General features: G+C 28.8%; 202 protein-coding genes, 15 tRNA genes, 1 riboswitch and 3 other annotated features (1 of these 221 running past the window's edge). Of the genes, 29 read left to right on the plus strand and 188 right to left on the minus strand.

Features of this window, described 5'->3' with window-relative positions:
* Position 1 precedes the first annotated feature (1 nt).
* From EJL03_RS04075 to hflX, 10 genes are all read right to left on the minus strand, one after another.
* Positions 2-286 (minus strand): DUF4491 family protein, encoded by a 285-nt coding sequence (locus tag EJL03_RS04075; protein WP_125152694.1) that lies wholly within the window; start codon positions 284-286, stop codon positions 2-4.
* Positions 287-585: 299 nt separating this feature from the next.
* Positions 586-1,323, minus strand: coding sequence for a YebC/PmpR family DNA-binding transcriptional regulator (locus tag EJL03_RS04080; protein ID WP_125152695.1), 738 nt, complete (start codon positions 1,321-1,323; stop codon positions 586-588).
* A gap of 135 nt (positions 1,324-1,458) precedes the next feature.
* A complete protein-coding gene (locus EJL03_RS04085) occupies positions 1,459-2,106 on the minus strand; it encodes a YigZ family protein (RefSeq protein WP_125152696.1) in 648 nt (215 codons plus the stop codon).
* 4 nt (positions 2,107-2,110) lie between these two features.
* Positions 2,111-2,791 carry a helix-turn-helix domain-containing protein gene (locus tag EJL03_RS04090; protein ID WP_125152697.1) on the minus strand — a complete coding sequence of 227 codons (681 nt, stop codon included), beginning with the start codon at positions 2,789-2,791 and terminating at the stop codon, positions 2,111-2,113.
* Positions 2,792-2,806: 15 nt separating this feature from the next.
* Positions 2,807-4,201 carry a MocR-like pyridoxine biosynthesis transcription factor PdxR gene (pdxR, locus tag EJL03_RS04095; RefSeq protein WP_125152698.1) on the minus strand — a complete coding sequence of 465 codons (1,395 nt, stop codon included), beginning with the start codon at positions 4,199-4,201 and terminating at the stop codon, positions 2,807-2,809.
* An 87-nt stretch (positions 4,202-4,288) separates the two neighbouring features.
* Entirely contained in the window at positions 4,289-5,185 is an 897-nt protein-coding gene (locus tag EJL03_RS04100) for a nucleotidyltransferase domain-containing protein (RefSeq protein WP_125152699.1), read from the minus strand.
* A 131-nt stretch (positions 5,186-5,316) separates the two neighbouring features.
* Positions 5,317-5,538, minus strand: coding sequence for a hypothetical protein (locus EJL03_RS04105; RefSeq protein ID WP_125152700.1), 222 nt, complete (start codon positions 5,536-5,538; stop codon positions 5,317-5,319).
* 98 nt (positions 5,539-5,636) lie between these two features.
* Positions 5,637-9,074 (minus strand): pyruvate carboxylase, encoded by a 3,438-nt coding sequence (locus EJL03_RS04110; RefSeq protein WP_125152920.1) that lies wholly within the window; start codon positions 9,072-9,074, stop codon positions 5,637-5,639.
* A gap of 440 nt (positions 9,075-9,514) precedes the next feature.
* Positions 9,515-10,792 (minus strand): amidohydrolase, encoded by a 1,278-nt coding sequence (locus EJL03_RS04115; protein ID WP_125152701.1) that lies wholly within the window; start codon positions 10,790-10,792, stop codon positions 9,515-9,517.
* Between the two features lie 76 nt (positions 10,793-10,868).
* Positions 10,869-12,647, minus strand: a complete 1,779-nt coding sequence (gene hflX / locus EJL03_RS04120) for a GTPase HflX (RefSeq protein ID WP_125152702.1) — start codon at positions 12,645-12,647, stop codon at positions 10,869-10,871.
* A gap of 122 nt (positions 12,648-12,769) precedes the next feature.
* Between hflX and hpt the strand changes: the two genes are divergently transcribed.
* Positions 12,770-13,297 carry a hypoxanthine phosphoribosyltransferase gene (gene hpt / locus EJL03_RS04125; protein WP_125152703.1) on the plus strand — a complete coding sequence of 176 codons (528 nt, stop codon included), beginning with the start codon at positions 12,770-12,772 and terminating at the stop codon, positions 13,295-13,297.
* A gap of 101 nt (positions 13,298-13,398) precedes the next feature.
* Here hpt and yunB read toward each other — a convergent pair whose 3' ends face one another.
* Positions 13,399-14,052, minus strand: a complete 654-nt coding sequence (gene yunB / locus EJL03_RS04130) for a sporulation protein YunB (RefSeq protein ID WP_279222060.1) — start codon at positions 14,050-14,052, stop codon at positions 13,399-13,401.
* A gap of 235 nt (positions 14,053-14,287) precedes the next feature.
* On the opposite strand from yunB, the gene EJL03_RS04135 reads away from it, so the two are divergent.
* Positions 14,288-16,600 carry a transglycosylase domain-containing protein gene (locus EJL03_RS04135; protein ID WP_243108641.1) on the plus strand — a complete coding sequence of 771 codons (2,313 nt, stop codon included), beginning with the start codon at positions 14,288-14,290 and terminating at the stop codon, positions 16,598-16,600.
* Between the two features lie 24 nt (positions 16,601-16,624).
* Here EJL03_RS04135 and spoVAE read toward each other — a convergent pair whose 3' ends face one another.
* From spoVAE to EJL03_RS04170, 7 genes are all read right to left on the minus strand, one after another.
* Complete coding sequence (gene spoVAE, locus EJL03_RS04140) at positions 16,625-16,981, minus strand: stage V sporulation protein AE (protein WP_125152705.1); 357 nt, start codon at positions 16,979-16,981, stop codon at positions 16,625-16,627.
* 3 nt (positions 16,982-16,984) lie between these two features.
* Positions 16,985-18,007: a stage V sporulation protein AD gene (gene spoVAD, locus EJL03_RS04145; RefSeq protein WP_125152706.1), complete on the minus strand. Its 1,023-nt coding sequence runs from the start codon at positions 18,005-18,007 to the stop codon at positions 16,985-16,987.
* 37 nt (positions 18,008-18,044) lie between these two features.
* Positions 18,045-18,500: a stage V sporulation protein AC gene (gene spoVAC, locus EJL03_RS04150; RefSeq protein WP_125152707.1), complete on the minus strand. Its 456-nt coding sequence runs from the start codon at positions 18,498-18,500 to the stop codon at positions 18,045-18,047.
* Between the two features lie 96 nt (positions 18,501-18,596).
* Positions 18,597-19,349, minus strand: coding sequence for an RNA polymerase sporulation sigma factor SigF (gene sigF, locus EJL03_RS04155; protein ID WP_125152708.1), 753 nt, complete (start codon positions 19,347-19,349; stop codon positions 18,597-18,599).
* Positions 19,350-19,358: 9 nt separating this feature from the next.
* Entirely contained in the window at positions 19,359-19,787 is a 429-nt protein-coding gene (gene spoIIAB, locus EJL03_RS04160) for an anti-sigma F factor (RefSeq protein WP_125152709.1), read from the minus strand.
* Between the two features lie 15 nt (positions 19,788-19,802).
* Complete coding sequence (gene spoIIAA / locus EJL03_RS04165) at positions 19,803-20,138, minus strand: anti-sigma F factor antagonist (protein ID WP_125152710.1); 336 nt, start codon at positions 20,136-20,138, stop codon at positions 19,803-19,805.
* A 422-nt stretch (positions 20,139-20,560) separates the two neighbouring features.
* On the minus strand, positions 20,561-22,318 hold the full coding sequence (locus tag EJL03_RS04170) for an Eco57I restriction-modification methylase domain-containing protein (protein ID WP_125152711.1): 1,758 nt from the start codon (positions 22,316-22,318) through the stop codon (positions 20,561-20,563).
* A 76-nt stretch (positions 22,319-22,394) separates the two neighbouring features.
* Here EJL03_RS04170 and pdaA point away from each other — a divergent pair, with 76 nt between their 5' ends.
* Entirely contained in the window at positions 22,395-23,288 is an 894-nt protein-coding gene (gene pdaA, locus EJL03_RS04175) for a delta-lactam-biosynthetic de-N-acetylase (protein WP_125152712.1), read from the plus strand.
* A 42-nt stretch (positions 23,289-23,330) separates the two neighbouring features.
* Here the strand turns inward: pdaA and EJL03_RS04180 are convergent, their stop codons facing one another.
* The 21 genes from EJL03_RS04180 to EJL03_RS04280 form a co-directional block, all read right to left on the minus strand.
* A complete protein-coding gene (locus tag EJL03_RS04180) occupies positions 23,331-23,897 on the minus strand; it encodes a nitroreductase family protein (protein WP_125152713.1) in 567 nt (188 codons plus the stop codon).
* 55 nt (positions 23,898-23,952) lie between these two features.
* Positions 23,953-24,660, minus strand: coding sequence for a WecB/TagA/CpsF family glycosyltransferase (locus EJL03_RS04185; protein ID WP_125152714.1), 708 nt, complete (start codon positions 24,658-24,660; stop codon positions 23,953-23,955).
* Between the two features lie 26 nt (positions 24,661-24,686).
* Positions 24,687-25,340: a sugar transferase gene (locus tag EJL03_RS04190; RefSeq protein ID WP_125152715.1), complete on the minus strand. Its 654-nt coding sequence runs from the start codon at positions 25,338-25,340 to the stop codon at positions 24,687-24,689.
* A 10-nt stretch (positions 25,341-25,350) separates the two neighbouring features.
* Positions 25,351-26,775, minus strand: coding sequence for an oligosaccharide flippase family protein (locus tag EJL03_RS04195; protein ID WP_125152716.1), 1,425 nt, complete (start codon positions 26,773-26,775; stop codon positions 25,351-25,353).
* Positions 26,776-26,926: 151 nt separating this feature from the next.
* A complete protein-coding gene (gene murJ / locus EJL03_RS04200) occupies positions 26,927-28,483 on the minus strand; it encodes a murein biosynthesis integral membrane protein MurJ (protein ID WP_125152717.1) in 1,557 nt (518 codons plus the stop codon).
* Positions 28,484-28,501: 18 nt separating this feature from the next.
* A complete protein-coding gene (locus EJL03_RS04205; RefSeq protein ID WP_243108642.1) occupies positions 28,502-29,596 on the minus strand; it encodes a glycosyltransferase family 4 protein in 1,095 nt (364 codons plus the stop codon).
* A gap of 73 nt (positions 29,597-29,669) precedes the next feature.
* Complete coding sequence (locus EJL03_RS04210; protein WP_125152718.1) at positions 29,670-30,917, minus strand: O-antigen ligase family protein; 1,248 nt, start codon at positions 30,915-30,917, stop codon at positions 29,670-29,672.
* A 60-nt stretch (positions 30,918-30,977) separates the two neighbouring features.
* Positions 30,978-32,171, minus strand: coding sequence for a glycosyltransferase (locus EJL03_RS04215; protein ID WP_125152922.1), 1,194 nt, complete (start codon positions 32,169-32,171; stop codon positions 30,978-30,980).
* Positions 32,172-32,304: 133 nt separating this feature from the next.
* Positions 32,305-33,339, minus strand: coding sequence for a glycosyltransferase family 2 protein (locus EJL03_RS04220; protein ID WP_125152719.1), 1,035 nt, complete (start codon positions 33,337-33,339; stop codon positions 32,305-32,307).
* Positions 33,340-33,356: 17 nt separating this feature from the next.
* The gene (locus EJL03_RS04225; RefSeq protein WP_125152720.1) at positions 33,357-34,781 is read right to left on the minus strand and encodes an O-antigen ligase family protein; all 1,425 of its coding nucleotides are present in this window, start codon (positions 34,779-34,781) and stop codon (positions 33,357-33,359) included.
* A gap of 22 nt (positions 34,782-34,803) precedes the next feature.
* A complete protein-coding gene (locus EJL03_RS04230; protein ID WP_125152721.1) occupies positions 34,804-36,138 on the minus strand; it encodes an ABC transporter substrate-binding protein in 1,335 nt (444 codons plus the stop codon).
* Positions 36,139-36,158: 20 nt separating this feature from the next.
* Positions 36,159-37,220 carry a non-hydrolyzing UDP-N-acetylglucosamine 2-epimerase gene (gene wecB / locus EJL03_RS04235; RefSeq protein WP_125152722.1) on the minus strand — a complete coding sequence of 354 codons (1,062 nt, stop codon included), beginning with the start codon at positions 37,218-37,220 and terminating at the stop codon, positions 36,159-36,161.
* A gap of 31 nt (positions 37,221-37,251) precedes the next feature.
* Positions 37,252-38,358: a glycosyltransferase family 4 protein gene (locus EJL03_RS04240; protein ID WP_125152723.1), complete on the minus strand. Its 1,107-nt coding sequence runs from the start codon at positions 38,356-38,358 to the stop codon at positions 37,252-37,254.
* A gap of 19 nt (positions 38,359-38,377) precedes the next feature.
* Positions 38,378-39,124 (minus strand): N-acetyltransferase, encoded by a 747-nt coding sequence (locus EJL03_RS04245; RefSeq protein WP_125152724.1) that lies wholly within the window; start codon positions 39,122-39,124, stop codon positions 38,378-38,380.
* 98 nt (positions 39,125-39,222) lie between these two features.
* Positions 39,223-40,329: a Gfo/Idh/MocA family protein gene (locus EJL03_RS04250; RefSeq protein ID WP_125152725.1), complete on the minus strand. Its 1,107-nt coding sequence runs from the start codon at positions 40,327-40,329 to the stop codon at positions 39,223-39,225.
* A 54-nt stretch (positions 40,330-40,383) separates the two neighbouring features.
* Positions 40,384-41,700 (minus strand): nucleotide sugar dehydrogenase, encoded by a 1,317-nt coding sequence (locus tag EJL03_RS04255; RefSeq protein WP_125152726.1) that lies wholly within the window; start codon positions 41,698-41,700, stop codon positions 40,384-40,386.
* A 108-nt stretch (positions 41,701-41,808) separates the two neighbouring features.
* A complete protein-coding gene (locus EJL03_RS04260) occupies positions 41,809-42,912 on the minus strand; it encodes a DegT/DnrJ/EryC1/StrS family aminotransferase (RefSeq protein ID WP_125152727.1) in 1,104 nt (367 codons plus the stop codon).
* A 13-nt stretch (positions 42,913-42,925) separates the two neighbouring features.
* Positions 42,926-44,767: a polysaccharide biosynthesis protein gene (locus tag EJL03_RS04265; protein WP_125152728.1), complete on the minus strand. Its 1,842-nt coding sequence runs from the start codon at positions 44,765-44,767 to the stop codon at positions 42,926-42,928.
* A gap of 224 nt (positions 44,768-44,991) precedes the next feature.
* Positions 44,992-45,897, minus strand: coding sequence for a UTP--glucose-1-phosphate uridylyltransferase GalU (gene galU / locus EJL03_RS04270; protein WP_125152729.1), 906 nt, complete (start codon positions 45,895-45,897; stop codon positions 44,992-44,994).
* Between the two features lie 222 nt (positions 45,898-46,119).
* Positions 46,120-47,208, minus strand: coding sequence for a tetratricopeptide repeat protein (locus EJL03_RS04275; protein WP_125152730.1), 1,089 nt, complete (start codon positions 47,206-47,208; stop codon positions 46,120-46,122).
* Positions 47,209-47,232: 24 nt separating this feature from the next.
* On the minus strand, positions 47,233-48,966 hold the full coding sequence (locus tag EJL03_RS04280; RefSeq protein WP_125152731.1) for a phospho-sugar mutase: 1,734 nt from the start codon (positions 48,964-48,966) through the stop codon (positions 47,233-47,235).
* Between the two features lie 256 nt (positions 48,967-49,222).
* Between EJL03_RS04280 and EJL03_RS04285 the strand changes: the two genes are divergently transcribed.
* Positions 49,223-50,683: an aminotransferase class I/II-fold pyridoxal phosphate-dependent enzyme gene (locus EJL03_RS04285; RefSeq protein WP_125152732.1), complete on the plus strand. Its 1,461-nt coding sequence runs from the start codon at positions 49,223-49,225 to the stop codon at positions 50,681-50,683.
* Positions 50,684-50,715: 32 nt separating this feature from the next.
* Here EJL03_RS04285 and EJL03_RS04290 read toward each other — a convergent pair whose 3' ends face one another.
* The 19 genes from EJL03_RS04290 to ytxC all read right to left on the minus strand — a co-directional run bounded on the left by EJL03_RS04290 (position 50,716) and on the right by ytxC (position 72,739).
* Positions 50,716-51,546 carry a hypothetical protein gene (locus EJL03_RS04290; RefSeq protein ID WP_125152733.1) on the minus strand — a complete coding sequence of 277 codons (831 nt, stop codon included), beginning with the start codon at positions 51,544-51,546 and terminating at the stop codon, positions 50,716-50,718.
* A 22-nt stretch (positions 51,547-51,568) separates the two neighbouring features.
* A complete protein-coding gene (locus tag EJL03_RS04295; RefSeq protein ID WP_125152734.1) occupies positions 51,569-52,033 on the minus strand; it encodes a 2-thiouracil desulfurase family protein in 465 nt (154 codons plus the stop codon).
* A gap of 21 nt (positions 52,034-52,054) precedes the next feature.
* A complete protein-coding gene (locus EJL03_RS04300) occupies positions 52,055-54,415 on the minus strand; it encodes an endonuclease MutS2 (RefSeq protein ID WP_125152735.1) in 2,361 nt (786 codons plus the stop codon).
* A 23-nt stretch (positions 54,416-54,438) separates the two neighbouring features.
* Entirely contained in the window at positions 54,439-56,802 is a 2,364-nt protein-coding gene (locus tag EJL03_RS04305; protein ID WP_125152736.1) for a U32 family peptidase, read from the minus strand.
* 205 nt (positions 56,803-57,007) lie between these two features.
* Positions 57,008-58,003 carry a glycosyltransferase family 4 protein gene (locus tag EJL03_RS04310; RefSeq protein WP_125152737.1) on the minus strand — a complete coding sequence of 332 codons (996 nt, stop codon included), beginning with the start codon at positions 58,001-58,003 and terminating at the stop codon, positions 57,008-57,010.
* A gap of 243 nt (positions 58,004-58,246) precedes the next feature.
* Complete coding sequence (locus EJL03_RS04315) at positions 58,247-58,516, minus strand: putative Se/S carrier protein (RefSeq protein ID WP_125152738.1); 270 nt, start codon at positions 58,514-58,516, stop codon at positions 58,247-58,249.
* A 27-nt stretch (positions 58,517-58,543) separates the two neighbouring features.
* On the minus strand, positions 58,544-59,494 hold the full coding sequence (locus EJL03_RS04320; RefSeq protein ID WP_125152739.1) for a hypothetical protein: 951 nt from the start codon (positions 59,492-59,494) through the stop codon (positions 58,544-58,546).
* A gap of 59 nt (positions 59,495-59,553) precedes the next feature.
* Positions 59,554-60,693 (minus strand): aminotransferase class V-fold PLP-dependent enzyme, encoded by a 1,140-nt coding sequence (locus tag EJL03_RS04325; RefSeq protein WP_125152740.1) that lies wholly within the window; start codon positions 60,691-60,693, stop codon positions 59,554-59,556.
* A gap of 120 nt (positions 60,694-60,813) precedes the next feature.
* On the minus strand, positions 60,814-61,455 hold the full coding sequence (locus EJL03_RS04330) for a cell division protein ZapA (protein ID WP_125152741.1): 642 nt from the start codon (positions 61,453-61,455) through the stop codon (positions 60,814-60,816).
* Positions 61,456-61,527: 72 nt separating this feature from the next.
* Positions 61,528-63,903 (minus strand): phenylalanine--tRNA ligase subunit beta, encoded by a 2,376-nt coding sequence (gene pheT / locus EJL03_RS04335; RefSeq protein ID WP_125152742.1) that lies wholly within the window; start codon positions 63,901-63,903, stop codon positions 61,528-61,530.
* Between the two features lie 21 nt (positions 63,904-63,924).
* On the minus strand, positions 63,925-64,944 hold the full coding sequence (gene pheS / locus EJL03_RS04340) for a phenylalanine--tRNA ligase subunit alpha (RefSeq protein WP_125152743.1): 1,020 nt from the start codon (positions 64,942-64,944) through the stop codon (positions 63,925-63,927).
* Positions 64,945-64,995: 51 nt separating this feature from the next.
* Positions 64,996-65,211 (minus strand) — a binding site (T-box leader).
* Positions 65,212-65,267: 56 nt separating this feature from the next.
* A complete protein-coding gene (locus EJL03_RS04345; protein WP_125152744.1) occupies positions 65,268-66,050 on the minus strand; it encodes a TrmH family RNA methyltransferase in 783 nt (260 codons plus the stop codon).
* 14 nt (positions 66,051-66,064) lie between these two features.
* A complete protein-coding gene (locus EJL03_RS04350; protein WP_125152745.1) occupies positions 66,065-66,727 on the minus strand; it encodes a potassium channel family protein in 663 nt (220 codons plus the stop codon).
* A gap of 12 nt (positions 66,728-66,739) precedes the next feature.
* A complete protein-coding gene (locus EJL03_RS04355; RefSeq protein WP_125152746.1) occupies positions 66,740-68,086 on the minus strand; it encodes a TrkH family potassium uptake protein in 1,347 nt (448 codons plus the stop codon).
* 144 nt (positions 68,087-68,230) lie between these two features.
* A complete protein-coding gene (gene rplT, locus EJL03_RS04360; RefSeq protein WP_125152747.1) occupies positions 68,231-68,590 on the minus strand; it encodes a 50S ribosomal protein L20 in 360 nt (119 codons plus the stop codon).
* Positions 68,591-68,622: 32 nt separating this feature from the next.
* The gene (rpmI, locus tag EJL03_RS04365; protein ID WP_125152748.1) at positions 68,623-68,820 is read right to left on the minus strand and encodes a 50S ribosomal protein L35; all 198 of its coding nucleotides are present in this window, start codon (positions 68,818-68,820) and stop codon (positions 68,623-68,625) included.
* Between the two features lie 21 nt (positions 68,821-68,841).
* Complete coding sequence (gene infC / locus EJL03_RS04370; protein WP_125152749.1) at positions 68,842-69,363, minus strand: translation initiation factor IF-3; 522 nt, start codon at positions 69,361-69,363, stop codon at positions 68,842-68,844.
* 171 nt (positions 69,364-69,534) lie between these two features.
* Positions 69,535-71,469: a threonine--tRNA ligase gene (thrS, locus tag EJL03_RS04375; protein ID WP_125152750.1), complete on the minus strand. Its 1,935-nt coding sequence runs from the start codon at positions 71,467-71,469 to the stop codon at positions 69,535-69,537.
* A gap of 66 nt (positions 71,470-71,535) precedes the next feature.
* Positions 71,536-71,759: a binding site (T-box leader), on the minus strand.
* 74 nt (positions 71,760-71,833) lie between these two features.
* Positions 71,834-72,739 (minus strand): putative sporulation protein YtxC, encoded by a 906-nt coding sequence (gene ytxC, locus EJL03_RS04380; RefSeq protein WP_125152751.1) that lies wholly within the window; start codon positions 72,737-72,739, stop codon positions 71,834-71,836.
* Between the two features lie 157 nt (positions 72,740-72,896).
* On the opposite strand from ytxC, the gene EJL03_RS04385 reads away from it, so the two are divergent.
* Complete coding sequence (locus EJL03_RS04385; RefSeq protein WP_125152752.1) at positions 72,897-73,601, plus strand: DUF6873 family GME fold protein; 705 nt, start codon at positions 72,897-72,899, stop codon at positions 73,599-73,601.
* A gap of 89 nt (positions 73,602-73,690) precedes the next feature.
* On the opposite strand, the gene EJL03_RS04390 is transcribed toward EJL03_RS04385, so the two are convergent.
* The 14 genes from EJL03_RS04390 to EJL03_RS04455 all read right to left on the minus strand — a co-directional run bounded on the left by EJL03_RS04390 (position 73,691) and on the right by EJL03_RS04455 (position 83,444).
* Positions 73,691-73,764: transfer RNA gene (locus tag EJL03_RS04390), tRNA-Cys, on the minus strand.
* A gap of 16 nt (positions 73,765-73,780) precedes the next feature.
* Positions 73,781-73,855 (minus strand) — tRNA-Gly (locus EJL03_RS04395).
* Between the two features lies 1 nt (position 73,856).
* Positions 73,857-73,932, minus strand: a tRNA-Phe gene (locus EJL03_RS04400).
* 10 nt (positions 73,933-73,942) lie between these two features.
* Positions 73,943-74,019, minus strand: a tRNA-Asp gene (locus tag EJL03_RS04405).
* Positions 74,020-74,027: 8 nt separating this feature from the next.
* Positions 74,028-74,103: transfer RNA gene (locus EJL03_RS04410), tRNA-Val, on the minus strand.
* 171 nt (positions 74,104-74,274) lie between these two features.
* Positions 74,275-75,354, minus strand: coding sequence for a nicotinate-nucleotide--dimethylbenzimidazole phosphoribosyltransferase (gene cobT / locus EJL03_RS04415; protein WP_125152753.1), 1,080 nt, complete (start codon positions 75,352-75,354; stop codon positions 74,275-74,277).
* Between the two features lie 174 nt (positions 75,355-75,528).
* Positions 75,529-76,428: an Hsp33 family molecular chaperone HslO gene (gene hslO / locus EJL03_RS04420; protein WP_125152754.1), complete on the minus strand. Its 900-nt coding sequence runs from the start codon at positions 76,426-76,428 to the stop codon at positions 75,529-75,531.
* 21 nt (positions 76,429-76,449) lie between these two features.
* The gene (locus tag EJL03_RS04425) at positions 76,450-77,187 is read right to left on the minus strand and encodes a class I SAM-dependent DNA methyltransferase (RefSeq protein ID WP_125152755.1); all 738 of its coding nucleotides are present in this window, start codon (positions 77,185-77,187) and stop codon (positions 76,450-76,452) included.
* 40 nt (positions 77,188-77,227) lie between these two features.
* On the minus strand, positions 77,228-77,482 hold the full coding sequence (locus EJL03_RS04430; protein ID WP_125152756.1) for an alpha/beta-type small acid-soluble spore protein: 255 nt from the start codon (positions 77,480-77,482) through the stop codon (positions 77,228-77,230).
* Positions 77,483-77,634: 152 nt separating this feature from the next.
* A complete protein-coding gene (locus EJL03_RS04435) occupies positions 77,635-78,603 on the minus strand; it encodes an ABC transporter ATP-binding protein (RefSeq protein WP_125152757.1) in 969 nt (322 codons plus the stop codon).
* Positions 78,603-79,622, minus strand: coding sequence for an ABC transporter ATP-binding protein (locus EJL03_RS04440; protein WP_125152758.1), 1,020 nt, complete (start codon positions 79,620-79,622; stop codon positions 78,603-78,605). Before EJL03_RS04440 ends, EJL03_RS04435 begins: the two co-directional genes overlap by 1 nt.
* A gap of 11 nt (positions 79,623-79,633) precedes the next feature.
* Positions 79,634-80,554, minus strand: coding sequence for an ABC transporter permease (locus EJL03_RS04445; protein WP_125152759.1), 921 nt, complete (start codon positions 80,552-80,554; stop codon positions 79,634-79,636).
* 11 nt (positions 80,555-80,565) lie between these two features.
* Positions 80,566-81,519 carry an ABC transporter permease gene (locus EJL03_RS04450; RefSeq protein ID WP_125152760.1) on the minus strand — a complete coding sequence of 318 codons (954 nt, stop codon included), beginning with the start codon at positions 81,517-81,519 and terminating at the stop codon, positions 80,566-80,568.
* A 254-nt stretch (positions 81,520-81,773) separates the two neighbouring features.
* Positions 81,774-83,444: a peptide ABC transporter substrate-binding protein gene (locus EJL03_RS04455; RefSeq protein WP_243108643.1), complete on the minus strand. Its 1,671-nt coding sequence runs from the start codon at positions 83,442-83,444 to the stop codon at positions 81,774-81,776.
* Between the two features lie 681 nt (positions 83,445-84,125).
* Between EJL03_RS04455 and dapA the strand changes: the two genes are divergently transcribed.
* Positions 84,126-85,010 (plus strand): 4-hydroxy-tetrahydrodipicolinate synthase, encoded by an 885-nt coding sequence (gene dapA / locus EJL03_RS04460; RefSeq protein WP_125152761.1) that lies wholly within the window; start codon positions 84,126-84,128, stop codon positions 85,008-85,010.
* A gap of 21 nt (positions 85,011-85,031) precedes the next feature.
* Positions 85,032-85,781 (plus strand): 4-hydroxy-tetrahydrodipicolinate reductase, encoded by a 750-nt coding sequence (gene dapB / locus EJL03_RS04465; protein ID WP_125152762.1) that lies wholly within the window; start codon positions 85,032-85,034, stop codon positions 85,779-85,781.
* A 30-nt stretch (positions 85,782-85,811) separates the two neighbouring features.
* On the opposite strand, the gene EJL03_RS04470 is transcribed toward dapB, so the two are convergent.
* Positions 85,812-86,963 (minus strand): pyridoxal phosphate-dependent aminotransferase, encoded by a 1,152-nt coding sequence (locus tag EJL03_RS04470; RefSeq protein WP_125152763.1) that lies wholly within the window; start codon positions 86,961-86,963, stop codon positions 85,812-85,814.
* Between the two features lie 160 nt (positions 86,964-87,123).
* Between EJL03_RS04470 and dapD the strand changes: the two genes are divergently transcribed.
* A complete protein-coding gene (dapD, locus tag EJL03_RS04475; protein ID WP_125152764.1) occupies positions 87,124-87,834 on the plus strand; it encodes a 2,3,4,5-tetrahydropyridine-2,6-dicarboxylate N-acetyltransferase in 711 nt (236 codons plus the stop codon).
* A 46-nt stretch (positions 87,835-87,880) separates the two neighbouring features.
* Here the strand turns inward: dapD and EJL03_RS04480 are convergent, their stop codons facing one another.
* The 3 genes from EJL03_RS04480 to pdaB form a co-directional block, all read right to left on the minus strand.
* Positions 87,881-88,588 carry a single-stranded DNA-binding protein gene (locus EJL03_RS04480; RefSeq protein ID WP_125152765.1) on the minus strand — a complete coding sequence of 236 codons (708 nt, stop codon included), beginning with the start codon at positions 88,586-88,588 and terminating at the stop codon, positions 87,881-87,883.
* Between the two features lie 80 nt (positions 88,589-88,668).
* Positions 88,669-89,196: a hypothetical protein gene (locus EJL03_RS04485; protein WP_125152766.1), complete on the minus strand. Its 528-nt coding sequence runs from the start codon at positions 89,194-89,196 to the stop codon at positions 88,669-88,671.
* A gap of 136 nt (positions 89,197-89,332) precedes the next feature.
* Positions 89,333-90,076: a polysaccharide deacetylase family sporulation protein PdaB gene (gene pdaB, locus EJL03_RS04490; protein ID WP_125152767.1), complete on the minus strand. Its 744-nt coding sequence runs from the start codon at positions 90,074-90,076 to the stop codon at positions 89,333-89,335.
* A 341-nt stretch (positions 90,077-90,417) separates the two neighbouring features.
* On the opposite strand from pdaB, the gene EJL03_RS04495 reads away from it, so the two are divergent.
* On the plus strand, positions 90,418-90,945 hold the full coding sequence (locus EJL03_RS04495) for a DUF4364 family protein (RefSeq protein WP_125152768.1): 528 nt from the start codon (positions 90,418-90,420) through the stop codon (positions 90,943-90,945).
* On the opposite strand, the gene EJL03_RS04500 is transcribed toward EJL03_RS04495, so the two are convergent.
* Positions 90,946-91,830 (minus strand): YncE family protein, encoded by an 885-nt coding sequence (locus EJL03_RS04500; RefSeq protein WP_125152769.1) that lies wholly within the window; start codon positions 91,828-91,830, stop codon positions 90,946-90,948. It lies immediately after the preceding gene.
* A gap of 132 nt (positions 91,831-91,962) precedes the next feature.
* On the opposite strand from EJL03_RS04500, the gene EJL03_RS04505 reads away from it, so the two are divergent.
* Positions 91,963-92,205: a TIGR03905 family TSCPD domain-containing protein gene (locus EJL03_RS04505; protein WP_125152770.1), complete on the plus strand. Its 243-nt coding sequence runs from the start codon at positions 91,963-91,965 to the stop codon at positions 92,203-92,205.
* Between the two features lie 80 nt (positions 92,206-92,285).
* On the opposite strand, the gene EJL03_RS04510 is transcribed toward EJL03_RS04505, so the two are convergent.
* The 7 genes from EJL03_RS04510 to gltS (EJL03_RS04540) form a co-directional block, all read right to left on the minus strand.
* Positions 92,286-93,587: a bifunctional folylpolyglutamate synthase/dihydrofolate synthase gene (locus EJL03_RS04510; RefSeq protein ID WP_125152771.1), complete on the minus strand. Its 1,302-nt coding sequence runs from the start codon at positions 93,585-93,587 to the stop codon at positions 92,286-92,288.
* 130 nt (positions 93,588-93,717) lie between these two features.
* The gene (locus EJL03_RS04515; protein ID WP_125152772.1) at positions 93,718-96,360 is read right to left on the minus strand and encodes a valine--tRNA ligase; all 2,643 of its coding nucleotides are present in this window, start codon (positions 96,358-96,360) and stop codon (positions 93,718-93,720) included.
* Between the two features lie 45 nt (positions 96,361-96,405).
* Positions 96,406-96,626, minus strand: a binding site (T-box leader).
* Positions 96,627-96,706: 80 nt separating this feature from the next.
* Positions 96,707-97,324, minus strand: coding sequence for a cyclodeaminase/cyclohydrolase family protein (locus tag EJL03_RS04520; protein WP_125152773.1), 618 nt, complete (start codon positions 97,322-97,324; stop codon positions 96,707-96,709).
* A 95-nt stretch (positions 97,325-97,419) separates the two neighbouring features.
* Positions 97,420-99,090 carry a formate--tetrahydrofolate ligase gene (locus EJL03_RS04525; RefSeq protein WP_206427344.1) on the minus strand — a complete coding sequence of 557 codons (1,671 nt, stop codon included), beginning with the start codon at positions 99,088-99,090 and terminating at the stop codon, positions 97,420-97,422.
* Between the two features lie 68 nt (positions 99,091-99,158).
* Positions 99,159-99,674, minus strand: a complete 516-nt coding sequence (locus EJL03_RS04530) for a folate family ECF transporter S component (protein ID WP_125152775.1) — start codon at positions 99,672-99,674, stop codon at positions 99,159-99,161.
* A gap of 160 nt (positions 99,675-99,834) precedes the next feature.
* Positions 99,835-100,728 (minus strand): glutamate formimidoyltransferase, encoded by an 894-nt coding sequence (gene ftcD / locus EJL03_RS04535; RefSeq protein ID WP_125152776.1) that lies wholly within the window; start codon positions 100,726-100,728, stop codon positions 99,835-99,837.
* Positions 100,729-100,914: 186 nt separating this feature from the next.
* Positions 100,915-102,144, minus strand: coding sequence for a sodium/glutamate symporter (gene gltS, locus EJL03_RS04540; protein WP_125152777.1), 1,230 nt, complete (start codon positions 102,142-102,144; stop codon positions 100,915-100,917).
* Between the two features lie 262 nt (positions 102,145-102,406).
* On the opposite strand from gltS (EJL03_RS04540), the gene EJL03_RS04545 reads away from it, so the two are divergent.
* Entirely contained in the window at positions 102,407-103,690 is a 1,284-nt protein-coding gene (locus tag EJL03_RS04545) for an amidohydrolase family protein (protein WP_125152778.1), read from the plus strand.
* 69 nt (positions 103,691-103,759) lie between these two features.
* On the opposite strand, the gene EJL03_RS04550 is transcribed toward EJL03_RS04545, so the two are convergent.
* The 13 genes from EJL03_RS04550 to EJL03_RS04610 form a co-directional block, all read right to left on the minus strand.
* Positions 103,760-104,932 carry a dicarboxylate/amino acid:cation symporter gene (locus EJL03_RS04550; protein WP_125152779.1) on the minus strand — a complete coding sequence of 391 codons (1,173 nt, stop codon included), beginning with the start codon at positions 104,930-104,932 and terminating at the stop codon, positions 103,760-103,762.
* A 39-nt stretch (positions 104,933-104,971) separates the two neighbouring features.
* Positions 104,972-106,240: an L-cysteine desulfidase family protein gene (locus tag EJL03_RS04555; RefSeq protein ID WP_125152780.1), complete on the minus strand. Its 1,269-nt coding sequence runs from the start codon at positions 106,238-106,240 to the stop codon at positions 104,972-104,974.
* 279 nt (positions 106,241-106,519) lie between these two features.
* On the minus strand, positions 106,520-108,064 hold the full coding sequence (hutH, locus tag EJL03_RS04560; protein ID WP_125152781.1) for a histidine ammonia-lyase: 1,545 nt from the start codon (positions 108,062-108,064) through the stop codon (positions 106,520-106,522).
* 92 nt (positions 108,065-108,156) lie between these two features.
* Positions 108,157-109,458, minus strand: a complete 1,302-nt coding sequence (locus tag EJL03_RS04565; protein ID WP_125152782.1) for a Na+/H+ antiporter family protein — start codon at positions 109,456-109,458, stop codon at positions 108,157-108,159.
* Between the two features lie 15 nt (positions 109,459-109,473).
* Positions 109,474-110,328: a histidine racemase CntK family protein gene (locus tag EJL03_RS04570; protein WP_479723556.1), complete on the minus strand. Its 855-nt coding sequence runs from the start codon at positions 110,326-110,328 to the stop codon at positions 109,474-109,476.
* Between the two features lie 444 nt (positions 110,329-110,772).
* Entirely contained in the window at positions 110,773-112,092 is a 1,320-nt protein-coding gene (locus EJL03_RS04575) for a YjiH family protein (RefSeq protein ID WP_125152783.1), read from the minus strand.
* Positions 112,093-112,209: 117 nt separating this feature from the next.
* The gene (locus EJL03_RS04580; RefSeq protein WP_125152784.1) at positions 112,210-115,275 is read right to left on the minus strand and encodes an AAA family ATPase; all 3,066 of its coding nucleotides are present in this window, start codon (positions 115,273-115,275) and stop codon (positions 112,210-112,212) included.
* 84 nt (positions 115,276-115,359) lie between these two features.
* Positions 115,360-115,971: a trimeric intracellular cation channel family protein gene (locus EJL03_RS04585; RefSeq protein ID WP_243108644.1), complete on the minus strand. Its 612-nt coding sequence runs from the start codon at positions 115,969-115,971 to the stop codon at positions 115,360-115,362.
* Positions 115,972-116,206: 235 nt separating this feature from the next.
* The gene (gene hutI / locus EJL03_RS04590) at positions 116,207-117,460 is read right to left on the minus strand and encodes an imidazolonepropionase (RefSeq protein ID WP_125152786.1); all 1,254 of its coding nucleotides are present in this window, start codon (positions 117,458-117,460) and stop codon (positions 116,207-116,209) included.
* A 9-nt stretch (positions 117,461-117,469) separates the two neighbouring features.
* Positions 117,470-118,375: a glutamate formimidoyltransferase gene (gene ftcD, locus EJL03_RS04595; RefSeq protein ID WP_125152787.1), complete on the minus strand. Its 906-nt coding sequence runs from the start codon at positions 118,373-118,375 to the stop codon at positions 117,470-117,472.
* Positions 118,376-118,531: 156 nt separating this feature from the next.
* Positions 118,532-120,568 carry a urocanate hydratase gene (locus EJL03_RS04600; protein ID WP_125152788.1) on the minus strand — a complete coding sequence of 679 codons (2,037 nt, stop codon included), beginning with the start codon at positions 120,566-120,568 and terminating at the stop codon, positions 118,532-118,534.
* A 222-nt stretch (positions 120,569-120,790) separates the two neighbouring features.
* Positions 120,791-122,149, minus strand: coding sequence for a sigma-54-dependent transcriptional regulator (locus EJL03_RS04605; protein ID WP_125152789.1), 1,359 nt, complete (start codon positions 122,147-122,149; stop codon positions 120,791-120,793).
* Positions 122,142-124,121: a transporter substrate-binding domain-containing protein gene (locus tag EJL03_RS04610; RefSeq protein ID WP_125152790.1), complete on the minus strand. Its 1,980-nt coding sequence runs from the start codon at positions 124,119-124,121 to the stop codon at positions 122,142-122,144. The genes EJL03_RS04605 and EJL03_RS04610 overlap by 8 nt, the downstream gene beginning before the upstream one ends.
* Positions 124,122-124,620: 499 nt before the next feature.
* Here EJL03_RS04610 and EJL03_RS04615 point away from each other — a divergent pair, with 499 nt between their 5' ends.
* The 4 genes from EJL03_RS04615 to gltS (EJL03_RS04630) all read left to right on the plus strand — a co-directional run bounded on the left by EJL03_RS04615 (position 124,621) and on the right by gltS (EJL03_RS04630) (position 130,660).
* Positions 124,621-125,640, plus strand: coding sequence for an ABC transporter substrate-binding protein (locus EJL03_RS04615; RefSeq protein WP_125152791.1), 1,020 nt, complete (start codon positions 124,621-124,623; stop codon positions 125,638-125,640).
* Between the two features lie 600 nt (positions 125,641-126,240).
* Positions 126,241-127,431 carry a sodium/glutamate symporter gene (gene gltS, locus EJL03_RS04620; protein WP_125152792.1) on the plus strand — a complete coding sequence of 397 codons (1,191 nt, stop codon included), beginning with the start codon at positions 126,241-126,243 and terminating at the stop codon, positions 127,429-127,431.
* Positions 127,432-127,936: 505 nt separating this feature from the next.
* Positions 127,937-129,130, plus strand: coding sequence for a sodium/glutamate symporter (gene gltS, locus EJL03_RS04625; RefSeq protein ID WP_125152793.1), 1,194 nt, complete (start codon positions 127,937-127,939; stop codon positions 129,128-129,130).
* A gap of 339 nt (positions 129,131-129,469) precedes the next feature.
* Positions 129,470-130,660, plus strand: coding sequence for a sodium/glutamate symporter (gltS, locus tag EJL03_RS04630; protein ID WP_125152794.1), 1,191 nt, complete (start codon positions 129,470-129,472; stop codon positions 130,658-130,660).
* 54 nt (positions 130,661-130,714) lie between these two features.
* Here the strand turns inward: gltS (EJL03_RS04630) and EJL03_RS04635 are convergent, their stop codons facing one another.
* The 10 genes from EJL03_RS04635 to EJL03_RS04680 form a co-directional block, all read right to left on the minus strand.
* Positions 130,715-135,016: a 2-hydroxyacyl-CoA dehydratase gene (locus tag EJL03_RS04635; protein ID WP_125152795.1), complete on the minus strand. Its 4,302-nt coding sequence runs from the start codon at positions 135,014-135,016 to the stop codon at positions 130,715-130,717.
* A 165-nt stretch (positions 135,017-135,181) separates the two neighbouring features.
* On the minus strand, positions 135,182-135,796 hold the full coding sequence (locus tag EJL03_RS04640) for a V-type ATP synthase subunit D (RefSeq protein WP_125152796.1): 615 nt from the start codon (positions 135,794-135,796) through the stop codon (positions 135,182-135,184).
* The gene (locus tag EJL03_RS04645; RefSeq protein ID WP_125152797.1) at positions 135,796-137,175 is read right to left on the minus strand and encodes a V-type ATP synthase subunit B; all 1,380 of its coding nucleotides are present in this window, start codon (positions 137,173-137,175) and stop codon (positions 135,796-135,798) included. Before EJL03_RS04645 ends, EJL03_RS04640 begins: the two co-directional genes overlap by 1 nt.
* Before the next feature lie 13 nt (positions 137,176-137,188).
* On the minus strand, positions 137,189-138,958 hold the full coding sequence (locus EJL03_RS04650) for a V-type ATP synthase subunit A (protein WP_125152798.1): 1,770 nt from the start codon (positions 138,956-138,958) through the stop codon (positions 137,189-137,191).
* Positions 138,959-138,970: 12 nt separating this feature from the next.
* A complete protein-coding gene (locus EJL03_RS04655; RefSeq protein ID WP_125152799.1) occupies positions 138,971-139,570 on the minus strand; it encodes a V-type ATP synthase subunit E in 600 nt (199 codons plus the stop codon).
* Between the two features lie 10 nt (positions 139,571-139,580).
* A complete protein-coding gene (locus EJL03_RS04660) occupies positions 139,581-139,889 on the minus strand; it encodes a V-type ATP synthase subunit F (protein WP_125152800.1) in 309 nt (102 codons plus the stop codon).
* A 17-nt stretch (positions 139,890-139,906) separates the two neighbouring features.
* On the minus strand, positions 139,907-140,332 hold the full coding sequence (locus tag EJL03_RS04665; RefSeq protein ID WP_125152801.1) for an ATP synthase subunit C: 426 nt from the start codon (positions 140,330-140,332) through the stop codon (positions 139,907-139,909).
* Between the two features lie 21 nt (positions 140,333-140,353).
* The gene (locus EJL03_RS04670) at positions 140,354-142,318 is read right to left on the minus strand and encodes a V-type ATP synthase subunit I (protein ID WP_164508997.1); all 1,965 of its coding nucleotides are present in this window, start codon (positions 142,316-142,318) and stop codon (positions 140,354-140,356) included.
* Between the two features lie 15 nt (positions 142,319-142,333).
* Positions 142,334-143,380, minus strand: a complete 1,047-nt coding sequence (locus EJL03_RS04675; protein WP_125152803.1) for a V-type ATPase subunit — start codon at positions 143,378-143,380, stop codon at positions 142,334-142,336.
* 2 nt (positions 143,381-143,382) lie between these two features.
* Positions 143,383-143,706 carry a hypothetical protein gene (locus EJL03_RS04680; protein WP_125152804.1) on the minus strand — a complete coding sequence of 108 codons (324 nt, stop codon included), beginning with the start codon at positions 143,704-143,706 and terminating at the stop codon, positions 143,383-143,385.
* A gap of 341 nt (positions 143,707-144,047) precedes the next feature.
* On the opposite strand from EJL03_RS04680, the gene EJL03_RS04685 reads away from it, so the two are divergent.
* The 3 genes from EJL03_RS04685 to EJL03_RS04695 all read left to right on the plus strand — a co-directional run bounded on the left by EJL03_RS04685 (position 144,048) and on the right by EJL03_RS04695 (position 146,080).
* Entirely contained in the window at positions 144,048-144,812 is a 765-nt protein-coding gene (locus EJL03_RS04685) for an ABC transporter ATP-binding protein (RefSeq protein ID WP_125152925.1), read from the plus strand.
* Complete coding sequence (locus EJL03_RS04690; RefSeq protein ID WP_125152805.1) at positions 144,806-145,594, plus strand: ABC transporter permease; 789 nt, start codon at positions 144,806-144,808, stop codon at positions 145,592-145,594. The genes EJL03_RS04685 and EJL03_RS04690 overlap by 7 nt, the downstream gene beginning before the upstream one ends.
* 129 nt (positions 145,595-145,723) lie before the next feature.
* Entirely contained in the window at positions 145,724-146,080 is a 357-nt protein-coding gene (locus EJL03_RS04695) for a tetratricopeptide repeat protein (RefSeq protein WP_125152806.1), read from the plus strand.
* A gap of 40 nt (positions 146,081-146,120) precedes the next feature.
* Here the strand turns inward: EJL03_RS04695 and EJL03_RS04700 are convergent, their stop codons facing one another.
* Genes EJL03_RS04700 through EJL03_RS04715 form a run of 4 tightly spaced genes read right to left on the minus strand, consistent with a single transcriptional unit; the run spans position 146,121 to position 150,085 of the window.
* Entirely contained in the window at positions 146,121-146,936 is an 816-nt protein-coding gene (locus EJL03_RS04700) for a polysaccharide deacetylase family protein (RefSeq protein ID WP_125152807.1), read from the minus strand.
* A gap of 33 nt (positions 146,937-146,969) precedes the next feature.
* Positions 146,970-148,145: a transglutaminase-like domain-containing protein gene (locus tag EJL03_RS04705; RefSeq protein WP_125152808.1), complete on the minus strand. Its 1,176-nt coding sequence runs from the start codon at positions 148,143-148,145 to the stop codon at positions 146,970-146,972.
* Between the two features lie 29 nt (positions 148,146-148,174).
* Positions 148,175-148,834 (minus strand): recombination regulator RecX, encoded by a 660-nt coding sequence (recX, locus tag EJL03_RS04710; protein WP_243108645.1) that lies wholly within the window; start codon positions 148,832-148,834, stop codon positions 148,175-148,177.
* Between the two features lie 18 nt (positions 148,835-148,852).
* On the minus strand, positions 148,853-150,085 hold the full coding sequence (locus tag EJL03_RS04715) for a M16 family metallopeptidase (protein ID WP_125152809.1): 1,233 nt from the start codon (positions 150,083-150,085) through the stop codon (positions 148,853-148,855).
* A gap of 265 nt (positions 150,086-150,350) precedes the next feature.
* Between EJL03_RS04715 and EJL03_RS04720 the strand changes: the two genes are divergently transcribed.
* From EJL03_RS04720 to EJL03_RS04735, 4 genes are all read left to right on the plus strand, one after another.
* Positions 150,351-150,845 (plus strand): QueT transporter family protein, encoded by a 495-nt coding sequence (locus EJL03_RS04720; protein ID WP_125152810.1) that lies wholly within the window; start codon positions 150,351-150,353, stop codon positions 150,843-150,845.
* Between the two features lie 145 nt (positions 150,846-150,990).
* Positions 150,991-152,559 (plus strand): DEAD/DEAH box helicase, encoded by a 1,569-nt coding sequence (locus EJL03_RS04725; protein ID WP_125152811.1) that lies wholly within the window; start codon positions 150,991-150,993, stop codon positions 152,557-152,559.
* A 27-nt stretch (positions 152,560-152,586) separates the two neighbouring features.
* The gene (locus EJL03_RS04730; RefSeq protein WP_125152812.1) at positions 152,587-153,174 is read left to right on the plus strand and encodes a flavin reductase family protein; all 588 of its coding nucleotides are present in this window, start codon (positions 152,587-152,589) and stop codon (positions 153,172-153,174) included.
* A gap of 47 nt (positions 153,175-153,221) precedes the next feature.
* The gene (locus EJL03_RS04735; protein ID WP_125152813.1) at positions 153,222-153,926 is read left to right on the plus strand and encodes a L,D-transpeptidase family protein; all 705 of its coding nucleotides are present in this window, start codon (positions 153,222-153,224) and stop codon (positions 153,924-153,926) included.
* Positions 153,927-153,952: 26 nt separating this feature from the next.
* On the opposite strand, the gene EJL03_RS04740 is transcribed toward EJL03_RS04735, so the two are convergent.
* The 19 genes from EJL03_RS04740 to EJL03_RS04830 all read right to left on the minus strand — a co-directional run bounded on the left by EJL03_RS04740 (position 153,953) and on the right by EJL03_RS04830 (position 172,809).
* The gene (locus EJL03_RS04740; protein ID WP_125152814.1) at positions 153,953-154,822 is read right to left on the minus strand and encodes a glycine betaine ABC transporter substrate-binding protein; all 870 of its coding nucleotides are present in this window, start codon (positions 154,820-154,822) and stop codon (positions 153,953-153,955) included.
* Between the two features lie 23 nt (positions 154,823-154,845).
* Positions 154,846-155,667 (minus strand): ABC transporter permease, encoded by an 822-nt coding sequence (locus tag EJL03_RS04745; protein WP_125152815.1) that lies wholly within the window; start codon positions 155,665-155,667, stop codon positions 154,846-154,848.
* 4 nt (positions 155,668-155,671) lie between these two features.
* Positions 155,672-156,856, minus strand: coding sequence for a quaternary amine ABC transporter ATP-binding protein (locus EJL03_RS04750; protein WP_125152816.1), 1,185 nt, complete (start codon positions 156,854-156,856; stop codon positions 155,672-155,674).
* Between the two features lie 281 nt (positions 156,857-157,137).
* Positions 157,138-158,196, minus strand: coding sequence for an NAD(P)-dependent alcohol dehydrogenase (locus EJL03_RS04755; RefSeq protein WP_125152817.1), 1,059 nt, complete (start codon positions 158,194-158,196; stop codon positions 157,138-157,140).
* A 137-nt stretch (positions 158,197-158,333) separates the two neighbouring features.
* Positions 158,334-159,332 carry a LacI family DNA-binding transcriptional regulator gene (locus tag EJL03_RS04760; RefSeq protein ID WP_125152818.1) on the minus strand — a complete coding sequence of 333 codons (999 nt, stop codon included), beginning with the start codon at positions 159,330-159,332 and terminating at the stop codon, positions 158,334-158,336.
* A 109-nt stretch (positions 159,333-159,441) separates the two neighbouring features.
* A complete protein-coding gene (rbsB, locus tag EJL03_RS04765; protein ID WP_125152819.1) occupies positions 159,442-160,362 on the minus strand; it encodes a ribose ABC transporter substrate-binding protein RbsB in 921 nt (306 codons plus the stop codon).
* A 58-nt stretch (positions 160,363-160,420) separates the two neighbouring features.
* Positions 160,421-161,350, minus strand: coding sequence for a ribose ABC transporter permease (gene rbsC / locus EJL03_RS04770; protein ID WP_125152820.1), 930 nt, complete (start codon positions 161,348-161,350; stop codon positions 160,421-160,423).
* Positions 161,351-161,371: 21 nt separating this feature from the next.
* On the minus strand, positions 161,372-162,877 hold the full coding sequence (locus EJL03_RS04775; RefSeq protein ID WP_125152821.1) for a sugar ABC transporter ATP-binding protein: 1,506 nt from the start codon (positions 162,875-162,877) through the stop codon (positions 161,372-161,374).
* Positions 162,878-162,889: 12 nt separating this feature from the next.
* Positions 162,890-163,285, minus strand: a complete 396-nt coding sequence (gene rbsD / locus EJL03_RS04780; RefSeq protein WP_125152822.1) for a D-ribose pyranase — start codon at positions 163,283-163,285, stop codon at positions 162,890-162,892.
* A 2-nt stretch (positions 163,286-163,287) separates the two neighbouring features.
* On the minus strand, positions 163,288-164,220 hold the full coding sequence (gene rbsK / locus EJL03_RS04785) for a ribokinase (RefSeq protein ID WP_125152823.1): 933 nt from the start codon (positions 164,218-164,220) through the stop codon (positions 163,288-163,290).
* A 342-nt stretch (positions 164,221-164,562) separates the two neighbouring features.
* Entirely contained in the window at positions 164,563-165,063 is a 501-nt protein-coding gene (locus EJL03_RS04790; RefSeq protein WP_243108646.1) for a metallophosphoesterase, read from the minus strand.
* A 163-nt stretch (positions 165,064-165,226) separates the two neighbouring features.
* Positions 165,227-166,507, minus strand: a complete 1,281-nt coding sequence (locus EJL03_RS04795) for a homoserine dehydrogenase (RefSeq protein WP_125152825.1) — start codon at positions 166,505-166,507, stop codon at positions 165,227-165,229.
* Positions 166,508-166,524: 17 nt separating this feature from the next.
* A complete protein-coding gene (locus EJL03_RS04800) occupies positions 166,525-167,844 on the minus strand; it encodes an aspartate kinase (protein WP_125152826.1) in 1,320 nt (439 codons plus the stop codon).
* Between the two features lie 25 nt (positions 167,845-167,869).
* Complete coding sequence (gene thrB / locus EJL03_RS04805; protein ID WP_125152827.1) at positions 167,870-168,760, minus strand: homoserine kinase; 891 nt, start codon at positions 168,758-168,760, stop codon at positions 167,870-167,872.
* 9 nt (positions 168,761-168,769) lie between these two features.
* The gene (gene thrC / locus EJL03_RS04810; protein ID WP_125152828.1) at positions 168,770-170,254 is read right to left on the minus strand and encodes a threonine synthase; all 1,485 of its coding nucleotides are present in this window, start codon (positions 170,252-170,254) and stop codon (positions 168,770-168,772) included.
* Between the two features lie 186 nt (positions 170,255-170,440).
* Entirely contained in the window at positions 170,441-170,587 is a 147-nt protein-coding gene (locus tag EJL03_RS04815) for a small, acid-soluble spore protein, alpha/beta type (RefSeq protein WP_125152829.1), read from the minus strand.
* A gap of 155 nt (positions 170,588-170,742) precedes the next feature.
* Positions 170,743-171,285, minus strand: a complete 543-nt coding sequence (locus tag EJL03_RS04820; RefSeq protein ID WP_125152830.1) for an NADH peroxidase — start codon at positions 171,283-171,285, stop codon at positions 170,743-170,745.
* A 172-nt stretch (positions 171,286-171,457) separates the two neighbouring features.
* Entirely contained in the window at positions 171,458-171,859 is a 402-nt protein-coding gene (locus EJL03_RS04825) for an HNH endonuclease signature motif containing protein (protein ID WP_125152831.1), read from the minus strand.
* Between the two features lie 71 nt (positions 171,860-171,930).
* On the minus strand, positions 171,931-172,809 hold the full coding sequence (locus tag EJL03_RS04830) for a metal ABC transporter solute-binding protein, Zn/Mn family (RefSeq protein ID WP_341472410.1): 879 nt from the start codon (positions 172,807-172,809) through the stop codon (positions 171,931-171,933).
* 151 nt (positions 172,810-172,960) lie between these two features.
* On the opposite strand from EJL03_RS04830, the gene EJL03_RS04835 reads away from it, so the two are divergent.
* From EJL03_RS04835 to perR, 3 genes are all read left to right on the plus strand, one after another.
* Positions 172,961-173,623, plus strand: a complete 663-nt coding sequence (locus EJL03_RS04835; protein ID WP_125152832.1) for a metal ABC transporter ATP-binding protein — start codon at positions 172,961-172,963, stop codon at positions 173,621-173,623.
* A gap of 12 nt (positions 173,624-173,635) precedes the next feature.
* Positions 173,636-174,433, plus strand: coding sequence for a metal ABC transporter permease (locus tag EJL03_RS04840; protein WP_125152833.1), 798 nt, complete (start codon positions 173,636-173,638; stop codon positions 174,431-174,433).
* A 111-nt stretch (positions 174,434-174,544) separates the two neighbouring features.
* Positions 174,545-174,967, plus strand: a complete 423-nt coding sequence (gene perR, locus EJL03_RS04845; RefSeq protein WP_125152834.1) for a transcriptional regulator PerR — start codon at positions 174,545-174,547, stop codon at positions 174,965-174,967.
* A 66-nt stretch (positions 174,968-175,033) separates the two neighbouring features.
* Here the strand turns inward: perR and EJL03_RS04850 are convergent, their stop codons facing one another.
* Together EJL03_RS04850 and EJL03_RS04855 are read right to left on the minus strand one after the other, a co-directional pair.
* Positions 175,034-176,275 (minus strand): ABC transporter substrate-binding protein, encoded by a 1,242-nt coding sequence (locus EJL03_RS04850; RefSeq protein ID WP_164508998.1) that lies wholly within the window; start codon positions 176,273-176,275, stop codon positions 175,034-175,036.
* Between the two features lie 236 nt (positions 176,276-176,511).
* Positions 176,512-177,465: a helix-turn-helix transcriptional regulator gene (locus EJL03_RS04855; RefSeq protein ID WP_125152836.1), complete on the minus strand. Its 954-nt coding sequence runs from the start codon at positions 177,463-177,465 to the stop codon at positions 176,512-176,514.
* 199 nt (positions 177,466-177,664) lie between these two features.
* On the opposite strand from EJL03_RS04855, the gene EJL03_RS04860 reads away from it, so the two are divergent.
* Entirely contained in the window at positions 177,665-178,051 is a 387-nt protein-coding gene (locus EJL03_RS04860; RefSeq protein ID WP_125152837.1) for a bactofilin family protein, read from the plus strand.
* Between the two features lie 39 nt (positions 178,052-178,090).
* Here EJL03_RS04860 and EJL03_RS04865 read toward each other — a convergent pair whose 3' ends face one another.
* The 41 genes from EJL03_RS04865 to EJL03_RS05060 form a co-directional block, all read right to left on the minus strand.
* Positions 178,091-178,516 carry a hypothetical protein gene (locus tag EJL03_RS04865; protein ID WP_125152838.1) on the minus strand — a complete coding sequence of 142 codons (426 nt, stop codon included), beginning with the start codon at positions 178,514-178,516 and terminating at the stop codon, positions 178,091-178,093.
* 61 nt (positions 178,517-178,577) lie between these two features.
* Positions 178,578-178,856, minus strand: a complete 279-nt coding sequence (locus EJL03_RS04870) for a hypothetical protein (protein ID WP_164508999.1) — start codon at positions 178,854-178,856, stop codon at positions 178,578-178,580.
* 186 nt (positions 178,857-179,042) lie between these two features.
* Entirely contained in the window at positions 179,043-179,270 is a 228-nt protein-coding gene (locus EJL03_RS04875; protein WP_164509000.1) for a hypothetical protein, read from the minus strand.
* A gap of 305 nt (positions 179,271-179,575) precedes the next feature.
* Positions 179,576-180,289, minus strand: coding sequence for a CPBP family intramembrane glutamic endopeptidase (locus tag EJL03_RS04880; RefSeq protein ID WP_243108647.1), 714 nt, complete (start codon positions 180,287-180,289; stop codon positions 179,576-179,578).
* A 108-nt stretch (positions 180,290-180,397) separates the two neighbouring features.
* Positions 180,398-180,982, minus strand: a complete 585-nt coding sequence (gene yihA, locus EJL03_RS04885; protein WP_125152841.1) for a ribosome biogenesis GTP-binding protein YihA/YsxC — start codon at positions 180,980-180,982, stop codon at positions 180,398-180,400.
* Between the two features lie 20 nt (positions 180,983-181,002).
* The gene (gene lon / locus EJL03_RS04890) at positions 181,003-183,321 is read right to left on the minus strand and encodes an endopeptidase La (protein ID WP_125152842.1); all 2,319 of its coding nucleotides are present in this window, start codon (positions 183,319-183,321) and stop codon (positions 181,003-181,005) included.
* A 189-nt stretch (positions 183,322-183,510) separates the two neighbouring features.
* Entirely contained in the window at positions 183,511-185,211 is a 1,701-nt protein-coding gene (gene lonB / locus EJL03_RS04895; RefSeq protein WP_125152843.1) for an ATP-dependent protease LonB, read from the minus strand.
* A gap of 121 nt (positions 185,212-185,332) precedes the next feature.
* Entirely contained in the window at positions 185,333-186,622 is a 1,290-nt protein-coding gene (gene clpX / locus EJL03_RS04900; protein ID WP_125152844.1) for an ATP-dependent Clp protease ATP-binding subunit ClpX, read from the minus strand.
* 21 nt (positions 186,623-186,643) lie between these two features.
* Positions 186,644-187,228: an ATP-dependent Clp endopeptidase proteolytic subunit ClpP gene (gene clpP, locus EJL03_RS04905; RefSeq protein WP_125152845.1), complete on the minus strand. Its 585-nt coding sequence runs from the start codon at positions 187,226-187,228 to the stop codon at positions 186,644-186,646.
* Positions 187,229-187,367: 139 nt separating this feature from the next.
* Positions 187,368-188,663, minus strand: coding sequence for a trigger factor (gene tig, locus EJL03_RS04910; RefSeq protein WP_125152846.1), 1,296 nt, complete (start codon positions 188,661-188,663; stop codon positions 187,368-187,370).
* A 168-nt stretch (positions 188,664-188,831) separates the two neighbouring features.
* Positions 188,832-189,644, minus strand: coding sequence for a sugar phosphate isomerase/epimerase family protein (locus tag EJL03_RS04915; RefSeq protein WP_125152847.1), 813 nt, complete (start codon positions 189,642-189,644; stop codon positions 188,832-188,834).
* Positions 189,645-190,433, minus strand: coding sequence for a hypothetical protein (locus EJL03_RS04920; RefSeq protein WP_125152848.1), 789 nt, complete (start codon positions 190,431-190,433; stop codon positions 189,645-189,647).
* Between the two features lie 213 nt (positions 190,434-190,646).
* On the minus strand, positions 190,647-193,838 hold the full coding sequence (gene carB / locus EJL03_RS04925) for a carbamoyl-phosphate synthase (glutamine-hydrolyzing) large subunit (protein ID WP_125152849.1): 3,192 nt from the start codon (positions 193,836-193,838) through the stop codon (positions 190,647-190,649).
* An 18-nt stretch (positions 193,839-193,856) separates the two neighbouring features.
* Positions 193,857-194,942 (minus strand): glutamine-hydrolyzing carbamoyl-phosphate synthase small subunit, encoded by a 1,086-nt coding sequence (gene carA / locus EJL03_RS04930; protein WP_125152850.1) that lies wholly within the window; start codon positions 194,940-194,942, stop codon positions 193,857-193,859.
* A gap of 236 nt (positions 194,943-195,178) precedes the next feature.
* The gene (gene pyrE, locus EJL03_RS04935) at positions 195,179-195,760 is read right to left on the minus strand and encodes an orotate phosphoribosyltransferase (RefSeq protein WP_125152851.1); all 582 of its coding nucleotides are present in this window, start codon (positions 195,758-195,760) and stop codon (positions 195,179-195,181) included.
* 36 nt (positions 195,761-195,796) lie between these two features.
* On the minus strand, positions 195,797-196,699 hold the full coding sequence (locus EJL03_RS04940; RefSeq protein WP_243108653.1) for a dihydroorotate dehydrogenase: 903 nt from the start codon (positions 196,697-196,699) through the stop codon (positions 195,797-195,799).
* Positions 196,696-197,424 carry a dihydroorotate dehydrogenase electron transfer subunit gene (locus EJL03_RS04945; protein ID WP_125152853.1) on the minus strand — a complete coding sequence of 243 codons (729 nt, stop codon included), beginning with the start codon at positions 197,422-197,424 and terminating at the stop codon, positions 196,696-196,698. The genes EJL03_RS04940 and EJL03_RS04945 overlap by 4 nt, the downstream gene beginning before the upstream one ends.
* Before the next feature lie 19 nt (positions 197,425-197,443).
* A complete protein-coding gene (pyrF, locus tag EJL03_RS04950) occupies positions 197,444-198,319 on the minus strand; it encodes an orotidine-5'-phosphate decarboxylase (protein WP_125152854.1) in 876 nt (291 codons plus the stop codon).
* The gene (locus tag EJL03_RS04955; protein WP_125152855.1) at positions 198,320-199,522 is read right to left on the minus strand and encodes a dihydroorotase; all 1,203 of its coding nucleotides are present in this window, start codon (positions 199,520-199,522) and stop codon (positions 198,320-198,322) included.
* 2 nt (positions 199,523-199,524) lie between these two features.
* Entirely contained in the window at positions 199,525-199,956 is a 432-nt protein-coding gene (locus tag EJL03_RS04960) for an aspartate carbamoyltransferase regulatory subunit (protein ID WP_125152856.1), read from the minus strand.
* Between the two features lies 1 nt (position 199,957).
* A complete protein-coding gene (pyrB, locus tag EJL03_RS04965) occupies positions 199,958-200,881 on the minus strand; it encodes an aspartate carbamoyltransferase (RefSeq protein WP_125152857.1) in 924 nt (307 codons plus the stop codon).
* A 209-nt stretch (positions 200,882-201,090) separates the two neighbouring features.
* Positions 201,091-202,026 (minus strand): ABC transporter permease, encoded by a 936-nt coding sequence (locus EJL03_RS04970; RefSeq protein WP_125152858.1) that lies wholly within the window; start codon positions 202,024-202,026, stop codon positions 201,091-201,093.
* Position 202,027: 1 nt separating this feature from the next.
* On the minus strand, positions 202,028-203,098 hold the full coding sequence (locus tag EJL03_RS04975) for an ABC transporter permease (protein ID WP_125152859.1): 1,071 nt from the start codon (positions 203,096-203,098) through the stop codon (positions 202,028-202,030).
* Positions 203,091-204,617: an ABC transporter ATP-binding protein gene (locus tag EJL03_RS04980; RefSeq protein ID WP_125152860.1), complete on the minus strand. Its 1,527-nt coding sequence runs from the start codon at positions 204,615-204,617 to the stop codon at positions 203,091-203,093. Before EJL03_RS04980 ends, EJL03_RS04975 begins: the two co-directional genes overlap by 8 nt.
* A 17-nt stretch (positions 204,618-204,634) precedes the next feature.
* Positions 204,635-205,744: a BMP family ABC transporter substrate-binding protein gene (locus tag EJL03_RS04985; RefSeq protein WP_125152861.1), complete on the minus strand. Its 1,110-nt coding sequence runs from the start codon at positions 205,742-205,744 to the stop codon at positions 204,635-204,637.
* A 40-nt stretch (positions 205,745-205,784) separates the two neighbouring features.
* Entirely contained in the window at positions 205,785-206,360 is a 576-nt protein-coding gene (locus EJL03_RS04990; protein ID WP_125152862.1) for a xanthine phosphoribosyltransferase, read from the minus strand.
* A gap of 86 nt (positions 206,361-206,446) precedes the next feature.
* Positions 206,447-206,548: riboswitch (purine riboswitch) on the minus strand.
* A gap of 151 nt (positions 206,549-206,699) precedes the next feature.
* A complete protein-coding gene (locus EJL03_RS04995; RefSeq protein ID WP_125152863.1) occupies positions 206,700-207,965 on the minus strand; it encodes a dicarboxylate/amino acid:cation symporter in 1,266 nt (421 codons plus the stop codon).
* 565 nt (positions 207,966-208,530) lie between these two features.
* On the minus strand, positions 208,531-208,719 hold the full coding sequence (locus EJL03_RS05000; RefSeq protein ID WP_125152864.1) for a hypothetical protein: 189 nt from the start codon (positions 208,717-208,719) through the stop codon (positions 208,531-208,533).
* Between the two features lie 108 nt (positions 208,720-208,827).
* The gene (locus EJL03_RS15975; protein WP_164509001.1) at positions 208,828-208,965 is read right to left on the minus strand and encodes a hypothetical protein; all 138 of its coding nucleotides are present in this window, start codon (positions 208,963-208,965) and stop codon (positions 208,828-208,830) included.
* Between the two features lie 219 nt (positions 208,966-209,184).
* Positions 209,185-209,261: transfer RNA gene (locus EJL03_RS05005), tRNA-Arg, on the minus strand.
* A 19-nt stretch (positions 209,262-209,280) separates the two neighbouring features.
* Positions 209,281-209,354 (minus strand) — tRNA-Gly (locus tag EJL03_RS05010).
* Positions 209,355-209,360: 6 nt separating this feature from the next.
* Positions 209,361-209,435, minus strand: a tRNA-Gly gene (locus EJL03_RS05015).
* A gap of 11 nt (positions 209,436-209,446) precedes the next feature.
* Positions 209,447-209,530, minus strand: a tRNA-Leu gene (locus EJL03_RS05020).
* A gap of 30 nt (positions 209,531-209,560) precedes the next feature.
* Positions 209,561-209,636 (minus strand) — tRNA-Lys (locus EJL03_RS05025).
* A 3-nt stretch (positions 209,637-209,639) separates the two neighbouring features.
* Positions 209,640-209,714, minus strand: a tRNA-Gln gene (locus EJL03_RS05030).
* Between the two features lie 5 nt (positions 209,715-209,719).
* Positions 209,720-209,795 (minus strand) — tRNA-His (locus tag EJL03_RS05035).
* A gap of 4 nt (positions 209,796-209,799) precedes the next feature.
* Positions 209,800-209,898: transfer RNA gene (locus EJL03_RS05040), tRNA-Arg, on the minus strand.
* Between the two features lie 6 nt (positions 209,899-209,904).
* Positions 209,905-209,978: transfer RNA gene (locus tag EJL03_RS05045), tRNA-Gly, on the minus strand.
* Positions 209,979-209,995: 17 nt separating this feature from the next.
* Positions 209,996-210,071: transfer RNA gene (locus tag EJL03_RS05050), tRNA-Pro, on the minus strand.
* 124 nt (positions 210,072-210,195) lie between these two features.
* Positions 210,196-210,669: a metallophosphoesterase family protein gene (locus tag EJL03_RS05055; RefSeq protein WP_125152865.1), complete on the minus strand. Its 474-nt coding sequence runs from the start codon at positions 210,667-210,669 to the stop codon at positions 210,196-210,198.
* A gap of 2 nt (positions 210,670-210,671) precedes the next feature.
* Entirely contained in the window at positions 210,672-211,283 is a 612-nt protein-coding gene (locus EJL03_RS05060) for an XTP/dITP diphosphatase (protein WP_243108654.1), read from the minus strand.
* A gap of 242 nt (positions 211,284-211,525) precedes the next feature.
* Here EJL03_RS05060 and EJL03_RS05065 point away from each other — a divergent pair, with 242 nt between their 5' ends.
* Positions 211,526-212,914, plus strand: a complete 1,389-nt coding sequence (locus EJL03_RS05065) for a hypothetical protein (RefSeq protein WP_125152867.1) — start codon at positions 211,526-211,528, stop codon at positions 212,912-212,914.
* A gap of 102 nt (positions 212,915-213,016) precedes the next feature.
* Positions 213,017-213,172 carry a hydroxymyristoyl-ACP dehydratase gene (locus EJL03_RS05070; protein ID WP_125152868.1) on the plus strand — a complete coding sequence of 52 codons (156 nt, stop codon included), beginning with the start codon at positions 213,017-213,019 and terminating at the stop codon, positions 213,170-213,172.
* A 12-nt stretch (positions 213,173-213,184) separates the two neighbouring features.
* Here EJL03_RS05070 and EJL03_RS05075 read toward each other — a convergent pair whose 3' ends face one another.
* Both EJL03_RS05075 and EJL03_RS05080 read right to left on the minus strand, forming a co-directional pair.
* Positions 213,185-214,696, minus strand: a complete 1,512-nt coding sequence (locus EJL03_RS05075) for an ABC transporter substrate-binding protein (protein ID WP_125152869.1) — start codon at positions 214,694-214,696, stop codon at positions 213,185-213,187.
* 88 nt (positions 214,697-214,784) lie between these two features.
* Positions 214,785-215,264: a hypothetical protein gene (locus EJL03_RS05080; RefSeq protein ID WP_125152870.1), complete on the minus strand. Its 480-nt coding sequence runs from the start codon at positions 215,262-215,264 to the stop codon at positions 214,785-214,787.
* A 143-nt stretch (positions 215,265-215,407) separates the two neighbouring features.
* Between EJL03_RS05080 and EJL03_RS05085 the strand changes: the two genes are divergently transcribed.
* A complete protein-coding gene (locus EJL03_RS05085; RefSeq protein ID WP_125152871.1) occupies positions 215,408-215,617 on the plus strand; it encodes a hypothetical protein in 210 nt (69 codons plus the stop codon).
* A 57-nt stretch (positions 215,618-215,674) separates the two neighbouring features.
* Here EJL03_RS05085 and gatB read toward each other — a convergent pair whose 3' ends face one another.
* From gatB to EJL03_RS05155, 13 genes are all read right to left on the minus strand, one after another.
* Positions 215,675-217,105, minus strand: a complete 1,431-nt coding sequence (gene gatB / locus EJL03_RS05090) for an Asp-tRNA(Asn)/Glu-tRNA(Gln) amidotransferase subunit GatB (protein WP_125152872.1) — start codon at positions 217,103-217,105, stop codon at positions 215,675-215,677.
* Between the two features lie 27 nt (positions 217,106-217,132).
* A complete protein-coding gene (gene gatA / locus EJL03_RS05095; RefSeq protein ID WP_125152873.1) occupies positions 217,133-218,590 on the minus strand; it encodes an Asp-tRNA(Asn)/Glu-tRNA(Gln) amidotransferase subunit GatA in 1,458 nt (485 codons plus the stop codon).
* Between the two features lie 35 nt (positions 218,591-218,625).
* The gene (gatC, locus tag EJL03_RS05100; RefSeq protein ID WP_125152874.1) at positions 218,626-218,916 is read right to left on the minus strand and encodes an Asp-tRNA(Asn)/Glu-tRNA(Gln) amidotransferase subunit GatC; all 291 of its coding nucleotides are present in this window, start codon (positions 218,914-218,916) and stop codon (positions 218,626-218,628) included.
* A gap of 205 nt (positions 218,917-219,121) precedes the next feature.
* Positions 219,122-219,391, minus strand: a complete 270-nt coding sequence (locus EJL03_RS05105) for a hypothetical protein (protein ID WP_125152875.1) — start codon at positions 219,389-219,391, stop codon at positions 219,122-219,124.
* 30 nt (positions 219,392-219,421) lie between these two features.
* Positions 219,422-221,425 carry an NAD-dependent DNA ligase LigA gene (gene ligA, locus EJL03_RS05110; protein WP_125152876.1) on the minus strand — a complete coding sequence of 668 codons (2,004 nt, stop codon included), beginning with the start codon at positions 221,423-221,425 and terminating at the stop codon, positions 219,422-219,424.
* Between the two features lie 12 nt (positions 221,426-221,437).
* Positions 221,438-223,669, minus strand: coding sequence for a DNA helicase PcrA (gene pcrA / locus EJL03_RS05115; RefSeq protein ID WP_125152877.1), 2,232 nt, complete (start codon positions 223,667-223,669; stop codon positions 221,438-221,440).
* A 153-nt stretch (positions 223,670-223,822) separates the two neighbouring features.
* A complete protein-coding gene (locus tag EJL03_RS05120) occupies positions 223,823-225,007 on the minus strand; it encodes a M20 metallopeptidase family protein (protein ID WP_125152878.1) in 1,185 nt (394 codons plus the stop codon).
* 40 nt (positions 225,008-225,047) lie between these two features.
* Positions 225,048-225,389, minus strand: coding sequence for an AbgT family transporter (locus EJL03_RS05125; protein ID WP_243108648.1), 342 nt, complete (start codon positions 225,387-225,389; stop codon positions 225,048-225,050).
* Positions 225,390-225,572: 183 nt separating this feature from the next.
* Positions 225,573-226,883: an amidohydrolase gene (locus EJL03_RS05135; RefSeq protein ID WP_125152880.1), complete on the minus strand. Its 1,311-nt coding sequence runs from the start codon at positions 226,881-226,883 to the stop codon at positions 225,573-225,575.
* Positions 226,884-227,079: 196 nt separating this feature from the next.
* The gene (locus tag EJL03_RS05140) at positions 227,080-227,385 is read right to left on the minus strand and encodes a YerC/YecD family TrpR-related protein (RefSeq protein WP_125152881.1); all 306 of its coding nucleotides are present in this window, start codon (positions 227,383-227,385) and stop codon (positions 227,080-227,082) included.
* 314 nt (positions 227,386-227,699) lie between these two features.
* A complete protein-coding gene (locus EJL03_RS05145; RefSeq protein WP_125152882.1) occupies positions 227,700-228,416 on the minus strand; it encodes a pseudouridine synthase in 717 nt (238 codons plus the stop codon).
* Positions 228,417-228,519: 103 nt separating this feature from the next.
* Positions 228,520-229,176, minus strand: a complete 657-nt coding sequence (locus EJL03_RS05150; protein WP_125152883.1) for a lytic transglycosylase domain-containing protein — start codon at positions 229,174-229,176, stop codon at positions 228,520-228,522.
* 68 nt (positions 229,177-229,244) lie between these two features.
* On the minus strand, positions 229,245-230,686 hold the 3' portion of the coding sequence (locus EJL03_RS05155) for a triple tyrosine motif-containing protein (protein ID WP_125152884.1). The gene runs 562 nt beyond the window's last position; only the last 1,442 of its 2,004 coding nucleotides appear in the window; the start codon falls outside the window, past its right edge; the stop codon is at positions 229,245-229,247.

Below are 230,686 nucleotides of genomic sequence, written 5' to 3' on the forward strand. Positions count from 1 at the left end.
ATTATTTTCTTTTATTATTCTTAGGGAACCATCCCTTTTTCACTCTATTTTTTTGTTGAAATAATTCTAATATGGCCCATAAAAATACAAATGCGTTTATACCTAGTATACCAGATAATATAGTGCTTTTAGTCCTCAATGAAATAATTATACATAATATACCTATAAATAAAAATAGTGGCCAAATCTTAGTGCCAAAATAATATTCCCCTTTAATTACTATGACATGTCCTATCCCCGTTAAAAATAGAAAAAATAATCCCATAATAATCCCATAAAAATTCATATTTTACCTCCATAATAATCATCTCTATAAAATTCTATTCAAATAACTATAATAATATCATATTTAAAGAATTAATTTATAGGTGATTATTTTATAATTGAATTATAGTTAATAAAATTGTACTTTCTATATAAATGCATTATCAAATGATGCATTAACACACATGCCATAATTGCTACAAATAAGTAATTTTAAAAATTCCATAGTAAAAATTAATAACATAAAGGCACCTTATAAATTAGAATAGTATTAAAAGGACAGCAATAGTTTAAACCTATTGCTGTCCTCAATATTTTATATTATTCTTCAAATTCATCCGGGAATTCGGCATTATGATATACTTCTTGTACATCATCATCATCTTCAAGCTTATCTATAAGTTTTTGAACTTTTTCTGCATCTTCCATATTAACTTCTGTTGTGTTTTCAGGTATGTACTTTATATCAGCTGATATAAATTCATATCCCTTTTCTTCTAAAGAACCTCTGACAGTTGAGAAATCTTCAATAGTTGTTATAATCTCAAAAACCTCTTCTTCCACACTAAAGTCTTCCGCTCCCATTTCCAAAGCTTGCATCATTATTTCATCTTCATCCATATCTTCTTTTCTCTCAATAATAATTTCACCTTTTACTTGAAACATCCAACCAACACAACCAGTAGCGCCAAGGTTACCCCCACTTTTTGTAAAAGCTGCTCTTACATTTCCCGCTGATCTATTTTTATTATCAGTAAGAACTTTAACTATTAATGCAACACCAGCTGGGCCATATCCCTCATACACTATCTCCTCATAATTAACCCCTTGTAATTCTCCTGCTCCCTTTTTAATTGCTCTTGTTATTGTATCAAGTGGCATATTAGCTGCTTTTGCTTTAGCTACTATGTTAGCAAGCTTAGAATTTATTTCAATATTTGATCCATCTTTTGCTGCAACGGCAATTTCTTTGCCAAGTTTTGTGAATACCTTTCCTTTTTTAGCATCCATCTTACTTTTTTTAGCTTGTATATTATGCCATTTAGAGTGTCCTGACATATTATCTCCTCCTTAATATGTGTAAAAAAATATATGTATTAAACTTACAGCACTCACTGTACAGTATTATTAATTAAAAAAATGCCCAAATTATTATACCATAAATTTTAACTTAAACTCAAATTCAGTTACAAATCATTCCCCCTGAAATAATCTATTTTCAATTTTAAAGTAATATCCATATCTATCTTTAGTAAAATCGCACTTACCAGAAGTTACTTGAATTACTTCATTTTTTATCATTTCCATTATATTATTTGTACACAGTATTATAATTTCAACTCTATCTGTATAAATTGTATCTTCTATATACCAAGAATTTTGTGAGCAAACATATTGTATTTTTCCTAAAAGATCATATTCTATATTTATATGAAGAGCCTGTCCCTCAACTCTTTCAACAATACCCCCATCTTTTATTGCTAGTGCAGCCCCCTTACTATAGGCTCTAACTAACCCTCCTTTTCCTAATAAAACCCCCCCAAAATACCTAGTAACTACAACTACTGTATTTGTAATATTATTTTTTTTTATTACATCTAGTATAGGAACTCCTGCAGTACCTTGAGGTTCACCATCATCAGTATATCTTTGAATACCCATATTTTCACCTATGACATAGGCATAAACATTATGAGTGGCCTGACTATGTTCACTTTTAATTTTATCTATAAATGCTTTAGCCTCTTTTTCAGCATAAATTCTCTTTATATGACCTATGAAAATCGATTTCTTCTCCTCAAACTTAGAACTAACTTCATCCTTAATTGTGAAATATGACATATAATCACCTCACCTCTTCCTTATCCAATTGTAAGTTTATATTATCTAAATAAATACCTGCCGCTTTCTTTATATATTCTTTTTGTGAATCCAAATATATTTTCTGTATTTTTTTATATGCTTTTTGGCTATTAATTTTAGTTAAAGCTTTAATTGAATATGTAACCACTTGAGAATTTTCATCTTCCAAAGCCCTAATTAGAGACATTTCAAATTTAATATCCTGAATTTTCCCCATAGCAGATACAGCCATTCTTCTTACATTTACAAATTTATGTACAGAAGCCTTTACTAATATATTATTACAGGAAGTATCTTTCAACTCGCCAATAATCCAAATTGCTGTTTCCTTTTCTTTACCATACATATCTACATAATTTTGCTTTATATATTGTATAAGTTTTTCTTTCATATTTAAGTCTAAAGATTTTATTATATCTAACTTGTCTAACTTACCTGCCTTAGATATATTAATAAGTAGTTCTTTTTCATTTTTACTTTTAGCTAAAAAACCATACTTTATTTTCCCATCTATAATATGTTTTTGAACAGTTTCTTTGCTAATATTTCTTATTTTACTTATTGCATTATAGTCTTTTCCTTCCAAGAATAAAAAGTAGGTTATTTCTTCATCGGTATAATGTTTTATGTCCTCCCATTGAATTTTCAATAAACCTTTCTTCACCTTTCATTCTCCAATCTATATATATTTTTTTATTATATCTATTCCCATTTCTATTTCATTTTTTTCTATTTGAGAAAATCCCAATCTAAAAAAAGATTTCCCATGTTTAGGATTTTTATAATATATTATCCCCGGCGTAATAAGTACCTTTTCTTTTTTGCAATTGTAAAAAAGACTTATACTATCCAAATTATCATCATTGATTTGTAAATAGAAGTGTAGTCCACCTTCTGGAGCATAAAATTTAACTTTCCCATTTAATTTTTTTAAACACTCTTTCATAAATTCGTATCTATCTTTATATACTTTACTTAATATATCTATATGTTTTTTCCACATGCCGTTTTTTATATATAAATCTAAGGCTCTTTGCATTAAACTAGATGTGGCTATGTCTGTATTTACTTTAGAATTTTGAATACTATCTTTAAGTGTTTTAGGACTTATTAAATATCCTAGTCTTATTCCAGGTAAAAATATTTTTGAAAAACTTTTTATATATATAACTCTATCAAATATATCAAGTTTTTTAAAACTTTTATACTCCCTATTATTATATATAAGTTCTGACAAATAATCATCCTCTATGATATAAAAATCATATATTTCTGCTAAATTTAAAAGTCTTTTTTTCTTTTCTATGCTATAGCTTATGCCTGTAGGATTTTGGAAATAACTCATTACATATACACATTTTATCTTATTCTTTTTAGCAATTTTCTCTAAACTTTCTAGATCCATACCATCTTCTTCCATAGATACTTCAAATATATTTGCCCTTCTCCATTTAAACACTGTAAGAGCACCACCATAAGTTGGTTTCTCAACAATTATATTATCATTTATATTTATTAAAGCCTTAGAAACAATATCTATACCCTGTTGTGCTCCTGAAACTATAAGAATATTTTCTTTTTTTATTTTTTCATTCCAAAAAAATTCATCTATTGTTTGTCTAAGTCCTTCATAACCTAAAGCCTCCTGATATACTAACGCATCTGTTCCATCTCTATCTAAAACTTTATTTATAACTTCTTTAAATGGTTCTATAGGAAACAATGTACTACAAGCTGATTCTGCTGAAAAATCAATATACTCTTTAAGATCATCACCTGAAATTTTTCTTATAATACTTCCATACTTTCTTTTAAAATTAATAGATACATCTTTTCTTTTTGCATAAGTTCCACTTCCCATCTTTTGAATTGCATAGCCTTCACTTTCTAACTTTTTATATGCACTTACTATAGTTACATTATTAACCTTCAGCACAGAAGCCAATTTTCTTATTGACGGCAATTTTTCTCCATCTTTTATTAAATTTTTATCTATCATTTTTTTTATATGCTGAGAAATTATTATATATTTAGGAATTTCTTTATTATTTAAACTTATAATATATTTTTCCATACACTCTACCCTCAACCAAATTTAAAAATATTTTAAAAAACGAACTTAATATAAATTAAGTTCGTAATAAATTAGCAATTTAAAATTCTATACAAAATATACATTTTCTTTAATTAAAATTTTCCCGCTACTAGTTTTATAATCTCTTACATCCTTTTTAACTATGTTTTTTTCGCAAAGTTTTTCTAATATCTCTTCCATATGAATATCAAAATTTCGGAAAAGCTTCTCAACCTTAATATCTTCTCCACTTAAAAAGTTATCCTTTTCTCTCATATAATCTAATAATAGAACTGTAATATTTTTTATATTTTCATCAATATTTTGTTCCACAAATTTTATTAGCTCCTCTATACCATTAGCTAAATCATTTTTAACAAAAAATACTTTGTCTACTTTTTCCTTAAATCTATCATCTAAATTCATAGCCATTACCATTGCATCTTTACTAATCATATATCCTGCGGAATTTACATACAATTTAGCATATTCCTCCGCCACTTTAACTGCTGATATATAAGCAGTATACATTCCATTATTATATAAATATTTCTTGCATACCCCTATACTCTTTAAAAGATTCCCTAGATATACCATGCTCCATCGTTCTCTGTCTAAATCCGGATAATATCTAGCATTATCATACCCATTAGTAATATCCATATCTTTAGAAAATACCAACCTAGAAGAGGCAAATATTCTATGCATAAAGCCACCTCTTTGATCTTTATCATAAAGCTGCATAAACTTACCTTTACTCATAAGTTTTATATGAACTGGAACCCCATTTTCTTCCGTATAAATATTTTTCATAGCAAAAATTTTCTCATCTATTATTACAAAAAGATCAATATCTGATTTGTCCCATAAGTCTCCAGTAACTACACTTCCAAAAACCATTGCTGCAAGTACGGTTTCATTCCCCTTAAGATTATCAATCAGGCTATTAAAAGCTTTTTGATATTGTACAATTGTTCTTTCCAAAAGTTTCTCCCCCTTTAATCAATAAGTTTACAACAACTTAAATTAACTTATATTATATAATATAAGTTGATAAAATTACAATACTTATAAAATTGAAAATGAATGTTTTCCTTCATTTTCAATTAATCCACCTAGATCTTTAACTTTTTTATAGCCTTTCTACAAAAATTACCACACTCTCTACATTCATACACATGAAAGCAATAATTTTCTGAGTCATCTAAAGGTTCTTCGGAACCATAGGAATCCATATACTCCTGTACTCTCCCCTTATTTATCATAAGACTGCCACATTTACTACAACTATAATCAAACTTTTTTAAGTCATTACAAACAGGACAAACTTTACTCATGTCTTTCATCTCCTAATTTTAAAATTTATATTAATTTATGGAATTATATTTTAAAATATACAAAATAGCCTACAAATTGTAGGCTATTTGTGAATTTATTATTTTATTAATTTCATTATAAGCTGTCCTGTTTTCATCTGTTGACCTTCTTTTACAAATATTTTCTCAACTTCACCATTAGCAGAGGATAATATATTGGTCTCCATCTTCATGGCTTCTATTATAGCTATACTGTCTCCTTCCTTTATAACCTCTCCTTCTTTTACTAACAGCTTAACTAAATTTCCTGGAATACTTGCACCTATTTCATATTCATCTTTTTTATTAGCCATTAAAACTGAGTCCTCTTCTATAATTTTTTTGCTAATATTAGCTTTATCTATAATATCTATTTCTCTCCTATTTCCATTAACTTCAAATACCAATGTTCTTTTACCCTTATTTAATTTTCCTATTTGAAGTAATTTAATTATCAAAGTTTTTCCTGGTGCAATTTCTATTTCACTTGTTTCACCCTCTTTTAACCCATGAAAGAAAATGTCACTACCCATATGGCTTAAATCTCCATACGAAAATATATATTCTAAATAAGAATTAAATACCTCTGGATACAGCGCATAACTTAAAGCATCTTTATCATTAATTTCTACATTGTGTTTTTTCTTCAATTCTTCTTTTATTCTTGAAAAATCTTCTGGTGGTAACAATTCACCTGCACGTATATTTATAGGTCTTTCACCCTTTAAAACTAAATTTTGTAGTTCCTTTGGGAAACCACCTTTTGGCTGACCCATCATACCTTTAAAATATGAAACCACTGAATCCGGGAATGCCATGTTTTTAGCTTTATCATATATATTTTTAGGGTTTAAATCATTTTTTACCATGAAAATTGCTAAATCCCCTACCATCTTTGAAGATGGAGTAACTTTAACTACATCTCCTAACATTTCATTAACTTTTTTATACATCTCTTTTATTTCATTAAATCTATGGCCTAATCCAAAACTTTCTATTTGAGGTTTTAAATTAGAATACTGCCCTCCTGGAATTTCATACTTATAAATTTCTGCTGATCCGGACTTTAGCCCAGATTCAAATTTATAATAAACGGGTCTTACCGCACTCCAATAATCTGATATTCTTTGTAATTCATCTAAATTAAGCCCAGTATCTCTTTCTGTATTTTTTAATGCAGCTACTATTGAATTCATTGCTGGTTGACTTGTAAGTCCCGACATACTACTAAAAGCTGCATCCACTATATCTACCCCTGCCTCAGCTGCCATAAGCACTGTAGCAACACCATTACCAGTAGTGTCATGTGTATGTAAATGAATTGGAATAGAAATTTCATTTTTCAGTGCTTTTATAAGTTTAGATGCAGCATAAGGTTTTAATAAAGCTGACATATCCTTAATCCCTAAAATATGTGCTCCTGATTTTTCAATTTCTTTTGCCATATTCACATAATATTTAAGTGAATATTTGTCTCTTGAAGTATCTAAAATATCCCCAGTGTAACAAATGCATGCTTCAGCTATTTTACCACTTTTAAGAACTTCATCTATAGCTACCTCCATACCTTTTAACCAATTCAAAGAATCAAATATTCTAAAAACATCTATACCACTTTTAGCAGACTCCTTTATAAATTTCCTTATTACATTGTCAGGGTAGTTTTTATAACCTACTGCATTTGAACCTCTTATAAGCATTTGTAATAAAACATTTGGTACTCTTTTTCTAATTTCTTCTAACCTTACCCATGGATCTTCCTTTAAAAATCTATAGGCTACATCAAAAGTAGCTCCTCCCCACATTTCCATAGAAAATAAATCCTTAGCAAGTTTTGCTTCTGACTTAGAAATTTTTACCATATCTTTACTTCTAAGTCTAGTAGCCATAAGAGATTGATGTGCATCTCTCATTGTAGTATCCGTAATAAGAAGTTTTTTCTGATTTTTAATCCAATTAATCACTCCATCTGAGCCCTGCTTTTCTAATATTTGTTTTGTTCCTAACAGTTCTTCTGACAAATGAACTTTAGGAACAACAGGTACATCAAAACTTGGTTTGTTTCCATGAGTTTCATTTACAACTTTTTCTCCAATATATTTTAACACTCTAAGCTCTTTATCCGCTTTAGGTGATATATCAAATAATTCTCCATTATCTGATATAAAATTAGTTGTACATTTTCCCCTTAAAAATGTTTCATGATTTAAAACATTTATTAAAAAATCAACATTAGTTTTTACACCAGAAACTTTTAGTTCTCTAATTGACCTTATAGCCTTCCTTGATGCATCTTTAAATGTTCTAGACCATGCAGTAGTCTTTACTAGAAGACTATCATAATAAGGACTTATTATGGATCCTGTAAATCCATTTCCACCATCTAATCTTATACCAAAGCCTGAACCACTTCTGTAAACATCAATTCTTCCAGTATCTGGAGCAAAATTGTTCATTGGATCCTCTGTAGTTATTCTACATTGGATAGCGTACCCTCTAGCCTCTATATCATTTTGACAATTTAGATTAATTTCTGAGGAATTTAACTCATGCCCCTGTGCTATTAATATCTGACTTTGAACTATATCTATACCTGTTAACATTTCTGTTACAGTATGTTCAACCTGTATTCTAGGGTTCATTTCAATAAAATAATGATTTCCATACTTATCCACTAAAAACTCCACTGTTCCGGCACTTAAATATCCTACATGCTTAGCAATTTTTAAAGCATCATTACATATTTGATCTCTCTTCTCTTGAGTAAGTGAAAATGCGGGAGCAAATTCTATAACTTTTTGATGCCTTCTTTGTATTGAACAATCTCTTTCATGTAAATGTACTATATTACCGAATTTATCACCTAATATTTGTACTTCTATATGCTTTGGTCCCTCTAAATACTTTTCTATAAATAAATTATCTATACCGAAGGCCTTTTTAGCTTCCTCTTTAGCACTTCTATAAGTAGAAACTAATTCTTTTTCCTCTTTTACTATTCTCATTCCTCTTCCGCCACCACCTGCAGCAGCCTTTACCATTACTGGATATCCACACATTCTTGCTATTTTTATAGCTTCCTCTTCAGAAGTAATAGACTTTTCTACTCCTGGTATAGTTGGAACTTTAACTTCTTTTGCAACAATTTTAGATTGAATTTTATCACCTAATCTTTCCATCATTTCCGGAGATGGTCCTATAAATTCAATTCCCGCTTCTCTACATTTTCTTGCAAATTCAGGATTTTCTGATAGAAAACCATATCCAGGATGTATTGCATCAACACCTTTTTTTACAGCTAAATTTACTATTTCATCAATATTTAAATAAGCTTCTACAGGTCCTTTAGTTTTTCCTATCAGATAAGATTCATCTGCCTTTGTTCTAAATAATGCACATTTATCTTCATTTGAATAAATAGCCACAGTTCTTATACCTAACTCATGACATGCCCTAAATACCCTTATAGCTATTTCTCCTCTATTAGCTACCAAAACTCTTTTAAATCTTTTTATCAACACATTCAGCCCCTTTATATATTATATTTCCACTAATAAATTAAATTTATCTAGTTTATTAATTAACCTATCTAAATTAAAAACACTTTCTTAATATGAATTATATATTTTTTTGTATTGCATCATTTCTATATATATTATTTTTATATTAAAATCCCAACTTGATGAAATAGCTATATATACATTGTTAGCATACTATTTTTATATATTTCCAAATAAATTTCATGCAATTTCCAAACTAGTTCCCTTGCATAATAGAATATATTATTATAGTGTAATAATCAATATATAAATATATTTATTTTTAGTTTTTATTTTATACTACTTCTATAAAACTTCATAATCCTTACACTTTCTTATACTTAAAAATAAGCTCTCTTATATATTATTTTATTATTCTTAATAAAAAAAGTGGAGATTACCCCACTTTTTTCATAACACTATAACTTCCTACACATATTTTTAAAATTATAAACAATTTTTTCCTTATCTATATTGAAAAATTCTCCTTTTTTCATTAATATTTCACCATTGATAATAACATATTCAACTTCACTACCATTGGCAGAAAACACTATATTAGAATATATATCATGATTAGGTATTAAACTAGGTTTATTTAAATTAATCAATATTAAATCTCCTAAATATCCTTCTTTTATTTTACCTAATTTATTTATTCCTAATGCTCTTCCACCATTTAGTGTTGCCATTTTAAGAACAGTTTTCCCATCTAACTTTGTGGGGTTTTTATACCATAATTTTTGAAGTAATGCTGCTGTCTCCATTTCCTCAAACATATTTAAATTATTATTACTTGACGTACCATCAGTGCCTATACAAACATTTATATTTTTATCCATCATTTCTGATATCCTGGCTACACCACTTGCAAGTTTCATATTACTTTGAGGATTATATACTGGGCTTACATTTCTTTTATGAATAATTTCAATATCACCATCATTTAGATGAACACAATGAGCTGCTACTACTCTATTATTAAATATACCTGTTTCCTCTAAAAATTCACAAGGTGTCATATTATACTTATCCTTTATAATATTTATCTCTTCCTCTGTTTCTGCTACATGAATATGTATACCACATTCTAATTTTTCAGCTTCTTTTGCAATCTCTTTTAATGCACTTTTATCTAAAGTATATGGACTATGAGGTGCTAACATACTATTTAATAAACCACTTTTACTATTTTTAACCCTTTTATCTATATTAATTGCCACTTCCATTTGTTTTTCCCATTCTTCTCCTATTATTGCTGACCCAAGCACTGACCTGATTTTTAAACTTTCTACTATATCTATAATTTGATCTTCATAAAAATACATATTATTAAAACATGTACTTCCTGTACTTAACATCTCCAAACATGCAAACTCTGTAGCAAATTTTATATGCTCTTCTTTAAACTTACTTTCCATAGGCCATATTTTTTCATTAAGCCACTTCATTAAAGGGAGTCCCTCTCCATAACCTCTTAAGATAGTCATAGCTGCATGAGTATGACAATTCACGAGCCCTGGTAATGCACAATATCCTTCACCATCAATTACTTGTAAATCACTAAATTCTCCTTTATATTCTCCAAAAGAAATCTTTTTAAATTTATTATTTTTGATTAAAATATAACCATTATCTATAATTCCCCTATCCTCATCCATAGTTAATATCATTACATTTTTTATAAGTATACCCATAAAAAAACCTCCTTATCTTTAAACTATATGAATAATGAACAGCTAAAAATTTTTAACTGTTCATTTATGCATGTTCCTATAATAAATATTTACTACAAATATTATATACCTTTTCATCTACCTGAGCATATATATATGTTCCTTCTACTTTATATTTTTCTTTACTTACATTAGCATTTCTATAAAGATAAGCAACCATTGATTGATCAGAATAAGGTATTAAAAATTCTGCTTCTTTCAATGTATATGGTAGTTTATCTATAACTAATTGCAAAAGTATATCTACATTTTTATTTTCCTTTGCTGAAATTTCTATATAATCTAATTTTTTAAATTTATCTCTTATATAGTCTAACTCCTCATATTTAATCTTATCTATTTTATTTAAAACCATTATTATAGGTTTATCCACTACTCCTAATTCCTCTAATACTTTATTTACAGCATTAATTTGTTCCATAAAATTTTCTGAAGATACATCTACTATATGAAGTAATAAATCTGAATAAATAACCTCTTCTAATGTAGACTTAAAGGCTTCTACTAAATCATGGGGTAGTTTTCTTATAAAACCTACTGTATCTGTTAATGTTATAGTATTATTATTAGGTAATACTATAGCTCTTGTGGTTGTATCCAAAGTTGCAAATAACATATCTGCCTCTAAAACATTTTCCTTTTGGGTCCCTTCTCTCGCAGGAATAGTATTATATAATAAGTTTCTCAAAGTTGATTTTCCAGCATTAGTATATCCCACTAAAGAAACTTTAAGTATATCATTTCTACTATATCTTTGTGTTTGTCGAATTTTTTTTATTTTTTCAAGTTCTTTAGAAAGATCGTATATTCTTGCTCTTATATGTCTTCTATCTGTTTCTAATTTTTTTTCACCAGGTCCCCTAGTTCCTATTCCTCCACCTGTTCTTGAAAGTATAGTTCCAAGTCCTGTTAGTCTAGGTAATCTATATTTTAATTGAGCCAATTCAACTTGAATTTTGCCTTCTTTGCTTTTAGCCCTTTTAGCAAAAATTTCTAAAATCAATGTAGTTCTATCAATTACTTTTACACCAATAAATTCTTCTAAATTTCTAACCTGAGATGCAGTTAATTCATCATCAAAAATTACCACATTAGCCCTTCTAGCTTGCCTTAATAAAGCTATTTCTTCAACTTTACCACTTCCAACATAAAATGCTGAATCTACCCTAGTTCTATTTTGAAGAACTTTATCTACAGTTACTACATTGCATGCTTTAGCCAATTCTTCTAATTCATCTAAACTTTCTTCACTTTCTACCCCAACTAATATTGCCCTCTCACTAGTGTCCTCCTCAATATTGTTATCTTTTATTATAGAATCTATATATTTAATCTTATGATTTAAATTAAAACTCATAGCCTCTTGTAAAGATATCTTTCTACTTACTTCTGATGTTAAAATATTATTTTCTATAGTGCAAAATCCTAATGTTACATCTGTAATACCATGTTCATCTACTCCAATTGCAGTAATACAATCAAGTTTTAATTTAATTAAAGCAGATATATCTAAAGCTGATAATCTTGAATTACCATTTGGATGTGTATGAATAATTCTTACTGCTGATAATCTCTTTTCTTTTATATCAATTAAAGGCATTTCAACGGTAGTACTATCCCCTAAAGCTACATTTATTATATTACCTTTTCTATCTATAGATACACTTACCTCTCTACCTGTTTCCATAGTTACATTACTTATTAATTGAGCTAACTCAAAATTGAAAACTTCATCTTTAGCTACTTTACAGTCATATATATTTTCAAGTCTATTTAAGATGTTATCTTTTACACCATCTATATTACCGCTTATCACACTATCATCTCCTTAATAGTTAACAAAATAAACCTTTCCACCTTGACAACTTTCATATAATTTTATACTATAAAAACAATATTGTAAATATTATATGAATATTTGTATGGTGGAGGTTTGTAATGGAACAAAAGAAAGAAAATATATTAATATCAGAAGAACAAATAAAAAAAAGAATTTCTGAATTAGGTAAAGAAATATCAAGAAACTATAAAAACAAAAATCTATATGTACTTTCTTTGTTAAGAGGAAGCTTTATATATACAGCGGATTTAGTAAGACAAATTACCACTCCTACTAGAATTGGATTTATGACCACTTCAAGCTATGGTAATGCTGAAATATCTACTGGAATGGTAAAGGTTGTTAACGATATCCCAGATAATATAGAAGGGTTAGATGTATTAATAGTGGATGATATAGTAGATACAGGTATAACTATGGATTTTGTAGTAAATCATGTGAAATCTTTAGGTGCTAGCTCTGTTAAAAGTTGTGTGCTATTAGATAAACCTGAGAGAAGAAAAGTAAATATAAAACCGGATTACTGTTGTTTTGAAATTCCAGATGTGTTTGTGGTTGGTTATGGATTAAACTATGGAGATTTTTACAGAAATATTCCATATATATTTAATTGGGAAGAAAAATAAAAATGATTTTAAATTGACAATTAACAGTTAAGCTTATATAGCTTTCTGTCAATTGTTTTTTTTAACCTCAGATGGAGTTATACTCCATCTGAAATATTTATTTAATTACCAGCTCTTATTTTAAACCCTGCACTATCTAAATTTAGATCAATAGCGGTATTAGGTATTTTACCAACTATTATAGTTTCAGATATAGGCATTTCACTTTTTAATTTAATATCAGTATTTTTTAATGGAATTATTATTTTCATATTACTTATAACTTGAACATATATTTTATGTCTTGTTTGATTTATTCCAGCCCCTTCAAAATTTGATTCATACTTTGTTTCAATATATCCAATAGGTTGCATTTTCACTGTAATATTAGGGCCAAAATAAGCTAATATATTATTTTTAAAAATATATCCCATGGGAATTTTTATACCAATAGTTCCTAATTTCTTTAATTCTTCCTGTGCCTCTAATGCAACATCACATGCTATTTTATTCATCTTTAAAGTATCAGCTTTTATCATGGCTACATTCCCTTCTTCATCTTTCTCTATATTAATTACATCTTCATAATTAAATTCTTTAACATAATTTTTAACTATAGTTTTATTCATAACTTCAGAAGCTTTAGCTTTCATTTCTGATTCAGCTACAGTTATAATAGTAGGAGAAATTATATTATCAAAGGCATAAAGGAATATATAAAAACTACTAATGATTAAAATAAACCATACCATAAGTTTAAATTTAAAACTTTTTATAGCTCTTCACATCCTATTTTTATCATTCACTAACTTATATTTATAACTTAAAGAAAATATTCTTAAAACTTTTAAGTTGAATTTCTGGTCTCATTTTACCCATTTAAATATTTTATTATAAAGCTTATAAAATCAGTATTAATTGCTAATAAATTCATTTCATAAAAACCCTATTGTATGATATAATATTTTAAAATTGGTTACAATTAATAATAGAATGTTCAGGAGGAAAATTATGGTTAAAAGGAAAATGGGGAAAAAAAAGAAAAAAACCCGTTTTAGAGTCTTAAAAATAGCATTCACTACTATACTTTTAATTTCCATATTTACATTAGTTGCTGGAATGGGTATAGGTCTTGCTATGATAAAAACAGCTCCCCCTTTAGACATAAATAAAATACGTAGTCTTAACGAACCATCAGTAATATACAATGATAGTGAAAAATTTATGGATACAGTAGTATCTAATGAACATAGAACTATAGTTTATTCTAATGTTATACCTAATAATTTAAAAAATGCTATTGTAAGTATAGAAGACGAACGATTTATGAGTCACAAAGGAATAGATATAAAAAGATTATTCGGAGTTGTAATAAAAAATTTAAGCAATAAACTCACCGGAAAATCTGGTATACAAGGTGCATCAACAATAACTCAGCAGCTTATAAAAAAGACATTACTATCAGACGAAGTTAAAATTAAAAGAAAAGTTCAAGAAATGTATTTAGCTCTCCAACTAGAAAAACAATTAACTAAGGATCAAATTCTTGAAGCATATATGAATACAATACCACTTGGTGGAAGTGCCTATGGAGTAGAAGCTGGTGCTAAACAATACTTTAATAAAAGCGCTAAAGATTTAACTCTTATAGAAAGCGCTTTTTTAGCTGGTGTTATACAAAGTCCTTCAACCTTTTATTATGCCGCAATGTCCCAAAAAAATACAACTTCTTACATAAATAGGACAAAAACCGTACTTTCTAAAATGCAAGAAAATGAGTTTATATCTTCTTCTGATTATAGTAAAGCTATATCAGATATAAATAATAATAAATTAATTTTTAAAAAATCATCTAATAATACAGATAAATTAAATTATGAATGGTTTTCCAGAGAAGTACTAAAACAGGTAAAAAATGATTTAGTATCTCAATATCATATAAGTCAAACAGAAGCTGAACGTATGATAATGTATGGCGGATTGAAAATATATTCTACTATGGATAAAAATCTTCAAGATTCAACGCAGAACACTTTAAATAATATGGATAAAATATTAGGTATTAACTCCAATTCAGATAGTAACAAAATACTTCAGCCTCAAGCTTCTGCAACTATAATGGACTATCATACAGGAGATGTAAAGGCCTTAATAGGTGGAAGGGGAACACAGCCTCCTATGTCCTTTAATAGAGCCACTGAATTTTATAGAGCAGCAGGTTCTAGTATAAAACCTTTAACTGTGTATGGCCCAGCAATAGATACTAAAATAGCTACAGCAGCCTCACCTTTTGATGATGCTCCTGTACCTGCTGAAATAGGTAATCTTTATCCAACAAATAATGGTCCTTATAATCCTAGAAATAGTCCTAACGTATTTGAAGGAACAATGCCTTTACGAGAAGGATTAATGAAATCTAAAAATGTAATTTCCGTTAGAATAGAACATGAATTAGGATTACAAACCGGTGCGGAATATGCTAAAAAATTTGGATTAAAATTAGATAAATCTACAGATGAAACAAGTATGTCTGCTCTAGCCTTAGGTCAGCTAAGTGGGAAACAAGGTGTTAGTGGTACTAACACTTTAGACATGGCTGCTGCTTACGGGGTTTTTGGTAATAATGGAATGAGGTCTGAGCCCAATTTTTATAAAAAAGTTGTTGACAGGTCTGGCAAAACTATTTTAGAGAAAAATTATTCATCAACAAAAGTTCTTTCCCCTCAAGCTGCTTATATAATGTATGATTTACTAAAAGGTCCTGTTAGTGGAAAATCCGGTTCCACTGGTTACGCCGCTAATTTTAGTCCTATGGTAAGAGGAAAAACTGGTACAACTAATATGTCCATAGATTTATGGTTTTGTGGTCTTACACCTTATTACTCAGCCGCTGTATGGATAGGTAAAGATGATCACTCAAGTTTTAATGAAAATTATACCTTTGGTAAATATATAGGAAGTAGCGACGCCGCATTAATATGGGGAACTATAATGAAAGAAGCTCATAAAAACTTAGAATATAAAGATATTAATAAACCCTCTGGAATAGTTGAATATCCTATATGTCTTGACTCTGGTGGAATGGCTACAGATTCATGTCCTAAGGATAGAATAATTACAGAATTATTTATTGAAGGCACAGCCCCTTCTTCAATTTGTAATTATCATACTTACTATTCAGCGCCAAGGAAAGAAAAAAAGCCAGAGAAATCTAAGCCTGATAATAAAAAAAATGATAAAAATAATAAAGATAAACTTAACCCTTTACTACCACCAAAGGATAGTAACAATATAGATAATAACGATGATAAAATTGACCAATAAAAAATACCCTAAATAGGGTATTTTTTATTCTTTTGTTTTTGGATTGAAAAGTATTGCCATAATATATCCAAATATTATAGCTCCTGCTATTCCTCCCGCTGCTCCCTTAATTCCACCAGTAAAAGCTCCAATCAGCCCTTTTTCATTTACCTCTTTTATAGTTGCTTTAGCAAGGGAATTACCAAAACCAGGCAAAGGAACTGTAGCCCCTGCCTTTCCATACTCTATTATGACATCATAAATATTAAGTGCTCCTAATATAACCCCTATAGTAACAAAACTTACTAATATTCTAGCAGGAGTTACTTTTGTTTTATCCATTATTATTTGAGCTATCACACAAATCAATCCACCTACTACAAATGCTCTTAAATAATCCATTTTCTAATTGCCTCCAGTTCCATATTCTATTGATACTGCATGTGCTATTCCTGGAATAGTCTCTCCTTGCAAAGATGATGTAGTACTTAGTAATGCTCCTGTAGAAACCAACAGAACTCTTTTCAATGTACCCTTTAACATATTTTTATAAATATAACCACATCCAACCACTGCTGAACAACCACAACCACTTCCTCCTGCATTAGTCCCTTGTTTATCATTAAAAAATATTTCTTCTCCACAGTCTATATAATTAGCTCTAATATCATATCCATATTCCAATAGTAGTTTTTCCGTAATCTCTTTGCCTACCTTTCCTAAATCTCCTGTAGCTATAAGATCATAATCCTCTGGTTTCCTTCCTGTATCTTTAAAATGGCTATATAATGTAGATACGGCTGCTGGAGCCATAGCAGCGCCCATATTATTGGCATCAGTTATTCCATAATCCTTTACTTTCCCTATAGTAACATATGTGGTGTAAGGATAATTCCCTTCTTTTCCTAAAACCATGGCACCTGATCCAGTTACTGTCCACTGAGAACTTAATGTTCTTTGACTACCAAACTCTAATGGAAACCTAAATTGTCTTTCTGCCGCTGAAAAGTGAGATGAAGTTGCTGCCACTACATAATCAGCAAAATTTCCATCCATTGTTATGGAAGCCATACATAAAGATTCAGCCATAGTAGAACATGCCCCATATAAACCTATAAATGGTATATTCATATCTCTAGCAGCAAAACTAGATGAAGTTAATTGATTTAGTAAATCTCCTGCAAACAAAAAATCTATATCTTCTTCCTTTAAATTTGCTTTTTTTATACTTTCAGTTACAGCAGTATATAAAATATTACTCTCAGCTTTTTCAAAACTATCTTTTCCATTTAAATCATCATTTAAAATTAAATCAAAATATCCTTTTAAAGGTCCCTCCCCTTCCTTAGGGCCTACTACACTAAATGTAGATATTATTTTAGGTTTATTTTCTATCCTTAAAGTTTGTTTCCCTATTTTTTTACTCACATGTTCACCTTCTTAGAAATAATAATTTCAATAAAATTTAAAATAAACTAATTAGATAATGTATTATGCCCACAATTACTGAAGTACTAATACCATATACTAGTACAGGACCTGCTATAGTGAACATTTTAGCTCCTACTCCAAATACATATCCTTCTTTTTTAAATTCCATGGCTGGAGATACTATTGAATTTGCAAAACCTGTTATGGGGACTACAGTACCTGCTCCCGCAAAATTAGCAATCCTATCATATATTCCAACACCTGTAAGTAATGCACCTATAAATACCATAACTACTGCTACATATGTTCCTACTTCTTCTTTAGGCACTCCTTTACTTAAAAAATAATTATTAAAAAATTGACCTATATCACATATAATTCCTCCAACTATAAAAGCATAAAAACAATCCTTTAAAATATTACTTTTAGGCTCTGTTTCTGTAGTTAACTTTTGGAATTCTTTCTTTATATCTTTTTCAGTTTTCTTCATAAAATCACCTCTTTTTAAAAACTTAGTATTATTTTATGCTTAAAATAGAATTTTAAACAAAAAAATAGGATAATATATTTATTATCCTATTTTTATCTATTTTAATTTTTCTTTCATAATTTTTAACACTCTTTTTTCTATTCTAGATACCTGAACTTGACTTATACCTAACATTTTAGCCACTTCAACCTGAGTTTTATCCTTAAAATACCTTAACATTATTATTTGCCTTGATTTTACATCCAATTTATTTAAAGCTTCTTTTAAAGCTAATTTATTAATTATATCACTATCTTGTTCCTTCTCATTACTTATTTTATCTATTAACATTATTGGTGCTCCATCATCTTGATGTATTGTGTCATATAAATATTGCATATTATTAGATGATTCTGTAGCAAAAACTATATCCTCTATTTCCACCCCGGAATACTTAGATAATTCTTCTATAGTAGGTGCCCTATTTAATATTTTGGCTAAAGCCTCTTTATCATAGTGCAATTTTCTTGCGGTATTTTTAATACTCCTACTAACTTTTATTATACCATCATCCCTAATAAACCTTTTAATTTCTCCCATTATCATAGGTACTGCATATGTAGAAAACTTTACTTCATAGTCTGTATTAAAATTATTTACCGCCTTAATCAGACCCATACATCCAATCTGATATATATCCTCAAATTCATACCCTCTATTTAAAAATTTTTTACTTATTGCAGACACTAAAGGTAAATTTAATTCAACTACTTTGTCAAGAGCATCTTTATCTCCACCTCTTGCTTTTTCAATAAGTTTTATATTATCCTCATAATCATATATACCCTTTTTTACCGCTTCTCCACTCATATTATTCACCTAACTTAAAGATTTAAAAACTTTTTTCATTATAATTTTTGTACCCTTCCCATTTTGTGATTCTACTTTTAAATTATCCATAAAAGACTCCATAACAGTAAATCCCATTCCAGATCTCTCAAGATCTGGTCTTGATGTATATAATGGCTGCATTGCAAGTGATATATTATCTATGCCTCGTCCATCATCAGAAATTATAACTGTAAGTTCTCTACCCTGTATAAAAGCTTCTATTTTTACCATTCCTCCACCATTCTCATATCCGTGTATTATAGCATTGGTGACTGCTTCAGATACTGCTGTTTTTACATCTGTTAACTCGTCTATAGTAGGATCAAGTTGAGATGCAAAAGATGCTACAGCTACTCTAGCAAAACTTTCATTCTGAGATCTGCTTAGAAATTCTATTTTTATCATGTTATCGTACATTATAATTTCCCCCCATTAAATATTCTCTAAAGCTTCCTCATTATTGTCATATAAATTTATTATCTTAAACATACCAGATAATTCAAAAACCCTTCTTACATTATCACTTACATTAGTTATGCATACAGTACCATTATTATAAGATAATTTTTTATATCTCCCTATGACTACACCTATACCTGAACTATCCATAAATGATACAGAAGAAAAATCCATTATAAGTTTCTTTATATCATCTCTATTGATTCTATCATCTATCTTATTTCTTACTTCTTCTGCACTATGATGGTCTAATTCTCCTGCCATGTAAACCAATAGTTTGTCTCCATTATTTTCAAAATTAAGATACATATATTTCCCCCCGTTTTAAATAATTATTTTGTCCATTTTTAGAATATAGTACATTAATTATATTCTACATATGACAATTTTTTCCTTCTTTTTTTATTACAAACTTATCCCTTATTTTGTCCACTATTTTTATTTTTATACATTATTTTCATATAATTTATATTTATTAATATTGGTTCCTTATATTCCTTAAGGAATTATTAAATTTTAAGTGGTGGCTAATAAAACTATTAACCACCACTTAAATTCACATATTTTTATCCTGAACTATCATATCATCTTTTATTTCTATTATTCTATTACATTGTTTAGCAAATTAAAAACTTCAGTATCTTTTTAAAATTTTTGTGCATCTTCAATTTCAATAAAAACTTTTTTTATTGAAATATAAATTAAAATATATAGAGTTTTAAATTATAATTTTATAAGCAATTTTCTTTTACTATATCTATTTCTTTTTCCTCCAGCTGATAATATGTGTATATACTATCATCTTCAAAACTTTTGATTTTAGATACATCAGGTAATTTTATCTTCATAAGATTATTAGGATAGTACTCATATATATTTTCTCCTAGCTTTTTTCCAAAAGATTGAAAGTAAAATTGATATAAATCGCTATTTAAAATATCTAATAAATCACTATAAGTAAACTCATTATTTTTTTTTAAAATTATACAATACACATCTGCACTAAAATAGCTACCTTTATTTAGTGCAAATCTATTTTTACTACTCTTATATGGGAAAACTATTTTTTCTTCTTCAAATATTCTATAATCTCTTCCCCATTGTAGTTCATACCATTTTCTCATGTTTTTTACACATTCTCTTCTTTTAAGTAACTTATTTTTAAAAGGCTTAATATGATTTTTTATATTAGGATACGACTCTATATCAGATATAAGATCAGAGTATATTATATATGATAAATTATCTTTTATGTGATTTTTTTCTATACAACTATTTTTAATCCAAGGTCTTATTACATCCTTTTCTAAATTCTCATTTATTATATCCTCTTTTGTTACAATAAAAGCTTTATCACAGCCTGTTATTACTCCTTGATAACTATTGCATATATCTTTTAAACTAAATACAGATTTACTATTTATCTTTTCAATTATTTTAAATTCTTCTTTAGTTTTTAAAACCCATCCATCATTATTCAAATAACTTTTACTTATATAAAACTTTTTTAAACAATTTCCATTATTTAAAAATAATGAATTGTAAAATTCTTTTTTATTATGATTAAAAGGTTTTATAATTTCTATTTGCCTGTTTTCTTTGATTTTATCTTTTCCCAAAAATATTATTACTGGATCGATACCTATATTTTTGAAAGGACGTAATCCATAAAAATCTACTAATTTATACATGAAAAAATTCTCTTTTATAAACTTTCTAAGTTTTTCTCCACTTTGTGATTCAATAAAATACCTTGATGTAATAAAAGCCACTTTCCCATTACTTTTTAAGAATTTTAATGCCGCTTTAAAAAAGCAATAACTCATATCCCCTTTATTATTGTACACTTCTTCATATTTGCATTTTAATTTTCTGAAATATTCTTTACCAATTAATTTATGTCCCACATAAGGAGGATTGCCAATAATAAAATGAAATTTCTCATTAATATTATCAATTAAAAAATCTGCTATTTTAAAATTATTTATTTCAATAAATTTTGACTTTACGAATAAATCTATAATTAGTATCTTTATTGCTAATTCATCTATATCTATACCATATAAATTATTTTTAATAATATGTTCTGATATATTACTTTTATTCAATTTAACATCATTATATTTATTTATTTCATCTAAGTTTTCCATATATAATTCATATAAATACATGAAACATGGAATTAAAATATTACCACAACCACAGGAGGGATCAATTACTTTAATAAAAGCATTATTAATTAAATCCTCCTTTTTAATTATTTCTCTTATCATATAAACTGATATTTCATTGGGAGTATATACCACTCCTAAATTTTTATTACCTTTTAATATATTAATATATATTTCTCCAAAAGTAGAATTAAGCCCTACACCAAGGAATTTTTTATATTTGTTAATAGCTGTTATCTTGTACATACTTTCTATGGGTTGTAAAATAATGCTGTATAATTCCTTAATTTTTTCTATAAAAAAATTATTATCTATCATATAAAATCTCCACAAGTATATTAATTTATTATTACACACAAAATAAAGTATATCATATAAAGGTAGGTGATAAAATATGAAGAAAAAAACTTTAGCACTTTCTCTCTGTTTAACACTGTGTTTAACTACAATAGGATGTAAATCAACTAACAGTAAAACAACTAATTATTTAAATAAAAATATATCCTCCAATAATATAAAAAACAAAATAACAGATTCTTCAAAAGAACGTTCTATTGAAAATAGTACTGATGTTAAAGAAACTGTATCTAAATCTAATAATAAAAATTATGAAACAAAGGAAAGAGATTGGTTTTTCGCACCTGAAGTTCCAACAGACATACAAGGTTTAATTAAAAACCATAGTGCCTATTATTTGGGAGATACTTCAAAAAAAGTTATATATTTAACCTTTGATGAAGGATATGAAAATGGTTATACTCCAAAAATATTAGATATATTAAAAGATAATAAAGTTAAAGCAGCGTTCTTTGTTGTAGTTCCGTATATTAATAGTAACAAAGACCTAATTAAAAGAATGTCAGAAGAAGGGCATTTAGTTTGTAATCACTCTAACCATCATCCTTCCATGGCAAAAACTGCTTTAAAAGGGAAAGATGCCTTCAATAAAGAGTTACTAGATACAGAAAAAGCCTATGAAGATGCAACCGGTAAGAAAATGCCTAAATTTTTTAGACCCCCAATGGGTAAATATAGTGAATTATCCTTAGAATATACTAAACAATTAGGATATAAAACAATATTTTGGAGTTTTGCCTATCATGATTGGGACATAAATAAACAACCAAGTCATGATTTCGCTAAGAAAAAAATTATTAATAAAGCCCATAATGGAGGTATATTTTTACTACATGCTGTTTCAAAAACTAATACAGAAATATTAGATTCTGTTATTAAAGAATTAAAGGCTGAAGGGTATAGGTTTGGAACACTAGATGAATTAAAATAAAAAATAAGATTATCCAGATTAATTTCCGGATAATCTTATTTTTTAATTTTTATATTGAGAATTAGATTTTTTTGTATAAGATTTATTCCATGAGTTTATAAATACATAATCCCTTATATCTTTTTTATCATAGTGCTCTTTATTTTCTTGTGCCTCTCCTACTGGAGTCATAGCTATAACTTTGTAATCCTTAGGTATATCTAAAGCATTTTTTACACTATTTTCATCAAACGCTCCTATCCAACAAGTCCCATATCCTTCTTCAGTTGCTGCCAAAATAAAATGTTCCATAGCAATAGCTGAATCTACTAAATAGTATTCTTTTTCATTAACCATTCCAGATTCATTAGGATTTGCTACTACTATGGCAACTATTGGTGCATCTTTTATTGACTGCGAAGCCTCATCAGTTTTGTTTGCTATTGCATTAGCTAATTCATTTTTCTTATTTTCATCATCAATTATTATAAATTTATAAGAGGTTTGGTTTTTCCAAGAAGGAGCCATCATCGCAGCAGTAATCATTCTATCCACTTTATCTTTAGATATATTGGTATTTTTAAATTTTTTTATACTTGTTCTTTTTTCAATAACGTCATAAAATTGCATAGAAACCACACTCCTTTAAAACTATTATGTGTAGCAATTAAACAAAGTATGCAACTTATTTTTCCCTATTAACTTTAAGTAAAAACTTCGGTATAGAAGTTAATCTTTTGATTCTATATGGTTCTTTGTAAACTCTATATAACCATTCCAATCCTAATTTTATCATCCAATTTGGTGCTCTTTTCAATTCGCCTGCAAATATATCGAAACTACCTCCAACACCCATAAATATTTTACTAGGTATGTCTTCCATATATTTACATATGAACTTTTCTTGTCTTGGACAACCCATTGCAGCAAATAAAATATAAGGTTTCACTGTTTTTATTTCATTTACTATATTTTTACAATTATCTAAATTAAAAAAACCATTATGGTACCCTTTAATTAAAATTTTAGGATAACGTTCTCTTATATTTTCAATGCACTTAAGTAAAGTCTCTTCTCTTGTACCTAAAAAATATACTCCTAAACTATTTTCATTGCAATACTTTAATAGCTCTTCCATTACCTCAATTCCTGCTATTTTTTCTTTAACAGGTTCTTTTACTAACTTTGAAGCTATTACTGTACCTACTCCATCCGGTATTATTACAGATTTATCTGAGATAAAATTTTTATATAATTGTTTATTATTAAGTCCACTAGTTAACACTTCAGGGTTACCTGATATAACATGTACCTTTTCCATGTTATTAATATATTTTATTAATTCTTCTTTACTTCCATTAAATATATTATAATTAAGAATTTTGGAAAACATATATTCCTCCTAAGTTAAAATAAGCTTTAAAAAGCCCCTTCTTTTCTTAAAACTGAAAAAACTGTTTTACATAAAATTTTGATATCTAACCATAGAGAAAAATTTTGTATATATTTTAAATCATATTGTATAGTTTTCTGAAGTTCTATTTCTCCTCTTCCACTTATCTGAGCAAGACCAGTTATTCCTGGAGGCACTAATAATCTTTGTTTATACTCTTTTGTATAGTATTTTACTACATCTGGAATTTCAGGTCTTGGGCCAACAAGGCTCATATTTCCAATTAATACATTAAACAGTTGAGGAATCTCATCCAAGCTACTTTTTCTCAAAAATACTCCTACTTTGGTTATTCTATTATCCTCTTTACTTTGAAAAACAAAGTTTCCTATATCTTCAGGATTTATCTCCAGCTTTCTATTTTTGTCTGCATTTACTATCATGGTTCTAAATTTAAATATAACAAACTCATTACCATTTAAGCCAACTCTAACTTGCCTAAAAAGTGCAGGACCCTTTGAGTCTAGTTTTATCCATATAAATAAAATCAAAAAAATAGGTGATAGTAAAATTATTCCTAGTAATGATAATATTATATCTAAAAATCTTTTTATTACAAACTGAAATCTTTTCCCTTTTATATCCTTTTCTACATCTATAGTAGGCATTTTACACTCCATTTTTACCCTCCTATGCCACAACTTTATTCTTTCTATCTTTTAAAAATAAATTAACATACGCTAAAATATATTTAACTTCTTTTCTATTTATATATGCAATTAACAAAGCTATAACTAAATCTACATAAATATTATTATAAACTAAATCTAATGTTGCTAAAAGCAACATAGAAGATGTATTTAATATATAAAAACCTAATTTAAATTTAAACCATAATTTTCTTGATATAAGAGTTCTGGTCCAAAAGAAAACTGTATATGATATTCCTGTAGCTATTGACGCCCCTAACGCACCATATCTAGGAACTAATAAATAGTTTAAAAAGTAATTAACTATAGCAGCTATTAGTGATACTATTATATTATAAGATGTTTTTCTAGAAAAAGATATTCCTAAACATGTAGATTCAGATACTGTATACATTACAGGCAGCAGTAATAAAAATGGAACAATAACAGATGAACTAGAATAACTTGTACCTAATAATTTTATTATTAAATCCTTAAATAAAACTATACCTACAAACATAAAATTCATAAAACACATTAACATATTACTTACTTTAATAAATCTTTCCCCTTCTACATTTTCCTCATACCATCTAAATGCAGTTGGTGTCCAAAAAGTACAAAAGGCACTTTGAACTATACTTACCACTGTAACTACTTTTAAAGCTGCTGAATACAATCCTATTTCTTCAAAGGATGACCATTGCCTCATAGCTATTTTATCCATTGAATTTAAAAACCATACAATGACAGACGCCGGTACTAAAGGTAATCCAAATTTAAACATTTTATTTATTAACACTTTATTTATTTTAAATTTAGTAAACCAATAATCTCTTGTAAAAAAACATTCTAATACACACATAAAAACTAATGCTACAAAACCTGCATTTATAATACCTTTAAAGCTCTTGTCTATAAATAAAAGATAAGGAACTAGGATTATAACATTTATAATTTTATTCATCACATTAAAAAGGGAGTATAGTCTAGCTTTTTCTTGCATTCTTATAAGTAATAAATTAAATCTATCTATAACTGAAAAAGGTAGTGATAAAGCTAGTATAATTACAATATACCTATCCACATTATCAATCATTAGTATTGATAATGGTTTATAAAAAAACATATACAAAATTCCTAATATTATTGAAAATACTAAAGGAACAATTAATGAATTCCAAAATAAAGCCTTTTTATCTTCTTCCGCATTATACTCCCTTGTAAAAGATTGATCCATACCTAAATATATAAACATTGAACTAATACTTAAAGCCATTGTATACATAGATGCTTTTCCAAATTCCTTAGGGACTACAAAATATGTAGTTATAGGTACAATAAAAAAACTAACAATAGCAGATAGTATTGGTCCCATTGAAAAACCGATAAATCTTTTTATAAACTGCTTGGGACTATCACTCATATTAATTTCCTCCTAATACAAATACATAAAGTTCATAAATTTTATAAAATCTTGGTTTTTAATCTATAAATATATATATAATACCTTTTAATCTAAGAATTCTGTCTATACTATATCAAAATTATTTTTTCTTTACAACATAATTCACTATTTATTTTCTAAGTCTTAATATTTTAAATACTGGATTTATTATCTCCTGTATCTCTTTTACTTTTAATAAATATATAACTAAGGTATAAAATACTATACCAATAACCATACAAAATAAAATTGATATGCTACTTCCTTTAATTCCATCTCCTAAAGTAAATAAGATATACTTGTTTACAATATTAACTATTATACCCATAAAAGCAGCAGCTAATATTATTTTTATAAAAGATTTAATTATATTTTTAAAACCTATACCATCTAATTTTTTATTTAAATCTAATAGCATTATTATAGTTATAATAATTGCTGATATACTAGTTGCTAATGTAAGTCCACTAACGCCTAAATATCTTATTAATAAAATATTTATAACCACATTTATTATTATTCCTATAAAACTATTAGTCATAGGAGTTTTAGTGTCCTTTATAGCATAAAAAGCCTTATTTAAAATATCTCTTATTCCATAAGCAACCATAGCAGGAGTATATAATAGTAGCGCTTGTGAAGTTAGAGCTGCCGCACTTTCAGTAAAAGCTCCCCTTTTAAAAATCACATTTATAAGTGGTGCTCTAAGTATTGCAATTCCCACTGCAGCTGGTACCATTATTATGAGTATTATATTTATAGCCCTACTTAATTCTCTCTTATACTCTCTTTTATCCTTTTTAGTTGCTAATTGAGAAAGTGTTGGATAAACTATCATAGCTATACCTATAGCAAATACTTCATATGCCAATGTATTAATTTTATTGGCATTATCTAATATAGTAGTTGCTCCAAAAAATATATTTGTAGCAAAGGCTCTATTTATAAGAGCATTTAACTGAATAACTGATGTGCTTATAATAACCGGTACTGTTAATTTAAACATTTGCCTAATCTTAGTATCCTGAATATTAACATATGTACTATATTTATAACCTAACTTCTTATACTTAGGTATATTTATTATAAATTGAGTAAAAAATCCTAACACTATAGCAACTGCAAATCCAGGCAATCCATACTTATTAGTTAGAAAAACTAAATATACTACATAAACTATATTAGAGACCATTGCCATAGCCGCAGGTTCAAAAAAATTTTTATGTGTTTGGAGAACCCCTGTAACAACACTTTGTAAACTTACAAAAATCAAAGATAAAAGCATTATTCTAGTTATCTTTACTGATGTATTAAATACCAGTACATCTTTTTGAAATCCAGGAGCGATAATATAGATTATATATTTTGAAAATACTATCATTAATATAGTTAATATAATAGTTCCTATAGAAAAAGTATTAATAACATTATTTACAAATCTATTACTTTCTTCTTTATCTCCATTATTTAAATTTTCTGTATGTATTGGTATAAATGTAGTAGTTACACCATAACTTATAGTAGTTAATAGATTAACTATTCCCAATGAAGAAATATATATATCTGTTATATAAGAAGCTCCAAATTTTGCGGCTATTAAAGAATCTCTTATTAGTGCAAAAACTTTTCCTAATATTATTAATAGCATAACAAAAATAGAACTTTTTAAAGCTTTATTCTCCTTCATATACTTCACTCCAAAACACTAAATTAAGTTTTTATAACATTCATAATAAGATTTACAAAAATTTTTCATAGAGTATTTACTAATTACAGTATTGTACAAGTTTTCACCTAAAATATTTAATTCATTCTTATTATTATAAGCTTCTTTCATTTTATCATAAATATCATCCATGGACGTAGGATTTATTAAAAAACCATTGCTTCTGTTTATAGTAAATGGTATGTCACCCACATTTGAAGCTATTACAGGCACTTTCTTTATACCACTTTCTAGTATAACTAAAGGAGGTGATCCTCCTTCATTTAAAGATGTTAATACACTTATATCCGATACTTCTAAATAATCTTCTATATTATCTTTAAAACCCAAAAATAGAACTTTATCATCTAAATTTAGATTTTTTACTTTTTCTTTTAATTTTTCCTCTTCTACACCTTCCCCAGCTAAAAGTAATTTTATATTTTTATATTCCTTCGTCAATTTATGAAAAGCTTCAATTAATAATTTATGATTTTTAATAGGATGCATTCTAGCTACCATTATATAAATAAATTCTTCTTTTTTAATATTTAATTTTACTCTTAAATCATTATTACATTTACCTCCCTCATAATAATTTAAGTCTATTCCATTATTTATAATAAACTTTCTACTTTTCACATTATCATTATTTAAAATATCTTTTATATAGTTTGATACACATATATGATTTTTGAAGCTTTTTATCCCTCTGATGCTTAAAGGCGTAAATAAATAGTACTTGTATTTATTATTTAAAAAATCTTCCTTATAATTACTATGCACTGTTGCCACCGATGGTATGCTCAATCTTTTATTAACGAAATAGTGGGTAAAAAAAGCCTTTGCTCCATGAAAATTAACTATATCAATATTATTATTTTTTATATATTTTTGTATTTCATTATTTATGAAACTCTTACTACTAAATAATGTGGTTTTTACTCCTAGTTTTTTTGCCTTATTATATAAAGGACCTTCCCCAATACATCCTAATACAGTATGAAATAAGTCTTTAGAATAGTAACATAAATCTAGAACATGTTTGCCGCCTCCACCTATATCATTTCCCGTTATAATTTCAAGTACCTTCACTTAAATCATCTCCTAGCACATTATATTTTACAAATATAATGATATTTAAAAAAGGAGTTTTAAACAACTCCTTTTACAAACTTTTATTTTGAATATTATGTGAATAAGAATCACTTAAAGCTAAAAATATAAAAAAGAAAGTTACCACCTTAGGTGCAGAGAAAAAATTATCAATAAAATTCATAAACATAAAGGCCACTATAGAAGCTGTAAAACCTTTATAAAAATATTTATAAAAATTATTATCCACCTCATTAGAAAACCTATTATTTTTTATAAGTGAGGCAACTAAAAAGCCTACTAAGGATACAGAACCTATAATACCCAATTCACATTGTGCCTTTAAAAAAGCATTATGTGGATGAAAATTTTCATGCGCTTTATAATATCCAATCTTTTTTACTTTTTTATAATATTCCTCATATAAAGTTCTGTAGTTACCATTTCCAACACCTAATATTTTATGATCTTCTATCATTTTTAAAGCTATTTCCCATAAACTTAGTCTTGATAAGTTTTGGCTTAAATTTCCAATATCTTTAATTCTACTTGATATTTGCGGTATGATCATGGCTATTGGTGTAGCAATAATTATTCCATACACCAATCTAAAATTATATATAAAAATTAAGGCAATATAGCCTATAATTATAGCTAGCCAAGCATTTCTGGAAAATGATAAAACTATATTCAATAAAACTATTAATAACATAAAAGCAAATATAAGTTTCTTTTTAATATTTTTTTCTTTCATAAACAATATAATGAATGGAAATAGAAATAAAATAAAAAACGCACCTAGATTATTGGAATTCTCCATAGTGGATATTATTCTCGAAACTGCTTCACTGCCTCCGTAATATTTTATTCCTTTTCCTAAGCAATATTGCATTATACCAATAATCCCTATTATTACAGCTGATGCTATTGATGAGTACATAATTCTATTTATCATTTTTCTTTCAATAATATAATACTTAATTATAAAAAATAAAAATAAATATGTACTAATTCTTAAAGATTCTTTTAAAGCTAGATTTTTATCTGTAGCATATGAAACACTTATAAACATCATAGCAATCCATAAAAACATAAACAATGAGTTTAAATTTTTGAAAAAATCCTTTCTTATTTCATGTATAAATTTATTTCTTATATCCTTCTTTAAAGCTATAGCTACTATACATATAAATATCATAGCCGCTAGCAAGATATCTGCATTAAAAGGTATATTTTTATATTTAAATTTACTAGGTAGTATAGGTAACATAAAAACATATACACTTATAATGTAAGATAAAAAATCACCGAATTTTTTCATAACTACATTCTCCCTAAATTATCATAAAATAAAATGCACTACACTATTTTAATTATTATATCATATTTTTTTATTAATAATGTGTTTATATAACTTTAGTGTGTTCTGTGCATTATGATTCCATGTAAACCCTTCTATTACAGTTTTTTTAGCATTTTTACCAATATCATCTGCAATGTGCTTATTTTTTAGTAAATTATCTATTACACATACTAAATCTTCCACATTCTTTGGTTCTACTAAAAAACCATTTTCTCCATGTTTTATTACATCTTCTATACCCTCACCTTTTACTCCTATAACCGGTTTACCTTGAACCATTGCCTCTACATAAACCACTCCAAATCCTTCCTTCCAACTTGGTAAAGAAAAGATTTTACATTTGCTCATATACTCCATTGCCAGTTTATGTTCTAATTTACCTAAGAAAAATACATTCTTTTTTAGCCCATAGTCTTCTACAAGTTTACTTAAATTTATTCTTTCAACTCCATCTCCAATTATATGGTATTTCAAATTAGGATACTTTTTTACTAGCTTATATACAGCTTTTATATTTATATCTATTCCTTTTGTATTTATAAGATTAGAAACACTTAATATATCTATATCTGGGAAATCTTTTTCACTTACTGTTTTCTCTGCTATAAGTTCATTTACATCCACTCCATTATTTATAACACTTATTTTTTCATAAAAAGGATACTCTTTAACAATATTTTTTAATTTAGTACTTACTGTTATTATTTCATCTGTGCTCTTTAGTGCTTTAAAAACAGCATCCTTTGATGCTTCATTTTTATTTATGGTATTTTGAAAATCCTGTCCATGCACTGTAATGAAATGAGGTATATTTAATCTTTTATTTAATAACATACTACAATATCCATCCGGTAAAGCTACATGGGAATGTATAATATTGAAATCAAATTTTTCATGTAATTGAAACACTAAATTTTTCACACCTTTATACATTCTTTCCCCAGACTTTGAAAAAGAATAACCCTTAGGGAATTCCAAATATCTAGGATAATATACTTCTATTCCATCTATTATATCTTTAGATGGAATTTTAGAATACTTATACCATTTATTATTTATCTTATTTAAGGGGAACCCAGCCCAAGGTACTGGAGAAACAACCTTAACATTACACCCTAAAGAAACTAATTCCTTCACTTGTTTATGTACAAAGACCCCGGATATACTATTATAGGTTGATGGATACATATGCGATAATATTAATACATTCATCATAAAGCCCCCTTATACAGTGAATATTTGTTATAGTTATGAATTTACTATAGTTTCCAATTTATATATAGATAAAATAACTAATAAACATATTAGTTATTTTATCCATATATATTACTATAAAAGTTTATATTTATCTTGATATTTTTTTATTATTTTCTATGGACTTTTTAGATTTAAAAATATAAAATACCAACAAACCTTGTAAAAAACCTATTCCATAACTAATATGTAATATAGGAAAAATTATTGGTATATACTTTAAAACACCCTTTTCTTTTTTACTAACTTTTAAAGAAAATATTAAATCTCCTAATACATAAGTTAAAACTTCTATACCCCATAAGATAAGAATAGGCTTAAAAAATAATCCTAATAATAATCCTAATATATTAGTTAATACAAAGGCCATAGGTACCAAATGCCTTATTGAAGCAGTTTTTCCATGCTTTTGCATAACTTTTACTTTCCAAAACCCATATTGATAATATTGTCTCCATAATTTTTTTAAAGAATCTCTACTATAATAATAAGATTTAATATTTGGAGAAAGTAATATCTTATATCCACTTTTAACTACTCTATAATTTATTTCATCATCTTGATTCCTAACAAGTTCTTCATCAAAATACCCTATCTTATCTAAAACACTTCTTCTGTATGCGCCAAATGCTACAGTATCTACAAAGGTTTCTTTTTTAGCATACCTAAACAAAGCATTGCCAACACCAAAAGGAGAGCTCATAGCTAAAGCTATAGATTTTCCTTTACTAGAACTATTTAAAGTTTCTATAGGGCCACCTACACAGCCTATGCTAGAATCTCTCATTAATAATTCTACATTATTTTTGATAAAATTTTTGTCAGCATATGCGTGAGCTCCAAATATAATAATTACATCTGCCTTACTTTTTCTTATACCTAGATTCATTCCTTTTGGAGCAGTTATACCTTCATTTAATACTAACTTTATATTTTTATAATTGTTCTCATATTTTTTTACTATCTCCTGTGTTCCATCTGTTGAAAAACCGTCACAAACCAAAATTTCATATAGCTCTTTAGGATAACTTTGATTAATAAAAGAATCTAGACATTCTTTTATGTATCCTACTTCATTTTTACATGGAATTACAACAGAAACTGTTGTAATATTTTTCTTATCCATAAATTCACCACCCATTATTAAGCCTCTACTGAACCTTCATTGTTAATTTCCATTAATCCTAATACTAAAAATATTATAATTGTGCCAGTTATTACACCTTTATGATTAAATTCATTACCAGTTAAAGTAGAAAAAATAAGATAGGTTATTAAAGATACAAATAAACTCCTATTTTTACTATAATCTTTAAAAGAAACCTTTATTCTATTAACCATAAGTAATATATAAATTAATAAAGAAATTAATCCAAATTCCACTCCTATTTGTAGTATTATATTATGAGCATGTTCCAACATATAGTGAGCCGCTTTTACTTTCCATCTTAAATCTTCTGGCATCATTAAATACCCTCTAGTTGCAAACTCCTTATAATACTCTGGAAAACTACTCATACCAACTCCAAATGGATAATCTTTAATTATTCTAACATCCGTATAAATGGATTGAATTCTGGCTATAGATGATTCATTTTCTAAAAAACTAGATACATTGTTCCCTCTAGTTAATATAAAAGACATAGCTGGCTTTATTAATATAGCTCCTATTACTACCATAACTATTACTAATTTCTTATATTTCTTACTTATTAGAATTAAAAATACTGCTATAAGCGCACTTAGCCAAGCTCCTCTAGTAAATGTTATTAATAATGCTGCAGTTTGTATACATAGAGAACTATAAAGAAATTTTTTTTCTGATTTACTATTCTTATTATATAAAATATATTCCAGTACAAAAGGCAGAACAGTGACTAAAATTCCTGCAAATATGTTCACGTTATGATAACCAAATGTTAATAGCGCTCTATTCTTATTTATATTATGTAAGGATATACCATCCTTAAATATTTGTACAAAACCATATAAACAACTTAAATTAACACTTAAAATTATAGAATAGATTATATTTCTCATATCATTTTTATTAAACATAGTTATTATAATTAGCATAAACATAATAGGTGTAACTACACCTAGATATGTATCACTAATACTTTTCCAAAAATAAACAGAATATGAATTAGAATTATAAACAAATATTATAAACAAAGACACTAATATATAAAATTTAAAGGTATTTTTATCACCAGTTTTTAATTTATATTTTATATTAGTAAATATGTTTTTAATGTTATATATAAAAACCGTAGTAATAAATATAGTTTCAAATGATATTTTAAATATAAAAAAATCAATTTGAACAAATTTTCGTGCTGTAACAAAGAATGGTAGTGAAATCAAAAATAATAACACCGATTTTTTACCATCTTTAAATGATAAATATATTTCATTTAACAGTAAAAAAGTAGCACTAAATAACATAAAGACATCTTTTTTACTATTTCCATTAACGTTCAAAATAGCTACTATAAAAGATATCAAAAAACTACAGCCAAGTACCTTTTTATCGTAGTGTAAAATTTTTTGTAAGTAATATTTCATTTTTATTACTCCTTATTAAACTTTATTTTTTAAATGTATTTAGTTGTATTTTTCTATATTTATTGGTTAAATCACAATATTCTTTATAGGAATAATTTAGTTCCTTTACAACTTCATCTATTGATTTATCCCCTTTAATGGCCTCTACAGAAAGTTTAACTGTTTTAGCCGAATCTCTAGAAATAAATATTGATGGATCTAATACCTCAGTTTTGAAATTTGAAACTTCATTGTATTCTTTATAAATATCATTTTTAACCTGGGTTTCATTTATAGTAGGAGATATTGCCATTCTAGTACTCAAAATCTCTCTATTAGCATCTTCTGATGTTAACCACTGTAGCACTTGCTTTACTGCTTTTTGCTCTCCTTTACTTTTTTCTAAAGTATTTTTATTTACACATAAAAAGTTGGAATTAGATAAATAGTATTGTCTATCTTTATCCCTGTCATTGAATTTAGGTAAATTACTTATACCAGTTTCAAAATTTAAAGGGATTATGTTTGAAAAATACCCTTTATCTTCAAATGTAGATATATGCATGGCTACATTCCCCTGATAAAAGTTTGTTCTTAAATCCTTCTTGCTTTTCTTGTCGAATTCATCATCTAATAATTTTTCATTGTAAAGTTTGTTATACACTTTAAGAATTTCCTTAGAGGAATCAAAATTATATACTCCATTTTCATAATCCCAAAAAGATGTGTATATTTTATCCAAATTAACACTTGGCTCTCCTATAGATTGTTTAAAATCTTCATACTCTATAAGTGGAAATTGAAACGGTACTATATCTGGAAACTGTTTTTTTATCTTTCTACTATATTCTAATACTTCATTCCAATTTTTAGGTGGTTTATTTGGATCAAGTCCCGCTTTTTTAAATATATCTTTATTCCAAATAAACTTTACATTTTCTTCGTTTACCCTTACCCCAATAGGATTACCATTAAAATAAACAAAATCATCTGTTTTTAAACTGTCTATATCATCTAAAGTTTTTATGTAGTTATCTTTGATTAACTCAAAAAAACCATAAATCATTATATCTGGACCTTTTTCAGCCGCTAATGCAGTTTTTAATATATTATCATAATCCCTATTATCATATAAACTTAACATAATATAAATATTTTTATTATCTTCATTAAACTTTTGAATTTGATATTCTCTTGTATTTGATACCCTATCTTTAGGCAACCATACTCTAACTATAGTTTTATCCTTTAAAAACTCATAGTCATCATTACTAATTTCTTTTTTCCTTAAATCAAATCTATATAAAGCAGATAGTATAATTAAAACTAAGCAAATTACACTTATAAACTTTAAATACAAGTTTTTACGTTTATCCATAATATACAACTCCTGTGTATCTATTTAAAAATATTATTTATTGTATCTAAAACTTTATAGGAAGCCTTTCCACTACCAAAAATACTTTTTTGACTAATATTAGGTTGAAAATTTAATACAGAATTCAATATTTTACTTTTATCCGTTCCTACTACAACATTCCAACCATTTTGCACAGTTTCAACCCACTCTGTTTCATCTCTCATTGTTATACAAGGTTTTTTCATGAAAAAAGCTTCTTTTTGAACACCACCACTATCTGTAACAATTTTTTCTGAATTCATCTCTAAACTTATCATATCTAAATATCCTACGGGATTAATTAACTTTACATTTTTATTGAATTTTAACCCATAATTCTCTATGTACTTTTTAGTTCTAGGATGCAACGGTAAAACAACATCTTTATTACTTTCATTTAAAGCTTCTATAATATTTTTTAATCTATTTATATCATTAGTATTTTCTGCTCTATGTATAGTAGTCAATATATAGTTTTTGTTTTCCAAGGATAATTCTTTGACGATATGTGATTTTTCTTCCGCTAATTTCTTAAAATTAATTACAGCATCAAACATTACATCCCCTACATTGTAAACTCCTTTAGTTATACCCTCATTATGAAGATTGTTTTGTGCTGTAGCTGTAGGAACAAATAATAATTTAGATATGTGATCTGTAAGAATCCTATTTTGTTCTTCTGGCATATTCATATTAAAACTTCTAAGTCCAGCCTCCACATGAGAAACAGGTATTAGTAATTTACTTGCGCACAAAGCCCCTGCTAACGTAGAATTTGTATCACCGTAAACCAATACCAAGTCTGGTTTTTCTTTTAAATATATCTTTTCTAGATCTATAAGCATTCTTCCTGTTTGTTCACCATGATTTCCAGATCCTATTTCTAAATTATAATCAGGCTTTGGTATTTGTAACTCTTCAAAAAAAACTTTAGACATATTTTCATCATAGTGTTGTCCTGTATGAACTAGTATTTCTTTATGTTCTTTTCTTATTACATTAGAAACCGCCGCTGCCTTTATAAACTGAGGTCGTGCACCAACTACAGTTAATATCTTCATTAATTATCTCCTCCACAATTTTTAGAATTTATTAATCATTTTCTAGCTCTTTGTATGCATTTATAAGTACTTTTCCTTCACTTTCCCATGAATACTTTTCTAAAACAAATTTTCTACCATTTTGACCCAATTCTTTCATTAATTCTTTATCCTTCAATAATTTTTCTATTGTTTTAGCTATATCTTCAGGATTTTTAGGGTCTGTGCCTAAAAAACATCCCTTAAATACACTATTCCAATATTCAAAGTTAGACATTATCATAGGCAATTCACAGGCCATATACTCAAAAGGTTTATTAGGTAACGCTGTCACATGATTCTCAACAGGCCAAAAATTAACTATTCCAATATCCGATTGCTTCATATAAGAGTAAGCCTGTTTTTGTGGTATTAATCCAAAATATTTTACATATTCCCATCCCTTTGATTTCATGCACTCTTCTTCATAATATTTATTTTCCCACTTTCCTAAAAGCCATAACTGGACTTCGCCCTTTAAAAATTCCAAAGCATCTATAATCTCTTTAATACCTCGTATTTTAGTTAATCCTCCTGCGTAAATTACAATAGGTTTTTCTTTCTCAACATCTACAGCTTTTATAGAATCTATATCTGAGATAATAGGAAAATTTCTAACTATTACAGTTTTATTTGTATTGAAATTTTTTGCAATTTCCTCTGAAACACATACTATTTTGTCAAATTTTTTTGATGATTTTTTTTCATATCTATTAAACATATTAGATACTAGTTTCCTTACAAAATCATTTTTCAACCATTCTTTAGTTAATATTTGTTTAGGAACATCCTCATGTACATCATATATAACCTTTTTACCTAATTTCTTCAACTTTAATCCTACAGGTATTAACTCAGGATCATGAAAATGATATATATCCGCATTTATTTCTACTGCCCTTTTAAAAGCTATTTTTCTCTTTTTAAAAAACCTATAAAACCTACCATTTTCTTTCGGTAGATGAGCTATTTTTACCCCATCAGAAATTTCATCTTTATCATTAGCTATTAATAAATATATATCATAGCCGTTTTTTGCAATAGTCCTACATTCCTTATGATATATTCTAGTATCATAGGTAGGATGTGCTGTTGATATATGACAAATTTTATTTTTCATTATTTATTACCTCACCAAACTACTGATTTTCTAACAACTGATCTTTTGGTACATCTCTAAATTCTTTCGCTGGACTTCCTACAACTATTTTACCCTTTTCTACATTTTTAGTTACCAAACTTCCTGCTGCTGCAAATCCATCTTCTTTTATTATTTTCCCAGGCAATATAACTGCACCTGCTCCTATTCTTCCACCTTTTTTAACTGTTACACCTTTAAATTTCCCAAATCTCTCTTTAGAACGAGCTGCATAGTTATCATTTGATGTTACTACACAAGGAGCTATAAACACATAGTCTTCTACTTCTGAGTATGCTGTTAAATAAACATTTGTTTGAATTTTACAATTAGAACCCACTTTACAAAAGTTTTCAATAGTGGCACCTTTTCCAATTATAGTTTTTTCCCCTATAACTACATTTTCTCTTACTACTGCCAAGTCAGCTATTAAAGTTTTATCCCCAATTTTACTTCCTGCATATATGATTGTACCTGCTCCTACTAAGCACTCATTTGATATATAAGCAGCATCTAATTTATTTTCATCTTTAAAAATACTATTTACGGATCTCATAGGTTGCTTACCTATAACAGCATTATCATCAATTCTAACATTATCTCCTATTACTGTCCCATTATGTATTACTACGTTATTGGCAATTATGCAATTATCCCCTATAACAACATCATCCTCTATGACAACAAATTTTCCAATTTGTACATTATTACCTAAATTTGATTTTGGTGATACAAAATTAATTTCCATGCTTTCACTCCTATATCAAATAAAATTTTAAAATTACCACCATAATATAATATCATATTTTGATGGTAATTTTTAAAAACTAGTTTTTAATTAATAAATTATTTATTTATCTTATCTACATTTACCATTTCCATTGTTGAAAAATCTTCTAGCGGAAATTTAACTGGCTGACCAGTAAGCCTTGATTTATAAGCTGCAAGAATTATAGCCATTCCTTTTTTTCCTTCTTCTCCATTAATTAAAGGTTCTTCATTATTGTTTATAGCATTTATCATATCTTTAAATAAGTTTATATGTCCAAATCCATAAACTGTATCTGGATCGGCTCCCTGATCTTTTAATATATCATCTTCGCTATCCTTGCCATCTTTAAATCTCCAAGTTTCAATCTTATTTACAGCAAGACCGCCTATTGATACAGCTCCAGTTTCGCCAAAAATACTTAAAGTTTCTTCAAGATTTTTGGGATATACACAAGCACTACCTTCTACTATTCCAATTGCACCATTTTTAAATCTTATAACTACAGCACCAAAATCCTCTGCTTCTATATCTCTTAAGAAAGTATCACACTGAGCATAAACTGTATCTATTTCTCCTCCAAGCATCCATTGTAATAAGTCTATATTGTGTATACATTGATTCATTAATGTTCCACCATCAAGAGCCCATGTTCCCCTCCAAGGTGCCTGTTCATAATAACCCATATTTCTATTCCAAAGTATTCTTGCAGTTCCACTAACTAATCTTCCAAATCTATCTCCTTCTACTGCTCCTCTTAACTTTTGAATAGGTGCATTAAACCTATTTTGATGACTAATACATAATTTTACATTATTATCTTCAGCACATTTAATCATGTTATCAGCATCTTTTATAGATAATGCCATAGGTTTTTCAACTATAGCATGTTTACCCTTATTCATACAATAAATAGTTATTTCTGGATGATATCCACTTTCTGTAGCTATAGTTACAACGTCTATGTCCTCTTTATCTAACATTTCTTTATAATCGGTATATACTCCAACATTTAATGGCTGACCCATTCTCTCAATGTATTCATTTTTTTTAGCTTCTGCCTTTTCCTTTTCTATGTCACAAGTAGCTGCTAATAAAACTTCTTCTTTATTACCTACTAAGGCTTCCACATGTTTATATGAAATCCTTCCACAACCAATAATTGCAAATTTTAATTTTTTCATCAAAATCACCTCATAATTTTATTATAGGATAAGTCAAATGACTTATCCTTAAAATTAAAGCTTATAAATTTTTTCTCTATTATTTTTAACTTCTTTTGTAGCATTTCTAGTATCATAAACTACTTTAGCCTTTGCAGTTAAAGCTTCATAATCCACATTACTATGATTTGTAGTTATTATAACAATATCAGAATCATCTATAACCTCTGTCCAATCTACTGTATGATATTTTTTCCCCTTATGCTGAAACTCTTTAATATAAGGATCACAACAAGATATAAGCGCACCATTTTTTTCTAAATGTTCTATTACTTTAAGGGCTGGTGACTCTCTCATATCATCAATATCATTTTTATATGCTACACCCATTAATAATACTTTTGCACCATTCATTGCTTTCTTTTCTTTATTTAATAGTTTCATTACATTATCCACAACATATTCTGGCATTTGATCATTAATTCTACCAGATGTCTGTATTAAACTTGTGTGGAAATCATATTCCTTAGCTTTCCATTCTAAATAAAATGGATCAAGTGGTATACAGTGTCCGCCAAGACCTGGACCTGGATAAAAAGCCATAAATCCATAAGGCTTTGTTTTTGCTGCATCTACTACTTCCCAAACATCTATATTCATTTTATTACATAGCACTGCTATTTCATTAGCTAATGCTATATTTATATTTCTAAATGTATTTTCAAGTATCTTTTCCATTTCCGCTATTGCTGGTGATGAAACTGTGTGAATCTCTCCTTGAAGTACGCTCTTATAAAGTGCTGCTGCTACTTCTGTACATTCTTTAGTACATCCACCAACAACCTTTGGTGTATTCTTTGTTTTAAATTCTTTATTACCTGGATCAACCCTTTCAGGTGAAAATGCTAAAAAGAAATCCTCTCCACATTTAAGTCCAGTTTCCTCAAGTATTGGTTTTAATATTTCTTCTGTAGTCCCAGGGTATGTTGTACTTTCTAAAACTACTAACATTCCCCTATGTAAGTATTTAGCTACACTTTTTGTAGAGTTAACCACATATGATAAATCCGGTTGTTTATATATATCAAGTGGTGTTGGCACTGCTATACAAACTGCATCCACTTCACCTACAAAACTGAAATCTGTAGTTGCTCTTAAAGCTCCTTTTTCAACTATCTCCTTTAAATCCGTATCTACTACATCTCCTATATAATTATGTCCTTTATTTACTAATTCTACTTTTTTTTCTTGTACGTCAAATCCTATAACATCATATCCAGCTTTTGCTTTTTCTACTGCTAGTGGTAAGCCTACATATCCAAGCCCTACAACTCCAAGTTTTGCTGTTTTATTTTCAAGTTTTTTTATTAATTCGTCTCTTATCTGTGACATTATTTTAACCTCCTAGGTTTATAAGATTTACAAACATATAAAATTATACACTTTGTTAATATTCCGGTCAAACTTTTTTATTTAACATTTATATTATAGAAATTTTTCCTATATTGAATTAAACTTTTTTATACATGTGGTTACATATTCTTGCTGATGTCTAGTAATCTCAGGATACATTGGCAAAGCAAATGTATGTCTACAAGCCTCTTCTGATATAGGCAAATCCCCTTCTTTATATCCTAGATTTTTATACACATCTAACATATGTACTGGCAAAGGATAATAAATCGCAGTAGATACGCCATTTTCCTTTAAAAATTCTACTAATTTATCTCTATCTTTTGCTCTTACTACGTACTGATGATATATATGTTTACAATCACTATCTTCATATGGTAATACTAAATCTGTATCCTTTAATAACTCATTGTAGACATGTGCTTTTTCATATCTTAATTCATTCCATTCTTTTAAATATTTTAATTTAACTCTAAGTACAGCCGCCTGTATTTCATCTAATCTGCTATTGTAACCTATAACTTCATGATGATATTTTTTTCTACTCCCATGAACTCTCAAAACTCTTATTTTTTCTGCTAAATCATCATTATTAGTTACTACCATTCCCCCATCACCATAGCAACCTAAATTCTTAGTTGGGAAAAATGAATAAGTAGCTGTGTGTCCTATAGTACCAGCTCTTTTACCTTTATACTCTGATCCAATAGCCTGACATGCATCCTCAATAACTGGTATATTATATTTATTAGCAATCTCCATTATTTTATCCATATCACACATTTGTCCAAATATGTGAACTGGAATAATAGCTTTAGTATTTTTAGTTATTTTCTTTTCTATACTTTCAGCATCTATACATAGTGTATTTTTATCTATATCAGCAAATACTGGTTTTGCACCTAATACTGACGTTGTTTCCGCTGATGCAAAGAAAGTAAATGGTGTTGTTATTACTTCATCTCCCGGTCCAACTCCTAATGCTCTTAAGGAAAGCATTAATGCATCTGTTCCATTTGCTACGGCTATAGCATGCTTTACCCCTGTAAACTCTGCTACTTCTTTTTCTAATTCTTTTACATTAGGTCCCATTATAAAATGTGTTGATTCCAAAACTTCTTTTATAGCTTTTTCTATCTCTTGTTGAATGTTATTATATTGAACCTTTAAATCTAATAAATTTACTTTCATTTTAACATCTCCTTTATTGCTTTTTTCTTCTGTAAGTAGGTACTTTTTTTTCTACTAAGTTAAAGATACTTTCATTATCTTCATTAATAATTTTTCTAAATTCATTTATGGATTTTTCTACAAATTCAATACTATTATCTTCTGGTTTCTCTACATATATTTTATCATGTTCTGTAGAAGTTAATGCAACTTCATTCATTAAAAGCTCTTCATAAAGCTTTTCTCCTGGTCTAAGTCCTGTGTATTTTATTTTAATATCCACCCCCGGCTGATAACCAGAAAGCCTTATTAAATCTTTAGCTAAGTCTACAATTTTAACAGGTTTCCCCATATCTAATACAAAGATTTCTCCACCCTTTGCCATGGCACCTGCCTGTATAACTAATTGAGCTGCTTCAGGTATTGTCATAAAATATCTATTTATTTCTGGATGAGTTACAGTTACTGGACCACCTCGAGATATCTGTTTTTTAAATAGTGGAATAACTGAACCATTACTTCCAAGTACATTTCCAAATCTAACAGCTACATACTCTGTTTTACTTATTGAATCAAATGCTTGTATAATTATTTCACAAAATCTCTTACTTGCTCCCATTATGTTTGTTGGGTTTACTGCTTTATCTGTGCTTATTTGAACAAATTTCTTTACATCATACTCATGACTAAATTTAACCACATTATATGTTCCTATTATATTATTTTTTATAACCTCAACTGGATTGTTTTCCATAAGAGGCACATGTTTATGAGCTGCTGCATGAAATACTACTTCTGGTTTATATTTTTCAAATACTTCCCTTAATCTTTTCTCATCTCTTATGGAAGCAATTATAACTTCTTTATTAAGTTCTGGATGATTAAAATTTAGCTCCATTTGCAGATCATAGGCATTATTTTCGTATATATCTAAAATTAAAAGTTTTTTTGGCTTAAATTTTGATATTTGCCTACATAATTCCGATCCTATAGATCCTCCACCACCAGTAACTAGTATGACCTTATCCTTTATATATTTATTAATATTTTCACTGTTTAATTTAACTTCTTCTCTTCCAAGTAAATCTTCTATGTTTACATCTCTTATTTTACTTATGCTTACCTTACCATCTATGATTTCATAAATACCTGGTAAGGTTTTTAATTTAGCATTTGTATCCTTACAAATATTTATTATTTCTCTTTTTCTTTCTACATTTGCTGAGGGAATTGCTAAAATAATCTCCTCAACATTTTTCAACTCACATATATTCTTAATTTTCTCTCTACCGCCTATTACTTTTGCTCCACTAATCATTTTACCCTTTTTAAAAGAATCATCATCTATTAACCCAACTATATCATAATTTAAGTTATTACTCCTTTTAATTTCCTTTATAAGTAATGCAGCTGCATCTCCAGCCCCTATTATCAACAGTCTTTTCTTTTTCTTAGTGCAATTTTTTTCTGAGTTTATTTCATCTACCACTCTATATCTAAATCTCATACCACCTAAAGTCACTACACATAATAACCAAAATATTATATGTACACCATAGGGAAATCTAATGTATCTTGTTTCTAATAACTTATAATTTATAAAGTAACTATATATTAAAATAACAACATTAGATAAAGTAATTGAATACACTATAGACATCAATTCCTCTATTGAAGCATATTTCCATATGCTATCGTATAAACGAAAGATTTTATTAAAAAATATAGTTATGATAATTGCAGGAATAATGGATAACTTAAAAAATTCCATATATTCAGTTGGAATTCTAAAATCAAGTCGCAAAAGTAAAGCCAAATATAATGATAAAACAACTAATAACACATCATATAATATAAGTTTTTTATCTTTTCGCATATTCTCACATCCTAAGATTAAAATAGTTTACTTTATTATCTCACCTTAATCATTTTACAACATTTAAAAAATTATTCAACAAAAAAAGATTATTTTAAACCTAATATAAAGTTTAGCATATTAATGGTTAAAAATACATAGTAAAAAAATTCAATCCCATATATTAATACGAGATTGAATTATAAAAGTAATTTAAGTAAAATGTATAAATTTAAATTCTATTTTTATATATTGGAAATCTTTTCATATATATCCTTAAATTTTGGATTTTCCTTAATTGTTATTAGATATTTCATGAAGGATTCCTGTAAATCCTTCCTTTTCAATGCATATTCAACTGTTGCTTCTAAAAAACCTAACTTATCCCCAACATCATATCTTTTACCCTGGAAACAATAAGAATATATAGCCTCTTGAGTAGCCAAAGTTTTTAAAGCATCTGTAAGCTGTATTTCTCCACCTTTACCCGGTTTAGTATTTTCAAGTATGTCAAAAATCCTAGGTGTTATAATGTATCTTCCTAATATAGCTATATTTGATGGCGCCTCTTCTATTTTAGGTTTTTCAATTAAATCTTTAACTTTATATACTCTATCCTCTATATGCATACCTTTTACTATACCGTATTTATGCACATCCTCTTTTTGAACTTCTTGTACTCCAAGTACAGTAGTTTTATATTCATCATAACAATTAATAAGTTGTTTTAAACAAGGAATCTCACTATCTACCACATCATCTCCTAGCATAACAGCGAAGGGTTCATTGCCTACAAAAGTTTTGGCACAATTTATTGCATGACCTAATCCTTTAGGTTCTTTTTGTCTTATATAATATATATCGGCCATATTAGATATATCATTTACCATAGTTAATAACTCATCTTTTCCAGTAGCATTTAACTGCTGCTCTAATTCTACAGACTTATCGAAATGATCCTCTATGGCTCTTTTATTCCTTCCTGTAATAATTAAAATTTCTTCTATTCCAGAGGCTACAGCCTCCTCTATTATATATTGTATAGTTGGTTTATCAACTATAGGTAACATTTCCTTTGGTTGTGCTTTTGTAGCAGGTAAAAATCTTGTTCCAAGTCCCGCTGCAGGTATTATTGCCTTCTTTACTCTCATTAGATTTTCCCCTTTCTTAAGTTCATATTTTAATTATAATATAATCAAATTCATATTTCTACCATTTATACCAACTGCAAGTCAATTCTCTTTATATAATCTACCTGAAACAAAATATTATACATTGCAACGATATATAAACTAATTTCAATTAAAAAAAGTCTTTACAAATTTACTTTGTAAAGACTTTTTTTAATATAAATCTTTATATACCATATTCTTTTATTTTGAATTGTTAAGTATACTCTCTAATTCTAATACTATTTCATCTTCTGGATCCAACTTTTTAGCTATAGTTAAATGCATTTTAGCATCTTCTAATTTCCCAGCATTTAAATAGCACATTACTAAATTTGTACAAATTTCAATAGATTTAGTAGCTTCAAATGCCTTTCTTAAGAATGCTATAGCCTTATTGAAATCTCCTAAAGATGCATAATTTATTCCTAATTCATTAATAACTTCTACTATACTACTATCTATTGAAATAGACTCATTTAAATAATAAATTGCCTTTTCATAATTTTGAAGCATTCTATAACCTACGGCTATATAGTAATAAAGGACAGCATCTTCCTCAAATTCTTTTATAAGTGGTATTAAAAGTTTTAACGCCCCCTCTGGATCCTCATTTAAAAGTTCCTTTCCTCGATCATAATTTACTATTCCTTTTAACCATATTTTCATATCTGTAATTTGGGAAGTCTCCTCTCCCCCTCTAGCAATATAATTATTCAAAGAAAATAAAGCTCCTTGAAAATCCTGTAAATCTTTTTTTATAATACTCTCGTAAGCATATGGTGTTGCTGCCTCTTCAAATTTTTTCTTATAAGTTTCTATTAGTTGTAATTCCTCATCTTTATATCTTTTATCTAAATTCCTTAATTTATCAGCCAACATAAGTAGTTTTTCAAAATTTTCCTCTTCAGTTTCAATATTACAAAGTCCCTTTAACAATAAATATGCTTCCTCATAATTTTTCTTTTCTATTAGTTTATATATTTTACCCTTAATAAATTTGCTACTTTCATCAATATTTTTTAATAATTGGCCATATGCATCATTAAACTTAAATTTTTCATCTGCCCCCATAACATAGTACATGGCTTCAATAAAATAAGATATTGGTATTGCATCTATATTTTCTTTTTCCTTAACATTTTCAACTATATCACTTGACTTAATAGGCATATATATTTCTTTATTTAAGTCTGTTTTAAAGATTTCTTTTATCTTTTTTTTACTAACTTCAACAAAAAGTAATTCTGACAGTTTCTCGGTAAAATGAGGTTTAATCTCCAATATATTCATCTCCTATTATCTATTTCTCATATTTTAACAATTACAAGCTACATCTATTATATCCTTTACTGATTTTTTAAGCATTTTTATTTTATCCTCTGCATGCTTTTTATTATTTCCTATTACAGAGAGGTATATTTTAATCTTAGGTTCTGTACCAGATGGTCTTACAACAAACCATGAACCGTCATTGAAAATAAATTTAAGAACATTTGACTTAGGTAATTCTATGTGATGCTCACTTATAACAAATAAATTTTTTTCTATACTTAATTTATAATCTAATTTCTTGTAAATTTTTACATCATTTAAAGTTGTACTCATAGAGTGTCTTAAATAATGCATAGCTTTTTCAATCTTTTCTTGTCCTTCTTTTCCTTTTAGTTCTACTGACAATAATTCTTCTTTATAATATCCATATTCGTCGTATAACTTTATCAAAGCCTCATATAAACTTAATCCTATACTTTTATAATATAAAGTCATCTCACATATTAGTGCTGAAGCTATAACTGCATCTTTATCTCTAACAAAATTACCAGCTAAATACCCGTAACTCTCTTCAAAGCCAAATATATATTTTGATGTATCATCCTTTTGAAACTCTTTTATTTTTTCGCCAATATACTTAAATCCTGTTAATACCTCTATTATTGGGATTTTAAATTTTTCCCCAATTTTTTTCACTATATCTGTAGTTACTATAGTTTTAATTACTACTCCATTTTCAGGCAATTTATTTTTTTCTTTTAAAGACATTAATATATAATTAGTAAGCAGTGCTCCTGTCTGATTTCCACTAAGAACCCTATAATTATTATAATTATCCTTTACAACTACACCTATTCTATCACAATCTGGATCTGTCCCTAAAATAATATCCGGTTTTATATCCTTTGCCATATCTAATGCTATATTAAATACATCTTTTATTTCCGGATTGGGGTAGGGAGCTGTAGGAAATGTTCCATCTGGTATTTCCTGTTCTTTAACAACATACAAATCTTCAAAACCAAGCTCCTTTAATACTGTTCTTATAGGTATATTTCCTGTTCCATGAAGTGGAGTATATATTATCTTTAAATCTTTAGCATTATTTTTCACTAAATCTTTTCTTATAACAAGTTCCTTAACCTTATTAAAATATTCTTCTTCCACTGAATCTTTTATATAATTTATTATTCCCTTTTCTAATCCACTATTGAATTCTAAAGCTTTTATTCCCTTTAAAATATCTACTTTTTCTATACAACATAGTATGTCTTTTGCCAACTCATCTGTAATTTGTCCCCCATCTTCTCCATATACCTTATATCCATTATATTCCTTAGGATTATGTGATGCCGTTATACTAATACCTATTTTGCATTTAAGCTTACCTACTGCAAATGAAAGCATTGGTGTTGGTTTTATATCTTTGTAAATATTAACTTGTATTTCATTAGCTGCAAATACTTCTGATGCTACCTTAGCAAACTCTTTTGACATTATTCTAGAGTCGAATGCTATCGCTACAGATAAATTTTTTTTGTAATTTCTTTTAATGAAATTTGCAATTCCCTGAGTAGCTTTTCTCACAGTATAAATATTCATTCTATTAGTACCTGCACCTATTATTCCCCTCAATCCTCCAGTACCAAATTTCAAACTTTTATAAAATCTATCCTCTATTTCTTTCTCATTTTTAATTTTTTTTAGTTCATTTTTAGTCCCTTCATCTATATAATCTGAGTTTAACCAGATATTATATTGTTCTTTATAATTCATACTGATATCCTCACTTTCATAGACTTAATAAAAATATTATATATGTTTATATTACAAAAAGCTATAAAAAGAGGGTTTAACAATCTACTTTATGCATAATATAATTATGTCTCCATATATAAAATATTTAATATTTTATATTGCAATTGCATACCATTTACTTTATAATGATATTGTTTTAATATAAGATCCACGGAAACCATTGATTTTTCATAGTTTCACGGGTGTAAATTTGTGAAAGAAGGTGTTTATCAAGGTGTATAAATTAAATCAAAATGAAACCCCATTATTTGATGCTTTAAAAGAATATGTAAACAGAGAAACTATACCATTTCACGTACCTGGTCATAAAAAAGGTGTAGGTATAGAAGAGGAATTTAAAAATTTTATAGGCCATAATGCTTTTAAAATTGATGTTACTGTATTCAAGTTAGTAGACAGTTTACATCATCCTACTGGACCAATAAAAAAAGCACAAGAACTAGCCGCTGATGCTTATGGTTCTGATGCTGCTTTCTTTTCAATCCATGGTACTTCTGGAGCTATTCAGGCTATGATTATGTCTGTGGTTTCCTCTGGTGACAAAATAATTATACCTAGAAATGTTCATAAATCTGTAACTGCAGGTATAATTTTAAGTGGTGCTACACCAGTTTATATGCAACCGGAACTTGATAGAAAAGTTGGTATAGCACACGGTGTTACTAAAGAAACAGTAGAGGAGACTTTAAAAGCGAACCCAGATGCGAAAGCTGTTCTAATAATTAATCCAACTTATTATGGAGTTGCAACAGATATACAAAATATAGCTAATATTGTTCATAGCTACAATATTCCTTTGATAGTAGATGAAGCTCATGGTCCACACCTTGGTTTCAATGAAAAATTACCAATATCCGCAATGAATGCTGGTGCAGATATATGTGCACAAAGTACCCATAAAATTATAGGTGCTTTAACTCAGTGCTCATTACTTCAAGTTCGTTCAGGAAGAGTTGATATTCACAGAGTACAGCAGATACTAAATGTTTTGCAAACCACATCACCTTCTTATATTTTAATGGTCTCTTTAGATTGTGCTAGAAAACAAATTGCACTGCAAGGATATGATTTATTAGAAAAAACTATAGAGCTTTCAAATTATGCTCGTGAGAATATAAATAAAATTCCAGGTTTTTATTGTTTTGGACAAGAAATCTTGGGTCAACCTGGTGTATTCGCCTTAGATCCAACAAAAATAACCATAACATGTAGGGATTTAGGAATTACTGGTTATGATTTAGATATGATTCTTTCAAATAAATATCACATTCAAGTGGAATTATCAGATTTGTATAATGTATTAGCTGTGGGTTCTTTTGGTGATACAAAGGAAAATATCGATTCCTTGATTTCTGCTTTAAAAGAAATTAGTAAAGAATACTATGGAAATAAAGATAAAAAATCTGATTTTATAGATATACCAAATATACCTAAACAGGTTGAAATTCCTAGAGAAGCTTTTAATAGCCATAAAATTTGCATTCCATTAAGTGAAAGCACTGGGAAAATAAGTGGCGAATTTTTAATGGCTTATCCACCAGGTATTCCTATACTATGTCCTGGTGAAATTATAACAAAAGAAATAATTGAATATGTGCAAAAGTTGAAGGAAACTGGTCTATATGTTCAAGGTACCGAGGATTCAGAAGTTAATTATATCAAAGTAGTAGACTAGATTAAAGGGTGTCTTGTATTGTACAAGATACCCTATCTTCTTAACCCTTTAATATTCTCTTTAATTATTTTATTATTATTTGTTCTCACAAGATTTATATACTTGTTAATATCGTAATTAGCTATACTTTCATAAGCAGATATTATCTTTTTAAAATATGTAATCTGATATTCTAACTTTAATAATGATTCCCTTATCTCCTTATTAAATCTAAGGGTCAAAACTCTCCTATATTTTCTAATTAATTTTATAAAATCATCACAGATTTCCTTTACTGAAATTATTAACTTTATACTTTTAAAGTTTGTTATTAAAATTTCTTCATATATTAAGTATGCTTCATTAAAAACATATTCATCAAATACAAGATTATTAATTTTTAATTGTTTTTCTATGTTAATTAGTTCTTCTATTTTTTTATTTTTTTCTTTCCTAAATCTTATGGTTTGTTCTATTACGTTTTTAATCTTTTCCGTATTTTTTTCTGATTTTTCTTTTAAAAATTCTATTGCTAATAATGCTTTGTTAAAATCATATTCATATCTTTTTATTGTACCTTCATCATTATAAGTGGAGATTATAGAAAATTTACTTTCCCTATTGAAAATGCTTTTATAATAAAAGGCTAACTTTGATAATTCTAATATCATCTCTTCATTATGTACAACCTTACCCTCACAGGATAAATACAGTATTCCTTTTATTATATACTTTCCTCTTCCAAAAGCTTTTTTCCTAAATTCAATCTCCTTATATATTTTATCCTTTAACCTTATATCTAAACATTTAACTTTTTCGCCTTTTCTTACATAAGTCTTTAAACTCCTTTCTAAGTTTTCAGGAATTTCCTTATAAATACACAAATAATTCACCCCAATTAAAAGATCATATTTCTTCCTTAAGTTTTTCAAAATCATATTCTGTGAATATTTTTATTCCATTTTTTCTTAACAACTCTGCTGTTACCCCATTACCTTTTATTTTTTTGCCTGAAAATGTTCCATCATATATCATTCCATAACCACAAGAGGGACTGTTAGATTTTAATATAGCATACTGTGCTTTACACTCCTTAGCTATATTTAAAGTTTCATAAGCACCCTTTATAAATTTATCTGTTGATTCATTGCCAGCTAAATCTTTAACTTTTGATAGTCTTTTTAACACTTCCATGCCAGTACCATTTATTATCTCCTGTGGAGGTCTAGGTGTTTGTAAACCTCCCAATTGTTCCGGACATACTAATATTGCCTTTTTTTGCTTAAATAGTTTTAAAACATCCTCACTAAGATTATTTTTACCATTATATTTACAGTTAATACCACACAGGCAAGCACTTATAATTATCATATAAAATTTCTCTCCTATATATTATTTTATTATAACTATAGTAACTCCACTTCCTCCTTCACCATATCCACCTAAATTATAGGACTTAACATGGGGATGATTTTTAAGCATATCATTTATAGCTTTTCTAAGTATACCTGTTCCCTTGCCATGAATTACTGTAACCTCTGATAATCCCGCCATATATGCCTCATCTAAATATTTATCTGTTCTATAAGTTGCCTCTTCGGAATCCATCCCCCTTAAATCCACAGATGAACTTACACTTTTAAAATTTAATTTAGCTTCTCTTTTTACAGACTTTTTATTTATATTACTTTTACTGTCACATTGCCTTAGCTCTTCTGCTTTAACGCTTATTTTCATAATTCCTGCCTGTACTTGCACTTCCCCTTTGTTATCGGGTTTAGATAAAATTATTACTTTTTGATTCAAAGTAGGTAAAAAGACTTCTTCCCCTAACTTTATCTCATGTAATACTTTTCCCTTATCCTTTTTACTATTCTCTAATTTACCCTCCATATTTTCTAATCTATCTTTTAATTTTCTTCTTTCTTCCTCTAATTTTCTTCTTGCATCAGAGGAATAACCCATTCTTTCCAAATCTCTAATGTTTTTTAATATTTCATCTGCTTCTTCTTTAGCTTCTTTTATTACTCTTTTACTTTCCTTTTGAGCCTCTATTAATAATTTTTCCCTGCTACTATCTAGCCTTTTTAATTTATTTTCATAATCGCTTTTTATTTTACTAACCTGTAATTTCAACATTTCAGACTTTCTAGCATCTTCTCCTGCCTTTATACTTTTCTCTTGAAGATTTTGTATTAAATCCTCAAATCTTAAATTATCACTAGAAATACTATTTTTAGCATCTTCTATTATATAAGACTGAAGACCTAGTCTTTTTGAAATCTCAAAAGCATTTGATTTCCCCGGGATACCTATAAGCAATCTATAAGTAGGCTTTAATGTTTCAACATCAAATTCTACAGAAGCATTTTCTACACCCTGACTTTTTAAGGCATAAGCCTTAAGCTCACTGTAGTGAGTTGTAGCAACTATTTTCACTTTTCTTTTTCTTAAGTTTTCTAAAATAGCTACAGCTAAAGCAGCACCTTCTGTAGGATCTGTACCTGCCCCTAATTCATCAAATAAAACTAGTGAACTTTCGTCAGCTTTATCCATAATATCTACTATATTAGTCATGTGTGATGAAAATGTTGATAAACTTTGTTCTATACTTTGTTCATCTCCTATATCTGCAAAAATTTCCTTAAAAAAACTTACTGTAGAGTTTTCTCTAGCAGGAATCATTAGCCCACTCATAGCCATTATATGTAAAAGTCCTACTGTTTTTAGTGTTACAGTCTTTCCTCCGGTATTAGGGCCTGTGATAATTAAAGAAGTAAAATCCTTTCCTAAGTATATATTCATTGGCACTGCCAGATTAGGATCTATTAAAGGGTGCTTCCCTTCTACTATATCTACTATTCCATTTTCATTCACACTTGGACATATACAATTTAATTCACTTGCGAATTTTGCTTTAGTAAATATAAAATCCAGTTCCCAAACAATTTTTGAGTTATTTTCTACCAAATCAATATTATCATATATTTCTTTTGAAAGTTCTTCAAGTATCCTTTGTACTTCCGCTTTCTCCTTAAGCATTAATTCTCTAATTTCATTATTTAAATTAACAAGTCCCATAGGTTCTATAAACAATGTTGCCCCAGATGAACTTTGATCATGGACAAGTCCAGGTACTGAACCCTTATGTTCAGATTTCACAGGTAAAACATATCTTTCTCCTCTAATTGTATATATGTTTTCTTGTAAATATTGTGAATAAGTTCTTACAAATGAATTAACTTTATCTCTCACAGAGGCATTTTTATCTTTCAAGGCTCTTCTTATATTATATAACGCCGTACTTGCTTTATCAGAAATTTCTTCATCACTTACTATAGCCATAAATATAGAATCTTCTATTGTTTTAAGTGGAACTATACCCTCACAAATATCTTCAATAACTTTATAACTTTCCTCTTCTTCTTTATGTTTTATATATTCTTTAAATTTTCTTGCACATCTAATAACAGCAGCAATTTTTAATAATTGGCCTGGCATAAGCAAAAACCCTTTTCCTGCCCTTTTTATAGTACCTCTTACATCAAATATTCCATCAAAAGGAGGGGACCCTTTTTTGCTCAAAAGTTGTAGTGCCTCTTTTGTTTCTTCAAGATGCTCCTCCATTTCATAAATATTATTATAAGGCCTTAAATCATCTATAATATCTTTTGAAGCCTGAGTACAAGTATATTTTTTTAACATTTCTTTAATTTTATTAAACTCTAAAACCCTTAATGCTCTTTCATTCAACCTTCTCAACCACCTTTTCTATGTTACTCTACTCCTCTTTTGTAGTGTCCTCTTGTAAATCCTTTTAAATCATTGCCCACCCAATTTTTATTTATAAATGCTTCTAATACTTTACTAGTTTCAATGAAATCTTCATCTATGAAATCTAATCGAAAATTTTTAACTTTAATTTTCTCTAATTCACTAATATTAGAGATTAAATTTAATGGTACATTATTATAAATATAACTTCTACAAAACTTATCTGTATAAATTGAGAATTCCTCATTTTTTCTATCAATTAATCCAAAACTTTTGTCCTTACAATAACCGGTACATACATTATTTGAATCTTTGCCACCAAAAATACTCCCTATAGGACAATACTCGCTTATCATAAGTTCTATTTTACCATATACAATTATTTGTAAATTACTATGTTTTAATTTACTTATTTCACTTTTATTTAATTCCACACTAGCACAATAGCCATGTATAAAGTTTTTATAAAAATCCAGTGAATAGTTATTAAAAATATTCAATTTATAATCAGATATAATAATTGTTTTATTTCTAAATTTATTAATAATACCTAAGTTTGCAGTTATAATTCCCTTAATAGAATTCAAATTATTTTCTATATAATTATAAATACTATGAAATTCATCCTTTATAATATTAGGGATTTTTATATACACATTAATCCCTTCATTTATAAAATCAAATAAATTTAATTCATTTCTTCTTAAAAACGGATTAAAGGCTATATCTTTAATATTAAAACTTTTAGCTGCCCTCAATTGTTCTTTCGTTGTAATACAAACTAATGTTTTTGGTAGTTCGTATTTTTCTATACTTAATTTATTTATTTTTTTACAATTTAAATTTTTATTTGTATTCTCTCTCTTACTATTTCCATTAATTATTTCTTCTTGCAGCATGGAAATTAGTTCTCTTCTAACTTCATTTATTGATGAAACAGGTAAAAATCCTTCTTCAAAAGAAATAAAATTTATATTATTAACTTGAAATGCTGTATTCCTTGTCTTCTTTAAATTCTCTTCTATCTTTTTTTTATCTAAGGGTCTTTTTTTCGCCTGTTGAATAATGTGTCCCTGATGGATAATAGTTTTATTATTTACTTTTGTAGATATAGTTATAGGCTCATTCACCCTAAAATTCACATCTATTTCTATATCTAATTTTTTATTATAAGGATCATTATAAAACTTTTCATAACTAGATAATAATAATATATCTGAAGTCTTATAAAGTTCATCACCAAATATATAGTTTGCTGGAAATAATTTTACTTTATCTCCTTTAAAAGCTTTATCTACTTCCCTATCTTGTTTAGTTATTTTTGAAATAGTAAACCCTTTATCTTTATTTCTTATTCCATCTTTCAAAATTAAATCTTCTTTTAATGTTACCGTCAAATCTTTATTTATTTTTCCAAGATATAGGCCTGTATTTTTAGGGTAGGAATATGACATCATATCTTTTCCCACATTACCAAATAAATAAGCCTTAGAAAATCCTTCTCTATTAAATAATTGAAGTAATTTTTTATTATCTTTTTCAAAATGTAATTGTTTTTTTTCAGTGTTGTTTTGTACAAAATCTATAGCTCTTCTGTATGTGTCTACTACACCAGCCACATACTCTGGTCTTTTCATTCTTCCCTCTATTTTTAAAGATGTAACACCACTTAATAAAATTTCTTTTATGTTATCTAAAGTACATATATCTTTAGGACTTAATATATATGCTTTTTCTTTTCTTCCTGTGTTTTTATCTATAAGTGTATAGGGAAGTCTACAGGGCTGAGCACATCTTCCTCTATTACCACTTCTACCACCTATAATACTACTCATTAAACACTGACCTGAATAGCATACACATAATGCTCCATGTATAAAAATTTCTATTTCAACACCTAAATTTTCCGATATATATTTTATTTCATTTAAAGACAACTCTCTAGATAGAACTATACGTTTAAAATTTAGCTCTTTAAGGAGTTTAGCTCCCTCTAAATTATGTACAGTCATCTGGGTAGATGCATGTAGTTCTAAATTAGGTATTTCCTTATTTAAAAAATATATAAGCCCCGTATCTTGTACTATTAACCCATCTACCCCTATATTGTATAAAAACCTAGCATAATCTATAGCTTCTTCCATTTCTTCATCTTTAAGCAAAGTATTTAATGTTACATACACTTTCACACCATACAAATGACAATAATTTATTGCATCTTTCATATTTTCATCATTAAAATTTGATGCATATGCTCTAGCAGAAAATTTACTTCCTCCAAGATATACTGCATTTGCACCTGCCAAAACTGCAGCATGTAAACTTTCTATACTACCTGCTGGAGCAAGTAACTCTATATTATTCATTATTCATCTCTCCTATTTAAATCCTAAAGTTTATTATACAATATATTATTATTATTTAAAACCGATTTTCATTTCTACAAACTTAATGAATTAATTTATGTGATTATATTTTTAAATACTTACTTAATTTATATCCACTTTTTTATGTAATTTATATTTTTTTAATTTCTAACAAAAAAAATAAAAAGCGATCCAATGCCGCTTTTTATTTATTTAATATAATATTTTTATAGCAATCATATAAAACCTTTACACATTTTTCCCAATTATAATTTTCTTCAACATATAATCTTAACTTATCCTTTTTCTTATTTTTAATACCATTTTCTATACATTTAAAGATTTCATCATCTTCATAGGGATTACAGTAGCTAGCCATATCCTTAAAATACTCTTTGCCACTTCCTTCAGCCGTAGTAACAATATTACAACCACTTGCAGCTGCCTCTAGTGAAGACAATCCCGGTGTTTCTATAAATGATGGTAATGCATGTAATTTGGCAAATCTGTAGGCATTATATATATTATAACTATCCATAAATCCTAAATAAGTAACATTATTAAAACTCACACATCTATCAAAATAATACTTATCAATAATATTTCCTATAAGAACCAACTGAATCTTTAATTCATTACAGATTCTAGCCAATATTAGTTGATTTTTAATTTTACATATTCTTCCCACACACAATACATAATTATCTAATTCAAATCTTTCTTTAAAATTATATAAAGGAACGTCACTGTGCTCCACTTCTACTCCACTATAAACTACTGTATATGGTGCGTATTTTCCAAAGTCTTTTTTTAATTCTTCTTTTTCCATTAAACTATTTGGGAAAATCATTTTACAAGCCCTTAATATTTCACTTCTATATGGTTTACATTGATCCCATAATTTTATACTATCTAAATCATTGATATAGTTATAATATTTTTTAATATTCCAATAAACTGGTGACAATACTATATTTTTTTTGTAAAACTTTGCAGTCTTATAGTATTTATATGTTTCCCCCATCCTAGTTAAATTAAATAAATGTACTAAATCATAGGATGAATAGTCATTTATTTGACCATTATTTATATCTACCATAACCCCCATTTTTCTTAAATATTCAGCTGTTTTTATAGCCTGCATAGAATCACCAGCAAAATCCCTAAGATAGTCATTTCTTATGCAGAATAAAACCTTCATAAAAATTCCTCCTAATTATGTGCTTCACTTAAATTATTATTATGCATAGACTTTAAATAATATCACGAATTTTATTAAATTAAGGCACTGAATAATATAGTTACTCAAAATTTATTATAATTTATATATAAACTATACAATTAAAGGTATCTTAAAAATATTATTTTAATAAAACTGTAACTTGACAATTATTTTTAATATTCTATGATTATAAAAAAAATGGACCTTACTCAGGTCCCTTTATCAAATTATCTTTATATATTTTAAATTTTTCTTATCCCTTACAATCTCATATATGCCTCTAATAACTATTTTATATTCTTTTAAATAATCTTTTACAAGCTGCAAATACTCTTCTTTACACTTTAATGATTTTGTACAACTTGGTGATATAGTACAGGGTGTAGGTATAATCTCTACTTTGTACCCCTTTTTTAATAATTTATTGTATATAGTAATTGCACCATTATGTGAAGCAAACACTACAACATATTCTCTCTCATTGGAAGACATATCTTTTCACTCCCATAACCCTTAGACTTATATATTTTTTCTTATCCAAAACATTTTTTTTATGGCTTTATTATTTTTATTTAATAATATTATATGCTGTATAGGTACGGAAGTGTATATATTTTTTACCCCTCTATTAAACATAAAATTATCAATAATCTTATAAATTTTTTCTAAATATCTATAATAATCTTTAAAATTAAAAATATATATATGAACAATACTCCAGTCATCTATAATATTAAATGATATATAAAATTTTCCTTCATGAAAAGAAATTTCATAGCAATTTTCTAACTTTTCTTCAAATCTTAATGGGACTATACTTGATATGGCATAATAACTATTATCTTTCCTCTCACATTTCTTAGATTTATACTCTATATTATCTGTTACATAGTCTGAGATAGATATTTTAACAGACATACTTTGTGCTAAAATACAATACCCCATTTTTCTAATGTTATTTTCATCGCTATTTACAATCACTCTATCAAGATACATACAAGACTTATTTTTAACATACCTAGCTATCTCTGATTCTATAATATTATACTGTTTCAGATCAAAATCTTTAATAAAATTAATCTTATGCAAAAAAGCATATTTACCATAAATATCATTTTCATAACTTAATATACAATAAGCGATTATTACCCCATTATTTTTTATTTTTAAAATTTCACAATCTCCTTTTAAAACTTTCTCTTCTAATTTTTCATTATATTTATTGCAATAACTGATTTTATCATTAATATTCTTAACATTACTAATGGACCATGTGTTAGAACTTTTATTTAATATATTATATAGTTCCTTTATAACCATTCTAAATTTATCTTCTCTTACGTATTCATATAATTCCTTATCATTTTCTACATAATTTCTATAACCTTCTAAGACTTTAATTACTAACTCATCATACTCCATATCATTATTTAATGCGTGATCATTTGCCCACTTTTTTATATCACCCACCTAATCCCCCCATTTACACGTTGATCATTTCTATTTTTTCATCACACTATAAATATAAATTATACCCCAGTATAAATTTCTTTTAATGCTTTAATAACACTTTCTATATCATCAAAAGTATTAAAATACCCAGGACTTATTCTTACAGTTCCCCATTTTATTGTTCCAATTATACCATGTATTAAAGATGCACAATGGTATCCTGTTCTAACTGCTATACCTTTTTTATTTAACAAATATCCTACATTGGAGCTCTCCATAGTATCTATATTAATAGATACTACACTACATCTATTTTTATATGAAGTGTGCCCATAAATTTTTATAAAATCTAATTTTTTTAATTCCTTTAATAAATATTCTATCAACTGTTTTTCATGATTTTGTATATTTCTTCTACCCACTTTTTCAATAAATTTTATTCCCTCACTTAACCCAACAATTCCTGGAACATTTAATGTCCCGCTTTCAAATCTATCAGGATTAAAATCTGGCTGGTTCATAGAATTAGAATTACTTCCAGTTCCACCTTCTTTAAAAGGTTCTAACATAATATCACTTCTTATAAATAATCCCCCTGTTCCTTGTGGTCCTAAAAGACCTTTATGACCAGGAAATGCCAATAAATCTATATTATCTCTACAAACATCTATATCTATTGTTCCAGCGCTTTGTGATGCATCAACCATAAATAATATACCTTCACTTTTCGCTAATTTCCCAATTGAGTTAATATACTGTATAGTACCTAATACATTAGATGCATGATTTATTATTATCATTTTAGTATTTTTTTTTATTTCTTTCTTCAAATTAGCTATATTTACCTGTCCATATTTATCCACCCCTACTAATGTAACTTTAACTCCTTTTTTACTTAAACTATTTAATGGTCTTAATACCGAATTATGTTCTATAACTGTACTTATAACATGATCTCCAGGTTTTAATACACCTTTAATGCCTATATTTAACCCCTCCGTAGCATTGCAAGTAAATATTATATTAAAAGGATTAGTTACTTTGAAAAAATTGCTTACTATTTCTCTTGCCTCAGATACTTTAGTTTCCGCTTTTAAAGCCAAATTATGTGAACTTCTTCCTGGATTGGCTCCATAATTTTTCATACAATCCAATACCTGTGTATAGACCTCTTTAGGCTTAGGAAAAGTAGTGGCTGCATTATCTACATAAATCATATATTCCTCCTAAAATAGCTTTATTATTTAAAGACTACTAAATATATATTACTTTTCATAATTTGATATGTATAAATAAAAAAGATATGCATTCTTTTTATGCATATCTTTTTTAAATTTCTACAAAACATCAATTTTTAACATTGGATTATTCTGTTTTTTTTCTTTTGCTAATTCTATCTGAGTTTCTATTAGTCTGTGCTGTAAATCAATTACCTTATATTTAGATGATTGAAGCTGGAATTTATATTCCTTACGTTCTGCCTTTAACAACTTATTTTCATTAAGATATTTTTTGCAGGTTTCTTGAAGAATATCCCTTTCCTTAATTATTTTTTCTACTTCTTCATCTCTTTTTTTAATAATTTCTTGGTAATCATTATCTTCATTCGTAGATTTAACTTTTTCATTCTCAGCACTCAGACGTTCATTTTTACTCTTAAGTTCTTCATTATTCTTTTGTAATTCACTAATACTCTTTCTAAAATCCTGTATATCCCCAAGCAATTGAATCTCGTTTTGCTCTAACTCTTTCATTCTAGATAAAAGCTGTTGAATTTCATCGTCCCTCTTTAACATCTCGTCAACAGCATTTATAGCCGTTAGAATAGCAGCAGAAGAAGTACTTAATTTGCCATTGTTATCTACAATATTTTTTAACTTCTTATCTACATAACTAGCAACTCTATGTAAATATTCTTCTTTTTCATTGCCTTTGAGATTGTATTCTACTCCATTTATCCTAACAGTTACTATGTTCATGTAAACACCCTCTCAGATAAATTCATCTTTTAATCTATTTTAACATAAATTGTTGTTAGTTAAAATATGAATTTATCTTAATTGAGCTCCTAATTTGTTTTCCAAGGTTCTAACTATTTTATCATGTACCTTATTAACCTCTTCGTCTGTCAATGTTTTATTTTCTAGTCTATATAATATTGAATATGCTACGCTCTTTTTGCCATCTTCAATTTGTTTACCTTTATATACATCAAACAATTTAACTCTTTCTACCATCTTTCCCCCTTGCCTTACTATTATATCTTCAATTTCTTGTACAAGTACATTATCATCTACTAATAAAGCAATATCTCTTGAAACTGCTGGAAACTTAGGTAATGACTTATATTTTTTATTTAAATTTGAGTAATTATATAACATATCTAAGTTTAATTCTGCCATATAACATCTTTCATCAATACCATAATTGTCTGATACATCAGGATGGATTTCACCTAAAGTCCCAATTAAATTTTTCTTTATATATATATTAGCTGTTTTTCCTGGGTGAAATGTAGGGTTTTCACTTTCTCTTACAAATTTTACTGAAGATATTCCTAGATATTCTATAATATTTTCTATCACACCTTTCATGTCTAAATAATCAACATTTCCATACATTCCAATATTTATTATATTTCTCTCTTCTGGCAGATTATTTTCATCTTTATCTGGTATATATATTTTTCCCATTTCAAATAATCTAGCTTCATCATTATTCCTTGAATAATTTCTAGATAATGCTTCCATCATTGAAGGTACAGTAGTTGTTCTCATTATACTGTAATCTTCTCCAAGGGGATTTTTAATTTTTACAACATTTCTTAAAAAACTATCTTTCGGTAATAATATTTCATCGAAAACTTTAGGACTTACAAAAGAGTAACTTATAGATTGATTTAATCCACTTCCAATTAAAGCTTCTATTACCCTATCATCTAAGTGCTGTTTTACAGTTTTTCCACCTTTTCTACTACTGCAATTTATTATAGTCGTTGGAATATTATTATATCCATATATTCGAGCAACTTCCTCTGCCACATCTTCTTTTATATTTATATCAGTTCTATTTGTAGGTATTGTTATAATCAAAATATCTTCTTTAATTTTTGTATATAACTCTAATCTGTCTAAATACTCTTTAATTTCTTCTTTAGGTAAATCTGTTCCTAAAAATCTATTTATCCACTTTGAATCAACTTCTAAAACATGTTCCTCTGTTTTTTTAGTATAGACATCCACTGTGCCTTCCATTATCTGACCAACATTTAGTTCATTTATCAAATTACAAGCTCTATCCATAGCTATTTGAACTAAATTTGGATCCAAATCTTTTTCAAATTTTGCAGAAGCTTCTGTTCTTAACCCTAATATTTTAGATGATACCCTTACATTTGTTCCATCAAAATTAGCACATTCCAAAATTATGTTACTTGTATCATCTTTAACCTCAGAATTTAGTCCACCCATGATACCTGCTAAAGCAACAGTCCTGTCCCCATCCTTTATGCAAAGCATATTATTTTTTAATTCTCTTTCTACTTCATCTAAAGTGATGAATTTTTCTAAATCTTTAGCTCTATCTATCACTATACTATTGGTAGATATTTGTCTAGCATCAAATGCATGCATCGGCTGCCCTAACTCAATCATTACAAAGTTAGTTATATCAACAATATTATTAATAGGTCTTACCCCTGCTTCAGTCAACCTTTCCTGCATCCACTTTGGCGAAGGCTCAATCTTAACATTTTTAACACCCCTTGCCATATATCTTCTACAAAGATCATCCTTTACTTCCACTTTTAAATTTTCACATATATTCTCTTTGCATAAAACCTTATAGTTTAAATTAGGCATTTTATAGTTTGTGCCTAATGTAGCTGCTGTTTCCCTTGCAATACCAACTACACTTAAACAATCAGGTCTATTAGAAGTTATCTCAAAGTCAATTACCGAACTATTTAATCCCAGTACTTCTTTAATATCCTTCCCTAAATGAGTTTCTTGTGAAAGAATCATTAATCCATGCACTTCTTCTTCTGCAATTCCTAATTCTTCTTCTGAACACATCATACCATTAGATACTATACCTCTTAATTTTCCCTTTTTAATTTTTAGCCCTCCTGGCAAAATAGCTCCATGAAGTGCAACAGGTACTATATCCCCTTCTTTCATATTGTTTGCACCTGTAACTATTTGAACCGGTTCCTCTTTACCAACATTTAATTGACAAACAACCAGTTTATCTGCATCAGGATGAGGTTTTATTTCTATTATTTTACCTGTAACCACATTTTGTATTTCATCTCCAGAACAAATAATTTCCTCAACTTTCGACCCAGATAGTGTTAACCTATCTCCTAAGTCTTCTGATGAAATATTTATATCAACATAATCTTTTAACCATCTAACTGGAACTTTCATTAATTACTCCTCCATTCACTCTTAAAATTGATTTAAAAATCTCATATCACTTTCATAAAGTAATCTTATATCATCTATAGCATATTTAAGCATAACCATTCTATCTACACCAAATCCAAAAGCAAAACCACTATAAATCTCTGGATCTATTCCACAATTTCTTAAAACCTGTGGATGAACCATTCCCCCTCCTAAAAGTTCTATCCATCCACTTCCTTTACATACCTTACACCCTTCTCCATTGCATACAAAGCATGTTGCATCCATTTCTGCTGATGGTTCAGTAAATGGAAAATGATGTGGTCTAAATTTAGTCTTTACTTTATCTCCAAACATCTTTTTGGCAAAGGTATCTAAGGTACCTTTTAAATCCGCAAATGTTATACCTTTGTCTACAACTAATCCTTCCATTTGATAAAATATAGGAGAATGTGTAGCATCTACAGCATCTGATCTATATACTTTACCAGGTGCTATCATCTTTATTGGTGGTTTTTGATTTTCCATAGTTCTTATTTGTATTGGCGAAGTTTGAGTTCTTAAAACAACATTATCATTTATATAGAATGTATCCTGTTCTCCTCTAGCAGGATGATTTTTAGGAATATTTAATGCTTCAAAATTATAATAATCTTTTTCTACTTCTGGACCTTCTTCAATAGTGAATCCCATTGATATAAATATTTCCTTCATACTTTCTAATGTTAAATCTAGTGGGTGTCTTCTGCCTAATACTTGTTTCCTTCCTGGCATAGATATATCTATTGTTTCCTTTTTAAGTCTCTGAAATTTTTCTTTTTCTTTAATATTATTTGTAGAATCCTCTATTAATTTTTCTATATTTCCCCTAATTTCATTAGCTAACTTTCCTACTATAGGCCTTTCATCATCAGTCAATGACCCCATCTTTCTAAGTATCTGTGTAAGTTCTCCCTTTTTTCCCAAATACTTGACTCTAATACCTTCTAAATCTCTTTTATCCATAACTGACTTTAACTCATTTATAGCATTTTCTTTAATGAGTTGTAATTTTTCTTTCATGTTTGATTGCTCCTTTCATTTATTGTGTAAATAAAAAAAAGCCCCTTAAAATAAAGGGACGAAATTTATCCGCGGTGCCACCCTAATTGGTATATTATACCCAACTTCATTAAATATATCGGTTTAATCCGCTAATTGCTACTAAGTATTTCACAATTAGAACTCAGAAGTGAACTTCAAAATAATAACTCATAAAAAGGCTTACAGTCTGTGACCTTTTCTCCCTAAAAAAATTATTAAATCTACTCTCTTCATCATAGTACTAATATTAAATTATATACCTTAATTTAAGATTTTACATATTAATGTATATAATGTCAATGTTATTTTATATTTTGTCTTACTAATTCAAACATTATTATAGATGCTGCTATAGCCGCATTAAGTGACTCTGCATTTCCAGGCATAGGTATTTTGAATTTTTTATCAGAAATTTCGTAAACCTGCTGGCTTATTCCATTTCCCTCATTACCAATTGCTATTATTATTTTGCCCTTTAAATCTATATCATATAAATTATCTTTACCTTCTAGGGAACTTGATATTAATTTAAAACCATTTTCCCTAAGTTCTTTTATTATGGTAAAGTTATTATCAAAGAGTATCGGTACATGAAATATAGAACCCATAGTTGACCTTAAAGTTTTTTCATTATATATATCCACAGTACCCTTACTAACAATTACACCTAAAGCTCCTGCTGCGTGCGCTGTTCTAATAATAGTTCCTACATTCCCTGGATCTTGTAATTTATCAAGCAATATATAAAACCCATCTTTATTTACTATATCCAATTCTCTATTATTTAATATAGCTATTATTCCTTGGGGAGTATCTGTGCTACTTATATTATTAAATATTTTTTCACTAATAACAAAAACTTCTGTATTAGAATTTAACATATGTTCTATTTGTAACTCTTTATATTTTCCCAAAGAATTATCATGTAAAAAGATTTTGTCTACTATAAAATCTGACATTATAGCTTCTAATACAAATCTAAACCCTTCTACTATAAACTGTGACTTTGCTACTCTATGTTTTTTTTCTTTTAATTTTCTAGTTTCTTTGATAATAGAGTTATCCTTACTTAAAATAGTTTTCAAAATGCATCCACCTTTTATTTAGAAATTAAATTTTCTAGCTTGCTTAATTCTTCTGATCCTCCAATGGCCACTACTATATCCCCAATTTCAATAACATCTTCAGCAGATGGAGACACATTTATATCATTGTTCTTCTTAATAGCAACTACATTGATACCATAATTTGCTCTAACATTTATATTTTGAAGAGTCTTCCCGTGCCATTCTCTTGGACTTACAACCTCAGCTATACTATAATCTGGAGATAATTCTATATAATCTAATATACTTGACGATACTAAATTATGAGCTACTCTTACTCCCATATCCCTTTCTGGTAAAACAACCCTATCCGCACCAATTTTATATAAAACTTTAGCATGTAATTCACTGTTGGCTTTCGCAATTATATACTTAACACCTAACTCCTTTACAAGCAAAGTCACCATAACACTTGCTTGTATGTCAGATCCTATTGTAACAACAGCAACATCAAAATTTCTTATTCCAAGTGATCTTAAACTATTTTCATCTGTTGCCTCTGCCTGAACGGAATGAGTTACTCCATCAGAAATACTCTGTACTCTATCTTCATCAGTATCTATAGCTAGAACATCATTTCCTAATGCATATAATGTTTTTGCTACAGAAGTTCCGAATCTTCCTAACCCTATAACAACAAACTGTTTTTTAGACATATTAAACACTCCTTATCCTACTAACACTTTATCCTCAGGATACTTTATTGTATTTGAAGTTTTCTTTCTTGACAAAGCTAATGCTAATGTTAATGGCCCAACTCTTCCAGCATACATAGTAAACGCAATTATAATTTTACCTATTGTAGTTAATTTGGTTGTTAATCCCAAAGTTAAACCAACAGTTGCAAAAGCTGATGTTGCTTCATACAAAAGATATTCTAAAGATGCTCCTACCTCAGTTATAGAAAGTATCATAGTTACTATTACCACTAATCCTAAGCCTATTATAGTAATTGCTAAAGACTTATAAATTGTATCCTTGCATATCCTTCTTTTGTATATCTCTGTATCTTCTCTTCCTCTTATAATAGACAATATTGTCATAAACAATAAACCTATTGTAGTGGTTTTTATACCTCCTGCTGTAGACCCAGGTGATCCTCCTATAAACATCAATATAGTTGTTAAAAACCTACCTGCTGTAGTCATATCAGAAGTAGATATAGAATTAAAGCCGGCAGTTCTTGGGCTTACTGATGCAAATACAGAAGATAATACCTTTCCTTTAAATGACATATTTTTAATAGTTGCTACATTATTATATTCAAAAATAAACATCAATATGGAACCACCTATAATCAAAAATGCTGTAACTGATAATACCAACTTTGAATGTAATGATAACTTTTTTATTCCTTTAAAATTATATACTTCTTGCCAAACATAAAATCCTAAACCACCTATTATTATAAGTGCAGATATTGTTAATATTATAACGGAATTATCTGCATATTGTGTAACACTTTGAAAATTTCCCATTAAATCAAACCCTGCATTACAAAAGGCAGATATTGAATGAAAAATACTATAATAAATTCCCTTTGCTAATCCAAACTGAGGAATAAATTGAGTAGATAAAAGAACTGCTCCTGCCGCCTGTATAGACACAGTAAATAATAGTACATATTTAGCTAACTTTACAAGTCCCTGAAGCGCAAAAGAATTTAGTGCCTCTTGCATTACCAATCTTTCTTTTAAAGTAATTCTTTTCCCTAACAGTAAAGCTATTAAAGTAGCAAAAGACATAAACCCTAAGCCACCTATTTCTATTAAAAACATTATTACAGTTTTACCGAAATAATTCCAATGTGTTCCCGTATCAACAGTTATAAGACCTGTTACACATGTTGCCGAAGTAGCAACAAAAAAGCAATCTACAAAGGGAGTTCTTTCTCCACTTTGAGTTGCCATTGGTAAATTTAATAATATAGATCCCGTAAGTATAACTATAAAAAATCCTATAGCTAATATCTGGAAAGGTGAAAGCTTTATGCCTTTTACTATTTTTATCTTCATTATATGCACCTCATATAACTTTATACTTTATAATATTATCAATAATTATAGCATTTTAATACCCATTGTCAAATTATGAAAATTACTTACTTTGCCTAATATTCTTTAATAATTTAAAAAATGCAGCTATAATGCTGCATTTTCTTAAGCGTTAATCTGCTTTTTTGCTATTTCAACTAATTCTGTAAATGCTTTTGGATCATGTATAGCTATTTCTGAAAGCATTTTTCTATTTATATCTATTCCAGCTAACTTTATTCCATTCATAAATCTTGAATATGAAAGTCCATTCATTCTTGTTGCTGCATTTATTCTAGCAATCCATAATTTTCTAAAGTCTCTTTTCTTTAACTTTCTTCCAACATATGCATTTCTTAATGCTCTTACAACAGATTCATTAGCTGTTTTAAATAACTTGCTTTTCCCACCATAGTATCCCTTTGCAAGCTTTAGTACTTTTTTATGATATTTACGAGCGTTCATTGCTCTCTTAACTCTTGCCATTTAAATTCAACCTCCTTTTTAAGCACTTCTTATTATAAGTATGGTAATAGTTTCTTTATAGCTTTTTCCTGACATTCAGCTACATATCCTGTTTTTCTAAGATTTCTCTTAGTCTTTGTACTCTTCTTTGTTAATATATGGCTTTTATAAGCCTTAGCTCTCTTTAATTTACCAGTTCCAGTAACCTTAAATCTTTTAGCTGCCCCTCTATGTGTTTTCATTTTTGGCATAGTATATTCCTCCTCCCAGTATTATGCTCTTTTTGGAGCCAGAATCATTGTCATATTTTTACCTTCTAACTTCGCAGGTTTTTCTACAACACAAACATCTTCAAGTTTTGAAACAAACAATGCAAGTATTTTCTTACCTACAAAAGAATAATCAGCTTCTCTTCCTCTGAATCTTACAGTTACTTTTACTTTATCTTCTGCTAATAAAAACTTTTTTGCATTATTAGCTTTTATCCCTATATCGTGTTCTTCAATTGTAGGACTTAGCCTTATTTCTTTCAGATTTATAACCTTTTGTTTTTTTCTAGCTTCCTTCTCTTTTTTGGATTGTTCATATACAAACTTTCCAAAATTCATTATTTTACAAACAGGTGGATTAGCTGTTGGTGCTATAAGTACCAAATCTAATTCCTTTTCTTCTGCTATTTTTAGAGCCTCTGATGATGATAATATCCCTAATGCTTCACCATCGTCTGTTATAACCCTAATTTCTTTTTCCCTAATTTCTTCATTAACAAGGAAATTTTTACTAATAACTTTCACCTCCCAGGTGGTTTAAAATAATATAAAAAAGGACAGCGTAAAGCCGTCCTCAATATACAAACAATAAAATTACCAAACCCTACTAAGCGTTGCCGTAAGGTGAGAAACGGCTAGTTTCTTCTTAACAGATTATATTTTACTATATTTTTTTAACCTTGTCAATACATTTTTTTATTTATTTTCTTTTGAAAGTGAGCTATCCAAATCTCTATTCTCAACTTCTTCTTTTATCATAGCTATGAAGTTACCTAAGTCCATAGCACCTAAGTCTCCACCTTTCCTACTTCTAAGTGCAATTTTATTTTCTTGCATTTCTTTATCTCCAACTATAATCATATATGGAATTTTTTCAAGTTGAGCCTCTCTTATTTTATAACCAATTTTTTCATTTCTATCATCAGTTTCCACTCTTATTCCACTGTTTTTCAATGTTTCTGTAATATTATATATATAATCCTTTTGTGAATCAGTTATATTCATAACTTTTACTTGAACAGGTGCAAGCCACATTGGGAATGATCCTGCAAAATGTTCTATAAGTATTCCTATAAATCTTTCTATACTTCCAAATACAACTCTATGGACCATAACTGGTCTATGTTTTTCTCCATCAGGCCCCACATATGTTAAGTCAAATCTTTCAGGCATTTGAAAATCAAGCTGAATAGTTCCGCACTGCCAAGTTCTTCCTATGCAATCTTTTAAATGAAAATCTATTTTTGGACCATAAAAAGCTCCATCCCCTTCATTAACTATATAAGGAAGACCTATAGCATTTAATGCCTCAACCAATCCATTAGTAGCCGCTTCCCAATCTTCATCACTACCCATTGAATCCTCTGGTCTTGTTGAAAGTTCTACAAAATACTCAAACCCAAATACTTTATAAAATCCATCTATAAGCTTTATTACATTTAAAATTTCTTCTTTAATTTGTTCTTTCGTCATAAAAATATGCGCATCATCTTGTGTAAAACATCTAACCCTCATCAATCCGTGTAATGCACCTGAAAGTTCATGTCTATGAACAAGTCCTAACTCTCCTAATCTTAAAGGAAACTCCTTATAAGAATGCATTGAACTTTTATAAACTAATATAGATCCTGGACAATTCATAGGTTTAACTGCATAATCTTCTTCATCTATTTTTGTGAAATACATATTCTCTTTATAATGATCCCAATGACCAGATTGATGCCATAATGCTTCGTTTAATATAATAGGTGTTCTTATTTCATCATATCCAGCCTCTGTATGTCTTTCTCTCCAAAATCCTTCAAGTATATTCCTAAGAACCATTCCCTTTGGATGGAAAAACGGGAATCCTGGTCCTTCTTCATGTATGGTAAACAAGTCAAGTTCTTTTCCCAATTTCCTATGATCCCTTTTTTTTGCCTCTTCTAACATATTTAAATAAGCTTCCAACTCACTTTTTTTATTAAAAGCTGTTCCATATATCCTCTGAAGCATCTTATTTTTTTCGTCACCTCTCCAATATGCACCTGCTAATGAAAGTAATTTAATTGCTTTTACTTTACCAGTTGCTGGTACATGAGGTCCTGCACATAAATCTGTGAAATCTCCCTGTCTGTAAAATGAAATTATTGCATCCTTTGGAAGATCCTCTATTAACTCAACCTTATATGGCTCATCCTTTTCTTTCATAAATTTTATGGCCTCATCTCTTGAAAGTTCAAATCTTTCAAGTTGGAGATTTTCTTTTACTATTTTATTCATTTCTTTTTCAATATTTTCTAACATTTCTGGTGTAAATGTAAAATCAGCATCAAAATCATAGTAAAATCCATTTTCAATAGCAGGTCCTATAGCAAGTTTTACTTTTGGATACAATCTTTTAACTGCTTGAGCTAATATATGTGAAGCAGTATGTCTTAATGTCCACTTTCCACCCTCATCATCAAATGTCAATATTTCTAAAGTACATTCATCATTAATTTCTGTCATTAGTTCAGCATTCTCACCATTTATCTTAGCTCCTAATGATTTTTTGTAAAGTGCAGGACTAATTTTCATAGCTATATCACTTACTTTTGTTCCCTTTTCTACCTCTATTATTTTTCCATCTTTCAATGTTACTTTCAACATAATTTTCCTCCTTATCTTTTATTTTAATTCATTTATATAAACAAAAAATAAAAAAACCCTCCCAAGCAATGGGACGATTGTAACCGCGGTTCCACCCAAATTAATAATAAATAGTATATCTATTAAAATCTTTGTACCTTTAACGCAGGTAATACGGCTATGCTTACTAAAAGTTCAGCATACAACTCAAAGGTGGTTTTCCATAACTAATATTAAGAAAATTTTTCAGCCAGTGAATTTTCCTCTCTACTAATAATACACTATGTACTCTTCCTTCTCATCGTTTTTGAAAAAAAAATTCTTTATCTTTTTTATAATTATATTCTTTACCAACAGTAATGTCAATGTCTAAATCTACATATAATCATTTTTTTACCTTTTGTTTTATTGATTTGCAAATTTTACAATTATCACAAAGAATAACACGTTGAAGAAAAACGTTTTTAATAGTATTTATCATTTCTTTATTAGAGCAATTATCCCAACAATGAATAACTATTTTTTCAGGGCAATAGGTAATTAATGCACTTATAAGTATATCATCCTTATTTATGTCTCCAGTAACTTTATTTTTGCTTTCATCAAATTCTGAAAATAATTTATCTATTATGTCTTCCCCGTATTCATTTAAGACCTTATATTCGCCACTTCTATCAATAACAATATTTATTTCTTCCATTTTACTCTCTTGAATATCAACAAAATACTTTAATAGTTTTATAAATTCATTGTATTCTTTTTCTATCATATAATTTTCTACTACTTTATCAATAATGCTTTCTAATTCTTTTTTAAATTCTTTCATTCTAAACGTCATAAAACCTTGTATATTAATCTCATCATTCTCATCGATACATTCTGTTATCTTTTTTAACATCTCATTTTTTCTATTAGTATAATAAATATTGTCCTCATCAATAATAGGAATGTGATTTATAAGTATATTTATACTTTTATACTTAATATCATTTATTTCATCATCACTAAGAAAGAAATAAGTATCATTTATAAAATCATTTATATATTTATCAAAAAATTCATTTATTAATATTTTATATAAAATATTACTAATATACATATTAAACATATTAACATTTTTTTTATTTAAATTCTTATTATCACAATATATGTTAATGAAGTGAGTGTTATTTTTTATACTTTCTGAAATGCCAATCTCTACTTTTTTTTCTTTAAAATAGTTCTTTAATTCTTTTATTCCTTCTATAACTTCTTCTCTATCTTTATCATAAATCAGTTTAAAACTTGCCATAAATTTCTCACTCCTTTCTTGAATAGTATGTGTTTAATTTTATTGTATATTCATAAATAAATTCATTAAAAATCGACAGTTTATCCCCTGTGATTTTTACAAAGTTTTTATTATAATTTAAAATAAGAAGTATAAATAACTTTTTAGGAGGGTTTACATGCCAATTAGTTTTGTTGATTATAGAATAAATAAAAATGAAGAAGCTAACTTGAAGAAATTAGGAGTAGAGATAATTAAATGCCCCCCATGCAAACAGTTATATCAAGCGATTTGTGGACATCCCGATATGATTTTACATATAATTAACAATAAAAAAATTATTGTTAATAAAGATATAGATAAGAATTTTATAAGCAAATTGAATTCTTTCAATATTGATGTTATTCTTTCTAAAAACTCTCTTAAGATTAAGTACCCTTATGATATAATATTAAATGCAGTAAGCATGGACTATTTATTTTTTCATTACATAAATTATACTGATCCTAATTTATTATTACAGCTTAATAATAAAAAACAAATATCTGTAAAACAAGGATATACAAAATGTTCTACTGCCATTATTAATAGCAAAGCTATAATAACCAGTGACAAAAGTATAGATGCCGCTATGAAAAAAGAAAATATAGATAGTTTATTATTACCCCCAGGAGATATACTTTTACCAGGTTTTGATTATGGTTTCATTGGTGGATGTTGTGGAATGGTAACTGAAAAGGAAATGGCCTTTTATGGAAATCTAAATTACTATAAATATGGAAAAGAAGTATTAAACTTTTTATATAAATATAATGTAAAACCTATATTTTTAAGCGATGGTAAGTTAATAGACAGAGGAAGTATACTCACTATTAATATATAATTATTTATGGCCATTACTTAATTAATCTTATTAAAACATATATATAATTTATTTCAATAAAAAAAACTAGTATAAATACTAGTTTTTTTTGGAGGCGCCACCCAGATTTGAACTGGGGATAAAGGTGTTGCAGACCTGTGCCTTACCACTTGGCCATAGCGCCATACTGTATTAAATTGTGGAGCGGAAGACGGGATTCGAACCCGCGACGTTCACCTTGGCAAGGTGACGCTCTACCACTGAGCCACTCCCGCGTGGTGGCTGGACCAGGAATCGAACCAGGGACACGAGGATTTTCAGTCCTCTGCTCTACCGACTGAGCTATCCAGCCTAAAAAATTATGGCGACCCAGAAGGGGTTCGAACCCTCGACCTCCGGCGTGACAGGCCGGCACTCTAACCAACTGAGCCACTGGGCCATATTTTGTGGTGGGCACAACAGGGCTCGAACCTGTGACCCCCTGCTTGTAAGGCAGATGCTCTCCCAGCTGAGCTATGCGCCCACAAAATTTATACTTTTGAATTTCCACGACAATTTATATTATACTAATGCAAATAATTTTTGTCAATATTTTTTTATTTTTTTCATTTAATAGCGTATATATCCATTGTAATATTATTACTTTTATAAATATTATGTATAATATATACGCCATTATTTAACGTAAAATTCTTTATTTATCTTTTCTAATATCTACAAAAAATTCGTTATTGTGTATACTTGCTTCTTCCATTGTATACATATTATTCATAATATTTAATGCAGATTCTATTATTAAAAACTCTAGTGGACACCCTGTACCTTCACCTAATCTCATTTCTAAATTCAAATTTGGTATTAATTCCAACTCCTTAATTACATATTCAGCTCCTGGCTCCACAGGTAGATGAGATGGAAACATAAAGTCCTTACTATAAGAGTTCATCCTATAAGCACATAATGCAGCAGCACAAGCTATAACTCCATCAATAACTATAGGCACCCTATTTTTAGCTGCTCCTAAAAAGCATCCACAAAGTCCAGCAATATCAAATCCTCCAACCTTTGATAATACATCTATTACATCATTTCTATTAGGATTATTTAATTTAATAGCATTTTTTATTACTGTTTTTTTATTTCGGAATTGTTTTTCCGTAAGTCCAGATCCCTTTCCAACAACTAAATCCGAATCCATATCAGCAAGAACACTAATCACAGCTGCACTAGTAGCAGTATTACACATTCCAGCCTCGCCTGTACCAAATAGATTATAACCATCATTTACTAGCTTGTCTATTGTTTCTATTCCTGTCTCAATTGCTTTAATAGTTTCATCTCTAGTCATTGCTGGTCCCTTAGCCATATTTTTAGTTCCATAAGCGATTTTTTTATTAATTATTTTAGGATTATTAAAATCTGCTTTTACCCCAAGGTCTACTACACATATCTCTGAATTAGTATATTTTGATAAAACCCCTATACCTGTAAAACCCTTTGTGTAGTTGTCAGTTATTAATGCTGTTAACTCTAAAGGACATGCACTTACTCCCTCTTCCCATACTCCATTATCGCCGCACATTACCACAGTTGTTTTTTTATTAATATTATTTTTTACTTTCCCTGTTATCCCTGCCATTTTTACAGCTATTTCTTCTAACTGACCAAGACTACCTATAGGCTTACTTAATTTATCCATTCTTTGCCATGCACTTCTTATAGCTTCCTTATCAGATGGATATATATTTTTTAATGTTTTATCTAATAATTTCATTATTCCACTCCTCTTAAAATACCCTAAAATATTACGTTTATTAAAACAAATCTAAAATAACAAATATAATACTATTATTTCTATGATCCCACTATTTATAAATCATTATCTATAATTATATAAACATTATATTACTTAGGTGTATACCTTTCAAGAGAATTTACAAATATTTTATTAATTTTGATCTTTATTGTTCGTGATTTCTTTTAATAGATTTCCTATTTGTTCATGTGTAAATATATAAGATTTATTGCAAAACTGACATTTTAATTCTTCCTCTTTATTGTCATTGTATATTTCTTCTAAGTCCTTTTTTCCAATACTTAAAAAAGCTCTTTCTACTCTTTCCCTAGAACAATCACATTTATAAGTTGGCACATCATCATCCAAAATTTTCAAATCCATATCCTCAAAAATATTCTTTAAAATCTCCTCAATAGTCAGTCCCTTAACTATTAAATCAGTAATAGAACTAACTTCTTCTAATCTATAAGTTATTAAATCTGCGGTGAGTTCATTTGCCCCTGGCATCATCTGAATAATAAATCCTCCAGACGCTTTTACACTCAAATCTGTATCAACTAATACTCCTAGTCCAACTGCTGAAGGCGTTTGTTCTGATACAGTAAAATAATAAGCTAAATCATCCCCTATTTCTCCAGAATATATAGGAGTTTGCCCTACATATGGTTCTTTTAATCCCATATCCTTTATAACAATTAATCCTCCATCTTTACCAATAGCTCCACCTACATTTAATTTTCCTAAATTATTTGCTGGTATATCTACTTTAGGATTACCTATATACCCTTTTACACTTGCATCTGGATGTGCAGTAACAATTAATCCTCTTGCTTCTCCACCACCATCCATTTTTAATGTTAAAGTGTCTTTATCTGATTTTAACATAGATCCCATAAGACTACCTGCTGTTAACATTCTTCCTAAAGCAGCTGATGCCGTAGGAGAACAATTATGTATCTTCACTGCCTCGTTAACTAAATCTGTTGTTATGGCTGCAATTATTCTTACATCTCCTCCACTTGCTGTAGCTCTTACTAATTTATCACTCATACTTTTTACCTCCATATGTTTTTACCTTTTTAATACATATACTATTCTTTCACATTTGTTATCAATAGGTATATTTTCATAGTTATTTAATATCTGCTTTATTTGAAAACCTGTTTCATCTATTAAAGTTTCTATATAGTTTTGTGTATAAGCTCTCTCCCTATGAAACTCATCAAATCTTTTGTATAAATCTCCCTCTCTAACAAAAAAGGTTAGATACATGTCCACTATATCATGTTCTAAAATATTTTCCCATATATAATACACATCATCTTCATCATAATTATAAATATTATTTCCCAATATATTGGTTAATTTATAATAAGAATTTATATCAAATATAAATATGCCATTTTTCTTTAAATGTTTAAATACGCTTTGAAAATAAGATTTAATATCACTATCCTTAATTAGATAGTTTGTGGAATCTAAACAACAAGTTATAAGATCAAACTCTTTATTTAAGGTAAGTTTACTTATATCTTGACATATAAACTTACCCTTTATCCCCTTTTCTCTCAACTTTTCCTCTGCCTCAGTAAGCATATTATAAGATAGATCCACTGCCCAGGTATTAATAAAATCCTTACTTATTTCCTGAGTAATATTCCCTGTTCCACAAGCTAAATCCAAATAGTCTCTTTTTTCAATCTCAAATTCTTCACATATATCTAATATTTTTTCAGCCCATGTACTATAATCTATGTCTCCTTTTATAAGCCTATCATAAATGCTAGCAAATCTTCTATAGCAGTCCACTTAACCATACTCCTTTAATAAAATTTTACTCTAATTTATCTTATAGATTTTTATTCTGTAAGTCAACGTTTTTAGGAATATTTAATTCCTTTTTTCTCTTAGTCATAATTCCCCCAATTCTTCCTGTCTCTTCTGCTGTTAAAGCACTCCACCCATATTTATCTACTTTATCACTTAAACCTAGTTCATCTGCTATTTCATATTTTAATTTTTCTCTGATTTTTTCTCCCTGTGTTAATTCCTTATTAGCTTTTATCTTAGCTTTTATAACCTTTTTCAAAGGTGTTTTTCCCATTTAATTCCCCTCCAATTATGTAAAATATCTTTTATTATTGTTTACAATAATAGGAGAATTTATACATAAAAGAGAGGATAAATGATTATCAAACTTTATCTTACTAATCATTTATCCTCTTTTTATTATATATCATTTAAATAGAAATGAAATCATTTTTTCTCATCATATAGATGACAAGCTACAAAATGATTTTTTTCAACTTCTTTAAATTCAGGTAAAGATTCTTCACACTTAGGTTTTGCATATCTACATCTACCTACAAATCTACAACCTGGTTTAGGATTAATAGGGCTTGGTACTTCACCTTCAAGCATTATCCTCTTTCGATCCCTCTCAATATTAGGGTCTGGAATAGGAATTGCTGATAAAAGCGCCTGTGTATAAGGATGCAATGGTTTTTCATACAAATTCTGACTAGTTGCCAATTCAACCATAGTACCTAAATACATAACTCCCACTCTATCGGATATATGTTTTACCATTGAAAGATCATGGGCAATAAACAAATAAGTTAAATCCAATTCTTTTTGCAGCTTTATAAGTAAATTGACTATCTGAGCCTGTATTGATACATCAAGGGCAGATATAGGCTCATCACAGACTATAAACTTAGGTTCTACAGCTAAGGCCCTAGCTATACCTATTCTTTGTCTTTGCCCACCTGAGAACTCATGGGGAAATCTAGATGCATGTTCTTTGTTAAGTCCCACTAGCTCTAATAACTCATATATTCTATTAGTTCTCTTTTCACCAGAATATATTCCATGTATATCAATTCCTTCTGCTATTATATCTCCAACAGTCATTCTTGGATTTAATGAAGCATATGGATCTTGAAATATTATTTGAGCATTTTTACTAAATTCTCTCTTATCTTTGCCTTTTAAAGTTTGAATATTTATCCCCTTAAAAATAACCTTTCCACCAGTTGCCTCATACAATCCTAACACAGTTCTTCCACAAGTTGTTTTTCCACAACCTGATTCTCCAACTAGTCCTAAAGTCTCTCCCTTATTTATTTTAAAACTCACATCATCTACGGCTTTTAATATAGATTTTTTTCCTACTTTAAAATATTTTTTCAAATGCTCCACTTCTATTAATACATTGTCTTTCATTAAAATGCACCTCCTAAAGACTCCGGCATATTAACTTTAGGTGCCAAAGGATGTTGAAGCCAACAATGTACACTATGGTTATCCGTAATTTTAGATACCTCCGGCATTTGTTCTTTACAAATTTCCATACAGTATTCACATCTTGATGCAAAAGGACATCCTGCAGGTGGTTTTAAAAGATCAGGAGGAGTTCCTTTTATAGAATATAATTCATTTTTGTGTTCTGTTTCTAATCTTGGCACAGATTGAAGCAACGCCCATGTATAAGGATGCTTAGGATTACTAAAAATTTCTTCTGTAAAACCTCTTTCAATAATTTTTCCTGCATACATTACTTGAATTTTAGTAGCCACACTAGCAACTACTCCCAAATCATGTGTTATAAGTATAACACCCATCCCTATTTTATCTTGTAATGACTTTATTAAATCCATTATTTGTGCCTGTATAGTAACATCTAACGCTGTAGTAGGTTCATCTGCAATCAATATTTTAGGATTACAAGCTAAAGCTATAGCTATCATAGCTCTTTGTCTCATTCCACCCGAAAATTCATGTGGATATTGATTAATCCTTTTTTCTGCATTAGGTATATTAACTAGCTTCAGTATTTTTACCGACTCTTCTAAAGCTTCTTTCTTATCCATTCCTCTATGAATTATTAAACTTTCAGCTATCTGTTTTCCGATCTTCATAGTAGGATTTAAGGAGGTCATAGGATCTTGGAAAATCATACTTATGGATTCCCCTCTAAGTTTTCTTAATTCTTTATTATCCATTTTCAAAATGTCTTTTCCTTCAAATATTATTTGTGATCCTTCCTTTATCTCACCTGGCGGCGTTGGAATTAACCTCATTATTGACTTTGATGTAATAGTTTTACCACAACCAGATTCCCCAACAATTGCTAAAGTTTCTCCTTTATCTAAATTGAAGGATACTCCTCTAACCGATTGAACTTCTCCAGCGTATGTGTGAAAAGAAACCTTTAAATCTTTTACTTCAAGTAGTTTTGACATAAGTACCCTCCTTACTGACGAAGCTTTGGATCTAGTGCATCTCTTAATCCATCACCAAGTAAATTAAATGCAAGCATAGTTAAACTTATAGCTAGTGCTGGGAACAATAATTGATATGGATAAAAATCCATAACTGATTGCCCGAATGAGCACATAGCTCCCCAACTAGTTTTAGGAGGTTGAATTCCCAAACCTATAAAGCTTAAAAAGGCTTCTGAAAATATAAACCCTGGTATATCAAAGGTCATATAAACTATAATAATACCTATAGTATTTGGTATTAAATGTCTCATTACAATTTTACCCCAATTAGCTCCAAGGGCTTGTGCCGCTAAAACATATTCTGATTCCTTAAGCTGCATAACCTGACCTCTAACCATACGAGCCATACCAGTCCATCCTGTTATACATAATGCAATGAGTAAAGATAACATACCACTTTGTCCTAAAACAACTGATATAATAATAACTATTATCATATATGGAATACTATTTAACACTTCAACAATTCTCATCATAATATCATCTACAAGTCCCCCAAAATAGCCACTAATTCCTCCATAAATACATCCAATCACAACTTCTATTAAAGTTCCTATAATTCCAATTGCTATAGAAACTCTTCCGCCTATCCATAATCTTGAAAATAAATCCCTTCCTAAATTATCTGTACCAAACCAATATTCACTATTAGGGCTTTGATTTAAAAGATTCATATTTTGTTCTGAATATTTATGTGGTGAAATATATGGCCCAACTATACACATAATTATTATTAAAACTAACAATACCAATGAAATCATTGCTATCTTATTTTGTTTTAATCTTCTCCATGCGTCCTGCCAATATGTTATATTAGGTCTTACTATAAGATCTGCATCTGCATTCTCACAACCAATTATTTTGAAATTTTCTTTATTTAAATCAGCCATTTACTACCCTCCTATTTTTTACCGCCTGATAACCTTATTCTTGGATCAATTACACTATATAATAAATCTACTATTAATAAAGCTACTATATATAAAAATGAATAAAATATAGTAAGTCCCATTATTACATTATAATCTTTAGTTACTATAGAGTTTATCATAGCATTTCCAAGTCCTGGTATTGAAAATATTCTTTCAATTACCAATGAACCTGTTATTATATAAGCAACCTGAGGTCCAAGTATAGTTATTATAGGAAGAATAGCATTTCTAATTATATGCTTCCATGCAATAGCTATTTTAGAAACACCTTTTGCCTGTGCTGTTAAAATGTAATCTTGACTAATAACTTCCAAAACAGATGTTCTCATATATCTAGCATAAGTAGCGATACTACTAAACGCTAGCGCCAAAGTTGGAAGTATTGAATATTTAAGACTCTGAATAAATCCAGCATCAGAACTATACCATCCTGCTATAGGAAGTCCGCCTTTTCCCCCTAATCCTTTTTGAAGTAAAGCTGCCAAAACAAAACTCGGTACAGAAACTCCTACAATTGCTATAAATATAACAAAATAATCAACCCAAGTATTTCTTCTAAAGGCTGCTATTATTCCTAAAAATACTCCTATTAATAGTCCAAAAAATACAGCTTGTAAACCTAATCTCGCAGAAATAGGTAGACCTTCCTCTACAATTTTATCTACAGAATATCCCGGAGTTACAAAAGAATCCCCCATATCCCCCTTTATTAAATTCCCTACGTAGGATACATATCTTTCAGAAATTGGCCTGTCCAATCCGTACTTAGCCTTAATTGTTTGTTGTATTTCTGTAGGCAATTGCTTTACCTGTGATGATATAGGATCACCTGGCATAGTACTCATCAAGAAAAATGTAGCCGTTACAATTATCCATAAAGTTAATATCATATATGCAAATCTTTTTAATATATACCTTGCCATGCTTTTCCCCCTCTCTTTTTTTACATAAACTTTAAAACAAAATTATAATTTCACGTTTCTTTTTATATTACATTATAACTTTTATAGCCATAATGGTATTTTCTTATTTAACTTATGTATTGAAAAGAAATAAAAAAATATGTATTTTTATTAAAATTATTATTTTATCTTAATTCACCTTAATGATATAAATGCTACAACAGGTTTTTTCCTGTTGTAGCTTTATAATTTAAAATAAAATATTTAATTAAAACCTATTTTCTATCAGCAGCTGATGCCCATCTAAATTCAAAAGTACCCCCAAAGTCTGGATATTGAACTCCTTTAACATACTTTTGAACAAACATTCTTCTATCTTTATTAAATACAGGTGCAAGAGCAGCCTCTTTCACTACTAACAAGTTTTCTGCTTGTTTTATTAACTCAACTCTCTTGTTAAAGTCTGCCTCAACTCTAATTTTATCTAATAACTGGTCATATTCTTTGTTAGAAAACTTACCATGATTATTTCCATCACCGCTTCTAAATATTGTTAAGAACGAATCTGGATCTGCATAATCTGCTCCCCAGCCTGACATAGCAATTTCAAAATTACCCTTTATAAGCTTATCTAAATAATCTGAGAAATCCGCTGCCGCATCAATTCTTACATTAACTCCAATTTTACTCTTCCATTGATTTTGGAAATACTCGGCATATAATCTTTCCTGTGTATCTGCTCCCTGTGGCAAATATCCTACTGTGTATTTAGATGGATCCGGATTTAATCCCAACTCTTTTAATCCTTCTATAAATAAAGCTTTTGGATCTTTCTTTTCATCAACAAGCTTCTTAAGAGGTTCTTCAGCCAAATCTCTAAATACTTTATCTCCAACATGTAATCCATTTGGTATTAAACTATAAGATACGAATCCTCTTTTATAAACATTTTTAACATAATTGTCTCTATCCATAGCAAGGGAAAGTGCACGTCTTACTTTAGCATTAGTTAATATTTTATTTTTTCCTGCTACATTCATTTCCATATAAAATGAAGTAGGCATTATACCTTCCACATAATCTGCTTTTCCAGATTCTGAATATTTTTTAAACTTTTCTACATACTCTCCAGTAGCTGCCGTTACATCTACTTCTTTTTTTTCAAACATTTGATATCTAGTTGGCATTTCTTTTATATCAACTAAATTAACATTACTTAATTGAATGTTTTTAGCATCCCAGTATTTATCGTTTTTCTTTAATTCCATTTTTGCTCCTCTTTGCCATTTACCAACCACAAAAGGACCATTGAAAACCATCTGAGATGGATCTGAACCATATTTATCTCCTAATTTTTCAACTATATCCTGTCTAAGTGGTGATAAGGCTGGAAATGAAACTAAACCTAAAAAATATGGAGTTGGAGCTTCTAGTTCAACTTTTAAAGTTTTATCATCTACAGCTTTAATTCCTACGTCCTCTATCTTAGCCTTTCCCCCGTAATAATTTTCAGCATTTTTTACTGGAAATAAAAAACTTGCATAAGATGCTTTTGTATCTGGATTTATAAGTCTTTTCCATGCATATTCATAATCCTTTGCAGTAACCTTTTTCCCATCTGACCAAGTATTATCTCTTAGGGTAAATGTATATGTTTTTTTATCCTCACTAACATCCACCTTTTCAGCCCCTGCATTTTCTTGTTTCTCTTCATTGTATCTTAATAATCCCTCAAAGGATTGTCCGACAGCACAAAATGAAGCTTCATCAGTAGCTTTTCCTGAATCCAATGTTCTTATAGTCGCTGTTACAGCATTTATAAATTGTCCCTTATCTGATCCCCCACTGCCTGCACCAGACTTATCTTTACCTCCACAACCAAGTAAAGCAGTGGATATTAACATAGTAGCTGTAAGCAAAACAGCTAATATTTTTTTGCTTTTCACAAATATTCCCCCTTTTATATTCTTGAAATTTATTTAAAATATTTCAATAAGCATTAAAAATTTAAAAATATTTTGAATATGTCATGTAAAAAATTACATGACATCCCCCAAAGATAACATAATTAAATTATAATATTCATTCCATGTTCTTATATCTATTTTAATATTATACGCTTTTCTTGTAAGTTTATTACTTTTAATATTCTTCAAATAAGACATTTAAGAGTAATATTCTTGCATTTGTTTTAATTATATTAGCATAGTTTATTTTTTATGTCAATGATTAACTTTCTACGTATCAAGCTTTATAGAACAAGCTGTTATTTTCCGAATTTTCACTGTTATGAATTTTATCTTTCTGTTTCACTAAATTATATAAGTATTAATTCATTGTGCTAAATGAATAACTATCCACTAAATTCTTTAACACTATTTTTTCTTAATAAAATATATTGATATTAATAAACACTATTAGTTTTATTAGAAAATCTATATAATTTTTTCTATATCAGTTATATAATTATATTAAATAGTTTCTTAGGAGGGATTTTACTATGCAGTATTAATTTTTTTTATATAATATATATAATAAATCATACAAATTAGCCTTGTTTGCAATAAAAATTGCAATATATATATATTATGAAAGAATTATTTAAATATGTTAGGAGAGATGCTTACATGAGTATTTTTAAAGGGTCTGGTGTAGCTTTAGTAACCCCATTTAATGAACATGGAGTAGATTTTAATAAACTGGAAGAACTTATAAATTGGCATATAAAAAATCATACCGATGCCATAATAATATGTGGAACCACTGGTGAAGCTTCAACTATGACTGAAGAAGAAAGAAAAAGTACTATTAAATTTACAGTTGAAAAAGTTAATAAAAGAATCCCTGTTATAGCCGGTACAGGAAATAACAATACTATCTCCTCTATAACCTTTAGTAAATGGGCAGAAGGTATTGGCGTGGATGGTCTTCTTATTATTACACCTTATTATAACAAAACCACTCAAAAAGGATTACTTCATCATTTTAAATGTATAAATGATAATGTAAATATTCCTATTGTTTTATATAATGTACCAGGTAGAACTGGTATGAATATTTCCCCTAGTACTTTAGTTAAGATTTGTAATACATGTAATAATGTAGTTGGGATAAAAGAAGCTAGTGGTGATTTAAGTCAAATAGCAAAAATTAAGTCCCTTTTAAGAGATAGGCTAGATATTTATTCTGGAAATGACGATCAAATTATCCCTATCCTTTCTTTAGGAGGTATAGGAGTGATATCTGTTCTTTCGAATATTCTTCCTAAAGAGGTCCATGATATGTGCCATTTGTATATGCATAAGAAAATAGATGAAGCATTGAAAATACAATTAGACACTTTATCACTTACTAACTCATTATTTATAGAAACAAATCCTATTCCTATAAAAACAGCTATGAACCTATTAGGAATGAATGTAGGGAAATTAAGACTCCCTCTTTGTGACATGGAAGAAAATACTTTAGAAATATTAAAAAAAGATATGTTAGATTTCGGTCTTTTAAAATAAGTTATAATTTAGGAGGATAAAATGATTAATATAATTTTATGTGGTTGTAATGGAAAAATGGGAAAAGTTATAACTGAAGTTTCAAAAGGCTTTTCCAATCTAAAAATTGTAGCTGGAATAGATAAAACTATAGATTCATCTACTGAATATCCTAATTTTGAATCTATAGATAAATGTTTAGTAAAAGCAGATGTTGTATTAGATTTTTCTAGACCTGATAGTTTAGAAAATTTATTAACTTACTGTGATAAAAATAAATTACCATTAATACTATGCACTACTGGATATTCAGAAGAACAATTAAAAAGTATTGAGAATTATTCTAAAATTATTCCAATTTTTAAATCTGCTAATATGTCCATAGGAGTAAATATAATAAATTCTATATTAAAGAATATAAGTGAAAAATTATTTAAAGATTTTGATATAGAGATAATTGAAAAACACCATAACCAAAAGGTAGATTCTCCTAGTGGTACAGCTCTACTATTAGCAAATACAATTAAAAATTCCATAACTGAAGATACTAAATTTATTTTTGGTAGAGATGGTATAGGCAAACGTGATAAAAAAGAAATTGGTATTCATGCTATTAGAGGGGGATCAATTGTTGGAGAACATGATATTATCTTTGCTGGTATAGGAGAAACCATAGAAATAAAACATACTGCTATTTCTCGTGAAGTATTTGCAATAGGTTCTCTTAAAGCATGTGAATTTATGTTTAAAAAAACAGCAGGAATATATAATATGGAAGATGTTATAGGTTAAAAAAAGGCCCAAATTTATTGGGTCTTTTTTTTAAATTGTTTTTAACCACTTCTCAATCCTATTAAAAGCTTCCTTTAACTCTTCATAACTATATGCATAAGATATTCTTATATATCCTTCCCCAGCTCTTCCAAAAGCTGAACCAGGTACCACAGCTACTTTTCCCTCTTCTAATAACCTATTACAAAACCTTTCACTACTCATGTTATATTTATTTATTGAAGGAAATATATAAAAAGCTCCTTTAGGAAAATTAACCTGAAAACCTAAGTTAGTTAACCTTTCATATGCATAATTCCTTCTCTTTATAAACTGTTTTTTCATATACTCTACATCTTCCATACAATATTTAAGTCCATATAATGCACCCCATTGTACTATAGATGGAGCACAACTAGTATTATATTGATGAACTTTAATAATATGTTTCATATATTTATCCTCTGCACATAAATATCCTATTCTTAAACCAGTCATAGAAAACATTTTAGAAAACCCACCTATTAAAATGACCTTTTCCTTTATGTCCTTAAATTGACTTATAGAATAATAATCTTTATCAAAACACAATGAACTATATATCTCATCTGTTATTACCAATATATTATTTCTTTTTATAATTTCATATAACTTATCTCTATCTTCCTTAATCATTACCGCCCCTGTAGGATTAGTAGGAAAGGATATCACCAGTACCTTTGGTTTTTCCTTTTTTATTAGCATTTCAATTTTATCTATATCTAATAAAAATTCTGCATTTAAAGTATAGTTAATTGGGATAGCTCCTAATAATTTTGTACAACTCTCATAGGCCGGATAAGCTGGAGTTGGTATTAAAACTTTATCAAAAGGATTTAATACTGTTGTAAATACATCAAATAAAGCTTCACTTCCACCTACAGTTAAACATATTTCATCTTTGTTATAATCTATATTAATAGTTTTTAAATATACTGATATCTCTTCTCTTAACTCATTTATTCCAATATTAGATGTATACCCAGTTTTATCATTATTGATAGCATGAATTAATCCTTCTTTAATTTCTTTAGGAAGTTTAAAATCCGGTTGCCCTAAAGTTAGTGAAATTGCATCTTGGTACTTGTTAACTTTATTAAAAAATTTTCTTATACCAGATACTTCTATATTTTTTACATAATCAGATATCAACCTATCATCCATTTTACCCCCCCTTTGTATTAATTATTAATATTATATACTTACTAAATATATCTTATCAAACTATAGTTTAAATTATTCTTTGTTTTATATATAATATTTATTATAATTTTTCATATTAAGTGATATATTATATATAAAAACTAGCCAAGGAGGATGTACTATGAGTTACAATTTAACCGATCCATATGAATTAGCACGTTATATAAAAGACACAAAAAAATCCACTCCTATAAAGGCCTATATAGACGGTAACTTAAAAGATTTAGATTTCGGACTTATAGATGTCTATGGTGAAAATAACTTTTTTGTTTTGTTTGGGGAATATAATGAAATAACTACCTTTATCACCAAAAATAGAAAACAAATAAAAAAATTCACCTTAGAAAACGATAGAAGAAATTCTGCTATACCTCTTATAGATATGACTAACATTGATGCACGTATAGAACCCGGTGCAATAATAAGAGATAAAGTAACTATAGGGAAAAATGCCGTTGTTATGATGGGGGCTATTATAAATATAGGGGCAGAAATAGGTGAAGGTACTATGATTGATATGAATGCAGTAGTAGGTGCTAGAGGAAAACTTGGCAAACGGGTTCATCTTGGTGCTGGTGCTGTGGTAGCAGGTGTTTTAGAACCACCTAGTAAACAGCCTTGTATAATTGAGGATAATGTACTAATTGGTGCAAATTCAGTTATATTAGAAGGTGTACATATAGGTGTAGGTTCTGTCATTGCAGCTGGTTCTGTTGTAGTAGAAGACGTTCCTGCTGGGGTAGTGGTAGCAGGTACTCCTGCTAAAGTAATTAAAAGGATAGATGAAAAAACTAAAGATAAAACTCAAATATTAGATGATTTAAGAAAATAAATTTAAGCTTAACATGTTGAAATTCAACATGTTAAGCTTTTCCAATTTATAAATTTTGTGCTAATTCAATTTCTTCCTCTTCACTTATAGTTACTTCATCATTTATTTCTTCTTCATTAATATCATTATTTTCTTCATCCTCTACTTTTTCCATTTTCGATATAGAAACCTCATAAGCTATTTTTTTAATAACCTCTTCTTCAGAAATTTTTTTCTGATATTCTCTACTTTGAAGCCTTCCCCATATTCTTATATTATCCCCAACTCCCAAATCCTTACAGAATCTTGAGTTTCTTCCCCAAGCTATAGTTGGTATATAATCTGATTTATTATAAGCCCTATTCACAGCCAGTAACAAATCTGCTATTTCTCTTCCAAAAGGAGTTGTCCTATATACAGGCTGCTTACATATAAATCCATTTAAGAATATTTGATTAGGATTCTTGCTTCTTTCTTTACATATATCAATATTTCTTGCAAAAACAGTTAAAATCAACCTATTAGCTCCATCTATAAATTTGTTGTATGATCTTAACTGTCCCTCAACTACAAGTTCTGTGCCCATTTTAATATCCATATTTCCTATAAGTCTTTCTGATACCGTAATAAATAATTGATCCTTTGCATCACTTAATCTAGGCACCTCAATATAGAAAGTATAAAAACCCTCACCATACATTTCATGGCTAAATTGTAATTCTGAAACCACTATACCTTCTAAATAGATTTTATTATTTTGTAGTAAATTCTCCATTATAACCCCTCTTTCCCTTAGTATCTTAAATATTTCATACAACATATAACTATTCAAATAATATATGAAATATACTAGTTTTATTTAAATAAATTTTTATATTCTTTTTGTAAATTCAAATATCCTTTTATATTGCACATGTCTTTTCCCTCAACCATAGCTATAGTTATAGCAACAATATATGCATACAACTCATTATTATTTGTAAAAGGTATTGTTATTGGGACTTCCTGAGGTTCTAAATTACATTTATTATTTTGTATATATCTTTGAAGGCAATATACAAAATTACCACTGTCTTTTTCAACACTGGATATGGTTATAGTATTTTTATTACCAAACCCATAAGTTATTATATTTCCATACATATTCAAGCTATTATGTGTATCATTGTCCATATTCATTAATATATAGTCAAAATGCATCTGTGATATATTTTTTAATATATCATCGTTTTCTAACCCATTTAAAACTAAGTAATTATATAACTCTGACTTATTTACATCACCATTTTGCACCAATACATGAGTTACTCCCAATATATTTAAGACTTTTTGTAAAATAATTTTAAACTCCTTATTTTTATCAACAACAATTATACTTTTCATACAATATCAACTCCCAAATATATAACTCTAAGTCTATTTTTAACAGGAGTTAATATTTTATACTTCTCCTTAGTCTTTATTATATATTTCCATTATAATACATATATACCATTCATTCAACAACTTATGATTATTTTTACTTTTTAACCTGTTTACCACTATTATCTATATAAAAATTATCTTTATATATAAGATCTCCCACTTTAACAAATTCGAAGCCCTGATGCTTTAAATACTCTATAATTTTGGGTAGATTATTAGCAGTATATTTACCATCATTATGAAATAATATTATAGATCCTGGTTTTACTTTTTTTATTACTCTGTCATATTCTTTATCTGCTCCCTCTGCTTTCCAATCTATACTATCCACATCCCATTGTATACAGTAGTGCCCTGAAGAATTTACAGTATCTATAACATGATCATTATATGAGCCTGAAGGACATCTAAAAAGTTTTGAAGTTTTTCCTGTTATTTTCATTATTTTTGCATCTGTTATGCTAATTTCGTTTATTATTCTTTCCTTAGACACTCCAATCATATCTGGATGTGCATTGGAATGATTCCCTAGTTCATGCCCTCTTTTATATATTTCTTTAGTCTCATCTGGATAATCATCAATCCAATTTCCTATTAAAAAAAAAGTTGCTTTAACCTTATGTTTATCCATTACATCTAAAATTTCTTTCAAATTGCTTTTTCCCCAATTAGTGTCAAATGTAATAGCAACCTTTTTCTCTTTTGTTTCTACACAATATATAGGCAGCTTTCTGTTTATATTAAACACAGGTTTATTTTTAAAAAATATAGCCGACGCTGCACTAACTGCTAATAAAAATATAGAAAATATGACTTTTTTTAAAACCCCTCTTTTCAAAATAATACCTCCAAATATAAACTTCTCTCTAACCTTTATATGCACACAGGAAGTAAAATTATTACAAATATTTTAACTATAAATTAACTTTTGTGTATTAGTAAAACTTATTTGCCTTTAATTTAATAGTATACCTACAAGCATAATTTGAGATACTACTATTAATTTATAAATATTCTTTCAATCCGACCCCTTCATAAATATTTATATACCTCTTAATATTCTATTCATTAAAATAAAGCACCGTTAAACGGTGCTTTATTCATTTTTTAATTTTATGCTATAATTAATATAGTAATTTGATTTAAATAATATTTAAATAAATTTAGGGGAGGATAAAAATGTTTGAAGATACTTCAGATTTAGCGGAAAACAAGCTTCTTCTGCTTTATATATTTAACAAAATTAAAGTTCCTGTATCTAATAATCAAATAACTCAAATGATTTTAGAAAATAATTTTATAAACTATTTTACCTTACAACAATATTTATCCGAACTTATTGCTTCTAATTTTTTAACATATACTGAGGAGTCTAAACATAGACTAGAATTAACTCCTAAAGGTGAAAAAGTTCTTTCTCTATTTATGAATAGAGTTTCAAAAAATAAACTAGATGCAATAAATGAGTATTTAAATAAGCAAATGGATACTATAAAGAAAGAATTAACGATAACTTCTGATTACACCATAGAACATAAAGATAAATTTATTGTCAATTTAAGGGCTGTTGATGATAAAACTGTATTAATTGATTTAAAGCTTACCGTAAGTTCTAACAAAGAAGCAAGAGATTTGTGTAGCAAATGGAAAAATAAATATTCCCAGATATATGCTAGTATAATTGATTTATTAACAACTGAAAATTAATTAAACCAATATAATACCTGTAGGTTCCCCGCCTATTGGTATATTTTTTTTCTCTCCATTTTCAATATCTATTTTAATTAATAAATTATTATAATTATCACCAACATAAATATCTTTAGAATTTTTTATTATCCCTCTAGGCATACCTCCTATATTTAATTTTTTTAACTGTTTATAGCAGTTTATATCTAGAATACTCACTGTTCCTTCTCCAAAATTTGATACATAACAATACTTTTCATCAGTATACATATCTACAGGAGAATTTCCTACAGTAATTCTATATAAAACTTTAAAGTTTTTTAAAGAAATAATGCTTATACTACCTCTAGAATCTGATCCCAAATTACTTTCACAAACAAATATATATTGACCATCTACACTAAATACTGCTTTTGTTGGATAAGCTCCCACTTTTATATTCTTTGTATTTTCTCTATTAATACAGTCTATTAAAGTTACTGTATCATTTTCCATATTGCATATAAGCAATAACTTCTTTTCCTTATTTAAAACTATACTATGAGGTAAATTTCCGCAGGGAATCTCCTCCACCAACTTACTTTTTATCAGATCAAATACAACTACATTATTGAGTTCTCCACAAATTATATAAGCATTATTATCGTATACTATTACATCGTTACAATGCATACCTATGAAATGATTTGATTCCTCGTTATTCTCTTTTATATCTATTATAGAAATACTATTTCCATAACTATTTGCTGTTATCAATTTATCTTTATATCTGCATATTCCATGAGGTCCTATTTTACTAAAACCATTTGAATTTAAAGTTATCTTGTTTTCTTCCTTAAACATATTTAAATCTACCTTTGATACACAATCTGAAGATGTATTGCAAACAAATAAATAACTCATTTATATTTCCCTCCTCACAGATATAATATGTAGCATTATAAAAAAGTGAGATTATTAATTATAAATCATTATTGTAGATTATAATTTCATATTATATAATTTGGTTATAACATTATTAAGGAGGAATTTATAATGTACACTTATATTCCAAATGGAGTATGTTCAAGAAAAATAAACTTTGATATAAGGGATAACAAAATAGTTAAAGTGGAATTTACAGGAGGTTGTGACGGAAATCTTAAAGGAATATCTAATCTAATAGAAGGAATGGACGCACAAGAAGCAATAAAAAGATTAAAAGGATTAACCTGTGGCAATAAAAACACTTCCTGTCCTGATCAATTATCTAAAGCTATTGAAGAAGCTATAAAATAAAATTAATATGAACAAGAGGAGAATTTTTAAAAATTCTCCTCTTATTATTTGTATTTATTTTTAACTACATAATAATATAATTATCTATTTTTATTTTCTTTTACTATTCTTCTCATATCTCCTATCATATATAAAGAGCCACATATAACTATTAAATCATTATCATCACATGTGTCTATTGCCCTTTCATAGGCTTTTTCATAACTACATAGTGCTTCACAATTTTTATTATATTTTTTTATTATAGTAGCTAACGTCTCGCAATTTTTCCCTCTATAGCTTTTAGGTGTAACTGCAATTACTTTATGTGCCATAGGCGTTATAGTCTTTATCATATCCTCTACTTGTTTATCCTTTAATATTCCCAATATCAATGTTATTTTATTATATTTAAAATATTTTTCTATACTTTTTCTTAAATTATATATACCATCTATATTATGAGCTCCATCTAAAACTACCATAGGATTATAACCCATTATTTCAAGTCTGCCAGGCCATGTAACATCTTTAAGTCCTTTTAATATATGTTCCTTACTAATATTTACTCCTAAATTTATTAACTGTTCAATTGTATTTACCGCCAATGCACAATTTAACAATTGATGTGTTCCAAGTAATCTTAGTTCTATATTGTAGTTATCTATTGGTGTTGCAATTATTAACTTTTGACAAGGTGAATTATACACATTATCCACACTTTTTACTGAATTTTTGTTCAATTTACATAATGGAGAATTCTTTTGTTTACATACCTTCTCTATAACTTCTTCTACTTCTATACTCTGAGGATATAAAACTACTGGCACACCCTCTTTAATTATGCCTGCCTTTTCTTTTGCTATTTCAGATAAAGTTTCTCCTAATATATTCATATGATCATAACTTATAGAAGCAATTACACTTACTAAAGGCATAATTACATTGGTTGAATCTAATCTTCCCCCTAATCCTACTTCTACAACTGCAAAATCAACCTTTGTTTCATAATAATACAAAAACATTGCACAGGTTATTATTTCAAATTCTGTAGGATGTTCATAACCTAACTTAATAACTTCATTAACAGCCTCAGATACTTTTGTTACTATTTTAGCTAATTCATCTTTAGGTATATTCTTATTATTTATTTGAATTCTTTCCTCAAATTCTTCTATATATGGTGAAGTATACATACCTACCTTAAAACCAGCTTCTACTAATATTCTACAAATCATTGCTGTGGTAGAACCTTTTCCATTAGTTCCTGCTATATGTATGCATTTTATTTTTTTATGAGGATTACCTAGTAATTCTAATATTTTATCAGTTCTTTTCGTTCCCAAATTACTACCAAACTTTGCAGTATTTTCAATATAAGCTATTGCTTCCCTGTAATTCATTATAAATCCCCCAATTCTTATTTAGCTAAAAATTAAGAAAGAAGAGTGAAAAATATAATTTTTATTTGTTTTTTAATACATTTTCCACTTTTCAATTACCTAAAATTCCACCCTCCTAATATTTCAACCCTTATTTTAGACTGTTTATTCTTTCTAAAATCGCTTCTAACATTTCTTTATACTTTTCACCTTTGACTCTTTCTTCATTAACAACTGCTTCTGGAGCTTTACTTACAAATTTTTCATTTGAAAGTTTCTTTTCTACTCTTTCTATTTCTTTTTCTAATTTCTCCTTTTCCTTACTTAATCTTTCTAACTCTTTTTCTATGTCTACTAAATCAAGTAATGGCATATATATTTCTGCTCCCTTAGAGACCAATGACACAGCATTTTCTGGAGCCTGTTTTTTAGAATCTAAAAATATAACTTCACTAGCTGATGCTAATTTTTCAAAATAAATCTTTCCCTCTTGGAAAGCTTCCTTTCCCTCTAGAGCATAAATCATAACCTTAGCTTTTCTTGAATTAGGTACATTCATTTCAGCCCTTACATTCCTTATACTCTTTATTGCTTCAATTATATAGTTCATATTAACTTCTGCTTTTTCATTTCTTAATCCTTCTTTAAATTCTGGCCATGCTGCAATAGTTATAGTCTCTTCTTCCTCTTGAATATGTGTAAATATTTCCTCTGTTATATATGGCATTACTGGATGCAATAATTTAAGACCACATATTAATACATCAAACAATACATTAAATACAACACCCTTTGCCTTTTCATCTTCCCCGTATAATATTGGCTTTACAATCTCTATATACCAATCACAAAACTCATTCCACATAAATTCATATACCTTTTGTGATGCCATTCCTAATTCATATTTATCTATATTATCTGTTACTTCTTTCACTAAAGTATTAACTCTTGATAATATCCATCTATCAGCTATAGTGTAGTCCTTACAATTTTTATACTTTTCCATAAGTTCTTTATCAATATTCATCATAACAAATCTTGAAGCATTCCAAACCTTATTAGCAAAATTTCTAGCTGCCTCAACCTTTTCTTCATAAAATCTTATATCATTTCCAGCAGCATTACCTGTAATTAGCATAAATCTTAAAGCATCTGCACCATATTTTTCTATTATATCTAAAGGATCAACACCATTTCCTAATGACTTTGACATCTTCTTACCGTCAGAATCTCTAACTATACCATGTATTAATACAGTACTAAATGGTATATCTTTCATACTATTTAAACCTGAGAATATCATTCTAGCAACCCAAAAGAAAATTATATCGTATCCTGTAACAAGTACATCAGTAGGATAAAAATAGTCTAAATCCTCTGTTTCATCTGGCCAACCTAATGTTGAAAATGGCCATAAAGCTGAACTAAACCAAGTATCTAAAACATCATCATCTTGTTTTAAACTACTACTTGAGCATTTAGTACATTTAATTGGAGAATCCATAGTTACTATCATTTCTCCACATTCCTCACAATACCATACTGGTATTCTATGTCCCCACCATAATTGTCTTGATATACACCAATCTTGAATATTTTCCATCCAGTTAAAATATATTTTATCAAATCTCTCAGGAACAAACTTAATCTGTTTATTTTTTACAATCTGTATGGCCGGTTTAGCAAGTTCCTCCATTTTTACATACCATTGTTTTGATATCATAGGCTCAATTACCGAACCACATCTATCGTGACAGTTTACATTATGAACATGATCCTTTATGCTAACTAAGAACCCTTGTTCCTTTAAATCCTTAACAATAGCCTTTCTTGCTTCATATCTATCCATGCCAGCATAATTTCCACCTAATTTATTAATGGTTCCATTTTCATTCATAATTATAACCTCTGGTAAATCATGTCTTTTACCAACCTGATAATCATTAGGATCGTGAGCCGGTGTAATCTTAACTGCCCCTGTACCAAATTCCATGTCAACATAATTATCCGCAATTATAGGGATTTCTTTATTTACAAGGGGAAGTTTTAATTTTTTCCCAACTAAATGAGCATACCTTTCGTCTTTTGGATTAACGGCTACCGCTGTGTCTCCTAACATTGTTTCTGGTCTTGTGGTAGCTATTTCTAAATACTCATCGGTATCTATAACTGGATATTTTATATGCCAGAAATGTCCTGATTGTTCTTCATATTCGATTTCTGCATCTGATATTGCAGTCATACATTTTGGACACCAATTAACTATTCTATTTCCTTTATATATAAGTCCTTCTTCATATAATTTTACAAATACAGCCCTTACCGCTTTATTTAGATTTTCATCCATAGTAAAACTTTCTCTTGAGAAATCAGCTGATACTCCCATCTTTTTAAGCTGAGTTCTTATTCTATCTCTATATTCATCTGACCATTCCCATACCTTTTCAAGAAAAGCTTCTCTTCCCATTTCCTTTTTCTTAATTCCATTTTTAAGAAGTTCATTTTCTACTTTAACCTCTGTTGCTATACTTGCATGATCTTCTCCAGGAAGCCATAAAGTACTATATCCTTGCATTCTTTTAACTCTTATTAAAAAATCTTGTAAACTATTATCTAAAGCATGCCCTAAATGCAATTTTCCAGTTATATTTGGAGGTGGCATAATTATAGTAAATGGTTTTTTACTCTTATCTACTTTCGGAGTAAAATATTTACCTTTTTCCCACTTTTCATATATTCTACCTTCAAACTCTTTAGGATCATAAGTTTTAGCGATATTTAAATTTTCATTCATATGTATACCTCCCGATTTTTTTGTATAAAAAAAAACGCTGCCATCTAAAAGGACGACAGCGCGCGTTACCACCTTTTTTCCTGCAAATATAAATTTACAGGCTCTTATAATTTTAACGGTTAAGAAAACCGTCTTTGCCTACTACTAATTCAGCAAAGAAGCTCAAAAGCTACCTTCAAGGTAATTCATACAGAAAGTTTCTCAGCCATTGAACTTTCCTCTCTTAGTATTTCTTATCCCTTACTCCTCTTTTTCTAAGCTTTTATATTATTATGCTATAATATAACCTTTATTATAACCTAATTTGAAAAACTGTCAATAGTACTATTTTATATATACTTATATTTTATAAATTAACCTTTGCAAGAATTGCTTTTTCCATATCATTAACTTTACTCTCTATTGACTCCATCTCTTTTTCAGCACACTTAACAAATTCTGTGTCTTTTATCGATCCTAAATTTATTTTAACATTGTAAAATGCTGAATGTACTGCAGTTCTAGCTGACATTGCAGCAACCGCCCCATCTGTAACAGCATTTTGATTGCCTTTTAATACCACTTTTTCAGCTAATTCTAATAATTTAAAAGCATCTTTACCTACATTTAGTGGAACAGTTGCTGCTCCCTTAAATGCTGATTGAACGCTTTTTGTCCTTTCTGCTTTTTCTTCCTCATTATTTTTTGGCATTTTAAATGCTGCCATTATTTTATTAAATGAGTCGGAATCTTCATCTATGTAATTTATAAATTTTTCTTTGTATTCTCCAGATACCTTCTTTATTTCATTCATTTCATTTTGTACATCTTCATAACCTTTTTTTTCCATAGTTAGATTTGCAACCATTTCAATAAGTGCTGCCGCTGAAGCCGCACTTAATGCTGCAATACTTCCACCCCCCGGTGCTGGTGATTCTGAAGCTGTTTCATATATAAATTCCTTTACTGTCATATCCTTTAACATAAAAAATTCCTCCTAAATTCAATATAGTTTTATTGTTTATAAGCCTCTTTACTATTTAAAGAGGCTTATAAAATATATTATAAAAGGCGTCTTAATTAGAATAAACCTGTAATTACTCCATTTTCATCAATATCCATTTTTACCGCTGCTGGTACCTTTGGAAGTCCAGGCATAACCATTATATTACTTGTTTGGCACACTATAAAACCAGCACCTGCTGATACCCTTACATCCTTAACATTAATCTTAAATCCTTTTGGTGCTCCCATTAAATTTGGATCATCAGAGAATGAGAATTGAGTTTTAGCCATACAAATTGGTAATTTATCTAAGCCTAATTCTTCAAGTTTCTTTATCTGCTTCATTGCAGCTGAATCTATTTCAACTCCATCTCCGCCATAAATTTCTTTAACTATAGTATTAAGCTTATCTATTATTGAGGCTTCAATATCATAAAGTGGTTTATATTCAGCCTTTTCAGTTTCAAGAATTTTAACAAGCTTCTCAGCCATTTCAATTCCACCTTCTCCACCTTTTGCCCAACATTCATTTAATGAAACCTCAACTCCAAATTCTTTACATTTATTTATCAATAATTGTATTTCTGCATCTGTATCATTTACAAATCTATTAACTGCTACCAATACTGGTAAACCAAATTTTCTCATATTCTCTACTTGCTTAGCTAAGTTAGCAAAACCCTTATCTAATGCTTCTACATTCTCATTTCCTAGCTCTGTCTTTTTAACTCCACCATGCATTTTCAATGCTCTAATTGTAGCAACTACAACTACAGCATCAGGTTTTAATCCACCATATCTACATTTTATATTTAAGAATTTTTCTGCTCCTAAATCAGCACCAAAACCTGCTTCTGTTATAAGAATATCTCCTAGCTTTAATCCTAATTTAGTTGCTATTAATGAATTACATCCATGAGCTATATTGGCAAATGGTCCACCATGAATAAGGGCAGGTGTATTTTCAAGAGTTTGAACAATATTAGGTTTTATTGCCTCTTTTAATAACATGGCCATTGCACCATTAACATCTAAATCCTTAGCTGTTACTGGTTTTCCATCCAAATCATATGCAACTATAATTTTTCCTAATCTATCTTTTAAATCCATTAAATCACTTGCTAAACAAAGTATAGCCATAACCTCTGAAGCAACAGTTATCATAAACCCATCTTCTCTTACAAATCCACAAGCTTTTCCTCCAAGACCTACTGTAACATGTCTTAAAGCTCTATCATTCATATCGATAACTCTTTTCCAAATTATCTGTCTAGAATCTATTTTTAAGACATTTCCTTGATGAATATGATTGTCTATAGCAGCTGATAAAAGGTTGTTAGCTGCAGTTATAGCATGCATATCTCCTGTGAAATGCAAATTTATATCTTCCATTGGAACAACCTGTGCATATCCACCACCAGCTGCTCCTCCTTTAACTCCAAACACAGGTCCTAAAGACGGCTCCCTTAAAGCTATATAAGCCTTCTTTCCTATTTTATTTAATGCTTGTCCTAAACCTATTGAAGTTGTTGATTTACCTTCTCCTGCTGGGGTTGGACTTATAGCTGTAACTAATACTAACTTACCATCTTTTTCTTTCTCTACTCTTTTCATGCAATCAAAGGATACCTTAGCTTTATATTTACCATAAAGCTCTAATTCTTCCTCTGGTATTCCATACTTTTCAGCCACTTCTACTATCTGCTTCATTTTTGACTTCTGTGCTATTTCAATATCACTTAGTATTTTACTCATTTTAATATCCCCCTTACTATTTACTATAATTTATTTTTGATACAATTTTATCATAAAAATTATCCAATTACATTGTTTATCTTTCTTACTAGTGAAGTATTCTTAAGCGAGTATACAAGGGTCATAAATATAATTGATTCGATTGGAATAAATATTATATTTTTAACAAGTCTTATCGGCAATAAAGCAATGAATCCTTTTCCCATCATTATAGATAACCATAAAGTATTTAAACATATGTCTACTAAAACTACCTTTAATACTACCGCTATTATAACATTTTTATAATTAACATGTTTTTTATAAAAAAACAAACCATATATTATACCTGCTGCAAAAGCACTTATTGTAAATCCTATAAAAAAGGTCCCTGTAGGAAATATATTAGCTCCTATTAAATCTACTAATGCATTTACAACTCCTCCAAATATAGGTCCAAAGAACATTCCTGACAACATAGTGGGTATAAAACCAAAACCTACTCTTACAATAGGAGTATGAATAGAAAAAAATCTAGTTATAATAACTCCCATTGCTATAAATAATGCTACATAAACTGTCCTTTTTGTTTTCAACTTTTTTTACCCCCTTTTATAGGAAATATAATATATTCCATTTTTTTATTTATTTTAATTGTTAATGATTTATAAATTACTTTTTGATTTTGCAAAGATCTATACTAATTTTATAGACCTTTGCTTTATTTCAAGGAATTTTCAATGAATTCTTTAATTACTAGTCGAGTAATCTTTTTTCTAATATCTGATTTATATCGAAGTTTTCAACCTGTAAATAGTATTCTGCACAATCTAATAATGCTTTCATTGGTACTGTTCCTATTACTTCACTTCCTATAACTGGAACACCGTATCTTTTAGCTTCTATTTTAACCATTTCAAATGCTCTATACACTGCTGTTTTTTCATAGTTTACAAGGTTCATTGAAACCTGAACAATATTTCTTTCCTCAAGTTTTAATCCTATAGCTTTTACAAACCTTAAACCTCCACCTATAAATCTTATTTTTTTAGCGATAGCACTAGCTATCTCTACATCATCTGTTCCAAGATTTACATTAAATGCTACAAGTGATACTCTAGCACCTACAGCTGTACAACCACTTTTTGCATTCATTGCTTGTGGTCCAAAATCAGGTTTCCATTGTTCTTCTTTAATTTTTTCAAAAAACCCTTCATATTGTCCCTTTCTTACAGCTGCTAAGTTTTGTCTATCTGGTCTTGTTGCAGCATCCTCATATAAGTATACAGGAATTCCTAATTTGCCTATTTCTTCTCCAACTTCTTTTGCAAGTTTTATACATTCCTCCATAGTAATATCTGATACAGGCGTAAATGGCACAACATCAGTAGCCCCCATTCTTGGATGTCCACCTTCATGTTTAGTCATATCTATAAGTTCTGTTGCTACTTTAGCTGCATTAATAGCTGCTTCCTTAACTAGTTCAGGTGCACCTATCATTGTTACAACTGTTCTATTATGGTCTTCATCTGATGAATAGTCTAATAATTTTACGTCTTTTATTTTTCTTACTTCATCAACTATTTTTTCAATTACCTCTTTATTTCTTCCTTCACTAAAATTTGGTACACATTCAACTAATTTTGCCATTATTAATTCCTCCTTAAAATTTATGTAAACATTTATTTTTTTAATTTTGTTATTATTGCTTCTTTTCAATTTCATTATACCTATAATCCATCAATAAATCGTCTAATTTTTATAATTTTTAGCAAATTCATATAATTATAAATAATTTTTATAGACGCTTCACAATCATTTAATTAAATTTTCATTCTATTTGAAGGTATTTATAAACCATATTATAGTTGGTATTCCAACCAAATCTATTAAAAATGCCCCCACTAAAGGTACAATCAAAAATGCTTTTGTTGAGTGCCCATACTTTTCTGTAACACTGCTCATATTAGCCATAGCATTTGGAGTAGCTCCAAGACCATGCCCTGCCATCCCCGCAACCATAATTGCAGCATCGAAATCCTTCCCCAAAAATCTAAATACAACAAATATAGTATATAAAGCTATAAATACCACCTGACAAATCACTACTATTAACATTGGACCTGCAAGATTAGCTAGTTCCCAAAGTTTTAATGTCATTAATGCCATGGATAAAAATATCCCAAGTGCCACATCTCCAATCAACTCTATTGTATAAAAATCTAGTTTAACTATACTTAACTTATCGTTTATATTTCTAAATATAACAGCCACAAACATTGCTCCTACATATCCTGGTAGTACCGTACCAGTTTTTGCAATCCAATCACAAATTAAAGAACCTATACTCATACATACTGAAATAACTGCTAATTGAATTAGAAACATTTGTGAAGTAACCTTCCCTATATCTTTTATCCCAGCAACTTCTTTATATGACTTACTTTTTTCTTTACTTTCTTCATTAGGAGTTAAATCATACTTATCTATGAGCATCTTAGCTATAGGTCCCCCTATTAATCCCCCAGATATAAGACCAAAGGTGGCTGCTGCTATGGCTACAGTAGTTGCCCCTTCTATACCAAGGCCTTCTGCTACAGGGCCAAAAGCTGCCGCCGCCCCATGTCCCCCTTCCATTGATACGGATCCCATCATAACTCCTAGCAGTGGATGTAAATTCACTGCTTTAGCCGCAACTACTCCAATGATATTTTGCATAATAGCTAATATACAACATAACAACCAATATATAATAAGAGGTACTCCTCCCTTTTTTACGAGAGCAAAACTTCCACCAAGACCTATTGTCGTGAAAAATACAAGCATAAATGGAGACTGCAAGGTAATATCCATACTAATGTTCACCACATTGCTTTGTTTCAATATTAACGCTACTATAGAAAACAATAATCCCCCTATTACAGGAGCTGGAATACAAAATTTTTCAAAAAATTTCACCTTCTTTTTTAAGAAATTTCCTAAAAACAACAGTAAAATAGCTAATGTAAGCGTAGATACCATATCTACTTTTAAAGTTAATATTCCTTCTATAATTTCTGTTTTCATACAAAATCCCCCTTTTCTTCTTTCCGTATAATAGAAGCATTTTTTATGCCAATGAGAAACTATTAAAAATCTTCATTATATTGCATGTTTCCACATAAGTTGCCCTGCAAATATTGCCACACTGCATTTTTTGCAGGGTATTTTCTAAATAATTCAAAAATTTTATACTTTTTATGCGTATCTAAGAGGATTACTGATTTTTTTGTTGAATATATTTAAATGTAGAAGACAAAAATAATTCTTATCAAAGGACGTGGTTAATATGAATAGCAAAGTAGCATTTTGCGGTAATATACGCAAAGGTTTAAGTATTGAAAAAGGTTATATTTTAGCAAATGTAAATTCAGGATTAATTGAAGAAATTACTTTTACAGAACACACTCCTAAAAATTTTTCAGGTAAGATTTTTAATTATGATGATAATTTTACTATATGTGCTGGAGATTTAAACTGCCATTCTCATCCAGAACAATCAATTTACACAGATATTGTAGATAGGACATGGGACTTAGGAACTTGGTGTAAAAACACTATATATAAATATAGTATTAATTTACAACCTGAACACATATATTTAGGATGCCTAAGAGCTTTTTCAAGAATGCTTTCACTAGGGGTAACCTCTGTTATGGTTTCTTATTATTGTCATGGAAATAAAGGAAATATTTTAGACAAAGAAGTTATAAAAGCAGCTGACAATGTAGGGATACGATTGTATTTTGGAAGAATGAATTATGATATAATAAATGAAGACGCTTACATAGAAAAAAAGAATTCTCAAATAACTTACAATGAAACACCTGGAGAAGCAGAATTTAATTTTTTGATTTTAGCAGGTGAAAACTACTCTCATAATATAGTTGTGGCTCCTGCACTCCATAGTATACATGCCTCCTCAAAAAAAGCTATTATAAAGGGTATAAATTTGGCTTTCGATTTCGGAAAATATATGCAAATCCATTTGTCTGAAGATAAGGGGGATGTGGATTTATCCTTAAAATTATATGGTTTGCGCCCACTAGAATTTTTAGAGTCTCTTTTAATAAACGGTGAAATCAAAAGTTTAGAACATATTATTTTATCTGATTGCATATGGATAAATGATAATGAAATAAATATAATAAAAAAATATAATATGAAGGTTGTTTTAAACCCAAGAATGAATAATAGAATAAAAGCTGGAGAAGCAAATTTAAAAAAACTTCTAGAAAAACACATCCCTATATATTTAGGAACAGATGGAGAAGCTAGTAATGATGACTTGTCTATCTCTGGTGAAAAAGAATTTTTAAAGAATAAATATACTGATGTAAGTCCGTGTATAATAGATAACTTAGGTACTACTCCTTTAATGTTCAATAATGGTTTTATAGGAAATCTAGAAATAAATAGTTTTTGTGACTTAAAAATATTAGATAGAAACCATAATATAAAGGACATATTTGTTGGTGGAAAACAGATTATAAATGATAAAAAACTTTTGACTATGGACATAATTAATGATATAGAAATTCCTTTAAAAAATGCTCTAGATAAAATATTATAATAAATAAAAAGGCTATATCTCAAAATAACTTTTATTGATTTTGAGACAGCCTTTTTTTATTTGTTACTTTTAACTTCTAGTTACTTTACGCTTCTCTACTATTCCTGTTAACATTAACGCTATAGCTCCATCCCCCGTTATATTACAAGCAGTTCCAAAACTATCTTGTAGAGCAAATATAGTAAGCACTAATGCAACAGCGGAATCATTAAACCCTAAAACTCCTGTTATAAGGCCAAGAGATGCCATAACTGTGCCTCCTGGAACCCCTGGCGCACCTATAGCAAAGATACCTAATAGTATTATAAATTGAATCATTTTTCCCACTGGTGGTAAAGATCCATACATTATTTTCGATACAGTCATAACAAAAAATACCTCTGTAAGCACTGAGCCACACAAATGAATTGTAGAACATAGTGGAATAGAAAAATCTACTATATCTTCTTTTAAAACCTTTGATTTATGTGCACATTTTAATGCTATGGGCAATGTAGCTGCACTTGACATTGTTCCAACTGCAGTTAAATAAGCCGGTCCATAATGTTTTACTACTTCAAGTGGGTTTTTATTTGATATAGCACCACCTATTGAATATAAAAGAGTTAACCAAATAAAATGTCCTATTAAAACTAATATTATTACTATAATAAAAACAGGTAATTGTTTTGTTATGCTACCTTCATATGCAAGTCCTGAAAAAGTAGCAGCAATAAAATATGGTAAAATAGGTATTATAACCCTACTTACTATAGCAAGCATTATGTTTTGAAATTGATCTAACAACTTTTCTACTAAATCTGAATTAGTCCATGCAGTTGCAAGCCCTATTAAAATAGCCGTAATCAATGCTGTCATAACAGACATAATAGGTGGAATATCCAGTTTAAAAACTATTTCCGGTAATTTTCTCAATCCTTCTGCACTTGTTGCAATAGACAGCTTTGGTATTATTCCATATCCTGTTACTGCAGATAATGTAGCAGCTCCTACTGATGATAAATAAGCTATAACCACTGTAATTCCAAGCATTTTACTTGCATTTGATCTCATTTTCACTATAGAAGGTGCTATAAACCCAATTATTACAAGTGGTATGCAGTAAAATATTACTTGCCCTAAAATATATTTTATTGTTACTATTACTCTCATAATTGGTTCTGTAACTATTAACCCAATTACTATACCTATTATTACTGCTAATAATAATTTTACAACCAAATTATCTTTTAATTTCCCCAAAGTATAACCCCCCTTAATTATTTATAATATATTTAAATTTTAACTACATCTGTCAATCATTACATTTAGAATAACTTCATCAGTACAACTCATACCATCTGTAGATACTTTCCCTAAGTTTTGTATAGATTTTTCTGCTGAATTATCTAAAATACCATCATTAGATGGAACATATATATTATCTAATGCCATTTTTGCTGCGTCAATAGCTGAAGAAACAGATACACATAATTTATATGCACAACCTAGTTTAGCACCATCACAAATCATTCCTGATATACCAGCTATCATGTTTTTTATAGCTCCATAAATCTGTTGAATATCCCCTCCTAAAAGATAAGTAATCCCTGCACTAGCTCCAACACCGGCGGCAACTCCACACCCGCATACTGGAGACAATGCACCGGTATAGCTTTTTATATAAATGGTTACTAAATGGCTTAATGCCACACTTCTTATAATTTTATCATTGTCAATATTTAGTCTTTCTCCTATAGATGCTACCGGTAATATAGCTACTAACCCATGATTACCACTGCCAGCACTACTCATAACAGGCAAAGGATGTCCTGACATTCTTGCCTCACAGGCGGAAGAAGTAATAGCTTTTGCATATTGGTCTATACTTTCTTTATCTTTATATAGTAAATTTCCAAGACCCATTCCTAAACTATTCGATAAAGAATCCTCAGCTATCTTTTTATTCATTACAATTCCTTCATTAATAAATTTTATTTTATCATACTCAGCTTTGTCAACAAAATCCTTAAAATCTTTTATATTAAATTCTCTTATTCTATCTCTTAATCCTAACTTAGAAATTTTACCTGTAGGTTTTTCAGATATGCATTTTCCATTCTTCTCTAAAAGTACTATATTCAAATGACTATTTTTTATTACAACTTTAGAAGTGTTATGTTGGCCTTTTACTATAACCTCTATATATAATTCATTTACTTTCTCTTTTAAATATAATTTTATTATATTCTTGTTTAAAAGTTTTAATGCCTTTTCTATATCATCATTTGTCAAATCTTTTAATACCTGAAGTTTATATTCAGAATTTCCTACAATTATAGACAAAGCAGCAGCCACAATTATTCCCTTCTTATCTGTACCTGGTATTCCTACTTCCTTCCCATTTTTGAATATATTTTTATCCACACTTATATTAACTTCCTTTACTTCTTCTTCTATTATTTCTTTACCTTTTGCAACTGCATATGCTACCGCCATAGGCTCTGTACATCCAAGAGCAGGTACTACTTGGTCTTTTAATATACTTACTAATAAATCATCATTTTTCATAATCATTTTCCTCCTATACTTTCATCCATATAACTAATATAAGCAATTTATATGCCACTAGACTTTTATTGATATGTAAGCATTATAAACATATTAATTTAAAGGTTATTATCACATTTGATAATAACCTTTAAATCTAGTACTCTATTTGCTATTATAAAGGGTTATAATTGATTATCAATTGTGATAATTAATTATTATATTTGATAATTAATTATAAAATAAAAAGCTTGCAATTAAATGCAAGCTTTTATAAATAATATAACTTTATTTTTTTAATTAACCTTCTAAACTTACTTCTTTTTCCACTGCCTCTAAAATCTTTCCACTATTAATTAGTTCTGTAGCCTTATCTAATTCCTTATACATTTCTATATTAGTATCATATTCTATAAAGTCTATTGCCTCTCTAATAACCTTATAAGCTTCTTTTGTTCCTTTTCCTAATTCAAATCCTTTATCTACTCTAAAATCTATAGCCTGACATGCTGCCATCATTTCTGTAGCCACTACTCTTGTAGCATTTTTTATTATATCTCTAGATGTTCTAGCTGCTATAGTTCCCATACTAACAAGATCCTCTTGGTTAGCTGATGATGGGATTGAATCTACTGATGCTGGATGAGCTAGTATTTTATTTTCTGATACTAAAGCTGCCGCAGCATATTGCGTAATCATAAACCCTGAGTTTAATCCACCATGTTTAGCAAGAAATGCTGGTAAATCATTTAATTGATGATTTATAAGTCTTTCAAGTCTTCTTTCTGAAACATTAGCAATTTCTGCTGCTCCAATTCCTAAGAAATCAAATGGCTGTGCCATTGGTTCTCCATGGAAATTACCTCCTGAAATTACATCTCCTTCTTTCGTTATGATTGGGTTATCTGTAACTGAATTTATTTCTATTTCAACTTTCTGTTTTACATAATTAATAGTATCTTTACTAGCACCATGAATCTGAGGTACACATCTTAATGAATAAGCATCCTGAACCCTTAACTGGCCTTGTCTAGTTACATAAGTACTACCCTCAACTAATTTTAGTATATTTCTTGCTGTAGCTAACTGTCCTGAATGCGCTCTTATTATATGAGTTCTTTCATCAAAAGCATCTGTTATTCCTCTTAAAGCTTCCATGGTTAATGCAGCTGCAACATCACTTACTTTCAATAACTCAATAGCATCATATGTTGCCAATGCTCCAGTAGCTGTTAAAACCTGAGTTCCATTTATTAGGGCTAATCCTTCCTTTGCATCTAATTCTACTACAGGAACCCCTGCTTTTTCCATAGCTTCTTTACCTGACATTATTTTTCCATTATATTCAGCCTCTCCAAGCCCTAACATTGGTAAAACCATGTGAGCAAGTGGAGCCAAATCTCCTGAAGCTCCTAATGAACCTTTTTCAGGTATTATAGGATGTACTCCTTTGTTTAACATATCTATTAAAGTAGTTAAAGTTTCAATTCTTATGCCTGAATATCCTTTTGATAACGCATTAGCCCTTGTAAGCATTATTGCTCTAACTGTATCTATTGGAAACTTTGGACCATACCCACATGCATGAGAACGTATAAGATTTTCCTGTAATTTTTTACAATCTTCCTTTGATATTGACACATTACAAAACTCTCCAAAGCCAGTAGTTACACCATAAACAACTTTTTCATTTGTTACTATATCATCTATAATCTTTCTTGATTTTAAAACCTTTTCTTTAGCCTCTTCGCTTAATGATACAACACAACCTTTTCTAGCTACTGCTACCATTTCTTCTAAAGTCAAATCATTTCCTGTTAAAACAATTTCTTTAAATTCTTTCATAACTGTCTCCTCCTTAAGTAATTCTATATTTTTAATAATTATTTTTATGGATTTATACTAAAATTTAATTTACTAACTTATTTATTTTCATTCTATAATAACATAGCTCCTATCAAACCTGCTATAAATAACGGAATATCATAGAATATAAATGTTGGTACACAGGTATCCCAAACGTGATTGTGTTGTCCATCTACATTTAAACCCGAAGTTGGTCCAAGTGTACTATCTGAAGCCGGTGAACCTGCATCACCAAGTGCTGCAGCAACTCCTATTAGCAAAATTAGCGCTGGAACACTTATTCCCAATTTTATTGCAAGTGGGCAATATATTGCAGCTATTATTGGAATCGTACCAAAAGATGTACCAATACCCATTGTTACTAAAAGTCCAACTGCAAGCATTAAGAATGCTCCACCCATTTTTCCTCCTACCATTGCAGCGGTAGCATTGACTAAATTTTCAACAGCACCAGTTTCTCTTAAAACATTTCCATATCCTGCGGCAACTAACATTACGAAAGCTATAAAAGCCATCATTTTCATTCCGCCCTCCATCATTTCGTCAATTTCATTCCATTTAATTGACCCAGTTAATATCATAACTAAAAGTCCCGCCATAGCTCCTATTGGAAGTGACTTTGTGTAAAGCTGGGCAACAAAAGCTGCTACTGCTCCTAAAAGAGCTATCCAATGTTTTTTAGTCATAGTTATTTCTTCATTATCATCTAGAGCTCCATCCATTTTTATGTTCTCATATTCTCTTGGTTTTCTATACACTACTAGTACTGCTGTTAATAAACCTACAACCATAGCTAATCCAGCAATCCACATTACACTTGATATATCAGATATCTCAATTGGTACTCCATTTTGAACCATTTGATCCTTTATTATAGTATGAAATAAGAGTCCAAACCCTACTGAAAAAGATACATATGGTGCCTTTAACCCGAAAGTTAATGCACATGCCACTGCTCTTCTATCTATTTTCATTTTATTCATAAGTGGAATTAGTGGTGGTATTAGAATTGGAATAAATGCTATATGAACTGGAATTAAGTTTTGTGAAAAACAAGCTACAAAAGCTATAAGTAAAGTAAATACTACTGCCTTTCCCTTAACAACTTTAGATATTTTTTTTGCAAGTATAGTAGCAAGTCCTGTTTTACTAATTGCTACTGCTAAAGCTCCAAGTAAAATATAACTTAAAGCTGTTTCTGAGTTTCCTCCCATACCGGCAATAAGTGTAGTTACAGTATCAGGAATTGACATTCCTGCTGATAATCCTCCAACTAATGCTGCTATCAATATAGACAGCAATACATTTAATTTAATAAGACACAAAACTGACATTACTATTACAGATATGATAACTGGATTAAATAATAACACATTAACTCCCCCTTTTTAAGTTATATATACACTTCCTTCTGCTACAATTTCTATTAATCCTTTTATTTCAATGGAAGTAATTATATCGTTTTCAATATTTACCATAATTTCTAGTTCTCCTCCTGGCTGCATAATTTCGGTACTTATATTACTTTTTCTTAAAAAAGCTAATGCTGCTCCTAAAGCACAAGTTCCAGATGCACAACTTCTTTCCCAAAATAAACTATCTATAGCCTTTACATAAACCAATGGCTCCAAATAATTTTTATCTTTATCATAAAACATTATTCCTAGAGCTTCATATTCCTCATCTTTAAAATAGTCTCTTATAACATTATAAAACTCATCCTTATTTAGTATCTTATTACTATCTACTACTATATGAATAATCCCTGGAAATTCTACTTTTAAAACTTCTATGTTCCCATTATTATATTTAATTAATATATTTTCTATTCTTTTTGGTAGCGGCATTTTAACTTGAGATATAAATTTATTATTACTTTCAGTATTCCACACTCTACATTCCACTAAGTCATCTGCCCCTGAAACTTCTAGACTTATAGAATAATAATTATGAAACTTGTCCAAATAAGGATACTCCCTATATACTAAAACTGCTGCCAGTGCTCTTGTGGCATTACCACAAAATTCTCCCCCCATCATCTGGAGCCTCAAACAATTTTTTTCCTTTCCTTTTTTAGATATTGCTTTTTCAATAAAACCAACTTGTTCTGCAAATATATTATTATAGTTCATTATCTTTTTCGCTATATTCATATGCATATCTTTTGAAATTTGATCTGTTATCAAAACTGTCATATTTTCAACGGGATTCACTTTTGTAAAATGCAGTTTTATTTGTACCACATCCTTCCATGTAATTAATTGCTTGGTTATTGCTTACAGGTTGATTATATCATGTTTTCGTCAAATAATAGTCTATTTAGAATTTTTTAAAAAATTCAAAAGTTTAATACACTTTGAATTTTTATTTCTTTTGTACTTCACACCACAAAAGCAAATTCTATTTAAACGATGTTTTTTCGCTGTTAAATCACTAATTACCAAGCTTTTTTCAATATTAAAGCAATTATATTTTTGCCTATCGTCGATAAAACGTCTAATTTTATTAAAACATAGATTATACTTTTGAAATTTCAATATCTTATACGAAAAGAAATATTTATTATTAATATTTCTTTTGTTTGAATTATTAGAATACTCTTCTAATTCATTGTAGTAATACATTGGTACCATTTTAATTAATTAATACTATATCTCATTAAACTACTAAAGTAAATATGTAATTTATTATAAAATCATATAGGCTATAGGGGCAGTTAAAATTATAGTTAAAATTGTTCTTTCTATCCAAATTAATACTATTTCTGTCAAACTTATAGGAATTTCAGTAGATAATATACAAGGAATTGATGCCGAAAAAAACAATATAGATGATACAGATACTACCGCCACGACAAATTTAGTTATTATTGGAGAATTTACTACTAAAAGAGAAGGCAAAAACATTTCCGCTATTTCCACTGAACAAGCTTTTGCTGCCAATAATGGTTCAGGTATCTTAAATAAGAAAGTAAATGGATAAAATATATATCCTATAATATCAAAAATTGGCGTATATTTTGCTAAAGTTATTCCTATTAAACCAACCGACATAATAGATGGTAATATTCCCATTGCCATTACAAAACCATCTTTAAGATTATCTAATATATTTTTTCCTAAGGATGGTGCTTTATCTGCTGACTTCATACCTTCATTCCATGCATTTTTAAGTCTATTTCCTTTTAATTTTGGTTCTGGATCTGAAGTCACGTTTAATCTATATTCTTCAGACTTAATTCTTAATGGTCTTATTCTAGCTGTTATAGCTGTTACTAAAAAAGTAACTAATAAAGTAGTCCAAAAATATTTATTCCATAAGTACATTATATCTAAAGTATTACATATAATTATCATAAAGGTAGCAGATACTGTAGAAAATCCTGTAGCTATAATACAGGCTTCTTTGGTAGTGTACTTTCCCTCTTTATATACTCTATTAGTTATAAGTAAAGCTAATGAATAACTGCCAACAAATGATGCTACTGCATCTATGGCAGATCTACCTGGTGTTTTCCAAATAGGCTCCATAACAGGTTGCATTATAACTCCAACAAATTCCATAAGTCCATATCCAACTAAAAAAGCCAAAAATGCAGATCCTATAGGTACTATTATTCCAACTGATATAACCAATTTATCATATAAAAAAGGTATCATATCTTTTTCAAACATCCATGCTGGTCCCTTATTTAAAAAAGCCATAAACCCAATAATAATTCCTAATAATTTTAATATTGAGAAAACTATGGTTACACTATCTTTATTCCATGTTTTTTTAAAAAATGGATATACTCCTCCTAAAATTATTACTAAAAATCCATATATATTAGCTAATCCTGGAGATGTGTTTCTTATAAAGTTCACTATATGATCAATTGGTATAGTAGATTCCCCCTTAATATTTATAGGAATAAAAAACATAAAAATTCCTACAGCACTGAAAAATAAAAATTTAATTACATTTTCACTATTAGTATAACTACCTCTCTCTTTGTTAAATTCCATAATAATTCCCCCTTTTAAAATAGTGTTATAACATAATTATATTATTATTTTACAAATAAATACACAATAATCTAGTTATTTTCATATAAAAATTAACTGACTTTAATAAAAAGTCAGTTAATTTTTATATGCCTTTCTTATTATATTTATAACTTCTATTTCGTAACTGTCCCTAGCCTCATTTAAAAGTTTTATACCCTCATCACAGTAAAAATTTATATCCTCAGTTAAATATTTATTAAAGGTTTTATTTAATATTTCATTATTTCCCATATTTGCTCTTATTTCTGCTTTTACTCTAAATACAACTCCTAATTCATGAGGATTTTTAATCTTTTGGGAATGATAATCTGCATTTTTTAAATATTTAAGTGCCTCATTGTAATTACCATCCTTCACATGTAGTAAAGACATAAATGCTTCTACTATTGACCTTCTCCATACAGAATCAAACTGCATATATAAATTATATGCTCTTTCAAAATAATCTTTAGCTCTAAAATAATCTCCCATGTCGAAAGCTGCTTGACCAGCATTTATATTGAATACAGATAAACTAGTAAGAGCCTTTTTATCTTCACAAATAACTATAGCTTTATCATAATAATTTAGAGCTTCAGAAAACTTCATATTAAATCTTCTTATTTCCCCGATATAATTGTATGCAGCAGCTATATTTAGTGAATACTTATCTGCCACCTGTCTTGTAACATTAAATATATTTATTGACTCATTTAACAGCTTCTCAGCATCTTTATATTCACCACACATAATTTTATATAAACCTTTTAGTCTTAATAAAATTCCTACTTCTTTATGATAGTTACATTCAACTGCTAAATTTAATGCAAGTCCAACATATTTTATCATTATATCTGTATTATTAGTTTGTATACAATAATATATCATTTGTTTATATCCTTCTAGAGCATAATCTCTATCTCTTACTTCTATTGACTTTTCAATCATATCTTGAATTATATCAGTTCCCTCATCATACTCTCCTTCTCTTATTAAATACCTTCCCTTCATATGCAAAAAAGCAATTTCAAGTTTTAATATATCTTCACTGTTTCCCTCTTTTTTCTTAACATCCTTTAATAAATTTTCTACTTCCTTTAAATGCTTTATAGTTTGTTGCTTGCTAAAATAAGCCGTTTTATGAGACCCGTTATCATGATTGCTTAGAACTGGGAATAATTCATGACTAAAATTTAAATAGTAATTAAGGCTTTTTATCTTATATTTTAACGCATGAGTTTCATTATCAGCATTAGAATAATGGTATATCAATTTATGATAAGTATGTATATCTGTTTTGTCATTTTTTAGCGTTTTTTCTAATAGCCTACCTATTTTATTATGTAAAATTTTCTTACGAGCATCAGATTGCTTAATATAAACAAATTCTCTTAACTTTTGATGAGTAAATTTAAAACTAATTTTCCCATTATTATTTATTTCTTTTAATATAAATTTATTTTCTAATTCTTCTATTATATCCATTAATTCCAACTCGTCTTTACCCGTCAATTTTTCTAAAATATTAATAGTAACTTCATCAAAAAACAGTGAGGCTATATTTAATATTTTTTTACCTTCTAAAGATATGTACACAAATCTACTCTTTAATACATCCTGCATTTTAGCAGACATAATATTTATATCTCCATTGGATTTTATAACATTTAAGTACTCATTTAAAAAGAAGGTATTTCCTTCTGTTTCGTCATATATTTTTTTTACTAATTCTTTTGTAACATCATAGTTCGGTAAACCTTTTCTTATAAACCCTTCAGCTTCCAAACTTGTAAACCTTAATAAATCAATAGTCAATATTTTATTATAATTATTCATTGTTGTTATAAATTTGTCAACATTACTATCATATTCATTTCTACATGTTGCTATAAAAATAATATTATTATCATACTGGTGTAAGATTATACTGCTTAATAATGATAAACTCATATTGTCCATCCACTGAACATCCTCTATAACAAATACTACTTTTTTCTTTTCAGTTATCTTCCTTAATAGATCTACTAATACATCCCCTACAACTTCATATTTTAAAGTATCAATATTTTCTATTAATTTTATGTTACTCCCATCATTATTTTTATGAAATTCTGGAAATATATTAGATATAATACTTTTCCAGATAGATGGAATACTTATATTTTCATTTTCTATAGTTTGTGCCAATTTAGAAATTATGCTACTCCAAGTTTTTAACAAATACTCTTTTTCTACTTGATAGCAACTTGATTCAAAAACATATACATCCTCATCCATATTTTCTAAAAATTTTTCTTTCAATGCTGTTTTTCCTATACCCGCTTCTCCAGTTATTATTATAGATTTTCCATCCTCATTATTTACAAATTGCTTAAAATTTTTCTCTAATAATCTTATTTCATTACACCTTCCATAAAAGAAATTGTTTTCATTTTCAATAGCTTTATTTTCCTTAGAATTTATAATATCTAAAACTTCATTAAATATCTCCTTTGTTTGTTCGTCTGGAGTTATTCCCAGTTCTTTATCTAGCAATTCAGAAAGTTTGTTATATATCTCTAAAACCTTTCCATAACTTCTGTTGACTTTATAAAATTCCATTAAAATTCTATACGCTCTTTCATCAAATTCATCCACTTCTATTAAAAGTTTTGCATATTTTTCAATATTTGATTTTTCTTTATTCTTTGATTTTATCTGAATTTGTTCATAGAGTTTATCCACATATGTCTCTTTAAATTGGTCCCTCATTTTCATAGTCCAATTCTCAAATTCCTCAGCATTTTTAACATAAAATCCTTGTAAAAATTCCCCTGTATATGTATCAATTAATTTTTCATCATCCTTTAAATTTAAAAAAATATCTACATCCGTCTCTATATTCACTTCTGGATTAAGCATTACAATAGATTTCTTAGGTGAAGTAATAACCTCTCCATCAAATGATTTTTTAATTTTATATATGGCATTTCTAAGATTCTTTTTAGCTATAGGTTCCTCTTCTTCAGACCACAGCATCCCTGCTAATTCATCTCTGCTAGCCTGTTTATTAACTAATAGATAGTAAAATAGTGCCTTCACTTTATTATAAGGAAATAATATTTCTTTGCCATCTTTTGTTACGCTGGGAGTACTAAACAGCTTTCCATAAATATTGCTCATGCCTTATCCCTCTTTCCCATAATTATTGTTAAAGCTTATTAATGTCTAGTATAATATATATATACTTCATTGTAAAATTCACCACTAAATATTTGAAAAATTCTGTTTTATTGCTGGTAAGTTTATTCCATATTTAACAGAAACTAAACGTACAAATAGCGTTACGAAAAAACATATGTATGATGCTATAGCTTGGCTAAAAAAAGTTCTAAGATACACTATACTTATTCCTCCTAAAATAGATGCAACTCCATAAATCTCTTTTTTAAATACAAATGGTATTTCTTTAGCAAAAATGTCCCTTAGAACTCCCCCTCCTATACCCGTGAATAAACCTAATACTATAATTATAAAACCTCCTGTATAATTATTATTTATAGCTACATTATTCCCAATAGCTGTAAACGCTCCCAATCCAATAGCGTCTGTAATCAATATTAAATTTTTAAATTTATTTAATTTGTAATAAAATTTAAAAACAATCAATGCGGTTATTAAACTAATAGTACAAAAATGTGGATTCATAAAAGCAGTTGGCGGTGTGTTTCCTATTATTATATCCCTAACAACCCCACCGCCTACAGCAGTAGTTATAGCAAGTATTATTGTACCAAATAAATCCATCTCCTTAGATATAGCTATCATCGCACCTGAAACAGCAAAAGCTATAGTTCCCACTGTTTCAAAAATACCCATTAAATACACAATTCATTACTCCCCTCTCATATTATTCATAATAAATAATCTTTAGTAGGAGTTAATACTAGATGCAAATTTAATACATACTAAATTATATTCTTATTTTGTAAAAAATTTCACTTTCTATAAAATAAAAAACTGCCTCAAAATATATTATATGTTTCTTTATTTTGAGACAGCCCTTATTGTGTGTAACTACCCAAGGGTATTATTAATTATTTATAGATATTAGCTATTTTCTATGAACTAAAACCCCATTTTTTATTACTTTCTCTACTATATTTACCCCTGTATTATATGGTAAAAATTTATATGATGGATATTCTAAAATAACAACATCTCCCTTTTTACCAATATCTATACTTCCTACAGTATCTGCCCTTCCAATAGCTGCTGCTCCATTTATAGTCATAGCATTAATAGCTTCTTCTATACTCATATTCATATAAATTGTTGCTAGTGCAAACATAAGTGGTATAGAATTAGTAAAACCACTTCCAGGATTGAAATCTGTTGCTAAAGCCACAGCACATCCACTATCTATCATATGCCTTGCCCTAGCAAAAGGCTCTTTTAAACAAAATGCTGTAGTAGGTAATAACGTACTTACTACTCCATTTTTGGACATATCTTCTATCCCTTTATCAGAGGCATGCAATAAATGATCTGCTGAAAAGGCCCCTACTTCTGCCGCTAGTTCGGCTCCACCAAGCTGCACTATTTCATCTGCATGTATTTTCAATTTCATACCTAATTTTTTTGCTTTTAAGAGTATCTTTCTAGATTCCTTAACAGTAAATACTCCCTTTTCACAAAACACATCACAAAACTCTGCTAATTTATCTTCCGCTACTTTAGGTAATACTTTATCTAGCATAAAATCTATATATTCATCCGTTCTTCCCTTATATTCATTAGGTACTGCATGTGCTCCTAAAAATGTTTTACATATATCTACTGGATGCACCTTATCTAACTCTTCCATAACCTTTAACTGCTTTAACTCCGTGTCAAAATCCAATCCATAACCACTTTTCCCCTCAACAGTAGTAACGCCAAACTGAAGCATAGAGTCCAATCGTTTTTTTCCTAAATCAAACAGTTCTTCTTTAGATGCATTTCTTGTACCCATTACTGAATTAACTATTCCACCACCACGATTCATTATATCCATATAACTATCGCCACGTAATCTCCATGAAAACTCTTCTGCCCTGTAACCTGCGAATATAAAATGTGTATGTGAATCTATAAAACCTGGCAATACAGTTTTCCCTTTTGCATCAATTACTTCATAATTTGTCTCAATATACTTTTTTAATATATTATCGCTATTACCAATATCTTTAATCATCCCATTTTCTATAACTAAAGTTGCATTTTTTAGCATTGCTATTTCCGACATATCCTTACCAAATTTAGCTTTATCTCCACTACAAGTTATTATTTCAGAAGCATTTTTTATAATCATATTTCCTTTTTTCATAAAAATCACCTACTCCATTAATCTATTTTCTAATATTTTGTCTCTAGAAAAATTATTTATTTGAAGATAATATACAGCTGTATCTATTAATACATCCATAGATACGATACCCGAAATTTCAGTATCAACTATGCTAATTCCATATCTTTTTATTTCAAATTTTATTATTTCAAATACACTATATAAATTAGTATTATTAAAATTTGTTAAATCTATAACTATTTGAATCTTTTCTTTATCTTCTCTATATAAAGATATAGCTCTACAAAACCTTAAGCCTCCATCAGCAAAATTTATGCTTCTAGCAATATTTTTTCCTATTATTTTATCTTTAGTATCTAAATTTATTAGCAACCCTACATAAGGCATTCTTGCCCCTACTCCAGTAACTCCTGCAGTGACATTAATTACTTTTGGACCAAAATCCGGTTCCCACTCTGGCCTTTTTATCTTTTGTGCCATACCTTCATACTCACTTTTTCTAATCTCACATATGTCTTGTCTTTCTGGTCTAGTTGCCGAATTCCCATATAAAAAAATGGGTATATTAAACTTTTTACCAGCTTTTTTAGCAAAATCTCTTGAGATTTTTATAGCTTCAAGCATACTCATATTCCTTATAGGTATAAAGGGAACCACGTCTAGTGCCCCCATCCTTGGATATTGACCTTCATGTACCCTCATATCAATTAAAAAAACAGCCCTTTCCATAGCCTCAAGCATTGCCTCTGCAACTTTTTTAGGTTCTCCTATTACTACTGCTACAGTTCTATTATAAGATTTATTACAATTATAATCTAAAAGCTTTACTTCCTCTTTCCCTCTAAATACTTCTAATATAGCATCTATTTTTCTTAAATCTCTTCCCTCGCTAAAATTAGGTACACACTGCACTACCTTTTTGCCATTAGTCACTTAGGCCCCCACCTTTCTAGCACAATGGTAACAAAACTTAATTCTTATATTAACAATAATAATACAAAAATAAATCTTAAAAATAACTATATATAATTTTGCAGTATACACACTAAATGTATACTGCAAAAGCATTTATTATTTTATTTTTTTATATTATCTATTTATTTTCTTAAATACTTCATCTATTGCTCCTTTAACCTTTTTCTCATCCGCTAAGTATGGTATAGTTATATGATCAGTTCCTATATTGTTCTTATTATATTCAATTACAGTTTCAATTGAATGTTCATTTCTGGCCCATGAACGTCTAGCTACACCACCCATTACGTCCCAAGCCATTGCAGATTTAATTATTTCATCAACTCTATGACTTCCATCTAAAACTAATCCAAATCCTCCATTTACTGATTTACCTATACCAACTCCTCCACCATTATGAAGAGCTATTAAACTCATTCCTCTAGCTGCATTACCTGCATAACATTGAACAGCCATGTCTGCCATTACATTGCTTCCGTCTTTGATATTTGACGTTTCTCTAAATGGTGAATCTGTACCTGATACATCATGATGGTCTCTACCAAGCATTATAGGACCAACCTCTCCTTTTCTAACCATTTCATTAAATCTAAGTGCTATATTTACTCTACCCATAGCATCTTGATAAAGTATTCTTGCTTCGGTTCCTACCACTAATTCATTCTTTTCAGCATCTTTTATCCAGTTATAGTTATCTCTATCCTGATATCTCCTATTAGGATCTATACAATCCATAGCTGCATGGTCAGTCTTAACTAAATCCTCATGCTTTCCGCTTAAACATACCCATCTAAACGGTCCATAACCATAGTCAAATAAATGAGGTCCCATAATATCTTCAACATATGATGGCCAAATAAATCCATCCTTTTCATCTATACCATTTTTAGATATTTCTTTAACACCTGCATCATAAATAGCCTTCATAAATGAATTACCATAATCAAAGAAGTATACTCCTCTTTCAGTTAATGTTTTAATTAATTCAAAATGATGTCTTAATGTTTTATCAACTAATTCTCTAAATTTTTCTGGTTCTTTTGCTAAAAGTCTAGTTCTTTCTTCAAAAGTTATTCCCTCTGGACAATAACCACCTTCATAAACATTATGACAAGATGTCTGGTCTGAAAGAAGGTCTATATGAATACTACTGTCTACTGCATATTTAAGAAGATCTACTATATTTCCATGATAAGCAATTGACATAGCCTGTTTCTTTTCCATTGAATCTTTAGCCATTTCAAATACTTCTTTTACATCTGCAGACCATTTTTTAATCCATCCTTGTTCAAGTCTTGTATCTATTCTTGATTTATCAACCTCTGCAACTATTCCCACACCATTTGCAATTTCACAAGCTTTACCTTGAGCTCCACTCATTCCGCCTAATCCTGAAGTTACAAATAATCTTCCTTTTAAATCCCCATCATTAGGTATTCCAAGTTTTGATCTTCCAGCATTTAATATTGTATTAAATGTTCCATGTACAATACCCTGTGGTCCTATATACATCCAGCCACCTGCTGTCATCTGTCCGTAATTAGCAACTCCCATTTCTTCTGCTATTTCCCAGTCTTTTAAGTTATCAAACATACCAATCATTAATGCATTTGTTATAATTACTCTTGGAGCTTCTGGCTTTGACTTAAAAAGTCCTAATGGGTGTCCTGATTCCAATACTAAAGTTTGATCTTGGGTCATAACCTCTAGATATTTTTTTATTAGTCTATACTGCATCCAATTTTGACATACACTTCCTGTTTCACCGTAAGTAACAAGTTCATATGGGTATAATGCAACATCAAAATCTAGATTGTTATCAATCATTACTTGGAAAGCCTTACCTTCTGTGCAGTTTCCTTTATATTCATCAATTGGTTTACCATAAATTCTTCCCTCTGGTCTAAATCTATATCCATAAATTCTACCTCTAGTTGTCAATTCTTCTAAAAACTCGGGAATTAACTCTTCATGATATTTTTCTGGTATATAACGTAAAGCATTTTTTAATGCTACTTCTGTTTGAGGCTTTGTTAAATGAAACCCTCTATCCGGTGCCCTTCTTATACCTTTTTCAAACTTAGGCATCTCTGGTAAAAAATCATCAAGTTTTATTGTCATAGCTTCTGAAATATCAAAATTCTTTGTCATAATGCATCCTCCTCATATATGTTAATTTTCTTATTTTTTATTTCTTATGTTGCTTTATCTTATAGGTCTATTATATACATTATTCGTCTTTAAAGCGTCTATGTTTTTTTTATTTTCTGAAATTTCTTATTAGTTTTTTTATTTAATTGACTCTTTTATTTATAGACGTTTTAAAGATATTATAAAAAGTAGTTAGTTCTTTTACTAACTACTTAAAAAAGTCTATAATTTATATTCTTTTATCTTATATCTTAGAGTTCTCTCACCAATACCTAAAATTTCAGCAGTCTTTTTTCTATTTCCATCAAATTTATGTAATGTATATTTTATTATCTTCCTTTCCGCTTCTTTCATGCTATCTCCCACATATATAGGTATAAATTTAGTATTATCTACAAAAATATTTTCCTTAATAAATATTTCCTCTGATAAATCTTCTTCCTTTATATACTCATCCTCTGAAAGAGCTATAGCTCTTTCTATAATATTTCTAAGTTCTCTTACATTACCTTTGAATTTATAATTTTCTAAAGCCTTTAATGCACCTGAGCTTATGCCTTTTACATCTCTATCAAACTTAACATTAATATCCTTAATAAAATATTCTACAAGTTTAGATATATCCTCCTTTCTTTCCCTTAAAGGTGGTAATTTTATAGTTATCACATTAAGTCTATAAAATAAATCTTCTCTAAATCTATTTTCTTTAATCTCTACTTTTAAATCTTTATTAGTAGCCGATACAAATCTTACATCCAACTTTATATTTCTAGTAGCTCCTATAGGTCTAATTTCTTTTTCTTGGATTACTCTTAAAAGCTTTGTTTGTAAATTCATATCCATATCTCCAATTTCATCTAGAAATAGAGTCCCCTTATTCGATAGTTCTATTATTCCTTTTTTTTCATCTAATGCACCCGTAAAAGCACCTTTTTTGTACCCAAATAATTCACTTTCTAGTAAATTATTTGGAATAGCAGAACAATTTATTACATTAAATGGTCCATTTTTTCTATTTCCATGGAAATGTACCGCCCTAGCCACCAATTCTTTTCCTGTGCCACTTTCCCCAGTTATAAGTAAGTTTATATCCACATCTTTTACTCTATCTATTAAGTCAAAAACCTGTTTTATTTTTTTAGAATTTCCAATAATATTGTATTTAGAATTTCCATTTATATTATTACTTAAATATCTAATCTTAGTATTAAGATTTATATACTCCTCCACCTTCATAAGTAAGAGATTAAGTTCCTCTATATTTATAGGTTTAGTTATATAATAAAAAGCCCCTGACTTCATAGCTTTAACCGAAGATTCAATACTTCCATAAGCTGTCATTATAATAACTACTGTATCTAAACTTAATTCCCTTATTTTTTTTAACACATCTATTCCACTAACACCACCTAGTCTTAAGTCTAAAATTACTATATCTATATGTGTATTTTTAATTATTGAAAGAGCATCTGCTTCATTATGTGCTGTATATATATGATACTTATCTTCTAATGCAAAGCTTAAAGAAGTACAAATTGATGTTTCGTCATCTATAATTAATAGTCTATACAATTTATTCATCTCCTATTTTATAAAATTCCAAATTAAATATAGTACCTTTTCCCTTGATACTATTAAAATATATTAGTACATTATTTTCCTCTAATAATTGATAGCTTACAAAAAGCCCTAGTCCCGTTCCTGTTGATTTAGTGGTATAAAATGGATTGTATATTCTCTCAATATCTTTCTCGTCTATTCCACAACCATTGTCCCTTATACTAAGGGTAATCTTATTATTTTTAACTTTTGCTAATATATCTATAACTTTATTCTCTTTATCTATACTTTCAATTGAATTTAAAATTATATTTATTAAAACCTGTTTAAAATGATTTTTATCCATATATACATATATATCTTCAGATATATCTACATCTGTTTTAATATTTTTTTCCTTAATTTTATTTTTCATTAAAGATATAACCTTTTCTATGGCTATTAATAGATTTATTTTTTCTTTAAAAGCTTTTCTAGGCTTAGAGTATTCTAATAAATCAACTATTAAATTATTTAACCTTTTTGCTTCCTTAGGAATATCTAAACATATCATTTTTCTAAATTTTTCATTATCATATTTTTGTGGAATTAATTCTGCATATGTTTTTATTGCAGTTAAAGGATTTCTTATTTCATGAGCTATTCCAGAAAGTAAAATACCTAATGATTGCATTTTATCTTTTCTTGCAAGGCTGTGTTGTAAAAATTTTTCCTCTGTAATATCATTAAAATTTATTATGATTTCATCCACCCACTCATAATTTATCTTTAACATATTAACCCTATAGTTTATAAATTTTTTTTCTTTGTTTACTTCAATATAGATTTCTTTGCCTTTTTCTAATACATCTAAATTAAATATACTTGCTATATTTGTTTCATAAAAATTCTTACCTATAATACCTTCCACATTTAAATTAAGAATATCACTAGCAACTGTATTTATAAATGTAATAACTCCTCTACCATTTATAGTAATCACACCATTAAATATATTATTAAGAATTTGTTCTCTAAAATCCTTTTCCCCTTTAATCACCTTATTTTTGAGAATTAAATCTTTGTTAACCTTTTCAATCCTTTGAGTTTGTTTTTCAACTTCTTCTTTTAAAATATCATTCCACATATAAAATATTAAAATCAACGAAATTAAGATTACTGTACTTATTAATGTTATTTTTAATATTTTAAACAAAGATAATTTAGAACTATTTATGCTATATCCAAACCACTTTCTGTATATACTTTCATAAGTTCCATTACTTTTTATTTCTTTTAACCCTTTATTTATTAAATCTAATGTATTTTTATCCCCCTTTTTTACAGCTATGCAATATTCCGTAAAATTAATGGACGTATCAACTATCTTTAGTTTATCCCTTACTTTAAGCTTGTTTATTAAGTTTACTCCAGTTAAAGTATTTCCAATATATGCATCCACCTCTCCATTTAAAAGTTTTTTAAATGCTTCTTCTTGATCTGTTGTATTAATAGTTGTCACATTACTTAATAGATTTAAGTTTTTATAAGCTACATCTCCCTTTTGTATAGCTACTTTATGATTTAATAATTTTTCAAATCCATCAATCTTATTATTGGAAGTCAATATAAAAATCGATTGGGAGTTTTCTAAATACCCTTTAGAAAAATCATAGAGTTTTTTTCTCTCCTGATTATATTTCATGCCTTGTATTATATCAATTTGCCCATTTTTTAATTTTTTACAAGCCTCTTCCCATTTCATAGGATAAAACTCTACTTCTATTCCACAACTCAATGAAACAGCCCTAATTATATCCACATTAAAGCCTGTGTACTTACCCTTCTCATCTATATACTCAAAAGGAGGAAAATTAATATCTCCTGCAACTTTTAAAATATATTTTTTACCCTTATCCTGTAAATAATCTTTATTTATTTTCCAATTCATCCCTATAAAAACTATTATTATTAATGCTATAAATACTATAATTAATCTTAGCTTTTTTTTCATATAATCCCCCTTAGCAAAATTTAAAATTATGTTGCCCCTTATAAAATCCTTTCCTACTTTTATATTATAACAAAATCATAATTTTAAATTTAGTTATATATTCATTACAATAGTGATTTTTCACTTCTTTATTTAGAATAATATTATATAAATTAATATTTTGATAAAAAATATAAGCATAGTGAATCTTATGTATTATAACAAAATAAAGATCTTACTATTAACATTATGGAAAAACACTTATATTTTAATATTACATTATTACTTTTAAAACACATAAAACCATTATTTAAAAATATACTATTTCGTTTATTAGATTTTATTGCAAAATTCTTCTTTTAAATTTCCGTAAATGTAACAGTATCATGGGTTCCCTAAGTGAAGGTAATTCTATAAGTGGTAATTCATATGTCTTATATTAAATTATAGATAAATATATTCACATTATAAAATTCAACTCATATTATAAAATTAGAAAAATTAATAGGAGGGCAACTATATGATAAAAAAAAGGTTAAAACTCACTTCTATTTTTATATCTTTACTTATTGTTTTCACCACACTTACTTCTTGTAATAAATCAGCTAATAAATCAGAAATACAAAAGGTACGCTTAAACGAAGTTGTTCGCTCTGTTTTCTATGCCCCAATGTATGTAGCTATAAACAAAGGTTATTTCAAAGAATATAACATTGAAATAGAACTATCCACTGGTCAAGGAGCAGATAAAACGATGCAGCAAGTTTTATCTGGTAGCGCAGATATAGGTTTTTGTGGTCCTGAACAAGTCATATATATTTATAATCAAAAACGAGATGACTACCCCATAATATTTGCTCAACTTACTCAAAGGGATGGTTCCTTTTTAGTTGGTAGAAGTGAAGATAAAAGTTTTAATTGGGATTCATTAAAAGGTAAAACTATAATCGGTGGACGTCCTGGTGGTGTACCTGAAATGGCTTTGGAATACGTACTAAAAGACCATAAATTAGTACCAAACAAAGATGTAAAACTAATAACCAATTTAGCATTTACTGCCACTGCCGGTGCGTTCAAAGCAGGAACTGGTGACTATGTAGCATTATTTGAGCCTACAGCAACAATGATTGAAAAAGATAATTCTGGAAAAATTGTAGCCTCCATAGGAGAATCTGCTGGTGTTATGCCATATACATGCTACTTTTCTACTAAATCTTATATAGATAAAAACCCTAAAGTAATAGAAAACTTTATTAAAGCAATATTTAAAGCTCAGACATGGGTAAAAGAAAACGATAACGATAGGATAGCAGAAGAAATAAAATCTTTCTTTCCTGGAACAGATGTTAAGGATTTATCATCTGTAATAAAAAACTATAAAAAAATAAACGCTTATGCATGTAATCCTACACTAAAAAAAGAAGACCTTAATAAACTTATGAATATAATACAATCTTATAATAAGGAATTAATTCCTGAAAAACCACCTTTTGAAAAAATAGTGAATACTAATTTATCCAATAAAGCAATTATTAATTAATAAAAATAGCATCTATTTTCTAATAAAATAGATGCTATTTTTATTGTATTTTTTACATTTATTGTTATGCTTTTGAATTAAAATTATGTTTATCCTTCATATTTTCTTATATATATATATTTGTATTAAAGTTTACTTAATAATTCAGATTACTTTTAATGTAATAAAATTATAATTAATGTAATCTTATATTTTATACACTTTTTTATCCTTTTAATATTTAAAAAATAAATTCAAAAGAAATATTAGCTCATATTTAAATAATTTTTAGATTTAAATATCTTACCAAACCACTATCGTTATTAAAATAAATCTTTATGTTATCTTTTCACCATTTATTTATAAAATTTAATCAATTACTTTTTTAGAATTATGAAATCTAATAATTTTTTCAAAAAATTTAGTTTGATAATTTATGATTTTAAAAAAAATTAAAGTTTTATGGGTTTTTAAATATTGTTTAATTATTTTTAAAAATGAAGGATTTAAAAATAATCTTTCATTTTCTTATTGATTTTTATAAATCTTTTATATATAATAGATATATATTATAAATATAACGTTTTCAATTATAGTCTTAATTAGAAAGGTGGAGTTTTTATGGAAATTAAATTGGACATGATGCAAACTACTGCATTAGCTGTAGTTATCTATTACTTTGGCGCATGGCTTAAATCAAAATGGTCTTTTCTAGAAAAATTTTGTATTCCTGCTCCTGTTGTAGGCGGACTTATTTTCGCATTTTTAAACCTTATTTTAAAACAAAGTAGCCTCCTTTCTCTTGAACTTACAGATACCTTGCAGAAACCATTTATGATGGTGTTTTTTACATCAATAGGTTTTACCGCAAGTATTGAACTTATAAAAAAAGGAGGTCTTCAAGTTATTGTTTTCTGGCTATGTGCTACAGTGCTATGCATAATTCAAGACGGTGTTGGTGTGTTGCTTGCAAAAGTTTTAGATGTTAGTCCACTTTTAGGATTGATATGTGGATCTGTTTCAATGACAGGTGGACATGGTACCGCTGGTGCTTTTGCTCCAGAGTTTGAAAAAATGGGTCTTCAAGGCGCCATGACTGCAGCTATGGCAGCAGCAACTTTCGGGTTAGTTTTCGGTTCACTAATAGGTGGTCCTATAGGGAAAAGACTTATTGAAAAGAAAAACTTAAAACCTCATCCAGAACTATATACTTCAGAAGAAGAAGTAGCTTCAACTAAAAAAGAAGTGATTAACTACGAAGAACTTTTCAAGAGTTTAACTTTAATACTAATTGCTATAGGTATAGGTGCTATAATGGAAGGTTTCTTTAAGAGTCATAAAATCACACTACCTTCATATGTAAACTCAATGATTATTGCTGCTATTATCTTAAATATTGGTGAGTCAACAGGCAAATGGCATGTAAACCAAAAGTGTACAGAGATTTTAGGTTCCATAGGACTTAATATATTTTTATCTATGGCATTAATCTCCTTAAAACTTTGGGAACTTGCTGCCCTTGCTGGACCAATGCTTATTATATTATTTACACAAACAGTTATTATGGGGCTATATGCTACTTATGTAACATTTAACATTATAGGAAGAGACTTTGATGCGGCAGTTATATCCGCTGGTCACTGTGGATTTGGTATGGGCGCTACTCCAAATGCTATGGCAAACATGAGATCTGTAGTTGAAAGATTTGGCCCTGCACCTAGAGCATTTTTCGTACTCCCTATAGTGGGTGCATTTTTAATAGATTTTATTAATGCGCTTATAATAACTACATTTTCAAATTTATTCCATTAATCTTTTAGTAATCAAAAGCTGTTAGAGGTATCTAACAGCTTTTTTTAATTTCTATATATTTAAATTAAATTATTTTAAAAATTTTACGTAAATCATCTCAACTAATGTATCATCTCACATTCTTAATGAACTATATACTATTATAGATATTAAAAATCTGAAAATTATAATTTATCTGAATGTATAATATTTATTTTATCTCTACCTATATATAATATATACTGATAAATTACAGGTTCAACTCATTGATAAGCCTTATCTGCCTACACATATTTACATTTTTCTGTTTTTTATTATATATTTCTATACAAATACATATTTTTTACTTTTTATTGAATTGTATATTTGTTCTTTTGACAAGTTTTTAAAAATATATTGAATTCTGAAAAAGATTGTGTTATTATGTATTTGTCCTAATCGAAATGAAAAAAGTTTAATGGACTATTCTAATTTATATTTTTAAAATTTTTATTTTTATTTTTAAATTTAGAAAGGCGGTCTTAATATGAATATCAAACTTGATATGATGCAAACAGCTGCATTAGCTGTAGTTGTTTACTACTTTGGTGCATGGGTTAAATCTAAAGTATCATTTTTAGAAAAGTTTTGTATACCAGCACCAGTTGTAGGTGGAATTATTTTTGCAATTGTAAACCTTATCTTAAAACAAAGTGAACTTATGTCTTTACAGCTCGATAGTACACTTCAAAAACCATTTATGATGGTATTCTTTACAACAATTGGTATGGGAGCTAGTATACAGCTTATAAAAAAAGGTGGACTACAGGTTGTTATATTCTGGCTATGTGCTTCATTACTATGTGTATTCCAAGATGCAATTGGAGTATTTTTGGCTAAAACACTAGGACAAAGTCCATTTTTAGGATTACTTTGCGGTTCTGTTACTATGACAGGCGGTCATGGTACTGCTGGTGCCTTTGGACCTTCGTTTGAAAAAGATTATGGAATAATAGGTGCTACTACTACAGGTATGGCTGCAGCTACCTTCGGTCTTGTAATGGGTTCCATAATTGGTGGTCCTGTTGGAAAGAGATTAATAGAGAAAAAGAAATTAAAATCCCAAGGAGTTACTGAACAAGAAAATATTGCAGCTTCTTCAGTAGTAGAAGAAAAAGTTAACTATGAAGAAATGTTTAAAACTCTTGCAATAATTCTAATATCTATAGGTATTGGTGCAGTACTTGAAGGATTCTTTAAGAGCATAAATTTTACATTACCATCATACGTAAACTCAATGATTATTGCAGCTATTATATTAAACATTGGTGAATCAACTGGTAAATTGCATATCAATCAAAAGTGTACTGACATTCTTGGTACTATAGGATTAAATGTTTTCCTTTCTATGGCACTAATTGATTTAAAACTTTGGGAACTTGCTGCTGTTGCGGGACCAATGCTTATAATACTAATAGCTCAAACTCTACTTGTAGCTTTATTTTCAACTTTTGTTACATTTAATCTTCTTGGAAGAGATTTTGATGCCGCTGTTATGGCTGCTGGTCACTGCGGTTTTGGTATGGGTGCAACTGCAAATGGAGTTGCAAATATGACAGCTGTTACTGAAAGATTTGGTCCAGCTAGTAGAGCATTCTTCGTACTACCTATAGTTGGAGCTTTCCTAATTGATTTTACAAACTCGCTTATAATAACTTTATTTGTAAATTTCTTTAAATAATAATTTAAAATTTATGTATAATTAATTACAATAATTAAAATGCTAATATCAATATGATATTAGCATTTTTTATCTAATAAATTCCTTATAAAATGCTATATTGTGTATATATTTACTATATTTTTTATGTTTTTATATTTTTTCGCATTTATTTTTGTTTATTTTACAAATATAGCATGTTTTTTTTATGTAATTTTAAAAAAAATATTGAATTTAGAAAAAACTTATGATATTATAGTATTCGTTGTGGATTAATCAATTGATCCAATAGGAGTTATGGACTAATTAACCGTTCCATGTGCATTTTTTGTAAATAAATTGGTGAAAGGAGTTTATAATATGACATTAAAATTGGATATGATGCAAACGACTGCATTAGCTGTAGTTGTTTATTACTTTGGTTCTTGGATTAAAACTAAAGTAAGTATTTTAGAAAAATTTTGTATACCTTCTCCCGTGGTAGGCGGACTTATTTTTGCAATTTTACACACTATATTAAAAGTTAACGGAATTATGGAATTTGATCTTGATGTTACATTACAAAAACCATTTATGATGGTATTCTTTACCTCAATAGGTCTTGGTGCTAGTATTGATCTTATCAAAAAAGGTGGTTTCCAAGTTATTTTATTTTGGATATTAGCAGGACTTTTATGTTTATTCCAAAATGTTATTGGAGTTTCTATAGCTAAAGTTATGGGACAAAACCCTTTCTTAGGATTAATATGTGGTTCAGTTACAATGACAGGTGGTCATGGTACCGGAGCAGCTTTTGGTGAACTTTTCCAAAAATCATATGGTCTCAATGGGGCTGTAGAAACAGCAATGGCTTCAGCCACTTTTGGACTTGTAACAGGAAGTTTAATTGGAGGACCTATAGGAAAACGTTTAGTTGAAGGTAAAGGTTTAACCCCTTCAAAAGAAACTATAACTGCAAATGCAGCAGCATCTACAGCTAAAAAAGAATTAGGCTATAATGAAATTTTTAAAACTTTAGCATTAATTCTAATTTCAATAGGACTTGGAGCAATCCTTGAAAACTTCTTTAATAATATAGGATTTACATTGCCATCTTATGTTAATTCAATGATAATTGCGGCAATTATACTAAATGTTGGTGAATCTACTGGTAAGTGGCATATAAATCAAGAAGCAACTGACATTCTTGGTAATATAGGACTAAATACATTTTTATCAATGGCTTTAATAAGTTTAAAACTTTGGGAACTTGCCGCTGTTGCAGGACCAATGCTTATAATACTTATCGCTCAAGCTTTATTTATGGCATGTTTTGCTTACTTTATAACATTTAATGTTATGGGTAAAGATTACGATGCTGCAGTTCTTGCTGCTGGTCATTGTGGATTCGGCATGGGTGCAACTCCAAATGGTATAGCTAATATGGATGCAGTTAGAGAAAAATATGGACCTGCTCCTAGAGCATATTTTGTTTTACCTATAGTTGGAGCATTCTTAATAGACTTTGCTAATGCAATGGTTATTACCTTATTCCTTAATTTTATGAAATAATTTTAAATTGTATAAAAAGCTTTTCTGGTAAATCCAGAAAAGCTTTTATTTTTATTAATAGTTAATATTATAACCATTATTTAATTTATTAACAATAGCTTCCTTTTCATCTCTTTTAATAAATTTATTATCCGTATATTTTAAATTTTTATATGCTACTGAAAGCATTAATTTTATTCTATTTAACTGATTTACTTCACTTGCTCCAGGATCATAATCTATAGCTGCAATATTTGCTCCTGGATAAACCCTTTTAAGTTCTTTAATCATTCCTTTACCAGTTACATGATTGGGTAAACATGCAAAAGGTTGCATACATATTATGTTTTTAACCCCACTTTCTATAAGTTCTACCATTTCTGCAGTTAAAAACCATCCTTCTCCAGTTTGATGACCTAAAGACAAAATTTTAGATGCACCTTCTGCCAACCTTTCTATTCTTACTGGTGAAGTAAATCTAATACTATTTTTTAATGCTTCCTTAACTTCTTTTCTATAAAACTCCATTACTCTTATAGCCACATTACCCATAATAGCTAATATTTTTCTACCAGATAAATATTCATGTTTAAAATTTGCATCATATCCACAATACATGAAAAAATCCAATAAATCTGGTACTACTGCTTCCGCTCCTTCTTCTTCTAATATGTTAACAACATTGTTATTTGCCGTAGGATGAAATTTAACTAATATTTCCCCCACTACTCCTACTTTAGGTTTTAATACATCTTGAATTTCTAAATTGTCAAAGTCTGAAACTATATTGTACACATTTTCCTTAAATTCTTTTCTACTTCCTGTCCTTATGTTATGTTTACATTTATCCATCCAACTTCTAAATAACTTATCAGTGGAACCAATTGTCTTTTCGTAAGGTCTTACTCTATTTACTACTCTCATTAATAAGTCTCCATAAATAAGAGACATCAGACCTTTGTTTACAAGGCTTAAAGACACTGTAAATCCAGGATTTTTTTCCAATCCAATTACATTTGCAGAAATTACAGGTATATTTTTAAATCCAGCTTCTTTCAACGCTTTCCTCAAAAAACCGATATAATTTGTAGCCCTACATCCTCCCCCTGTTTGAGATATTACAACGGATGTATTACATAGATCATATTTTCCGGATTTCAATGCTTCTATAATTTGTCCAACAACTATTATAGATGGATAACAAGCATCATTATTTACGTATTTTAATCCTTCATCAATTGCTTTTTTATCTACAGATGGTAAAACTTCTAAATTATATCCTGCTCCAATAAATGCTTCTTGAACTAATTCAAAATGTATAGGCGCCATTTGAGGACAAAGAATCGTATGATTTTTTTTCATTTCTTTTGTAAAAACTATTCTTTTATCACCTTCCCCTATTTTGTGAGGTTTAAATCCACTCTTTTCTCTTTCCTCCATGGCTGCCTTAAGAGATCTTATTCTAATCTTTACAGCTCCTAAATTACTTCCCTCATCTATTTTAAGTACAGTGTATATTTTCCCATACATATTTAGAATTTCTTGTACTTGATCTGTAGTTACTGCATCTAAACCACATCCAAAGGAATTAAGTTGTATAAGCTCTAAATTACTACTATCTGCTACATAACTTGCTGCCTCATATAATCTTGAGTGATATACCCACTGGTCTACCACTCGTAAAGGTCTTTCTACTTTTCCTAAATGTGCAATTGAATCCTCCGTTAGAACTGCAATACCAAAAGAGTTAATTACTTCTGGTATACCATGGTTTATTTCCGGATCAATGTGGTAGGGTCTTCCTGCAAGTACTATGCCCCTTTTACCAGTTTTATTTAAATACTCTATAACCTCTAATCCTTTTTTTCTTATATCCTCTTTTATCCTACTATCTTCTTCATAAGCTTTTTTCACCGCATTTATAATTTCAGTTTTTGATACATTAAAATCTTTTAATTCATCAAATAATCTTTCTACCAGCTTTCTTTTATTATCTAATGGTAAAAATGGGCACATATACTTAATATTTCTTTCTCTTAATATATCCATATTATTTTTAATTACTTCTGGATAAGAGGTAACCATAGGACAATTGAAATGATTATTAGCTTCACAAAACTCTTTTTGTTCATACGGTATACAAGGATAAAAAATAAAATCAACATTTCTATTTACCAAACTCATTATATGACCATGAACAAGTTTTGCAGGATAACATGCAGACTCTGATGGTATAGTTTCCATACCTGATTCATACAGTTTTTTTGTTGTCCTTGGAGAAACTTCTACCCTAAACTTTAACTCTGTAAACATAGTAAACCAGAAAGGGTAATTTTCATATAAATTAAGTACCCTTGGTATCCCTACAGTTCCTCTCTTAGCCTTTTCTTTTGCTAAGGGTTTATAATTAAATACCTTATTATATTTATACTCATATAAATTAGGCATTTTATTGTCTACTAATTCCTTTCCTTCTCCTCTTTCACATCTATTTCCAGAAACAAACTTTGTTCCATCGGAAAATTTATTAATAGTTAGCAAACAATTATTAGCGCATTTTCCGCATCTTTTCATAGAAACAGATGTTTTGAATTCTTCTAATTGTTGTAAAGTAAGTAAAGTTGTCTTATGTCCTTTAATAAATCTTTCTTTAGATATTAAAGCAGCGCCAAAAGCTCCCATTAGTCCAGCAATTTCTGGTCTTACAACTTCTCGTCCTGAAACTTTTTCAAATGCTCTTAGTACAGCATCATTATAAAAAGTTCCCCCTTGGACTATTATTTTTTTACCAAGTTCATTAGAGTTTCTTATTTTTATAACTTTAAACAATGCATTTTTAATAACAGAATATGATAATCCCGCAGATATATCCCCTATAGAAGCCCCTTCTTTTTGAGCTTGTTTAACTTTTGAATTCATAAATACTGTGCATCTAGATCCTAAATCTACTGGATTTTTAGCTAATAAAGCTGTTTCTGCAAAATTTTCAACCTTTATATTTAAAGAGTGTGCAAAAGTTTCTATAAATGAGCCGCATCCAGAAGAACATGCTTCATTAAGCATAATACTATCAATTACCCCATCTTTTATTTTTAGACATTTCATATCTTGTCCACCAATATCCAAAATAAAATCCACTCCGGGTAGGAAAAAATCTGCTGCCCTGTAATGTGCAATAGTTTCAACTTCTCCTATATCAACAGATAATGCAGCTTTTATTAAAGCTTCTCCATATCCAGTAACCGCTGAATTTACTATATTGGCTCCTTTTGGTATCATTGTATATAATTCTTTTAAAATATTCATAGCAGAATTTAAAGGATTTCCTTTATTGCTTCCATAATATGAATAAAGTAAATCACCATTGCAATCTATTAAGGCTGCCTTTGTAGTAGTAGAACCTGCATCTATTCCTAAAAAACAATCCCCTTTAAATTCATTTAATGTTTTTCTATTTACTGTATAATTATTGTGTCTTTTCCTAAATTTAAATAATTCTTCCTTATTAGGGAATAAACAATCTACTTTTTTAATATCATCACTTATGTAATTATCTAAGTTGTCAAGTTTTATAATCAAATCTTTAAAATTAATAGCTTCATTATTTTTTGAAGAAAGTGCAGCTCCCATAGCTACAAATAACTGTGAGCTTTCTGGAAAAATAACTTGGTTAGGAGTTAATTTTAAAGTATCTATAAATCTTTTCCTAAGCTCAGATAAAAAGTACAATGGTCCTCCTAAAAATGCTACATTACCCCTTATCACTTTTCCACAAGCAAGCCCACCAATTGTTTGATTAACTACAGCTTGAAATATCGATGCTGCAATGTCTTCCTTTGCAGCTCCCTCGTTTAATAACGGTTGTATATCAGTTTTAGCAAACACTCCACACCTAGCCGCAATAGGATATATAACTTTATAATTTTTAGCAAGATTGTTTAGCCCAATTGCATCAGTTTCAAGCAAGGCTGCCATTTGATCTATAAATGCTCCTGTACCTCCAGCACATGTCCCATTCATCCTTTGATCTAATCCACCTCTAAAGAATGTTATTTTTGCGTCCTCTCCACCTAATTCTATAGCTACATCTGTCTCAGGTATTAATTCCTCAATGGTATTTGTACAAGCTATTACTTCTTGTATAAAAGGTATGTTTAACCATTGTGATATGGATAATCCTCCTGACCCAGTTACCATAATAGTTATATCCTCATTGTCTAAGAACTCATAGGTATCTTTAATTAATTTTATCATTGTACTTTTTATATCTGAAAAATGTCTTTCATATCTACTGTATACTATACTGTTATCATGTAATACAACGATTTTTATAGTGGTAGATCCAATGTCTAAACCTAAATTCAATACTTTTTTCATAAATTTATCACCTTTTACTAAAATAATAAAATTTTAATACTTATGCTATAAAAAAACTTATGCTATAAAAAAAAGCCATATATTATAAAATATATGGCTATTATATACTTTTAATTACCTTAAAGCAACTAACAGTAAAGACTGATTTTTTCTTATTTAAGCTAGTTATCTATGCTTTTTCTTCTTAACAACTTTGAGTCTAAAGAAATCTTCTCTTTCCTTTTCCTCTAACACTTCGCCAATACTTTTTACTATAGCCTTAAATCTAGGGATTTGTATATTTTGAAGTGCATTAGCTCTTTTTTGAGTTTTCTTTATTTCCATAGCTAATTTATATACTGCATTTTCTACTTCTGCTAATTCATAAATAAGAAATTTTACTTCATTAAATTTTTCATATGCTATATCCATTGCAGAATTTGTTCTATAAAAACTATATCTAGGATCTATACTCTTTTTTTCAAAAGTTATGTGTGGTACTTCTACCCCCATAACTGATTTAAATATTACTTTATAATCATCTGACTCAGGTATTGTCATAGCTATTTGCTCTACTTCATGTATTCCCATAGTAATATTAGCTTTTCTCAAAGCTTCATAAGCTTCACTAAATGTAACATTAATTTTTTCTTGAAGTTTTTTAGCTCTATCCACATAGGACATCATTTCTCTTATAAGGACATTTCTTTTTTTGTCTAAAAGATCAAATCCTTTTTCAGAAAACTCTAATGAACTTTCTGCACTTATAAGGTTAGCCTTAGTTGGTGCAATATTTTCCATTAGCCTTCACCCCTATAGTATTTATCCAAAATTTCTGGATCTACTCTATCCAATTCTGACTTTGGAAGAATTGAAATAATATCCCATCCTAAGTTTAGAGTTTCTTCTATAGTTCTATCCTCATTAAATTGTTGTTTCAAAAACTTATTTTCAAACTCTCTGCCAAACTCCATATATATTTTATCTATATCAGATAATTCATCCTCACCTATAACCTGCGCTAAAGCTATAACATCTTGAACATGAGAATAACTAGAAAATATCTGATTAGACACATCTGCATGATCCTCTCTAGTAAAACCTTCCCCTATACCGTCCTTCATAAGTCTTGAAAGTGACGGAAGTATATTTACTGGAGGATATATATTTCTTTGATATATACCTCTACTTAATACTATCTGCCCTTCTGTTATATACCCAGTTAAATCTGGTACAGGATGAGTAATATCATCATTAGGCATAGTTAATATAGGTATTTGAGTAATGGACCCTTCTTTTCCTTCCATCATTCCAGCCCTCTCATAAAGAGATGCCAAATCTGAGTAAAGATATCCCGGATACCCCTTTCTACTAGGAACTTCTTCCCTTGATGAAGATAATTCCCTTAAAGCTTCACAGTAACTTGTTATATCAGTCATTATAACAAGAATGTGCATTCCTTCCTCGAAGGCTAAATACTCTGCTGCTGTCAATGCACATCTAGGAGTTATTATTCTTTCAACAATAGGATCATCTGCTAAATTTGTAAACATAACAACTCTTTCAAGTACACCAGCTTCTTCAAAACTCTTCCTAAAAAAATCTGCATCATCATGTTTTATTCCCATAGCAGCAAAAACTATAGCAAATTTTTCATTTTTATCACTACTTATTTTAGCCTGCCTTACAATTTGAGCCGCTAATTCATTATGAGGCATACCATTTCCCGAGAAAATAGGGAGTTTCTGTCCTCTTATTAATGTAGTTAAACAATCTATAGAAGATATACCTGTTTGAATAAAATTTCTAGGGTATTTTCTTGCTACAGGATTCATAGGTCTTCCATTTATATTGTATTTTTTATCACTATATATTAGGCCTCCTCCATCTATTGGCTCTCCAACTCCATTAAATTCTCTTCCTAATACATCTTTAGATAAACTTATAGTAAGAGGTTTTCCCGAAAATGATACTGCAGCATTATGAATGGAAATGCCAGTAGTAGGTTCAAACACTTGTATTATAACCTTATCCTTCTCTATTTGTACTACTTTACCCTTCTTTTTTTCTTTGCCATCTATTAAAATATCAACAATTTCATCATAAGCTACATTTTCTACATCTGACAAAACAATTAATGGCCCCTGCACTTTTTCTAATACTAAGTATTCCTTTTTCATCCTTTATCCCCCCTTACTGCTGTTTATACTGATTTATAAGTTTTTTGTAAAAACCCCTTATTTTCTCTTCTAATTTATCTATTCCTGAAAGATCATCATTTGGTATATTATATTTCATTTTATTTAATTCCTCTACTATTTCCCTATCCTTAACCTTAGAAATAGGTACGCCCAATTTTATACATTCATATGCATTATCATAAAATATCTCCATTACTTTCAGCATTTTATATTGTTTTTCTATTGGTACATAAGTATCGTCTTTATGATAAGCATTTTGTTGCAAAAATCCTACTTTTAGTATTTTAGCAACTTCCAATATAAGTCGTTGATCATCTGGTAATACATCCTCTCCAACTAACTTAACAATTTCTTGAAGTTTGTTTTCCTCAAATAGTATTTTAAGCATTTTTCCCCTAAGTTCTAGCATATCCTTAGAAATATTATCTTCATACCAATCCTCAAGCATAGATATATATCCGCTATAACTAGATAGCCAATTTATTGCAGGATAGTGTCTTGCATAAGCTAATTTTCTATCCAAACTTAAGAATGCACTAACGAATCTTTTAGTATTTTGTGTCACTGGTTCTGAAAAATCTCCTCCTGCTGGGGATACTGCCCCTATAACTGTAACAGAACCTTCCGTATCATTTAAATTTTTTGTATAACCTGCTCTTTCATAAAATTCCGCAATTCTAGATGGTAAATATGCAGGATATCCCTCTTCTGCTGGCATTTCTTCGAGTCTACCAGATATTTCTCTTAAAGCCTCTGCCCATCTTGAAGTAGAATCTGCCATGATTGCAACATGGTATCCCATATCTCTGAAGTATTCAGCTATAGTTATTCCAGTATATATAGATGCCTCTCTTGCTGCTACAGGCATATTAGATGTATTTGCTATAAGCACTGTTCTATTCATAAGGGAGGTATTTGTCTTAGGATCTACTAATTTAGGAAAATCCTCTAATACCTCAGTCATCTCGTTTCCTCTTTCTCCACAGCCTATATACACAATAATATCTGCATCAGACCACTTTGCTAATTGATGCTGTGTCATTGTCTTTCCCGTACCAAATCCTCCTGGTATAGCAACAGTACCACCTTTAGCTATAGGGAAAAAACTATCTAGTATTCTTTGTCCTGTTATAAGTGGCACTTCGAGTCTTTTTCTTTCTTTTACTGGTCTTGCCTTTCTTACAGGCCACATTTGATATAATTTTAAATCATATTCCTCTTGTGAATTTTTAATCTTTACAACTACTTCCTCTATGTTATAATTTCCATTTTCCTTAATCCATGTTACCTTTCCATTGAATCCTGGTGGAACCATAAGCTTATGCTTTATTAAAGTACTTTCTTCAACCTCTGCATATATATCTCCTTCTTTTAACTCCTCTCCCACCTTAACAGTAATAACAGTATCCCACTTTTTTTCTGTATCTATGGATATAAGTCCAATGCCTTCTGGAATAAAACCATAAGAAATCTTATTTATCCTTTGGAGAGGTCTTTCTATACCATCAAATATATTTCCTATAATGCCTGGACCTAACTTTAAGGAAAGTGGCATGTTAGTCGATACAACCTCTTCTCCTAAAGTTAAACCGGAAGTTTCTTCATATACTTGTATGGTAGCAAAGTCCCCTTCTAATATTATTATTTCCCCTATTAATTTTTTATTTCCTACCATAACCATTTCTCTCATTTTAAAATTTGCAACACCTTGTGCTTTAACTACAGGACCGTTAATACCTATAATAACTCCAACCTTATCCAAAACTACCCCTCCTTACTTAAAAGCTTCTGTAACTTTTATTCCTACATTTTCTTTAAAAGCATATATTTTACCTGCTAAACTATTATCTATTCTCATAGTTCCTTCTTTGTCCTGTAATATAAACCCACCAACAATATCATTATTTATTTTCTGTAAGGAGAAATTTTCATTTAAAAGCTTTTTTATCTCTTCTCCATATTCTATAAAATCTTTCCCATTTAAATATACATCATATTTTTTATCAGCATACTTACTATTTAAATCTTCTATTTGAGAATATAATATCTTCTTATAATCTTGTGTCTTAGTAAATTCTTTAAGTTTCATAGTAATACTTTCTAATTGTTCATTTATTAAATCATCTTTTAACTTTAATATTTCTTTTTGTCTAGTAAGTTTTGCCTTGGATATTATTTCATTTGATTTTACTCTTGCTTTCCTAGATATATCTCCTATGCTTTTTTCTTTATATTCGTTAGCCTTCTTTTTTTCGTTATTTATTATTCCCTCTTTTTCCCTCTCAAAGCTTTTTATCTCTTGCTCTATTTCTCCATCTATTTTATCAAAAACTATTTTAGAAAAAAGTTTTATTTTATCATTTATAGTGGTCATACATATCACCTCATATCTTAAGACCTATGGCTTCCCTTACATATCTTAAAATTGAATCATCCTTTTTTATACTACCATGTCTATCTGGTATCTCCACCACAAGGGGGAAATACTTAGAAAGTTTTATCTCTCTAATTTCATCTTTTATTAATGCTCCTATTTTTTCTGTCAGTATTATAGTACCTATATCTTTATCTTTTAAAATAATATCTAGATTTTTTAATACTTCCTCCTTAGAATGAACTACTATACCATTTATTCCTGAAACTCTTAATCCAACAAGGGTATCTATATTATCGCTTATTAAATATGCCTTCATAACAATTACCCTCTTTATTAAAGTTTTGCTAATATCATTATAGAAATAATAAGTCCATAGATGGCTATACCTTCGGCAAGTCCTACATATATTAATGTCTTACCTAAAATCTTAGGATCCTCCGATACAGCACCTAATGCTGATGATCCAACAGCTCCAACTGCATATCCTGCCCCAATAGTGGCAAGTCCAGTACAAAGGGCTGCTGCAATATAACCAAGTCCTGTGGCAGTTCCTATAGCTGCTTCGTTAGCTGCATGTACAATATTTGGTACCATAAAAATAATGGCTGCACTCATAACAGGAATAAAAGTAGCTAAATTTATTTTTAATGCCTTTCTGATTTTTCCTTTTCCCTCTATATCTTCTTTACATCTTACTACAAATCCATAAACTAAAGTTCCTATTGTTATAGCAAAAGTTAAAATTAATAAATATATCATAATTTTTACCTCCCAAATTTACTATTCATTTAATTTTATAGGCTCAAACTTAATTCCAGCACCATCATAATACTTACTAAATAGTTCATAATACTCAAGTCTTAACCCCTGTATAAATACAATCAATCCTTCTAAACCTATTATAACCACATTACCAATTATATACATTAAAATACTTCCAAAACTACTTTTCATCATTTGAGCAATAGATGCAAAAGCTATAAACAAACCTACGTGATTAAGGGCAAACGCTCCCACTCTTATAAAAGATACAGTATTTGAAAACATACTTAAAAGAGTCTCTATTACTCCAAATCCACCCTCAACAAAATAATCACTTTTGCTGTCAGTGTATAATGGTCTTTTATTTAATATTAAATTACTTAGTGGTTGTTTAAATACCATTGCAAGTAATAAAGCTATAAAAAGAATCATCCATACTTTTGTAGACATAGTATTTATGTTTTTAGCTTTTTTAAATGCAAAAACTAATAATAAAATATAAAAAGTTAGCCCAATTATTCCATCCTTGCCAAATACACCATTCTCTAAATCTTTACGTTTAAAGTTATTTATTAAACTGTATATAAATCCTATTATTAATAAACCACACCCAAAGACTATAGCTGATAATAGTATTTGTCTTATATTTTCCATAGGTCTTATAATTAATGGTTTAATTACATCCTCAAATCCAAAAATACTTCCGTATGCTAAACCAAATATACTTGAACTTATTCCAATTCTTGATAGTATTCCCCCAATATTTTTTTTATCAAGTTTATACTTTAAATATAATCCTGCTAATAAAAATACAAGTCCTTGTCCTAAATCACCAAACATTGCGCCAAACATCACCATATAGCTTATAGCTAAAAAAGAGGTTGGATCTGACTCAATATAAGATGGTATTCCGTACATACCCACCATGGTTTCAAAAGGTTTTACAAGAGCATTGTTTTTTAATTTAGTTGGAGGAATTATATTTTCGTTTTCTATTTGGTTCGTTTCTTTTTCTATTATTATTATTTCATCCCCAAAATACTCTAACTTGTTTTTAAAATTATTTAACATACTTTTAGGTACCCATCCACATAAATAGAAAAATTCATTAGTAGATGCTGTTTTATCCTTTAAACTTGAAGTTTTAGTTTGAAGTTCAAAACTTGTTTTTATTACTCCTATATCATTATTATTTTTTTTATAAACCTCTTCTATTGCCTTATTAATGTTATATATTTCCTTATTCAAATCTTTTAGTTCTTCTTGTAAAATTTTCAGTATGTTATCTGCGGTTCCCTTATATTCTTTAGGTAAATTTAGCTCCATACAATTTAAAGATCTAAATACTCTATCATTTTCCTTTTCCAGTAAAGCAGGTACAAAGGCTATTATTATTTCATAATCTTTATCTTTATAAAGTACTTTTACTATGGATTGAATGTTTTCATAATTGTTCTTAAGTTTAGCACTGTTTTCTATTGATATTTTATATATTCTTGCATAGAAATTTTTTAAATTATTAATATCCTCCAAAGGTACATCTATACCCTTAAAATAACTAATATTTTGTACGTATTGTTCCAATTTTTCTTTTTTGTTTTTATTTTCTGATAATTTTTTATATAATTCTTCAAATTTTAAAGTTACTTCATCTACTTTTTTCTCAAGTTCTTCATAATGCATTATTAGTTCTTCCTCATTTACTTCTGTCACCTTATCTATTTCTATCATAGTTAATAATTTTTTAAGCTTTTTGTCTATAATAGAATAATCTCTTTGATGAACATAAGGTCTGACATAATTAAGGTCTACTAATGCATCTAAATTATCTTCTGTTGTGGATATAGTAAAATCTATGGTATTTATCTCGTCCATAGCATTAACCGGATGAAGTGACTTAGATAAAACTACATATTTAGCCACTTGTTCTAATACTTCCATAGGACCAACCACATTTACCATAGTCATTTTCTCTATTGCCACAAGATCACCTCTCATTCACACAGTAATGGTTACATATCTAAAGGCCTCTTCGTTATCTATACTATATCTTTTACTTTCTATTATAGAAACTACATCTCTTATTTCTAATAGCGCCAGCTCTAAATATGACATAACCACAGATATATTATTCCCATGTGTTTTTTTGTACTTCAAGTACACCCTTTTCATATAGGTTAATATATCCTTTTCTATTAAATATTCTTCCTTTTCCCCATCTCCAAAAACATTTTTATACGGAGTTGTACTTATAATAGAAAACATCTCTTCTGTATCCTTTGAATAACAAAGCTTCTTTAATGTATCTGATTTTAATTTATATCCATCATATATAGTGTAATTTAAAAGTTCCTCCGCATTAATCTTATAATACTTTTTCCCTCTAAATATCCACTGTATATTTAATAAATCACTATAAATTCCAATAAGTTTTTTTATAATTTCCTCATCCTCTTTATTTAGTTTTTTAGAAAATTTTCTTAAGCTACTAAAATAAATAAAATCTAATGTCATTTCTATTCTAAAAAGTCCTTCTTCTTTAACAGAATCTAATAATGGATGAATATGCTTATAATATTGGGTATTTTTCAATACCTGTACTGCTGAATATATATCCTTTGCCTTTATAAGATCATCATAATTTATATAATTTAAAGGACTTTCATATGTCATAATAGATTCTATATATTCTTTTTCTTTATCAGCGTATTTACCTCTTAATATAACCTTTAAATCCTCTATTTCAAATCTCATAAATAATATTTTAAATAATCTTTTATAATCTCCTGAAAAATAATGACTTAATTTATAAAAATCCTCTATATAATGTTTCTTTAATATATATTCAAGTTGTCCCCTATGAACAGTCTCCACGTTATACCCCTTTAAAGCATCCTTATAATCAGTATTTTCTTTTAGGTATCTAAGGGCATCTGTATAACTTTTGCTTTCCATAAGCTTAGAATACTGTTCCTCTGTTAATAACTTCCCTTCAAGTGTTTTAACTTTGGTATTTACAGCTGCATATTTTGCTATACTACCCATTTTTACTCCTCCTTATAGGAGCTTAATACTTCCTCCACAATATTATTTGTAATTTTATCTTTAACCAAATTATATTTTGAAATCAGTCTGTTTTTTTCTTCCTCCTTTTCTTTAGTTATTCTTTCAGCCTCTTTTTTTGCTTCCTGAATTACTTTATTTTTTATATCTAGTCTATAGTCCTCTATTTCTTTATCAACCTCTTTCTTAATATTATTTAATTCAATTTTAGCCTCTTGCTTCATTTTTAATAGTTCTTCTTTTTTAACCTTTTTATAATTTTCTGCATCTTGGTCTATAGAAATTATTTTTCGTATCGTAAACTCCATCTATTTCACCTCATCTTTGCTAATAATATAATGTCTATTTTACATTCATTATATATAATTGCAAACTTAATAATCAAAGATTATATGAGATATATTTAGCTAAGTAATAAATTTCACATAAAACATGGGGTTTTCCAGGTTATATTAGCTATTATTAGATAATATTACCTTTTTCATCTACTTTAGCTTTGTTAATATTCTGTAAACCACTCAAAGCATTGATACGACTGGATTATAAAACTATTTCCTATATGTAAAATAGTTTTTAACAATATGTTAATTTGCTTCATATACTAAACTATAACTTTATTTGGAAAATTAATTAACATGAGGTGATCATGGTGGATAAAGTAACAGTAAGTAATATTTGTATGAATTATCATTCAATAAAAAGTTCAACTAAAGCTTTAGAAAATATATGTTTCTCTGTAAAAGATGGAGAGTTTTTAAGCATAGTTGGCCCTTCTGGTTGTGGCAAATCAACTATTCTAAATATAATAGCAGGACTTTTACCCCCCTCCTACGGCCACGTTTATATAGATGGTGAATTAATTAATAATGTATCCACTAAAATAGGATACATGTTTCAAAAAGACCAACTTTTTGACTGGTTAACAGTTTGGGATAATATACTCCTTGGTTTAAAAATCCAACATAAGTTAACTGATGAAAAAGTAACCACTGTAAAACAACTACTGAAAGATTATAACTTATGGAATTTTATAAATCATCATCCAAGTGAACTATCCGGTGGTATGCGTCAAAGAGTAGCTCTCATTAGGACACTTGCCCTTAATCCAGATGTTCTTCTTTTGGATGAACCCTTTTCTGCACTTGACTATCAAACCAGATTAAATATAAGTGACGAAATATATAAAATATTAAAGAAGCAAAATAAAACAATAATAATGGTTACGCATGATTTATCTGAAGCCATCTCTATGTCTAATAGAATAATAGTTCTTTCAAATAGACCTGCTAAAGTAAGAAAAGAAATGTCTATAAATTTTGGTCCAGAATATGATTCTCCATTGAAATGTAGAGAAGCTCCTAAATTTAGATTGTATTTTAATGAATTATGGGAGGAGTTGAATTCCCTATGTTAGATTTTGAAAAAGAACACGAATTATATCTAAAAAGTATAAAAAAAAATAATAATAAAATAAAAGTAACTAGACTTTTAATATTAATACTTTTTTTCGCATTATGGGAGTTAGCTGGAGATTTAAAATGGATAGATCCATTTCTTACAAGCACCCCCTCAAGAATGTGGAAAAGCTTAATAAAAATATATAATGAAGGAACTTTATTTACTCATATATGGGTAACTTGCTTTGAAACTATACTAGGATTTCTTTCAGGAACAATTTTAGGTACTCTAATTGCCATTTTGTTATGGTGGTCTGATTTTCTATGTAAAGTCCTAGACCCTTATTTGGTAGTTTTAAACGCTCTACCTAAAGTTGCATTAGCACCTATTATTATATTCTGGGTTGGTAATGGTAAAACAGCTATAATATTAGTGGCACTTCTTATATCAATTGTAGTAACCATTATAAGTGTGCTAAATGGATTTAATGAAGTTGACAAAGATAAAATCAAACTTTTAAAAACTTTTGGAGCAACAAAATTCCAAATACTAAATTATCTCATTATTCCTGCTTCAATTCCAACTCTTATATCTGCTTTAAAAATTAACGTAGGTTTATCATGGGTTGGAGTTATAATGGGAGAATTCCTTGTAGCAAAAGAAGGATTAGGTTTTTTAATTATATTTGGTGGACAAATATCCCAACTAGATATGGTAATGATGAGTATAATCATACTTTCAATTATAGCCTATATAATGTATGAATCTGTGGCTTTTTTAGAAAAGAAATTAAAATGACACAATAAATATTAATATGTGAATAACTAATAGCTTTTTGGTTAATATTTCTAATGTAATATTATTCACTATTCTAAAATATATTTTATTAATCTCATTATTTGTTTTTTTACAAAAGGAGGATTAAAAATGAACTATTTCCAAAAAGCTAATGATTATTATAATTTAAAAGATTACAAAAGAGCTATTGAATTATATCAAAGATCTATTGAATTAAAGGAAAATGAGGCTGCATCTTTATACAATTCCGCTGTATGTTTTATAAAATTAAAAGAATATATAAAAGCAATACACCTTTTAAAAGCCGCAATTTCATTGAAAAATGACAGCAAATATTATTTTAATCTTGGATATTGCTATGCTATGTTAAAAAATAATAGAAAAGCCCTTATATACTTTAATACAGCATGGTCTTTAGATAATAAAGATGAGGATTGTGAAAAAGCTATAAACTTAATAATAAATACTTATAAGAAGAAAGTCTAAAAGTTTGTGAAGAAAATCTTCACAAACTTTTTTATATAAATCAATATAATAATTCAAAATTATATTTTTCTGATTTTAAATATTCTATTATTTTAGGTAATGCTTGTACTGTGGTTTCTTTTGCTGGAGCATCATGCATTAATATAACTACATGTTCTTTACCATCACAAGAATTTTTTACATTTTCTATTAGTTTATCAACATTAACATACTTAGCCTCAGCATCCCCGTTTAAAGCATTCCAGTCTATATATTTATAACCATTATTTTTTATAGCTTCTTTATAAGGATTTAACGTATCTCCAAAGGATCCACCTGGAAATCGTATAAACATACTTTTATACTTTTCTTTTAATATTGATTTTATAGTCTCATCACACTTTTTAACATCATTTATAAAATTATCTACACTTGAATACAAATAATTATAATCATGGCTATAGGTATGGTTACAAATAGAATGACCTTCTTTTTTTTGTCTTTTAACTATTTCAGGATTTTCTTTTGCTAATTCTCCAATTAAAAAAAATGTAGCCTTAACATCATATTCCTTTAATATATCTAATATTTTAGGTGTCAATTTTCCAGATGGCCCATCGTCAAAGGTTAAATATGCAACCTTTCTTCCATCGCTTTTATATGGATTAACTATAGGTTTAGTGACTTCTTTTTTTCCCTCTGTTCTATTATTATTTTTTATAATGTTATCCCTTGTAGAATTATAAGAGGTACCAACTATTATACTCTTATGTTTTCCTATATAACTTCCAGCTATAAATCCTATACAATAAACAAATAAGAATATTACAAGGAACTTTATAAATGTTAATTTATTACTCTTAACATTATTTTTCAAACCACCATCCCCTTAAAATCCTTAAAGTAATATTTACCACTCACCTGCAATATTATAATCTTTATGGTCCAATTCAAATCTTCTACTATTGAAGTAGTTTCCTCCCTTATAAAATGTGGTATCAACATTTATCCATTTATTTTCCTCTTGAATATATACTTGATTCCATGCATGACTTACCCAACTTACTCCATTAAATCCTTGACCAGTAATTAATCTAACTTTTATATTATTAACTCTACACATAGCCACATACAAGCAAGCATAATCAAAACATATCCCCTTTTTAGTTTGAAATGTAGATATGGCTCCAGACCTTACATCAAAATCATTATTTAAAACCTTAACCGCTTTATCATGATCATAAGAAATATTATTTCCTATCCAATTATATAGTATTTTAGCTTTCCCTTTAGTAGAAGATTCCCCCTCTACTAAACCTTTTGCAAAAATATTTATTTCATTATTGGATTTTACCCCTTCATTTAAAGTTACACCATTGTAATAAACTATTGTTTTACCACTTATATTTTTATTTGGTGTATCTTTTATATTTTGTGATTCCTTTACTACTATTTTAAAGGAGTTATTTAGAATATCTGGAAGTTTTCTTGCAAGTTTTGAGTTAGTAACGGGTATAACCACTTTTTTACAAACGTAATTATATGTATTGGAGGATTCTAAATACTTATTAAATGCTTCATTTGTGTAAAAAATAGATAGTATATTTAACATAAGGGTTACAAGCAATATATATCCTACGGCCTTAGGAAATTGAAATAATGCTCCTATAACACTTCTAAATATATTACTCTTTTTTCTTAAATATGACTCTACAACATCTAATAAAGGATATAAAGTAATGGTATTTAAAAAATATAATATTAAAAATAACAACTTATAAATCAAAAATATAATTATAGGTACTATAATTATATATATAATAAAAGGCTTACTTTCTATGTACCTTATTATATTCACAGGAATAATTTCATATATTATTCTATAGATACCACCATCATGTTGTATAAAAATCTTTTTGCTATAATATATTCCTAAATATAGGGATGCAATAAATGATATACTTCTATTTAATTCTTCTAAATCAAGCTTCATATCTTTAGAAGAATATTTAAATAAAAAACCTCTAATTATAGGATATATAAAAACTATAATCAAAATTGCAGTTATAGGGTTTATCTTTTCCATTTAAAACACTCCTTTAGCCGTAAAAGAATTTATTCATAAAAATCATTCTTTATTATTTTATTTAAAGTATGTTTTACATCCTCAAAATTGTATCCTTTTCTTATAAGAAAATCCCCTAATTTTTTATATATTTTATGTAAATCACTTTCTCTTTTTATTATTTGATTATACTTACTTTGTGCTAATTTTAATAATACCTGATTTTCTATATTTGTATCTATATTATATATTTTTTCTTTAACTATATCCTCTGCTATTCCTTTTTGAAGTAATAAAAATTTTATTTTATTTTTACCTGTATTTCTTATTTTTTCTTTTATATACATGTCTGCATACTTGGAATCATTCAAAAAATTATAGTCTTTAAGAAATTTAACTACCTTATTTATAGTGTCATTACTATAACCTTTGTCTTTAAGTTTACCATAAATTTCCTTTTCAGTCTTGTATTTTTTCTCTAAGGATTTTAAAGCATCATTTTTACACTTTAAATAATTATCCTCTTCTATTATTTTACCTATATATTCTATATCTATTTTGCTTTTACTTTTTAGATTAAACCTATATATTATCTCTGCACTACATGCAAATAAAAATTCTTCGTCTACATATACATTAACTCTACTTTTATTTCTTTTTTGTACTTCAATTTTAGTTATAGTTCTTTTGCAAATATTATTATCTTCCAATATTATTTTCCTCCAGAGTTAATTATTATTTTTTAATACATGTATAGTTGGATTATTTAAAACCTTGTTTCCAACAGCATATATGTCCTCTCTTTTTATATTATCTAACCTTTTCATATCTTCTATGAATTCATAGATATTTTCTCCGTCTATTATTTGGTGAATAACATAATTACTTAAATCTGTTGGGTCTTCTAGTGTAAATACTACTGCTGTTTTTAATACCTTTTTCATTAATTTCATAGTATCCTCATCAAAAACTGTCTTTTTTTCCTTTATATCTTTTATGCAGTTATTTATGACATCGATAGTTTCATTTATACTTTCCTTTGCAACCGCCGTATATAGGTATAATGATTTTACAGAATTAGTAGTATCAAGACTTGTATATACATCGTAGGCTAACCCTCTCTTTTCTCTCAATTCCCTAAATAGAATAGAATTTGTACTATCTCCAAATTTATGGTTTAAAATTTTAAATGCTAACTCTCCATCCTTATCTAAATCATGAAAAGTAAATAAATATACTATTGTACTTTGTTCTATATCATTTTTGTAAGACCTAAAAACACCAGGAACATTTTTTTCAATCAAAACTTTATTTCTGGTAAATTCCCTCTTTTCCCAAGAAGTTAAATATTTATTTACTAATTCTTTTATGTACAAATGATCAAAAGGTGATACAATACATATATAGCAATTATTAGGTACATAGAATTTATTATAAAAGTCCATTAAATTTTTTCTTGTAAAAGATTTAATATGTGATTCAGTGCCTAATGTATCATATTTTAATGGACTTTTCTTATAGGCTACTTCATTTATCCTTTTAAATGTAATATCTTCTATATCATCTTTACTTGTCCTTATTTCAGCTAGGATTACTTCTCTTTCTTTTTTTATCTCTTCTTCTGGAAATATAGATTTGGTTACCATATCACCTAAAAGTTCCACTGAATTTTCTAACTCATCACATAGTGCAGTAATACTATATATAGTACAGTTATGATCAGTATAAGCATTATACTCTCCACCAATATTTTCTAAATTACTATTGAGTCTTTCATTACTTCTAGTATAAGTTCCTTTAAATAACATGTGCTCTATAAAATGAGAAATACCTCTATTATTATCTTCTTCATATAAAGATCCAATTTTTATTCCTAGATGCATAGAAAATAGTTGAGTGTCCTTTTTTATTGATACTAACTTTATTCCATTGTCTAACAAGTGCTCCTTAGAATCAAACATTAAATACTCTCCTTTAGTATAAAATTTCAAATTTAATAATGTCTACAATATAGCATAAGAATATTACTATTACAATATTATAGAGAAAAGTAGATTTAGTACTTTTTTCATGTAAAATTCCTTCATTTTACAGAGTATTAAATAATGCTTTTTATTTTAATTGACTTATTTATAAATATATATTACACTATAAAAAGGCTTTTTAAATAGCCAGACAGTTCGAAACCATCCTGTCTTAAAACAAAACTATGGAGGTATATACGATATGAAAATAAAAACTAGATATTTAGCGATTAGCTCGCTTATTGCTGCAATTTATGCGGTAATAACCATGTTTTTAAGTTATCCAATGAGCTATCAAGCATCTCAATTTAGAGTTGCGGAAGCATTAACAATTCTTCCCTTTTTTTCATCCAGTGCCATTCCTGGATTATTTTTAGGTTGCATTATAGCTAACATTTTAAGTCCTGTAGGACCATTAGATATAATCTTTGGTTCTTTAGCTACTTTAATATCTGCTATAATTACCTATAATATAGGTAAAAGCAAATTAAAATGGAAAATATATCTAGCTCCGTTGCCACCAGTAATTGTTAATGCACTGATTGTGGGATTTTTATTACACTATACTATAGGTTGGCCTTTAGTTATTACTATACTTCAAGTAGCTTTAGGAGAACTTCTTTGTTGTTATGGTTTAGGCTTACCATTATTAGTATTTATTAAGAAAAATAAGGAGCTGCAATTTTTTTTAAAATAGATAAAAGTAAGACATGGATAGATTTTAAAAAGCAAAAGGCAGTAAATACTGACTTTTGCTTTTTATTTGAAAAAATAATTTTATAATTATCTCATATATACAAATAATAAATTTATATACTTATAGAAAGAGGAATGATAATATAATGAAAAATACAAAGTTTACAGACTTACAACTTAACGAAATGGTATTAAAAGCAATTAATGATTTAGGTTTCGAAGAACCATCACAAATTCAAGCAGAAGCTATTCCTGTTGTATTGGAAGGTTACGATATAATTGGTCAGGCACAAACTGGAACTGGAAAAACCTTAGCTTTTGGAGCCCCTGTTATAAGTAATATTGGAAATACCCATAATTCCATACATGCTTTAATTCTTGCTCCTACAAGAGAATTAGCTATTCAGGTTACGGACGAATTATCCCGCCTATCAAAATATACTAAAACACGTTTACTTCCTATCTACGGAGGACAGCCAATAGACAGACAGATTAAATCTTTAAAAAGAGGTGTAGATATTGTTGTAGGTACACCTGGAAGAATATTAGATCATATAAATAGAGGAAGTATTAAATTAAACAATGTAGAATTTTTAGTACTAGATGAAGCAGATGAAATGCTAAACATGGGGTTTATAGACGATATAGAAACTATAATTAAAAATATAAACTCTGAAAGACAAACACTATTGTTTTCTGCTACTATGCCTACGGCTATTAAAAAATTAGCTTCTAAATATATGAAAAAAGATACAAAACATATATCTATAGCTAAAAACACTGTAACAGTTGATAAAATAAAACAATATTACTATGAGATAAAACATAAAGATAGATTTGAATGTCTTTGCAGAATATTAGATTTAGATGAACCATCAAGTGCAATCATATTTTGCAAAACAAAAAAAGGTGTAGATGAAGTAGTGGAAACTATGCAAATGAGAGGTTATAACGTTGAAGGTATGCATGGAGATATGAATCAAAATCATAGAATAAATACCTTAAGAAAATTTAAAGATGGTTCTTTAGACTTTTTAGTTGCTACTGACGTTGCTGCAAGAGGTATAGATGTAGAATCAGTATCCCATGTTATAAACTATGATTTACCACAAGATACAGAATCCTATGTTCATAGAATAGGTAGAACTGGTAGAGCAAATAAAGAAGGAATTGCCTACTCATTAGTTACCGCAAAAGAATATATCATGTTAAAACAAATACAAAAATATACAAAAAGTAAAATAAAAAGAAAAGAAATTCCTACAATAGATGAAATTTTAGAAGCTAAACATAAGACTATATTAAAAGATGTAAAAAACACTTTAGAAAATGATGATTTTAAAACTTTTATACCTTTGGCTATGGAATTAGATGAAGAGTATAATCTAGTAGATGTTGCTGCTGCACTAATGAAATTAATGTTTGATGAAAAATTAAGCTGCGAATACTCAGAAAATGCTATAGCATCTTCTAAATCTGTTAGGTTATTTTTAACAGTAGGTAAAATTGATAAACTTACACCTAAAACTTTATTAAAATTTATATGTGATAACTCTAATGTTAATTCCGCCCATATCGGCTCTATAGATATTTTGGAGAAATTTTCATTTATTGATGTAGATGAGGAATGTGTAAATAAAGTTATAAATAGCTGTAATGGTCTTAAAATTAAAGGTAGAAAAGTAAAAATAGAGATTGCTAATAAGAAAAGATAATCTTGCAAAATATAAGGAGAGATTTTTATGGGAAAAGTATGTTTTAAAGGAAGCGCTATGTTAAATCCTGTTCCTGTAGCACTTATAACCTGTATAAACAGTGAGGGTAAACCTAATGTGTTTACTGTTGGTTGGATTGGAACAGCTTGTACAAAACCACCAATGATAACAGTAGCCATAAGACCTGAAAGACTTTCTTATAAACTTATTAAAAAAACTAAAGAATTTGTAGTAAATTTACCTTCAAAATCTTTAGTTAAAGAAGTTGATTTTTGCGGAGTACGATCTGGCAATACTATTGATAAAATTAAACATTTAAAGTTTAATTTAGAAAAATGCAAATATATAAAAGCACCTATTATTAAACAATGTCCTGTGGCTCTTGAATGTAAGCTAAAAGAGATAATTCCCCTAGGAACCCATGATTTATTCTTAGCAGAAGTTGTTTCTATTCACATAGAGGAAAGCTTAATAGATAGTAAAGGAAAATTCCATATAGAAAAGGCGAATTTAATATGTTATTCTCATGGAGAATACTTTCCTATTCCACAAAAATCTATAGGTAAATTTGGTTTTTCTGTTCAGAAAAAAAAGCATAAGGTAAAAAAATTATAACATTTTAATTGCCTATCCTTCATAGAATAAATTAGGAGGGATAGGCAATGTCAAAATTTAAAAAATTATTATTTACTCTCATATTTATATTTATAATAGAAATAATATTAATATATTTAGGATATAAAAAATCTACTGAAAATTCACTAACTATTAATGGCTATAACCCTAAAAAACCTTTAGTACTCATAGCAGATATTACATTAAATGAACTCTTTGTATTTCAAGATAATAAGTGTTTAAAAACTTATATTATATCTGGTGGTAAACCAAGTACGCCTTCTCCTATAGGCACATGGAAAATTATTAGTAAAGATACCTGGGGAGAAGGTTTTGGAGGCCATTGGATGGGTTTTAATGTACCCTGGGGTAAGTATGGTATTCATGGTACAATATATCCTAATTCTCTTGGGTGGAACTCCTCTAAAGGCTGTATTAGAATGAATAATAAAGACGTAGCCGAATTATATAAAATAGTTAAGCATAATACGCCGGTAATAATATATGGAGGACCATATGGAGATTTTGGAGAATATTTAAGACCAATTAAGCCTGGTATGATAGGTTCTGATATTTATAAGCTTCAACAAATTTTAAAAGAAAAAGGATATTTTAAAGGAGAACCTAATGGAATTTATAACCAATGGATGATACCTTCGATAAATAAATTTCAAAAGGAACATAATCTTCCTATAAACAATACAATTGACAAAAATTTTTTTAAAAAATTAGGAGTAGAACTAATTGATTGATTAATTCCACTCCCATTTTTATAGCTTTATTTTTTAGGTATCCAGCTGTTTACTAAATCTTCATTATCTTTTATCCATTCCTTAGCACAATCTAACGGATCTTTATTACTCTCTTCTATCAATCCCATTAATGTTCCAAGTTGTAAATCATCTAATTTAAAATTCTTTAAAAACTCTGCCACCTCTGGCATATCTTCTTTGAATCCTTTTCTAGATACTGTGTGTATGCTTTCCACATCTCCAAAAGAATGTTTAGGATCTTCTAAAAACTTTAAATTCCATCTCGCAAACATCCAATGAGGTTTCCATCCTGTTACAACAATAGGCTTCTTTTTCCCTACTGCATCTTTAAGCATAGTTGTCATAGCAGGACCACTTCCCTCTAGAAGTTCATAATTCAATTTATAATCTTCTATTGCTTTTTTAGATGCTTTCATTATCCCAGCACCAGCATCAATACCAATTATTTTACCCTCAACCTTATCTTTAACTTTATTTAATTCCTCAATACTATTTATATTAAACTCCTTAGGTACAACTAATCCAATTTTAGCATCATCATAATTTGTTCCTAAATCATCTAAATCACTCTTATATCTATCCATATAATCTTTGTGAGTTACAGGAAGCCAAGCATCTAAAAAAGCATCCAAATCATTTTCCGCAACAGATGTAAAAATCATTCCGGCTTCTCCCATAGTTAAATCAACCTTATATCCCATTTTATCTTCTAAAACTGCTTTAGCTAAATTGGTCATAGCAACACCTTCAGCCCAATTTACATAACCTAATTTTACCGTCTTATTATTTTTTTTAGTTGTGCCTGTGCACCCTGCTAATGCAGTTACTGATAATACTCCAATACACATAGCAGCCATTATTTTTTTTAAGTTCATTAATATTTCTCCCCTTTTTAATATTACTGTCTTTTACATAAAGCCTGAGTTATTCTATCAAGTATCATAGCCAATATTACAACTGCTAATCCACTTTCAAACCCAAGTCCAATTTTAAGCTGTGTTATTCCATTATAAACTTCTCTACCAAGTCCACCTGCTCCTATCATAGCAGCTATAACTACCATAGATAGAGATAACATTATTGTTTGATTTACTCCTGCTAAAATGGTAGGTAACGCTATTGGAAGCTGCACTTTATATAGCATCTGTCCTGGCGTAGATCCAAAAGATTTAGCTGCCTCAACCACATCACTTGGCACTTGTCTAATACCTAAGTTTGTAAGTCTTACAGCTGGTGGCATTGAAAATATTACTGTAGCAATAGTTCCTGGAACCTTACCCATACCAAAAAATAGTACTGCAGGTATTAAATAAACAAATGCAGGCATAGTCTGCATAAAATCAAGTATAGGTCTTAATATTTTATTCGCTCTATCATGCCTTGCAGAAAGTATCCCTAATGGAACTCCTATAAGTAGCGCAATTAACGCAGATACCATAACCATAGATAATGTTTGCATGGTTTGCTGCCAAAGTTCCATAGAATCTATAAACATAAAACCAACAAAAGTAAATATAGCTACCCCTTTACTAGCTAGTTTATAAGCTAATAATGTAAATAATATTATCATAATTATGCTAGGAGGAAATAATAATATTTTTTCTAACCCTTCTATTAATTCTTTATTCATAATTTTAATTATGTTAAAAAATGATTCTCCATTATCTTTCATCCATTCTACTATAAATTCAAAAAAAGGTCCTACGTGAAATGTTATCATATATCTATTCCTCCTCTCCTAAAATTGCTCCTATTATTGTAGATCTTTTTATAATCCCTAATAATGTATTATTTTCATCAATTACTGCCAATGGATATTTTGCATCTTTAGCTAAAGATAGCAACTCTGATACCTGTGCCTGAGAGTCAACTACAGGTATATTTTTTTCAATAATTTCATCTACTAAAGGAATTCCCGCCTTAGCTAATTTCATAGTATCATCAATATTAATAATTCCTTTTAGTTTTCTGTCCTTATCAACCACATATATACTAGAAATTTCCTCATCTTTCATAATCCTTATAGCAGCTTTAGGTCCATCTTTAGGTGATATTATAGGATTTGCTTTTTTCATTATAGATGAAGCAGTAAGAACCTTTGTCCTATCTACATCTTGAACGAAAGTTTTTACATAATCACTAGCTGGATTTGTAAGTATTTCTTCAGAAGTTCCAATTTGTTCTATAACTCCATCTTTCATTATAGCTATTCTATCTCCAAGTTTTAAGGCCTCATCAAGATCATGGGTTATAAACACAATGGTTTTTTGCATTTTAGATTGTATCTCAAGCATTTCATCCTGCATATCTTTACGTATCAATGGGTCTAAAGCACTAAATGCCTCATCCATTAAGAGTATTTCTGGATCTGTGGCTAGAGCTCTAGCCAACCCAACCCTTTGCTGCATTCCTCCACTTAGTTCATTAGGTTTTTTATCAGCGTAATTTGATAGTCCTACTAAATCTAATGATTCAAGTGCTTTCTTCTTCCTTATATTATCGTCAACTCCTTGAATCTCTAGTCCATACTCAACATTGCTTAAAATACTTCTATGTGGAAATAATGCAAAGTTTTGAAATACCATAGCTATTTTCTTTCTTCTTATTTCAATAAGTCTCTTTTCATCACATTTCACTATGTCTTCTCCATCAATTAATATTTCACCTAAACTAGGTTCTATTAGCCTATTTAAACATCTAATTAAGGTAGATTTACCACTACCAGATAAACCCATTATAACGAAGAACTCACCTTCATTCACTTTAAAATCTACATTATTTACACCTACCGGATTATTAGTTTTTTTTAGTACTTCCTCTTTACTTAAACCTTGTTTTAATAACTCAATAGCCTTTTTAGAATTATTTCCAAATACCTTATAAAGATTCTTAACCTCTATATTTGACAATTTAACCACCTCTTAACTTTTAGCACACCAACATTCATAAATATTTATACAACTTTAAATATATGGAAAATTATTTATACTTGAAATTTTCTCCATTTTGATAAATAATGTCGATTAAAAATCATTTAAATAAACTTTTTTTATATATTATTTAAACACACTTGATTTTTATTCAAATATCAGTGACAATCTCATTTTATCATGCAGGTTGTTACTTGTCAAATTACATATTAGTTACAAAAAGCCTATGCTAATCTAGCATAGGCTTTTTATTCTAAGTATTAATCCAGTATAACAACAGGTTTAATTAAATCTTTTGGCTTATCTTTCATAAGCATTAAAGCTTTTTCAAAATTATCAAATCCATGGAAAACATGAGTAACTAATTTACTTGGGTCTAATCTATTATATTTAACTAAATTAGATAAATTTTCCATTCTTAATCTACCACCTGGACATAACCCCCCTCTTATACTTTTATGGGCCATTCCGCTTCCCCACTCTAATCTTGGTACAGGCAAAGTCTCTCCCTCTCCAAAATAATTTATATTTGACACTGCCCCTCCTGGTCTAACCATTTTTATTGCATTACTTAAACTATTAGAATTACCTCCCGCTATTATTACCCTATCTGCTCCCATTCCATTTGTTAATTCCATAACTTGTCTTACTATATCCCCTTCTTTATAATTAACAATATCTGTAGCCCCATAACTTTTAGCTACCTGGACACATATAGGTCTACTTCCTACTGCTATTATCCTTCCAGCACCTCTTAACTTACTCCCTGCCACTGCCATTAATCCCACCGGACCTATTCCTATAACTACTACAGTGGAGCCAAACTGTATATCTGCCAATTCAACCCCATGAAATCCTGTTGTAACCATATCTACAAGCATAACAGCTTGTTCTAAACTTATTTCCTTTGGAAGATGTGCCAAATTCATATCAGCATCATTTACATGAAAAAACTCTGCAAAAACTCCATCCTTAAAATTAGAAAATTTCCACCCGGCTAACATTCCATTAGAATGCTGTGGAAAACCTTGCTGGACAGCAATGCTTCTCCAATCAGGTGTAATAGCTGGAACTATTACCTTATCTCCTACTTTAAAATCTTTAACCTCACTACCAACTTCCACTATCTCTCCTATTGCTTCATGACCTAGTATCATATTTTTTCTATCACCTATAGCTCCCTCAAATGCAGTATGAATATCTGAAGTACAAGGGGCTACCGCAATTGGTCTTACTATTGCATCAAAAGCTTTTGCAAAAGGCTTGTTTTTTTCAATCCACCCCACATTACCTATACCCAGCATAGCAAATCCCTTCATAAATAGCACCTCCGTTTGTTAGTAATTTAACAATTATATTATAACATAATTTTCTGAATTTTTATATATTTAATGTTTTTTTGTAATATATTAAAATCTTTAATAAAACAAAGGTAAGTGAATTACACTTACCTTTGTTATGTTGTATTTCTAATTACAAGTGCTGTATCAAAATATATCTGTTTCTCCCTTACTTCTTCTCCTTTAATTAAATCTATAAGTAATTTACATGCTCGTCTTCCCATTTTATAAATTGGTTGAGAAATAGTAGTTAATTCAGGTTCAAAAAATTTTGAAAATCCTATGTTATCAAATCCCATTATGCATATATCCCTTGGAATATTGTAACCATTTCTAATAAGTAATTTTAAACCTCCATAAGCCATCATATCATTACTATAGAATATAGCTTCCACATCCGGTACTTTTTTTATTACATCTTCTGTCACTTTTATGCCACCTTCTATAGTAAAATTGCTTTGAAAAACATATTTATCTTCATAAATATCATATTTGTTCATTATATCCTTATAACCACAAAATCTTTCTTTAGTTATTTCCAATTCTTCTGGTCCCTTTACAAAAACTATTTTTCTCTTCCTTCTACTAAGTAAATACTCTACTCCTTTAATAACCCCTTGTTTATTAAGACAATATATTCCATACATATCTTCATCTATTTTTATCTGTCTATCTACTACCACAAAGGGAACATTATTATCTTTTAAAATACTTACACTTTTACTACTTTGACCTCCTGCTATAAATATAACTCCATCAACTAATTTACTAATCAATAATGTAGTATACTTTTCTTCTTTTTCTTCTTCATTATCCGTATTGCAAAATATTACATTATATCCTAAACTATTAGCCCCATCTTCTATAGCTCTTGCCATTTCAGAGAAAAACGGATTAGTTATATCGGGAAGAATTATTCCTATAGTTTCAGACTTTTTAGTACTTAAACTTCTAGCAACTGAATTTGGAATATAATTTAATTCTTTAGCTATATCTAATATCCTTGTTTTAGTCTCTTCACTTATATTATCTGCTCTATTATTTATAACCATTGAGACTGTTGTTTTAGAAACATTTGCTTCTCTTGCAATATCCTTCATCGTCACTTTCTTCATAAAATATACCCCTAGCTTAAATATTATAATACTATTTTCAACCTATATAATACTATACTAATTTATTTTTTAAAATCCAGGATTATATTAAATCCTGGATTTTATAAGTTTATTTTTTTATAAGTTTTAAATCAACTGGTATTTCTTTTTCTACTTTTTCACCCTTTACAACCTTTACTGCATTTTCCACAGCTATGCCTCCCATTAAATCCGGTTGTTGAGCAACTGTAGCAGCCATTTCTCCACTTTCTACAGCTTTTTGAGCATCTTCGTTTCCATCAAAGCCTACAACTAATACCTTCTTACCTTTTAAAGCCTTAACTGCTCCTAGAGCCATTTCATCATTATGTGAAAATACAGCATCAAATTTAGGTGTAGCTTGAACTATGTTTTCCATTACATTTAATCCCTTTTGTCTATCAAAATCTGCAGACTGGCTTGCAACTACTTTTACTCCATCTTTTCCATCTACTACCTTATGGAATCCTTTTCCTCTATCCTTTGTAGCTGATGCTCCAGGGATACCTTGAATTTCTACTATGTTAGCTTTCCCACCTAATTTTTCTAAAATAAAGTTTGCCGCTAGCTCTCCACCTTTAACATTATCGGATGCTACGTGGCATACAACATCTCCCTTATTTGCTTTTCTATCCACAGTTAATACTGGAATCTTTCCATCATTAGCTACTTTTATAGCATTTGCTACTGAATCACTATTGGTTGGGTTAATTATTATTGTAGCAACACCCTGCTGAACAAGATCTTCAACATTTGATCTTTCTTTTGCTGGGTCATCTTGTGAATCAACAATTACTAATTCATATCCTAATTCTTTAGCTTTCTTTTCTGCACCCTCTTTCATAGAAACAAAGAAAGGATTATTTAATGTTGATATTACCATTCCTATTTTCTTTTTTTCACCTTTATTTGTATCCGTTGCGCCATCTTTTTTGCCACACCCAGTAAAGCCCGCCATCATAAATACCCCTGTTAATGCTAAAGATAGCATTCTAAATTTTGCTTTTTTCATTTAAACATTCTCCTCCTTTAATTAAACCTTAATAACATTTATAATAAATATTTGTTAACTATTTGTTTTTCTTATCTAAAAGTATAGCAAGTAATATAACGAAGCCTTTAACTATAAGTTGATAATAAGGTGAAACATTCATAAGATTCAAGCCATTATTTAACACTCCGATGATCATTGCACCTACCATAGTACCTGTTACCGTTCCCTCTCCACCAGTAAGACTAGTCCCACCAAGTACCACTGCAGCTATAGCATCTAATTCAAATCCTGAACCTGCGTTAGGAGAAGCAGATCCAACTCTACTTGTAACGATAACTCCGCTTAATGCAGCTGTAGCACCACAAATAACATACACCATTGTTTTAATTCTATCTGTATTTATTCCTGATAATCTAGCTGAATCTTCATTCCCACCAAGAGCATAGACATACCTGCCATATCTTGTTTGAGATAATAAATACCAAGCAATTATTAATACAATTACTATTATAAGAACTGGCATAGGTATTCCCCCTAATTTCTTATTACCTATAGCCATAAAATTATCCGGAAGAGTTGATATTGGGGTTCCATCAGTAAACACATAAGTTACTCCCCTAAATATTGTCATAGTAGCCAAAGTAACTATAAATGCTTGTAGTCTCCCTTTTGCAACTATTATTCCATTAAATAATCCTATTAATGCACCAATTACTAATGCAGCTAATAAAGATAACAAGACATTACCACTTGATTTCACCAATGATGCTGCTATAGCACCAGTTATAGCTAAAGTAGACCCTACAGATAAATCAATTCCTCCCGTTAAAATTACAAATGACATACCTATAGCAAGTATAGCATTTACTGAGACTTGGGTAAGAACATTCATTATATTTGTTACAGTTAAAAACCTTGGAGTAATTAAAGATATTATTAGACAAAGTAATATTAATCCTAGTAAAGACTTATATTTTAAAAGTATACTCTTTGTATCCTTTTTCATTTTCTTTTCTCCTTTTATAAATTAATTTTGCATGTTAACAGCATATTTCATAATATTTTCCTGGGTTGCTTCATTCCTCAAAAGCTCTCCTGATACTTTTCCCTCACTCATAACCAGTATTCTATCACTTATCCCAAGTATCTCTGGCATATCCGAAGAAATCATAATAATTGCCTTCCCCATTTTTTTTAATTCATTTAATACTTCATATATTTCTTTTTTAGCACCAACATCTATTCCTCTGGTAGGTTCATCTATTATTAGTATCTTAGGTGAAATCATTACCCATTTGGCTATAATAACTTTTTGCTGATTCCCCCCACTTAAATTCTTAATAAGTTGTTTATGTGATGGAGTCTTTACAGAAAGTTTTTCTATAAATTTTTTTACTTCCTCTGTTTCTAATTTTTTATCTATCTTCTTAATTGAATTTTCATATTTATTTAAATTGCAAAGACTCATGTTATTTGCAACGGACATATTTAATATCAGCCCTTCTTTTTTTCTATCCTCTGATAGGTATGCAATTCCAGACTTTATAGCATCTTTAGGAGAATTAATTTTTACCTTCTTACCATCTATACATATTTCGCCAGAAGTTTTCTTATATTCTCCAAATACTGTTTTAGCAGTTTCCGTTCTTCCTGATCCCATAAGTCCAGCAATTCCCAAAATTTCTCCACTTCTTACTTCAAAAGAAACATCTTTTACCTTATCTTTGAAATTTAAATTACTTACTTTTAATAAAACCTTTCCTTTTTCCTCTTCTCTGTATGGAAATTGTTCTTCAAGTTTTCTACCTACCATCATAGATATTAAATCATCTTTAGAAACTTCACTAACTTTTGCATCACCTATATATTTACCATCTCTTAACACATTAACTTTGTCACAAATCTGAAATATCTCATCCATTCTGTGTGATATATATATTATAGCTATTCCTTCAGATTTTAACTTCCTTATAACTTCAAATAATTTTACTGTTTCTACATCAGTTAATGCTGTAGTAGGCTCATCCATAATTATTATTTTAGAATGTTTAGATATAGCTTTTATTATTTCAACCATCTGCATTTCGCCTACGTTTAAATCTTCCACTAAGGTATCCGCCTTTATTGAAAATCCTATACTATCTAATAATTTTTCACTTTTTTCTTTCATAGATTTTTTATTTACTTTTCTAAGAAAACCATTATACTCTTCATTTCCTAAAAAAATATTTTCATAAATAGTTAAGTTAGGAAGTAAACTTAGTTCTTGGTGTATTATTGAAACTCCTAATTTTTCCGCTTCTTTAATTCCACATATTTCAACTTCTTCTCCATCGATCCTTATTTTTCCTTCATCTTTTCTATAAACACCACTTAATATTTTCATTAATGTAGATTTTCCAGCACCATTTTCTCCAAGTAGTGCAAGCACCTCTCCACCATAAGCCTTCAAATTTACATTTTGAAGAGCTTTTACTCCTGGAAAAGATTTTGATATATTATTCATTTCCAAAAGAGGTTTTTTCATCTCCATATCTTTTCCTCCTTAAAAAACCACCCCAGATTTTAATATTATATTAGCATATGGCGTTTGTTCTCCTGTTCTAATAACTGCCCTACACTCCTTTAAATTTTGCTTTAAATCCTCATGACTCACAAATATAACTTTTACATTTCCTATTTCCTCTACAATTTTTTTATAAAGCTCAGGACTTACTTTAGTAGTTTCTTTGGCTATTTGTACCTCTTCTATTTGCAATTCCATAAGAACTGCCTTTAAAGTATCTATAAATGTGGGTATACCTTTAACTAAAGCTAAATCTATTCTTTCCGTATCCTCCGGTATAGGAAGTCCACAATCTCCTATGGCTAAACTATCAGTATGACCCATTTTTGAAATTACGGAAGATATATTACTATTTAAAAGACCTATCTTTTTCAATCCTACTCCCCCTTATATATATCTAATACTTCCCTTAATTTTGGTAATGAAGTTTGGGCTCCTTGCCTTTGAACCACAATAGAAGAAACTTTATTTCCAAATTCAATAGCTTTTTTCAAAGTGTCATAATTTATTTTTTCCTCATCTTGAAGCTTAGTAGCCACAGCTCCTATAAAACTATCTCCTGCTGCAGTAGTATCAATGGCATTCACTTTATATGCTGGTATTATTTCTATTTCATTTGAATTCACTAATGCTGCTCCTCTTTCCCCTAAAGTTATAACTACAAATTTAACTCCTTTGGATATAAACTTACTTGCTGCCTGCTTTATACTGTTTTCATCTTCTACTTTAATTTTGGTTAATTCATATGCTTCTGTTTCATTTGGGGCAATTAAATCCGTATACTTTAAAAGACTTTCCGGAATTTTTTTTGCAGGTGCTGGATTTAATATTGTAAATACACCATTTTCTTTTGCTATTCTAAAAGCCTCTATAGTAATCTCTATAGGGGTTTCAAATTGAGCTATAAGAATTTTAGAATTTTTTATAATTTCCTCACAATTATGAATTTCTTCTTCATTTATATTCATATTAGAACCAGACACTACTATTATAGAATTATTTCCTGAATCCTCTACTGTAATAATAGCCATTCCTGTAGGCTCTATATCATCTTTATATATACATTGTAAATTAACGTCATCGTTTTCAAGAGCTTCCAATAATATTTTACCATTATCATCTCTACCAACTTTACCTATCATATAAACATTAGCTCCTAACCTTCTAGCAGCCACAGCTTGATTGGCACCTTTTCCACCAGGTATTTTAGTAAAGCTTTTTGACAGTATTGTTTCTCCTGTTTTTACCATTCTATCAACTCTTAATACCATATCCATATTAATACTACCTAATATACAAATGTTATTCATATTCACTTTATCACCTCTCTGATACTAAACCGGTTAACTAAACCGGTTAAATGTATTATATATTATTTAATTATGCCTGTCAACGTTTAAAAGTACAATTAATATGCATATATTATCATAAAAACTCAAATGTGCTACTCTAATTAATTTTATATTAATATATATTATACATATATGTTAAATATTTAACGGGAATCTGAATATACTATATCAAAATAAAATACATATTTCAATGGTTTTGTTTAAAAAATTCTCACAATTAAATATTTTTTGTAAATTTCGAAAAAGGTATAGATTAATTTTTAAAAATAATCTATACCTTAAGTATTTTAAGTAATCTACTCAATTAAAAAATACTAATTTTGCATCAACTCTTTTTTTTTCTAATTCTAATATCATATAGGAATACCATCTTTCTTTTAGTTTACGACTGGGTGAGCCAGGATTTAGCATCAAAATTTTACCTCTTGTCTTTATTATAGGTTGATGACTATGACCAAATATTATTATATCAACTTTATCACTCTTAAATTGGCTATATGCCCTTTCCATAGCATTTTTACCTTCCCCATGTCCATGAACCATACCTATTTTATAGCCATTTACAGTTATTATTTCTTTAGAATTTATAACCTGTTTTACACTTTTCCCATCATTATTTCCCCATACGCCATAAAATTTTTTACGAGCCTTAATTCTATTTATTACTTCTACGGAGTTAAAGTCCCCAACATGAATAATCATATCAACTTCTTTAAAATATTTATCTAATAATTTATCTATTTTCTCACTATGTTTTGTTATATGTGTATCAGATATTATTCCTATCTTCAAAACTCTCACCCTTTTCAAATTTATTTAATCTTTTATAGCCCAATATATACTATGATTATTTATATAATTATGTACTATTTAAATTCATATGGTTATTATTATATGATTTAAAACAATATAAAAAAGTGAATAATAAAAATTTTAGTTTTATATTATTCACCTTTAATTTAGATTAAAGATTTTCTATTCTTATTATATTTTCTATTTTTTCTGTATCCTTTAAAGATTGTATTATTTCCATTGCCCTGTTAATATTTCCCTCTATAGTACTATGTGTAATAAATACTAATGTAACCTTTTCCTGCCTTTTACCCTTTTGTATAACTGATAATATACTAACATTATTGTTACCAAATATACTTGATATTTCCCCTAAAACCCCTGGATTATCTTTTACTGTTATTCTAATATAATATTCAGATATAATTGAATTCATATTTTTTATAATATTATTCTCTTCTTTAATATCAATTCTAGATGCTCCACTTTGTCTATTTCTTAAAATAGACACTATATCCCCTACAACAGCACTTCCTGTAGGTAGTTCTCCAGCACCCCTACCATATAACATTAAATCGCCTACTGCATTACCCTTTATAAATATAGCATTAAACGAATCATTTACATTGGCAAGAGGATGTGTTGATGGAATCATAGTTGGATGTACTCTTAACTCCAATTGTCCATCTATTTCCTTAACTATAGACAAAAGCTTTATTACATATCCAAATTCCTTTGCATACTCTATATCTATAGGTTTTATATTAGTAATACCTTCTCTATAAATAGAATCTGTACTAACAATAGTATCAAAAGCTAGTGAAGATAAAATTGTTAATTTATACATGGCATCAAAAGCTTCTACATCTGAAGTTGGATCTGCTTCTGCATATCCTTTTTCTTGTGCTTCCTTTAAAGCATCATAAAAGTTTAATCCAAAGAGCGTCATTTTAGTTAATATATAATTAGTAGTACCATTTATAATTCCTATAACCTCTTCAATCTTATTTGCAGTAAGACTCTCTTTTAATCCATGTATAATAGGTATACCACCCCCAACACTTGCCTCATAATAAAACATTACATTTTCTTCTCTAGCTGTTTTTAAAAGTATATTTCCCTTGGTAGCAATAGCCATTTTATTTGCTGTAACTATATGCTTTTTCTTTTTCATAGACTTTACCATATAATCTACTGCTGGATCTATTCCACCTATAACTTCTACCACAATTTCTATACTATTATCTTGTAATATATCTTCAAAGTCATTGGTTAGTACTTCCTTTGGAACGTCTATATCTCTGTTTTTATTAATATCTTTAACTAATACCTTACTTATTTCAATATTATAACCAGATCTTTTTTTTAATTCTTCTTTATTCATGTTTAATATCTTCCAAACACCTTTTCCAACATTCCCTAATCCTAGCAATGCTATTTTAACATTTCTCATAGTTATCCTCCTCTAAGCTAATCTTCAAACACTTTGTATATGGATCTTATTGCCTTTTCAAATTGGTTATTTTCCACACCTATAATTATAGTAATTTCACTAGCTCCTTGACTGATCATTCTTACATTTACTTCTGATAAAGCTAATGCCTTAAAAACTTTAGCAGAAATTCCTACACTTCTATTCATACCTCTACCCACTACAGCTATTAGTGCCATATCTGGATGCACTTCTATGGAATCAGGACTACATTTTATATCTATCTCCTTTATTATTTTTTCTAACTTGCCATCTAATTTCGGCTGTGAAATAATAAGAGATACTATGTCTACTCCAGATGGCATGTGTTCAAATGAAACATCATTGTCCTCAAGTATAGATAAAATTTTACGACAATATCCCTGTTCCACATTCATCATACTTTTTTCTATTGTTATAACTGTGAAATTTTTTTTCCCTGCCACCCCTGTAATAGTACCCATACAATTTTTAGCAATGACATCATTTATTATTAATGTTCCCTGGTGCTCGGGTTCATTGGTATTTTTTATATTTATAGGTATTCCAGCTTTTCTTACAGGAAATATTGCTTCTTCATGAAGTACAGTGGCCCCCATATATGAAAGCTCTCTTAATTCCCTGTAAGTTATTTTTTCTATATTCTTAGGATTATCTACAATACTAGGATCTGTCATTAAAAATCCAGATACATCTGTCCAATTCTCATACAAATTAGCTTCAACACAACTTGCTATTATAGCTCCTGTTATATCTGACCCTCCCCTAGAAAAAGTTTTAATTTCACCATTTCTCATTGAACCGTAAAATCCTGGTATAACTGCTTTATCAACATTAGATAATCTACTTTTTATAGCAAACCTTGTTTTTTCCTCATCTAATATTCCATTTTCTTTGAAAAAAATTAATCCTGCTGCATCCACAAATTGAAAATTTAAAAAGTTAGCTAATATTAATCCATTTAAATACTCTCCCCTACTTGCAATATAATCTTGGGAAGCTCCTAACTTTATTTTCTCCTCTATATTGTTTAATTCTTTTTGTATATCCATACTTAAATTTAATTCACTAACTAGTTTTAAATATCTTCTCTTAACAATTGAAAATACATCATCAAATGGTATATTTTGTTTTATGTGAGCATCACATAGATATAATAGATCCGTTATCTTCTGATCATCTTTAAATCTCTTCCCAGGTGCCGATGGAACTATATATTTTCTACTTTCATCACTTAAAATTATTTTTTTTACCTTATTAAACTGCTTGCCATCTGCAAGTGAACTTCCTCCAAATTTAGCAACTACTATATTTTTCACGTTAATCCCCCATTTTTTTATTAAATTACTTAATTTCTTTTATCACAGCTCCAAAGTTATCAAGTCTTAACTTTTTTATACTCCATGTACTATTAAATATGATTAATCTTTCTTTTAGCCTTTTAAAAAACTCTAAATTACCTTCTTCTACTAAAGCTATAACCGTAGGTCCAGCTCCACTTAAAAATACCCCTAAACACTTTAACTCTTCACAAATTGAAATCACTTCTTCAAAATTATCTATCAGTGTTCCTCTATAAGATTCATGTATTCTATCCTCACAAGCCACTTTTAAAAGATTTAAGTTAGAATTATATAATGAAGATATTAGCATAGAGACTCTACTAATATTAAAAACCGCATCCTTATAGGAAACCTCTTTAGGCAAAACAGCTCTAGCCTCTTTTGTACTTAATTTAAATTTTGGTATTATAGCACAAAAACAAATCTTATCTGGAACAGATATACTATTAAATAGAGTTTCTTCTTTATGACTAATAGATACAGTCATTCCACCAAATAATGCAGGGGTTATATTATCAGAATGGTCTTCTATTTTAGTTGCTAAATTCAAAATGTCTTTTTTATTTAGCTTATTTCCACTAATTTCATTAGCTGCTAATAATCCTGCTACTATACAAGATGCACTACTTCCTAACCCTCTAGATAATGGTATTTGCGCTTCTACTTTTATGTGTACTCCTTTTGGAATATAATTAACTATCTTAAAACATTCCTCCATAGATTTATATATTAAATTTTCTTTTCCTTTATATACTTCATCACAGCCCTCAATTATTATTCCTTCTTCAATTTCTTCTATATAAAATTTATTATACAAATCTAAAGCCACTCCTAGGGAATCAAAACCAGGGCCAAAATTTGCACTAGTGGCTGGTACTTTAATTTCTAACATATCTCTCACCTACAAATTCAAAATTTCTTTTATTACCATTTTCATTTCTTTTTTATTACAGTTTTTTTTATGCAATATATTTTTTATATATATACTCTCTAAAGCTTTGGGTATCTGTAAATTCGTATATAAAGATAAATCCTTTAAAACTTTAAAATCATCTGATTCATCGCTATCTATCCCTATTGCATTACAAACAGCTCTAGTAAATTTAAATGGACTTGCTGTAGATGCTATTACTGTTTTAGTTAAGTCCTTAGTTTTATATTTATAATCTTTATAGACCTTATAAGCAACTGCGGTATGAGTATCTATAAGATATCCTGTATCTTCATATAGATCTTTTATAGTTTTTAAACAGTCCCTATCCTCAACATAACCTGCATAAAAATCCTTTAGTTTTTCTCTAAAATTTGATCCTAATTCATATTTTCCAAAGAAAATAAGTTTTTTCATAATGTCCTTTACTACCTCTTCATCATGGTTACTTATTTCATATATTAATCTCTCCAAATTACTAGAAATTAATATGTCCATTGATGGTGAAATAGTAACCTTAAAATTTCTATTTTTATTGTATATGCCAGTATTAAAAAAATCAGTTAATACATTATTTTCATTCGATGCACATATTAGCTTATTAACTGGCAATCCCATATTTTTAGCATAATATGCAGCTAATATATTACCGAAATTTCCTGTAGGCACTACTATATTTATATTTTCACCACTCTCTATTTCCTTATTTTTTACCAATTGAGCATATGAATATATATAATATATTATCTGTGGTAATAATCTGCCTATATTTATTGAATTAGCTGATGTTAAAATATATCCCTTATCATTTACAGAAGAATTTAATTCTTTACTATTAAATATCTCCTTTACACCAGATTGGGCATGGTCAAAATTACCATTAATACCAATTACAAATGTATTATCTCCTTCTTGTGTTATCATTTGTCTCTTTTGAATATCACTAACACCATTTTCTGGGAAAAACACAATTATTTTAACTCCCTCCACCTGAGAGAAAGCTTCCAATGCTGCCTTTCCGGTATCTCCAGAAGTGGCCGTAAGTATTACAATTTCCTTATTTATTTTTAATTTTCTACAAGAGGTTTTTAGTAAATATGGTAATAATGATAATGCCATATCTTTAAAGGCTAAAGTAGGACCATGATAAAGTTCTAAAAAATAAGCTTCCCCCTTTTTATTTATAGGAGCTATAAGTTTTTCACTAAATTTTTCATCATAAGCTTTATCTACAGAATCCCTTATATCTTTTTCATCAAAATCTGATAAATATTTTTTCAATACATATACAGCTAAACTTTTATAGTTAAGTTTACTTAATTCATCAAAAGACTTATCTATATTAGGGAAATTTATCGGTACATACAAACCTCCATCATCACAAATACCATTTAATATAGCCTCCGAAGACTTTACTTCCTTTTTTCCTCTTGTACTTTTATACAAAGTTTCCATTAATATCTCCCCCATTTATTCTAGATAAATATAATAAAATCTTTCTTCCATATACTATATAATCTTTGATATTATGCTACAATGTTTTCTCTAGAAAGTCAAGTGTATTTTTATAGAGAACAACCAATATAATAAAATTAAATAAGCAGTAAAAAATTTATATAAAATTCTTTACTGCTTACATATTTAAAATCTATCTTTACCTAGCTTTTTAGATTCATTTGAGTACCCTATTTCATTTGAAGTCTCCATCTTCATTTTAGATAGTTCCTTTTTTGTTTTTTCACCAGCTTTTTTATTGCTCTTGCTATTTTTATTATGTTTGTGAGCCATAAACTTTCACTCCTTTTAAATTATATATATTAATTTAACCATTCCCTGATAAACTATGCGTTCATTTAGATTTTTACGAAAAAAACTATCAGTATTAAACTGATAGTTTTTAAGGGGTTTTTATTTAAGGTGTCAATCAGTGATAATTGTAATTTTTATTTGAAATATCTATTTAATAACCCTCTAAAAGCTGAACCATGTCTTGCTTCGTCTTTACACATTTCATGAACTGTATCATGAATAGCATCATAATTAAGTTTCTTTGCAAGTGTTGCTAAATCTTTTTTTCCTTGACATGCGCCATATTCTGCTTCTACTCTCATTTCTAAGTTTTTCTTTGTATCTTTAGTTACAACTTCTCCTAATAATTCAGCAAACTTTGCTGCATGTTCTGCTTCTTCAAAGGCTATTCTCTTATACGCTTCTGCTATCTCTGGGAATCCTTCTCTATCCGCCTGTCTGCTCATTGCTAAATACATTCCTACTTCCGTACACTCTCCCATAAAATTAGCTCTTAATCCTTCTAAAACTTCTGCATCTATATCCTTACCTACTCCTATCTTATGTTCATCTGCCCATTCCATTTTATCTGTTTTTTCTATAAATTTATCTGCTCCTGCTCCACATAATGGGCACTTTTCTGGCGCCTTTTCTCCTTCATAAACATAGCCACAAATTGTACATACATATTTTTTCATTCTTAAAATCCTCCATTCATTTATATCAAATTTATTTAATTATTTTTTTATCTTGTTGACAATTACTATTATATAATAATTATTATTTAATTGCAAGTATTTTTAAATTTTTTTTAAAAAAGCTATAAAAAATAAAAAAAGACAGTTTTAAACCTGTCTTTTTAGTACATAACTATCCCACTATTAAAGGTACAAAATCATAGTAACACTCTAACATATATTCACTATATATCTTGTTCCCCATCAATTTTAATAATATATCTTGTTTTTTATAACCCTCTTTATATCTTTTAATATTTTTAGTTGTTTTTTTTACTTTACTCTTATTTATATTAAGTATTTTACTTAACTCTTCTATAGTATAATATTCCTTACAAAGTAAAATACTTAATTTTCCTTGCATTTCTAATTTATATTTAATATCTAATGCCCAATTTCTATGTGGTCCTTGCTCTCCTCTATGATGTTCAGAACATAGATACTTATAATTTAATTCAAACTCTAATCCTCCTTGGCATCTGTTAATTATATGATGTACTTCCGCATATTTACCACATACTTCACATTTAGCCAATAAATTCACTCCTTTATTATAGAATACTCTTTGTATCTTTATTATACTACTTTTTCTATAAAATAAAACCTTTATTTTAAACTATAATAAACTTGCTTTATATTTTCTTCCATACATTCTATATAGTCCTTACCACTTTCTTTGGATTCTATCGTATAAATAGTTTTTACTTCAGCATTTAATTCCTTTGCTAAAGTCTCCGATACTTTAGGACTAACCATTTCTTCTGTAAATATAGTCTTTACATTATTTTTTCTGCAATACTGAACTAATTCTTTTACCTTATTAGGAGTAGGCTCTCCTTCAGCAAATACTCCCTCCACACTATTTTGTTTTAGACCAAAGTCCCTGCAAAAATAAGCAAATGCTGCATGGCCAGTTACAAAATTTTTATTATTTAGCGATTGGAACTTTGGCTTATAACTTGTTAATATACTATCTAATTTTCCTAAAAAAACACTGCAATTTTTTTCATAGAACTCTTTATTTTTAGCATCTATTTTTATCAATTCATTTTTTATATTTAAAACTTCCACTTTTGCAGTAGTTATACCAAGCCATACATGAGGATCATTATCTATATAATTACATCCTTTCGAAGCCTCAACTATAGGTAAATTCTTATTATCCACATTTTCAACTACTTTATTAACCCAACTTTCCATGTTCAATCCATTATATATAAACATATCTGCATTATTTATTGTAAACAAATCCTTAGCCTTAGGCTCAAAATCATGTGGCTCTGTACCATCCGGTATAATAACTTGAACATCTACTTTATCTTTCCCTATAGCCTCTACAAATTCCCTTAAAGGATTAAATGATACTACAATCCTTAGTTTTGAACTGTCAAGATTTAATTTCTTCTCATAGAATTTGTTGCACCCTACAAACATAAAACTTATTATAATTAATATTATGTAGATTATATTAACTTTATTTTTCAAATTATCACTTCCTAAATTTATTTATTGCAAATTATTCGCAACATTATGATATTATTAATAACCTCTAAAGTCAATAGCATTTAATATTTATATTGCAAATTATTTGCATATAGGTATATAATATTTATATGTCAAATTGGAGGTGTAATCTATGTTAAATATAAACGACTTGTGTTTTTCATATACAGGCAATCCCCCTTATATATTGAATAATATTAACATATTTATTAAAAAAAATACTTATGTATCTATACTGGGTAAGAATGGGAGCTGCAAAAGTACTCTTATAAAACTTATTGCCGGTCTACTAAAACCATGTAAAGGTAATATTAAAATTAATACAACAAATGTAGGGTACGTTCCCCAAAGAGGGGAAAATTTTAATTCTGATTTCCCTATAACAGTATATGAAATTCTAAAATATCATATGGAAGCATTAAAACTAACTGATTCATTACTCATAGATAAATACCTAGAGTATGTTGGCATGCTTAAATTTAAAAATAAGCTTATTGGAAATCTATCTGGAGGGCAACAGCAAAAAGTATTTATAGCCAAAGCATTAATTGGCAATCCTGAATTGTTATTATTAGATGAACCTTCAACAGGTATAGATATTAAAAGCCAATCAGAAATCTATTCTCTTATAAAAAAATTACATATAGAAAAAAATATCACCGTTATCTCTATTGAACACAATATTAAAGCTGCTTTGAATAATTCATCCCATATAATATATTTAGAAAATGCTTGCTCTAATATGTACACCATAGATGAATACAAAAATCTTATAAATAAAGTGCAACTGGCTTAAAAGGAGGAACTAATGTTTCAATATACATTTATTCAAAATGCTCTAATTGCAGCATTATTAATAGCAATTTTATGCCCATCTGTTGGAACTTTTCTAGTTCTAAAAAGGTATTCTATGATGGGAGATACGCTTTCCCATGCATCCTTTGCTGGTGTAGCCGTAGGATTGTTATTAGATATAAACCCAATACTTTGTGCATTTATATTTACATCTATATGTGCCTTACTAATTGAATTTTTAAAAAACTATTATAAAAAATTCCAAGAAATAATTTTAGTAATAATTATGACCTTTAGTGTGGGAATTGCTATTACACTAATAAGCACAGGTAAAACAAAAACAAACGTAAACTCTTATCTATTCGGTAGTATTCTTACTGTTTCAAAAGATGATTTACTTACTGTTTTTATATTAAGTATAGTATCTGTTATTATTCTTTCATTATTATACAGTAAATTAGTGTATATAACTTTTGATGAAGATGGTGCTAAAGTAGCAGGACTAAACGTTAAATTAATAAACTATATTTTCGCACTATTAGTAGGAGCAACCATATCTATTTCTATAAGGATAATGGGAATTTTAGTTATATCATCTATGATAGCTATACCTGTTGCAACTTCTTTACAGTTAAATAAAGGATTTAAATATACATTTATTTTTTCTATTTTTTTTGGGTTTTTAGATATTATAATAGGTCTTGTCTCATCATTCTATATAGACTGTGCCCCTGGTGGCACCATAGCAATAACTTCAGTGGTAATTTTAGTTTTAGTTATATTATTTAAAAAAATAGGATATGCAAAATAAGCATATCCTATTTTTTATTTGTATATTAATATTAATTTTTACATAAAATTGATTGACGTTTGATAATTTTTATTATATAATATTTATGATTATATTAGGAGGATGGTGTATATGAATAGTATTACCGATATATTTAAAGAGAAAAAATTAAAGCTTACTCCTCAGCGTATTGCAGTCTATAAATATCTTAAGTCTACAAAAGAGCACCCTTCCGCTGAAACTATTTATAAAGCATTGCAACCAGAATATCCTACAATGAGTTTAGCTACAGTTTATAAGGCTTTAAAAACATTAGTTGAAGTAAATCTTATACAGGAAATCAACGTAGGTGAAGGAAACTTTAGATACGATGAAAACACTTGTCCACATCCTCATGTTCAATGCTTACATTGCGGAAGAGTTGATGACATAGAAAATATTTGTTTTTCAGAACTAAATGAAAAAATACTAGATTATACTGATTATGATATTTTAGCAAATCAAGTATACTTCTACGGTATTTGTCCTGAATGTAAGACTTCTGAAGACAAATAGATTGTTTTAAATTTAACAATTATATAAACAGCAAGCTTTTATAAATAAAAAGCTCGCTGTTTATATTTACTTCCCACCATATTTAAACAAATCCTCTATGATTATTTCCCATTCTTTCCCACTATACTTTCCTGTCAATATTGAATCTATTTTTGAAGATATATCTACCCTAAATTTATCAGGAAGATTATATATAAACAATATACTATTTTCATTACTCTCTTCTAAATGTTTTTCCATAATTTTAAAATTATCTTTTAGTTCTTCATTTACTTTTTTATTTCCAGTTATAAATCCATTATCTAATAATTTTTTTTGAGTTTCATCACTGTATACAAATTTTATGAATTCATTTGTTTCGTCGCCATTTTCATTATTTACTGGGATGCATAATAGTGCATTAATTATTACAGGCACATTTCCCTTAAAAGAACCTATTCCACTATAGTCCTGTACTATCCCTATATTTTCATCATTAATTTCTTTACTATAATAAGATATAGAGACGGCAACTGGTATATCTGAATTAGATAATTTTTTTAAAGTATTTTCATTTCCTATTTCAAAAATATTTTTATTAATTATACCTTTTTTATATAAATTATTAATACTATCAAACATATTTTGAAATTCTTTTTTCTCTTTATAAGATGCTGCAGAACTATTATATATATTATCTACATTATAAATATTTTTTTTGTTAGATATTATTAATGAAGCTAATGCATTATTTACATCTAAATCATCAGTAAGTATTACTGGAACTTTTATTGAATCCTGATTTAGTTTCTTAGCTATATTTTCTACATCTTGTATTCTTAATGGTTCATTTATTTTACATTTATCTAATACTTCTTTATTATATAATATTTCTATGGTATATGGCATTATTCCTATTCCGTAATATTTGTCAGAATATCTGCCATAGGATGTCATTATATTATAATATCTTTCTTTTATAGTATATTTATCATAATATGATGATAAATCACTTAAAAACCCTTTGTTTTGCAACTCTATCATTTTATTTCTTGAAGTAAAGACTATATCACCGGATGTTCCTTTACTAACATCCTTTAAAACATCTCCCCCAATTGCATTAGTAATATTAACATTAACATCTGCATTCTCCTTTTTATATTCATCCAATAAAAATTTTATTATATTTAATGAATGTTTATCTTTAATATCAACATACACATTCAACTTTTTATCTTTATTTACAACTTGATTTTTATTACAAGACACAATATTTGCAAATATAATCAAACAGAGAAGACATATTATTATTTTATACTTTTTTCTCATTAGCTCCATCACCTCTTATAAATTTATACTTTAGTTTAGTTTGTACAAAATTATCAAAATATATTATTATATTTTAATTAAAAAAATAAAAGGGACCGTATAACGGTCCCAAGGGGGATGGGGGGTTCTCGCATAAAACAAAGTTATTAAACTCTATTCATGCTTACGGAGATTAATCTCCTTTTACATTTTATATATTATCCATAAATAAATATTTTATTCACTTTTTTAAATTTTTATTTATAAATATCTGATAACCTTTTTATTTCTCTTGTTATCTCATCTCTTAATGATGCTGGTTCTATTACTTCTGCACTTACACCAAAACCCATTACCCATTCTTTTATTTCATCTAAGCTATCTAAATATAACTTTAATATAATTTCTCCTTGTTCTGTCCTCTCCACCTGTTGATTTATAGTCCACTGAACATTTTCTATTAAATTTGATAAACTATTATCAAATTTAATTTTTACCAATATTTTACCATCATTAAAAACACCCCAATGATTTTTCAAAAATTCATTTAATGAAAATGTTCGTGGTTTTATATATATATCATTTGTTATTTCTACATTTTTTATTCTAGACATTGTAAAAGATTTAACCATATCATCTTTATGACAATACGATACTATATGCCACTGGCCATTTTTAAATATAAGAGTATATGGATCTATTAGCTCTGTATTTAAAATATTTTTATAAAATGAATAATAACTTATCTTTAAAGAACGTCCTCTTTCCATAGAATAATTAATATTTTTTATTTTATCGTCTAATTTTACATCATTTCCTATACTATTTATTCTAAATCCTACTCCATTTTCTATATTTTTTAAAAGTTTATCATCATTAATACTTACACTTTTAATTTTTGATATTGCATTTCTTAACTCTCTTTCATGAGGAAACCCATTTTTGTTTAAAATATCTTCTGCTGCTAAAAGTGCTTGAAACTCCTCTGCCGTTAATTTAGGTGGCTTCATATAAAATTCCTTATCTATATAAAATCCACCATATCTACCCTTTTTAGTGTATACGGGTATATCAGCTTTGTTTAGATTATTTATGTATCTATATATAGTTTTTTTATCCACTTCTAACACATCAGCTAATTCAGAAGCTGTTGTCAATTTTTTATGTTGTAGTGTTATTAACATTTCCAAAAGATGTGCTATTTTTGACATATAATTACCTCCTGCGTCTTCGTCTCTATGTTTATCGTATTATTTACCAAAAATTTTAGCTAATTTTAATATAATTTCAAATATATCATTATAAAATGAATTTTAAACGAAAAATTTTTTATAGGTATTTAATTGCAACAAATAAACATATACTTAAATATAAATATTTTTTATTATCAATAAAGAGGTGAAAAGTATAATGTTTAATTCTTCTAATAAAGAAAAAAATATAAACAAAATAGAAACACTAGTAGGTAATGGATGCACCGTTATAGGTTCTATTAAAGGGGATGACCTGCTAAAAGTAGATGGATATGTAGAAGGAAATATATTATGTAAAGATGATATATTTCTTGGCAACACAGGATATTGTAAAGGTGATATTACCTGTCAAAATGCATTTATAAGTGGTAAAGTAGAAGGAAATATATACTGCTCCGGATTTCTAACTATAGAAACCCATGGAAAAGTAATAGGTGATGTGAACATAAAAAATTTAGTTATAAAAGATGGAGGAAGTTTTGAAGGGAATTGTTCTATATTAAACTCTACAAAATTAACTCCTATAGAAAGCTTAATCGAATAAAAATAAATAGAAAGACAACAGGTCTTTCTATTTTTTATCCTAATTATTTAATATTTTACTTATAGAGTAAATTTGTATTAACCTATCTATTACTCCAATCTTATCTTGAGTTACCATTGGCCTTAATGCATATAGCAATTGTAATGTCTTATCATTGTTCATAAAGTTATTTGGCATATTATTTGGACCATTGTTTGGTCCATTATTGGATCCATTATTAAACATATTATTAGGCATATTATTTGCTAAACTATTAGCAAGATTGTTAAGTAAATTATTGTTATTCTCTATGTTATCTTCATTATCATCATTATCTTCTGACTCAGAATTATTCCCCATATTTATGTTCGCTAATAGTGAGGATAGCTGTTGGGGATCTATATTATTTATCATATTCAAAAGATTATTATTGTTAAAATTATTTTCTTCTTCTCTTCTCTTTTTACGCCTTTTATGTTTTGACATCTAACCCCTCCCATAAAAATTTATATGAAGGAGGGCTATGATGCCCCCCCATTTTTTTGGCTTAGCAACAGCATCCACATAAGTCAAAATCTCCGCAGCAGCACAAATAATACAATGCAATAATAAATAATATACTATTATCTATGCACCCACATCCACAATTACTTCCAGAGCCACAATTATCTATACGTCCACAATTACGTGGCCTATTGCAACAGCAAAATTGTAACACTATTAATATTAATATTAATAATCCGTTACCTGATGAGCGCCTATTATTTCTACATCTACATCCACATCCACATGTGCACTCACATTTACACCTACATTTTTTCGACATACTAGACCCCCCTTTCCTCTGGGCAATGGTTCTATTCTCATACTATTTATTACTAGTCATTTGTCCCTAGACAGTCATTATCTACACTTAAAACTTTGTGATCGTTGCAAACAGGTCTACATCCGCAGCCACCGCCACAACCATTTCCACATGAACAAAGTATTGCAATGATTAAGATGATAAATCCTAGGCCACAACATCCTGAGTTATTTCCGCCACATCCACAGTTACAGTTGCAATTGCAATCGCAATCACAGCAGCATCTTCTGCGACGTTTGCGCCTACATCTGCATCTACATTTTTCAATACAACATCCATCACCACAGCCGCAACCTCCGCCACAGCCACAGTTGTTACCCCAGTTACCCCAGTTACAGTTATTGCCGCCCCAGCTACCTCCATTACAGCAGCCACAAAAGATTATTAGGAGTATTACCCATATTCCTAATCCACCACAGCCACCGCCAAAAGCTGGACCACCACCTGAACAGTTCCCTGGTTTTCCACATGTAGAATTATTTTCAGCTAGCATTCCATTTAAAATACTATTGAAATCCACTTTACTTCCTCCTTTCAGAAGATTCTCGATTTATTTCTCTTTTGTGTTTATAATATATACTATTCTTATTTTGGCATTTTGACACTGAAAAAAATTATAAAGAAAAAAGTATATAACATTTTTTTGTTATATACTTTTCAGTATGATTTTCCACATTAATTTATTTAATTTTATCTAATAATAATACTATAGTTGAGAAGGAATTAAAAAACGAGTGATTAGCAACTGCATACCAAAATCCTTTTTTATGAATAAGAAAACAATTGAATATTCCTATCCATAATATAACAGCAAATGATCTTATATTAAAATGTATTGTACTAAATATTGTACTAGATACTATGACAGATAAAACCATTCCTATTTTTTTACTAAATGTTTTTTCAAATAGTAACCATCTAAATATAAACTCCTCAACCACCGGTGCAAATATCATAGTTATAGGCATCATAATAATAAACTTCATTAAAGGTAAACTAGACATTATAGTCACAATTTCCTGTTCTTTAGGATATTTATCAATCAATACAAAAAATAATTGTGTCAATTGAGCCACTAATATACTAATAAAAAATGAAAATATGGAATAGGTTAATGCACTACTGATGCTAAATCCCTTTAAAGAAAAATTATACTTATAGTAGTCTATCTGCATTTTGTCACTGGTTTTAAAATACTTTATGCATATTATTACCAATAAAAAAGGCAATAAATTTTGAGTAAATATACTTAAAAAAATATATAATAAACTTACAATAAATAATATAATTCTATTATACTTTTTTTCTAGATATAATTTCCAGAATACCATAAGTGGTAATATATACACACTTATAAAAACAACTATGTCTTTTATTAAATCTATTTTTTTCAATAAATCCCCCTCCATTAAAAACACTACTATATTTAATTATATATTAAATATATATAAAATATACGGCATGTATCACTTAAAGCAATACATGCCGTATATTTATTATTTTTAAAACAAAGTGTTTTCTATATTATTAAGGACAGCTTCTTTTCCTTTTTTCTTCAAAGTAGAATAAAAAATTAACTCTTCATTATTATTCATATTTAAGGTCTCTCTAATTCTTTTTTCACTCTTTGCTATTTCACTTTGCTTAAGTTTATCACTCTTAGTAGCTACAATTAAAGATTTATAACCATAATGATTTATCCAATTATACATAGTTATATCATCTTCTGTAGGCTCACGTCTACAATCAATAAGAAGTACTATCTTTTTTAACTGGCTTCTATTAACAAGGTAAGTTTCTATAGTTTTACTCCAATTTAGCTTTTCTTGTTTTGAGACTTTGGCATAACCGTATCCAGGTAGATCAACAAAATAAAAATCATTATTTATTAAAAAGAAATTTATTAATCTTGTTTTACCAGGAGTAGAACTCACTTTAACTAATTTTCTTCTATTAGTTAAACTGTTTATCAAAGAAGATTTACCTACATTAGATCTTCCTACAAATGCTATTTCAATTCTATCATCATCGGGATATTGATTATAAGTTACTGCAGATGTCACAAATTCCGCTTGCTTTATATCCATATCAAATCTCCTTAAACTAATTATTTCCCTACCAAAGCATTTTTTAAAACTTCATCTATATTTTCAGCTAGTATGAAATTCAGTTTATTTTTTATACTTTTAGGTATTTTTAATAAATCCTTCTCATTATCCTTAGGAATAATCACAGTATTTATACCTGCTCTATATGCCGCTAATGTTTTTTCCTTTAATCCTCCAATTGGTAAAACCCTTCCTGTTAAAGTAACCTCACCAGTCATAGCCACATTGTGCTTAACCTTTGTTAGATTAAGAGCTGACACCATAGCAGTTATCATAGTCACTCCTGCAGAAGGTCCATCCTTTGGAACTGCTCCCTCTGGAACATGTATATGTACATCTTTTTCTTTATAAAAGTTAGGTTTTATACCATACTTTTCTGCATTAGCCCTAATGTAACTATATCCTGTTCTAGCAGACTCTTTCATTACATCACCTAATTTACCTGTTAACTCTAATTTACCTGTTCCCTGCATAACAGATACCTCTACAGGTAAAGTATCTCCACCATAACCAGTCCAAGCCATTCCTGTTACCACGCCTATTTGATCTATTTCATTCGCTTTATCATATGTAAATATTGTAGGTCCTAAATATTTTTTAATCTGATTTACAGTTATTCTTATTTTCTTTTTATCCTTTTCTACCATTTCTGCTATTGCTTTTCTTATTACAGCTGAAATTTCTCTTTCTAAACTTCTAACTCCAGATTCCCTTGTATAATTATCTATTATACAATAAATAGCAGAATCGGATATGGTTATAACATTGCTTTCTATATTATGTTCCTCTAATTTTTTAGGAATTAAGTGTTTTTTAGCAATATTAAATTTTTCTTCGCCAGTATAACCTGATACTTCTATTATTTCCATTCTATCCATTAAAGGTCTTGGTATTGTATGTAAAGTATTAGCTGTTGTTATAAATAATACATTTGAAAGATCAAAATCCAATTCTAAATAATGATCTCTAAAGGTATTATTCTGTTCACTATCTAACACTTCCAACAGTGCATCCTTAGGGTCACCCCTAAAGTCATTACTCATTTTATCTATCTCATCTAATAAAAATAAGGGATTTTTAGATTTGGCCTGTTTCATACCATAAATAATTCTTCCTGGTATTGCCCCCACATATGTCTTTCTATGGCCTCTTATCTCAGCTTCATCCCTAACTCCACCTAAAGACATTCTAACAAAGTTTCTATTTAGCGCATGTGCTATTGACTTTGCTATTGAAGTTTTTCCTACTCCTGGTGGTCCAACAAGACACAAAATTGGTCCTTTTAATGAATTACTCATTTTTTTTACAGCTAAATACTCTATTATTCTATTCTTTACATCCTCTAGTCCATAATGCTCTTTTTCTAATACTTCTCTAGCTACCCTTACATCAATATTATCTTCTGTTTGAACATTCCATGGTAATTCCAATATCCAATCCAAATAAGTTCTAATTACTCCACCTTCTGCGGAATAACTTCCACTATTCCTTAATCTATCTAATTCATATAAAGCCTTTTCTTTAACAGGCTTAGGAAGTTTAGCTTTATTAATTTTATTTTTATATCTATTTATTTCCTTCTTATCTTCGTCTTCTTCCCCTAATTCTTCTTGTATGGCTTTTAATTGTTCCCTTAAATAGTATTCTTTCTGGACTTTATCTATTTTATTTTTAACCTTTATTCCTATTTTTCTTTCTACTTTTAAAATATCCACTTCATTTTTTAATATTACCAACAATTGTTCCAGTCGGTTAAAAATATTATAAGCCTCTAATAATTCCTGTTTTTTATCTTGTTTTAATATTAAATATGAACTTATTACATCACAAAGTCTTCCTGGGCTTTCAATATCGTCTAATGTTAATAGTGTTTCTGTTGGTATACTTCCAGATAACTTTACATATTCATCAAATGCCTTTCGAACTGAACGTACTAAAGCTTCTGTTTCACTATCTTTACTACCATCTTCATCCTTTAATGCCTCTATTTCAACTTTAAAAAAAGGTTCATTATCAACAATTTTTTTAAGCTTTGCTCTAGTTTCTCCTTCTACTAAAACTCTAACAGTATCTCCTGGTAATTTTAGTATCTGCTTTATATTACAAATTGTTCCAGTTGTAAATATATCACTCTCATCCGGTTCCTCTACTTTAGCCTCTTTTTGAGCAGCTAAAAAAATTTCTTGTCCATTTAACATTGCCTCTTCTAATGCTAAAATAGATTTTTCTCTTCCTACATCAAAATGCATAACCATATAAGGAAAAATAATTATACCCCTTAAAGGAATTAGAGGAAGAACTTTTGAATTTTTTTCCATACTTCTCCCCTCACTTTATAGTTATATATTATATTTTATAGATTAAAATTAGTTTAATATGTATAGTTAGACTAATATATTATAACCATAAAAAAAAGTTTTTTCAATTATAAATAGTAATATTTCACTATTATATAATTAAGTATATTAATTATAAAATTATTATATCTCCCTTTAAGGGAGATATATTTATGAATTAACAGATTTATTAGAGTTATTTACTGCGTTTGCAGACAATATGTCCGTTCCTAATTCTATTTCTATAGTATTTCCTCCTTCTTCACATTCAACTAAAGATTTTGATATAACTTCTTTTATATTTTTTACCGGTATTACATCAGCATCTTTTATGCCTGAAAAATTTTCTTGCCAATTCTCCTGTGGAATTATTATTTTCCTAGCTCCCGCCTTTATAGCCGCTTGTATTTTGCTGTTTACCCCTCCTATAGGTTTAACCTCCCCATATAAAGATATTTCTCCTGTCATTGCTACTTCATTATCTACAGGTACTTCTTTAATTGCACTATATATTGCCGTTGCTATACTTATCCCAGCAGATGGTCCATCTACAGGGACTCCACCGGGGAAGTTCACATGAATATCATATTGTTTAATGTTCATATTAAATATATTTTGTAGAGCACTTATAACATTTTCTACAGAACATTTAGCTGTACTTTTTCTTCTTATTTTTTTATGAAATGCACTTATCTCTTCCTGTTCCACTATACCAGTTATATTTATATTTCCTCTTCCAAAGTTATTCTTTTTAGCAATTACCTCAATTTCCATTACAGTTCCCATATTAGCTCCATATACAGCTAAACCATTAACATATCCTATTCTAGGTTTATCATGAATTTTTATCTCTGGTCTTGGAGAATAGTGACCATTTTCAATAATCCATTCTATGTCTGATACGATTATTTCTTTTCTATTTTCATTTAAAGCTATTCCTGATGCTAATTGAACTAAATTAACTGCATCTCTACCATTATTCGCATATCTTCCTATTAATGCATTAGCCTTATCTCCCAATTCGAATCCTATCTTATCGGCTGCATTCATGGCAATTTCCTCTACTTCTTCTGATAGAAGTGATCTAAAAAAGACTTCTACACATCTAGATCTTAGTGCTGGGGTAATTTCCTCAGGACTTCTTGTAGTTGCACCTACTAATCTAAAATCTGCGGGCAGACCATTTTCAAAAATATCCTTTATAAACACCGGCATATTTGGATCTGCTGAATTATAATATGCACTATCTAAAAACACTTTCCTATCCTCAAGAACCTTTAATAATTTATTCATTTCCACAGGATGCAATTCACCTATTTCATCTATAAATAATATTCCACCATGGGCTTTAGTTACAGCTCCAGGTTTAGGCTGGGGTATTCCCGCAATACCTAACGCACCTGCTCCTTGATATATGGGATCATGAACTGAACCTATTAAAGGATCTGCAATCCCCCTATCATCAAACCTTATAGTAGTGGCATCTATTTCTATAAATTTTGCATCTCTTTTAAAAGGAGAATACTTTTTATTCTTAGCATCTTCTAACACAAGTCTAGCTGCAGCAGTTTTACCTATACCAGGCGGTCCATAGATTATTACATGTTGAGGATTAGGACCGCACAATGCAGCTTGAAGTGCTCTTACTCCCTTTTCCTGACCTATAACCTCCTTAAGATTTTTAGGTCTACTTTTTTCAGTTAGGGGTTCTGATAATGCTATTTCTCTTAATTTTTTTAGTTTATCCATTTCTTTTTTACTTTCTCTATCAATTACTACTTTATTTGTTTGCTGACCTTTTAATGCATTAAAAAAATATAACCCCATTATTATAGTAAATATAAATTGAACTAATACAATTATATTTGTCATAACACATCCTCCTATATCCATATAAATTAAATTAACTTCTTTTCTATTATGAACATTTTTCCTTTCATATATTCCAAAAAAAAAGAATAAGGATAAATTTATCCTTATTCTCATTATTTTTCTATGCAGTTTCTGGTCCTTTTTTAGTTCTTGGTTTTTTAACCTTTATAGTGGCTCTTTTTCCATCTTCAGCTATAATCAAATCAGGAGTTTTATTTTTAACTGTATTCTCATTAATAATTACCTTTGCAATACTTTCTTCAGACGGAATATCAAACATTATATCCTTCATTATTTCCTCAAGTATAGCTCTAAGACCTCTTGCTCCTGTATTTCTTTTTATAGCTTCATCCGCAATAGCCTTTAAAGCTCCATCTTCAAATTCAAGTTCAACATTATCTAATTCAAATAATTTTTTATATTGTTTTAAGAGAGCATTTTTAGGTTTGCTTAATATATTAATTAATGCATTATCATCAAGTGCATCAAGAGTAACCACAATTGGAAGTCTACCTACAAATTCAGGTATTAAACCAAATTTTAATAAATCTCCTGGCATTATTTCTTTTAATAATTTCCCTATTTCTTTCTCTTTTTTAGACTTTACATCTGCCCCAAATCCTAATGAACTATTTCTAGTTCTTCTTTCAATTATATTATCTACACCGTCAAAAGCTCCACCACAAATAAATAAAATATTTGTAGTATTTATTTGGATAAACTCTTGATGAGGATGTTTTCTTCCACCTTGAGGTGGAACTGAGGCTATAGTCCCTTCCAATATTTTAAGTAATGCTTGCTGAACTCCTTCTCCTGAGACATCTCTTGTTATAGAAGGATTTTCTGATTTTCTAGCTATTTTGTCAATTTCATCAATATAAATTATACCTTTTTCCGCTCTTTCTATATCGTAATCCGCATTTTGTATAAGCTTTAAAAGTATATTTTCAACATCTTCTCCTACATATCCAGCTTCAGTTAAAGTTGTAGCATCTGCAATAGCAAAAGGAACATTTAAAAATTTAGCCAAAGTCTGTGCTAACAAAGTCTTACCTGACCCAGTAGGTCCAAGCAAAAGTATATTACTTTTTTGTAACTCTACATCCTCACTAGTAGCATTTGAATTTATTCTTTTGTAGTGATTATATACAGAAACAGCTAAAGACTTTTTAGCTTCATCCTGTCCTATAACATATTGATCTAAATAATTTTTTATTTCTACTGGTTTTGGCAAGGAACCCATTTCAACCTGAACATCATCTTCAAACTCATCACTTATTATTTCTGAGCAAAGTTCTATGCATTCATCACATATATAAACTCCCGGTCCCGCTATTAACCTTTTAACTTGGTCTTGAGTTTTACCACAAAAAGAACATTTTAATTGTTTTTTCTCATCAATTTTGGCCATTTCTACACCTCACATAAATGGTTATTTTTTATTAACCATTACCTCATCAATTAATCCATATACTTTTGCTTCTTCAGCATCCATAAAGTTATCTCTTTCTGTATCCCTTTCAATTATTTCAAGTGGCTGACCAGTTCTTTCACTTAGGATTGAATTTAATTTCTCTTTTATTTTTAAAATTCTGTTTGCATGAATACCTATATCAGTTGCTTGCCCTTGGAACCCACCTAATGGTTGATGTATCATTATTTCACTATTAGGTAGCGCATATCTTTTTCCTTTTGCTCCAGAAGCTAATAAAAATGCCCCCATAGAAGCAGCCATACCCACACATATAGTTGCTACATCTGGTTTTATATATTGCATTGTATCATATATTCCCATTCCAGATGTTATAGAACCACCAGGACTATTTATATATAAAAATATATCTTTATCTGGATCTTCAGCCTCAAGGAATAATAACTGTGCTATTACCAGACTGGCAGTTGTATCATTAACTTCTTCACTTAACATTATTATTCTATCTTTTAAAAGTCTAGAATAAATATCATAGGATCTTTCTCCCCTATTAGTTTGTTCCACAACAACAGGTACTAAACTCATAAAACCTCTCCTCCTTTATAACTCATATTCGCTACATTATATATAATTTCCTATTATAGATTTTTTAGTAAAAAATATATATCTTTAGTTAAAATTAATTGCCAGAGAAATTTTTCCTGGCAATTAACTTTACTTTAAATTAAGCTATTTCTTTACAATTGTCAACTAGTAATTTTATAACTTTTTCATTTACAACATCTAGTTCTAAATAAGACTTTTGAGAATTCATTAATAATTCAGCTGTCTTTTCAACATCCTTATCTCCATATTGTTTAGCCATTTCTTTAGCTTTATCCATAAGTTCTTCTTCTGTTGCTTCTATTTTTTCAGCTTTAGCTATTTTAGCAAGGACTAATTCTGTTTTTACTCTCTTTAAAGCTGTATCTTTCATATAATCTCTAACTTTTTCTTCACTACTATTAGTATACTGATAATATGTTTGAAGATCTAAACCTTGATATTTTAATCTCATTTCTAAATCTTTTAGCATGTTGTTAGTTTCTTTTGTTACCATTATTTCTGGAATATCTACTTTAGCATTTTCACAAGCCGAATCTACAACTGCTTCTTCAAATTCCTTTTTAGCTTTCAATTCATTTTGTTCTTCAGTTTTCTTTTTAAGATCTGCTTTTACTTCTTCTATTGTATCAAATTCTGATATTTCTTTTGCAAATTCATCATCAATTGCTGGTAGTTCTTTTACTTTTATCTCTTTAATGTATACTTTAAAGATTGCCTGTTTTCCATTTAATTCTTCCTTACCATACTCTTCTGGGAATTTTACACTAACTTCTTTATCTTCTCCCTTTTTAAGTCCAATTAACTGGTCTTCAAAATTATCTATAAATGTACCTGATCCTATCTCTAATGGATAATCATTTCCTTCTCCACCTTCAAAAGCTTCTCCATCAACAAATCCTTTAAAATCAATAACAGCTATATTTCCTTTTTCGATTGTTCCATCTTCATCTTTAGCTTCAATTCTTGCATTTCTTTCCTGCATTGACTTTAATTGATTTTCAATTTCTTCATCTTTTACTTCATATGTATTCTTTTTAACTTCTAATCCTTTATATTCACCTAATTCTACTTCAGGCATAACAGTTACCTTAGCTGAATATTTAAAGTCCTTTCCTTCTCCAATTTCAATTACATCTATTTCTGGATAATCTACTGGTTGAATATTATGTTCTTTTAATGCTTCTGGGTATGTAGAATCACAGCAGAAGTTTATAGCATCTTCATAAAGAACTCCTTCACCATAATATTGTTTTATTATTCCCATTGGAGCTTTTCCTTTTCTAAATCCAGGCACATTAAATCTCTTCACATTCTTTGAATATGATTTCTTCATTGCCTCATTAAATTTTTTAGCTTCAACAGTTATCTCTAACTTTACAACATTGTTTTCTATTTTCTCCATACTTGCGTTCATTATATTATTCCTCCTAATCACCTGATATGCTCATATTAACCACAATATTATAACATATATTTAATATTATTAATATATGATAGCAAACTTATTTTCATATTTTATATAAAACTTAAAGTAGCCATTAATAATTATAACAAATACCATAAAATTTACAAATGAATTTTTTTAAATAAATATTTTTTCTAAATGTCTTTTTGCCTCTGTAATTTCTTTATAATTTATATAATTATCTCTATATACTTCTATTATATATACTCCATTATAATCTATTTTCTTTAATTTTTTATAAATTTCTACATAATTAATATTACCTTTCCCGGGTAATAAACACATATTATTGCTATCATTGTCATTTATATGAAAATTTATTACTTTATCCCCCATAATATCCAAATATAATTCTGGAGCTATCTTTGCTTTATAAGCTTGTTTAATATCAAAAGTAAAATTTATAGGATATTTACATCTTTCCAGTAATTGTTCTAAAAAATATATATCTGCCGACATACACCAAGATACATTTTCTTGAGCTAACTTTATTCCTTCACTTAAAGCTATATATATGATTTCATCATACACATCTATTATAGATTTTAATCTAATTTCTTTTCCTTTATCTAATCTTAACCCATGAAAAGTATAACACTTGGCTCCTAAATTTTTAGCAGCTTTACAAATTTTTTTAAATGGAATTAGCATGTCTTCCTTTCTTCTTTTATAACTATCAAACAAATATGGTTCAAAAGAAGAAGAAAAAGCATGTACTGAATTTATATAAAAGTTATTTCTCTGGCTCTCGTACTTTAATTTATTTATAAAATCATCTTCATACTCCCTTGGAGTATTTAAAAAAACCTCTCCAATATTAAAATCTAATTTTTTCATTAATGATATACTATCTTCTGTGTATATATCAGGATAAAAACTTGCAGAAGATAGTCCTATCTGTTTTTTTATATCATTTGAAAGGTTATTCATTTATTCAGCAACCTCTCCATTGGCTTTTAAATAACATGTCTTACCGTCAGCAATAATAGTTAGCCCTTTATCTACTAATTTATCGATCTTTATTTCTTCTCCTGATATATTTTGTATATTTATATGATTATTATTTTGCACATTAACAACCCATACATATTTAGTACTTCTTTCAAACCATGGTAATTGAGTTATATATGCTACATTATTGTCATCTATAAACTTTGGCATAGTACACCATACATAATCTGGTTTTGTCTTGACCTGTTCTTCTCTTGTTATAACTACACTTCCATCTGTAGATATATATTTAGTGTTACCAACATCTGATATTTTCCCATCTATATTCACATATATTATTTTTTGCATTTTTTCATCATAAACAATCGCCCCATTTCCTGTGGGACTTATGTCATAGTTAATTTTACTTTCTTTAGGTGCTATGTATTTAAATTTTTTACTTCCATTTTTATCTTCATACATAATCTTAATAGTTTCACCATTAGACAATTTAACTTCATATCCTTCTATTTTATTTTTCTTTTCTTTCTCCTGCTTGTTATCTGCAACTATAGGCTTTTTATCCGAATTATTTTTAATATCTTGTGATTGCTTCTTTGAACTTGAATTCTTTTTTATATTGGATACCCAAGACTTAATAATACCTTTACCAAATAACCAAGCACCTAAACATACGGCAACAATAACTACTACTAATATAATAATTCTTCTCCTTCTTTTTTTCATTCTACGTTCATAATCTTTACTAAAAATACTTGGTTTTCCCACAATAATTCCTCCCACTTGTACTTTTTTTACATTCAAACCACAAATTATACAATTTTATGGTATTTTATCAACTAATTATACGAAGTCACTATTTATTATAACTCAAAGATAATATAATTAGTAATAAATTTTTGTAAATTATGAAATCAATTATAACCCCAACATTCTTTACAAATATTGAGGTTATAATTATTTCCATAATATTATATATATCTAATTTAAGTACTCATTTAAAGCTATATGTTCTATTTTCTTTTTATATCCTTTTTCTACATTTATAGTATTTATAAAAACCTTAGCAGTATCTATGCACGTAAATGCTAAAACTTTATATTCTGAGCAAGTCCTTCTTAATATGAATCCATTTCTGTTTAATTCATTCCCCTTGGTAGGAGTATTTATGACTATATTAATATTTCCATCCTTTATAGCATTGTTAACCTTTAATAGGTTTAATTCTGTACATTTAATATCTCTTTTATTTAAAAACTCAGTAGTTCCTGATGATCCATATAAACTAAACCCTAAATTCGAATAATCTTTTAACATCTCTATACTTTCTTCTCTATCCCCTTCTCTTAAAGAAACATATATATTACCTTTAGTAGGTATCTTTATGCCAGATGCTTTAAATGCTTTATAAATTGCATTATCAAGTTTATTATCTATTCCTAAAACTTCCCCTGTAGACTTCATTTCTGGACCCAAATATATATCCGCATTATGCAACTTTTCACCAGAAAATACAGGTGCTTTTACTGCATAGAAACTCTTATTTTTCCTAAGCCCTACCCCAAACTTTGACTCTTTAAGACTTTTTCCAAGTTTTATTTCCAAGGAAATATCAACCATAGGAACACCTGTTATCTTACTTAATATAGGTATAGTTCTTGAGGCCCTCGGATTTACTTCTATTACATATACTTCATTTCCATCATATACATATTGTATATTTAATAACCCCTTTATATTTAATCCCTTCCCTATTTTTTGCGTATAATCTACTAATTTATCCTTTATCTTTTCTGTTAATGTTAACGTAGGATAAACGGTAATGCTATCTCCTGAATGTACTCCTGTTCGTTCTATATGTTCCATTATTCCTGGAATTAATATATTCTCTCCATCACATAATGCATCCACTTCTATTTCTACACCTTTTATATATTTATCTATTAATATTGGGTGATCGTCTGATACCTTTACAGCTTCTGTCATATACAATCTTAAAGATTCTTTATTATAAACAACCTCCATAGCTCTTCCCCCTATAACATAAGAAGGTCTAACTACCACTGGATATCCTATGCTATTAACAACTTTAAAAGCACTCTCTTCATTTGTAACACAATATCCGTTCGGAGAAGGTATATCAACTTTATTTAAGAATGTTTTGAATTTATCCCTATCTTCTGCTATATCTATAGAGTCAAAAGAAGTACCTAATATTTTAACACCTTTTTTATTAAGCTTCTCAGCTAAGTTTATAGCTGTTTGACCTCCTAGTTCTACAATTACTCCATATACTTTTTCTTCCCTTATAACCTCCAAAACATTCTCTATATTAAGTGGCTCAAAATACAGTTTATCACCTGTATCAAAATCCGTACTTACAGTCTCTGGATTATTATTTATAATAATAGCTTTATATCCTGCTTTTTTTATTGCCCAAATTCCATGTACACAACAATAATCAAATTCAATTCCCTGTCCTATCCTTATAGGCCCTGATCCTATTATTAGTATTTTTTTATCATTTGTAATTAAATTTTCATTTTCTTCATCATATGTAGAATAATAATATGGAGTAGTTGCATCAAATTCACCACTACAGGTATCAACCATTTTATAAGATGGATATAAATCATACTTAGCTCTTAGTTTCTCAACTTTATCTCCATCTATTCCTTTTAATTGACCAATATATTCATCTGTAAATCCCATAGCCTTAGCTTCTCTTAATAAATCCTTATTTAATTTCAGTTTTTTAATTTTTTCTTCCATATTTATTATACTTTCTATTCCATACAAAAACCAACTATCTATTCCAGTTAATCTATTTAATTTGTCTAAAGATAACCCTTTTCTAATTCCTTCTGCTATGGCAAATATCCTTCTATCATCTTTTAGCTCTATAATACTTATAAGCCTATCTAAGTTCAGATTATCAAACTCATTTATCCTAAGAGAATTAAAATTTCCATCCAAGGAAATTATAGCTTTCATTAAAGAGCTTTCAAAAGTTCTACCGATAGCCATTACTTCTCCTGTAGCTTTCATTTGAGTACCTAAAGTTCTCTCAGCTTTTGAAAACTTATCAAAAGGCCATCTTGGTATCTTAGTAACCACATAATCTATTGTTGGCTCAAAACAAGCACTAGAACTTTTTGTAACACTATTTTTTATTTCATCTAAGCTATATCCTACTGCTATTTTAGCTGCAACTTTTGCTATAGGATACCCTGTGGCTTTGGATGCCAATGCACTTGATCTACTTACTCTTGGATTAACTTCTATTACTACGTATTTGTTTTGAAATGGATGCAAAGCAAATTGTACATTACATCCCCCTTCTATTTTAAGGCTCCTTATTATGTCTATTGAAGCTTTTCTAAGCATTTGATATTCCTTATCCCTTAAAGTTTGAGAAGGTGCTACTACTATACTATCCCCAGTGTGTATCCCTACTGGATCAATATTTTCCATATTACATATTATTATACAATTATCCTTCCCATCTCTTATAACTTCATATTCTATTTCTTTCCATCCAGCTACACTTTGTTCTAATAAAATTTGTCCTATAGGACTCATACTTAATCCCTTATGACATATTTCTCTTAGCTCATCTATATTATTCGCTATTCCACCACCTGTTCCTCCTAATGTATAAGCTGGTCTTATTATCACAGGAAATCCATAATTTTCTATAAACTTTTCACACTGTTCTATGTTCGTAGCTATTATACTCATTGGAATAGGCTTATCTATATGAATCATTAACTCTTTAAATTCTTCTCTATCTTCGGCTTTTTTTATAGCATCACTATTTATACCTAATAATTTTACAGCATATTTATTTAGAATTCCCAAATCTTTTAATTTCATTGCTAAATTCAACGCGGTTTGCCCACCAAAGCCTGCTAAAATTCCATCTGGTCTTTCCCTAATTATTATTTTCTCTAGTGTATCTACATCCAATGGTTCTATATAAACTTTATCGGCTATATGTGTATCAGTCATTATAGTAGCAGGATTACTATTAACCAAAATAGTTTCAATTCCTTCTTCCTTTACTGCTTTACAGGCTTGGGTACCAGAATAGTCAAATTCTGCTGCTTGCCCTATAACAATTGGTCCTGATCCTAATATAATAACTTTACTTAAACTCTTATCTAATGCCATACCCTTTCCTCCTCTTTATTATGCACTTTTAATATTATTATCTTTTGACAAAAGCTCTATAAATCTATCGAAAAGATAAATAGAATCATTTGGGCCAGGTGCTCCTTCTGGATGAAATTGTACCGAAAATATAGGTAAATATTTATGTCTTATTCCTTCAACAGTATTATCATTTAAATTAACATGAGTAATTACTATATCTTTATTTTTGATACTTTCTCTATCTACTGCATAACCATGATTTTGAGATGTTATATATACTTTATCCTTCTCAATATCATAAACCCCATGGTTACCACCTCTATGTCCAAACTTCATCTTATAAGTATCTCCTCCAAGTGCCAAAGTAAGTAATTGATGCCCTAAACAAATACCGAATATAGGTAATTTACCTATCAATTTCTTAATAGTCTCTATTGTTTTTGGTAAATCCTTAGGATCGCCAGGACCATTGCTTAAAAATATTCCATCAATATTGAGTTTTACTATTTCTTCATAAGGGGTATTATAAGGGATGACTTTTAAATCACAATTCTTATTTTTTAGATTTTCAATTATGTTCTTTTTTATTCCAAAATCCATAACTGCTACTTTATACCCACTTCCTTTTATATGGGCTATGCTTTTTCTACTTACCATTTCTACTAAATTTTCATTAAAATTATAATTATTAAGTATATTTTTCATTTCATTTAAAGATATATTTTCATTAGATATGACACATTTCATGGAACCGTTGCTTCTAATCTTCCTTACTATACTTCTAGTATCAATATTTTGAATTCCAACTATATTCATTTTATTTAACATTGAATCTAAACTTTCATTACTCATATAATGAGAAGGTACATTGCATAATTTTTTAACAATTAATCCCTTAGAATAAACTTTAGTACTCTCCATATCTTCTCTATTTATTCCGTAATTTCCTATAAGGGGATAAGTCATTGTTACTATTTGACCTGCATAAGATGGATCTGTTAAAATTTCTTCATATCCAACCATAGATGTGTTAAAGACAAGCTCCCCTACTGCCGTTCCAGATTTTCCAAAAGATTTACCTTTATAAATACTTCCATCTTCTAAATATAATAATCCATTCATTCTCTTCACCTCATATTTTTTAATTTTAAGGTGAGGAAAAACGGTATTATTGCAAAAATAAAACCTCCTGCATAAGCAGAAGGTTAGAATTTTTGTAAAAATACTATAGAATAATCTTATTCCATTTTCCCTAACCTTCTCAGCCTCTCTGGACCGAAATTAAAGGCATTAATTATTTAATTGTATTAAATTAAAACATATTTTTCTAACCCTGTCAAGCTAATTTAAAAACTACTTTACTTTATATTTCTACTACCTGGTTTTATATAATTTAATCCTGCTTTGCACAATGGACAGTCTTTTTTATCATAAGACTTAACTTCTAATTTAACTGCACTATAAATTGGATATGGCATTTCTATACTATTATCTCTTCTATCTACTATGCAACATAATCCAACCACTTCTCCTCCTAATTTTTCTATAACCTTAGCCACCTCTAATGATGATTTACCAGTAGTTATTACATCTTCTGATATTATAACTTTCTGGCCTTTTTTTATATTAAATCCCCTTCTTACAGTCATAGTTCCCTCTTGCCTTTCAGCAAAGATACCTGGTTTTTTTAGTTGTCTTGCTAATTCATATGCTACTACAATCCCACCCATTGCTGGACCAACTACCATATCAAAATCTAAATCCCTTAACTTATCTGCAACAAATTTCAAAACTTTTTCTGCTTTATCAGGATATTGTAAAAGTTTTGCACACTGACAATATTTATCACTATGTCTGCCTGAGGACAATAAAAAATGTCCTTCTAAAACTGCCTCACTTTCTTTTAATGTATCTATAATTAATTTATTTGTATTTTCCATATTATATTCCTCCTGAAAATTAATATTTATATTCCATTACTTTATAATTCCTGTTATTTCATTTAAATCTTTTATACCTTCTTTTAAAAGATATTTTTCTATTCCTTTTATTATATTCATCGCTGCAAAAGGATCTATTAAATTAGCCGTTCCAACCTGAATGGCCTTGGCCCCTACCATTATAAATTCTATAGCATCCTCCCAGGTCATAATACCCCCAATTCCTATAACCGGTTTATCAATATTTTTACACACTTCATAAACCATTCTAAGAGCTATAGGCTTTATAGCTGGTCCTGATAATCCTGCAGTTATATTATTAAATACAGGCTTTTTATGTTCAATATCTATTGCCATAGCTTTAAATGTATTAACTAAAGAAATCGCATCTGCACCTGCATCACAACATTTATATGCCATGTGTACTATATCTTCTGCATTGGGAGATAATTTTACTATTAAAGGTTTTTTGCATATGGATTTCACTTCTTTTACAATCTCGTAGGCTACATCTGACTTAATTCCAAAAGCCATACCTCCATGCTTTACATTAGGACATGATATGTTAAGTTCTATCATATCAATATTTTTATTATTTAATTTTAATACCGCTTCAATATAATCCTTTGTAGAGCTACCACCCACATTTGCGATTATAACTGTATCAAGCTTTCCCATAAATTCTAATTCTTCTCTTATAAACCTATCCACCCCTGGATTTTGAAGTCCAACACTATTTAATATTCCTAAGCTAGTTTCAAATATTCGAATTCCATCATTGCCTTCCTTAGGATAAATAGTAAGTCCCTTTGTACTTATCCCGCCTAACTTTGATACATCAAAAATTTCATTATACTCTTTACCAAATCCAAAAGTTCCTGATGCTGCTATAACTGGATTTTTAAATTCAATACCACATATATTAACCTTCACAACTATTCCTCCAATTCTGAACCTAAAAATACCGGTCCATCTTTACAAGTCCTTTTACTACCAGTCTTGGTTTTGCAAGTACATACAAGACATGCTCCTATTCCACATGCCATGTGTTTTTCCATAGATACATAAATTGGCACGTTTATTTCTTTACATATATCCATAGCCTTATACATCATCTTTTCTGGACCACAACATAATACAATATCATATCCCTTAGCATTAAATATATCAGTGACATATCCTTTATATCCTACTCTACCTGACTCTGTGCTTATATAAAAGTTGTCTATATATTTTTTTATATTATCTACTCCATATACTTCATCTTTAAATCCACTATATAAATCAACTGTACACTTCTTTATTTTTTTTAACACATAGTTCATTGGTGCTATACCTATTCCACCAGTTATTAACGCTATTTTCCCACTTATTTTTTCCATAGGGAACCCAATCCCCAAAGGCCCCATCAATTCTAAACTATGATTTTCTCTTACATTAGAAAGAAGCCTAGTCCCTTTTCCTACTACTGCATATAAAAAACTTATGCATTCATCATTAATAGAATGAATACTTATTGGTCTGTTTAATAAAGGTTCATTTTCCCAAGCCCTTAACATATAAAATTGCCCTGGCTCTCCTTTAAACTTACCCTTTATAGATAATTTATAAATTCCCTTACTTATCTCCTTATTCTCTAATACTTTTTCTAATGAATACCTCATGCAACCGCTCCATTTCCCATTATTTATCTTTTAACTTTTTTACAGCATTTAATATATCATCTCTCATATTTATTACGGCTTGCCTTGAATAATCTTCAAAATGTAATATATTTTCGTGTCTTTTATAAGCTAAGAGTATTCCTCTAGATGAATTTACTACTCCTCCATTACCATCCTTTAGATATAAAGCCACATCATCTGCAGTACCTCCCTGTGCTCCATATCCAGGTATCAAGAAAAAAGTGGTTTTCATATTGTTTCTTAGTTTTAAAGCTTCATCTACATGAGTACAACCTATAACTCCACCTATAGAGCTGTATCCACATTGACCCAAATATTCTTTCCCCAACGTTTCAACTTTATCTGAAACTATTTCATATACCCTTTTACTATCTATAGATGATATATACTCTATATCCTTTGCACCCTCATTCGATGTTCTTACAAGTGTAAATATTCCCTTTTCATCATTTCGTACATAGGATAAATATGGTTTTATTGTATCCATTCCCATATAAGGATTTAAAGTTATAAAATCCGTTTCAAAATCACCTTCAAAATGTGCTTTTGCATACATTTTAGCAGTATTTGCTATATCTCCTCTTTTTATATCAGATATAACAATACAACCTAATTCTTTTATATACTCTATAATCTTTTTATATACCGTAAGACCTGTTAAGCCAAGTGCCTCATAGTATGCAATCTGAATTTTATAACAAGCCACTTTATCAAAAGTAGCATCTATTATCTTTTGATTAAATCTAAAAAGAGCATCCTCTGGGAAAATAAATTTCTGCCTAAAATTTTCTGGTATATATGCCATATCTGTGTCCAATCCTACACATACATGCCCATTATCTTTTACCCTATCATATAATTTATCTATAATCATTTAATACTCCCCCTTTTTATATGAATCATAAACAACAATTCCACTTTTTATTGTTTTATATATTTCACCATATACTTGCATTCCTATAAAAGGGGTATTTTTACCTTTGGAAGAAAATTTTTTAGTATCAATATTATATTTTCTATCTAAATCTACTAATACTATATCTCCCTCACAACCTATCTTTATTTCTCCTTTATTAAAACCTAGAATTTTAGAAGGATTTTTAGACATTATTTTTGATAATCTATTTATGGTTATACATCCCCCTTTAACCAATTTTGTATAACATATAGGAAATGCTGTTTCTAAACCTGAAATTCCAGGAGCTCCTTTTAGTTTATCCTCTAAACTATGTGGTGCATGATCTGTACTTATAGTATCCACCCATCCACTACGTATAGCCTGTATTAAATACTCTACATCCTCTCTACTCCTCATAGGTGGATTAACCTTATAGTTAACCTTCTCAGTTAGTCCTATATGGTGTGGTGTTACTTCACAACTAACATGATATCCTTCCTTTTTAGCATCTATTATATATTTCATTGATTCCTTTGTACTTACATGTGCTAGATGTATAGAACATCCTGTATATTTTGCTAATGTAATGTTTCTCCAAGTCATTGTATTTTCCGCAAGTCTTGTATCTGACGAAGTTAATTCATCATTTTCACAATGACACATTACTATAATATTTTTTTCTTTTGCCTTTACCATAGCATCTAACATAATTTTACTATCCATAATATCTTTTCCATCTTCTGAAATTATCTTTACCTTATTATCTAAAGTATCTAAATGTGATAAAGTTCTGCCATCAAAATTTTTTGTTATTGACATAACTTGGTGTACATCTACCAAGTTAATCTCCTTAGCTTTATCTCTTACATAATTAACAGTGTCCATACTGCTGCAAACTGGATTAGTATTTGCCATTAGATTAACTCCTGTATATCCTCCTTGAACTGCTGCTTTACTCCCCGTTATAATATCTTCCTTATAGGTATACCCAGGATCTCTAAAATGCACATGTAAGTCTATAAAAGATGGTAATAAAGCCTTCCCTTCGGCATATATAGTTTCACATTGCTTATATAAATCTTTTCCTATTTCCATTATTATTCCATTGTTTATATATACATCACCAATAAAATCTTGACACCAATCTATTACTCTAGCTTTCTTTATTAGTAACTCCATTACTACTCCTCCATAATTCCATATATTTCATCACAATATTTACATTTATATTTACCTTTTTCTTTATCTATTAAATTAAATATATGAGGAATATATTTTTCTACGGAAGTTATACATCTAGGATTATTACATCTTATTATTCCCTCTACCTTTTTTGGTAACTGTAAATTTAATTTACGTTTTATATTTTCACTTTCAATTATATTTATAGTTATGTTAGGATCTATTAATCCTAACATTGTAAGATCTATATCTATATTATTTTCTATCTTTATAATATCTTTTTTCCCTAGCTTATTACTAAAAGCATTCATTATAAGAGCTACAGAAAAATCTGCCTTATCTAATTGTAAATAATTGAATATTTTTATTCCATATGAAGATTTTATATGATCAATTACTATACCATTTTTTATACTATTTATTGTGAGCATATTAAATCACCCCCAAAAGTTTTGCCATAAGGGCCATCCTAACATACATTCCATATTTAGCTTGTTTAAAATAACAAGCCCTGTAATCCTTGTCGACTTCATAAGATATTTCCTTTACTCTTGGTAAAGGATGAAGTACTATCATTCCTTTTGGTGCTTTACTCATTTTTTCTTCATTTAATATATAAGTATCCTTCAATCTTATATAATCTTCTTCATTAAAAAATCTTTCCTTTTGTACTCTAGTCATATACAATATATCTAATTTTTTTATTATCTCTTCAACATTTTCTACCTCTATAAACTGGATATGGTTCTTTTCTAAAATTTCACTTTTAATATATTGTGGGAGCATTAATTCCTTCGGTGAGATAAGAATAAATTTATTATTAGTATATCTAGATAAAGCTTTTATAAGTGAGTGGACAGTTCTTCCAAACTTTAAATCTCCACAAAAGCCTATAGTTAGGTTAGATAGATCACCTTTTATTGATCTTATGGTAAGTAGGTCCGTAAGAGTTTGAGTTGGATGATTATGACCTCCATCTCCTGCATTTATAACAGGAACTTCACTATATCCAGCTGCTACCATTGGAGCTCCTTCCTTAGGATGTCTCATTGCAATGATGTCTGAATAACAAGAAACTACTCTTACAGTATCTGCTATGCTTTCGCCCTTTTTAGCAGAGCTAGAATTAGGTTCTGAAAAACCAATAACTTTACCTCCTAGTCTTAGCATAGCTGATTCAAAACTAAACCTAGTTCTAGTGCTAGGTTCATAAAATAGAGTTGCTAAAATTTTATCTGCGCATAGATTTGTAAATTTCTTAGGATTTTTTTCTATTATATTAGCTAAATCTAATATTTCTTTTATTTCATTTAATGTAAAATCCATTGGGTCTATTAAACTTTTTCCTTTTAACAAATAAATCTCCTCCTTTTTAGTATCTCTGTACTAAATTTAAAGGTATTAAAAAATGCCTTCCCCAATAAGGAAGGCATAGAATACTCAACGTCTATTATTTGTAGAATTCTATCTACACATTCCTTTAAGGCCTCTCTGGACCTTTTTTAAAGGTTATATATTAGTTTCTTTAGTAATGTTATCACTTTTAATTACATTAGTCAACACTTTTATCTTTCTTCTCTAAAATATGGTACACTTAAAGACTTTGGCGGTGAATTCTCTGAAGATTTCCTTATAGAAACAAATACCATTACAATAATAGTTATTACATAAGGTAACATATCTATAACATATTGCGATACGTTTATTCCTAAACCTTGCAATCTAAAACCTATAATATCTAATCCCCCAAACAAATACGACCCAATCAATGCTTTATACGGATTCCAAGATGCAAATATAACTAATGCTACAGCAATCCATCCTCTTCCTGCTGTAATGTTATCTTGCCATGTTGGAACATATACTAGAGAAAGATAAGCTCCACCAAGTCCACACAAAGCTCCACCTAGCAAAACATGAATATACTTATAAAGAATAACATTAATCCCTGCAGATTCAGCAGATTTAGGATTCTCTCCTATAGCTATTAAATTTAACCCTTTAGATGTTTTATAAATATATATTCCTATTACTAAGGCTAGTATATATCCTATATACACAAAAATATCCTGTTTAAAAAATATATCTCCTATTATGGGTATGTCCTGTAATAAAGGTATATGTATTGGTGTAAAAAAATTTTTAATATTACTAGGAACTACTTTTCCAACTAAATCTTTTCCAATAAAACTTGAGATTCCTGTTCCAAAAATAGTAAGTGTTAAGCCCGATACTACTTGATTTGCTCTTAGTCCAATAGTTAGAACTGCATATATAAATGCACCTAAAGCACCAGATATCATCGATCCTAGCATAGCTAACATGGGATTTTTAGTTAATATACCTATCATAAATCCTATTACTGCCCCCATTAACATCATACCTTCTACCCCTAAATTTAGGTTCCCAGCTTTCTCACATATAAGCTCTCCTAAAGTAGCCAAAAGTAAAGGTGTGCCAGCTACTATACATGCCTGTAAAAAAGATATTAATAATCCCATTTTAAGTCACCACCTTTACTGATGCATTGGAATTTTTTATAACTTTATATCTTATAAAAAATTCACTTCCTAATACAAAAAAAAGAATAGTAGCTTGAAGTATTAAAGCGGCTGACTCAGGTATTCCAAATGCAGTTTGAATAAAAGAACCCCCCTCTAAAAGAGCAGCAAATAATATAGATACTACCACAATTAAAGGAGCACTTAAATTAGAAAGCCATGCAATTATTATAGCTGTATATCCAACTCCCCCGGATACCTCCACAGATAAAGTATTACTAACTGCAGAGGCTTGAATCATTCCCGCAATTCCACATAATCCGCCACTTAAAAGCATAGATATTATTATTGTTTTCTTTATGTTGACTCCTGCATACATTGCAGTGTTTTCACTTTCACCCAGAACTGATATTTCATAGCCCTTTTTCATATAATTCATAAATAAATATATAAATACAACCAAAACTAAAGCTATAATCCATCCTATATGAATGCCAAATATATTTGGTAATATTGCATTGTCACTAAAAGTAGATATTTTAGGCAATCCTTGTGCCTTTGGATCCCTTAAAGGTCCGTACTGCAAATATGTAACGAACTTTAAAGCTATGTAATTCATCATTAAAGTAACAATAGTTTCGTTGGTTCCCCATGAAGATTTGAAATATGCAGGTATATACGCCCATACTGCTCCACCTATACATCCTGCTAAAAACATAACAGGCAGCAATATTACTGGACTGGTTTCCGGAAGTTTTAAAGCAAGATATGAAGACAAAAATGCCCCCATTATTATTTGACCTTCCCCTCCTATATTCCAAAATTGCATCTTAAAAGCAATTGAAATTCCAAGAGATGTTACAATAAGAGGAATAGCCTTTATTATTGTTTCTTTTACACTATAGCTAGATCCAAATGCCCCTTTTATCATGGATGAATAAACTTTTAAAGCATCTAAATGAATTAATTGTATGAATATTCCTACTAATGCAAATGCAAATATAATAGAAATCCCCCTTATAACTATACTTTCTCTTGTAGTTATCTCACTCTTTTTTACTATTCTAAACAACTTTGCGCTCCTCTCTTTTTAGAGTCTTACCACTCATTAGAAGACCTATCTTTTCTTTAGTTGCTTCTACCGCCGTTAGTTCACCTGTTATAATCCCATCGCATAAAACTATAATTTTATCACATAAATGGATTAATGTATCCAAATCCTCACCTATATATATAACTCCAGCCCCTCGCTGTTTTTGTTCATTTATTAAATTATATATAGTATAACAAGTGTTTATATCAAGCCCTCTTACAGGATAAGCCATTATTAACAAATTAGGATTAGAATCCAACTCTCTTCCTAATAATATTTTCTGTATATTTCCCCCAGATAAATTTTTTATGGGATGATATATATCAGGAGTTTGTATGCTTAATTTTTCTTTTATTTCTCTTGCTTTATAAATTGCTTCTTTTCTTTTAAGAAATAATCCTTTTGTATTGTGATATGACTTTAGTAACAAATTATCCACCATATCCATATTTCCTATAAGTCCCATCCCTAATCTGTCTTCCGGTATAAAACTCATACTTACACCCTTTTTAATAATCTCTTTAGGTGTCTTATTCTCTATACTCTCGCCATCTATTAATATTTCCCCAGAACTTATTTTTTGAATACCTACTATAGCTTCACACAATTCTTTTTGACCACTTCCTGCTATTCCAGCTACTCCTAATACCTCTCCTTTTTTCACATTAAAATTTACATTTTTTAATATAGCTACCTTTTCCCTATTTATCAAATTCACATCTACAATTTTTAATACATCCTTACCTGTAACTGCTTCAGGTCTATCTATAGATAATTCAACTGATTTTCCAACCATAAGTTCAATTAACTCTTTTTCATTTGTTTTACACTTATCTAATGTTTTTATACTTTCTCCTTTTCTAAGTATGGTTATCCTATCACACATTTTCATAACCTCATCCATCTTGTGAGATATAAATATAACTGAACATCCATTTTCTTTCATTTTATGCATAATTTTAAATAACTTTTCTGCTTCTTGGGGAGTAAACACTGTTGTAGGCTCATCTAAAATAAGTATATCTGCTCCTCTGTAGAGTACTTTCATAATTTCAACCATTTGTTTTTCGCCCACAGACATATCCTGTACTTTTTTTTCTAAATTTATATCTATACCATATGAGCTACATATTTCATTAATCTGACTTTCTATTTTTTTCTTATTTATAAATAAATTAGTTTTCTGCCCCATAATTATATTATCTCTAGCAGTCATATTATCTACTAACTTAAAATGTTGATAAATCATTCCTACACCATGATTTATAGACTCCTTAGGTGACTTAAAATTCACTAAATCTCCATGTATATAAATAAACCCGCTGTCAGGAGTATATACCCCTGACAACATATTCATTAATGTACTCTTTCCCGCGCCGTTTTCACCTAATATAGCATGTATTTCTCCACTATAAACATTTAGATTTATATTTTTATTTGCTAAAACTTTTCCAAAACTTTTTTTCAAGTTTTCTATTTTTATATAACAGTTTTCCATATATCCTCACCTATTTATTATTTTTGTATTTTACCTTCAACCCCCTGGATAAACCAATCAAAATTTAGTAACTCCTCATCAGACATAACCTTACCATTTTGAACTTTTACAATTCCATTTTGATCCTTTAATGGTCCTCTAAATATTTTATTCTTACCCTCTATTATTTCTTTTTTAGCCTTTTCTATTGCTTCTTTTGCACCCTTAGGAGCATTATTGGTTAATTCCGATAATGCAACAATTCCTTCACTCATACCTTTCCAATGACTTTCAGCCTTCCATGTGCCATTTAAAATTGCATTAACTTGTTCAACATAAAACGGTCCCCAATTCCAAATGGCAGATGTAATATTTGCTTTTGGAGCAGTTTCCTTCATATCTGTATTATACCCAATTGCAGATACACCTTTTTCCTCTGCGGCCTGCTGAGGTCCTGCGGTATTTTGATGTTGTGCTATGACATCTGCTCCCTCAGAAATAAGTGCCTTTGCTCCCTCTTTTTCCTTTGCTGGGTCATACCAAGTATTTGTCCACTTGACTAAAACTTTTGCATTTGGGTTAACCGACTGAACCCCTAATGCAAATGCATTAATTCCTCTAACAACCTCTGGAATAGAGAATGCTGCTACATATCCTATTTTATTAGATTTAGTTTTCATTGCAGCAACAACACCTGACAGATACCTTGCTTCATATATTCTTCCAAAATAATTTGACATATTTTCTGTAGTTTTATACCCTGCACAGTGTAAAAATTTAATATCTTTGTGTTTTTTGGCTTCTTTTTCTAACCCATCCATAAATCCAACGCTTGTACCTATAATTACGTTACAACCTTGATTTATCATATCCTCAACTACTTTTTGCACTTCTGCTGTATCTTCCTTTACAGATTCTTTATACATAGTAGAAACTTTAAGTTCTTTCTCTAAATGTTTTCTTCCTTCATCATGAGATTGGCACCATCCACCATCTGCCACTGGCCCAACATATAAAAATCCTACTTTTAAATCATTTTTGCTTTCTTTTCCGTTAGTAGACTTTTCATTCTTACCACATCCTAATAGTATAAGTGAACATACTAAAATAGAAATTAAACATGTACTTATAAATTTAAGTTTTTTCATAGTTATCCTCCTTAATTAAAAACTTTATGTTAATTGAATATTAATCACCAAAAATAACTTCTCCACTTGCAAACCCTTCTATTATTGCAAGTGATTCTAATTGTATCCCTTTACTTTGAACAATTTCTCTTCCCCTCTGGAATTTTTTCTCTATTACAATTCCTACACCCTCTGCCGAAGCACCTGCTTGTTCAACAATATTTATCAATCCTGATACAGCACTTCCACTAGCTAGAAAGTCATCTATAATAAGTACATTGTCATTAAAGTTTAAATAATCCTTTGCTACCCTAACTGTATATTCCTTTTCCTTTGTAAATGAATAAACTCTTGCTTCATATGTATTTGAATCCATATTATTTCCTACATGTTTTTTCGCAAAAACTACAGGAATATTTCCAAAGTGTTGAGCAGCTATGCATGCAACACCTATTCCTGAACTCTCTACTGTTAATATTTTATTTATCTTTTTTTCTTCAAATCTATTTTTAAACTCTTTTCCTATTTCATTGAAGAGTTCTACATCTATTTGATGATTTAAAAAATTATCTACTTTTAATATTCTATCTTCTATAACCTTACCTTCACTAATTATTTTGTCTTTTAAAAATTTCATTATAATCATCCCTTCAACTTAAATTTTATTAAAATAAAAACTCCCTAAAAATAGGGAGTTTATAAAAGTTTATTATTAAATAATAGCAAACTAATATAAACACCCATAGCCTGACAATTTACGGTTGTCTGGTAGAAACGCCTAGCCCATATTACTAAGCTTATATGAGTGCGAACATTATTTATTTTACAAGTTCTAATATTCGTCATATTCATATTTGTTATTACTATAATATATCAATTTATTATAAAAATCAACACTTATTTATTATTTTATATAATATAAAAAAAATATTCCATGGCAATTAAACCATGGGATATTTTTATTAATTATATATATTTATGCCGCACTATTTTTTACTCTATCATAATATATATCTAAATCTACTTCTCCCTCAGAATTAGCTACGATGAGCGTTCCCACCGCATCTCCAGTTATATTTACAGTAGTTCTTGCCATATCTACTAGTCTGTCTATACTCAATACTAATGCTACTCCTTCTAACGGTAATCCTACTTGTTGCAATACCATTGATAGCATAACAACTCCTGCACTAGGTACACCAGCCGTTCCAATAGACGCTAATGTAGCCACTAATATTATCATTATTTGCTGTTGAATGGATAAATTTGTTCCATAAATTTGTGCTATAAATAAGGCTGCTACTCCTTGCATTATGCCTGTCCCATCCATATTTATAGTGGCTCCCAGTGGAATAGTAAAACTAGCTACTGATTTTGAAGCTCCAAATTTTTTTTCACATGTTTCTAAGTTAAGTGGAATAGTAGCATTACTACTTGAAGTACTTAATGCCATAACCATTACTGGCCAAAACTTTTTAAAAAATTTAATAGGATTTAACTTTCCTATAAGCCTTAATGCTCCCCCATACACAAATAACACATGAATTGCCATTACAAGAAGACATACAAGAAAATATTTTAATAATGGTATTAAAACTTTTAGCCCTTGATTCATAACTACACCTGATATAAGCGCGAATACACCGTATGGTGCTATATTCATAATTATACCAATCATTTTTAAAAGAACAGAATTTACTTGATTCATTATGTTTAATAAAGGTTTTACCTTTTCTCCTATTAAAGTCATAGCAGTACCAAAAATTATAGCAAAGACTATTATTTGTAGCATGTCCCCTTTAACCATAGCTTCAATAGGATTAGTAGGAACCATATTAACAAAAATATCCATCAAAAATGGAGCCTGAGCGGCTTTAACAGAAGTTGCTGCAGGTAGCTTTACCCCAACTCCTGGTTTAAGTACATTGGCTAATAATAAAGCTATACTAACAGCAAAAGCCGTGGTACACATATAAAAAATAAAAATTTTCCCACCAACTCTTCCAAGCTTTTTAACATCCCCAACACTAGCTGAGCCACATATTAATGAAAATAATACTAAAGGTACTACTAACATTTTTATAGCCCTTAAAAAAACATTTCCTACAGGATTTAGTATCCATTTACTTAAAACATCATTAGCTGCCTGTGGGAAAAAAATATTAGCTACAAGTCCAAAAACTATACCAGTAACTAAAGCAAAAAGAATTTTTGTTGTAATAGAAATTTTTTTCTTATGCAAATCGCTTCTCACCTCTGAAGATCATTTTTTCTTAAAGTTTCATTTAACAAAGTATATAATAACAAATTTCAAGGTAATTTGCAAATATTAATCCATGCAAAGTTTAATATTCGTAATACTCTTACAACTAACTGCAATTTTTCTTTTTATAATATGCAGTATTGACATTATATTTCATATTATTTATAGTTTTTCCCTACTGAAACTAAAAATATGTCTATATCCATATTTTTATAATAAATCATTAATAAATATATATAAATCCATGAGCTACTTTTCTAGCCCATGGATTAAAATTATCCTATTCTTTTATTATTTATTCTTTTATTATTTATTCTTTTATTATTTATTCTTATATAATAAATCCATCATAGAAAATAAATATCATATTATTAGTTAAAAAACCTTCTAGGAATTTTAAGCCAAAACATAAATTGAAAAATAATCAATGTTCCCAAAAGGGAAAAGCTAAATCAAGGGTATCTATAAAATTATTTCGAAATATGTGTATTAAACCTGTAAATAAAATAGTTAGAGTAAAAATTAAAGCTAAATTTATAAAATCCTAATTAGATAATGTTTTATCCTCTTTATCTAAGAAGTTATCCACCAGTTTTTCAAAAGAGTTTATTTGGCTTATGTTTGGTACATATGTACAGGAACCACAAAAACATATAAAAAATACAGTATATTCATTAAATATAGTAAAAATATTGATAAAAAAAACTAGTGCAATCATTTTAAAAACTTTCATAATCTTAGAGTCTAACCCATCTATGACTACTTATTTAGCCAGGAGTCAAACCAATAGACATATAGTTATCTTCCCCATAGTACCATGTCATAGTAAGTACCCCATTTCCTAATATAAATCCTGCAACATCCATTGCGAACCAACACCACTCATATCTATAACTTTAGCTACACCTTTAGATAGCTTATTTGGTAACATTAAACGCATGCCTGATTTATTAGACTCTTTTAAGTATAAATCATACATTTCGCTTTCTGTAAAACCAATTTTACTTAACTCATTATAATAACAACCACTTGAGAATATGTTTTATCTTTAATCTCAAGGATACTTTTACATAATATATATTATATAATTTTATTATTTATCATAATATTTATGAATAAAAAAAGGCTTTGTAAGAAAACTTAATTTTCTAACAAAGCCCTTGTATATCAACCCTTGCGTAATGCCTATATATTCTTATGGTGCGCCCAACAGGAGTCGAACCTGCGACCTCCGGATTCGAAGTCCGTCACTCTATCCAGCTGAGCTATGGGCGCTTAAAGCGCATAAAAAAAATGGAGCGGGTGAAGGGAATCGAACCCTCGTAACTAGCTTGGAAGGCTAGCACTCTACCATTGAGTTACACCCGCATACTTTGGAGCGGAAGACGGGATTCGAACCCGCGACGTTCACCTTGGCAAGGTGACGCTCTACCACTGAGCCACTCCCGCAATATTATATATGGTGCAGGTGAAGGGACTTGAACCCCCATGCCACTGGCGCTAGATCCTAAGTCTAGTGCGTCTGCCAATTCCGCCACACCTGCATGTAAACATGTACATAATTAAAAATATATTGGTGGCTCACCGGGGAATCGAACCCCGGACAACATGATTAAAAGTCATGTGCTCTACCAACTGAGCTAGTGAACCATATGGCTGGGATGGCAGGATTCGAACCTACGAATGCGGGAGTCAAAGTCCCGTGCCTTACCACTTGGCTACATCCCAAAATATGGGGTGAATGAAGGGGCTCGAACCCTCGACAACCAGAACCACAATCTGGCGCTCTACCAACTGAACTACATTCACCATATGGTGCGTCTTAAGAGATTCGAACTCCTGGCCCACGGCTTAGAAGGCCGNGACCCACGGCTTAGAAGGCCGTTGCTCTATCCAACTGAGCTAAAGACGCATACTTTGGAGCGGGTGAAGGGAATCGAACCCTCGTAACTAGCTTGGAAGGCTAGCACTCTACCATTGAGTTACACCCGCATATTATTTAAATTTTGTGGTCGGGGTGACAGGGATTGAACCTGCGACCTCATGGTCCCAAACCACGCGCGCTCCCATCTGCGCCACACCCCGATTAACTTCGCCAGAAAGTTGTTTCTCTTTTTTTTCAGCTCCTGACGACATAAATTATTCTACACGATATCTTTAAATCCGTCAATAGGTAATTCGAATTTTTTTTAGTTTTTTTTAAAGTTTTTTACCTAATAGCTTTAATACTAGCATTTATTTTATTATTATCTATATTTATTAATGCCACGCTATTAAACCCATCCCTAGATAATACAGGGCTACCTGGATTAATAAACCATATACCTTCCTCATATATTATTTGTGATACATGAGTATGTCCAAATAATACAATATCTGCATTTAATTCTAATGCTTTGTACTTTAACCTTGATAAACTATGTTTAACATCATAATGATGTCCATGAGTTATAAAAAAATTTTGCCCCTCTATTTCCTCAAAAATATCTGATGGAATTGAACTGGAATAATCACAATTACCTTTCACATTAATTATTCTCTTTTTAAAAACTTTTTTAAACTCTTTTACATCCTGTATATTATCCCCTAAATGTATTAATAAATCTACACCTTTTAATTTTTCCATAACCCTTTCCATTATCCAGGTATGCCTATGTGTGTCGCTTACAACTCCTATTAACAATTTTACGCCTCCTGTATATATTTAATCAATTCCGTTTTTAGTTTATTTAATGCTCTACTTCTATGACTAATCAAATTTTTCTCTTTAGAATTAACTTCCCCAAATGTTTTTTTTAACTCTGGAACATAAAATAAAGGATCATATCCAAAACCATTAGTTCCCTTATTATCATATCCTATTATTCCTTGAACTTGTCCTTGAACCTTTATAATTGTATCATCGCTAATTACTAGTACCATAGCACATATAAATTTGGCCCTTCTATTATTCTCTTCTTTCATTAATTTTAATAACTTTTCATTATTCTTTTTACTATTACCATGTTCCCCTGCAAATCTAGCTGAATAAACTCCTGGCTCTCCCCCTAATGCATCTACACATAACCCAGAATCATCAGCTAAAACCATGTATTCTTCTTTATTATTCAAAATATCAAATATAGTTTTAGCTTTTTTATAAGCATTATCTATAAATGTTATCCCATCTTCCTCTATATCTATATCTATTTTCATATCTTTTAAGGAGAAAATTTCTATATCTATATCCTTTAATATTTCTCTTATTTCCTTTAACTTATCCTTATTATTACTAGCTAAAATTAATTTTTTCATAATATCACCATCCTATTTAATAACTCAAATAAATTTTAAAACAAAATTATATACTAAATTACATTATACCATCTTAGACGGAAATCTTATTTTTTCAAAATTTCACACTAAATAATATATTCTGCTATCATTCTTCATTTTACTAATATGTAAAATGTTTGTCCATAGCAAAAATTATATGGTACTATTTTCATATATATTTCATATTATTTATATAAGGATTAATTTTATAGTAGGTGTTATATTTGAAGTATATTGGTCCATTTTTAAGACTTAATAGTTTAAATAAGGAAAATATAGAAAGTCAACTTTTCTATTTTTCAAAAGAATCATTAAATCATATAGTATTTAACTCAAAATGTGGTTTAACAATTCCTGGAAAGGAATTAAAGCAAAAAAGTTACTCTGATAGTGAGGTAAATCTTTTAAAATCTATGTATCCAATTTTATGTGTATACAAAAAAGCTAACTCAAAATTAAAAACAACTAATGATAAGCTTTATTGGAATGACGAAAAATTCAAAAAAGAAATAACCGTATATAGTAATGCATTTATGACACTATCACTTTTAGAGTTATGTGATTATTATTCTTCCTTTAAAGAACTGGATAAAAGTAAGTATTTTTTTAGTGATATTTACTTAAATTTATCAAAAAAACAATTACAATTCTATGCTACTTACTTGAGAAATCTAGATGGAGTTTTCGTAGATAAAATAAATTCCTCTGATTCTATAGTAGGGGAATTAAAATTAGAAGATAAAAATAAAAAATTCAAATTTTCTAATCAGTCATTTATGATGTCAGCTTTTTACAAATGCTCTTTAAAAGATAATTCGAAAGAAAGTTCTAACTATAAAAATTTTTCATTAGATATACTTAATATGTTTCTTCAGTTTAGAGATGAATTATATACATTGCCGTTAGATGAATTATTACAATTATGTATGGGGTTGAACATATTTTATAAATACTCTCAAAATGAAGACTGTAAAAATCTAATGATAGATATTTCAGAACTAATAATAGAAAAGTACTCTAATAATTTAGATATATTAGGAGAACGAAATCTAGAAAATAAATGTTTATATTATATTGATTTATTTATGTTATATGAAAACACAAAAATATTAAAGTATAGAGATGTTTATAATAAAGTTTATACAGAAATACTAGACTCTTATAACGATGAATTAGGTATTTATATTAAACCTTCTGAAAAAGATAACTTAATATTTTCAGCTACTGAATTATCTTTATATATACTATCCGTAATATTGCATTGTAAAGAAGACAAAGATGACATACACTCTCGCTCTATTTTAACTAGTGTGTTTAAAAAACAAATAATTGATTCGGGTATAATTTTAAGCTGGCCAGATGCTCCACCTTTAAATGATAGAGAAAGATATAGAAATTTCTCATTAAATTCAGAAGATTTATTAGAGGAAGAATTCTTTAAATCTCAGTCACTTCCTACTCCTGAATCATCTGAGCAAGCTCCTATTTTTATAAAAAATATTAAATTTAGCGAGAAAAAACAATTATTTAAACAGGGTAAAACATCATTTTATAGTAATAATAATATGTTTATTTTCTTCTTAAATATTTTTTTATACAATTCATACCATTAAGTAAAATAATTTCATACTATATATTTTTTTTATGTGCATATACTAATATCATTAAAAGCATTTTACTAGGTTTCTACCAACTCAGCATAGGAGGTATAAATTATGGTAAACATAAATTGCTCTGAGAATTGTATTTATTCTATCGACGGTGTATGCACATTTGAAACTGTTAGTAACTTTTCTAACAACATAAATCCTGAACATAATTGTGCTTATTTTGTAGATAAGGAACACCAAAAGAACTTCCCTAAATTATAATTTAGGGAAGTTTTATAGTTGTTCAAAACGAATTTTATCTAACAATAAATCTCCATAGTAGTTTGTTTCCAAATCTACATCTTTTATTTTGCTTATGTATAACTTTTTTTTGTAAAGCTCTAATACTGGAAATTCTTCTTTTAAAATTTCTTCGCATTTGTTTAAAATATTTCCCTTTTTACTTTTATCCTTTTCTAATTTTGCTTTATATAATAAAGCATCATATTCTAAACTTCTAAAATTACATATATTTAAAGGATTTTTAGAAGAATATTTATTAAGATAATACTCTCTACTACTATCTTTTTTTAATTCTACCAAGGCCATATCATAATTATTTTTATTTAGTTTTTTATTAAATTCATCATTTGAACAACCTAATAATTCTACATTAAAGTTTTTAATTTTTTTTAAATCTAGAGCTATTTTCTCACATACCCGTTTATCTTCGCTATTATTTAAATAAATTAATGTTATTTTTTTATTTGAATAATCTCTTCTTTCAAGGGATCCTGTTTTGGCGTCTTCCTTATATTTTACTTCAATAGGTATAGCTGTACTATTTAATACATCAGTACAAATCTTTTTCCTATCTATAGATTGATTAATATCCTTTTTAAATCTTAAATCTGCCAAGTTTGACCTTTTCGAATTGAAAATTAATGCTTTTGTATAGTTAATTTCTTGTTGGTAAATTTCATTGTTATTGATTAATCTACTTATTTCATTAATAAGCGGATCTTTGAATATGTCTATTTTTTGTGCTTTAAAAGCCGCCATTAGTTCCTCTGAATTATTATATTTTGTTACTTCTATAATATCATTATACACTTGAGCTTTACCCCAATAGTTATCATTTTTCTTTAATACTATATTTTTATTATTAATTTGTAATATCTTATATGCACCTGAGAATTTTATATTCTTAAAGTTCTTTTCCCATTGGTATAAATTATCATTTATATCTCTTAAAGAATATCTAGGATTAGATATAATATCCAAAAAATAACTACACGGATAATTTAGTCTAATTTCTAATGTATGCTTATCTAAATCCTTTATAGCTACATTGCTAAAATCCTTTAAACCTTTTCTGTAGTTTTCTAAACCAAATATACAGAAAAGCTCATAATCAAATGAATTTATAAAATCTTTTGCCATGATTTGAGAAAAAAAAACTTTAAAATCTTCTGCAGTTATCTCTTCTCCATTACTCCATTTTGCATTATTTCTAATTTTGAATTTATATACAGTATGATCTTTATTATTCTCAAACTTTTCAGCTAAGGAAGGAATTATATTACCTCTACTATCTTTCTTTACTAATCCATCAAATAATGCCTGTTGCAACTCTTCGTCCTTCTGCTGACTATCATCAAACATATTTAAAGTAGTTGTATTTTTTATAGTTCCATATATAATGGAATTACTTTCTCTCTTAATTTTATTATTACTTACTTTCTTCTCTACGCATCCATTAACAAATAAAAATATAATTATAAAGAATGAAATAAATTTCTTCATAATGTTCTCCTATATTCCGCATTAGTTATACTATATAAATTATTTCCTTAATAAATAAAATTAAACATATTAATTTAATTTATTCAATTTATGACGGTAAATATTTAAATAATTTTAATCTGTTAACTTTAAATTCATCCTCAGCTTTACCATATATACCTAGTTGATCTTTTATAAAATCATATTTATCAATAAGTTTTATTTTTCTGTACGTAGGCATTACAGAGCATCTTTTTCTTATGTTCATATCAAATACTCCAGTAGTTATATATACAGCTTTATTAATATCATTTTTATAAAGTTCACCAATAAAATTTTCAAACTCCTCTATAAAAATCATATCTTTCTTCGAAAATTTAAATAATATACTCTCTCTTTTTCCAATAATTTTTAAAAACAATTGTTGAGAATTTTTAAGTATTATTTCATACTCTATTCCACTATCCCAACATACCTTAGATATATTGTTTAATATATCCTCTATTTCTATTCTTTTAAGAATTGATTTTGCCTTAACAATTTCTTGTCTTCTAGCACTAAAATATATTTTTTTATATAAATTTAACATTATGAAACTCCTTAAATATTGTTATACAATATTATATGTAAAAAAAATATTTTTTTTACATATATTTTATTCAATTCCCCTGTGTTATAAACGGATTTTATGATATAATTATTAAGAATTTTCACTTTATGGAGGGAATTTATATGATTCTAGCTATAGAGATACTTGCTATCTTAACAATGTGTACTTTAACTTTTATTGCAGTATGGTCATTTATAACACTAAAACAAATTTTTAATCAGCTAAAATATAAAAATTATCTATTAGAAAAACTAAATCTACATATTTATACACTATCACAAAATATTTATCAAAATGATTCACAAAAACAGCCTACTAATCAAGATGATTAAAAAATACATTTTAATTAAAAGACCTTTCCTATTTTAAATTAGGAAAGGTCTACTATTTTAAAGTTTTGCAATCTCATTATTTACAAGTCTATTCACTATCTGAGGATTAGCCTTTCCTCTTGTTTCTTTCATAACAAGTCCTACTAAAAATCCAATGGCTCTCTTCTTACCATTTTTATAATCTTCTATAGATTTAGGATTTCCTTCTATTACTTTTTTAACTACCTCCAAAATGGCTCCTTCATCGTTATTCTGAACTAATCCTTTTTCTTCAACTATACCCTTTGGATCTTTTCCACTATTAAACATTTCCACTATAACTTTTTTCCCTATATTATTTGAAATAGTTCCTGTGGAAATTAATTTTATAAGTTCTGCTAAATTTTCAGGAGTAAACTTTAACTCTTCAACAGTAGTAGCATTTTCATTTAATAATCTAGATATATCTCCCATTAACCAGTTAGATGAGGCTTTAGCATCTTTACTTAATTTAGCAGTCTCCTCAAAGAAATTTGCCATAGCCATTGTCAAAGTTAATACACCTGCATCGTACTTAGGTATTTTATATTCCTTTACAAACCTTTCCGCTTTTTCATGTGGAAGTTCTGGAATAGTTTCTCTTATTTTTTCTACCCATTCATCTGAGATATTAATTGTTACTAAATCGCCTTCTGGAAAATACCTATAGTCATTAGCTTTTTCTTTACTTCTCATAACTATAGTAACACCATTTGTTTCATCCCATCTTCTAGTATCTTGTTCCAAATTCTCACCGTTTTTTACAGCCTCTACATGTCTACCAAACTCATAAGTAAGAGCTTTTTCTAAGGCCTTAAATGAATTCATATTTTTTATTTCCGTTCTAACACCAAATACATCACTTTTTTTAGGTTTTACTGATATGTTACCATCACACCTTAATGATCCTTCTTCCATTTTACAATCAGAAACTTCAATAGAAGCTAGTATACTTCTTAACTTCTGAAGATATAGTGTAGCCTCCTCTGGCGTCCTCATATCAGGTTTTGAAACTATCTCTATAAGTGGAACACCTGCTCTATTATAATCCACCAATGTACCTGCTTTAGTATGTAATAGTTTTCCTGCATCTTCTTCTATATGAATTCTTTCAATACCAATTCTTTTCTTTTCTCCATCTTCAAGTTCTATTTCTATATATCCTTCACTACAAAGAGGAATTTCATCTTGAGTTATCTGATAATTTTTAGGACAATCAGGATAAAAATAATTTTTTCTATCCATTCTACTTAATTTATTTATATTACAATTTAATGCAAGACCTGCTTTCATAGCATACTCTACTACTTTTTTGTTTAACTGTGGAAGAGATCCTGGTAATCCCAAACAAATAGGACAAACATGTGTGTTTGGCTTACCTCCAAAATCTGTTGTACATCCACAATATATCTTAGTCTCTGTAGAAAGTTCAGCATGAACTTCAAGACCTATTACCGCTTCTAATTCCATGTGTCTTCTCCACTCCTTTTTTTAAAATTATATCTGTGGCTTCATCTTATGCCATTGCGTTGATTGTTCAAAGCTATATGCTAAGTTAAATAATGTATCTTCCTTATAATAATCTCCTATAATCTGTAATCCCACAGGAAGTCCATTAACCATTCCACATGGTATAGACATAGCTGGTAATCCTGCCACACTTACAGGTACAGTATACACATCTGATAAATACATTGATAAAACATCATCCATTTTCTCACCTATTTTAAAAGCTGTAGTAGGTGATGTAGGGGATACTATTGCATCAAATTCTTTAAATATACGTTCATAATCATGTTTTATTAGATTTCTAACTTTTAATGCTTTTTTGTAATAAGCATCATAGTATCCTGCTGATAACACATATGTTCCAAGCATTATTCTCCTTTTGACTTCTTTTCCAAATCCTTCATTTCTTGATTTAAAATAAATATCCACAGCGTCTGTATATTTATCTGTTCTATGTCCATATCTAATACCATCAAATCTAGCCAAATTTGAAGATGCCTCTGCACTTGATATTATGTAATATGCCGCCAATGCATAATCTGTTAAAGGAAGTGAACATTCCTTTATTTCCGCTCCATTTTCTTTTAATACCTTTATTGCATCATCAATTACCTTACGTACATCCTCACTTAAACCCTCACCAAAAAACTCTTTAGGTATTCCTATTTTCTTTCCTCTAATATCTTTAGTTAATGATTTGCTATAATCAGGTACAATTACATTAGCAGTTGTAAAATCTTTCTTATCTACCCCTGCTATATTTTGTGTTAAAAGAGCACAATCTTCTACATCTCTTGAAAGGATTCCAACTTGGTCTAATGTTGAACCAAATGCTACTGCTCCATATCTTGATATTCTCCCATAAGTTGGTTTTAATCCGACTATTCCACATAAAGCAGCTGGCTGTCTTACAGAACCACCAGTGTCAGTCCCTAAAGCTAAAGGAGTCTCCATAGACGCAACTGATACAGCTGATCCACCAGAAGATCCCCCTGGCACTCTTTCTATATCCCATGGATTTCTTGTAGTTTTAAAAGCACTATTTTCTGTAGATGATCCCATTGCAAACTCATCCATATTTAGTTTACCCAAAATCACACCATTTTCATTTTTAATTTTTTCAATTACATGAGCGTCAAAAGGAGCTTTATATCCTTGTAGCATCTGAGATGCGCATGTGTTCTGCATACCTTTTACACTTATATTATCCTTTATAGATACTGGCACTCCACCCAGCCCAGTTAATTCTTCACCCTTTGCAACCTTTTCATCTAATTTTTTAGACATATTTAGTGCTTCTTCTTTTCCTGTATATAAAAATGCACCTAATTTTTCATCTACTTTATCTATTCTACCTATATAACTTTTAACAACTTCTTCTACTTTAACTTCTTTATTATTAATCTTTTCCTTCAGCTCATGAGCTGTAAGTTTATATAGTTCCATTATGTAATTTCCCTCCTCTTTATGTAACTTATATATTAACCTTCTATTATTTGTGGTACTAATACATACTCTTCTAACTTTTCAGGGGCATTTTCTAGTACACTATCCAATTCCATAGATTGTTGTATTTCATCTTCTCTAAACTTATTTTCAATATAATATGGATTTACTATTATATCCATATCTTCTGTATCCAACTCATTTAACTTTTCCATATAACCCAATACCTTATTTAGATCTTCTATTAATTCTTCTTTTTCTTCTTCTTTTAGCTCTATTCTAGCCAATTCAGCTACATATTCAACATCTCGTCTTGAAACTGACATAATATTCCCTCTCTTTCCACTTATAAATTAATATAACATTTGTAAATATTAACAAATGAAATAATTCAAAACCTTTCCTTATAAAGTTATACTATTTTGTGAATAACAACTATATTGTATCATAAAAATTATTTTTTATATACTAACAGAGTAGCATAAAAAGATACCAACATTCATAGAATATTGGTATCTTAAAAGTACATTTTTAATACACTTTCATAAATATAAAGAACACTGCACAAACTGCAAATAACATGCATATAACAGGGTAAAGTCTATTCCTTACATTATTTTTAAAATCTAAAAATTTAATACACCAAACGCTCATAGTAAAGAAAATACACCATTGTAAAGTATAATAGCTATTAAAATATTTAACATATACGAATTGATACGTGGTAAGTATTGTTAATATTAAAGCCATTGTGGTAATGAATACCGAAAACCATCCTAATAAATTTATTGCTTTTTTCATTTTCTCTTCCTCCAATTTAATGTAATTGGACTAATTGTTAATTAGTTTCTCAAATTCTTCTTCGTTAATAACCTTTACTCCCAATTGTAATGCTTTATCATATTTAGAGCCCGGTTCTTTTCCAACTAATACATAATCCGTTTTCTTGCTTACACTACTAGACACCTTAGCACCTAAAGACTCTATTTTTTCTTTAATACTATTTCTACTATAATTATCTAATGCACCTGTAACTACTATTATTTTATCCATAAATTCACTATTTTGTGTTACTTTTTTTTCTTCCATAATAGGAGTTATTCCTAAATCCAATAATTCCTCTATACTATTCACTATTTTTTCTTGTTTAAAGAAATCTATAACACTTCTAGCCACAATATCCCCAATATCTCTTATATTTATTAAATTTTCATAATTAGCACTTTTTATATTTTCCAATGTTTTAAAATTTTCCGCCAAATCCTTAGCAGTTTTTTTACCAATGTTAGGTATCCCTAGTGCATATATAAATGATGACAAATCAGGATTTTTGCTATTTTCTATAGCATTTATTATATTACTCGCCTTTTTTTCTCCGAATTTATCTAAAGTTAATAGTTGTTCCTTTTTTATTCTATATAAATCTGGTATGGACTTTATATTTAATTTTTCGAAAAATTGTTCTGCTGTCTTTTCACTAAACCCCTCTATATTCATAGCCTCACGACTGGCAAAATGAACTATACTTTTAACCATTTGCGGCTTACATGATAATGTATTCTCACAAAAGTAATGAACACCTTGTTGTATAAGTTCACTCCCACAATAAGGACAATACCTAGGCGCTTCTATTTCTTCACTATCTTCTAATGATTTTTCAACTACTCCCATTATTTCAGGAATTACATCATTAGATCTTCTAATAAAAACCTCACAGCCCTTTTTAACCCCTTTTCTATTAATGTCATCTAAATTATTTAAAGTAGCTCTTTTTACGGTGGCTCCTGCCAATTCAACTGGTTGTAAAATAGCTGTTGGGGTAACCCTTCCACTTCTACCTACATTCCATTCTATGTCTAAAAGAGTTGTTGTGGTTTCCTGGGCCTCGAATTTGTATGCAATTGCCCATTTAGGGAACTTAACTGTATAACCTAAAAGTTCTCTTGTTCTTATATCATTTATAACTATAACTAATCCATCTATATCATATTCTAAATCTTCCCTAACACTGTCTATATTATAAATTTCTTTTGTAATATCTTCAATAGTATTACACTTTTTAATATATGGGTCTACAGGTAATCCCATGCTTTTTATAAAATCCATCATTTCTATGTAAGTATTAAATACTATTTTATCGCTATATCCTACGTCATAAAAAAACGCTGAAAGATTTCTTTTGGCAGTTTCTCTTAAATTTAGATTTCTAAGGGCTCCTGCCGCGCCATTTCTTAGATTTTTAAGGGGTATTTGGGAAACTTTGTTATATTCTTCAAATGCCCTTTTAGTCATTATAGCCTCACCATGCACTTCTATAAGGCTGTGATTCTTTATTCTCAAAGGCAAAGACTTTATTGTTTTTACTTGAGCGGTTATATCCTCTCCTACCACCCCAGTACCTCTTGTAGCTCCCTTAACTAATATTCCTTCATTATCATAAGTACAATTAATAGTTAGACCGTCAAATTTTTTAGTAATAACATAAGTAATATCTGGAAGCTTATCTTCATGTTCTAAATTATATTGTTTCACAAATTTTAAATTTCTATTATGCCATTCTTTCAAAGTTTCAATATCTTGAGCCTTATCTAGACTCCATAGTTTCCCCTTATGAACATACTTTTGGAATTCTGCCATTACATTATCACCCACTCTTTGAGTAGGTGAATATAGAAGAATTATTCCCGTCTCTTTTTCTAATTTAACCAATTCATCATACTTTTTATCATATTCCTTATCTGATACTGTTGGATTATCTAAAACATAGTATTCATAAGCATATTTATTTAATTCTTCTACTAGTTCGTGTATTCTTTTGTTCTTATCTTGTTCCAACTCAAGCCCTCCTTAAACCGCTTCTAAAGGTGCAACACCAAGCATTAGTATTTTTACTCCCATACTATCAAAGGCTACTGTTAGTTTTATATCATTTCCATTTTGCACTGCACTAACTATAGTCCCTATCCCAAACTTACTATGTCTAACCTTATTTCCTGGTCTAGCTTCTTTAGCTGTTAACCTAGTCTTTTGTTTGGTACTGGTGTTACTTGAAATAGAACTAGATATAGAACCATCATTAACAATATTATTCGCTCTACTATTATATACGTTATTACCATAATTAAAATTATTAATAGTTGAATTTTTTCTAACCCCGTTTAAAAACTCTTTTAAATCTGATGATATCTCTTGTATAAAATCAGACTGAGCATATGCCACTGTTCTACCGAAAATTCTTCTACTTTCTGCAGAAGTCATATAAAGTTTTTCCTTGGCTCTAGTTATACCTACATAACACAACCTTCTAGACTCCTCCATTTCATCAAAATTATTAAGTGATTGAGTTCCAGGAAATATTCCATTCTCCATACCAACCATAAATACCACTGGGAACTCAAGTCCTTTAGCACTATGTACAGTCATTAGTACAACAGCATCTGCATCCTCATCATAATTGTCTATATCTGAAACCAACGTAACCTGTTCTAAAAAAGCCGCAAGACTTTTATCTTCTGATGAAGATTCAAAATCTACTGCTGCAGAAACTAACTCTTTTAAATTCTCTAATCTACTTAAATCTTCTACATTTTTTGATTTTTGTAATTCATCTATATATCCTGTTGACTGCAAAATTTCTTCTATTAACTTTGATACACCTATATCATCCTTAGTTCTTATAAAACTGTTTATTAAACTAACAAATTTATTAATAGATGAAGTTGCTCTTGTTGATAAGCCTATATTATCAATATCTAACAATGCACTATACATACACTCTTCCATAGAATTAGAAAAATCTTGTACTTTTTCTACTGTAGCATCACCTATTCCTCTTTTGGGTACATTTATTACTCTTTTTAAACTTATATCATCAAGAGGATTATTTATAAGCTTTAAGTATGCCATTATATCCTTTATCTCTTTCCTATCGTAGAATTTCAATCCTCCAACTATTTTATATGGAATATTACTTCTCATAAATATTTCTTCAAAAATACGAGATTGTGCATTAGTTCTATATAAAATTGAAAAATCCCTATAATTTCTATTTTCATCTTCCTTTATCTTTTTTATCGTATTGGCTACAAACTGAGCTTCTTGCATATCAGAATATGATCTATATATTTTTATTTTTTCCCCTTCACTATTGCTTGTTCTAAGAACCTTATTTTTTCTATTACAATTATTTTTTATAACATTATTAGCCGCATTTAATATATTAGCTTTTGACCTATAATTTTCCTCTAATTTTATTATTTTTGCATTAGGATAATCTTTTTCAAAATCTAATATATTTTTAATATCTGCACCTCTCCATGCATATATGCATTGATCATCATCTCCAACCACACATATATTTTTGTGTGATGCTGATAAAAGTCTAGCCAATTCATACTGACACTTATTTGTATCTTGATATTCATCTATCATTATATATTTGAATTTTCTTTGATAAAATTCTAAAACCTCAGGATTTTTCTTAAATAGTTCTACAGTTTTATATATTAAATCATCAAAATCTAAGGCATTATTACTTTTTAATTTTTTCTGATATAAAACATATGCATCTGCAATTTTATTCATCCTATAATTACTTTCACTTTCCTTTTTAAATTCATCTGCAGATATAAAATTATCCTTTTGAGAACCTATTTTATTTAAAATTTCTCTATCTTCTATATCCTTTTCATTTATATTAAGTTCCTTCATACATTGTTTTATCAAAGTCTTTTGATCATAACTATCATATATAGCAAAATTTTTATTATATCCAAGTTTATCTATTTCTCTTCTTAATATTCTTACACAGGAAGAATGGAAAGTAGATATCCACATATTATCTGCTTCGTTGCCAACTATATTTTTTACTCTTTCTCTCATTTCCTTAGCAGCTTTATTTGTAAATGTTATAGCCAATATCTGTGAAGGATATACCCCTAAATTTTCTATTAGATTAGCTATTCTATAAGTAAGAACCCTTGTCTTCCCTGATCCCGCTCCTGCTAAAATAAGAAGAGGACCCTCCACCGTAGTTGCAGCTTCATACTGCTCCTTATTTAATAATTTTTTTATATCCATATATTTTCACTCCCTGTTTATACTAATCATCATATGCTATTTGACTAACTGTTTTATATTATAACATTTTAATAATCCTTTAATCATCTTAAATTTCATTTTTGTATAAATAAAAGGATTAGCTTATATTTAAAATAAGCTAATCCTAAAAATTTAGCCATTTAAATAACCTAATGCTGCATGGCACATAGCTCTTATTCCAACAGCTATAGATCTTTCATCACATATGAAATTAGGGTTATGAATAACACAACAATTTTTATTAATTTCCGATTTACATCCTAGCCACATAAAAGCACATGGTACATGTTTATTAAAAAATGCAAAATCCTCCGCTGCCGTAGCAGGTTTCTCTGCTATTATTACATTATTTTTCCCCATAAAACCTTCTAATGAATTAATAACATTATAGGTTAATTTTTCATCATTATATGTTAATGGATATCCATTAACATATTTAAATTCAGAAATACATCCTAGAGCCAAGCAAACATTATTAACAATTTCTTTTATTTTATGTGGAATTTTTCCAGCTGTAATATTTGAAAAGGTTCTAACAGTTCCTTCTAAATTGACTTCATCAGCTATAACATTGTATCTATATCCACCATTTATAACTCCGATACTAATAGCAGCACTATCTAAAGGGTTTATATTTCTACTAACTATGGTTTGCAACGCTGTTAATACATGTGCTGCCGCTATTATGGCATCTGCACCTTGATGAGGAGCCGATCCATGAGAGCTTTTCCCCTTTATTTTTATAAAAATTCTATCTGACTGAGCCATTATAACCCCAGGTTTTATAGCTATTTTCCCTAATGGTAAATCCCAAACATGTAGTGCTAATGCGGCGTCAACCTTTGGATTTTCCAATACTCCATCTTTTATCATATAAGTAGCCCCACCTGTAGGATTGCATTCCTCTGCAGGTTGAAAAACAAATTTTATATTACCATTAATATGCTCTCTTAATCTTGATAAAACTTTTGCTGTTCCTATTAAAACAGCTGTATGAACATCATGTCCACATGCATGCATTATTCCAGCATTTCTAGATTTAAAAGGAATATCTGTAACTTCATTTAAAGGCAGTGCATCCATATCTGCTCTTAACAATAAGGTTTTTCCACTATTTTTACCACTTAATACTGCCACTACTCCCGTGTTTCCTATTCCAGTTTTAATATCTAATCCGAGCCCCTGTAAATTTTTTTCTACAACTTCAGATGTTCTAACTTCATTCATTCCTAGCTCCGGATTATTATGAATATCTCTTCTTATCTTTATAATATCATCTATATAACTATTCACTAATTCATCAATTTTTATACCCATACTATTTCCCCAAAATTTTAATATATTATTATTTCTTTATCTAAATAGTTGCCCCTGGACCTAGTGGGAATCCACTTCTAAACCATATCATTGAAAATACTATCCAAACCCCTAACATTATCAAACTATATGGTATCATAAGAGATAATATAGTACCTACCCCTGCATCTTCATCATATTGGTTGGCAAAACCAAGTATAATAGGAAAGTAGGGAAATAACGGTGAAATTATATTAGTTGTACAAACTCCTATCCTACTATAGCTAGTAAAAATGTAGATGCAGACAAAAAGTGCCAAACCCTCAGTAGATAATAAATTTTTAACTTCCATCATTTTGCTATGAACTGGATTTTTTACACTTATCCCTATAATTGAGCACACTAAAGATTCAACCTAAACAATTAATATTAACCACAAAAATAACACGAATCGATGAGGAATTTTATTTCCCACTCTTTTAACCCATTCTAAAAAGCCCCCGGATTTTTTTTTTGTTTAAAACTTTTTTTTCATTATTCATTTTATCACCCCAATATAAAAACGAATTTATAGGTATACTAAGTCTTAATCACCTCCTCTATTGATCTTCATAGCAATATTTGCAAAAACCTTAACTGCAATTTCTAAAACCTTTTCATTAAAATCGAATAAACTATTATGATGCTCTGCAGATTTTTCAGTACCAAAAATAAGATATGCTGCCTTACCTCCTTTCTGCTGCACTCTATTCATCATATAGGTAGCATCCTCGGATCCATTTAGTTTTGAATGAGCTATTATCTCATTAATTTCATGTATATTTTTACATACCTCTTTAACTCTACACGATAATTCTCTGTCACTTTTTCCATCTGTTGATTTTCCTACTATATTAACTTTATATAAAACATTGTGCATCAATGAAGAACCCTTTATTATATCTATAGTTCTTTTATTTATATAGTCATTTATTTCATTATTTTCTCCTCTTGTTTCCAGTTTAACCTTCGCCTTAGAAGGTATTATATTTCTTCCAGTCCCCGCATTTAAAACTCCTACATTTATTCTAGCCATTCCTTCCTCATGTTGACATAATGTATGCAGATTTAATGCAGCTGTAGCCGCAGCTAATAATGCATTATTACCTTTTTGAGGACATGCACCAGCATGGGAGCTTTTGCCTTCAAACTCAATATCTATTTTAGTAGTAGCCATAAAACCATATGTATTACATACAATTTGTCCTATTTTAGTTGCAGAAAATCCTATATGACCACATAGAAAGTAATCAACATCATCTAAAATCCCTCTGTTAACCATAGCTAAAGCCCCTCTAACGCCTTCTTCCGCAGGTTGAAATATAAATTTTATCCTCCCAATTAACTTATTTTCAACTTCCTTTAGTACTTTTGCTAATACCATACCTATAGCTGCATGTCCATCATGACCGCATGCATGCATAGCCCCTTTATTTATTGATGCAAATCCTTCACTAAAGGGTCTATGCTCTTTACTAGTACCCTCTTCCATTTCATTTGCATCAATATCAAATCTAAATGCTATTGTAGGTCCTGGTCGTTTAGTATCCAATATCCCAACAACTCCAGTATATGCCATCCCCATTTTATCTATATATTTTTTTATTCCACCTTGATTAATAGCTCTTTTTTTGCTTTTTTCTAACTCTACTTTTGATGGTAATCCTAGCATATACTCATTATTAAATATATGCTCCCCCAACTTTATATTTAGTCCTATTGATTCCAAATATTCTGCTATCTTAGAAGCGGTTCTAAACTCTTCCCATCCAACTTCAGCATTTTTATGAAAATCCCTTCGTATATTTACAAGCTCCTTTTTATATTGATTTACCACTTTGTCAATAAGATTATTCATAGCATTCCTTCCTTAAATTTTTATATTATTTAATTACTCACTTCGCTACCCTACATCCAACTCCTTTAAAATAATGCTACTTAAATATTAATATCCATTTATTTTGATATTATATAAAAAATGGATTGATATTATAATATCAATCCATTTAAATCGTTTACTTTATTTATACTCAATAATAAAATTATTATTACTTTTACTTATTATTTCCCTCTAGTCTTTTTAATACTAAATTATACCCTTCACTTCCATAATTCAGACATCTATTTACCCTACTTATAGTAGCCGTACTTGCACCAGTTATACTACATATATCCTGATATGTTCTTTTTTCATTTAGCATTTTTGCCACCTGCATTCGCTGTGATAAAGCTTGTATCTCATTTATAGTACAAATATCATCAAAAAATCTATAACATTCTTCCTTTGTTTTCAATGTTAATATTGCATCACATAAAAAATCCATTTCATCATTTTGGACTTTAGACCTGTACTCTCCCATATACTTCAGCTCCCTTTAATTATAGTTACAAATAATAAGCTATATTTAAATTCTATCATTATTGAAACTATTATTCCATATAGTTTTTAATTTACATGAAAAATTATTTTCAAAAAAGCAAAACAACCCATTGGGGCGTGGGTTGTTTAATAAATAAAAGGGGGCTATTCATTCTTTTATTTATTCTTGCAATATAATTATATAAAATATATACATATAATTCAAGTAGTTCTTGCAAAATAAATTGTAAAGTTTTTATTAAAATGCTTGAAATTATTCACTATTTATTAATTTTACACTTTTTAATATTTAATTTATACTCTTTTTAAATCATCTAACTCTCCTTGTGTAAGTTCTCTATATTCGCCTTCTTCTAAGCTATTATCTAAATCTACTTCTCCAAATTTAATCCTTTTTAAATAAACTACATTTTTATATACAGCCTCAAACATCCTTTTAACTTGATGGAATTTCCCCTCTTGGATTGTAACATAAACTTCAGCACCATTTTCATCAGATTTAATTACTTCAAGCTTTGCAGGTAAGCATTTATAGTCATCATCTAACTTTATTCCCTTCTCAAATGCCTCTACATCTTTTACCCCTACAGGTTTATTTATCTCCGCATAATAGACTTTGTCAACATGCCATTTTGGAGAAATTAGTCTATGATTTAACTCTCCATCATTTGTAAGTAAAAGTAATCCAACTGTATCTTTATCCAGTCTTCCTACAGGAAATGGGTTAAATATTTGATATTCTGGTTCTATTAAATCTATTACAGTTTCATCATAATTATCGAATGTAGCTGACACTACTCCTGCAGGCTTATTCATCATAAGATAGATAAATTTCCTATATACAACTATTTCTCCATTCACTTTTATTTCACTTTTTTGTGGATCTATATTTAATCCAGAATCTACAACACACTCTCCCTCCACCTGTACAAACCCTTTTTTAATCATTGATTTAACTTCTTTTCTTGTTCCATATCCTAAATTAGCTAATATTTTATCTAATCTTTCCACTACTTAATACCTCCATAAATATAAAATTTTCGAAATTAATTTAAATATACCATTTATATGCTATCCAAATCCACTAAAAAAAACAGTCAAAGGACTGTTTTATTTATTTCCCATAATATTTCATTACTTTTTTTACATAATCTCTAGTTTCATAAGGTAATCTGTTTATTGCTTCTACATTTTTTACCCCTCTATTTTGTAAGGTTCCTGGTCCAGCATTATATGCCGCTAAAGCTAACTCCTTACAATTACCATACATATTTAAATACCCTCTTAAATGCTTTGCTCCACCATCTATATTCTCCTCTATATTATAAGGATTGTTTATACCTAAATCACTTGCCGTTTCTGGCATAAGTTGCATAAGACCCATAGCTCCCATATATGAAGTACAATTAGGATCAAAATCCGATTCCTGTTTTATAACTGCAAATAATAACTCCTTATCTATACAGTATTTTTTAGAAGCTTTTTCCACTAATTCATCAATTGTTAAATTCCCACTATTTATTTTAGATGATATTTGATTTACAGCAGAAGTTAGTCTTTCCTTTCCTCCATGTCCTAAATCAAATAAATCCTTTTGACTAATTCCAAGCTTTTTCATATCTATACTACCATTTTTATCTGTCATGGCCTGTGTTAAGCTTTCTAAAACTAAAGCAAAGGAGTCTGAATCTTTAAAAGTAGATTTTAGCACCTGTGTCATCATTTTAAATTGTAATAATTGTTCAACTCTTTTATCATCATCAACCTTCATAATTTCACCACCATAAAATATTATACCCTATTAAATCCTATCGTTTATATGAAATATTTCTTTAATTATTAATCTACATTAAATTCGTAAATATCATAATCCTCATACGCACAGTTTCTATATTCATTTTTACACAATGCTAACACCTTGTATTTTCCTTTTAAAAAGGGTATGAAACTATAATAGTTTTTCTTACTATAATTCTGAACTTTAATCCAATTATCATTTTCCATTATATAAAATTCATAAAGATTATCCTTTCCACCACTATTTTCTACTGAAAAAGTAATAGATTCATTATACGGCATATGTTTTTTATCACACTTAATTTTTGTATTAGTTACTGGTAATGCATCATTAACTTTAAATTTTATCTCCCTTTTATTATCAAATTCTTTGCTACTGTTAATATTCTTAGCATATATTTCTAAATTATATATACCCTTACATTTGGGTGTAAATACAAACTTGTTACTTTTAACAAAGTTGCTTTCCTCTGCCTTATACCCATTTATTTTAATCACATATTTTAATAAAGTATTTTTAGTATTTGTGGTTATAGCATGTACTAATATTTTATCTCCACATAAAAAAAACTCTTTTATAGGATATAAGATATAATCTATTCGGGCTGGGAAATACTCATAAGACTCTATATATACAGTAGAATGACTATCAAACGGTCTACTAGAAAACTTATCCTTTACTCTAATCTCAATTTCAAATTTTCCTTCTTCTTCGGGAGTAAACTTAATCCAATTACAACTTCCATAATCAATTACTTCTTTTTCCTTTCCGTTCTTTCTTATTATAAAACTAAATCTTATTGAAGTTGTTCCTGATGCCTTTACCTTTATTATTACGGTATCATCTTTTAAAATTTTATTGCCTTTATCCATTGAAACTTTGTCTATTACAATAGGTTCACTACTCTTATCGTCTATAGTAAAATAAAACTCTTTTTTGTCCTCGTAATTCTTATCAGAAGATGCATCCTTAGTCCAAAGGGTTATTTTATATTCACCAGGCATTTTTGTATCCCAATAATAATTATCTTGTCTTATATATCCAGAATCATCTCCATAATTACCATCAATTATATATCTATATAATAGACTCTTACCGCCTGATACTACTGATTTAAGTAATATTTTAGATTCACATATCTGAGGAGATATCTTATCTGTAGTGAAACTTTCAATTTTTACCTCCTTATACTTCTTAACAAAAAAGTTTATAATAGCCCTATCATCATATTTATTTTGAGAATACATATCCTTTACTTCACACAATAACTTGTAATCCCCAGATTCCTTTTCTATGTAATTTACTATCCTTTTAGTTGAATAATCTTGAATACAACTACAAGTTCCATCACCTTTTATTTTTACAAATCTATACAACACCGTTCTATTATCACTGCTACTTGCATCAATTTGAAATATTATTTCTTCACCTGACAATAGTTCCTTAGATAAACATTTAAAATCCCTTATCTCCACTTTATTTA

This window comes from Clostridium rectalis, from assembly GCF_900626095.1.
In the GTDB taxonomy this organism is placed as follows: domain Bacteria; phylum Bacillota; class Clostridia; order Clostridiales; family Clostridiaceae; genus Clostridium_AS; species Clostridium_AS rectalis.

What these genes read in the sequence shown, in the direction of transcription:
- EJL03_RS04990 (WP_125152862.1), bottom strand. Translation starts at nt 206,360, where the DNA reads ATGAAATTTTTAAAAGACAAAATAATTAGTGAAGGTAAGGTTATAGAA.
- EJL03_RS04695 (WP_125152806.1), top strand. Translation starts at nt 145,724, where the DNA reads ATGAACTATTTCCAAAAAGCTAATGATTATTATAATTTAAAAGATTAC.
- dapB (WP_125152762.1), top strand. Translation starts at nt 85,032, where the DNA reads ATGATTAATATAATTTTATGTGGTTGTAATGGAAAAATGGGAAAAGTT.
- rplT (WP_125152747.1), bottom strand. Translation starts at nt 68,590, where the DNA reads ATGGCAAGAGTTAAGAGAGCAATGAACGCTCGTAAATATCATAAAAAA.
- EJL03_RS04240 (WP_125152723.1), bottom strand. Translation starts at nt 38,358, where the DNA reads ATGAAAAATAAAATTTGTCATATATCAACAGCACATCCTACCTATGAT.
- EJL03_RS04305 (WP_125152736.1), bottom strand. Translation starts at nt 56,802, where the DNA reads ATGAATAATATAGAGTTACTTGCTCCAGCAGGTAGTATAGAAAGTTTA.
- murJ (WP_125152717.1), bottom strand. Translation starts at nt 28,483, where the DNA reads ATGAAGGAGAATAAAGCTTTAAAAAGTTCTATTTTTGTTATGCTATTA.
- rpmI (WP_125152748.1), bottom strand. Translation starts at nt 68,820, where the DNA reads ATGCCAAAAATGAAAACACATAGAGGGGCAGCTAAAAGATTTAAGGTT.
- pyrE (WP_125152851.1), bottom strand. Translation starts at nt 195,760, where the DNA reads ATGGAAAATACAAATAAATTAATTATAGATACATTAAAAGAAAGTGAG.
- EJL03_RS04295 (WP_125152734.1), bottom strand. Translation starts at nt 52,033, where the DNA reads ATGATAATTATAAGTGCTTGCCTGTGTGGTATTAACTGTAAATATAAT.
- galU (WP_125152729.1), bottom strand. Translation starts at nt 45,897, where the DNA reads ATGAGAGTAAAGAAGGCAATAATACCTGCAGCGGGACTTGGAACAAGA.
- EJL03_RS04945 (WP_125152853.1), bottom strand. Translation starts at nt 197,424, where the DNA reads ATGAGGTATTCATTAGAAAAAGTATTAGAGAATAAGGAGATAAGTAAG.
- EJL03_RS04575 (WP_125152783.1), bottom strand. Translation starts at nt 112,092, where the DNA reads ATGGAATTTAACAAAGAGAGAGGTAGTTATACTAATAGTGAAAATGTA.
- tig (WP_125152846.1), bottom strand. Translation starts at nt 188,663, where the DNA reads ATGAACGCAAGTATGGAGAAAATAGAAAACAATGTTGTAAAGTTAGAG.
- rbsK (WP_125152823.1), bottom strand. Translation starts at nt 164,220, where the DNA reads ATGAATAACATTTGTATATTAGGTAGTATTAATATGGATATGGTATTA.
- EJL03_RS04505 (WP_125152770.1), top strand. Translation starts at nt 91,963, where the DNA reads ATGTACACTTATATTCCAAATGGAGTATGTTCAAGAAAAATAAACTTT.
- EJL03_RS04660 (WP_125152800.1), bottom strand. Translation starts at nt 139,889, where the DNA reads ATGAAGGCATATTTAATAAGCGATAATATAGATACCCTTGTTGGATTA.
- gltS (WP_125152792.1), top strand. Translation starts at nt 126,241, where the DNA reads ATGGAAATTAAATTGGACATGATGCAAACTACTGCATTAGCTGTAGTT.
- EJL03_RS04715 (WP_125152809.1), bottom strand. Translation starts at nt 150,085, where the DNA reads ATGTTTGATTCTAAGGAGCACTTGTTAGACAATGGAATAAAGTTAGTA.
- EJL03_RS04330 (WP_125152741.1), bottom strand. Translation starts at nt 61,455, where the DNA reads ATGAACATAGTAACTGTTAGGATAAATGGAGTAGAATACAATCTCAAA.
- EJL03_RS05000 (WP_125152864.1), bottom strand. Translation starts at nt 208,719, where the DNA reads ATGAAAGTTTTTAAAATGATTGCACTAGTTTTTTTTATCAATATTTTT.
- spoVAE (WP_125152705.1), bottom strand. Translation starts at nt 16,981, where the DNA reads ATGGATTATTTAAGAGCATTTGTAGTAGGTGGATTGATTTGTGTGATA.
- EJL03_RS04430 (WP_125152756.1), bottom strand. Translation starts at nt 77,482, where the DNA reads ATGGGAAAAACACCTTTGAAAAAGGTTATAAAAGCTAAGATAAAAGCT.
- EJL03_RS05075 (WP_125152869.1), bottom strand. Translation starts at nt 214,696, where the DNA reads ATGAAGAAATTTATTTCATTCTTTATAATTATATTTTTATTTGTTAAT.
- EJL03_RS04605 (WP_125152789.1), bottom strand. Translation starts at nt 122,149, where the DNA reads ATGAATAAATTGTATAGACTATTAATTATAGATGACGAAACATCAATT.
- wecB (WP_125152722.1), bottom strand. Translation starts at nt 37,220, where the DNA reads ATGAAGATATTAACTGTAGTTGGTGCACGACCTCAGTTTATAAAGGCA.
- EJL03_RS04195 (WP_125152716.1), bottom strand. Translation starts at nt 26,775, where the DNA reads ATGAGTGATAGTCCCAAGCAGTTTATAAAAAGATTTATCGGTTTTTCA.
- EJL03_RS04250 (WP_125152725.1), bottom strand. Translation starts at nt 40,329, where the DNA reads ATGAAAAAATTAAAATTTGCAATTATTGGTTGTGGAAGGATTTCATAT.
- EJL03_RS04075 (WP_125152694.1), bottom strand. Translation starts at nt 286, where the DNA reads ATGAATTTTTATGGGATTATTATGGGATTATTTTTTCTATTTTTAACG.
- EJL03_RS04665 (WP_125152801.1), bottom strand. Translation starts at nt 140,332, where the DNA reads ATGATATATTTATTAATTTTAACTTTTGCTATAACAATAGGAACTTTA.
- EJL03_RS04255 (WP_125152726.1), bottom strand. Translation starts at nt 41,700, where the DNA reads ATGTCACAGATAAGAGACGAATTAATAAAAAAACTTGAAAATAAAACA.
- EJL03_RS04730 (WP_125152812.1), top strand. Translation starts at nt 152,587, where the DNA reads ATGGGAAAAGTATGTTTTAAAGGAAGCGCTATGTTAAATCCTGTTCCT.
- EJL03_RS04105 (WP_125152700.1), bottom strand. Translation starts at nt 5,538, where the DNA reads ATGAGTAAAGTTTGTCCTGTTTGTAATGACTTAAAAAAGTTTGATTAT.
- pdaA (WP_125152712.1), top strand. Translation starts at nt 22,395, where the DNA reads ATGAAGAAAAAAACTTTAGCACTTTCTCTCTGTTTAACACTGTGTTTA.
- cobT (WP_125152753.1), bottom strand. Translation starts at nt 75,354, where the DNA reads ATGAAATTATTAGATAAAACATTAAAAAATATATATCCATCTGATAAG.
- EJL03_RS04970 (WP_125152858.1), bottom strand. Translation starts at nt 202,026, where the DNA reads ATGGGATTATTAATATCTTTTTTACAGGCATGTATAGTAGCTGGCACA.
- EJL03_RS04720 (WP_125152810.1), top strand. Translation starts at nt 150,351, where the DNA reads ATGAAAATAAAAACTAGATATTTAGCGATTAGCTCGCTTATTGCTGCA.
- dapD (WP_125152764.1), top strand. Translation starts at nt 87,124, where the DNA reads ATGAGTTACAATTTAACCGATCCATATGAATTAGCACGTTATATAAAA.
- carA (WP_125152850.1), bottom strand. Translation starts at nt 194,942, where the DNA reads ATGAATGGATTATTATATTTAGAAGATGGAAGTATTTATAAAGGTAAA.
- EJL03_RS04870 (WP_164508999.1), bottom strand. Translation starts at nt 178,856, where the DNA reads ATGTCGAAAAAATGTAGGTGTAAATGTGAGTGCACATGTGGATGTGGA.
- lon (WP_125152842.1), bottom strand. Translation starts at nt 183,321, where the DNA reads ATGGAAAAAAATTCAAAAGTTCTTCCTCTAATTCCTTTAAGGGGTATA.
- spoVAC (WP_125152707.1), bottom strand. Translation starts at nt 18,500, where the DNA reads ATGAAGAAAACTGAAAAAGATATAAAGAAAGAATTCCAAAAGTTAACT.
- EJL03_RS04760 (WP_125152818.1), bottom strand. Translation starts at nt 159,332, where the DNA reads ATGAAGAAAGTGACGATGAAGGATATTGCAAGAGAAGCAAATGTTTCT.
- rbsB (WP_125152819.1), bottom strand. Translation starts at nt 160,362, where the DNA reads ATGAAAAAAGCAAAATTTAGAATGCTATCTTTAGCATTAACAGGGGTA.
- gatA (WP_125152873.1), bottom strand. Translation starts at nt 218,590, where the DNA reads ATGGAACTATATAAACTTACAGCTCATGAGCTGAAGGAAAAGATTAAT.
- EJL03_RS04735 (WP_125152813.1), top strand. Translation starts at nt 153,222, where the DNA reads ATGTCAAAATTTAAAAAATTATTATTTACTCTCATATTTATATTTATA.
- EJL03_RS04500 (WP_125152769.1), bottom strand. Translation starts at nt 91,830, where the DNA reads ATGAGTTATTTATTTGTTTGCAATACATCTTCAGATTGTGTATCAAAG.
- EJL03_RS04745 (WP_125152815.1), bottom strand. Translation starts at nt 155,667, where the DNA reads ATGATAACATTTCACGTAGGACCTTTTTTTGAATTTATAGTAGAATGG.
- yihA (WP_125152841.1), bottom strand. Translation starts at nt 180,982, where the DNA reads ATGGATATAAAGCAAGCGGAATTTGTGACATCTGCAGTAACTTATAAT.
- EJL03_RS05080 (WP_125152870.1), bottom strand. Translation starts at nt 215,264, where the DNA reads ATGTTAAATTTATATAAAAAAATATATTTTAGTGCTAGAAGACAAGAA.
- EJL03_RS04510 (WP_125152771.1), bottom strand. Translation starts at nt 93,587, where the DNA reads ATGAATTACAGGGAAGCAATAGCTTATATTGAAAATACTGCAAAGTTT.
- EJL03_RS05085 (WP_125152871.1), top strand. Translation starts at nt 215,408, where the DNA reads ATGATTCTAGCTATAGAGATACTTGCTATCTTAACAATGTGTACTTTA.
- gatC (WP_125152874.1), bottom strand. Translation starts at nt 218,916, where the DNA reads ATGTCAGTTTCAAGACGAGATGTTGAATATGTAGCTGAATTGGCTAGA.
- EJL03_RS04725 (WP_125152811.1), top strand. Translation starts at nt 150,991, where the DNA reads ATGAAAAATACAAAGTTTACAGACTTACAACTTAACGAAATGGTATTA.
- EJL03_RS04260 (WP_125152727.1), bottom strand. Translation starts at nt 42,912, where the DNA reads ATGAAAGTAAATTTATTAGATTTAAAGGTTCAATATAATAACATTCAA.
- EJL03_RS04600 (WP_125152788.1), bottom strand. Translation starts at nt 120,568, where the DNA reads ATGACAAAGAATTTTGATATTTCAGAAGCTATGACAATAAAACTTGAT.
- pheS (WP_125152743.1), bottom strand. Translation starts at nt 64,944, where the DNA reads ATGAAAGAAAAATTACAACTCATTAAAGAAAATGCTATAAATGAGTTA.
- EJL03_RS04545 (WP_125152778.1), top strand. Translation starts at nt 102,407, where the DNA reads ATGAATAGCAAAGTAGCATTTTGCGGTAATATACGCAAAGGTTTAAGT.
- dapA (WP_125152761.1), top strand. Translation starts at nt 84,126, where the DNA reads ATGAGTATTTTTAAAGGGTCTGGTGTAGCTTTAGTAACCCCATTTAAT.
- EJL03_RS04680 (WP_125152804.1), bottom strand. Translation starts at nt 143,706, where the DNA reads ATGGAGTTTACGATACGAAAAATAATTTCTATAGACCAAGATGCAGAA.
- spoIIAA (WP_125152710.1), bottom strand. Translation starts at nt 20,138, where the DNA reads ATGTATCTTAATTTTGAAAATAATGGAGACAAACTATTGGTTTACATG.
- EJL03_RS04170 (WP_125152711.1), bottom strand. Translation starts at nt 22,318, where the DNA reads ATGATAGATAATAATTTTTTTATAGAAAAAATTAAGGAATTATACAGC.
- EJL03_RS04085 (WP_125152696.1), bottom strand. Translation starts at nt 2,106, where the DNA reads ATGTCATATTTCACAATTAAGGATGAAGTTAGTTCTAAGTTTGAGGAG.
- EJL03_RS04855 (WP_125152836.1), bottom strand. Translation starts at nt 177,465, where the DNA reads ATGTCAAAAATAGCACATCTTTTGGAAATGTTAATAACACTACAACAT.
- hutH (WP_125152781.1), bottom strand. Translation starts at nt 108,064, where the DNA reads ATGAAAGAATTTAAAGAAATTGTTTTAACAGGAAATGATTTGACTTTA.
- sigF (WP_125152708.1), bottom strand. Translation starts at nt 19,349, where the DNA reads ATGAGTGGAGAAGCGGTAAAAAAGGGTATATATGATTATGAGGATAAT.
- EJL03_RS04445 (WP_125152759.1), bottom strand. Translation starts at nt 80,554, where the DNA reads ATGGCTGATTTAAATAAAGAAAATTTCAAAATAATTGGTTGTGAGAAT.
- thrB (WP_125152827.1), bottom strand. Translation starts at nt 168,760, where the DNA reads ATGTTAGAAATTAAAGTACCAGCCACTAGTGCAAATTTTGGCCCTGGT.
- EJL03_RS04795 (WP_125152825.1), bottom strand. Translation starts at nt 166,507, where the DNA reads ATGAGAAATGTTAAAATAGCATTGCTAGGATTAGGGAATGTTGGAAAA.
- EJL03_RS04480 (WP_125152765.1), bottom strand. Translation starts at nt 88,588, where the DNA reads ATGGAGAATTTACTACAAAATAATAAAATCTATTTAGAAGGTATAGTG.
- EJL03_RS04210 (WP_125152718.1), bottom strand. Translation starts at nt 30,917, where the DNA reads ATGAAAAAATTCGGTGATTTTTTATCTTACATTATAAGTGTATATGTT.
- EJL03_RS04980 (WP_125152860.1), bottom strand. Translation starts at nt 204,617, where the DNA reads ATGGAAAACTGTTATATAAAAATAGAAAACTTGAAAAAAAGTTTTGGA.
- pyrF (WP_125152854.1), bottom strand. Translation starts at nt 198,319, where the DNA reads ATGATTATAGATAAATTATATGATAGGGTAAAAGATAATGGGCATGTA.
- EJL03_RS04385 (WP_125152752.1), top strand. Translation starts at nt 72,897, where the DNA reads ATGCCAATTAGTTTTGTTGATTATAGAATAAATAAAAATGAAGAAGCT.
- clpX (WP_125152844.1), bottom strand. Translation starts at nt 186,622, where the DNA reads ATGGCCAAAATTGATGAGAAAAAACAATTAAAATGTTCTTTTTGTGGT.
- EJL03_RS04775 (WP_125152821.1), bottom strand. Translation starts at nt 162,877, where the DNA reads ATGGAGATGAAAAAACCTCTTTTGGAAATGAATAATATATCAAAATCT.
- EJL03_RS04705 (WP_125152808.1), bottom strand. Translation starts at nt 148,145, where the DNA reads ATGGAAAAGATAAACCCTATAACTGCAATTTTGATTATAGTTTTTATA.
- EJL03_RS04835 (WP_125152832.1), top strand. Translation starts at nt 172,961, where the DNA reads ATGTTAAATATAAACGACTTGTGTTTTTCATATACAGGCAATCCCCCT.
- EJL03_RS04515 (WP_125152772.1), bottom strand. Translation starts at nt 96,360, where the DNA reads ATGAATGAAAATTTAAATATCGCTAAAACTTATGATCCTAAAGAGTTT.
- EJL03_RS04190 (WP_125152715.1), bottom strand. Translation starts at nt 25,340, where the DNA reads ATGGAGTGTAAAATGCCTACTATAGATGTAGAAAAGGATATAAAAGGG.
- EJL03_RS04080 (WP_125152695.1), bottom strand. Translation starts at nt 1,323, where the DNA reads ATGTCAGGACACTCTAAATGGCATAATATACAAGCTAAAAAAAGTAAG.
- EJL03_RS04640 (WP_125152796.1), bottom strand. Translation starts at nt 135,796, where the DNA reads ATGGAAAATATTGCACCAACTAAGGCTAACCTTATAAGTGCAGAAAGT.
- EJL03_RS04435 (WP_125152757.1), bottom strand. Translation starts at nt 78,603, where the DNA reads ATGAAAGACAATGTATTAATAGAAGTGGAGCATTTGAAAAAATATTTT.
- EJL03_RS04355 (WP_125152746.1), bottom strand. Translation starts at nt 68,086, where the DNA reads ATGAAGATAAAAATAGTAAAAGGCATAAAGCTTTCACCTTTCCAGATA.
- EJL03_RS04615 (WP_125152791.1), top strand. Translation starts at nt 124,621, where the DNA reads ATGATAAAAAAAAGGTTAAAACTCACTTCTATTTTTATATCTTTACTT.
- perR (WP_125152834.1), top strand. Translation starts at nt 174,545, where the DNA reads ATGAATAGTATTACCGATATATTTAAAGAGAAAAAATTAAAGCTTACT.
- EJL03_RS04485 (WP_125152766.1), bottom strand. Translation starts at nt 89,196, where the DNA reads ATGAAAAGTATAATTGTTGTTGATAAAAATAAGGAGTTTAAAATTATT.
- EJL03_RS04865 (WP_125152838.1), bottom strand. Translation starts at nt 178,516, where the DNA reads ATGTCAAAACATAAAAGGCGTAAAAAGAGAAGAGAAGAAGAAAATAAT.
- EJL03_RS04265 (WP_125152728.1), bottom strand. Translation starts at nt 44,767, where the DNA reads ATGCGAAAAGATAAAAAACTTATATTATATGATGTGTTATTAGTTGTT.
- EJL03_RS04555 (WP_125152780.1), bottom strand. Translation starts at nt 106,240, where the DNA reads ATGAAAAATGATGATTTATTAGTAAGTATATTAAAAGACCAAGTAGTA.
- lonB (WP_125152843.1), bottom strand. Translation starts at nt 185,211, where the DNA reads ATGACAAATATAATTGTATTAGTTCAATTTATATTTACTATAATAATG.
- EJL03_RS04315 (WP_125152738.1), bottom strand. Translation starts at nt 58,516, where the DNA reads ATGTCTTCCAATGAGAGAGAATATGTTGTAGTGTTTGCTTCACATAAT.
- EJL03_RS04675 (WP_125152803.1), bottom strand. Translation starts at nt 143,380, where the DNA reads ATGGGTAGTATAGCAAAATATGCAGCTGTAAATACCAAAGTTAAAACA.
- EJL03_RS05070 (WP_125152868.1), top strand. Translation starts at nt 213,017, where the DNA reads ATGGTAAACATAAATTGCTCTGAGAATTGTATTTATTCTATCGACGGT.
- EJL03_RS04470 (WP_125152763.1), bottom strand. Translation starts at nt 86,963, where the DNA reads ATGGATGATAGGTTGATATCTGATTATGTAAAAAATATAGAAGTATCT.
- pcrA (WP_125152877.1), bottom strand. Translation starts at nt 223,669, where the DNA reads ATGGATATAAAAAAATTATTAAATAAGGAGCAGTATGAAGCTGCAACT.
- EJL03_RS04215 (WP_125152922.1), bottom strand. Translation starts at nt 32,171, where the DNA reads ATGAATGTATTAATATTATCGCATATGTATCCATCAACCTATAATAGT.
- EJL03_RS04850 (WP_164508998.1), bottom strand. Translation starts at nt 176,275, where the DNA reads ATGAGAAAAAAGTATAAAATAATAATATGTCTTCTCTGTTTGATTATA.
- EJL03_RS04280 (WP_125152731.1), bottom strand. Translation starts at nt 48,966, where the DNA reads ATGAATTATAAAGAACAATATAATATCTGGTTAAACTCAGATTATATA.
- EJL03_RS04180 (WP_125152713.1), bottom strand. Translation starts at nt 23,897, where the DNA reads ATGCAATTTTATGACGTTATTGAAAAAAGAACAAGTATAAAAAAATTT.
- thrC (WP_125152828.1), bottom strand. Translation starts at nt 170,254, where the DNA reads ATGGAAACTTTGTATAAAAGTACAAGAGGAAAAAAGGAAGTAAAGTCT.
- EJL03_RS04915 (WP_125152847.1), bottom strand. Translation starts at nt 189,644, where the DNA reads ATGAATAACCTTTCAAATGATATAAAAAAACAGATAGGACTATCTTCT.
- EJL03_RS05120 (WP_125152878.1), bottom strand. Translation starts at nt 225,007, where the DNA reads ATGGGTATAAAAATTGATGAATTAGTGAATAGTTATATAGATGATATT.
- EJL03_RS04690 (WP_125152805.1), top strand. Translation starts at nt 144,806, where the DNA reads ATGTTAGATTTTGAAAAAGAACACGAATTATATCTAAAAAGTATAAAA.
- EJL03_RS04740 (WP_125152814.1), bottom strand. Translation starts at nt 154,822, where the DNA reads ATGAACTTAAAAAAAATAATGGCTGCTATGTGTATTGGAGTATTATCA.
- EJL03_RS04440 (WP_125152758.1), bottom strand. Translation starts at nt 79,622, where the DNA reads ATGTCAAAACTACTTGAAGTAAAAGATTTAAAGGTTTCTTTTCACACA.
- EJL03_RS04220 (WP_125152719.1), bottom strand. Translation starts at nt 33,339, where the DNA reads ATGGATAAGAAAAATATTACAACAGTTTCTGTTGTAATTCCATGTAAA.
- EJL03_RS04585 (WP_243108644.1), bottom strand. Translation starts at nt 115,971, where the DNA reads ATGGGTATTTTTGAAACAGTGGGAACTATAGCTTTTGCTGTTTCAGGT.
- ytxC (WP_125152751.1), bottom strand. Translation starts at nt 72,739, where the DNA reads ATGGCAAGTTTTAAACTGATTTATGATAAAGATAGAGAAGAAGTTATA.
- thrS (WP_125152750.1), bottom strand. Translation starts at nt 71,469, where the DNA reads ATGTTGAAAGTAACATTGAAAGATGGAAAAATAATAGAGGTAGAAAAG.
- spoIIAB (WP_125152709.1), bottom strand. Translation starts at nt 19,787, where the DNA reads ATGTACGATAACATGATAAAAATAGAATTTCTAAGCAGATCTCAGAAT.
- gltS (WP_125152794.1), top strand. Translation starts at nt 129,470, where the DNA reads ATGACATTAAAATTGGATATGATGCAAACGACTGCATTAGCTGTAGTT.
- EJL03_RS04645 (WP_125152797.1), bottom strand. Translation starts at nt 137,175, where the DNA reads ATGAAAAAGGAATACTTAGTATTAGAAAAAGTGCAGGGGCCATTAATT.
- rbsC (WP_125152820.1), bottom strand. Translation starts at nt 161,350, where the DNA reads ATGAAAAAGGATACAAAGAGTATACTTTTAAAATATAAGTCTTTACTA.
- EJL03_RS05140 (WP_125152881.1), bottom strand. Translation starts at nt 227,385, where the DNA reads ATGGGAGAGTACAGGTCTAAAGTCCAAAATGATGAAATGGATTTTTTA.
- EJL03_RS04610 (WP_125152790.1), bottom strand. Translation starts at nt 124,121, where the DNA reads ATGAAAAAAAAGCTAAGATTAATTATAGTATTTATAGCATTAATAATA.
- clpP (WP_125152845.1), bottom strand. Translation starts at nt 187,228, where the DNA reads ATGAGTTTAGTACCTGTTGTTGTGGAACAAACTAATAGGGGAGAAAGA.
- EJL03_RS04275 (WP_125152730.1), bottom strand. Translation starts at nt 47,208, where the DNA reads ATGAATATATTGGAGATTAAACCTCATTTTACCGAGAAACTGTCAGAA.
- EJL03_RS04860 (WP_125152837.1), top strand. Translation starts at nt 177,665, where the DNA reads ATGTTTAATTCTTCTAATAAAGAAAAAAATATAAACAAAATAGAAACA.
- EJL03_RS04985 (WP_125152861.1), bottom strand. Translation starts at nt 205,744, where the DNA reads ATGAAAAAACTTAAATTTATAAGTACATGTTTAATTTCTATTTTAGTA.
- EJL03_RS04580 (WP_125152784.1), bottom strand. Translation starts at nt 115,275, where the DNA reads ATGAGCAATATTTATGGAAAGCTGTTTAGTACTCCCAGCGTAACAAAA.
- EJL03_RS04185 (WP_125152714.1), bottom strand. Translation starts at nt 24,660, where the DNA reads ATGTTTTCCAAAATTCTTAATTATAATATATTTAATGGAAGTAAAGAA.
- carB (WP_125152849.1), bottom strand. Translation starts at nt 193,838, where the DNA reads ATGGCATTAGATAAGAGTTTAAGTAAAGTTATTATATTAGGATCAGGA.
- gatB (WP_125152872.1), bottom strand. Translation starts at nt 217,105, where the DNA reads ATGGAATTAGAAGCGGTAATAGGTCTTGAAGTTCATGCTGAACTTTCT.
- EJL03_RS04815 (WP_125152829.1), bottom strand. Translation starts at nt 170,587, where the DNA reads ATGGCTCACAAACATAATAAAAATAGCAAGAGCAATAAAAAAGCTGGT.
- EJL03_RS05105 (WP_125152875.1), bottom strand. Translation starts at nt 219,391, where the DNA reads ATGAAAAAAGCAATAAATTTATTAGGATGGTTTTCGGTATTCATTACC.
- EJL03_RS04955 (WP_125152855.1), bottom strand. Translation starts at nt 199,522, where the DNA reads ATGGAGTTACTAATAAAGAAAGCTAGAGTAATAGATTGGTGTCAAGAT.
- EJL03_RS04450 (WP_125152760.1), bottom strand. Translation starts at nt 81,519, where the DNA reads ATGGCAAGGTATATATTAAAAAGATTTGCATATATGATATTAACTTTA.
- gltS (WP_125152793.1), top strand. Translation starts at nt 127,937, where the DNA reads ATGAATATCAAACTTGATATGATGCAAACAGCTGCATTAGCTGTAGTT.
- EJL03_RS04225 (WP_125152720.1), bottom strand. Translation starts at nt 34,781, where the DNA reads ATGAAATATTACTTACAAAAAATTTTACACTACGATAAAAAGGTACTT.
- EJL03_RS04325 (WP_125152740.1), bottom strand. Translation starts at nt 60,693, where the DNA reads ATGATTTATGTAGATAATGCAGCCACTACTTTTCCTAAGCCTAAAGAG.
- ftcD (WP_125152776.1), bottom strand. Translation starts at nt 100,728, where the DNA reads ATGGCAAAATTAGTTGAATGTGTACCAAATTTTAGTGAAGGAAGAAAT.
- EJL03_RS04755 (WP_125152817.1), bottom strand. Translation starts at nt 158,196, where the DNA reads ATGAAGGGATTTGCTATGCTGGGTATAGGTAATGTGGGGTGGATTGAA.
- EJL03_RS04245 (WP_125152724.1), bottom strand. Translation starts at nt 39,124, where the DNA reads ATGGAAATTAATTTTGTATCACCAAAATCAAATTTAGGTAATAATGTA.
- hpt (WP_125152703.1), top strand. Translation starts at nt 12,770, where the DNA reads ATGGAACAAAAGAAAGAAAATATATTAATATCAGAAGAACAAATAAAA.
- pdxR (WP_125152698.1), bottom strand. Translation starts at nt 4,201, where the DNA reads ATGGAAAAATATATTATAAGTTTAAATAATAAAGAAATTCCTAAATAT.
- EJL03_RS04960 (WP_125152856.1), bottom strand. Translation starts at nt 199,956, where the DNA reads ATGCTCACAATAAATAGTATAAAAAATGGTATAGTAATTGATCATATA.
- EJL03_RS04115 (WP_125152701.1), bottom strand. Translation starts at nt 10,792, where the DNA reads ATGGGTATACTTATAAAAAATGTAATGATATTAACTATGGATGAGGAT.
- EJL03_RS05150 (WP_125152883.1), bottom strand. Translation starts at nt 229,176, where the DNA reads ATGAAGGTTGATGATGATAAAAGAGTTGAACAATTATTACAATTTAAA.
- EJL03_RS15975 (WP_164509001.1), bottom strand. Translation starts at nt 208,965, where the DNA reads ATGTATGATTTATACTTAAAAGAGTCTAATAAATCAGGCATGCGTTTA.
- hslO (WP_125152754.1), bottom strand. Translation starts at nt 76,428, where the DNA reads ATGAGTGATAAATTAGTAAGAGCTACAGCAAGTGGAGGAGATGTAAGA.
- gltS (WP_125152777.1), bottom strand. Translation starts at nt 102,144, where the DNA reads ATGAAAACAGAAATTATAGAAGGAATATTAACTTTAAAAGTAGATATG.
- EJL03_RS04840 (WP_125152833.1), top strand. Translation starts at nt 173,636, where the DNA reads ATGTTTCAATATACATTTATTCAAAATGCTCTAATTGCAGCATTATTA.
- EJL03_RS04135 (WP_243108641.1), top strand. Translation starts at nt 14,288, where the DNA reads ATGGTTAAAAGGAAAATGGGGAAAAAAAAGAAAAAAACCCGTTTTAGA.
- EJL03_RS04635 (WP_125152795.1), bottom strand. Translation starts at nt 135,016, where the DNA reads ATGAAAAAAGTATTGAATTTAGGTTTAGACATTGGATCTACCACTATA.
- EJL03_RS04230 (WP_125152721.1), bottom strand. Translation starts at nt 36,138, where the DNA reads ATGGATAAACGTAAAAACTTGTATTTAAAGTTTATAAGTGTAATTTGC.
- EJL03_RS04655 (WP_125152799.1), bottom strand. Translation starts at nt 139,570, where the DNA reads ATGACCACTATAAATGATAAAATAAAACTTTTTTCTAAAATAGTTTTT.
- EJL03_RS04495 (WP_125152768.1), top strand. Translation starts at nt 90,418, where the DNA reads ATGTTTGAAGATACTTCAGATTTAGCGGAAAACAAGCTTCTTCTGCTT.
- EJL03_RS05135 (WP_125152880.1), bottom strand. Translation starts at nt 226,883, where the DNA reads ATGAATAATCTTATTGACAAAGTGGTAAATCAATATAAAAAGGAGCTT.
- EJL03_RS04350 (WP_125152745.1), bottom strand. Translation starts at nt 66,727, where the DNA reads ATGTCTAAAAAACAGTTTGTTGTTATAGGGTTAGGAAGATTCGGAACT.
- EJL03_RS04520 (WP_125152773.1), bottom strand. Translation starts at nt 97,324, where the DNA reads ATGTTAAAGGATATGACAGTAAAGGAATTTATATATGAAACAGCTTCA.
- pheT (WP_125152742.1), bottom strand. Translation starts at nt 63,903, where the DNA reads ATGAAAGTTCCAGTTAGATGGTTAAAAGATTATGTTGATATAAATATT.
- EJL03_RS04820 (WP_125152830.1), bottom strand. Translation starts at nt 171,285, where the DNA reads ATGAAAAAATATGTATGTACAATTTGTGGCTATGTTTATGAAGGAGAA.
- hutI (WP_125152786.1), bottom strand. Translation starts at nt 117,460, where the DNA reads ATGAAAAAAGGAAATATGATTATAAAAAATGCTTCTGAAATAATAACT.
- EJL03_RS04310 (WP_125152737.1), bottom strand. Translation starts at nt 58,003, where the DNA reads ATGAAGGTTTTATTCTGCATAAGAAATGACTATCTTAGGGATTTTGCT.